General features: G+C 70.5%; 198 protein-coding genes and 2 pseudogenes (1 of these 200 cut by a window edge). 80 read left to right on the forward strand and 120 right to left on the reverse strand.

The features are described 5' to 3' along the window. A partial coding sequence (locus ACT3T9_RS05050; protein ID WP_444606155.1) for an IS256 family transposase occupies nucleotides 1-653 on the reverse strand: 653 nt, incomplete at its 3' end. A gap of 127 nt (nucleotides 654-780) precedes the next feature. Here ACT3T9_RS05050 and ACT3T9_RS05055 point away from each other — a divergent pair. After that, nucleotides 781-1782, forward strand: a complete 1002-nt coding sequence (locus ACT3T9_RS05055) for an IS481 family transposase (RefSeq protein ID WP_444606072.1) — start codon at nucleotides 781-783, stop codon at nucleotides 1780-1782. Here ACT3T9_RS05055 and ACT3T9_RS05060 read toward each other — a convergent pair. The 4 genes from ACT3T9_RS05060 to ACT3T9_RS05075 form a co-directional block, all read right to left on the reverse strand. Further along, nucleotides 1779-2567, reverse strand: coding sequence for a sugar phosphate isomerase/epimerase family protein (locus ACT3T9_RS05060; RefSeq protein ID WP_441445845.1), 789 nt, complete (start codon nucleotides 2565-2567; stop codon nucleotides 1779-1781). The two genes, ACT3T9_RS05055 and ACT3T9_RS05060, sit on opposite strands and share 4 nt — an antisense overlap. A 79-nt stretch (nucleotides 2568-2646) precedes the next feature. Continuing rightward, on the reverse strand, nucleotides 2647-3699 hold the full coding sequence (locus tag ACT3T9_RS05065) for an alpha/beta hydrolase (RefSeq protein ID WP_444606073.1): 1053 nt from the start codon (nucleotides 3697-3699) through the stop codon (nucleotides 2647-2649). 51 nt (nucleotides 3700-3750) lie between these two features. After that, nucleotides 3751-5085: a BNR-4 repeat-containing protein gene (locus tag ACT3T9_RS05070; RefSeq protein ID WP_441445844.1), complete on the reverse strand. Its 1335-nt coding sequence runs from the start codon at nucleotides 5083-5085 to the stop codon at nucleotides 3751-3753. Between the two features lie 70 nt (nucleotides 5086-5155). Then, nucleotides 5156-5527: an L-rhamnose mutarotase gene (locus tag ACT3T9_RS05075; protein WP_444606074.1), complete on the reverse strand. Its 372-nt coding sequence runs from the start codon at nucleotides 5525-5527 to the stop codon at nucleotides 5156-5158. 264 nt (nucleotides 5528-5791) lie between these two features. Between ACT3T9_RS05075 and rhaI the strand changes: the two genes are divergently transcribed. The 4 genes from rhaI to ACT3T9_RS05095 all read left to right on the forward strand — a co-directional run bounded on the left by rhaI (nucleotide 5792) and on the right by ACT3T9_RS05095 (nucleotide 11853). Then, nucleotides 5792-6970 (forward strand): L-rhamnose isomerase, encoded by a 1179-nt coding sequence (rhaI, locus tag ACT3T9_RS05080; RefSeq protein WP_444606075.1) that lies wholly within the window; start codon nucleotides 5792-5794, stop codon nucleotides 6968-6970. Between the two features lie 2 nt (nucleotides 6971-6972). Further along, nucleotides 6973-9024 (forward strand): bifunctional aldolase/short-chain dehydrogenase, encoded by a 2052-nt coding sequence (locus tag ACT3T9_RS05085; RefSeq protein ID WP_444606076.1) that lies wholly within the window; start codon nucleotides 6973-6975, stop codon nucleotides 9022-9024. Further along, the gene (locus tag ACT3T9_RS05090; RefSeq protein ID WP_444606077.1) at nucleotides 9021-10538 is read left to right on the forward strand and encodes a rhamnulokinase; all 1518 of its coding nucleotides are present in this window, start codon (nucleotides 9021-9023) and stop codon (nucleotides 10536-10538) included. Before ACT3T9_RS05085 ends, ACT3T9_RS05090 begins: the two co-directional genes overlap by 4 nt. Nucleotides 10539-10611: 73 nt before the next feature. Beyond that, nucleotides 10612-11853, forward strand: coding sequence for an alpha-hydroxy acid oxidase (locus ACT3T9_RS05095; protein ID WP_444606078.1), 1242 nt, complete (start codon nucleotides 10612-10614; stop codon nucleotides 11851-11853). 128 nt (nucleotides 11854-11981) lie between these two features. Here ACT3T9_RS05095 and ACT3T9_RS05100 read toward each other — a convergent pair. Then, nucleotides 11982-12074: pseudogene (locus ACT3T9_RS05100) on the reverse strand (carbohydrate ABC transporter permease); the annotation flags it as partial. 121 nt (nucleotides 12075-12195) lie between these two features. Between ACT3T9_RS05100 and ACT3T9_RS05105 the strand changes: the two are divergent. After that, nucleotides 12196-13506, forward strand: a complete 1311-nt coding sequence (locus ACT3T9_RS05105) for an ISL3 family transposase (RefSeq protein WP_444606079.1) — start codon at nucleotides 12196-12198, stop codon at nucleotides 13504-13506. 159 nt (nucleotides 13507-13665) lie between these two features. Here the strand turns inward: ACT3T9_RS05105 and ACT3T9_RS05110 are convergent, their stop codons facing one another. The 6 genes from ACT3T9_RS05110 to ACT3T9_RS05135 form a co-directional block, all read right to left on the reverse strand. After that, the gene (locus ACT3T9_RS05110) at nucleotides 13666-17712 is read right to left on the reverse strand and encodes a glycosyl hydrolase (RefSeq protein ID WP_444606080.1); all 4047 of its coding nucleotides are present in this window, start codon (nucleotides 17710-17712) and stop codon (nucleotides 13666-13668) included. Between the two features lie 60 nt (nucleotides 17713-17772). Then, nucleotides 17773-18627: an ATP-binding cassette domain-containing protein gene (locus ACT3T9_RS05115; protein WP_444606081.1), complete on the reverse strand. Its 855-nt coding sequence runs from the start codon at nucleotides 18625-18627 to the stop codon at nucleotides 17773-17775. Further along, the gene (locus ACT3T9_RS05120) at nucleotides 18624-20414 is read right to left on the reverse strand and encodes a dipeptide/oligopeptide/nickel ABC transporter permease/ATP-binding protein (protein WP_444606082.1); all 1791 of its coding nucleotides are present in this window, start codon (nucleotides 20412-20414) and stop codon (nucleotides 18624-18626) included. Before ACT3T9_RS05120 ends, ACT3T9_RS05115 begins: the two co-directional genes overlap by 4 nt. Further along, nucleotides 20411-21352, reverse strand: a complete 942-nt coding sequence (locus tag ACT3T9_RS05125) for an ABC transporter permease (RefSeq protein ID WP_444606083.1) — start codon at nucleotides 21350-21352, stop codon at nucleotides 20411-20413. Before ACT3T9_RS05125 ends, ACT3T9_RS05120 begins: the two co-directional genes overlap by 4 nt. 33 nt (nucleotides 21353-21385) lie before the next feature. Continuing rightward, the gene (locus ACT3T9_RS05130; protein ID WP_444606084.1) at nucleotides 21386-22936 is read right to left on the reverse strand and encodes an ABC transporter substrate-binding protein; all 1551 of its coding nucleotides are present in this window, start codon (nucleotides 22934-22936) and stop codon (nucleotides 21386-21388) included. Nucleotides 22937-23103: 167 nt separating this feature from the next. Next, nucleotides 23104-23250 (reverse strand): hypothetical protein, encoded by a 147-nt coding sequence (locus ACT3T9_RS05135; protein WP_444606085.1) that lies wholly within the window; start codon nucleotides 23248-23250, stop codon nucleotides 23104-23106. A 271-nt stretch (nucleotides 23251-23521) separates the two neighbouring features. On the opposite strand from ACT3T9_RS05135, the gene ACT3T9_RS05140 reads away from it, so the two are divergent. The 3 genes from ACT3T9_RS05140 (at nucleotide 23522) to ACT3T9_RS05150 (ending at nucleotide 28648) form a co-directional block, all read left to right on the forward strand. Then, complete coding sequence (locus tag ACT3T9_RS05140; RefSeq protein ID WP_444606086.1) at nucleotides 23522-24565, forward strand: LacI family DNA-binding transcriptional regulator; 1044 nt, start codon at nucleotides 23522-23524, stop codon at nucleotides 24563-24565. A gap of 107 nt (nucleotides 24566-24672) precedes the next feature. After that, nucleotides 24673-26151, forward strand: coding sequence for an arabinose isomerase (locus tag ACT3T9_RS05145; protein ID WP_444606087.1), 1479 nt, complete (start codon nucleotides 24673-24675; stop codon nucleotides 26149-26151). A gap of 202 nt (nucleotides 26152-26353) precedes the next feature. Next, on the forward strand, nucleotides 26354-28648 hold the full coding sequence (locus tag ACT3T9_RS05150; protein WP_444606088.1) for a family 78 glycoside hydrolase catalytic domain: 2295 nt from the start codon (nucleotides 26354-26356) through the stop codon (nucleotides 28646-28648). 35 nt (nucleotides 28649-28683) lie between these two features. On the opposite strand, the gene ACT3T9_RS05155 is transcribed toward ACT3T9_RS05150, so the two are convergent. Beyond that, nucleotides 28684-29697, reverse strand: a complete 1014-nt coding sequence (locus ACT3T9_RS05155; protein ID WP_444606089.1) for a LacI family DNA-binding transcriptional regulator — start codon at nucleotides 29695-29697, stop codon at nucleotides 28684-28686. A gap of 214 nt (nucleotides 29698-29911) precedes the next feature. Between ACT3T9_RS05155 and ACT3T9_RS05160 the strand changes: the two genes are divergently transcribed. After that, nucleotides 29912-30916, forward strand: a complete 1005-nt coding sequence (locus ACT3T9_RS05160; protein WP_444606090.1) for a hypothetical protein — start codon at nucleotides 29912-29914, stop codon at nucleotides 30914-30916. On the opposite strand, the gene ACT3T9_RS05165 is transcribed toward ACT3T9_RS05160, so the two are convergent. The 6 genes from ACT3T9_RS05165 to ACT3T9_RS05190 form a co-directional block, all read right to left on the reverse strand. Beyond that, complete coding sequence (locus ACT3T9_RS05165; RefSeq protein WP_444606091.1) at nucleotides 30905-33532, reverse strand: glycosyl hydrolase; 2628 nt, start codon at nucleotides 33530-33532, stop codon at nucleotides 30905-30907. The two genes, ACT3T9_RS05160 and ACT3T9_RS05165, sit on opposite strands and share 12 nt — an antisense overlap. A gap of 52 nt (nucleotides 33533-33584) precedes the next feature. After that, nucleotides 33585-34790: a Gfo/Idh/MocA family protein gene (locus ACT3T9_RS05170; RefSeq protein WP_444606092.1), complete on the reverse strand. Its 1206-nt coding sequence runs from the start codon at nucleotides 34788-34790 to the stop codon at nucleotides 33585-33587. Then, a complete protein-coding gene (locus ACT3T9_RS05175) occupies nucleotides 34787-36142 on the reverse strand; it encodes a Gfo/Idh/MocA family protein (protein WP_444606093.1) in 1356 nt (451 codons plus the stop codon). Before ACT3T9_RS05175 ends, ACT3T9_RS05170 begins: the two co-directional genes overlap by 4 nt. A gap of 53 nt (nucleotides 36143-36195) precedes the next feature. Next, a complete protein-coding gene (locus ACT3T9_RS05180) occupies nucleotides 36196-37098 on the reverse strand; it encodes a carbohydrate ABC transporter permease (protein WP_444606094.1) in 903 nt (300 codons plus the stop codon). Then, the gene (locus tag ACT3T9_RS05185; RefSeq protein ID WP_442332386.1) at nucleotides 37091-38029 is read right to left on the reverse strand and encodes a carbohydrate ABC transporter permease; all 939 of its coding nucleotides are present in this window, start codon (nucleotides 38027-38029) and stop codon (nucleotides 37091-37093) included. The genes ACT3T9_RS05180 and ACT3T9_RS05185 overlap by 8 nt, the downstream gene beginning before the upstream one ends. Nucleotides 38030-38117: 88 nt before the next feature. Beyond that, complete coding sequence (locus ACT3T9_RS05190) at nucleotides 38118-39425, reverse strand: ABC transporter substrate-binding protein (RefSeq protein ID WP_444502323.1); 1308 nt, start codon at nucleotides 39423-39425, stop codon at nucleotides 38118-38120. 576 nt (nucleotides 39426-40001) lie between these two features. Here ACT3T9_RS05190 and ACT3T9_RS05195 point away from each other — a divergent pair. Then, a complete protein-coding gene (locus ACT3T9_RS05195) occupies nucleotides 40002-40634 on the forward strand; it encodes a DedA family protein (protein ID WP_444606095.1) in 633 nt (210 codons plus the stop codon). After that, on the forward strand, nucleotides 40631-41692 hold the full coding sequence (locus tag ACT3T9_RS05200; RefSeq protein ID WP_444606096.1) for an NAD-dependent protein deacetylase: 1062 nt from the start codon (nucleotides 40631-40633) through the stop codon (nucleotides 41690-41692). Before ACT3T9_RS05195 ends, ACT3T9_RS05200 begins: the two co-directional genes overlap by 4 nt. A gap of 68 nt (nucleotides 41693-41760) precedes the next feature. Here ACT3T9_RS05200 and ACT3T9_RS05205 read toward each other — a convergent pair whose 3' ends face one another. Then, nucleotides 41761-42699, reverse strand: coding sequence for a hypothetical protein (locus ACT3T9_RS05205; RefSeq protein ID WP_441444514.1), 939 nt, complete (start codon nucleotides 42697-42699; stop codon nucleotides 41761-41763). Between the two features lie 158 nt (nucleotides 42700-42857). Here ACT3T9_RS05205 and ACT3T9_RS05210 point away from each other — a divergent pair, with 158 nt between their 5' ends. The 4 genes from ACT3T9_RS05210 (at nucleotide 42858) to ACT3T9_RS05225 (ending at nucleotide 47551) form a co-directional block, all read left to right on the forward strand. Beyond that, entirely contained in the window at nucleotides 42858-43628 is a 771-nt protein-coding gene (locus ACT3T9_RS05210; RefSeq protein ID WP_441444515.1) for a LamB/YcsF family protein, read from the forward strand. Continuing rightward, nucleotides 43625-45358, forward strand: a complete 1734-nt coding sequence (locus ACT3T9_RS05215) for a carboxyltransferase domain-containing protein (protein ID WP_444606097.1) — start codon at nucleotides 43625-43627, stop codon at nucleotides 45356-45358. Before ACT3T9_RS05210 ends, ACT3T9_RS05215 begins: the two co-directional genes overlap by 4 nt. Nucleotides 45359-45391: 33 nt before the next feature. Beyond that, entirely contained in the window at nucleotides 45392-45883 is a 492-nt protein-coding gene (locus ACT3T9_RS05220) for an NUDIX domain-containing protein (protein WP_441444517.1), read from the forward strand. A 174-nt stretch (nucleotides 45884-46057) separates the two neighbouring features. Then, the gene (locus ACT3T9_RS05225) at nucleotides 46058-47551 is read left to right on the forward strand and encodes an MFS transporter (protein WP_441444518.1); all 1494 of its coding nucleotides are present in this window, start codon (nucleotides 46058-46060) and stop codon (nucleotides 47549-47551) included. A gap of 143 nt (nucleotides 47552-47694) precedes the next feature. Here ACT3T9_RS05225 and ACT3T9_RS05230 read toward each other — a convergent pair whose 3' ends face one another. The 6 genes from ACT3T9_RS05230 to ACT3T9_RS05255 form a co-directional block, all read right to left on the reverse strand. Then, entirely contained in the window at nucleotides 47695-48165 is a 471-nt protein-coding gene (locus ACT3T9_RS05230) for a ribose-5-phosphate isomerase (protein ID WP_444592006.1), read from the reverse strand. Nucleotides 48166-48219: 54 nt separating this feature from the next. Then, on the reverse strand, nucleotides 48220-49938 hold the full coding sequence (locus ACT3T9_RS05235; RefSeq protein WP_441444520.1) for a dihydroxyacetone kinase family protein: 1719 nt from the start codon (nucleotides 49936-49938) through the stop codon (nucleotides 48220-48222). Nucleotides 49939-50089: 151 nt separating this feature from the next. Further along, a complete protein-coding gene (locus tag ACT3T9_RS05240; RefSeq protein ID WP_441444521.1) occupies nucleotides 50090-50875 on the reverse strand; it encodes a glucose 1-dehydrogenase in 786 nt (261 codons plus the stop codon). A gap of 84 nt (nucleotides 50876-50959) precedes the next feature. Then, complete coding sequence (locus tag ACT3T9_RS05245; RefSeq protein ID WP_441444522.1) at nucleotides 50960-52315, reverse strand: RbtT/DalT/CsbX family MFS transporter; 1356 nt, start codon at nucleotides 52313-52315, stop codon at nucleotides 50960-50962. 110 nt (nucleotides 52316-52425) lie between these two features. Continuing rightward, nucleotides 52426-53514, reverse strand: coding sequence for a zinc-binding dehydrogenase (locus ACT3T9_RS05250; RefSeq protein ID WP_441444523.1), 1089 nt, complete (start codon nucleotides 53512-53514; stop codon nucleotides 52426-52428). A gap of 376 nt (nucleotides 53515-53890) precedes the next feature. Then, complete coding sequence (locus tag ACT3T9_RS05255; RefSeq protein WP_441444524.1) at nucleotides 53891-54859, reverse strand: sugar-binding transcriptional regulator; 969 nt, start codon at nucleotides 54857-54859, stop codon at nucleotides 53891-53893. Between the two features lie 447 nt (nucleotides 54860-55306). Between ACT3T9_RS05255 and ACT3T9_RS05260 the strand changes: the two genes are divergently transcribed. After that, nucleotides 55307-56812 carry an FGGY-family carbohydrate kinase gene (locus ACT3T9_RS05260; protein ID WP_444606098.1) on the forward strand — a complete coding sequence of 502 codons (1506 nt, stop codon included), beginning with the start codon at nucleotides 55307-55309 and terminating at the stop codon, nucleotides 56810-56812. Between the two features lie 61 nt (nucleotides 56813-56873). Here the strand turns inward: ACT3T9_RS05260 and ACT3T9_RS05265 are convergent, their stop codons facing one another. The 3 genes from ACT3T9_RS05265 to ACT3T9_RS05275 are packed head-to-tail and all read right to left on the reverse strand — an operon-like array spanning nucleotide 56874 to nucleotide 60184. After that, a complete protein-coding gene (locus ACT3T9_RS05265; protein WP_444606099.1) occupies nucleotides 56874-58235 on the reverse strand; it encodes an ABC transporter substrate-binding protein in 1362 nt (453 codons plus the stop codon). A gap of 42 nt (nucleotides 58236-58277) precedes the next feature. Continuing rightward, a complete protein-coding gene (locus ACT3T9_RS05270) occupies nucleotides 58278-59195 on the reverse strand; it encodes a carbohydrate ABC transporter permease (protein ID WP_441444527.1) in 918 nt (305 codons plus the stop codon). Further along, complete coding sequence (locus tag ACT3T9_RS05275) at nucleotides 59192-60184, reverse strand: carbohydrate ABC transporter permease (protein ID WP_441444528.1); 993 nt, start codon at nucleotides 60182-60184, stop codon at nucleotides 59192-59194. The genes ACT3T9_RS05270 and ACT3T9_RS05275 overlap by 4 nt, the downstream gene beginning before the upstream one ends. A 299-nt stretch (nucleotides 60185-60483) precedes the next feature. Between ACT3T9_RS05275 and ACT3T9_RS05280 the strand changes: the two genes are divergently transcribed. Beyond that, nucleotides 60484-61383, forward strand: a complete 900-nt coding sequence (locus ACT3T9_RS05280; protein ID WP_444606100.1) for an SMP-30/gluconolactonase/LRE family protein — start codon at nucleotides 60484-60486, stop codon at nucleotides 61381-61383. Nucleotides 61384-61588: 205 nt separating this feature from the next. Here the strand turns inward: ACT3T9_RS05280 and putP are convergent, their stop codons facing one another. From putP to ACT3T9_RS05300, 4 genes are all read right to left on the reverse strand, one after another. Then, entirely contained in the window at nucleotides 61589-63169 is a 1581-nt protein-coding gene (gene putP, locus ACT3T9_RS05285) for a sodium/proline symporter PutP (RefSeq protein ID WP_444606101.1), read from the reverse strand. Between the two features lie 409 nt (nucleotides 63170-63578). Further along, entirely contained in the window at nucleotides 63579-65123 is a 1545-nt protein-coding gene (gene glpK / locus ACT3T9_RS05290; protein WP_299303106.1) for a glycerol kinase GlpK, read from the reverse strand. A gap of 86 nt (nucleotides 65124-65209) precedes the next feature. Then, entirely contained in the window at nucleotides 65210-65941 is a 732-nt protein-coding gene (locus ACT3T9_RS05295) for an MIP/aquaporin family protein (protein WP_444606102.1), read from the reverse strand. Between the two features lie 254 nt (nucleotides 65942-66195). Continuing rightward, nucleotides 66196-67944, reverse strand: coding sequence for a glycerol-3-phosphate dehydrogenase/oxidase (locus ACT3T9_RS05300; protein WP_444606103.1), 1749 nt, complete (start codon nucleotides 67942-67944; stop codon nucleotides 66196-66198). 122 nt (nucleotides 67945-68066) lie between these two features. Between ACT3T9_RS05300 and ACT3T9_RS05305 the strand changes: the two genes are divergently transcribed. Further along, entirely contained in the window at nucleotides 68067-69026 is a 960-nt protein-coding gene (locus ACT3T9_RS05305) for a sugar-binding transcriptional regulator (protein ID WP_441444534.1), read from the forward strand. 284 nt (nucleotides 69027-69310) lie between these two features. Here ACT3T9_RS05305 and ACT3T9_RS05310 read toward each other — a convergent pair whose 3' ends face one another. From ACT3T9_RS05310 to ACT3T9_RS05320, 3 genes are all read right to left on the reverse strand, one after another. Beyond that, the gene (locus ACT3T9_RS05310) at nucleotides 69311-70327 is read right to left on the reverse strand and encodes a hypothetical protein (RefSeq protein ID WP_444606104.1); all 1017 of its coding nucleotides are present in this window, start codon (nucleotides 70325-70327) and stop codon (nucleotides 69311-69313) included. A 400-nt stretch (nucleotides 70328-70727) separates the two neighbouring features. Continuing rightward, nucleotides 70728-71600 (reverse strand): formate dehydrogenase accessory sulfurtransferase FdhD, encoded by an 873-nt coding sequence (gene fdhD, locus ACT3T9_RS05315; protein WP_444606105.1) that lies wholly within the window; start codon nucleotides 71598-71600, stop codon nucleotides 70728-70730. A 106-nt stretch (nucleotides 71601-71706) separates the two neighbouring features. Further along, on the reverse strand, nucleotides 71707-72252 hold the full coding sequence (locus ACT3T9_RS05320) for a polyketide cyclase (RefSeq protein WP_444606106.1): 546 nt from the start codon (nucleotides 72250-72252) through the stop codon (nucleotides 71707-71709). 197 nt (nucleotides 72253-72449) lie between these two features. Between ACT3T9_RS05320 and ACT3T9_RS05325 the strand changes: the two genes are divergently transcribed. Next, on the forward strand, nucleotides 72450-73046 hold the full coding sequence (locus tag ACT3T9_RS05325; protein ID WP_444606107.1) for a dihydrofolate reductase family protein: 597 nt from the start codon (nucleotides 72450-72452) through the stop codon (nucleotides 73044-73046). Between the two features lie 104 nt (nucleotides 73047-73150). Here ACT3T9_RS05325 and ACT3T9_RS05330 read toward each other — a convergent pair whose 3' ends face one another. From ACT3T9_RS05330 to ACT3T9_RS05385, 12 genes are all read right to left on the reverse strand, one after another. Then, a complete protein-coding gene (locus tag ACT3T9_RS05330) occupies nucleotides 73151-73639 on the reverse strand; it encodes an SRPBCC family protein (protein WP_444606108.1) in 489 nt (162 codons plus the stop codon). Between the two features lie 100 nt (nucleotides 73640-73739). Continuing rightward, complete coding sequence (locus tag ACT3T9_RS05335) at nucleotides 73740-74579, reverse strand: SDR family oxidoreductase (protein WP_444606109.1); 840 nt, start codon at nucleotides 74577-74579, stop codon at nucleotides 73740-73742. Then, on the reverse strand, nucleotides 74579-75541 hold the full coding sequence (locus ACT3T9_RS05340; protein ID WP_441444541.1) for an ABC transporter substrate-binding protein: 963 nt from the start codon (nucleotides 75539-75541) through the stop codon (nucleotides 74579-74581). The genes ACT3T9_RS05335 and ACT3T9_RS05340 overlap by 1 nt, the downstream gene beginning before the upstream one ends. Nucleotides 75542-75612: 71 nt before the next feature. Then, the gene (locus tag ACT3T9_RS05345) at nucleotides 75613-76284 is read right to left on the reverse strand and encodes an ABC transporter permease (protein WP_299303133.1); all 672 of its coding nucleotides are present in this window, start codon (nucleotides 76282-76284) and stop codon (nucleotides 75613-75615) included. After that, nucleotides 76281-76931, reverse strand: a complete 651-nt coding sequence (locus ACT3T9_RS05350; protein ID WP_441444542.1) for an ABC transporter permease — start codon at nucleotides 76929-76931, stop codon at nucleotides 76281-76283. The genes ACT3T9_RS05345 and ACT3T9_RS05350 overlap by 4 nt, the downstream gene beginning before the upstream one ends. Next, nucleotides 76928-77788 carry an ABC transporter ATP-binding protein gene (locus ACT3T9_RS05355; RefSeq protein WP_441444543.1) on the reverse strand — a complete coding sequence of 287 codons (861 nt, stop codon included), beginning with the start codon at nucleotides 77786-77788 and terminating at the stop codon, nucleotides 76928-76930. Before ACT3T9_RS05355 ends, ACT3T9_RS05350 begins: the two co-directional genes overlap by 4 nt. Nucleotides 77789-77908: 120 nt before the next feature. Beyond that, nucleotides 77909-78784 (reverse strand): class II glutamine amidotransferase, encoded by an 876-nt coding sequence (locus ACT3T9_RS05360; protein WP_442332470.1) that lies wholly within the window; start codon nucleotides 78782-78784, stop codon nucleotides 77909-77911. Nucleotides 78785-78840: 56 nt separating this feature from the next. Beyond that, nucleotides 78841-79671, reverse strand: a complete 831-nt coding sequence (locus tag ACT3T9_RS05365; RefSeq protein ID WP_444606110.1) for an amino acid ABC transporter permease — start codon at nucleotides 79669-79671, stop codon at nucleotides 78841-78843. A 52-nt stretch (nucleotides 79672-79723) separates the two neighbouring features. Continuing rightward, complete coding sequence (locus ACT3T9_RS05370; RefSeq protein WP_299303144.1) at nucleotides 79724-80467, reverse strand: amino acid ABC transporter permease; 744 nt, start codon at nucleotides 80465-80467, stop codon at nucleotides 79724-79726. A gap of 111 nt (nucleotides 80468-80578) precedes the next feature. Continuing rightward, complete coding sequence (locus ACT3T9_RS05375) at nucleotides 80579-81562, reverse strand: glutamate ABC transporter substrate-binding protein (protein WP_299303146.1); 984 nt, start codon at nucleotides 81560-81562, stop codon at nucleotides 80579-80581. Nucleotides 81563-81705: 143 nt separating this feature from the next. Next, the gene (locus tag ACT3T9_RS05380; RefSeq protein WP_444502163.1) at nucleotides 81706-82581 is read right to left on the reverse strand and encodes an amino acid ABC transporter ATP-binding protein; all 876 of its coding nucleotides are present in this window, start codon (nucleotides 82579-82581) and stop codon (nucleotides 81706-81708) included. A gap of 205 nt (nucleotides 82582-82786) precedes the next feature. Continuing rightward, nucleotides 82787-83587, reverse strand: a complete 801-nt coding sequence (locus tag ACT3T9_RS05385) for a hydroxymethylpyrimidine/phosphomethylpyrimidine kinase (RefSeq protein ID WP_299303149.1) — start codon at nucleotides 83585-83587, stop codon at nucleotides 82787-82789. Nucleotides 83588-83827: 240 nt separating this feature from the next. On the opposite strand from ACT3T9_RS05385, the gene ACT3T9_RS05390 reads away from it, so the two are divergent. The 3 genes from ACT3T9_RS05390 (at nucleotide 83828) to ACT3T9_RS05400 (ending at nucleotide 86548) form a co-directional block, all read left to right on the forward strand. After that, complete coding sequence (locus ACT3T9_RS05390) at nucleotides 83828-84364, forward strand: GtrA family protein (RefSeq protein WP_444606111.1); 537 nt, start codon at nucleotides 83828-83830, stop codon at nucleotides 84362-84364. 33 nt (nucleotides 84365-84397) lie between these two features. Further along, nucleotides 84398-85099 carry a hypothetical protein gene (locus ACT3T9_RS05395; protein ID WP_444606112.1) on the forward strand — a complete coding sequence of 234 codons (702 nt, stop codon included), beginning with the start codon at nucleotides 84398-84400 and terminating at the stop codon, nucleotides 85097-85099. A gap of 150 nt (nucleotides 85100-85249) precedes the next feature. Then, nucleotides 85250-86548: an aminotransferase class I/II-fold pyridoxal phosphate-dependent enzyme gene (locus ACT3T9_RS05400; protein ID WP_444606113.1), complete on the forward strand. Its 1299-nt coding sequence runs from the start codon at nucleotides 85250-85252 to the stop codon at nucleotides 86546-86548. Nucleotides 86549-86634: 86 nt separating this feature from the next. Here ACT3T9_RS05400 and ACT3T9_RS05405 read toward each other — a convergent pair whose 3' ends face one another. From ACT3T9_RS05405 to ACT3T9_RS05420, 4 genes are all read right to left on the reverse strand, one after another. Beyond that, the gene (locus ACT3T9_RS05405) at nucleotides 86635-87597 is read right to left on the reverse strand and encodes a hypothetical protein (protein ID WP_441444551.1); all 963 of its coding nucleotides are present in this window, start codon (nucleotides 87595-87597) and stop codon (nucleotides 86635-86637) included. A 204-nt stretch (nucleotides 87598-87801) separates the two neighbouring features. Continuing rightward, a complete protein-coding gene (locus ACT3T9_RS05410) occupies nucleotides 87802-90030 on the reverse strand; it encodes a 3-hydroxyacyl-CoA dehydrogenase NAD-binding domain-containing protein (RefSeq protein WP_444606114.1) in 2229 nt (742 codons plus the stop codon). Between the two features lie 231 nt (nucleotides 90031-90261). After that, nucleotides 90262-90978 carry a hypothetical protein gene (locus ACT3T9_RS05415; protein WP_441444553.1) on the reverse strand — a complete coding sequence of 239 codons (717 nt, stop codon included), beginning with the start codon at nucleotides 90976-90978 and terminating at the stop codon, nucleotides 90262-90264. 187 nt (nucleotides 90979-91165) lie between these two features. After that, nucleotides 91166-92125, reverse strand: a complete 960-nt coding sequence (locus ACT3T9_RS05420) for a hypothetical protein (RefSeq protein WP_444606115.1) — start codon at nucleotides 92123-92125, stop codon at nucleotides 91166-91168. A gap of 146 nt (nucleotides 92126-92271) precedes the next feature. Here ACT3T9_RS05420 and ACT3T9_RS05425 point away from each other — a divergent pair, with 146 nt between their 5' ends. Next, the gene (locus ACT3T9_RS05425; protein WP_444592009.1) at nucleotides 92272-92646 is read left to right on the forward strand and encodes an ArsR/SmtB family transcription factor; all 375 of its coding nucleotides are present in this window, start codon (nucleotides 92272-92274) and stop codon (nucleotides 92644-92646) included. Nucleotides 92647-92648: 2 nt separating this feature from the next. Then, nucleotides 92649-93131 carry an SRPBCC family protein gene (locus ACT3T9_RS05430; protein WP_441444556.1) on the forward strand — a complete coding sequence of 161 codons (483 nt, stop codon included), beginning with the start codon at nucleotides 92649-92651 and terminating at the stop codon, nucleotides 93129-93131. Nucleotides 93132-93246: 115 nt separating this feature from the next. On the opposite strand, the gene ACT3T9_RS05435 is transcribed toward ACT3T9_RS05430, so the two are convergent. Beyond that, the gene (locus ACT3T9_RS05435) at nucleotides 93247-94086 is read right to left on the reverse strand and encodes a hypothetical protein (protein WP_444502156.1); all 840 of its coding nucleotides are present in this window, start codon (nucleotides 94084-94086) and stop codon (nucleotides 93247-93249) included. Between the two features lie 354 nt (nucleotides 94087-94440). Here ACT3T9_RS05435 and ACT3T9_RS05440 point away from each other — a divergent pair, with 354 nt between their 5' ends. From ACT3T9_RS05440 to ACT3T9_RS05460, 5 genes are read left to right on the forward strand one after another with little or no spacing between them, the layout of a single operon-like run. Next, nucleotides 94441-95235, forward strand: coding sequence for a GNAT family N-acetyltransferase (locus tag ACT3T9_RS05440; protein WP_444606156.1), 795 nt, complete (start codon nucleotides 94441-94443; stop codon nucleotides 95233-95235). A gap of 49 nt (nucleotides 95236-95284) precedes the next feature. Next, nucleotides 95285-95743: a hypothetical protein gene (locus tag ACT3T9_RS05445; RefSeq protein WP_441445404.1), complete on the forward strand. Its 459-nt coding sequence runs from the start codon at nucleotides 95285-95287 to the stop codon at nucleotides 95741-95743. Between the two features lie 26 nt (nucleotides 95744-95769). Continuing rightward, entirely contained in the window at nucleotides 95770-96885 is a 1116-nt protein-coding gene (locus tag ACT3T9_RS05450) for a PLP-dependent cysteine synthase family protein (RefSeq protein ID WP_441445403.1), read from the forward strand. Between the two features lie 52 nt (nucleotides 96886-96937). Beyond that, on the forward strand, nucleotides 96938-97267 hold the full coding sequence (locus ACT3T9_RS05455; protein ID WP_441445402.1) for a hypothetical protein: 330 nt from the start codon (nucleotides 96938-96940) through the stop codon (nucleotides 97265-97267). 2 nt (nucleotides 97268-97269) lie between these two features. Further along, on the forward strand, nucleotides 97270-98079 hold the full coding sequence (locus ACT3T9_RS05460; RefSeq protein WP_441445408.1) for a nitroreductase family protein: 810 nt from the start codon (nucleotides 97270-97272) through the stop codon (nucleotides 98077-98079). Here ACT3T9_RS05460 and ACT3T9_RS05465 read toward each other — a convergent pair. After that, nucleotides 98040-98555 (reverse strand): hypothetical protein, encoded by a 516-nt coding sequence (locus tag ACT3T9_RS05465; RefSeq protein WP_441445401.1) that lies wholly within the window; start codon nucleotides 98553-98555, stop codon nucleotides 98040-98042. The two genes, ACT3T9_RS05460 and ACT3T9_RS05465, sit on opposite strands and share 40 nt — an antisense overlap. Nucleotides 98556-98821: 266 nt before the next feature. On the opposite strand from ACT3T9_RS05465, the gene ACT3T9_RS05470 reads away from it, so the two are divergent. Then, nucleotides 98822-99745, forward strand: a complete 924-nt coding sequence (locus ACT3T9_RS05470; protein WP_441445400.1) for a hypothetical protein — start codon at nucleotides 98822-98824, stop codon at nucleotides 99743-99745. Nucleotides 99746-99838: 93 nt separating this feature from the next. Here the strand turns inward: ACT3T9_RS05470 and ACT3T9_RS05475 are convergent, their stop codons facing one another. Continuing rightward, entirely contained in the window at nucleotides 99839-101206 is a 1368-nt protein-coding gene (locus ACT3T9_RS05475; RefSeq protein ID WP_441445399.1) for an acyl-CoA dehydrogenase family protein, read from the reverse strand. Further along, nucleotides 101206-102423 (reverse strand): acetyl-CoA C-acetyltransferase, encoded by a 1218-nt coding sequence (locus ACT3T9_RS05480; RefSeq protein ID WP_441445398.1) that lies wholly within the window; start codon nucleotides 102421-102423, stop codon nucleotides 101206-101208. The genes ACT3T9_RS05475 and ACT3T9_RS05480 overlap by 1 nt, the downstream gene beginning before the upstream one ends. Before the next feature lie 191 nt (nucleotides 102424-102614). Between ACT3T9_RS05480 and ACT3T9_RS05485 the strand changes: the two genes are divergently transcribed. Beyond that, entirely contained in the window at nucleotides 102615-103871 is a 1257-nt protein-coding gene (locus tag ACT3T9_RS05485) for a PucR family transcriptional regulator (RefSeq protein WP_441445397.1), read from the forward strand. On the opposite strand, the gene ACT3T9_RS05490 is transcribed toward ACT3T9_RS05485, so the two are convergent. Together ACT3T9_RS05490 and ACT3T9_RS05495 are read right to left on the reverse strand one after the other, a co-directional pair. Further along, nucleotides 103868-104878, reverse strand: a complete 1011-nt coding sequence (locus tag ACT3T9_RS05490; protein ID WP_441445396.1) for a PRD domain-containing protein — start codon at nucleotides 104876-104878, stop codon at nucleotides 103868-103870. The two genes, ACT3T9_RS05485 and ACT3T9_RS05490, sit on opposite strands and share 4 nt — an antisense overlap. Before the next feature lie 122 nt (nucleotides 104879-105000). Beyond that, a complete protein-coding gene (locus tag ACT3T9_RS05495) occupies nucleotides 105001-107172 on the reverse strand; it encodes a glucose PTS transporter subunit IIA (protein WP_444600747.1) in 2172 nt (723 codons plus the stop codon). Between the two features lie 360 nt (nucleotides 107173-107532). Between ACT3T9_RS05495 and ACT3T9_RS05500 the strand changes: the two genes are divergently transcribed. From ACT3T9_RS05500 to pdxH, 4 genes are all read left to right on the forward strand, one after another. After that, nucleotides 107533-107841, forward strand: a complete 309-nt coding sequence (locus ACT3T9_RS05500; protein WP_441445394.1) for a hypothetical protein — start codon at nucleotides 107533-107535, stop codon at nucleotides 107839-107841. Nucleotides 107842-107921: 80 nt separating this feature from the next. Continuing rightward, nucleotides 107922-108422, forward strand: coding sequence for a hypothetical protein (locus ACT3T9_RS05505; RefSeq protein ID WP_441445393.1), 501 nt, complete (start codon nucleotides 107922-107924; stop codon nucleotides 108420-108422). Next, nucleotides 108419-108769 carry a transcriptional regulator gene (locus ACT3T9_RS05510; protein WP_441445392.1) on the forward strand — a complete coding sequence of 117 codons (351 nt, stop codon included), beginning with the start codon at nucleotides 108419-108421 and terminating at the stop codon, nucleotides 108767-108769. The genes ACT3T9_RS05505 and ACT3T9_RS05510 overlap by 4 nt, the downstream gene beginning before the upstream one ends. A gap of 243 nt (nucleotides 108770-109012) precedes the next feature. Further along, a complete protein-coding gene (gene pdxH, locus ACT3T9_RS05515; RefSeq protein WP_444592011.1) occupies nucleotides 109013-109696 on the forward strand; it encodes a pyridoxamine 5'-phosphate oxidase in 684 nt (227 codons plus the stop codon). Nucleotides 109697-109701: 5 nt separating this feature from the next. On the opposite strand, the gene ACT3T9_RS05520 is transcribed toward pdxH, so the two are convergent. After that, nucleotides 109702-110385, reverse strand: coding sequence for an ATP-binding cassette domain-containing protein (locus ACT3T9_RS05520; protein WP_441445407.1), 684 nt, complete (start codon nucleotides 110383-110385; stop codon nucleotides 109702-109704). Between the two features lie 20 nt (nucleotides 110386-110405). Next, nucleotides 110406-110603, reverse strand: a complete 198-nt coding sequence (locus ACT3T9_RS05525; protein WP_441445390.1) for a hypothetical protein — start codon at nucleotides 110601-110603, stop codon at nucleotides 110406-110408. A gap of 148 nt (nucleotides 110604-110751) precedes the next feature. On the opposite strand from ACT3T9_RS05525, the gene ACT3T9_RS05530 reads away from it, so the two are divergent. Next, entirely contained in the window at nucleotides 110752-111576 is an 825-nt protein-coding gene (locus ACT3T9_RS05530; RefSeq protein WP_441445389.1) for a DsbA family protein, read from the forward strand. Between the two features lie 192 nt (nucleotides 111577-111768). Then, nucleotides 111769-112245, forward strand: a complete 477-nt coding sequence (locus ACT3T9_RS05535; RefSeq protein ID WP_441445388.1) for a hypothetical protein — start codon at nucleotides 111769-111771, stop codon at nucleotides 112243-112245. Nucleotides 112246-112305: 60 nt separating this feature from the next. On the opposite strand, the gene ACT3T9_RS05540 is transcribed toward ACT3T9_RS05535, so the two are convergent. Together ACT3T9_RS05540 and ACT3T9_RS05545 are read right to left on the reverse strand one after the other, a co-directional pair. Further along, nucleotides 112306-113190, reverse strand: coding sequence for a GH25 family lysozyme (locus ACT3T9_RS05540; RefSeq protein ID WP_441445387.1), 885 nt, complete (start codon nucleotides 113188-113190; stop codon nucleotides 112306-112308). Nucleotides 113191-113371: 181 nt separating this feature from the next. Further along, a complete protein-coding gene (locus ACT3T9_RS05545; RefSeq protein WP_441445386.1) occupies nucleotides 113372-114109 on the reverse strand; it encodes a glutamine amidotransferase in 738 nt (245 codons plus the stop codon). Between the two features lie 87 nt (nucleotides 114110-114196). Between ACT3T9_RS05545 and ACT3T9_RS05550 the strand changes: the two genes are divergently transcribed. Continuing rightward, the gene (locus ACT3T9_RS05550) at nucleotides 114197-115897 is read left to right on the forward strand and encodes a serine hydrolase domain-containing protein (protein WP_441445385.1); all 1701 of its coding nucleotides are present in this window, start codon (nucleotides 114197-114199) and stop codon (nucleotides 115895-115897) included. 32 nt (nucleotides 115898-115929) lie between these two features. Next, nucleotides 115930-116910 (forward strand): aminoglycoside phosphotransferase family protein, encoded by a 981-nt coding sequence (locus ACT3T9_RS05555; protein WP_444606116.1) that lies wholly within the window; start codon nucleotides 115930-115932, stop codon nucleotides 116908-116910. A gap of 325 nt (nucleotides 116911-117235) precedes the next feature. Here the strand turns inward: ACT3T9_RS05555 and ACT3T9_RS05560 are convergent. After that, nucleotides 117236-118531, reverse strand: a pseudogene (locus ACT3T9_RS05560) (DUF222 domain-containing protein); the annotation flags it as partial. Nucleotides 118532-118689: 158 nt separating this feature from the next. Between ACT3T9_RS05560 and ACT3T9_RS05565 the strand changes: the two are divergent. Next, nucleotides 118690-119172 (forward strand): glutathione peroxidase, encoded by a 483-nt coding sequence (locus tag ACT3T9_RS05565; RefSeq protein WP_441445382.1) that lies wholly within the window; start codon nucleotides 118690-118692, stop codon nucleotides 119170-119172. Nucleotides 119173-119200: 28 nt separating this feature from the next. Here ACT3T9_RS05565 and ACT3T9_RS05570 read toward each other — a convergent pair whose 3' ends face one another. From ACT3T9_RS05570 to ACT3T9_RS05635, 14 genes are all read right to left on the reverse strand, one after another. Beyond that, a complete protein-coding gene (locus ACT3T9_RS05570; RefSeq protein WP_441445381.1) occupies nucleotides 119201-121060 on the reverse strand; it encodes a serine hydrolase domain-containing protein in 1860 nt (619 codons plus the stop codon). A gap of 194 nt (nucleotides 121061-121254) precedes the next feature. After that, entirely contained in the window at nucleotides 121255-121788 is a 534-nt protein-coding gene (locus ACT3T9_RS05575) for a hypothetical protein (RefSeq protein WP_441445380.1), read from the reverse strand. Continuing rightward, complete coding sequence (locus tag ACT3T9_RS05580; protein WP_441445379.1) at nucleotides 121785-124028, reverse strand: dipeptidyl-peptidase 5; 2244 nt, start codon at nucleotides 124026-124028, stop codon at nucleotides 121785-121787. The genes ACT3T9_RS05575 and ACT3T9_RS05580 overlap by 4 nt, the downstream gene beginning before the upstream one ends. Nucleotides 124029-124094: 66 nt before the next feature. Next, nucleotides 124095-124934, reverse strand: a complete 840-nt coding sequence (locus ACT3T9_RS05585) for a PhzF family phenazine biosynthesis protein (RefSeq protein ID WP_441445378.1) — start codon at nucleotides 124932-124934, stop codon at nucleotides 124095-124097. 51 nt (nucleotides 124935-124985) lie between these two features. Next, a complete protein-coding gene (locus ACT3T9_RS05590) occupies nucleotides 124986-125381 on the reverse strand; it encodes a cation:proton antiporter (RefSeq protein WP_441445377.1) in 396 nt (131 codons plus the stop codon). Continuing rightward, nucleotides 125378-125638: a monovalent cation/H+ antiporter complex subunit F gene (locus ACT3T9_RS05595; protein WP_441445376.1), complete on the reverse strand. Its 261-nt coding sequence runs from the start codon at nucleotides 125636-125638 to the stop codon at nucleotides 125378-125380. The genes ACT3T9_RS05590 and ACT3T9_RS05595 overlap by 4 nt, the downstream gene beginning before the upstream one ends. Continuing rightward, nucleotides 125635-126132, reverse strand: a complete 498-nt coding sequence (locus tag ACT3T9_RS05600) for a Na+/H+ antiporter subunit E (protein WP_441445375.1) — start codon at nucleotides 126130-126132, stop codon at nucleotides 125635-125637. Before ACT3T9_RS05600 ends, ACT3T9_RS05595 begins: the two co-directional genes overlap by 4 nt. Then, complete coding sequence (locus ACT3T9_RS05605) at nucleotides 126132-127670, reverse strand: monovalent cation/H+ antiporter subunit D family protein (protein WP_441445374.1); 1539 nt, start codon at nucleotides 127668-127670, stop codon at nucleotides 126132-126134. The genes ACT3T9_RS05600 and ACT3T9_RS05605 overlap by 1 nt, the downstream gene beginning before the upstream one ends. Beyond that, entirely contained in the window at nucleotides 127667-127999 is a 333-nt protein-coding gene (locus tag ACT3T9_RS05610) for a sodium:proton antiporter (RefSeq protein ID WP_441445373.1), read from the reverse strand. Before ACT3T9_RS05610 ends, ACT3T9_RS05605 begins: the two co-directional genes overlap by 4 nt. Continuing rightward, a complete protein-coding gene (locus ACT3T9_RS05615; RefSeq protein ID WP_441445372.1) occupies nucleotides 127996-131112 on the reverse strand; it encodes a DUF4040 family protein in 3117 nt (1038 codons plus the stop codon). Before ACT3T9_RS05615 ends, ACT3T9_RS05610 begins: the two co-directional genes overlap by 4 nt. A 284-nt stretch (nucleotides 131113-131396) precedes the next feature. Then, complete coding sequence (locus ACT3T9_RS05620; protein WP_442331900.1) at nucleotides 131397-134012, reverse strand: alkaline phosphatase PhoX; 2616 nt, start codon at nucleotides 134010-134012, stop codon at nucleotides 131397-131399. A gap of 212 nt (nucleotides 134013-134224) precedes the next feature. Beyond that, on the reverse strand, nucleotides 134225-134638 hold the full coding sequence (locus ACT3T9_RS05625) for a universal stress protein (protein ID WP_441445370.1): 414 nt from the start codon (nucleotides 134636-134638) through the stop codon (nucleotides 134225-134227). A gap of 152 nt (nucleotides 134639-134790) precedes the next feature. Next, entirely contained in the window at nucleotides 134791-136251 is a 1461-nt protein-coding gene (locus ACT3T9_RS05630) for an APC family permease (protein WP_442331899.1), read from the reverse strand. A 96-nt stretch (nucleotides 136252-136347) separates the two neighbouring features. Beyond that, nucleotides 136348-138024, reverse strand: a complete 1677-nt coding sequence (locus ACT3T9_RS05635; protein ID WP_444606117.1) for an LssY C-terminal domain-containing protein — start codon at nucleotides 138022-138024, stop codon at nucleotides 136348-136350. Between the two features lie 55 nt (nucleotides 138025-138079). Here ACT3T9_RS05635 and ACT3T9_RS05640 point away from each other — a divergent pair, with 55 nt between their 5' ends. Together ACT3T9_RS05640 and ACT3T9_RS05645 are read left to right on the forward strand one after the other, a co-directional pair. Then, on the forward strand, nucleotides 138080-138913 hold the full coding sequence (locus tag ACT3T9_RS05640) for an aldo/keto reductase (RefSeq protein WP_441445367.1): 834 nt from the start codon (nucleotides 138080-138082) through the stop codon (nucleotides 138911-138913). A 382-nt stretch (nucleotides 138914-139295) separates the two neighbouring features. Continuing rightward, entirely contained in the window at nucleotides 139296-142904 is a 3609-nt protein-coding gene (locus tag ACT3T9_RS05645; protein ID WP_444598819.1) for a hypothetical protein, read from the forward strand. A 27-nt stretch (nucleotides 142905-142931) separates the two neighbouring features. Here the strand turns inward: ACT3T9_RS05645 and ACT3T9_RS05650 are convergent, their stop codons facing one another. From ACT3T9_RS05650 to ACT3T9_RS05665, 4 genes are all read right to left on the reverse strand, one after another. Further along, the gene (locus tag ACT3T9_RS05650) at nucleotides 142932-143696 is read right to left on the reverse strand and encodes an iron ABC transporter ATP-binding protein (RefSeq protein ID WP_444606118.1); all 765 of its coding nucleotides are present in this window, start codon (nucleotides 143694-143696) and stop codon (nucleotides 142932-142934) included. Continuing rightward, a complete protein-coding gene (locus tag ACT3T9_RS05655; RefSeq protein WP_444606119.1) occupies nucleotides 143693-144850 on the reverse strand; it encodes an iron chelate uptake ABC transporter family permease subunit in 1158 nt (385 codons plus the stop codon). The genes ACT3T9_RS05650 and ACT3T9_RS05655 overlap by 4 nt, the downstream gene beginning before the upstream one ends. Next, entirely contained in the window at nucleotides 144843-145844 is a 1002-nt protein-coding gene (locus ACT3T9_RS05660) for an ABC transporter permease (RefSeq protein WP_444606120.1), read from the reverse strand. The genes ACT3T9_RS05655 and ACT3T9_RS05660 overlap by 8 nt, the downstream gene beginning before the upstream one ends. A gap of 104 nt (nucleotides 145845-145948) precedes the next feature. After that, complete coding sequence (locus ACT3T9_RS05665; protein WP_444598823.1) at nucleotides 145949-146968, reverse strand: siderophore ABC transporter substrate-binding protein; 1020 nt, start codon at nucleotides 146966-146968, stop codon at nucleotides 145949-145951. 227 nt (nucleotides 146969-147195) lie between these two features. Between ACT3T9_RS05665 and ACT3T9_RS05670 the strand changes: the two genes are divergently transcribed. Further along, entirely contained in the window at nucleotides 147196-148203 is a 1008-nt protein-coding gene (locus ACT3T9_RS05670; protein ID WP_444606121.1) for a hypothetical protein, read from the forward strand. A gap of 66 nt (nucleotides 148204-148269) precedes the next feature. On the opposite strand, the gene ACT3T9_RS05675 is transcribed toward ACT3T9_RS05670, so the two are convergent. Together ACT3T9_RS05675 and ACT3T9_RS05680 are read right to left on the reverse strand one after the other, a co-directional pair. Beyond that, nucleotides 148270-150069 carry a carbohydrate-binding module family 20 domain-containing protein gene (locus tag ACT3T9_RS05675; protein ID WP_444606122.1) on the reverse strand — a complete coding sequence of 600 codons (1800 nt, stop codon included), beginning with the start codon at nucleotides 150067-150069 and terminating at the stop codon, nucleotides 148270-148272. Nucleotides 150070-150518: 449 nt separating this feature from the next. After that, on the reverse strand, nucleotides 150519-151004 hold the full coding sequence (locus ACT3T9_RS05680) for a hypothetical protein (protein WP_444606123.1): 486 nt from the start codon (nucleotides 151002-151004) through the stop codon (nucleotides 150519-150521). A 125-nt stretch (nucleotides 151005-151129) separates the two neighbouring features. Here ACT3T9_RS05680 and ACT3T9_RS05685 point away from each other — a divergent pair, with 125 nt between their 5' ends. Further along, on the forward strand, nucleotides 151130-151993 hold the full coding sequence (locus tag ACT3T9_RS05685) for a DMT family transporter (protein ID WP_444598827.1): 864 nt from the start codon (nucleotides 151130-151132) through the stop codon (nucleotides 151991-151993). Nucleotides 151994-152075: 82 nt separating this feature from the next. Here ACT3T9_RS05685 and ACT3T9_RS05690 read toward each other — a convergent pair whose 3' ends face one another. Then, on the reverse strand, nucleotides 152076-152903 hold the full coding sequence (locus ACT3T9_RS05690) for a methyltransferase domain-containing protein (protein ID WP_444606124.1): 828 nt from the start codon (nucleotides 152901-152903) through the stop codon (nucleotides 152076-152078). Between the two features lie 125 nt (nucleotides 152904-153028). After that, complete coding sequence (locus tag ACT3T9_RS05695; RefSeq protein WP_444598829.1) at nucleotides 153029-153550, reverse strand: PH domain-containing protein; 522 nt, start codon at nucleotides 153548-153550, stop codon at nucleotides 153029-153031. A gap of 176 nt (nucleotides 153551-153726) precedes the next feature. Between ACT3T9_RS05695 and ACT3T9_RS05700 the strand changes: the two genes are divergently transcribed. Both ACT3T9_RS05700 and ACT3T9_RS05705 read left to right on the forward strand, forming a co-directional pair. After that, nucleotides 153727-154839, forward strand: a complete 1113-nt coding sequence (locus tag ACT3T9_RS05700) for a hypothetical protein (RefSeq protein WP_444606125.1) — start codon at nucleotides 153727-153729, stop codon at nucleotides 154837-154839. Between the two features lie 104 nt (nucleotides 154840-154943). Continuing rightward, entirely contained in the window at nucleotides 154944-155825 is an 882-nt protein-coding gene (locus tag ACT3T9_RS05705) for a hypothetical protein (protein ID WP_444598831.1), read from the forward strand. Between the two features lie 116 nt (nucleotides 155826-155941). Here the strand turns inward: ACT3T9_RS05705 and ACT3T9_RS05710 are convergent, their stop codons facing one another. Then, nucleotides 155942-157015: an FUSC family protein gene (locus tag ACT3T9_RS05710; protein ID WP_444606126.1), complete on the reverse strand. Its 1074-nt coding sequence runs from the start codon at nucleotides 157013-157015 to the stop codon at nucleotides 155942-155944. Between the two features lie 198 nt (nucleotides 157016-157213). Between ACT3T9_RS05710 and ACT3T9_RS05715 the strand changes: the two genes are divergently transcribed. The 3 genes from ACT3T9_RS05715 (at nucleotide 157214) to ACT3T9_RS05725 (ending at nucleotide 160428) form a co-directional block, all read left to right on the forward strand. Then, nucleotides 157214-158710 (forward strand): purine-cytosine permease family protein, encoded by a 1497-nt coding sequence (locus ACT3T9_RS05715; protein ID WP_444598833.1) that lies wholly within the window; start codon nucleotides 157214-157216, stop codon nucleotides 158708-158710. Between the two features lie 124 nt (nucleotides 158711-158834). Beyond that, complete coding sequence (locus ACT3T9_RS05720; RefSeq protein WP_444606127.1) at nucleotides 158835-159857, forward strand: DMT family transporter; 1023 nt, start codon at nucleotides 158835-158837, stop codon at nucleotides 159855-159857. Then, nucleotides 159841-160428, forward strand: coding sequence for a cysteine hydrolase family protein (locus ACT3T9_RS05725; protein WP_444606128.1), 588 nt, complete (start codon nucleotides 159841-159843; stop codon nucleotides 160426-160428). Before ACT3T9_RS05720 ends, ACT3T9_RS05725 begins: the two co-directional genes overlap by 17 nt. On the opposite strand, the gene ACT3T9_RS05730 is transcribed toward ACT3T9_RS05725, so the two are convergent. Further along, nucleotides 160412-161197 carry a phosphatase PAP2 family protein gene (locus ACT3T9_RS05730; protein WP_444606129.1) on the reverse strand — a complete coding sequence of 262 codons (786 nt, stop codon included), beginning with the start codon at nucleotides 161195-161197 and terminating at the stop codon, nucleotides 160412-160414. The genes ACT3T9_RS05725 and ACT3T9_RS05730 overlap by 17 nt on opposite strands. A gap of 77 nt (nucleotides 161198-161274) precedes the next feature. Here ACT3T9_RS05730 and ACT3T9_RS05735 point away from each other — a divergent pair, with 77 nt between their 5' ends. Both ACT3T9_RS05735 and ACT3T9_RS05740 read left to right on the forward strand, forming a co-directional pair. Continuing rightward, complete coding sequence (locus tag ACT3T9_RS05735) at nucleotides 161275-161829, forward strand: DUF488 domain-containing protein (RefSeq protein WP_345075743.1); 555 nt, start codon at nucleotides 161275-161277, stop codon at nucleotides 161827-161829. Nucleotides 161830-161982: 153 nt separating this feature from the next. Then, on the forward strand, nucleotides 161983-162849 hold the full coding sequence (locus tag ACT3T9_RS05740; protein WP_444606130.1) for an SDR family oxidoreductase: 867 nt from the start codon (nucleotides 161983-161985) through the stop codon (nucleotides 162847-162849). A 161-nt stretch (nucleotides 162850-163010) separates the two neighbouring features. Here the strand turns inward: ACT3T9_RS05740 and ACT3T9_RS05745 are convergent, their stop codons facing one another. The 6 genes from ACT3T9_RS05745 to hutU all read right to left on the reverse strand — a co-directional run bounded on the left by ACT3T9_RS05745 (nucleotide 163011) and on the right by hutU (nucleotide 170162). After that, nucleotides 163011-163259: a hypothetical protein gene (locus tag ACT3T9_RS05745; protein WP_345075745.1), complete on the reverse strand. Its 249-nt coding sequence runs from the start codon at nucleotides 163257-163259 to the stop codon at nucleotides 163011-163013. A gap of 98 nt (nucleotides 163260-163357) precedes the next feature. Then, nucleotides 163358-164359, reverse strand: coding sequence for a TerC family protein (locus ACT3T9_RS05750; RefSeq protein WP_444606131.1), 1002 nt, complete (start codon nucleotides 164357-164359; stop codon nucleotides 163358-163360). A gap of 149 nt (nucleotides 164360-164508) precedes the next feature. Further along, nucleotides 164509-165438 carry a lysostaphin resistance A-like protein gene (locus ACT3T9_RS05755; protein WP_444600751.1) on the reverse strand — a complete coding sequence of 310 codons (930 nt, stop codon included), beginning with the start codon at nucleotides 165436-165438 and terminating at the stop codon, nucleotides 164509-164511. 131 nt (nucleotides 165439-165569) lie between these two features. Then, entirely contained in the window at nucleotides 165570-167129 is a 1560-nt protein-coding gene (gene hutH, locus ACT3T9_RS05760; protein ID WP_444606132.1) for a histidine ammonia-lyase, read from the reverse strand. Between the two features lie 70 nt (nucleotides 167130-167199). After that, nucleotides 167200-168477 carry an imidazolonepropionase gene (gene hutI / locus ACT3T9_RS05765; protein ID WP_444600752.1) on the reverse strand — a complete coding sequence of 426 codons (1278 nt, stop codon included), beginning with the start codon at nucleotides 168475-168477 and terminating at the stop codon, nucleotides 167200-167202. A 2-nt stretch (nucleotides 168478-168479) separates the two neighbouring features. Then, nucleotides 168480-170162 (reverse strand): urocanate hydratase, encoded by a 1683-nt coding sequence (hutU, locus tag ACT3T9_RS05770; RefSeq protein WP_442332051.1) that lies wholly within the window; start codon nucleotides 170160-170162, stop codon nucleotides 168480-168482. A 278-nt stretch (nucleotides 170163-170440) separates the two neighbouring features. Here hutU and ACT3T9_RS05775 point away from each other — a divergent pair, with 278 nt between their 5' ends. Further along, entirely contained in the window at nucleotides 170441-170728 is a 288-nt protein-coding gene (locus tag ACT3T9_RS05775) for a hypothetical protein (RefSeq protein WP_441446162.1), read from the forward strand. Between the two features lie 86 nt (nucleotides 170729-170814). Here ACT3T9_RS05775 and ACT3T9_RS05780 read toward each other — a convergent pair whose 3' ends face one another. Then, on the reverse strand, nucleotides 170815-171600 hold the full coding sequence (locus tag ACT3T9_RS05780; RefSeq protein ID WP_441446163.1) for an IclR family transcriptional regulator: 786 nt from the start codon (nucleotides 171598-171600) through the stop codon (nucleotides 170815-170817). A 37-nt stretch (nucleotides 171601-171637) separates the two neighbouring features. Continuing rightward, nucleotides 171638-172495 carry a formate/nitrite transporter family protein gene (locus tag ACT3T9_RS05785; RefSeq protein WP_441446164.1) on the reverse strand — a complete coding sequence of 286 codons (858 nt, stop codon included), beginning with the start codon at nucleotides 172493-172495 and terminating at the stop codon, nucleotides 171638-171640. A gap of 178 nt (nucleotides 172496-172673) precedes the next feature. Here ACT3T9_RS05785 and hutG point away from each other — a divergent pair, with 178 nt between their 5' ends. Continuing rightward, nucleotides 172674-173777: a formimidoylglutamase gene (gene hutG, locus ACT3T9_RS05790; RefSeq protein ID WP_442332050.1), complete on the forward strand. Its 1104-nt coding sequence runs from the start codon at nucleotides 172674-172676 to the stop codon at nucleotides 173775-173777. Between the two features lie 177 nt (nucleotides 173778-173954). On the opposite strand, the gene ACT3T9_RS05795 is transcribed toward hutG, so the two are convergent. Continuing rightward, the gene (locus ACT3T9_RS05795; RefSeq protein ID WP_444606157.1) at nucleotides 173955-174500 is read right to left on the reverse strand and encodes a GNAT family N-acetyltransferase; all 546 of its coding nucleotides are present in this window, start codon (nucleotides 174498-174500) and stop codon (nucleotides 173955-173957) included. A 251-nt stretch (nucleotides 174501-174751) separates the two neighbouring features. Further along, nucleotides 174752-175678, reverse strand: coding sequence for a sulfite exporter TauE/SafE family protein (locus ACT3T9_RS05800; RefSeq protein WP_442332048.1), 927 nt, complete (start codon nucleotides 175676-175678; stop codon nucleotides 174752-174754). Nucleotides 175679-175870: 192 nt separating this feature from the next. Between ACT3T9_RS05800 and ACT3T9_RS05805 the strand changes: the two genes are divergently transcribed. The 3 genes from ACT3T9_RS05805 to ACT3T9_RS05815 all read left to right on the forward strand — a co-directional run bounded on the left by ACT3T9_RS05805 (nucleotide 175871) and on the right by ACT3T9_RS05815 (nucleotide 179606). Continuing rightward, the gene (locus ACT3T9_RS05805) at nucleotides 175871-177019 is read left to right on the forward strand and encodes a phosphotransferase family protein (RefSeq protein WP_441446168.1); all 1149 of its coding nucleotides are present in this window, start codon (nucleotides 175871-175873) and stop codon (nucleotides 177017-177019) included. Between the two features lie 106 nt (nucleotides 177020-177125). Then, complete coding sequence (locus tag ACT3T9_RS05810; RefSeq protein WP_444606133.1) at nucleotides 177126-177914, forward strand: fructosamine kinase family protein; 789 nt, start codon at nucleotides 177126-177128, stop codon at nucleotides 177912-177914. Between the two features lie 129 nt (nucleotides 177915-178043). Next, nucleotides 178044-179606 (forward strand): DUF4232 domain-containing protein, encoded by a 1563-nt coding sequence (locus ACT3T9_RS05815; RefSeq protein WP_444606134.1) that lies wholly within the window; start codon nucleotides 178044-178046, stop codon nucleotides 179604-179606. An 11-nt stretch (nucleotides 179607-179617) separates the two neighbouring features. On the opposite strand, the gene ACT3T9_RS05820 is transcribed toward ACT3T9_RS05815, so the two are convergent. Beyond that, entirely contained in the window at nucleotides 179618-181048 is a 1431-nt protein-coding gene (locus ACT3T9_RS05820; RefSeq protein ID WP_442332046.1) for a hypothetical protein, read from the reverse strand. Nucleotides 181049-181194: 146 nt separating this feature from the next. Between ACT3T9_RS05820 and ACT3T9_RS05825 the strand changes: the two genes are divergently transcribed. Then, nucleotides 181195-181728, forward strand: coding sequence for a hypothetical protein (locus ACT3T9_RS05825; protein ID WP_441446172.1), 534 nt, complete (start codon nucleotides 181195-181197; stop codon nucleotides 181726-181728). Nucleotides 181729-181858: 130 nt separating this feature from the next. Here ACT3T9_RS05825 and gdhA read toward each other — a convergent pair whose 3' ends face one another. Together gdhA and ACT3T9_RS05835 are read right to left on the reverse strand one after the other, a co-directional pair. Next, nucleotides 181859-183202, reverse strand: coding sequence for an NADP-specific glutamate dehydrogenase (gene gdhA / locus ACT3T9_RS05830; RefSeq protein WP_441446173.1), 1344 nt, complete (start codon nucleotides 183200-183202; stop codon nucleotides 181859-181861). Nucleotides 183203-183492: 290 nt separating this feature from the next. After that, complete coding sequence (locus ACT3T9_RS05835; RefSeq protein WP_444606135.1) at nucleotides 183493-183924, reverse strand: hypothetical protein; 432 nt, start codon at nucleotides 183922-183924, stop codon at nucleotides 183493-183495. A gap of 53 nt (nucleotides 183925-183977) precedes the next feature. Here ACT3T9_RS05835 and ACT3T9_RS05840 point away from each other — a divergent pair, with 53 nt between their 5' ends. Together ACT3T9_RS05840 and ACT3T9_RS05845 are read left to right on the forward strand one after the other, a co-directional pair. Continuing rightward, nucleotides 183978-185033, forward strand: coding sequence for a WXG100 family type VII secretion target (locus ACT3T9_RS05840; RefSeq protein ID WP_345075768.1), 1056 nt, complete (start codon nucleotides 183978-183980; stop codon nucleotides 185031-185033). Between the two features lie 25 nt (nucleotides 185034-185058). Continuing rightward, nucleotides 185059-185925, forward strand: coding sequence for a hypothetical protein (locus ACT3T9_RS05845; RefSeq protein WP_441444500.1), 867 nt, complete (start codon nucleotides 185059-185061; stop codon nucleotides 185923-185925). A gap of 91 nt (nucleotides 185926-186016) precedes the next feature. Here ACT3T9_RS05845 and ACT3T9_RS05850 read toward each other — a convergent pair whose 3' ends face one another. From ACT3T9_RS05850 to ACT3T9_RS05860, 3 genes are all read right to left on the reverse strand, one after another. Continuing rightward, nucleotides 186017-186223: a helix-turn-helix transcriptional regulator gene (locus ACT3T9_RS05850; RefSeq protein ID WP_345075771.1), complete on the reverse strand. Its 207-nt coding sequence runs from the start codon at nucleotides 186221-186223 to the stop codon at nucleotides 186017-186019. Between the two features lie 12 nt (nucleotides 186224-186235). Beyond that, entirely contained in the window at nucleotides 186236-186643 is a 408-nt protein-coding gene (locus ACT3T9_RS05855; protein ID WP_345075772.1) for a hypothetical protein, read from the reverse strand. Nucleotides 186644-186788: 145 nt separating this feature from the next. Further along, a complete protein-coding gene (locus tag ACT3T9_RS05860; RefSeq protein ID WP_444502146.1) occupies nucleotides 186789-187529 on the reverse strand; it encodes a glycerophosphodiester phosphodiesterase in 741 nt (246 codons plus the stop codon). Nucleotides 187530-187864: 335 nt separating this feature from the next. Between ACT3T9_RS05860 and ACT3T9_RS05865 the strand changes: the two genes are divergently transcribed. Next, nucleotides 187865-188461, forward strand: a complete 597-nt coding sequence (locus tag ACT3T9_RS05865) for a hypothetical protein (RefSeq protein WP_444502826.1) — start codon at nucleotides 187865-187867, stop codon at nucleotides 188459-188461. 72 nt (nucleotides 188462-188533) lie between these two features. Here the strand turns inward: ACT3T9_RS05865 and ACT3T9_RS05870 are convergent, their stop codons facing one another. From ACT3T9_RS05870 to ACT3T9_RS05890, 5 genes are all read right to left on the reverse strand, one after another. Then, the gene (locus tag ACT3T9_RS05870; protein ID WP_444606136.1) at nucleotides 188534-189295 is read right to left on the reverse strand and encodes a glycerophosphodiester phosphodiesterase; all 762 of its coding nucleotides are present in this window, start codon (nucleotides 189293-189295) and stop codon (nucleotides 188534-188536) included. Nucleotides 189296-189402: 107 nt separating this feature from the next. After that, nucleotides 189403-190161 carry a glycerophosphodiester phosphodiesterase gene (locus tag ACT3T9_RS05875; RefSeq protein ID WP_444502828.1) on the reverse strand — a complete coding sequence of 253 codons (759 nt, stop codon included), beginning with the start codon at nucleotides 190159-190161 and terminating at the stop codon, nucleotides 189403-189405. 157 nt (nucleotides 190162-190318) lie between these two features. Next, nucleotides 190319-191713: an ABC transporter substrate-binding protein gene (locus tag ACT3T9_RS05880; protein ID WP_444502829.1), complete on the reverse strand. Its 1395-nt coding sequence runs from the start codon at nucleotides 191711-191713 to the stop codon at nucleotides 190319-190321. 252 nt (nucleotides 191714-191965) lie between these two features. Next, a complete protein-coding gene (locus ACT3T9_RS05885) occupies nucleotides 191966-192871 on the reverse strand; it encodes a carbohydrate ABC transporter permease (protein ID WP_441444497.1) in 906 nt (301 codons plus the stop codon). After that, nucleotides 192868-193896 (reverse strand): carbohydrate ABC transporter permease, encoded by a 1029-nt coding sequence (locus tag ACT3T9_RS05890; RefSeq protein ID WP_441444496.1) that lies wholly within the window; start codon nucleotides 193894-193896, stop codon nucleotides 192868-192870. Before ACT3T9_RS05890 ends, ACT3T9_RS05885 begins: the two co-directional genes overlap by 4 nt. Before the next feature lie 655 nt (nucleotides 193897-194551). On the opposite strand from ACT3T9_RS05890, the gene ACT3T9_RS05895 reads away from it, so the two are divergent. Together ACT3T9_RS05895 and ACT3T9_RS05900 are read left to right on the forward strand one after the other, a co-directional pair. After that, nucleotides 194552-195661 (forward strand): LacI family DNA-binding transcriptional regulator, encoded by a 1110-nt coding sequence (locus ACT3T9_RS05895; RefSeq protein ID WP_444502830.1) that lies wholly within the window; start codon nucleotides 194552-194554, stop codon nucleotides 195659-195661. Nucleotides 195662-195808: 147 nt separating this feature from the next. Next, nucleotides 195809-196330 (forward strand): ferritin, encoded by a 522-nt coding sequence (locus ACT3T9_RS05900; protein WP_345075780.1) that lies wholly within the window; start codon nucleotides 195809-195811, stop codon nucleotides 196328-196330. Between the two features lie 57 nt (nucleotides 196331-196387). On the opposite strand, the gene ACT3T9_RS05905 is transcribed toward ACT3T9_RS05900, so the two are convergent. Next, nucleotides 196388-198004, reverse strand: coding sequence for a BCCT family transporter (locus ACT3T9_RS05905; RefSeq protein WP_345075781.1), 1617 nt, complete (start codon nucleotides 198002-198004; stop codon nucleotides 196388-196390). Nucleotides 198005-198338: 334 nt separating this feature from the next. On the opposite strand from ACT3T9_RS05905, the gene ACT3T9_RS05910 reads away from it, so the two are divergent. After that, the gene (locus ACT3T9_RS05910; RefSeq protein ID WP_345075782.1) at nucleotides 198339-199403 is read left to right on the forward strand and encodes an LLM class flavin-dependent oxidoreductase; all 1065 of its coding nucleotides are present in this window, start codon (nucleotides 198339-198341) and stop codon (nucleotides 199401-199403) included. 35 nt (nucleotides 199404-199438) lie between these two features. On the opposite strand, the gene ACT3T9_RS05915 is transcribed toward ACT3T9_RS05910, so the two are convergent. Continuing rightward, complete coding sequence (locus tag ACT3T9_RS05915; RefSeq protein ID WP_441444492.1) at nucleotides 199439-199903, reverse strand: hypothetical protein; 465 nt, start codon at nucleotides 199901-199903, stop codon at nucleotides 199439-199441. A 102-nt stretch (nucleotides 199904-200005) separates the two neighbouring features. Here ACT3T9_RS05915 and ACT3T9_RS05920 point away from each other — a divergent pair, with 102 nt between their 5' ends. The 13 genes from ACT3T9_RS05920 to ACT3T9_RS05980 all read left to right on the forward strand — a co-directional run bounded on the left by ACT3T9_RS05920 (nucleotide 200006) and on the right by ACT3T9_RS05980 (nucleotide 216425). Then, the gene (locus ACT3T9_RS05920) at nucleotides 200006-200923 is read left to right on the forward strand and encodes an exodeoxyribonuclease III (protein WP_444606137.1); all 918 of its coding nucleotides are present in this window, start codon (nucleotides 200006-200008) and stop codon (nucleotides 200921-200923) included. Nucleotides 200924-201175: 252 nt separating this feature from the next. Then, nucleotides 201176-202825: an alkaline phosphatase D family protein gene (locus tag ACT3T9_RS05925; RefSeq protein WP_444606138.1), complete on the forward strand. Its 1650-nt coding sequence runs from the start codon at nucleotides 201176-201178 to the stop codon at nucleotides 202823-202825. A 210-nt stretch (nucleotides 202826-203035) separates the two neighbouring features. Beyond that, entirely contained in the window at nucleotides 203036-203998 is a 963-nt protein-coding gene (locus tag ACT3T9_RS05930; protein WP_444502411.1) for a hypothetical protein, read from the forward strand. Continuing rightward, complete coding sequence (locus tag ACT3T9_RS05935) at nucleotides 203989-204927, forward strand: S-layer homology domain-containing protein (RefSeq protein ID WP_444606139.1); 939 nt, start codon at nucleotides 203989-203991, stop codon at nucleotides 204925-204927. Before ACT3T9_RS05930 ends, ACT3T9_RS05935 begins: the two co-directional genes overlap by 10 nt. Before the next feature lie 80 nt (nucleotides 204928-205007). After that, nucleotides 205008-208565, forward strand: a complete 3558-nt coding sequence (locus tag ACT3T9_RS05940; RefSeq protein ID WP_444606140.1) for a S41 family peptidase — start codon at nucleotides 205008-205010, stop codon at nucleotides 208563-208565. Between the two features lie 186 nt (nucleotides 208566-208751). Further along, on the forward strand, nucleotides 208752-209288 hold the full coding sequence (locus tag ACT3T9_RS05945; RefSeq protein WP_444606141.1) for a hypothetical protein: 537 nt from the start codon (nucleotides 208752-208754) through the stop codon (nucleotides 209286-209288). 276 nt (nucleotides 209289-209564) lie between these two features. Further along, nucleotides 209565-210533: a universal stress protein gene (locus tag ACT3T9_RS05950; RefSeq protein ID WP_444606142.1), complete on the forward strand. Its 969-nt coding sequence runs from the start codon at nucleotides 209565-209567 to the stop codon at nucleotides 210531-210533. 67 nt (nucleotides 210534-210600) lie between these two features. Continuing rightward, nucleotides 210601-211290, forward strand: coding sequence for a hypothetical protein (locus ACT3T9_RS05955; protein WP_441444483.1), 690 nt, complete (start codon nucleotides 210601-210603; stop codon nucleotides 211288-211290). A gap of 159 nt (nucleotides 211291-211449) precedes the next feature. Then, nucleotides 211450-212097: a copper chaperone PCu(A)C gene (locus ACT3T9_RS05960; protein ID WP_444606143.1), complete on the forward strand. Its 648-nt coding sequence runs from the start codon at nucleotides 211450-211452 to the stop codon at nucleotides 212095-212097. Continuing rightward, on the forward strand, nucleotides 212094-213344 hold the full coding sequence (locus tag ACT3T9_RS05965; RefSeq protein ID WP_444606144.1) for a Dyp-type peroxidase: 1251 nt from the start codon (nucleotides 212094-212096) through the stop codon (nucleotides 213342-213344). The genes ACT3T9_RS05960 and ACT3T9_RS05965 overlap by 4 nt, the downstream gene beginning before the upstream one ends. Nucleotides 213345-213600: 256 nt before the next feature. Beyond that, the gene (locus tag ACT3T9_RS05970) at nucleotides 213601-215091 is read left to right on the forward strand and encodes a gluconokinase (protein WP_442331878.1); all 1491 of its coding nucleotides are present in this window, start codon (nucleotides 213601-213603) and stop codon (nucleotides 215089-215091) included. Nucleotides 215092-215205: 114 nt separating this feature from the next. Next, nucleotides 215206-216120, forward strand: a complete 915-nt coding sequence (locus ACT3T9_RS05975) for a methyltransferase family protein (protein ID WP_441444479.1) — start codon at nucleotides 215206-215208, stop codon at nucleotides 216118-216120. Nucleotides 216121-216212: 92 nt separating this feature from the next. Continuing rightward, nucleotides 216213-216425, forward strand: a complete 213-nt coding sequence (locus tag ACT3T9_RS05980; RefSeq protein WP_441444478.1) for a hypothetical protein — start codon at nucleotides 216213-216215, stop codon at nucleotides 216423-216425. Between the two features lie 157 nt (nucleotides 216426-216582). Here ACT3T9_RS05980 and ACT3T9_RS05985 read toward each other — a convergent pair whose 3' ends face one another. The 6 genes from ACT3T9_RS05985 to ACT3T9_RS06010 form a co-directional block, all read right to left on the reverse strand. Further along, nucleotides 216583-217854 (reverse strand): mannitol dehydrogenase family protein, encoded by a 1272-nt coding sequence (locus tag ACT3T9_RS05985; protein ID WP_441444477.1) that lies wholly within the window; start codon nucleotides 217852-217854, stop codon nucleotides 216583-216585. Beyond that, nucleotides 217854-219290: a glucuronate isomerase gene (gene uxaC / locus ACT3T9_RS05990; RefSeq protein WP_441444476.1), complete on the reverse strand. Its 1437-nt coding sequence runs from the start codon at nucleotides 219288-219290 to the stop codon at nucleotides 217854-217856. The genes ACT3T9_RS05985 and uxaC overlap by 1 nt, the downstream gene beginning before the upstream one ends. Nucleotides 219291-219402: 112 nt before the next feature. After that, nucleotides 219403-220407: a LacI family DNA-binding transcriptional regulator gene (locus ACT3T9_RS05995; protein WP_441444475.1), complete on the reverse strand. Its 1005-nt coding sequence runs from the start codon at nucleotides 220405-220407 to the stop codon at nucleotides 219403-219405. Between the two features lie 248 nt (nucleotides 220408-220655). Continuing rightward, nucleotides 220656-220976 carry a DMT family transporter gene (locus tag ACT3T9_RS06000; protein ID WP_441444474.1) on the reverse strand — a complete coding sequence of 107 codons (321 nt, stop codon included), beginning with the start codon at nucleotides 220974-220976 and terminating at the stop codon, nucleotides 220656-220658. Continuing rightward, nucleotides 220973-221335 (reverse strand): DMT family transporter, encoded by a 363-nt coding sequence (locus ACT3T9_RS06005; protein WP_441444473.1) that lies wholly within the window; start codon nucleotides 221333-221335, stop codon nucleotides 220973-220975. Before ACT3T9_RS06005 ends, ACT3T9_RS06000 begins: the two co-directional genes overlap by 4 nt. Beyond that, nucleotides 221332-221961, reverse strand: a complete 630-nt coding sequence (locus ACT3T9_RS06010) for a TetR/AcrR family transcriptional regulator (RefSeq protein ID WP_442331880.1) — start codon at nucleotides 221959-221961, stop codon at nucleotides 221332-221334. Before ACT3T9_RS06010 ends, ACT3T9_RS06005 begins: the two co-directional genes overlap by 4 nt. A 112-nt stretch (nucleotides 221962-222073) precedes the next feature. On the opposite strand from ACT3T9_RS06010, the gene ACT3T9_RS06015 reads away from it, so the two are divergent. Beyond that, nucleotides 222074-222277: a CopG family transcriptional regulator gene (locus tag ACT3T9_RS06015; protein ID WP_441444471.1), complete on the forward strand. Its 204-nt coding sequence runs from the start codon at nucleotides 222074-222076 to the stop codon at nucleotides 222275-222277. After that, a complete protein-coding gene (locus ACT3T9_RS06020; protein WP_441444470.1) occupies nucleotides 222274-222636 on the forward strand; it encodes a type II toxin-antitoxin system death-on-curing family toxin in 363 nt (120 codons plus the stop codon). The genes ACT3T9_RS06015 and ACT3T9_RS06020 overlap by 4 nt, the downstream gene beginning before the upstream one ends. Nucleotides 222637-222664: 28 nt before the next feature. Here ACT3T9_RS06020 and larB read toward each other — a convergent pair whose 3' ends face one another. From larB to ACT3T9_RS06040, 4 genes are all read right to left on the reverse strand, one after another. After that, complete coding sequence (gene larB / locus ACT3T9_RS06025) at nucleotides 222665-223420, reverse strand: nickel pincer cofactor biosynthesis protein LarB (RefSeq protein ID WP_345075813.1); 756 nt, start codon at nucleotides 223418-223420, stop codon at nucleotides 222665-222667. Beyond that, on the reverse strand, nucleotides 223413-224351 hold the full coding sequence (larE, locus tag ACT3T9_RS06030; protein WP_441444469.1) for an ATP-dependent sacrificial sulfur transferase LarE: 939 nt from the start codon (nucleotides 224349-224351) through the stop codon (nucleotides 223413-223415). Before larE ends, larB begins: the two co-directional genes overlap by 8 nt. After that, the gene (locus tag ACT3T9_RS06035; protein WP_441444468.1) at nucleotides 224348-225700 is read right to left on the reverse strand and encodes a lactate racemase domain-containing protein; all 1353 of its coding nucleotides are present in this window, start codon (nucleotides 225698-225700) and stop codon (nucleotides 224348-224350) included. Before ACT3T9_RS06035 ends, larE begins: the two co-directional genes overlap by 4 nt. Before the next feature lie 118 nt (nucleotides 225701-225818). Then, entirely contained in the window at nucleotides 225819-226004 is a 186-nt protein-coding gene (locus tag ACT3T9_RS06040; protein ID WP_345075816.1) for a hypothetical protein, read from the reverse strand. Between the two features lie 246 nt (nucleotides 226005-226250). On the opposite strand from ACT3T9_RS06040, the gene ACT3T9_RS06045 reads away from it, so the two are divergent. Then, nucleotides 226251-227137 carry the 5' portion of an MFS transporter gene (locus ACT3T9_RS06045; protein WP_345075817.1) on the forward strand. It continues 616 nt past the right edge of the window, so 887 of the gene's 1503 nt are visible here — the first part of the coding sequence; its start codon is at nucleotides 226251-226253; the stop codon falls past the right edge of the window.

Here is a 227137-nt window from a genome sequence, read left to right on the forward strand (position 1 = left end):
ACGTGCTTGATCCCCTCGAGGTCCACCCCGACCGCGATATAGGCGGCACGGTTGATGACCTGGCTGTTCTCCCGGATCTTGATCCGGATCGCGTCGAGATAGATCACCGGATAGAACTCCTCCAGCGGCCGCGACTGCCACGCCAGGACCTCCTCGCTCACGGCGTCGGTGATGTTGGAGATCGTCTCGTGCGACAGGTCCGTGCCGATCGTGGAGGCCAGGTGGTGCTGGATGTCCCGGATCGTCATCCCGCCGGCATAGAGGCTGATGATCATGTCATCCAGGCCCCCGAGGCGCCGCTGGCCCTTGGGCACCAGACGCGGGGTGAACGACCCGCCCCGGTCTCGCGGGACGTCCAGCTCGATCGGCCCGACTTCGGACTCCACGGTCTTCGGCGTGCTCCCGTTGCGGGAGTTGGCGTGCTTCGACGCGTCCTCAGCGCCCTTCTGGTAGCCCAGATGGCTGGTCAGCTCGGCCTGCAGGCCCCTCTCGAGTGCGGCCTTGACCAGCGCGGGAACGAACCCTCCGTCACCGGTCAGTTCTACCTTCCCATCGTCGATCTGCGCGAATAGGGCATCAAGCTGCCCAGAGGCTTTCAGCTGCTCGACCAGGTCCTGGCCCGACGGCTCGCCTGGGTTCTTCTCGTCGGTCATGGTCATGATTCTTACCGTTCCTCTCGGTACGGCTTACACAGACCATCTGACACGCCCAAGGAACGGGCCCCTGGACTGCACGATGGGTGGTGTCTAAGCAACCGTCTCGCAGGAAGAGGCCCGTTCCATGCACCACCGTAATGCGCCACTGACTGTCGTTGGAAGGCAGCGTGCTGTCGCCCAGGTCATCGACCTGGGCCGCCCGATCGCCCACGTCGCAGCCGAGTTCCACATCGCCCGCACCACGCTCTCGAAATGGGTCGGTCGCTACCGTGACCACGGCGAGGCTGGGCTCGAGGACCACTCCAGCGCGCCGGCAAACCGCCCCACCCGCCTGCCGATCTGGGTGCTCGAGCTGATCGAGTCCTGGCGACGGAAGAAGAAATGGTCCGCCCGCCGGATCGCCCGCGAGCTCGCCGACGGCCACGGCTTCGCATGCTGCGTGAGAACGGTGACGCGGTGGCTGGACCGGCTCGGACTGAATCGGATCCGCGACATCACCCCCGACGGCGAAAACCTCCGATCACCAGGGAAGATCGTCGCCCGCTATCCCGGCCACATGGTCCACATGGACGTGAAGAAGGTCGGCAAGCTCCGAGATGGCGGCGGGTGGTGGGCCCATGGCCGCGGCTCCGTCCAGGACAAGAAGAAGCATGGCCAGAGAGTCGGCTACACCTATCTCCACTCGATCATCGACGGGTTCTCCCGCCTGGCCTACACCGAAGCGCTCGAGGACGAGAAAGCCGCCACGACCATCGGGTTCTTCCATCGTGCCCGAGTGTTCTTCGCTGCCCACGGCATCACGAAGATTTCCCGCCTGGTCACCGACAACGGCAGCAACTACACCGCCAAAGCGTTCCGCCGCTCGACCTGCGCGTTCATCGGTCGTCACCAGCGCACGCGGATCTACACTCCCCGCCACAACGGGAAGATCGAGCGCTACCAGCGGATCCTCACCGACGAGTGCCTCTACGCCCGCCCCTACGCCTCCGAGAACGAACGGCGAGAGGCCATCGCAGTCTGGGTCCATCACTATGACTACCATCGCCCCCACACCGCCTGCGGCGACCAGCCCCCGGCCTCACGCCTCCACGCCCGCGTCGACAACGTCATGACCAACTACATCTAGGTCGTCCGCACCGGATCCGCGGCGCGGACCGCGGCGAGCGCGGGACCGGCCTCGGAGGCGACATCGATCCAGGTGCACTCGATCGAGACATGTCCCAGGTAGCCGCCGCCGCGCAGCGCGTGCAGGAACTCGGCGAGCGGCCAGTCGCCCTGACCGGGTGGGAGACGGCCGGTGTCGGCGATGTGGGCGTGCGCGACGCGGCCCGCGTGGGCACGAACCACTGCGAGCGGCTCCTGTTCGAGCATGACGTGGAAGAGGTCCGCGACGACCCTGACCTCGCCCATCCCGAATTCGTCGAGGAACTCGATCGCCTCGGCCAGGGTGTTGATCAGGTCGGTCTCCCCGCGATGCAGCGGCTCGAGGATCACCTCGAGTCCGTGATCGGCGGCGACGTCACGGGCCACCTGCACGGCGCGTGCGAACTGCTGGCGCCCCGCACGCGGATCCACTCCTTCGGGGAGACGCCGCGCGCCGCCGCTGCCGAGCACCACCATGGCGCCGGGCCGGGCCAGGGCGGAGACTGCGGCGAAGGCGATCTGCAGGTAATCGCGGACCTGGTCGAGGGGGAATGCCGGGTCGGAGAGCCTCAGCTCGCCGGGGCAGAGGATCGCGAAGGACGGGGAGGGCGCCCGGTCTCGCAGCGCCGGGTCGGCCTGCCAGCGGCCATCCTGGTCCTGCACGATCACGTTCCCGACGATCGTCGGCTCGACGTAGTCGGCGCCGGCGGCGAGGATCGCGAGGACATCCCGGTCCGGGGCGATGATCCCGTGCTGCGGAGGCTGCATGGCGTCCCTCATCCTTCCGTCGTTCCCGTGCTCCCGGCGTCGGTTCACAGCTCAGAGCTCAGAGCTCAGAACTCGCAGTTCACAGCCCGCGGACGATCTCTCCCATCCGGTCCATCGATTCGCGTGCCTCCACGAGGCCCACTCGGTTGAGGTGCCCGTGGCACACGCCGCGGCGCACGACGTACTCGACGTCGACCCCGGCCTCGTCGAGCTGCTGCGCGTAGCGGCGGCCGCTGACGCACAGGTCGTCGTACTCATCGGTCTCGACATAGGTGCGCGGCAGCACTGCCAGCTGCTCACGGGTGGCGAGCCCCGGGAAGTCGTAGGGCGTCGCCTCCTCGAGGGGCCGGCCGATGTAGTTGCCGGACATCGCGCGCATCGTATCCAGGGAGAAGCGCAGCATCGGCGGGGTCGCGTCGAGCGCCTGGGCCTCCTCGGCGTCAGGCTCGGAGCGCAGCGGATGGGCGACCAGGTACAGCAGCAGGGAGGCGGCGAGCGGGGTGCCCTCATCGGCCAGGCGCAGGGAGGCCGTCGCCGCGAGGTTGCCACCCGCGCTCGCCCCGCCGAGCGCGACCCGTCCAGGGTCGATGCCCAGTGCGTCGGCGCTCTGCCGGGCCCAGGCGACTGCCGCGCAGACGTCATCCAGCGGGATCGGCGCGAGGACGTGCTCGGGGCCGCCGGGGAAAGCCCGAGCTGGCGTTCCGTCGATCTCGTCGCAGAGGCGGTAGTCAACGGAGATCACGACGGCGTCCGCACGGCCCGCGACGCCGCGCGCCACGTGGTCACCTTCGGGCATGTCGAGGTCGCCGTGCATGAAGCCGCCGCCGTGGCACCAGATCAGGCAGGGGCGTGGTCCGGCTGCCGCAGTCTGCGGGGTGTAGATGCGCACGGGCACGGGCCCGTGGGGGCCGGGGATCTCGCGGTCCTCGATCTGCAGTTCCCAGTCCTCGGCGGGGCCGTACGGCTCGTCCCAGAGGCGGTGCACCTCCGGGTCGAGATCGTCCCAGGCGGCGACGCCGCCGAGGGTGCGCAGCCGTCGCTCCATCTCACCCAGGGCGGTGGGGGCGGCGGTCACCTCCGCTGCGGGATCACGGAGGGCGGGACGGAGATCCGGGGAGGTCTGCTCGGTCATCGAGGGGTCCTTTCGGAGGGGGTGCGAGGGGCGCTGGGGCGTGGGTGACCGTCAGCGCGGGCTGCTGCGGAGCACGACCTCGCAGTCGTAGTCCTGGGAGGAGCGCATGTCGCCGCGGAACCAGAGCAGATGGGTGGTGCTCGGATCGCCCGGGGCGACGATCGGACGCAGGTTGTCGACCGTGGAGTGCTCGGTCACCGGTGACCAGTCCCAGCCTCGCCCGCCATCGGCGCTGCGTCCACGGTAGATCTCATGGTGGTCATGGCGGGTGCCGTCGCGCGGATCGACCGGGGTGGACACGTAGACGGTGGAGACGTCATAGGGGTCGATCGCCGCCAGGCCCGAGTAGTCCTGCTCATGGGGCAGCAGGCCCGGTCCCGCGTGGGCGAGCGGTGAGAGCGTCCACTGCCCGTCGGCTCCGAGCCGTGCGTAGACGAGGCGCAGATCGTCGACGGGAACGTTGCGGCCCAGGTCCGCACCATCGGGCTCGGCGCGGTGGTTCGCGCGCGCCGTCATCACTGCGGCGAGCTGGCCATCGGCCTCACGGATATCGGTGGTCCAGGCATGGCTGAGCTGCGCCCCGCCGAGTTCGATGCCGGTCGCGAGCACGGTGGTGAGCTGGGCCTGGTCCGGGACGGGCTCGGCGAACAGTGCGGACTCCAGCGGCCGGCCCGTGCTGTCGTGGAGGCGGCCGCGAGAGAGGGTGCCGTGGTAGATCGAGTTGTCGACGTCGCGCGGGTGATGGTCGGTGACCAGCACATGCAGTCCGGCAGCACCGTCGGCGTAGCGGGCGTAGCCGTTGACGTAGCCGATCTTCGGGCGGTCGAAGAGCTTGCCGGCGTAGCTCCAGGTGTCTCCGTGATCGTCGGAGACCAGGGCGCAGGGGTCGTCATTGACGGCGCGTGCGAAGCAGTAGAGGCGGCCGTCGATCTCGTGGAGGTTCGAGTAGGTGACGCCGCGCCCGCCGGTGTGCTCGCTCCAGTCGTAGACGCGCTCCTCGTCCCAGCGGGTGGGGTCTCCGGGCTCGCTGATCCGCCAGTGGGTGAGGTTGTCGGTCTTGTGCCGGGCGTAGACCGCGAGCCAGCGGCCGTCCGGCCGGCGCCACAGTGCCGGCACGTCATGATCATCAGCTTCGAACCCCGGGTGGAGGGTGACCACCTGTGCGGTGCCGGCGGCGAGGTCGACGACGGTGAGGTCGAGGTCGCCGCGCCGGGCCGGATCCTGGTCCGCACCACCGGAGGCGATGGAGCCGACGACGAGCAGCCCGGCCTCGGGATCCACCAGCGCGCGTTCGTCCTGGAACCAGCACCAGGCGCCGTCCGGGTTGATGACCTGGACGGACTCTGACAGCGCAGGCTGGATGGGGTGCGGGGCGGGCGAGCTCATCGGGCTCCTCTGCTCGGTGGTGCGCGAGATGGTGGTGCGCGGGGGTGACGGGTTCAGGTGGGTCGTGCGGTCAGGCGAGGTGGAAGTACTGCGGCAGCACCTGCTTCTCCCCGCCGCCGGGAGCGAAGTACTCCCCCATCGCCGCTTCCCAGCGCGGGGAGATCACGGCGCGGGTCATCGCGTCCTGGGCGGCGTCGACGTCGTCGGCCTCGAAATAGCCGACCACCATGCCGTCCTCGGACCGCAGGAACAGCGAGTAGTTGCACCAGCCCGCGTCAGTGAGCGCCTCGCGCATCTCCTCCCAGACATCCTGGTGCGCGGCGACGTAGTCGACCAGCCGCTCGGGCCGCACCTGGAGCAGGAAGCAGCAGCGGTGCGGGCTGCGGGCGGTGCTGGTGGCGAGGAGATGGTCGAGATCCGGGGTGGCCATAGCGATCCTCATCTGGCAACGGATATAGGGGTGCCGCCACAGCCTGGACGGTGAGAACGTCCTTGTCAACCGCTTTCCCGCCGCGCTGGGACGCCTGCGATCAGGCACGGGCAGCGCGTCGACCTCTATGAACGCGGCGCGCAACCGCCCTCTGGCGCATCGCTCGACCTCGTGATAGCGTCAATGTTGAGTCGTTTCAATAGTCATGTCTTCCCGTCTTCGCGCCGAGGATCCGCCGTCTCCGACCGGAAGCCGACGCACCTCGAAGGAGCCCCCATGCCCACCCCCTCCACCCTCCCCACCGAGATCGCCCGCGACCTCGCAGAGTTCACGATCGAGGTCCCCAGCTGGGGCTACGGCAACTCCGGTACGCGATTCAAGGTGTTCGGCACCCCCGGCACCCCGCGCGACCCCTTCGAGAAGATCGCCGACGCCGCCCAGACCCACGCCTTCACCGGCTCCGCGCCTCGGGTCTCGCTGCACTACCCCTGGGACAAGGTCGAGGATTTCGGTGCGCTGCGTGAGTACGCCGCCGAGCAGGGCATGACGCTGGGGATGATCAACTCCAACACCTTCCAGGATGATGAGTACAAGTTCGGCTCGCTCACCCACGGTGACAAGTCCGTGCGCCGTCGGGCGATCGACCATCACCTCGAGTGCATCGACGTCATGCGCGCCACCGGCTCCAAGGAGATGAAGATCTGGCTGGCTGACGGCACCAACTACGCAGGCCAGGACTCGATCCGCGCCCGTCAGGACCGCCTGGCGGAGTCGCTGCAGGAGATCTACCTGGGCCTCGGCGACGACGAGCGCCTGGTGCTGGAGTACAAGTTCTACGAGCCGGCGTTCTACCACACTGACGTTCCGGACTGGGGCACGAGCCTCCTGCACTGCCTGGCGCTCGGCGAGAAGGCGCAGGTGGTGCTCGATACCGGGCATCACGCCCCGGGCACGAACATCGAGTTCATCGTCGCCCAGCTGCTGCGCCAGAACCGGCTCGGCGCCTTCGACTTCAACTCCCGCAACTACGGGGATGATGACCTGATCGTCGGCGCCGCGGATCCGTTCCAGCTGTTCCGGATCCTCTTCGAGATCGTCCAGCAGGAGGCGCACCGGCCCGCCGCCGGCGTGAACTTCATGCTCGATCAGTGCCACAACCTGGAGTCGAAGATCCAGGGCCAGATCCGCTCCGTGATAAACGTGCAGGAGACCCTGGTCAAGGCACTGCTGGTGGACCGGGAGGCGCTCGCCGCCGCCCAGGAGAGCAACGACGTGCTCGAGGCGAACGCGATCCTCATGGACGCGTTCTGGACCGATGTGCGCCCGGCGCTGGCCGCCTTCCGTGAGGAGCGGGGCCTGCCGGCGGATCCCTTCGCGGCCTTCCGCGCCAGCGGCTATGAAGAGAAGGTCGCCGCGGAGCGCGTGGGCGGGAACCAGATGGGATGGGGAGCCTGAGCATGAGCGAGAAGAGCTCCGCCCACGAGACCGTCGCCGCCCTGCTGGAGCGCTCCAACGCCCTGGGCTCCGACCCGAAGAACACCAACTACGCCGGCGGGAACACCTCCGCCAAGGGCTCCGCCATCGATCCGGTCACCGGCGAGGAGACCGAGCTGCTGTGGGTCAAGGGCTCCGGCGGCGACCTGGGGACCCTCGAGGAGAAGGGGCTGGCGGTGCTGCGCCTGGACCGGGTGCGCGCCCTGCGGGACGTGTACCCCGGGGTGGAGCGCGAGGACGAGATGGTCGCAGCCTTCGACTACTGCCTGCATGGCAAGGGCGGGGCCGCACCGTCGATCGACACCGCGATGCACGCCCTGGTGGACGCCGCACATGTGGACCACCTGCATCCCGACGCGGGGATCGCGCTGGCGACCGCAGCCGACGGCGAGCGACTGACCCGCGAGTGCTTCGGCGAGACGGTGGTCTGGGTGCCGTGGCGCCGGCCCGGCTTCCAGCTGGGCTTGGACATCGCCGCGATCCAGGCGGAGAACCCCTCCGCGATCGGCTGCATCCTCGGCGGGCACGGCATCACCGCCTGGGGCGAGACCTCGCAGGAGGCGCAGGAGAACTCGCTGCGGATCATCGCCGAGGCGACCGCGTTCCTCGAGCGCACCGGCTCGTCCGAGCCGTTCGGGGCGCATGATGCGAGTCGCGCTGCACTCCCGGAGGCGGAGCGCCGGGCGAAGGCGTCTGCCCTGTTCCCGATCGTGCGCGGGCTGGCCTCGACGGACTCGCCGATGGTCGGGCACTGGACGGACACCGAGGCGGTCCACGAGTTCCTCTCCTCCCAGAAGCTCGCCCCGCTCGCGGAGCTGGGCACGTCATGCCCCGACCACTTCTTGCGCACGAAGGTCAAGCCCCTCGTGCTGGACCTTCCGTCCGGCGCGAGCATCGAGGACTCGGTCGCGCGGCTCAAGGAGCTGCATGAGGCGTACCGGACGGACTACTCCGCCTACTACGAGCGTCACGCCGAGGCGGACTCCCCCGCGATCCGCGGCGCCGACCCGGCGATCGTGCTGATCCCGGGCGTGGGCATGTTCAGCTTCGGGGCCGACAAGCAGACGGCGCGCGTGGCCGGCGAGTACTACGTCAACGCGATCAACGTGATGCGCGGCGCGGAAGCGATCTCGACGTACTCCCCGATCGACGAGTCGGAGAAGTTCCGCATCGAGTACTGGTCCCTCGAAGAGGCGAAACTGCAGCGCAAGCCCGCACCCAAGCCGCTCGCGAGCCGGGTCGCGCTCGTCACCGGCGGCGGCTCCGGGATCGGGAAGGCGACCGCCGAGCGCCTGGTCGCCGAGGGTGCCTGCGTCGTCATCGCCGACCTGAACCTCGAGAATGCCGAGCAGACCGCGCAGGAGCTGGGCGGGTCCGACAAGGCGGTGGCGCTGCGCGCCGACGTCTCCGATGAAGCGGCCGTGGTGCAGGCCGTCGCTGAGGCGGTCCTCGCCTTCGGTGGGCTGGACCTGATCGTCAACAATGCCGGGCTCTCGCTGTCCAAGCCGCTGCTGGAGACCACCGCGAAGGACTGGGACCTCCAGCACGACGTGATGGCGCGGGGCTCGTTCCTGGTCTCCCGCGAGACGGCCCGGGTGATGATCGACCAGGCCATGGGCGGGGACATCATCTACATCTCCTCGAAGAACTCCGTGTTCGCCGGGCCCAACAACATCGCCTACTCGGCGACCAAGGCCGATCAGGCCCACCAGGTGCGGCTGCTCGCCGCCGAGCTCGGCGGCCACCAGATCCGCGTCAACGGCATCAACCCCGACGGGGTGGTCCGCGGCTCCGGCATCTTCGCCGGCGGCTGGGGCGCCTCCCGCGCGAAGGTGTACGGGGTCGAAGAGAAGGACCTCGGCGAGTTCTACGCCCAGCGCACGCTGCTGAAGCGGGAGGTGCTGCCCGCGAACGTCGCGAACGCCGTCTTCGCACTGACCGCCGGGGATCTCTCGCACACCACCGGCCTGCATATCCCGGTCGATGCCGGGGTCGCAGCCGCGTTCCTGCGATGAACGACGCGCAGGGTGCCGGGGAGCCGCTGGCCGTCGCGGCGGTCGACCTGGGGGCGACCTCGGGCCGGGTGATGCTCGGGGTCCTCGCGGACGGTCGCATCGAGCTGATCGCGGCACACCGCTTCGAGAACCGGCTGCGGGACGAGGACGGACAACTGCGCTGGGACATCGACGCCCTCTGGGCAGAGGTGCGACAGGGGCTGCGTGCCGCGCACGACGGGGCCGTGGAGCGCGGTCTGACCGGCCTCGCCTCAATCGGGATCGACTCCTGGGCGGTGGACTACGGCCTGGTGGGTCCCGATCTCGTCGGGGCTGACGGTGCTTCGGTGCCCGGCAGCGGCGAAGTCCTCGGCGAGGTGGTCGCCTACCGCGATCACCGCACCGACGGGATCCCGGAGTCCTTCGCGGAGCAGGTGTCGCGCGAGCGGCAGTACACGCTCACCGGCATCGCCCAGCAGCCCTTCAACACGCTCTATCAGCTGGTGGCCGACGACCGCCCGGCGACGCTGCCTCCCGGCTCGACGCTGCTGATGGTCCCGGATCTGCTGGGGTACCTGCTCACCGGCGAGCGTCGCACCGAGCGCACCAACGCGTCGAGCACCGGGATGCTCGCGGTGGGTGGGCAGGGATGGTCCGCAGAGCTCCTGACCGCTGCCGGCGTGGACCCGGACCTGCTGGCGCCGCTGATCTCCCCCGGCGAGCGCCTGGGCACAGTGCTGCCGGAGCTCGTGCGCGAGCTCGGGATCGGTGAGGTGCCGGTCATCGCCGTCGGCTCCCATGACACCGCTTCGGCGGTGCTCGCGGTGCCGGCCGCGGACGATGCTCACCCCGTCGCCTTCATCTCCTCGGGCACGTGGTCTCTGATCGGGCTCGAGCTGAGCGCACCGGTCAGCACTGCGGCTGCGCTCGAGGCCGGATTCACGAATGAGGGCGGGGTCGACGGCACCACCCGCTTCCTCAAGAACGTGGCAGGAATGTGGCTGGTCAGCGAGTCGATCCGGCAATGGGAGGAGGAGGGGGCGCGCGTGGATCTCGCCGATCTGCTCGCCGCCGCGGCCGTGATGCCCGCTCATCGCTTCCGGATCGATCCCACCGATCCGGCGTTCCTCGCTCCCGGCCGGATGGCGGACCGGGTGATGCTCGCGGCCCGCCCGCTCGAAGGGGAGGACGAGCGACCCCGCACCCCGGCGCAGCTGGTGCGCTGCATCCTCGAGTCCCTCGCCGAGACCTACCGGGAGGAGCTCCACACCGCGTGCCGGCTCGCCCGGATGCCGCTGCCGGAGCGTCTGCACGTGGTGGGAGGTGGGAGCCGCAACGCGCTGCTGAATCAGCTCACCGCGGATGCCCTCGGCATCGAGGTGGTCGCCGGCCCGATGGAGGCCACGGCGCTGGGGAACGTCGCGCTGCAGGCCCGGGCGCTGGGTGCCGTCCCCGGTGAGCACGGCGCGCTGCGCGGGCTGGTGCGGGCGAGCGTTGAGCTGGAGCGGTTCAGCCCGTCGATCCCCTCCGGGTGACCTGTCGGACGTTCCAAGATCATCACGCCATACGGCCCTGTGCCACGTCGCGCCTATCGAAAGCAGACGACCCATGAGAAGACAGCTCCCCCAGCCCCGTGAACTGCTCGAGCTGATGCAGTTCAAGGCCCCCGACGTCAACGCCCGTCGGCGCCGGCTCCACGTAGCGCTGACCATCGAGGATCTGCGAGCGATCGCGAAGCGTCGCACGCCTCGGGCCGCCTTCGACTACACCGACGGCGCCGCGGAATCGGAGCTCTCGCTGGGCCGTGCCCGGCAGGCGTTCGCCGACGTGCAGCTCAACCCCGCGGTGCTCCGGGATGTCTCCGAGGTCGACACGTCGCGGCAGATGCTCGGCGGTCCCAGCGCGATGCCCTTCGCGATTGCACCGACGGGCTTCACCCGCCTCATGCAGACCGAGGGCGAGATCGCCGGGGCGGGCGCCGCCCAGGCCGCCGGGATCCCGTTCACGCTCTCGACGCTGGGCACCACCTCGATCGAGGACGTCGCCGCCGCGGCACCCCACGGGCGCAAGTGGTTCCAGCTGTACGTGATGCGCAAGCGCGAGATCTCCTACGACCTGGTCGAGCGGGCCGCCCGCGCCGGCTTCGACACCCTGCAGTTCACGGTGGACACCCCGGTGGCGGGAGCGCGGCTGCGCGATACCCGCAACGGCTTCTCGATCCCTCCGCAGCTGACCGCGCGCACCGTGCTCGACGCGATCCCGCGCCCCTGGTGGTGGATCGACTTCCTCACCACGCCCACCCTCGAGTTCGCCTCGCTGTCCTCGACCGGCGGCACCGTGGGCGAGCTGCTGGACTCCGCGATGGATCCCACCATCAGCTTCGAGGACCTCGAGATCATCCGCGGCATGTGGCCCGGCAAGCTCGTGATCAAGGGCGTCCAGACGCTCGAGGACGCCAAGACGTTCACCGACCTGGGCGTGGACGGAATCATCCTGTCCAACCACGGCGGGCGCCAGCTCGACCGGGCACCGGTGCCCTTCCACCTGCTGCCCGAGGTCGCGCGCGAGGTCGGCGCCGATACCGAGATCGGCGTCGACACCGGCATCATGCACGGCGCGGACATCGTGGCCGCCGTGGCCCTCGGCGCACGCTTCACCCTGATCGGCCGCGCCTACCTCTACGGACTCATGGCCGGCGGCCGCCCGGGCGTGGACCGCACCATCGCGATCCTGTCCGAGCAGATCGTGCGCACGATGAAGCTGCTGGGTGCCCATTCTCTCGATGAGCTCGAGCCCGGCCACGTCACGCAGCTGCACCGGCTCGTGCCGCGGGAGTCCGGGCGACCGTGAGCGACGCACGGATCGACCTGCTCTGAGCACCGGGGTCCGACCGTCGCGACGTTCGGACCCCGGTGTTCGGAGCGGCCGGCGCTCCGTGCCCGGCCTCATCAAAGGTGCCCTGCCTCATCGATGCACGGTTAGCCCTTCACGGCCCCCGAGGTCATGCCCGGCACGATCTGCCGGTTGAAGAACAGGAAGACGATCAGCGGCGGGATCGTGATCAGCAGAATGTGGCCCTTCGCAGATGAGGGGGTAGCTGCGGAGTGTGGGGTGGGCGCGTCGGTGCCGGGATAGACGTCGAGGTCTCCCGATGATGGAAGTTCTGACGCTCGCCATCTGGAAGACCTCGACGTGCCTAACGCTACCTTCGCCGACCCCGATCTGACGACCTTCACGCGCTTGGAGGAGCTCGGCCTCGTCGCTGTCGGTCAGTGGCTCACGACCGAGCGGGCGGTGCTCGAGTGTCGGCTCGCTGAGGAGGATCCGTGGTGCCGCGCCTGCGGAGCGCGGGCGACCTCGCGCGGCACGATCACTCGTCGCCTTGCCCATGAACCTTTCGGCCACCGCCCCACGACGCTGCTGGTGCGGATCCGGCGTTACCGGTGTGATCACTGCGGGAACCGGTGGCGCGAGGACACCACTCGCGCAGCACCCGAGCGGGCGAAGCTCTCTCGCGGCGGGATGCGGTGGGCACTGGAAGCCCTGGTCATCGATCGCCTCACGATCGCAAGGATCGCCGCCGGGCTCGGGGTTGCCTGGCACACCGCCAACGACGCCGTCCTGGCTGAGGGCCAGCGGCTGCTGATCGATGACCCAGCCCGCTTCGACGCCGTCCGCGTGATCGGTGTTGACGAGCACGTCTGGCGCCACACCCGGCGCGGCGACAAGTACGTCACCGTGATCATCGACCTCACCCCAGCCAGGGACAAGACCGGCCCGGCGAGGCTGCTGGACATGATCCCCGGCCGCTCCAAAGCAGCGTTCAAGGCCTGGCTCGAAGCCCGCCCCAAGGCATGGAAGGACCGCATCGAGGTAGTGGCGATGGACGGGTTCACCGGATACAAGACCGCCACCGGCGAGGCCCTCCCAGGCGCGGTCGCGGTCATGGATCCCTTCCACGTCGTCCGCCTCGCCGGAGACGCACTGGACGACTGCCGACGACGCGTCCAGCAGCAGCTCCACAAGCGCAGGGGCCGCAAGGACGACCCCCTCTACAAGACTCGCCGCACCCTCCACACCGGCACCAAGCTGCTGACCGACTGCCAATGCCAGCGTCTCAGCAGCCTGTTCGAGCGAGAGAAGCACGTTGCGGTCGAGGTGACCTGGGAGATCTACCAGGCGATGGTCGCCGCCTACCGAAAACCCGACCGGGCGAAAGCCAAAGCGAAGATGGGTAAGCTCATCACCGCGCTGAGCAAGCGCGTCCCGGACGCCTTGCCCGAGCTGGCCAAGCTCGGCCGAACACTGACGAAACGCGCAACCGACGTGCTGGCCTTCTTCGACCGACCGGGCACCAGCAACGGTCCGACAGAGGCGATCAACGGCCGGCTCGAACACCTCCGCGGCTCCGCCCTCGGGTTCCGCAACCTCACCCACTACATCGCCCGCAGCCTCCTCGAAGCAGGAGGCTTCAGACCCCACCTACACCCTCAAATGCGATGAGCCCAGAATGTTCATGAACAGCAGGTTCCACTGCGTGGAGGACTGGCCGATATGACGGCGAAGGACGAACCCCAACCTCGACCTCGACACGACGAGCCCGAGGACCTGTAGATATTCGACCTCCCCGAGGTCAGACCCCGGGAGATCGGCCCGGACACTTTACGACCTCATGCTGCCGCTCCGGGCCCCTCCGTTCCCCTCCCCGTTCGCGGAGCCAGTGCGGAGCAGTCGCACTGGTCCGCGCACACCGGTGCTGAGCTGCCCCGGCCGCAGGAAGGGGGTCGGACTGACGGAGTCCAGACGCGGAGCGAGGGTGCCCAGCACGGTCACAGCGAGTTCGTGTTCACCCGGGGCGAGGTCGCCGAGATCGGTAACGAACGGGCTGCAGAACAGCGAGGAGACGAGGGTTCCGTCCACCTCGACCTCGACAGCACCCCGCACCCGCCCGAGGTCGAGTCGCAGTCGCTGACCGGCCTCGACCTGGACGGTGCAGACCGATCGCATGCCTCCGCTCCAGGCACCGAGCCCCTGCTCCTGCCAGTCTTCGAACGGACCAGTGAAGTCACCGGTTCGCACCACCACGGGCCCATCCCAGGCTGCGCCGCCGATGCCGAAGGCACGGGGCCCCCATGACGCGCTGAGTTCGGTGGGCCGCTGCAGCGGGGAGTCGAGCACCAGCGAGGTGCCCTCGAGCATGACTTCTTGGCCGTCCAGCCGCACCTCGTCCCCGGGCTGAGGGAGCTCAGCCTCGACGGTGCCGGCCGGCAGCTTCACCACCAGCTCCTGTGGCCGGGGTGCGGCAGAGCGCGACGCTTCGAAGGCGACGGCGGGCACCCCCACCTCCGGACCCCCGGCGAGCCATGCTGTCTGCGGCAGCGGATGCGGCCGACGCACGGCATGAGCGTGGGTGGTGCGGGACCCGAGGCCGCGCACGAGACGGACGCCGTCCCGTACTGGGTCGGTTCCGGGACCGGTGGTCCAGTCGGCACCGGTGACCACTGCCTCCCGCCAGCCGTTGCCATCGAGGATCGCGTCGACGTACACGGCGTGCTCGGGGTCGTCCGTCTCTGCGATGACGCGCAGCTCGTGCTCGCCGGCCGAGAGGGCACCCACTCGATGCGTGAAGAACTCTGGCCGAACTCCGGCATCGGACTCGTAGTACTGCACCTTCTCCTGCCGAGCCACCTCATCCCCGTCGAGCTCGATGCGCAACGACGCAGTGGATCCGGCCACGATGACGACTTCGGACGCCTCGGCATCCGTCCTGAAACGGGTACGCAGGTCGCCTTCCCCGTCGATCACGTGAGCCGGGGACACGAACTCGGGACGCGGCACATGCTGGCCCCTGCGCTCCAGCATGACGAACGAGGAGATGACCTCAGGTCGGTCCCCGTGCACCCCGGCGGGCAGCTCGCTGGGGCCCACTCGGTACTCGAGCACGGCAGTCCGTTCCGCGAACGTCGCCGGGACGGTCATCGCGTACGGCGAGTCATCGCCACCTAGCGCTTTGCCGTCCAACCACAGATTCTTGGTGCCAGGCGCTGCGACCGTGAGGTCGTACTCGCCGGGCTCATCGACCTTCAGCACGGTGCGCACGGCCAGCTGCTCCCCCGGATCCGGCGCACGCGTCGCGAGGAATTCCTCAGGGATGAATCCCTTGGGCTCGAAGCGGTGCCCCTGGTCGGTGTCGATTCCCCGCGAGCGGGAGAAACGGTGCACTTGCCAGGAGTGCTCGCCCTCACTTGGAGCGAGATCCGCGCCCGCGCGCACCGCGCGGGCCTCCTCCGGCCCGAGCGGGGCAGGCGGATCGCTGGTGGGGCCGTGCACGAGGAACTCCTCGCCGAACGTCGCTCGCACGTCCTGCCATGCTTCGTTCCCGTCACGCCAGAGCAGGCGCCACAGCTCGAGCGGCACCTCACTCCCGGGCGGAAGCGCAGCATCGCCCCAGGTGTTGTCCAAGGTGGACACGAGGGAATGAGTCCAGCCGTCGTGAAGGTCCTCGCTCGAGGCGTCGGCGACATTATCGCTGCGACCCGGATCGTCCGCGAAGAGGGGCTCTGAGCTCGGTACCCCGCTGCGCCAGACCACGAACACCGCCGGGGCCCCGCCAAAGTCCACCTCGATCCGACTGCCCCCGGAACGGGTCCGGACCGGTGTAGAACGGCGCTTTCCCGAGGCGGGATCCCACACCTCCGCCGCCGCCACAGGCCCGACCACGTCCACGTGAGTACGTTCGGCGTATCGGCCCGGATCGAAATCGATCTCGTCCCAGTGCAGCGAGTCGGGATCCTTCCGCAGCGGGAACGCAGTCGCGTTGGGCTCTGCCGCAGGGACGAAGGCGACCGTCACGTCACCGGATCGGCGAGCGCGCAGCCCGTTCGGGGCCCAGGCGGCACTGCCGGCCTCGGCCGCGATCCGCACCGCGTGCTGGGCGTTCTCGGCGTGCAGCAGGCGGGGGTCGTTCGCGAGCTTCGTCAACGCCGCAGCCTGCTCAGGGGCGACCTCGAGCCCGGCGACGTGATGCGGTTCCTCGCCGATCACGATCACGCGCCCCCCGGCCTCAATCAGCGCGAGAAGCTTCTCGGCGGTGCCGGGCAACAGGTGGGCGACCGACGGCAGGAGAACGGTGCGGAAGCCGAGCGACTCGACGGCAAGCTGCCCATCGACTGCGGTCGCCCTCTGCACGGAGTTCTCATCGATCACGTCGAAGTCGACGCCGGCCCGGTCGAGAAGACTCGGTGAGTGACGGAACCAGTTGTTGGTCCCGACGAGTTCGAGATAGATGGCATGTGACCGGTCGGCCGGCGCATGAGGACCGCCGATGATCCCGTCGCCGAAATAGTCGATCGGCTCGTCAGGCGCCAGCACGGCGTGACCTGTGGTCGACGGGTACAGCACTCCGACGTCCACCACGTGGTCACCCCATGTGAGGAGTGCCGAGGTCCGGGCGACGGCACGGGCGAACTGCGGGTAGACGGAGTAGTAGGGCTGACGAAAATCTGTCCCGGGCGGTGCCCATTCGAACCAGCCGGCTCGGGTATCGAAGTAGGCGGCGTGCGGGTTGTAGAGATCGGCACCGCTTCGGAAGAAGGGCAGCAGCCAGTCCCAGGTCTCTTCGAGGGTCCCGCCCCACCCGCTGGAGTGGAAGGACTCGATCCACACTCGAGGGTGTCCGTACAGGTCGGCCATCGAGGAGTGCACGCGGGCATCGCCCTCGTGGTCGCTGCCCACGGCGTTGAGCCACCGATGGGTGGTGAAGTAGTCGCCGTACAGCTGCGAGCTCTGGGTGGGCCAGCCCGCGCGGGCCGGGTTGGTCTGGTCGGCGCCGACCAGCATGCCCCGCTCCTCGTGCCATTGGCCGAGGGGGCGGAAGAATGCATCCTCCGCGAGTTGGGTGCGCACGAGGTGGTAGTCGGCGCGGACGGCGTCGTCCGCCGTCCCGCTGCGCTCCCACAGGGAAGGCAGGTGGTCGAGGAGGTCGTAGCCGCGACGGCGACGGAACTCCTCGGCGAAGTCCGCGGTCCAGGTCGGCATGGAGGGCAGCTCGTCCTGGAAGCTGCCTGCGATGACAGTGCCCAGACGGTCGGGGACACGACGATCGAACTCGCCGTGAATGGCGTCGAAGAGCCAGGCGCAGGCCTGCGGGTCGAGGTAGTCGAAAGCGGTCTCACACCAGCTCACCACGCGCACGGCGGTTCCTGGTGCGGCGTCGATCCGTCCGTTCACCACGTCGAGGCGCTCCCAGCCGTCCTCGGTGCGGGTGCCGTAGATCCCGATGAGGTGGTCGCGTCCGGCCAGCGGAATTGTGCGGTCGCCAGGCACTTCTGCGAGCTCCGTGCGCAAGACGCGGCCTGCGGCCTCCGGGTGTTCGGCCACGACGGCGCCCTGGACATTAGCCCCGGAGAACCCGATCTGGTCGTAGAACCAGATCTGGACGTCGAGCTCCTCGGCCACGTCACAGGTATAGGCAAAGAGGTCCCACCACGGTTCGCTGAACCACGGCGGATCGTCCGGGATCGCCCCGTACGTGGGGCCCTTGGGGGCGAGGTTCATGATCACCACGTCATGAATCGCTCCCTCAACGAACCGCTCGAGCTGCCAGCGTACGCGCTCACGGGTCACGGTGCCACCGCTCCACCACCACAGCGGCACAGGCCCTCGGTGCGACGGAGGGTCCTCGAAGAGGTCGATCAGGTGCTGGTCCACAGGGGTCCTTCCGGGGTGGTCTGTCAGTGTGATCGTGAGGTGCTGTCGGGATCCCAGGAGTCAGGAGACGCCGGCGATCGCCTGGTCGCGAAGGACCTGCAGGCGCTTCTCGCGCCGTCTTCTCTGGAGCACCGGATCCGGGACGGGTGTCGCGAGCTGAAGTCGCCGCGAATACGGGTGCTTCGGGTGGCGGGCGATCTGTTCTGCCGTGCCCTCCTCGACCAGGCTGCCGCGGAGCAGGACCGCGGTGCGGTCGCTCATGGCGCGGACGACGCCGAGGTCGTGGCTGATGAACAGATAGGACACGGCGGTGCGCTCCTGGATCTCGCGGAGCAGGTCGAGCACGCGGGTCTGCGTACTCATGTCGAGGGCGCTGGTGGGCTCGTCGCAGACGATCAGCCGTGGGTTCAGCGCGAGCGCTCGTGCGATCGCGATGCGCTGGCGCTGACCGCCGGAGAACTCCCGGGCACGGAAGCGCCCGGCGTCGGACGGCAGTGCGACCGCGTCGAGCAGCTCGCCCACCCGTTCTCGTCTGGACGCCGGTGTCCCCTCGCGGATGGGCTCGGCGAGGATGTCGGCGATGGACATCGACGGGTTCAGCGAGGAGTACGGGTCCTGGAAGATCGCCTGGACGTCCCGGCCCACGTCTCGGCGCGCGCGCCGGCTCAGACTGCTGAGGTCGGTGCCATCCACGAGGATCCGCCCCACGGTCACAGGAGCGAGTCCGAGGACGGCTCGGCCGATGGTGGTCTTCCCGGATCCGGACTCGCCGACCAGGCCGAGGGTCTCCCCTTCGGCGATCTCGAGGCTGACGTCGTCGATGACCCGTTTCGGAGGGCGCAGCCCAGCTGATCGGTACTCGACCACCAGGTTCTCCACGCGCAGCAGCTGCGCTCTCTCTGCTCTCTCGGTCATGACGCTTCCTCCGGATCCATCGCGGCTGAGAGCAGCTCGCGCGTGTAGGGGTGTTCGGGAGCTGCGAACAGTCCCTCGACTTCCTGGTGCTCGACGATCGCGCCGTGGCGCATGACGCTCACGGTGTCGCAGATGTCCGCGACGACCCCGAGATCGTGGGTGACCAGGACCATTCCCAGACCTCGCTCATCACGCAGTTCCCGGAGCAGGGCGAGGACGTCGGCCTGGACGGTCACGTCCAGGGCGGTCGTCGGCTCGTCCGCGATGATCAGGTCAGGGTCTCCGGCGATGGCGCCGGTGATGAGGACGCGCTGCGCCATTCCGCCCGATATCTGGTGCGGATACATGCCGAACACGGATTCGGGGTCGGCGATGCCCACTCGATCCAGCAGGCTCAGCAGGTGGGCGCGAGCCTCAGCCTTCGGCATCGGCTTCGCCGCCCGGAGGCCGAGGGTGAGCTGGCGACCGATAGTGATCGTCGGATCCAGATTGCTCATCGGCTCCTGCGGCACGTACGCGATACGTGTGCCACGCGCCCGTCGCAGGGCTCCGACGTCGGAGAGCAGGTCGACGCCGTCGAACACGACTGCACCGCCCAGGACCAGTGCGTCGCGAGGGAGCAGGCCCAGCATGGCGAAGGCCATCTGGGACTTGCCCGACCCGGACTCACCGACCAGGCCGTGGATCTCGCCGCGGTGAACGCGCAGGTCGACGCCGTCGACGACGGCGCGCACCCCACCCTGCCCATCGGAGTAGCCGATCGCGAGATCGCAGACGTCCACGAGTGCCTCGCTGGCCCCCCCAGTGGAGCGAGCCGGGCGCGAGGCCCGCGCCTCGGCCACCCGCGCGGTGGTCGCAGGCCGGCGACTGCTCGTGCCCTGCAGCGCGTCGCGCAGTGCATTGCCCATGAGCACGAAGGCGAGGATCGTGATGCTGACGACCAGCGCGGGCGCTACCACGGCGCCGCGGTTGAGATAGATCGTCGAAAACGCCTGCTGCAGGACGCCGCCCCACGACGGGTCTCGCGGGTCGCCGAGCCCGAGGAACTCCAGCCCCGCCTGGATGCCGATGCCTGCGGCGAGGATGAAGCCGCTCTGGATGATGACGGGAGCTCGCACGGCCGTGAGCACGTGGCGGAAGACGATCCGCAGGTCCGAGAGGCCCGAGACCTTCGCCGCGTCGATGTACAGCTCGTCGCGCACTTCGGCGACCACGGCCCGCACCAGGCGATAGTTGGACGGCGCGATAAGGACGCCGAACACGGCCATGGCCGTGGGGATCGAGGGCCCGATGACCGTGTAGAGCGCGATGAGGAGCACGATTCCGGGCAGGGCCATGATCGCGTCGGCCACCCAGCTCGCGACGGCCTCCGTGCGACCGCGGTAGTAGCCGGCCAACAGGCCACCGGTAACTCCCACCACCGTGGATACGCCGAGCACGATGACGCAGGCGAGCAGCGTGCCCCGGGTCGCCCAGAGCAGACGAGAGAGGATGTCCCGTCCCGAGGAGTCACCGCCCAGGACGAAGTCCCCGGTGAATGGCGCCGTGTTCGCGTTCTCGAGGTCGACGTAGTTCGGGGAGTTCGGGGCGACGAGTGGTGCGAAGAGTCCGACGGCGATCAGAAGCGCGATGTAGGTCATGGCGGCGACCGCTATCGGATCGCGTAGCAGGCGCACGGACAATCGGTCACTGGTGCGACCGTCCTCGCTCTGCGGACCGGCACCGTGCACGGCGTCGGAGACGACCTCGGGATCGATGACCGGGTTCGCCGTCGATTCGCTGCTCATGCGAGCCTCACCTTCGGGTTGAGCCAGGCGCCCAGGACATCGGCGATGTAATTGACCGTCACGACCACCAGGACCGTGAAGACGACACACCCCATGACCACAGGAATATCGGAGCGGAGCGTCATCTCGACGGCGAGGTCGCCGATGCCGGGCAGAGCGAAGACCTGCTCGATGAGGACGACACCGCCGAGCATGCCGATGGTCTGCAGGCCGAGGATCGTCAGGCCCGGTGCGGCGGCGCTGCGCAGCACATGCCGGGCGATGATCGGCAACTCGCCGATGCCTCGCGACCGAAGGGTGCGCACGAAATCCTGCTGGAACACCTCCGAGACCGCGCCCCGGAACTGCTGAGCAGCACCTCCGACGGAGCCGACGAGGATGGCCAGGACGGGCAGCGTCAACGACCGCACCCATGCTGTCGGGTCCTCGGCCAGCGAGACGTAACCCGTCGCCGGCAGAAGCTTCCACTGAACCGCGACCGTCAGGACCAGGAAGATCGCCACGATGAAGGCAGGGACCGCGGCGCCCCCTACAGCGAGCAGCTGCAGAGCGCGGTCCAGCCAGCCGCCACGGACTGCGGCGAGCGTTCCGACCAGCGCGCTGATGACTGCGGTAAGCAGGATGACGATCACGGTCAGGGACAGGGTCACGGGCAGTCGGGTCAGCAACATCGACGTCACCGACTCACCCGTGAAGTAGCTGGTGCCCAGCGAGCCGTGCAGCACGCCCTGGACCCAGTTCCAGTACTGCAGCAGCACCGGCTGGTCGAGTCCGAGCTGGACCGCCTTGTCGTCGACGGCCTCCTGGGTCGCTGTCTCGCCGAGAGTTGCCCGAGCGATGGCGGTTCCGTCGCTGAAGATCAGCAAGAACGTCGCGAACGTGACGGCAACGGTGAGCAGGAGCGCCGAGACGAGCCGGCGCAGTGAATATCCGATCATGGGGTGCCTCACCTCCTCGTGATGGCTGGCGGACTACTTGAAGTCCCTCAGGTACGGGCAGTAACGGAACGGATCAGTCATCTCGGGCACCATCGAGGCGTCTGCGACGGCGAAGAATGTGTTCTCCGCAACCCAGGGGACGAACCAGGCCTCGTCGACCACATGAGCGTTAATCTCGCGATACACCTGGTCCGCGTCGTCACCCTGGGCGACCTGTGCCTCTTCCAGCAGAGGTTCGAGAGCTGGATCCTCGGAGCGCATGACGTTCCAGATGGAGCCGGGCTCCAGGGCCTCGACAATGCTGAACAGCGATGACGAGGAGGTCCCCATCCGCGTATACATCACCGGGAATCGGCCGCCGAGTATGTCGGTGAGCACAGTGGGGCCGGCGAGAGGGATCTCCGTCACCCGTATGCCGATCAGCCCGAGCTGCTGGATGATGAGGGGGTTGTAGAAGGCGCTGTCCCCCGAGACGCTCGGCACCTCGATACCGAAGCCGTCTGCGTAGCCGGCCTCCTCCATGAGACGGCGTGCCTCGCTCACGTCGAAGGGGTATGTGCCATCGAGCGACGCGTCGTAGGCACTGGATCCTGGATTGAAAATCTGAGCGGTGGCCGTGGCCTCGCCGGCATAGAGGTGAGCGGCGATGGCCTCACGGTCGAAGACCATGTTCATCGCGCGGCGCACCCGTACGTCGCCGAGCGCGGGCACCATCTCTCCGGCGCGATCGTTGAGGTACATACCGGTCCATGTTCCGGGCTCCGCCAGTACGTGAAGGCCCGACTGGCGGGCCTCCTCGGCCTGGTCGAAGGTGACCACCGCACCGCCGATCTCCCCGGACATGAGCGCATTGAGCCGTGCAGTCGCCTCCGGCATCGTCACGAACTCGACGACGTCATAGGAGTACGCGTCCGCGTTCCAGTAGTCCTCACGCTTCTCGAAGCGGTACCTCGAGCCCGAGGTCGATCCGGCGACGTCGAGCACGTACGGCCCGGAGCTGACAGGCGCGGCGGCCACAGCGCCGCTGTCGATCTGCCCGGGCTCCGCGATCGCCCCCGGGGCCAGGCACATGAACATCGGCAGCTGGCCGGTGGGCCGCGGCGCTTCGAGGACGACTGTGTGGTCGTCAGGGATCCGCACCTCGACGTCGGCAACGCGTCCGGAGTCGGACCCGCCACCTTCCTTCATGTGCTCGATGGTCGCCTTCACCGCAGCGGAGTCGATCGGACTGCCGTCGGAGAACGTCATCCCCTTGCGCAGCGACATCGTCAAGGTGGTCGCGTCGTCGCTGAGCTCGTAGCTCTCCGCGGCATTGGGGACCACAGTGCCGTCGGCCTCGCAGTGCAGGAGCGTGTCGAACGTGGCCTGCCACCTCCAGCGCTGATCGCCGCCGCTCTGCTGGAGGGCGGGATCGAAGGACTGCGGCTCGCCGGAGACGCCGAGGATGAGCGTCCGTGGGCCACTGCCTCTCGGCGCCGGGCCGGTGGCCCTCTCTTCGGGCGCGCATCCCGCAAGCGCGAACGGGGACGCCGCAACTGTCGCCGCCGTCGCGGTGGCAGCGCGAAGAAACTGCTGTCTCTTCATCGGTACTTCCTCTCGTCCTCGAGAAGTTGCGCGGAGATCAACTCGATCGACCACATTGATGTAATTAACTGAAAGGATTCATTTTTGAGTCGAACCATGCCGGCGTCAATGCCTAAGTTCCGTCACCTCGCCAACTGAGTGCACTGGGTCGGGACAAGCATCGCCGGTCATGCGATATCCCTGAAGCGCAGCCGCGACTCGAAGGCGAGCCGCTCGGCAAACTTTCCGCTCCGAAACCAGGACAGGCGGGGCTCGGGCGCACCACTCCCCGCGCCCGGCGCGTCACGCCCGGCACCGTGCCGTTCGATGCGCATCCTCGCGCCTCCTCACGGGAAGAACCCGCCGTCGGGAACCAGTGCGTCACTGCAGAACGCTGCTTGAAACGTATCATGAAGTGCCTCACAGTCAACGCCCTGTCGCCAGCCGGTACGTCCGCGCAATGCGGACCTGACGCAGGGCGGTGCACCCCGAACACCCTGTAGCTGCCCCATCCGGGCAGCACAGGACGGTCCCGCCGGGCGCCACCGCCGTACGATGGGCCGCTACGCCCGCCGGCAGGTGGCAGGCACGCGTCGAGGAGGCCCGGTGACACGACCAGCACGCCCACGAGTGGGGCTCGCGGCCATCGCCAAGGAAGCCGGAGTCTCCGTCGGCACCGTCTCGAATGTCCTCAACCGTCCCGACCGCGTCGCCGAGGCGACCCGCAGCCGAGTGCAGGAAGCGATTCGCGACCTCGACTACGTGCCCAACGGTGCTGCAGCCGCGATGCGTCGCGGATCCAACCGTCTGATCGGGCTCATCGTCCCCGACATCACCAACCCCTTCTATTCGGCCATCGCCCGCGGCGTCTCCGAGTCGGCAGACGACGCCGGACACGCCGTCGTACTGTGCGACAGTCACGATGACCCCGCCCGCGAGCTCCAGCACATGGAGCGCCTTGCCGAGCACCGTGCCGCCGCAGCACTCGTCGCCCCGCTGACCGCGGATCGGAACCGACTGGGCAGACTCCGCGCTCAGGGCGTTCATCTCGTACTCATCGACCGTGCCGAGTCCACCGAGGTCGGCTGCTCCGTCTCCATGGATGACGTCAAAGGAAGCGCGCTCGCCGTCTCGCACCTGCTCGACACTCGCGACGGCGACCTCCTGCTGGTGAACGGGCCGCACTCGATCCCGCAGTGTGCGGATCGAGCGGAGGGGGCACGGCGCGCTGTCGAGGACCGCCGAGAGGACGCTTCCCGCCTCCGCGAGGTCATCGTCGAGGAGATGACCTCGGAGTCCGGCTATGGCGCCGCCACGGAACTCGTGAGCTCCGGGCGACTCCCCGCGGGAATCTTCTGCACCAATGACCAGCTCGCCATCGGGGTCATTCAAGCGCTGATCGGCCATGCTGTCGACGTCCCACGAGATGTCGCTGTCCTCGGATACGGCGACCTGTCGATCGCAGCCTCGGCTCCAGTGCCGCTGACCAGCATCGACCAGCCTCAGCGCGCACTCGGCAGAGCGGCAGTGGCTGCGGCGCTGACCGAGTCCGCCGAACCGCCCGAGGAGCACCGGCACTCGAGCCAGCTGTTCGAGCCGCGACTCGTGCTCCGGCGCTCCACAGAGACAAGCGTGGACGCAGAGCACTGACCTTGCGCGTTCGCGGTACACGGAGGCGAGTCAGCACCTAGGCCTTGAATCCTTTCATTAGAATGCGTACGGTCGGGCTCCGTCCCACTACGGAGGCCATCACGACGATGACGTACACCGATCACCCCGAGTTGCAGACCGGACTCACCAGACACAGCACCACGCCCACCATCGGACTCGTGGCCGGAGGCCTCGCCGCCTACTGGCCTCAGTTCCCGCAGCTCCTGCCCCAGCTGCAGGAGTCGGCGACATACGTCTCTCGTCGCTTCGAGGACATGGACGCACACGTGGTCGACGTCGGATTCATCTCCGACGCAGAGGAGGCCGCGGTCGCCGCTGAGACGCTTCGCATCGCCGATCCGGACCTCATCGTCATGTTCTTGACGACCTACCTCACCTCCTCGATGGTGCTGCCGATCGCGCAGCGATCTGGGGCTCCGGTGCTGGTCATCAACCTTCAGCCGACCGAACGCATGAACCATGGGAGCTTCGGCACCGGCGAATGGCTGGCCTACTGCGGTCAATGCCCAGTCCCGGAGGTCGGCAACCTCTTCCGCCGAGCGGGCATCGAGTTCCGTTCGGTCACCGGCCACCTTCGAGAGGACCGCGCCTGGGCACGCATCGAGCGATGGATCGCGGCCGCGCGTGCCAGGGCTCGCCTGCGTGGGGCCCGCCACGGGCTACTCGGACATCTCTACCCGGGGATGCTCGACGTCGCCACCGACCTCACGCGGGTGTCCACGACATTCGACTCCCATGTCGAGGTGCTTGAGATGGACGACCTGCGCGTCCGCATCGACCAGGTCACCGACACCGAGGTGGCCGAGCGCAGGAAGTCTGCGACTGGGATCTTCGAGCTGGACGACAGCGTCGACGACCAAGATCTCGCGTGGGGGGCGAAGGTCTCTGTGGCACTTGATCGCCTCGTCGACGACTACTCCCTCGATTCCCTCGCCTACTACCACCGCGGCCTCGGCGGCGAGGTCCACGAGCGCATAGCGGCCGGCATGATCCTCGGCGCCTCACTGCTCACGGCCCGCGGCATCCCTGCGGCCGGTGAGTACGAGTTGCGCAATTCTCTCGCAATGCTCATCAGCGACAGCATCGCCTCCGGCGGCTCGTTCACAGAGATCCAGGCCATCAACTTCGACGACGGTGTGGTCGAGATGGGCCACGACGGCCCGGCCCACCTCGGCATCAGTCACCACAAGCCGCTACTTCGCGGACTGGGCACCTTCCATGGGAAGCGGGGTTACGGCGTCAGCGTGGAGTTCGACGTCCGGCCAGGTCCGGTGACCATGCTCGGACTGGGACAGGAGCTCGACGGAAGCTACGTCCTGGTCGCCTCCGAGGGCACCGTCATGCCCGGCCCGCTGCTCCAGATCGGCAATACGACCTCTCGAGTCGGCTTCGGCACCCACCCCGGCGAATGGGTCGACGCGTGGAGCTCCACCGGCGTCGATCACCACTGGTCGCTGTCCGTGGGTCACCATGCCGCAACGTATCGAGCAGTGGCGAGCCTGCTGGGCCTGACCTTTCGTGAAGTGCGCGGGAACGAGGTCGTCACCCCGAGCACGCCCCTCTGACATCGCGATCCGTGTAGCGGTCCTCCGACTGAGGCGATAGCATCATGAGACGTTTCAGAGCGTCCATCCCCAGACGGTGATCACCCGCGCCAAGGACTCCTCGAGCGGCCGCCCATAACGCCTCCGCCCACATCGCCGAAACGAAGAACCCTCCCCTCGCAGCCCCTACCCCTACCGCAACCTTCTCGTTCCAGGAGGAACCATGACAGCGCTGTCTACTTCGTCTCTCGCCATCCTCGACGACGCCCACGCCATCACCGCCGACCCCGACGACGGCCGCGTCCCGGTCCTCACGACCGTGGCCGATCTCGACCAGCCAGCCACCGCGGTCGCCCGCGCCGAGCTGATCGCCACCGCGCACGGGCTCTACGAGATGCGCATCGGGGGCGCCCCGGCCACGAAGTCGGTGTTGAACCCCGGCTGGACCACCTACGAGAAGCGCCTGCAGATCCAGCGCTTCGACGTCACTGAGCAGGTTCGCGCGACGGAGTCGGGTGACGCCGGCGCGGACCGGCTCCCTCTGGAGGTGACCCTCGCCGACGGCTGGTGGCGCGGCGATCTCGGTTTCCGCGGAGGCGTGCGCTACGGGGACGACCTCGCCTTCCTGGCCGCCCTGGAGATCGAGTTCGAGGACGGTGCCCGTCAGCGCGTGGTCACCGACCCGTCCTGGTCCGCGCAGCCCACCGCGATCACGAGCGCGAACATCTACCACGGCCAGCACCAGGACCGACGTCTCGAGCCCGGTGCTCCGCAGCCGGTGCACGTCGTCGACATCGACCGAACCACGCTCATCGAGCAGGCCTCGCCGCTGATCACCCGCCACGAGACGCTGCGCCCCGAGAAGATCTGGACCTCCCCGTCGGGGAAGACGCTGCTGGACTTCGGACAGAACCTCGTGGGCTGGCTGCGCTTCACCGTCACCGGGCCCTCAGCCACCACCATCACCCTGCGCCACGCGGAGGTGCTCGAGCACGAGGAGCTCGGCACCCGCCCGCTGCGCTCCGCGAAGGCCACCGACTCACTCACCCTCTCCGGGGACCCGCAGGGCGAGACCTTCGAGCCCACCCTCACCTTCCACGGCTTCCGCTACGCCGAGGTCACCGGCTGGCCCGGCGAGCTGACCGCCGAGGACGTCGAGGCCGTGGTGGTCGGCTCGGACATCCGCCGCACGGGCTGGTTCGAGAGCTCCCACGCCGGGGTGAACCAGCTGATCAGCAACTCGATCTGGTCCCAGCGCGGCAACTTCCTGGCCGTGCCCACCGACTGCCCGCAGCGTGACGAGCGGCTGGGCTGGACCGGTGACATCGCCGTCTACGCCGCGACCGCCGCCTTCCAGTTCGATGTGGACGACTTCCTACACAACTGGCTGCTGGACCTGCGGGCCGAGGCACAGCTGAACCCCCGCGGGATCGTTCCCTTCGTGGTCCCGGACCTGATCAAGCTCGGCCCGGAGGAGGGGACCTCGACCGCTCAGCTCGAGGGCTGGGGAACCCCCACCGCCATCTGGGGCGACGCCGCGGTGTGGGTCGCGGAGGCCCTATGGACCGCCTACGGCGACCTCGACCGGCTGCGCGAGCAGTACCCCGGGATGGTGCTGCACCTGGAGTCCGTCGAGCGGGCCCTGTCCCCCAGCGGACTGTGGGACCAGGGCTTCCAGTTCGGCGACTGGCTGGACCCCGACGCCCCGCCGGAGGCCGCGGCCGACGCGAAGGCCGACAAGGCCGTCGTCGCGACGGCCTGCCTGATCCGCTCGGCCCGCTTCGCGGCGGAGACCGCGCGGCTGCTCGACGAGGAGGCCGGCGCCCGCCGCTGGCAGGATCTGGCCGACCGTACGCTCGCCGCGTTCACCGAGGCGTACGTGCACGAGGACGGGATCATCCGCTCGGACTGCGCGACCGTGTACGCGCTCGCGATCGCCTTCGACCTGCTCGAGCCCGCCACCCGCGAGAAGGCCGCGGCGCGCCTCGCCGAGGTGGTGCGCGAGGCCGGCTACAAGGTTTCCACCGGGTTCGCCGGCACGCCCTTCATCACCTGGGCCCTGTCCGAGACAGGGCACGTCGAGGACGCCTACCGCCTGCTGCTCGAGGAGGAGTGCCCCTCCTGGCTCTACCCCGTCTCGATGGGCGCCACCACGATCTGGGAGCGCTGGGACTCGATGCTGCCGGACGGCGCGATCAACCCAGGCGAGATGACGAGCTTCAACCACTACGCCCTCGGCGCCGTGGCCGACTGGATCTACCAGGTCGTCCTCGGCATCCGGCCCGCAGCCCCCGGCTATCGCCGCCTCCGCATCCAGCCCGTGCCCGGACCCGGCATCGACTGGGCGAAGGGGGCCTACGACTCCGCCGCCGGCCGCGTGGAGGTCTCCTGGTCCACCGCCTCCGGTGGGTTCGCCCTCGACGTCACGATCCCCGACGGGGTCGAGGCGGAGATCGTCCTCCCCGACGGGAAGCGCTCGTCCGTCACAGGCACGGGCCGATCGGTCACGATCGCGTGAGCTGAGCGGCGCGTCGGGGGCTCAGGCTCTCGCACTCACCGGGCCCCCGACGACTCCCTCTCCACCAGCGTCGGCATGAAGCTCACGTGCCGCGGCGCGGCATCGGGCCGGGCGATCTGCTCCTCGAGCAGTGCGAGGGCGGTGCGGCCCATCAGGTCTGCGGGCTGGGAGACGGAGGTCAGGGGCACCACGGTGGAGCGTGCGAAGGCGATGTCGTCGTAGCCCACCAGCGCGATCTCCTCGGGCACCGCGATCTGATGGCGGAAGGCGAAGGCCTGCAGCACGCCCACGGCCAGCAGGTCGTTGACGCAGAACACGGCGTCGGGGCGTTCGGCGGTGCTGCGCGCCACGATCGCCTCGCCGACGGTGCGGCCGGCGAGCACGGTGAGGTCCTCCGCCTCGAGCACCTCGATCTCGATCCCGGCCGCCTCGGCCGCGCGGCGGGCGCCCGTGAGGCGATCGGCGACCTGCCGCAGGTCCTGCCGTGCGGCGACCACGCCGATGCGGCGCCGCCCGAGCCCTGCCAGGTGCTGCACGGCGATCTCACCGCCGGCGATGTCGTCGACGCTCACCGAGAAGCCGCGCTCGGCCTGGGCGCTCTCGACCATCACCACCGGGGTGCCGCGGCCGCGGATCGCCTCGATCAGCTCGGCGCTGCTGCCGGTGGAGGCCAGCAGGATCCCCCGCACCCGCTGCTCCTCGAACAGGGAGAGGTAGAGGCGCTCGCGCTGCTCGCGGTTGCCGGTGCTGCCGGCGATCACCATCAGCTGCGAGTCCTCGGCGGCCGCCTCGATGCCGCCGACGAGCTGGGCGTAGAAGGGGTTGCCGGAGTCCAGCACGATCGCGCCGACGGTGCTCGAGCGCCCCAGCTTCAGCTGCCGGGCGGCGTCGTTGCGCACGTAGCCGAGCTCGGCGATCGCGGCCTCGACCCTCTCGCGACGGTCCGGGGAGACGATAGCGGGACGGTTCAGGACGTTGGAGACCGTACCCACGGAGACTCCCGCATGCCGCGCGACATCTTTCATGCCCACTACGCGCATCCCGGCCACAGCCCCCTCCTCTCGCGAAACAGCACGGTCCGCGGAGCTCCGGGACCTCGATCACGCGACCTTATCGCGCAGTGCGCCCCGCTCCGCGTTCTCCCGCGCAGGAAGCACCCGGAATGCGCCTTTTCCGACATATGCTCCTACCACGAGCACAGGTGGGGGCGCGGCGACTCGAGGCGGGTCCGGGGTCCATGCCGACGAGGGCATCCAGGAGGCCATGATGAGCACAGATCCGAGCACCCCCTCCCCCGGGCAGCCACCGAGCACGGCCGAGACGTCTCCGGCGCGGGCGCCCGAACCCGCCTCCGGGCCGTTGCCGGTGCGCACGGGTTCGGGCGCGATCGCGCGGCTGCTGACCGTGGTGTACGCACTGATCGTGACGCCGGTGGCCGCGAGCCTGGTGGTGTACGGCGCGACGCCGTGGCAGCAGCACCTGCTGATGCGGCTCGGTGCACTGGACGAGCTGCTGTCATACCTCTTCTCCCCGAACGGCTTGCCCACCCTCCTGGCCCTGGTGGGCGGTCTGCTGCTGCTGGCGTCGGTGGTGGCGACGGGCCTGGCCAGCTCGGCGGGGCTGCTCAGCGTCAGCCTGCTGACCCTGTTCCCGCTGAGCCAGCTCGTCTGGCCGCGGCTGCCCGTGCTGCTGCACGAGAGGCTGCCGGAGTGCCTCTACCAGGCGGCCTTCGGGCTGTTCTCGCAGGGGGTGACGCTGCTGCTGTTCCCGGTGATGGGCGGGTTGGGTCTGGCCCTGGTGATCGCCCGTCGGCGGCCGCGCCCGCCGCTGGCGCTCTCGCTCGCCGGGGTGGCGCTGGTGCCCCTCGTCATGCTGGCGGCGACGCTGATGGCCATGAACGGACTCGCGGTCGCGTCGATCTCCTACGCCAGAACCTTCGGCATGGAGGGGACCCCGCCCCTCGCGACGATCACCGCCGTGATCGGCGTGGTGCTGCTGTGGCTCGCCTGCGCCGCCACCGGCGCCTCGCCCTATGCGCAGATCCTGCCCGCGCTCGTCACACTCGCGGCCACGGCTGTCCTGTTCATACCGGGGCTGCTCCTGATGCTGCCGAGCGTGTTCTACGGCCAGATCGGCGGGACGTGGATGTCCGTCCTGGTCTTGGGAGGCGGTGCCGCGCTCGGTCTGGTGCTGCTGGCCCACACCGCGGTGCAGCTCGCGGTCTCCTCCCGGGCCCGGCGCCGGGCGCGGGCGGCCTCAGCGCTCTGAGCGGCGCAGCACCGGCACCGCGCCGAGACCGGTCGCGACGCCGTCGAGCATCCGCTCGAGCTCCTGCTGCTGGAACCTCTCGCCGTAGGCCGCATGCGCCTCGGCGACCTGCGCAGCCGCGGCCTCGGCGTGGTCCGGCCGGGCGGCGGCCGCGGCGGTGGTGCCGTGGATCCGCAGTCCCAGCCGGGTGGTTCCTGTGCGCAGCTTCCCGGTGAGGTCGAGGCGGTACGGGGGTCGCCACAGCAGGCCCACCTCCTGCCCGTCCACCAGCACGGCGGCGATCTCCCGCACGGGCGGGTCCAGCAGGGCGCGGTAGCCGCTGCCCCCGCCCGCCGCCGGCAGCACCGAGCCCTCGCCGAGGTCGAGCACGAGCGGGCCGCGGGCGCTGTCCTCGTCGAGCTGCACCTCGGTCTCCAGCAGCAGCGGGCGCAGATCCGCGGCGTCCGCGCCGTGCAGCAGATGCGGCAGGGTCACCGGGAGCGGCGCCTCACCTTCCCGGGTCAGGGTCCAGGGGCCCTCGAGGCGCAGCGGTGCCGGCTCGCCGAGGCCGAGCGCAGAATCTGCTGTCACGGCGGGGCCCGCCTCCTCGTCGGTGACCAGGACCAGAAGCGCCTGGTAGGGGTGCATCTCGACCTCGCCCCCTTCGGACGGGAGGGCGTGCTCGGAGCCGTCGGCGGGATCGAGCAGTCGCAGTGCGGCACGCGGCGTGCGCGGGGCGAGGTCGAGGGTCCGACGGGTGGGGCCGGTGTTCGCGAGCAGGTGCAGCTCCCCGTCCGCCAGGCGCCGACGCACGGCCCCCACCTGACCTCCGTCCCCGCTCAGCTGCAGCGGCGGGGGCAGCACCTCCCGCAGCGCGCCGGCGAGGGCGCTGTCCCCGCCGCCGTCGGCCCCGCCGCCCGCGGCGCCGACCATCGAAAGGGTCGCGTGGTCGATCAGCGCACCGTCGTCGTACTCATCCGTCGGCATCGGCACCGCGATCCCCGCCGGGTACGCCGGCGAGTCGATCGCGAGCACGGTGCCGCCGGCCGCCCGCACCCGGTCCAGCCAGGCCTCCGCCTCGGCGGGCAGACGGGTCACCCGCGGGAGGATCACCACCGCCGGGGCGACGGGATCCAGGGTGGTCAGCACGTCGTCGTCGATCAGGTCGAAGTCGTAACCCGCACGGCGGATCGCGGCGGGGATCTGCTCGCCGATGTGGGCGCGGCAGGCGGCCCAGAGGTCGTGGCCGCTGCCGCGGGCGGCGCGCACGTCCGCATAGGGCAGGTAGAGTGCGACGTCCGCGCCCGGAGCACCCAGCCGCAGCGCCGCGCACAGACGGGTCAGGTGCGCGCTGAGCTCCGGCATCGCGGGCCACCAGGCGTTGCGGTCATCCAGCGCCCCGGCGGCGTAGAAGGTCCAGCCGAGCCCGTCGACGTCGGGCGCGGAGTAGGGCCAGCCGTGGCCCACGAAGTGCGTGATGCCCAGCAGCAGGTGCTCATGCGCCTCGGCGAGCAGGTCCAGCGGCGCGGCGCGGAAGGACGGGGAGTGCACCCAGGTCCACACCTCGCTCGAGACCACCTCGCGGCGATCAAGGTGCGCGGCCGACGACGCCCAGCGGGACTGGGTCAGGGCCGTCCAGCCCGCGCCCTCGCCCTCGATCAGGTGCGCGCCGCGCTGGGCGCCGAGCGTGATCGGGGGCTGCCCGTAGCCCTGCAGGCGGAAGCGCACCCCGTTCTCCTCGGCCCAGGCGCGGCAGGTGGCCACGAAGCCCTGCTCGACCAGCTCGGACAAGGTGCGGCCGTAGTCCTCGCGCACCTGCGCGGCCTCCGGCCCCTCGACCTCGAGCAGGTGCAGCACGTCGAGCAGCTCGTAACCCCGGCGGGTGCGGAAGTGCTCGAGCAGGCCCGGCGTCCAGCCCGCGTCGTACACCTCGAGGCTGTCGCTGAACACGGAGCCGAGCAGCTCTGCGGGGACCACCTCGAGGATCGCACTGCCCACGGTGTCCAGGTGGTGGCGCACCGCCTCCACGCTCAGATGGTCCACGACGGGGCCCTCCGCGCCCGCGGCGGAGCGCTTGACCTGCTGGCCGGTCACCTCGGACCAGGCCAGCAGCACGGTGCGGGGCCCGCGGCCAACGGGGATCTGCAGGCGCGCCCCCTCGATGGGCAGGCGCTGCCAGCCCGTCGGCGGCAGGCCCTCGCCCAGGTGCACCGAGACCAGCTCGTCCCCCGGCCAGGAGGGGGCGAGCTCCCACTCGAGCGCCGCGGGGCCCAGGTCCCGCCGCTCCCAGCGCAGGCGCCGCGCGGCATGCTCGGCGCCGATGTGGGCGCCGCCGTAGGACCATCCGCTGCCGAGGGTCACGTCCAGCCGGAGCCCCAGGTCGCGCGCGCGCTCGGCGGCATGGCGGAGGTGCGCGAGCACCTCGGGCGAGAGGTAGTGCGGGGCGCCGGGACGCAGCGGGTACACCAGCGCCACCTCGGCGCCCCCGAGCCCCGCCTCGGCCATGGCGCGCAGCTCGCGGTCGATCTCGGCCCGGTCCATGTCGGGGCCGAACCACCACCAGCGCATCATCGGCCGGGCGGCCGGATCCGGGTTGGTCAGGGCGTGACGGACCTGGTCAGCGGTGTGCACGGGCACGGGGCTCCTCCGGTGCGGAGACGACGGGTCAGCGAGCGAGCGAGAGAGAGGGTCAGGCAGTGGGCGGGGCCCAGGTCGCCACGGCGTCCTCGCGCGCCCAGGGCACGCCGAGCTCGCTGAAGGGCCTGCCGGTGGCGAGCGCGCGGGTCATCGCCTCGTCGAGCCCCTCGATCGTGGGATAGGCCAGCTCGCCCTCGCCGTGCCAGTGCACCCAGTCCTCCCCGATCGGGAGCGGATCGAGCACGGACTGGATCGCCTCGAGCACCGCACTGAACGGGGCGGTGCTGGCCAGCGGGGACACGAGCGCCACGGAGCGGTCGCGCACATGGGCGACGAGGTTCTCCATCAGGTCGGTGCGCGCGTGGGCGAGCTCCTCGCGCGCCCCGTCCGCGCCGGTGCGCACGGAGCGGTCCTCGGTGTACCAGAGGCGGTGGCTGCCGCGGGTGCCGCGGATCTCCACCCACGGGTTCTCGTGGCGGCCCGCGGCGGTGGTCAGCGTGCACACCACGGCGGGTGCGCGGCCGGCGGGGTCGATGCGCAGGAAGGTGGTGTCGTCGGCCTCGATGTCGTGGGCGCGGCGCAGCTCGCAGGTGACCGTCGCGATGTCCTGGACCTGCGCGATCCCTGCGATCGCGAGGCCCGCGTGGACGGCGTGGGCGAGCGGGTTGGTGGCCACCCCGTCGGCGACCCGTCGGCCGTCGCGGCGGCGCCGGCCCGCCCAGGGCGAGCGGCGGTAGTAGGCGCGGTCGCGCTGCCAGGCCCCGTGCACGGCCACCTCGGTGATCTCACCGAGAGGGGCCGCGGCGATCTCACCGAGGGTGCCCGCGGCGACCTCGGCCGCGAGCACGTCCACGCCCGCGCCGCCGCGGGCCTGGAAGCCCACCTGCACGCTGCGGCCGGCCCGCTGCGCGGCCTCGAGCAGCGTCCCGTGGTCCACGAGGGCGGGCACCGGGGGCTTCTCGAGGTAGACGTCGATCCCGGCACCGAGCGCCTCGAGGGCGAGCGGCACGTGGGTGTCGATCGGGGTGGCGATCGCGATGATCTCGGGCCGCTCGTCCTCGCCACTCGCCTCGAGCAGCGCGGCGAGGGAGCGGTGGTGGATCCCGGCCAGCTCCTCGGGCGGCTCCACCACGTCCACCACGCCGACCAGGCGGGCGGTGCCGGCCTGCTCGAGGCGGGCGAGGGTGCGCAGATGGGAGGCGCCGTAGCCGCGCGTGCCGATCAGCGCGACCCGCACCGGGCCCGTCGGCGTGCTCATGCGCCCTGCCCGGCGGCGACGGGGGCCTCGCGTCGCAGGTCCAGGCCCATCGCGGCGGCGATCTCGACCGGGGCGCCGCTCTCGAGGGAGAGGTTGCCGCAGATGCCCACCGCGATCGCGCGGATCCCGTCGCGATGATCGGAGGGACGGCCCAGCTCGTCCTGGACCGGACCCACGAACACGTCGCGCAGCAGCAGCGCATCGCCGCCGCCATGACCGCCCACGCCCTCGGGGATCTCCACCTCGCGGGCAGGCTCGAAGTGCTTCTGGACCACCAGGCGCTCGCCGCGCTCGCGCGCCCCGGCCTCGTCGGCGGTGACCGCGACGGCGCTGGGATCCACATGTGTGCGGCCGTCCTCGCCCTGGGGCACCACCTCGGCCCGTTCGACCACCTCGAGCTCGGCCCGTCCCGCGGTGCCGTTGACCGCCACCCGGTAGCCCTCCCAGGGGCTGTGGGCGTTCAGGGCGTAGGTGAGCACCGCGCCGCGCGAGTAGTCCACCAGCGCCGTGAGGTTGTCCTCGGTGGTGATCCCGGGCGCGAACACGGACTGGTCGCGACGGTAGCCGTCGTGCTGCTCGGCCTGGAGGTAGAGCGCCTCGAGCCGCTCATCGGAGCGCAGGTCCAGCTCGAAGGGATCGTGGGGGCCGTCGTGCGTGCCCCGCTCCAGAAGCGGTGCCAGGCCGCGCTCGGCGGCGGCGTCGGCCCCGTAGAAACGCAGCCCGCCGCGCGCGTAGACCTGCACCGGCGCATCCGCGAGCCACCAGTTGACCAGGTCGAAGTGGTGGGCGGCCTTGTGCACGAACAGGCCGCCGCTGTTGGTCTTGTCGCGGTGCCAGCGGCGGAAGTAGTCCGCGCCGTGCTGGGTGTCCAGCACCCACTCGAACACCACCGAGACCACCTCGCCGATCTCGCCGGACGCGATGACCTGCTTCAGCGCGGTGTTGCGGGGGCTGTAGCGGTAGTTGAAGGTCACCACCACGGAGCGGCCAGTGCGATCGATCGCCTCCTGGATCGCGCGGGCCGAGGGGGCGTCGATGGTCAGCGGCTTCTCGACCACCACGTCGGCCCCGGCGTCCAGGGCGCGCACCACGTGCTCGGCGTGGAGGCGGTCCACGCTGGTGACGATCACGCGGTCCACCGACTCCTCGGCGATGATCTGCTCGAGCTCGTCCGGTCCTCCCAGCCGCGCCCCGGCGAAGGCCTCGTGCCGGCCCTGGTGGTACTCGCGACGGGCGGGGTTCACGTCGATCAGGGCGACCAGCTCGGCGACGTCGGCGTGGGGGCCGGCGATCGCGTCGAGGAACATCTGGCTGCGGTGGCCGGTGCCGATGACGGCATAGCGGGTGGGCATGTCTCTCCTGAGTGGGTGCGGAGGGCGGGAACGCGGACGAGCTCGGGCGGGGACTACTTGATGCCGGTGGTGGCGAAGCCCTTGACCAGGAAGCGCTGGCCGAACAGGAACACCAGGAACAGCGGGATCAGGGAGACCACCGACATGGCGAACATCGCGCCCCAGTCGGAGGAGCCCTGGGTGTCCAGGAAGGACTTCAGCGCCAGCGGCACGGTGAAGTTGTCCGGGGTGGTGAGGTAGATGAGGGAGCCGAAGAAGTCGTTCCACATCCACATGAACGTGAAGATCGTGGTGGTCGCCAGCGCCGGCAGCATCAGCGGCAGGATCACCTGGAAGAAGATCCGGAAGTGGCCGCAGCCGTCGATGCGGGCCGCCTCGTCCAGCTCGCGCGGGATGCCGCGGATGAACTGCACCATCAAGAAGATGAAGAACGCGTCGGTGGCCAGGAACTTCGGCAGGATCAGCGGCAGCATCGTGTTCACCCAGCCGGTCTGGGAGAACATGATGTACTGCGGCACGATCACCACGTGGATCGGCAGCATCAGGGTCATCAGCATGACCGCGAAGGCGATGTTGCGGCCCCAGAACTTCAGCCGCGCGAAGGCGTAGGCGGTCAGGGAGCAGGCGACCAGGTTGCCGATCACGCAGCCCAGCACCAGCAGCGTGGAGTTCATCAGGTAGTGCGAGAACGGCTGGGACAGCGACTCCCAGCCCCGCGCGTAGTTCGACAGGTCGAAGCTCAGCGGGAACAGGCTGGGGTTGCGGAAGATCTCCTCGTTGGGCCGCAGGGAGGAGACCACCATCCACAGCAGCGGGTAAATCATCGCGATGCTGGCCGCGATCATGATCGCGTGGCGCAGCACGCGGCGGCCCAGGCGGCGCGGGCGGCGCTTGGGGACGACGGGGGCGGGGGCCTGGCCGACGGTCTCGGCGGGCCGGCTCTGCAGATCAGTCATCGTAGAACACCCAGAACTTGGAGACGAAGAAGTTGATGGCGGTGAAAATCGCGACGATGATCAGCAGCAGCCAGGCCATCGCCGAGGCGTACCCCATGTCGAACTGGGTGAAGCCCTTCTGGTACAGGTACAGCGTGTAGAACATCGTCGAGTCCGACGGACCGCCGGTGCCGCCCGAGACCACGAACGCCTGGGTGAACGACTGGAAGGCGTTGATCACCTGCAGCACCACGTTGAAGAAGATGATCGGTGTGAGCAGCGGGATCGTGATCCGGAAGAACTGCGCCAGCTTCGAGGCACCGTCGACCGACGCGGCCTCGTAGTACATCTCCGGGATCTGCCGCAGGCCGGCCAGGAAGATGATCATCGGGGAGCCGAAGGTCCACACGTGCAGCAGGATGATCGTGCCCAGCGCGGTATCCGGGTTCGAGACCCAGCCGGGCAGATTCTCGAAGCCGAACATCCCTGCGACCTGGTTGATCAGGCCGTTCGCGCCGAACATCTGGCGCCACAGGATCGCGATCGCGACCGAGCCGCCCAGCAGCGAGGGCAGGTAGAACACCGAGCGGTAGAACGCCAGGCCCTTGATGCCCTGGTTCAGCACCACCGCGAGCAGCAGCGCCGCGACCAGCTGCAGCGGCGTGCCGACGAACACGTAGATGAACGTGACCACCAGCGAGTTGTGCAGACGCGAGTCCGCGATCATCTCCTTGATGTTCTCCAGCCCCACGAAGTTCGGTGCGGCCAGCAGGCTGTAGTCCGTGAACGCGAGCACGAACGAGGCGATCATCGGGATCAGCGTGATCCCCAGGAACCCCAGCAGCCACGGCAGCATGAAGACTGCCGCCTGCTTGTTGTCGGGGTGCTTCTCCTTCGCGCCGCCCTTCTTGCGATTCGCAACGATCTGGGTGAGTTCACCGACCGCGCTCATAGGCTTCTTCCCTTCTTCATGGGGATCTCGGGGCCGGTCCGCCTGAGGTCGTGACCTCGACGGACCGGCTTCCGGGATGACGGTCTGCTCAGCCCAGGGCTCCGGCGAGGTCGTCGAGCACGCGCTGACCGGCCTCGGCCGGAGTGAGCGTGCCGAAGAGCATGTCCTCGCAGGCACGGGTGAGGATGTCCTCGAACTGACCGCCGCCCTGCGGCGTGATCTCGGGTGCCTCGCCGAGCTCCGCCTCGACCGATTCGAGGAAGTCCACGGCCTTCATGTTCGGCTCGTCCAAGTCCGGGACGATCGCCTCGCGCACGGTGAGGTTGCCGGGCACGCCGCGCTCGACCGAGAGGATCTTGCCGGCGTCGGGAGAGTTGACGAGGAAGTCGACGAAGGCGACAGCGGCCTCCGGGTTCGCGGCCTTCGCGGAGACCGCCCAGTACATCGAGGCCTTGTACCAGAGCTGCGCGTCGGAGGCGGAGCCCGTCATCGACGGCGGCCGGAGCACGACGACGCCCGAAGGGACCAGCCCGTCGTGGGCGACGACCTGGTTCGACCAGGCCACGGTCATGGCGACCTTCCCGGTCGCGAACAGCGACTGGTCCATCGCCTGGGCGGCGTCCTCGACCGAGACGCTGGCGCTGGGGCCGGCCTCCTCGTCCTGGACCTTCTTGGCCCATTCGAACCACTTGGTGGCGGTCGCCGCGTCGAAGCCCGCCGCCCCGTCCTTGTACTGGTCCTGGCCCGCCTGGCGCACATACACCTGGAACAGGCCCTGGACGGAGCCCATCTGGGTCATGCCGAAGGTGCCGTCGGGCGTGGCCTCGGTGATCTTCGTGGCGGCCTCGATGAGGTCGTCCCAGGTCCAGGTGGTGTCGTCCGGGATGTCGACGCCGGCCGCCTCGAAGACCTCGGGGTTGATGAGGAAGGCGAGGGCGTTCAGTCCGGCGTTGATCGCGGCGAGCCCCACCTCCGGCAGCTCGCCGACCTCGACCGAGCCCGGCGCGAAATCGGCGGTGTCCAGGCCTGCACCGGCGAGGTCGAGCAGTGCACCGCGGCCGCCGTACTCGGCGAGGTACTTCTCGTCCATCTGGACAATGTCGGGGAAGTCGTTGCCGGCGGTCTGGGTGGCGAGCTTGTCCCAGTAGCCGCTCCACTCCCCGGGCTCGAGGGCGATCGTGACGTCGGGCGCAATCTCCGCGTAGGCGTCGACGACCTTCTGGGTGTTCTCGTCGCGGGTGGGGTTGCCCCACCAGGCGAGGCGGAGCGAGGCGGAGCCGTCCTCGCCGCCCGAGCCGCCACCGGAGCCGCCGGAGGCGTTCGGGCCACAGGCTGCGAGGGCGGTCAGGCCGGGGACGGCGATGCCGAGCGAGAGTGCGGAGCGTCGGGTGAGCATCAGATCTCCTTTGATCGTGAAAGACGGCGACGGGTCGGGTCGCAGCGGGTGGGGCCGACGAGGTCGGTGGTCGGGGGTGGGATGTCCACCCGAGGGCGACGGCGAGCGGTGGTGGATGCCCCAGCGCCTGCGGGCCCCGGGCATGCCGCTCCGGGCGGGACCGGAGCGTGCGCTGCGCCCGGAGGCTCCGACCGCAGCACCAGCGGAATGAAACTTTTGCACCCGCCAGGCGATCACGTCCCGGTCTTACCGGATCGTGGACCGCGTGGTGGTGAATGCAAGGAAAGCGCTTGTCCGCAGGTTTGTCAACTGTTCCAGATCTCGCTCGCGTCACGAACCCTGCCCTCGCGAGAACGCGTCTGGAATGAGAACGTTTTCAGGCGAGCCGACCCACCCGAGGTCGGCAGACGAGCCTCGCGCGGCAGCTCTCGCGCACTGCGCTCTGAAACGCCTCATTCTGGGGCTGGGACCATCCGGTTCACCCTCATCGCCCTGTCCGCACAGTGCTGTTCATCTGTGCGCCATCCGCGGCCGTTAGCCTCCGGCGCACTGGACGGCGCGCAGGAGGAGGGCCCGATGGACTTCACCGCATGGGCGATCGCCCTGATGGAGCTGCTCGGAGGCCCGGGCACGGCACTGGTGATCGCCGCCGAAGCGCTGTTCCCGCCGATCCCCGGCGAGATCCTGCTGCCCTTCGCGGGGGTCGCCGCAGCCGCCGACGGCCAGCACGTGCTGGTCCCGCTGGCGTGGACCACGCTCGGTTCGGTGGTGGGCGGGCTCGGGGTCTACGCCGTCGGCCGCGCCCTGGGGCTGCATCGCACCAAGGCGGTGGTGAGCCGCCTGCCGCTGCTCGAGGAGCGCGATGTCGACGCGGCGATGCGCTTCTTCGAGCGCTGGGGCTTCCCGGCGGTGGCGATCGCCCGCTTCGTGCCGATGGTGCGCACCGTCATCTCGATCCCGGCCGGGATCGAGCGGATGCCGGTGTGGCTGTTCGCCCTGGCCACGGGGCTGGGCTCCGGGGTGTGGAATGCGCTGTTCGTCGTCACCGGGTATGTGTTCGGGCAGGCCGGGGGTGAGCTGCTCGAGGGGTTCGTGCGCCTGTACTCCGGGGTGGTCGCGGCGATCGGGGTGCTTGCGGTGCTCGTCATCGTCGTGCGTCGGATACGTGCCCGACGGGAACGTCCCACACCGCCTACGCTCGAGGAATGACCAGCGAGCCCGCCTCCGCCCCCGACGCCGCTCGCGCAGATGCAGCAGGCAGCGCAGGCAGCGCAGGCAGCGCCGACGATCCCGGGATCGCTCGCGCAGGCTCCGCGGACGTCGGCCGCTGGTTCGCGACCGCCACCCGCCGCAACCCGGACGGCCCCGGCCCCACCCGCGGCGGACCCCGACTGCCCGCCTGGGGCCCGATGGACGGGGCGCAGTACGGCCACCGCAGCCCCGGCGAGGAGATCGATGCCGCCCTCGACCTGCTGTCCGGGGCGCCGGTAGCGGTGCTCACCGGGGCGGGGATGTCCACCGGCTCCGGCCTGCCCGACTACCGCGGGCGTGATGCGGTGCCCCGCTCCCCGATGACCTACCAGGAGTTCATGGGCCACGACCTGGCCCGTCGGCGCTACTGGGCGCGCTCCACGGTGGGGTGGGAGCAGTTCCGCGCCGCCCGCCCCGGCGCCGCGCACCGACTGCTGGCCGCGCTCGATCCCGCGGCCTTCTCGATCACCGCAGTGATCACCCAGAACGTGGATGGGCTGCACGCGACGGCCGGCTCCGATCCGGTGATCGACCTGCACGGACGGCTCGACCGCGTGCGCTGCCAGCAGTGCGATGCGCTCTCCTCCCGCACCGCACTGCATCAGCGGCTGCTGACGATGAATCCCGAGCTCGCCGCACGGCTCGGACAGCTCACGGCCGACGCCGCCCAGGCCCCCGACGGGGACGCCGAGGTGGATCGCACCAGCAGCTTCCGCTACCCACCGTGTCCGTTGTGCGGCGGGATCCTCAAGCCCGATGTGGTGTTCTTCGGGGAGTCTGCGCGCCGCGAGGTGGTGGCCGCGGCCTTCGCATCGCTCGAGGCTGCCGAGGCGCTGCTGGTGCTCGGCTCGAGCCTCACGGTGCAGTCCGGGCTGCGGTTCGTCCGGGCTGCCGGCCGTCAGGGCAAGCCCGTGGTGATCCTCAACGACGGTCCCACCCGCGCCGATCCGGACGCCACGCGGCGCCTGCACGGACGGCTCGAGGACGTCCTCGGGCGCTGGGTGGCCCGGGCCTGAGGCCTGAACGCAAAGCCCTGCGTCCCGCGCCCCGTACCCTGCGTCCTGTCATCTTGCCCGGTGCGGTCTCAGCCCTGCGCGCCCACCAGCACCGTTGCCAGCGCATGCAGCTCCGCGGAGTCGACGCTGCGGAACTCCAGCCGGGGATCCTCGGTGCCCGGATCCAGGGCCTCCATCACGAGCACCTCGTCGCCGGTGGCGTACACGCTGGTCTGCCGCACTCCGCCGTCGGCCGTGGTGACGAGGGTGAACACGGTCAGCGCGCGAGTGGCGGCGAGGCGCTGCGCGAGCGGGCTCTCGGCCAGCTGGGATGCGCGGAGCTGCATCGGCTCCCCGCGGCCGGCCGCCACCCCGGCGGGGTCCACGAAGGCCAGCAGGCGGGCGTTGACCTGCGAGGAGCCGAGCGGCGTGAAGCGGTGGATGCCGAGCGCGGTGACCTCCTCCTCGAGCACTCCGCCCTCATGCACGTAGTAATGCAGGCGGTGCACCTCGGGGCCCTGCGGGCTCTGCACCGTGCGTTCGGCGGTGGTGAACACGGAGGCGGTGCGGCGCAGCACCAGGCAGCCGGCGAGCTCCGGATCCGCCCGCCACTGCTCGCGGCCTCCGGCCGGGTCGGCGTCCGCGCTCACCAGGCCGGCGGCGATCAGCGCCCGCAGTCCCACCCCGGCCGCGAAGCGTCGCTGATCAGGATGTTCATCGAGCCAAGGGGTCGCGGCGAACTGCGGACGTGCGTAGCCGTCCAGCGCTGCGAGCTGCTCATCGGTGAGGGCGACCAGCAGCTCCGCCTCGCCCTCCGAGGCGCGGGCCAGCACCTCGGCGGCAGCGGAGACATCCGCCGCGGTGTAAGCCACCGGCGCCTCCGGGTCGCTCGAGCCGAGGCCGGCCGGGAGATCCGGGACCGCCCCCGGGGCCGACGGGTCCGCCCAGGCGGGCGCAGCCGGCGCGGGCGACGGCTCAGCTGCGTCCGCGCGAGAGGGGTGGTGCTGGTCTGCGGAGGACTGACTCATCCCTCGACACTATCTGCCAGCCCGGTCACGTCCATCCCCTCCCAGCTGTCGTCACGGCACCCATCCAACGACAGCTCAGAGGGGATGGCCCGCCACCTCCTGCGCCGAGGGTCGACAATGGACGGGAACCGCCATCCGCGCGAAGGAGACGATCACCGATGACCGCTCAGCCACTCCTGCTCGACCTCAACGCCGATCTCGGGGAGGGCTTCGGCGACTGGTCGATGGGGGACGATGAGGCGATGCTCGACGTCGTGACCACGGCCAATATCGCCTGCGGAGGGCATGCCGGGGATCCCCGCACGATGCGCGCGGCCGTCCGGGCGTGCCGTGAGCGGGGCGTCGCACTCACCGCGCACGTCGCCTATCCGGATCTGCAGGGCTTCGGCCGACGGTTCCTCGACATCACCCCCGTCGACCTCACCGATCAGCTGATCGTGCAGGTGGGCGCACTGCAGGCGATGGCTCACGCGGAGGGGACCACGGTGCGGGGAATCAAGCCGCACGGCGCTCTGTACACCGCGATCACCTCTCACCAGGGCCAGGCGGCGGCCGTGGTGCAGGCGCTGGTCGAGCTCGGCGGCGCCCTCCCTCTGGTCGCCGCTCCGGGTGCCGTGGTGGTGGAGCTGGCCCGAGAGTCCGGGATCGAGGTGGTGCTCGAGGGATTCGCCGATCGTGCCTATCTGGCCGACGGGGCCCTCTCGCCGCGCAGCCGCCCCGGAGCGGTGCTCACCGACCCTGCGGCGGTGGCCGCGCAGGCGCTGTCGATCGCGGTCGAGCACGGGGTGCGCACGGCGGAAGGGTCCTGGGTGGAGCTGCCGGTCCGCACGCTCTGCCTGCATGGGGACACCCCCGGCGCGGTCGCCCTCGCCCATGCGGTGCGGGCCCGCCTCGAGGAGGCCGGCGTGAGCGTCGAGGCGGCGCTATGACCACGAACGCCGAGTGCCTGGACCCGCCGCTGGCCACACACCGGACCGGGGAGAGCGCGCTGCTGGCCGAGTACCCGGACACCGCCGCCGTGCTCGCCGCAGCGGCTGCGGTCGAGCTGCTCGCCCCGCCGCACCTGGTGGACCTGGTCCCGGCAGAGCGCACTCTGCTGCTGGTCGGGACGGCTGCCCGGGATGTCGCGGCCCTCACCGCCCTCCTCGACGAGCTTCCGGTGCCTGACGCACTGGAGGAGACTGCCGCAGAGGTCCAGCTCGGGATCGTCTACGACGGTGAGGACCTCGACGAGGTTGCCGCGCTGCTGGGCATGAGCAGTCAGGCGCTGGTCGCCGCGCACTCCGCGACCCGGTGGACTGCGGCCTTCGGCGGCTTCGCGCCCGGCTTCGCCTACCTGGTCCCCGACCTCGAGGGCCCCTCCGAGGGCGGTATCCGCTGGGAGGTTCCCCGCCTGGCCGAGCCGCGCACCGCCGTGCCGGCCGGGTCAGTGGGCCTCGCCTCCCGCTACTGCGGGGTCTACCCGCGGCCCTCCCCCGGCGGCTGGCAGCTGATCGGACGCAGCGACGCCTCCCTGTTCGACGAGCACCGGGACCCGCCGGCACTGCTGGTGCCCGGCACCCGGGTGCGATTCCTCCCGCAACGGGCGACGGCACGATCCTCGACCACCGCGCTCAGCCGCCCCGCCCAGGAGGGCGCCGGCCCCAGGCGACGAGGCCGCCGGCACGCAGCAACGCCCACCCCGTCGACCCGCACCGTGCTCGAGGTGGTCTCCCCCGGCCCCCAGACCCTGCTCCAGGACGCAGGACGACCCGGCCTCGCGACCATCGGTGTGAGCGCTTCAGGCAGCTTCGACCAGGGGGCACGGATCCGCGCCAACATCACGGTCGGCAATCCAGCGCGGGCCGCGGTGCTCGAGACGCTGATCGGGCCGTTGGTGCTGCGGGCCGAGGCGCCCACCGTCGTCGCCATCACCGGGGCGTCGGCCCCCTGGGAGGTGCGTCGCGCCGATGACCCAGGGCACCCGCCGATGGCATCGACCATCACCGCGGGCGAGCAGCCGATCGCATTGGATCCTGGAGACCTGCTCACCGTGGGGCCCGCAACCGACGGGCTGCGCCTCGTGGTGGCGGTGCGCGGCGGGATCCGCGCCGACGGTGGAGAGGTGCTCGGATCGATGTCCCGCGACACCCTCTCCGGCCTCGGCCCGGCGCCGCTGACGGCTGGGGACAGGGTGCGAGTCGGTGAGGAGCACGGTCTCGATGCGGTCCCGAGCACAGTCCCGCTCGCAGAGGACCCCGGCCCTGCCTCTGCCCTGCAGGCACCCCGGAGTTCAGCAGCTGGTGGCGATGATGGCGCGGACAGCGCACCGGTGCTCGAGGTCCCGGTGCATCCCGGACCTCGCGACGGGCTCCTCGGCCCGTCGGCCCTCTCCCAGCTGCTCACCACCACCTGGACCGTCCGGACCGATTCGGACCGGGTCGGGGTCCGGCTGGAGGGGCCGGGCCTGCCCGTCCCCCCAGGCAGCGGTTCTCTGCCCAGTGAGCCGATGGTTCCCGGTGCGATCCAGGTACCGCCCTCGGGGCTGCCCGTGGTGTTCGGCCCGGATCATCCCACCACCGGCGGGTATCCGGTGATCGCAGTGGTCACGCGCGCAGGTCTGGACCGTCTGGCCCAGGCGGCGCCGGGGGCAAGGGTGCGGCTCCTCGCGGTCCGGTGAGGCCCGCGAGACACGAGATGACACGATGGGCCCATGCCTCGCCTCCTCCCGGACCCCGCATACTTCGCCTCACTGCCCAAGGTGATCAGCTCCGGGGCGGTGATCCTGCGTGATGAGCACGGGCATCTGGTGGTGGAGAAGCCGAACTACCGCGACCACTGGCTGCTGCCCGGTGGCGGGGTCGATGCCGGTGAGGACGCCCGGCAGTGCGCCCGGCGCGAGGTGCAGGAGGAGCTCGGCATCGAGGTCGAGGTGGGGCGGATGCTCACCGCCGACTGGCTGCCCTCGAGCGCGGTGCGCAGCTCCCCGATGGGGGTGCATTTCCTCTTCGATGCGGGGATCGTCCCCCGCGCCCAGCTCGAGGCGACGGTGGTGCCGCAGGCCTCCGAGCTCGACGACTGGGCCCTGATCGACGAGTCCGAGATCGATCTTCTCGGTCCCTGGGGCGCGGCGCGTGCGCGCCGGGCGCTGGCGGTGCTGCGGGGCGAGCTCGAGGTCGATCTGGTGTCCCACGCACGGGGCTGAAGGGGCTCCGCAGAAACGCAACACATCTGAGACCTCCGACTTTTTCTCACAGTGACCAGGAGTGGGAGGCAGATTCCCCCTCCCCCAACGGTCGGCCTGTGATCCAGGCCTCATGACCTGGGCGACAACTGGGGCATGCTGTGGCCACCCCATCCCCCGTCGTCGGAGCTGAGAATGAGCAACTCGACCACCTCCTCACCGCTGTCGGCCCCCTCGGCCGAGCACCGTCTGACCAGGTCACAGCGCCTGGACCGTCTTCCCTTCACCCGCAAGCACGGCCGCCTGCTGGGCGCCTCCGGCATCGGCTGGGCACTTGATGCGATGGACGTCGGCCTGATCTCCTTCGTGATCGCGGCGCTCAGCGTGCACTGGGAGCTGAGCAAAGCTGACGGCTCCCTCATCGCCTCCGCCGGGTTCGCCGGGATGGCGATCGGAGCGAGCGTGGGCGGGCTGCTGGCCGACAGGATCGGCCGCCGCTCCGTCTTCGCCCTGACCCTGCTGGTCTACGGCCTCGCGACCGGCGCCTCGGCGCTCGCGATGGGTGTGGGCGCCCTGATCGTGCTCCGCTTCGTCGTGGGCCTCGGCCTCGGCGCGGAGCTGCCCGTCGCCTCCACCCTGATGAGCGAGTTCGCGCCGGCCCGGATCCGCGGCCGCGTGATCGTCTGGCTCGAGGCGTTCTGGGCGCTGGGATGGATCCTCGCCGCCGTGATCGGCACCTTCGTCGCCGCCTCGGGCCCGACCGGATGGCGCTGGGCACTCGCGATCGGGCTGGTGCCCGCCGCCTACTCGCTGGTGGTGCGGCTGGGCATGCCGGAATCGGTGCGATTCCTGGAGCAGAAGGGCCGCCACCAGGAAGCCGAGCAGGTGGTGCGCAGCTTCGAGAGCGCCGCCGGGATCGACGCCCCGACGGATGAGGCCGACGGAGTGGACGGGCAGGGCGGCGCCGCTCGCGCCGACGATGCCGTTCGTGCCGACAGTGCCGTTCGTGCCAACGGCGCCGACGTATCGGATGCCCCCGTCGCGGCGCGGGTCGCTGCTGACGAGGTGGGTGCCATCCCGGCGGCGGACACGGTCGATGCGTCGGCCGGGATCTGGTCGAAACCGCTGCGCGCCCGCACCGCCGGGCTGTGGGCCGTATGGTTCTGCATCAATCTGGCCTACTACGGGGCCTTCATCTGGATCCCGACACTGCTGGTGGACCGCGGTTTCACCCTTACCCAGTCGTTCACCTTCACCCTCATCATCACCCTCGCCCAGATCCCCGGCTACGCCGCCGCGGCCTGGCTGATCGAGGTGCTCGGCCGACGCTGGACCCTGACAGTCTTCCTCTCGGGCTCGGCCCTCGCCGCGATCGGCTACGGCCTCGCGGACACCGAGTGGACGATCATCGCCGCAGGCTGTGCGCTGAGCTTCTTCAACCTCGGCGCGTGGGGCGCCCTGTACGCGATCGGGCCGGAGCTGTACCCGACCCGCGTGCGCGGCACCGGCACCGGCGCGGCCGCCGCCTTCGGGCGCATCGCCTCGATGCTGGCCCCGTTCCTGGTGCCCGTGCTGCTGGTGGCAGGCGGGCAGGTGCTCGTCTTCGTCGCCTTCTCGATCGCGTTCGCCCTGGCCGCGGCCGCCGCGTTCACCCTCCCAGAGCAGCGCGGGAAGGCCCTCGCGGACTGACCCGGCGCGCCGCCGGCCGAGCAGCCCGCCACCGCACCGCACCGCACCGCACCGCACCGCACCGCACCGGCGACAGCCAGCTGGCGAACCAGAATCGGTGGTGCGCAGGTTCGCCAGCTGACTGTCGGGGGTAGAAGCGGCGCTCAGGCCTGCTCGAGCGAGCCGTCGTAGGCGCAGATCGCGTCGACCTTCGCGGCGGAGGACGAGGTGGGGTCGAATTCGAGATCCAGCCACACCTTGATCAGCTCCTTCGCGAGCTCGAGACCGATCACGCGCTCACCCATGCACAGCACCTGCGCGTTGTTCGAGAGCACGGAGCGCTGCACGGAGTAGAGGTCGTGGGCCGTCACGGCGCGGATGCCGGGGACCTTGTTGGCGGCGATCGCGACGCCGAGGCCGGTGCCGCAGATCAGCAGCGCCCGGTCGGCCTCGCCCGCGGCGATCTTCTCCGCCGCGGCGACCGCGACGTTCGGGTAGAAGGTGCCGTCCTCACGGCCGGTGACGCCGACGTCGATGACCTGGTCGACGCGGGGGTCGTTCTCCAGCAGCTCCTTCAGCGCGCTCTTGTGGCCGTAGCCTGCGTTGTCCGATCCGGTGATGATCTTCCAGCCCATGTCAGTGCTCCTTCGTGAGTTCTCTTCGTGTGGTGCGGGTTCCCGAACAGGGTCTCAGGCGGAGAGCTGCTCGCCCAGCAGCGTGACGATCCGCGAGAAGGAGACCGCGCCGGGGTCGGGGGTGCCCACGGACTTGTCGCCGTGGTTCCGGGCGCGGCCCTTGCTGGCGGAGATGTCGGCGGTGGCCGCGGCGGCCTCGGTGGCGCGCGCGGCAGCGGCGGCGATCACCCGGGCCCGGGTCTCCTCGGTGCCCGCGGACTGTGCGAGCGCGATCGCCTCCCGGAAGGGCACTGCGGCGTCGATCATGGTCTTGTCACCCGGAACCGCGCCGCCGAGGCGCTCGACGGCCTCGACCGCCTGCACCAGCCCGGTCAGGAGCTGCTCGACGCTCACTGCCGCGTCGTCACTGAAGGCGCTGCCGAGGCTGGTCAGGGCCGCGCCCCAGAGAGCACCGGAGGTGCCCCCGGCCTCGGCGGACCAGGCTGCTCCGGCCTGGACCAGCACGGTGCGGGCGCCGCAGCCGCCCTCGACGGTGCGCAGCGCGGCAGCGTGCGCGGCGACGGATCCGAGCACCATGCCCTGGCCGTGGTCACCGTCTCCCGCGATCGCATCGAGCCGACCGAGCTCCGGCTCGAGCTCGGCCAGGAGCGTCTCGATGTCGCCGAGGATGCCGGCGATCCGCTGCGCGGAGACTCGCGACTCCTCGGTCGCGGCGGGGATCGGGTCCTCGCCCGGGGTGTAGATCTCCCCGCGTTCGCCGCCGAGGTCACCGCTCACCGTGCCGCCGCGCCGGAAGGCCGGGGACTCGACGGGGGCGAGCCAGAGCTGTTCGAGCTCCTCGTCCAGGCGCACCACCGTCAGCGACAGGCCCGCCATGTCCAGGCTGGTCACGTGCTCGCCGACCTCGGGGCGCACGATCGTCAGCCCGGCCTCCGCCAGGAGCTGCGAGGCGTGCTTCCACACCACGAACATCTCCTCGTACTTCACGGTGCCGAGGCCGTTGAGGACGACCGCGACCCGATCTGAGGCGAGCTCCGGGGTCTCGGCGAGAACGCCGTCGACGAGGGTCTTCGCGAGTTCCTTCGCCGAGGGCAGCGGCTGCTCGTCGATGCCGGGCTCGCCGTGGATGCCCAGGCCGATGGCCATCTTCCCCTCGGGGACGTGGAACAGGGCATCCTCCGCACCGGGCAGGGTGCAGCCGTCGAACGCGACCCCGAGGGTGCGCGTGGCGTCATTCGCCTTCCAGGCGATGCGTTCAGCGTCGGCGAGGTCGGCACCGGCCTGGATCGCGGCGCCGGCGATCTTGAACACGGGCAGGTCACCGGCGATCCCACGGCGGTCGCGGTGATTGCCTTTCTCCCCCGAGGCCACGTCATCGCTGACGGCGACGATCCGCACGTCGATCCCCTCCGCACGGAGCTTCTCCGCGGCGACCCCGAAGTGGAGCACATCGCCGGCGTAGTGGCCGAAGCCGAGGATCACGCCGCCGCCGTTCTCGGCGTTGCGAGCGACCGAGTAGACCTGGTCGGCGGACGGCGAGGAGAAGATGTTCCCGCACGGCGCGCCGTGCGCGAAGCCGGGACCCACCCAGCCGGCGAAGGCCGGATAGTGGCCAGAGCCGCCTCCGACCACCAGGGCCGGCTGGCCGGCCGGGGTGGCCTGCTTGCGCACCACTCCGCCGTGCACGCGCAGCAGCTCCTCGGGATGGGCGGCCACCAGGCCTTCCACGGCGTCGGCGGGGAAGGTCTTGGGATCGTCGAACAGGTAGGTCACGGCGTTCTCTTCTCTGGCGGTCAGCTGCTCAGGCGGTCAGCGGCGGGCGGGTGGTCGGGCGGCGAGGGGATGCTCGCCGAACGGGGCGAAGGGACGCTCAGCGGGCGAGGACGATGGGACGCTCGGCGAGCGAAGGGCGGGCTGTGGGCGGTCAGGCCGCCGTGTAGCCGCCATCGATCGACAGGATGGATCCGGTCACGAAGCTGCTGGCATCCGCGGCGAGGTACACCGCGGCACCGGCGAGCTCCTCGGGCTCGCCGGGGCGGCCCATCGGGGTCATCAGGTTCCACTGATCGATCTGGGCACCGCCTTCTTCATAGAAGCCACGGGTGAGCTCGGTGCGCATATAGCCGGGGGCGATGGCGTTCACGCGCACACCGCGACCGGCCCACTCAAGGGCGGCGCTGCGGGTGAGGTTGTGGACGGCGGCCTTGGAGGCGTTGTACGAGGCCTGGGTCTGGGGGATGTTGGCGATGATGCCGCTCATGGAGCCGGTGTTGATGATGCTGCCGCGTCCTCGTTCGAGCATACGGCGGCCCACGGCGGAGAGCACGTGGTAGACGCCGTCGAGGTTCAGGCTCATCACCGCGCGCCACTTCTGCGCGTCGCCGTCCTCGAGGGGGTGGTGGATCGTGCGGCCGGCGTTGTTCAGCAGGATCTCGATCCCGCCGAACTCCGCGTCGACCTCGGCGACGACCTGCTCGACCGCTTCCTGATCGGTGACGTCCAGGTGGCGGTAGGCGGTGGTGACGCCGGTGTCTGCGGCGAGCTGCTCAGCAGCCCGCTGCCCGTTCTCGTCGTCGATGTCGGCGAGGACGACGGGGGCGCCGTGCTCAGCCAGCGCCCGGGCCATCGCCAGGCCGAGGCCCTTGGCGCCGCCGGTGACCAGTGCGGTGCGGCCGGTGAGGTCGAAGAGGGGCGAGATGCTGCGAGTCATGTCAGATTCCTTCGGTAGCTCGATGCACAGGAGAGGTAGGAGAGAGCACAGGGACTGGGATGGCCGGTCCCCGGGCGCTCATGCTCAGGCCTCGGCGGCGGCGATGTCCTTCTTGCCGATACGGGGCTGATCGACCTTCAGCGCGAAGGTCATCAGGAAGGCGAGGACGTAGAGGGCCACGAAGGACCAGACCACGCCGACGTTCCCGCCCCAGGGCCGCACCACGGCGACCACGGCGGAGCCGAGGAAGGTCGCGCCGCCGGCCGCGGTGGTGTACATCGCCATCGCGGCACCCTTGTGGTCCGGTGCCAGTGCGGGCATGATCGCGCCGAGCGGCACGAAGCCGGCCAGCAGGATGCCGAAGACGGTGCCCGCGATGACGGAGACCACGAAGCCCCAGTCGGAGCCGGCCGGGACCCAGTGCGGCACGTACCACCACAGCAGCAGGCCGATCGCGGAGCCGACGATCCCGAACCAGCGCACCGTGGTGGTCCAGCCGATCTTGTCGCCGAGGGCGCCGAAGGCCGCGTTGAACAGGATGTTGCCGGCGAAGACGATCGAGGTCATCAGCAGCCAGCGGGACTGTCCCCAGCCCAGGGTCTCGGCGATCACGGTGGGCAGGATGATGAACATGCCGAACTGCGGGGCGGTGTTGATCAGGCGGGTCAGGAAGCCCATCATCACGCGCTTGTTCTTCAGCGAGAGCACCACGCCCGAGAGGATGACCTGGCGGCTGCTCTCGCCGGCGGGGGCGAGGCGGCGGTCGCCGTGCTCCTCACGCACCCCGAGGTAGGCGATCAGGAAGCCGGCGATCACGATCGCGGTCGAGGCGACCATGGCCCAGCGCTCACCGAGCAGCCCACCGCCGAAGGCGGGGATCATGCCGATCGCGACCAGGGAGCCGATGGTGGGCATGCCACCGGTGAACATGACGTAGAACCAGCCGACGGCGGCGCCGGCGCGCTCCTTCGGGGAGACCGCGTTGACCCACACCAGGAAGGCGAAGGCGAACAGCGGGAAGCCGAAGCCGCGGACCATGTAGGTCAGGAAGATCAGCGGCACCGACTCGGTCGCGAGGGCGCCGACGAAGGCCGCCTGGAACACCACCCACACGATGACGCCCAGCAGCATCACCTTGCGCGGGCCCCAGAGGTCCGAGAGGGCGCCGGCGAGATAGGAGCCGATCAGGGTGGCCAGCGCGTAGAAGGTGATGACCGTGGCGGCGAGGTTGATCATGTCGTCGCCACCGCCGAACACGTTGGCCATGTGCGGGGAGACGAAGTTGGTCTCCACGCCGTTGCCGGTCATGAAGACGAGCACGCCGAGGAAGCCCCAGCGCAGGACGTGGGGGATGCCGAGGCGGTCCAGGAAGGTCTCCTGGGCGGAGCCGGGGGCGGGGACGGCGGGGCTGCTGGCCGTCGAGGTGGATGCGGAACTCATGCGGGCACTCCTGTGTGCTGAGGGGAGGGCGGCACGTGACGGCCGACGGCGCGGTCGGCGTCGGCCGTCACGTGGGGCGCGATCTCGGGCGGATCAGAGTCCGGGCGGGATCAGAGGCCGGGGAGGATCGAGACCTTCACGGAGGCGCCGGCGGAGTCGGCGACCGAGTCGAGAGCCTGCTGGAAGTCCGCGAGCGCGAACTGGTGGGTGCAGATCTCGTCGAGCGGGAGGTCGCCCTTCTCGATGATCTTGATGGCGGCGGGCCAGGTGTGGGGGCCCAGGTGCGCGCCGCGCACGTCGAGCTCCTTGTCGTCGGAGATGATCGACCAGTCCACGGAGACCGGCTCCTTGAACACGGAGTACTCGACGAAGGTGCCGAGCTTGCGCAGCAGGTTCAGGCCCTGCGGGACGGCGCTGGGGTGGCCGGTGCACTCGATGTAGACGTCCGCGCCGTAGCCTCCGGTGAGCGCGCGGATCTCCGCGTCGAGGTCCACCTTCGAGGGGTTCAGGGTGAGGTCGGCGCCGCACTTCCTGGCGAGCTCGAGCTTGTCGTCGTCGAAGTCGAGGGCGATCACGAGCTTGGGGTTCTTGTGGGCGGCGCCGATGATCGCGCCAAGGCCGATCGGGCCGGCGCCCGCGATGACCACGACGTCGTCGAACTGCAGCTCGGCGCGCTCCACGGCGTGCATCGAGCAGGACAGCGGCTCGGCGTAGGCGGCGTGCTGGGGGGCGATCTCCTTGGAGATCGTGTGCACGCGGGCCAGCGGGGGCACGATCATGAACTCGGCCATACCGCCGTTGAAGCTCTTGAAGCCGAACATGTCGTGCGGGTCGCACATCCAGTACCAGCCGCGCTGGCAGTACATGCACTCGCCGCAGGGGACGATCTGCTCGACCACGATGCGCTGCCCGAGGGCCGCGCCGTGCTTGGCCAGGGCCTCCTCGGAGCCGGAGACGACCTCGCCGGTGATCTCGTGGCCGGGGATGATGCCGGGCTGGACCCAGCGCTCGCGGTTCTCGTCGCCCCAGAACTTGGCGGCGCCGGCGTAGGCCTTGAGGTCGCTCGCGCAGACGCCGACGGCCTCCACCCGGATCAGCAGCTCGTCGGCCGCGGGGGTGGGCACTGCGCGTTCTTCGAGTCGGTAGTCCTCGGGCGCATGCATGACGACGGCCTGCATGGTCTTCGGGATCTCGGTCATCTCGGCACATCTCCTTCGATACGTTCCGGGTCGGCCCCGGCTGAGCGGGCCGGCGCGAGGCCGACCTCGGGGCCGAGGGTGCGTCATCGATGACACCGCGGGGCGCCCGTCCGAGTTCCACTCTAAGCACCCCGGGAACAATCGTCAAGAACAAATGTTCCGGAGCGGGAGACACCGATGTTCTCGACCTGGTCATCTCGCATCACCGCTGGTCAGCAAGCGCCCTCGGGCTAGTGCGTGAACCGTGTCTCATCTCAAGGGGCATGCGCGGGATGCCGCACCCGTCGTCCAGCAGCGGCCTGCGGCCGACACGTCACCGCGCGCGCCGACAGGCAGCCCAACAGCCCGGCCCGTCACCGCATGGGCGACGGGCGGGTCAGCGGCCCGGCGCTCCGCCGCGCGGGTCGACCCCGGCGTCGACGAGCACGGCCTCGGCCGTCGGCACGTCGGTGATCAGCGAGCTGAACATCCCCGTCTTCGCCCCGGCACGGATGGAGGGCGCCTTCTCGCAGCCGGCGGCCAGGGCGATCGTGGTGGGGATCGCGCGCAGCGTCTCGAGCGGGAGCCGGACCAGGAACTCGGCACCGGGGAAGGTGAGGGTTGCGCCGTCCTCGTCGAAGAAGTGGAGGCACACATCCCCGGCCGCTGTCGCGAGCGCGGGCTCATGGCGCGGGACCACGGAGGTGAGGCTGGCGCGGCCGTCATAGGGGGCGCCGATGCCGACCACGGCCACGCGGGCCTCGTCCCAGAGGTCCACCACCGAGCGGAATCCGGGATCCTCCTGCAGCGACGCCCAGAGGGTGGGGCTGGTCAGCGCGGGAGCGAAGATGAAGCGGGGCTCCGCCCCGGTGCGGTCGGCGAAGCGCCGGACCGTCTCGTTGGTCTGGAAGGAGGGGTCCGGCTCCTGCTGACCGCCGACGGTGGGGACGATGCGCGCCCCCGGCATGCGCGGCATCCCGCCCATGCCGGCCACGGCGTGGATCGTCTTTCCGGAGGAGAGCAGCACGATCTCTCCTTCCTGGATCTCGAGGCTGCGCAGCTCCTCCCCCAGCAGGTCGCCGATGCCGCGGAACTCGCGCTGCACCTGGTCCCCCGGGGCGATCCGGACCGAGTCGATGCCCAGCAGGTCGCGCAGCCGTTCGGCGAGCTCGGTGAGGTCGACCGTGGGCACGTCCAGCACCTCGAAGCGCACCATGCCGATCCGGCGCGCCTCGGCGAGCAGCTTGCTGATGGACGGGCGGGAGACCCCGATCCGCTCGGCGACCTCGGCCTGGCGCTGACCGTCGAGATAGTAGGCGGTGGCGGCGCGATGCAGCAGCTGCATGTCCATCGACGTCTCGAGCATGGCGTCACTCCTGTCCCATGAGGCCGAGCCATACTCCATGGCTCGGGCGTGACAGAGGGTGCGGGCCTGCGACCGCGAGGGGTCGGCAGCGCAGTGCCGTCATCGCCACGTGGGAACAATAGTTCCGCACATTTGTCGTGGGTGCAAGCCTCGAGTTCGCTGCGGATGCTCGCCTCGAGTGTGCTGCGGGTGCACGCCGCGAGCGCAGCCCGAGTGCTGCTCGAGCTCAGGCTCGGACCCCCTCCGGCGAGGGGAGGCCTCGATGGCAGGATAGAGCGCGGGGCGAGCATCGGCGCGGCCGACGACAGAATTCGGACCGGACTCCGTTCCGAACGGGAGGCGAGACGACGAATGGCTGCTGGTGCAGGAACTGCGGCGGGTGCTGGGGCTGCGGCAGGCACGGGCGCTGGGGCTGGCGCGGGCGCGAGTGTCGGACACGCGAACGCAGTGCTCGGGATCGACGTCGGCACCTCGAGCACGAAAGGGGTGCTGGTCGCTCTCGACGGGACCATCCTGCGCACCGAGGTGCGCGGGCACGAGGTGCGCCGCCCTGCTCCCGGCCAGGTGGAGATGGACGCGGAGACCTGGTGGGACGAGTTCGTCTCGATCGCCCGATCCCTCACCTCCGCCGCCCGGACGGCAGGCCTCGAGGTGTCCGCGATCGGGCTCTCGGGGATGGGGCCCTGCGTGGTGCTCACCGATGAGCAGGGGATCCCGGTGCGGCCGGCGATCCTCTACGGCGTCGACTCCCGCGCCGAGCAGCAGATCAGGTCCCTCACCCATGTGCTCGGCCAGGAGGAGATCCTCGCCCACTGCGGCGTGGTCCTCACCGCACAGTCCGCGGGGCCGAAGATCACCTGGGTCGCCGAGCACGAGCCCGAGCTCTACGCCCGCGCTCGGCGCCTGTTCATGCCCGCCTCGTATCTCGCGTTCCGACTGACCGGGCAGTACGTGATGGATCATGTCAGCGCGAGCCAGACAGCCCCGCTGTACTGCCTGCGCCAGCAGGAATGGCATTCCTCCCGGTCCGGGCACGGCAGCACCGACATCGACTGGTCGCAGCACGTCGCCCCCGGCATCGAGCTGCCGGAGCTGCGCTGGGCGGGCGAGGCCGCCGGTTCCCTGGACCCGCAGGTCGCCGCGCTGGTCCCCGGCCTGCCGGCAGGCATCCCGGTGCTCAGCGGGACGATCGATGCGTGGGCGGAGGCGGTGAGCGTCGGCGCCACCGAGCCCGGGGACCTGATGCTGATGTACGGGACCACCACGCTCCTGCTGGCCACGACCCCCGAGCCGTTGGCCAGCCGCACGCTCTGGTCCACCCCGGGGGTGACCCCCGGCTCGTCGAGCCTGGCGGGCGGCATGGCCGCCTCCGGGGCCATCACCGGCTGGCTGCGGGAGCTCACCGGCGGAGCGGATTTCCCGGGGCTCCTCGCGGAGGCCGAGCGCAGCGGCCCGGGCGCGGGAGGCCTGGTGATGCTCCCGTACTTCGCCGGCGAGCGCTCCCCCATCGCCGACCCCGACGCGCGCGGCGTGGTCGCGGGGCTGACCCTCTCCCACACCCGCGGGGACCTGTACCGCGCGACGCTCGAGGCGGTGGCCTACGGGGTCCGCCATCACCTGGAGACGCTCGAGGCGGCGGGCCTGACCCCGGGCCGGGTGATGGCGGTGGGCGGCGGCACCCAGCACGACCTGTGGCCCCAGATCGTCTCCGACGTCACGGGGCTGACCCAGCAGATCCCCCGCAGCACCGTCGGCGCCTCCTACGGCGGCGCGATGCTGGCCGCCCGCCTCGCCCACGGCGTGGAGACCAGCACCTGGAACCGCACCGACCATCGGTGCGTCCCGAATCCGGCGCACCGTGCCCGGTACGACGAGCTGAACCGGCTCTACCGCGAGCTCTACCCGGCCACCCGGGAGATCACCCACGCCCTGGCCCGGATACAGCGGGGCTGAGGCAGGCAGGGCCCCCAGCGGGCCGGGCACCGTGGATCCGGCCCCCGTCCCCGCCGGTGGCTCATCCCTCGAGCTTGGGCTGGATCTCCTTGGTGTAGATCCCCTCGAGGGTCTCCTTGAGCCCGTCCATCGCCTCCTGGACATCGCCCTCGGTGGTGACGACGGAGGCGATGGCCTCGGCCATCTCCTGGTCCGCGCCAGGCAGGAACACGCGGGCGAAGTCCTGGGGCTTGGTGACGTCCAGCTGGTCGACCGCGAGCTGGATCTGCGGGGTCTCAGCGGTGAGCTCGGTGAGGTCCGCGCTCTTGCGGATCGGCATATAGCCGGTGGCGGCGGAGAACGCGACGGTGCTCTCCGGTCGGCCCATGAACTCCATCAGCATGGCCCCGGCGAGCTGCTCCTCCTTGGTCACCGCGGCCGGGATTCCGAGCCCGGCGCCGCCGGTGGGGCAGACCGGCCCGTCCACGGACCCGCCGGGCAGGAAGCCCACGCCGACGTCGAAGGTCGCGGACTCGAGCACCCCCACCAGCGAGCCGGTGGAGGCGATGGTCGAGGAGCACACCCTGGCGGCGAAGGTGTCGGCCGAGTCGCTCGAGGCGACCTGTGCCCAGCCCTTGGAGAACACCGAGTCCTGCACCCACTGCAGGGCTTCGACGGCTGCCGGCTCTGCGCAGGTGATCGTCCACTCGTCGGACCATGCGGCATCCTGGCCCCACAGCACGTTCTGCAGGGTCCAGCCTGCGTAGCCGGCGAGGTCGGGGTACATATACGCAGTCTCGGACTCGGTGAGCTTCGGCGCCCACTCCTCGAACTCGCTCCAGGTCTCCGGGGCGCGGTCGGGCAGCCCGGCGGCGGAGAAGTGGTCCTTGTTGTAGTAGAACAGCGGCGTGGAGCGGCCATAGGGCAGGGCCCACTGCTGGTCGTCGTACTGGTAATCCTGGACCAGCGAGTCCCGGTAGTCGGACAGGTCGATCTCGAGCTGCTCGACGAGGGAGTCGATCGGGATGACGTTGCCGTTGAGGAAGTACCGGAACCACCAGACGTCCGAGAGCACCACCACGGCGGGAAGCCCGGAGTTCGCGGCCTGCGCGGTCTGGAAGCGCTGGGCGATCTCCTCGTAGTTCGAGCCCGCCGTCACGTGGTTGACCTCGATGCCGGTCTCCTCGGTGAAGGCGGCGAGCAGCTGCGCCTCGACCTCCTGGGAGCCACCGGGGTGGTTGGTCCAGAAGTCGATCTTCTTGGCGGGCTCGACACCGGAGAAGTCGAGGTCGAGCTCCTCGCCGCCGCCGGCACCGCCGCCGCCACCGCCGACCTCAGGGCCGCCGCCGCAGGCGGCGAGGCCCAATGCCCCGGCACCGGCGACACCGAGGCCGAGCAGGGAGCGTCGGCTGAACCCGCGCGGAAGGTGAAGTGAACTGGTCATGGGACATGGTCCTTTCAGGGGTGGTGGACGGACGCGGGCGCGTCAGCCGGTCACGCTGCCTTGGGTGAGGCCGGAGACGATGTGCCGTTGCAGCATCGCGAAGACGATCAGGACCGGGGCGATCACCAGGACCGTGCCGGCCATGAGGATGCCCCAGCCGGAGCCGGTGTTGCCCTCGGAGTTCTGCAGGGCGGTGAGCCCCACGGGCAGGGTCATCCGGCTGGCATCGGAGGTGATGATCAGGGGCCAGATGTAGTCGTTCCACTCGGTGACGATCGTGACCAGGGCGACTGTGGCCACGGTCGGCACCGAGATCGGCACCACCACGGACCGCAGGGTGCGCAGATGCCCGGCGCCGTCGATCTCGGCGGCCTCGATCATCGTCGGCGGGATGGTGAGGAAGTACTGGCGCAGCAGGAACGTTCCGAAGGCGGTGCCGAGGCCCGGCAAGATGATCCCCCAGTAGGTGTTCACCCCTCCGAGCCCGGCGATCAGCACGTAGTTGGGGAGGATCGAGACCTGCGGCGGCACCATCAGTGCGACCAGGATCAGCACGAAGATGACGCGCTTGAAGGGGAAGCGCACGAAGACCAGCGCATAGGCGGTGAAGACCGCCAGCAGCACCTTGATGCTCGACCCGATCGTGGTCACGATGACCGAGTTCAGGAAGAACCGCGGGATCGGCACCGAGTTCCAGGCGGCTTCGTAGTTCGCGAGCGACGGGCTCTCGGGCAGCACCACCAGGTCGGTGGAGAGGATCTCGTGCGGCGCCTTGAAGGAGCTGATCATCATCCACAGCAGCGGCAGCACCATCACCACGGTCGCCAGGATCAGCGGCAGATAGCCGGCGGTGATCGTGGAGACCAGGTTGACCCGGGTGAACGGGCCGTTCTTCCGGGGCTTCGGTGCGGGCCGGTCCATGGTCGCCTGCTCGGGGCGGGGAAGGGTGGGCGTGCTCATGCGTAGTGCACCTTCCGCTCGACGAACATGATCTGGGCGACGGTCATCACGATCAGGATGACGAACAGGAGCACTGAGATCGTGGCCGAATAGCCGGCCCGGGAGTAGCCGCCGAACGCCTGCAGGTAGGACTCGAAGATCATCGTGTTGGTGCCACGCCCGGTGGGCGTCATGATCCGCAGCAGGTCGAAGGCCTGCAGGCTGTTCAGGGTGGTGGTGATCAGCAGGAAGAACGTGGTGGGCGACAGCAGCGGGATCGAGATGCTGAAGAAGCGGCGAGCCGCACCCGCGCCGTCGAGCTGGGCGGCGTGCATGACGTCCTGCGGCAGAGACTGCAGCCCGCCGAGGTAGACGATCGCGCAGTACCCGAGGTTCTTCCAGACGTACACGATCATCACCATGACCAGCGACATGTCCGGGTCCAGGAACCACTGCGGGCTCCCCATGCCCAGCTGGCGCAGGATCCATCCCAGCGCCCCGAAGTTCGGGTCGAAGATGAACAGCCACACCAGGCCCACACCGACGCCGGAGAGCACGTAGGGAGCGAAGACCGCCGAGCGGGCGAGGGTGCGGCCGGGGATGTTGATGTTCAGCGCGAGCGCGATCAGCAGTCCCAGCACCATCGCGCCGCCCACGGTGACCAGGGTGAAGATCACGGTGATCCGCAGGCTCGTCAGGCCCTCCTCGGAGGTGAAGAATTCGACGTAGTTGCCCAGCCCGATGAACGTCGCGGTGCGCGAGCCCAGCGTCCAGTCCAGCATCGAGTACTGGATGTTCAGGATCAGGGGACGGTAGGTGAACATCGCGATCAGCACCAGGTTCGGGGCGGCGAAGGCGAGGAACACGAGGGCGTCGCGCCGCGCTCGTCGGCTCATCCGGCGGCGTCGCAGCGGGGGCCTGCCCGTCGATGCCTGGGCGCGGCCGGCGGCCTCCGGAACCAGGGCCCGCGGGGTATCTGCACCCGGGACCCGATTCGGGGAATCGGTCATGAGGAGCTCATTCGGTCAGGGAGGAAGCGTCCCACCGGCCTCGGTGCCGGCGGTGGACCCCATTATGGGCACTGCAGGGAGTTCCGGGTCACGTTTGCGCAAGTCCGGGTTTGCACGAGTCCGGGTTTGCGCGAGTCCGGGTTTGCGCGAGTCCGGGCGCCGTGCCTCGACTCGCCCCGGTGGAGGGTCGGGCCGACGCCGGCATCATCGCCCGCCACGCGCGGACCCCGCGTACGGTGGGCCGGACCGACGAGCTGCTCGTCGGCGCTCTGCATCACCCCGCGGAACTGGAGGGTCCCATGCACGCCGAACGCATCACCGATTCGATCTGCCATCACGCCGAGGGACCGTACTGGTCCGACACCTGGGGCGGCCTGCGCTGGGTGGACATGCTCGCCGGGGACATCATGCACCTGGGCCCGGAGGGATCGGTCCGGGCCGGCGGCGCGCCCCTGCTGGCGGACGGCCCCGGTGGCGAGGTGACCCGCTTCCCGGCCCCGAGCTCGGTGGTCGCCTGTGTGCGTCCGGCCTCGAGCGGCGGCGCCGTGCTCGCGCTCGAGAAGGGCTTCGGGCTCGAGGACGCCGATGGCTCGATCGAGCCGCTGCCAGACCTGTGGGACGAGCCGGTACGGATGAACGAGGGGGCCATCGCCCCGGACGGCTCGTTCCTGTGCGGCACGATGGGCTACGGAGCTCCGCAGGGTGCGGCCGCGATGTGGCGGCTGCGACCCGACGGCACCACCACCCGTGAGTTCGGTGATCTGACGATCTCCAACGGTCTCGCGTTCACGGCCGACGGCACCCACGCCTATTACGTCGACACCCCGACGGGCCGGGTGGATCTCTTCGACTGGTCCGACGAGGACGGGCTGGTGGAGCGTCGGCCCTTCGCCGATCTGAGCGGCGAGGACGGCCATCCCGACGGCCTCTGCCTCGATGCCGAGGGCCGGGTGTGGGTGGCGATGCACTCGGGCAGTCAGGTGCTCGGCCTCGACGAGCACGGCGCGGTGGCCGAGAAGATCTCGGTGGACGCCCGTCAGGTCACCGCCTGCACCTTCGGCGGCGCGGACAGGTCGACCCTGTTCATCACCACCAGCCGCGAGAACCTGCCCGACGGGGAGGATCCGGCGGCCGGATCGCTGTTCGCAGTGCGACCCGGGGTGCGCGGGCCGGAGACAGAGCTGCTCTTCGGCGGCTGACCCGGCCCGGGCGCACTGCCGCACCCCGCACCCGAACCCGCACCCGGCACCCGGCACCCGCACCCGCACCCGCACCCGCACCCGCGATCGGACGATTCCGAGCCAAAATGTGGAAGATCTGGCTCGGAATCGTCCGATCCATCGCGGCCGCATGGCCTCAAGCGGGAGCGCACCTCGGACGTGGTGGCCCGGTGCTCCCTGCGGCTCAGACGGTGCCGGTGGTGCCCGTGGTATCGGCGGCGGGTGCGGCCCCGGCCGCCTCCGCGCTGCGGTCGCGGGCCTCACCGCTGGCCAAGGATTCGAGCATGTCGTCGAACTCCTCCATCGCCTTCGCCGGCGGCTGAGGGGTGATCATGCTGACCAGGACGGCGAGCACGAGGCAGACCAGGAAGCCGGGGATGATCTCGTACAGGTGCTGTTCGCCGAACAGACCCCACGCGACATCGGGGGAGAACTGTCCCCAGACGAAGGCCACCGCGGCACCGGCGACCATGCCCGCTGCGGCACCGGCCGCGGTGAGGCGACGCCAGAACAGCGACAGGAGCACGATCGGCCCGAAGGCGGCGCCGAAGCCGGCCCAGGCGAAGGCCACCAGGCCGAGCACGGAGCTGCCCGGGTCCAGGGCCAGCAGCACCGCGATGATCGAGACCACCAGCACACCGATGCGGCCGCCCCACAGGGCGCCCTTGGCACTGAGCCTGATACCGATGCCGCCCATGAGGTCCTCGATGAGCGCCGAGCTGGAGACGATCAGCTGTGAGGAGATGGTGGACATGATCGCTGCGAGCACCGCAGCCAGCAGCACGCCGGCGATCAGCGGATGGAACAGCAGCTGCGAGAGGTCCAGGAACACCGACTCGCCGTTCTTGGTGTCTGTGAGGATCGCGTCCGCGTTCTGCTGGAAGTACGCCAGGCCGGCGAGTGCGGTGAACACGGCGCCGATCACGCAGATGATCATCCAGCTCATGCCCACGACCAGGCCGTACTTGGCATCCCGCGAGGAGCGCAGCGCCATGAAGCGCACGATGATGTGCGGCTGGCCGAAGTAGCCCAGGCCCCAGGCCAGCGCCGAGATGATGCCGATGGCGGTGCCGCCGGAGGTCATGGAGCCGAAGTCGGCATTGACCTCGCGCACGGAGGCGAACATCTGCGCCGGTCCGCCAACCACGAACATCGCGGTGACCGGCACCAGGATCAGGGAGACCAGCATGATCGTGCCCTGGACCACATCCGTATAGCTGGCGCCGAGGAACCCGCCGAACAGGGTGTAGAGGATGGTGACGCCGCCGACCAGCAGCATGCCGGTGAGATAGGGCCCGCCGAACATCGACTGGAAGAACACGCCGCCGGCGACCATGCCCGAGGAGACGTAGAAGGTGAAGAACACCAGGATGATCAGGCCCGCAGCAATCCGCAGAACGTTGGTGCGGTCGTGGAGGCGGTTGCCGAAGAAGCTCGGCACGGTGATCGAATTGCCGGCGATCTGCGTGTACTGCCGCAGCCGAGGGGCCACGAAGAACCAGTTCAGGCCGGCGCCGACGGTGAGGCCGACGGCGATCCACGCCTCGACCAGACCATTCATGTAGAGCGCGCCCGGCAGGCCCATCAGCAGCCAGCCGGACATGTCGGAGGCGCCGGCGGACAGGGCGGCGACGAACGGATGCAGCTGGCGCCCGCCGAGCATGTAGTCCTCACCGCCCTTGGTCTTGCGGAAGGCGTACATGCCGATGCCGATCATCGCGAGGAAGTAGACGGCCAGTGCGACGAGCTTGAAGGCGAGATCCATGGGAGGACTCCGATCTCAGATGCGGGGAGGCGAGGAGGTGGGGACAGGGACGGGACGACTGCTCGGCGCGCCTGCTCAGCACCTCACGGCGCGGCAACGGAACGCCGCACGGCGTCTGGGTCGGTGGTGATCCCTCCGACCGTACTCGCCGCGAACTGCCGAGGTGGGGGAATCGCAGTCATGCATCGACGACGGATCGTCGACGACCCTGCTGGTCACAGCACTGTGAAACGGGCCCTGCCCTCCGGCGTGGCGGAGCGTGATCCACCTCACCCGCCAGGGTCTCACACGAGCAGATTGCTACCGAAGGGTCACCCCCGCGCGTCGACCGTGTACGACAGCCCTGCGCACGCGGCTCCCATCGGAAAGCACGTGCACAGGGCTGTGCAACTCCGCTGTGCTCAGCGGGTCAGCTGTACAGCGCCTCGGTGTCGTCGTCGACCCAGTCCAGGGTGCGCTCGACGGCCTTCTTCCACAGGCGCATGTACCGGTCGCGGGTCTCCTCATCCATCTGGGGCTCCCAGCGTTTGCCCTCGGACCAGTTGTCGATGACGTCCTGCTCACCGTCCCAGAAGCCCACCGCGATGCCGGCCGCGTAGGCCGCACCGAGTGCGGTGGTCTCGATGACCTGCGGACGCACCACGGGCACGCCGAGGATGTCGGCCTGGAACTGCATCAGGGTCTCGTTCATGACCATGCCGCCGTCGACCTTGAGCTCGGTGAGCTCGACGCCGTCGGCCTCCGCGTCGGCGACCATCGCGTCCAGCACCTCGCGGGACTGGAAGGCGGTGGCCTCCAGGACGGCCCGGGCGATGTGGTGCTTGGTGTGGAAGCGGGTCATGCCGACCATCACGCCGCGGGCGTCGGAGCGCCAGTGCGGGGCGAACAGGCCCGAGAAGGCCGGGACGATGAACAGGCCGCCGTTGTCGTCGACCTCCTTGGCGAGATCCTCGATCTCCGGGGCGTCCTTGATCAGGCCCAGGTTGTCCCGCACCCACTGCACGAGCGAGCCCGTCACCGCGACCGAGCCCTCGAGGGCGTAGACCGCCTTGTTGTCACCGATCTTGTAGGCGACGGTGGTGAGCAGCCCGTTCTCGCTGCGCACCAGCTCCTCACCGGTGTTGACCAGCATGAAGTTGCCGGTGCCGTAAGTGTTCTTGCCCATCCCGATCTCGAAGCAGGCCTGGCCGAAGGTCGCAGCCTGCTGATCACCGAGGATGCCCGCGATCGGGGTGTCGATGAGCAGGTCGTTCTTGCGACCCTTGCCGTACACCTCGGAGGACGACTTGATCTCCGGGAGCATGGACAGCGGGATGCCCATGTCCTTCGCGATGTCCTCGTTCCAGTCCAGGGTGTCGATGTTCATCAGCATCGTGCGCGAGGCGTTGGTGACGTCGGTGACGTGCACACCGCCGTTCGTGCCGCCGGTGAGGTTCCACAGCAGCCAGGAGTCGGTGTTGCCGAACAGCAGCTCGCCGGCCTCCGCCTTCTCGCGGGTGCCCTCGACGTTGTCGAGGATCCACTTCACCTTGGGGCCGGAGAAGTAGGTCGCCAGGGGCAGACCCACGCGCTCCTTGTACTTGTCGGCGCCCTCGTCGCCCGCGAGCTCGTTGCAGATATTCTGGGTGCGGGTGTCCTGCCAGACGATCGCGTTGTAGACCGGTTCGCCGGTGGCCTTGTCCCACACCACGGCGGTCTCGCGCTGGTTGGTGATGCCGACGGCGGCGAGCTGGTGACGGTTGATGTCGGCGCCCACGAGCGCCTGGCCGACGACGTCGCGGGTGTTCTTCCAGATCTCCTTGGGGTCGTGCTCGACCCAGCCGGACTTCGGGAAGATCTGCTCGTGCTCCTTCTGGCCGCTGGAGACGATCTGGCCTGCGTGGTCGAAGATGATCGCTCGGGTCGAGGTGGTGCCCTGGTCGATCGACATGATGTACATGGTCTCGTCGTTCATCGGAACTCCTTCGTCGTGGATGAGAGGTCGTGAGGTCGCAGCGCCACGCTCGGGCGCGAGACTGCTGGTTCGAACAGAGGTGCTGCTCAGAAGTAGAGGATCGAGGCGAGGCCCGCGAGGGTACCGCCGATCATGGGGCCGACGATCGGCACCCACGAGTATCCCCAGTCGTTGCCGCCCTTGTGCTTGATCGGGAGGATCGCGTGCGCCACGCGCGGCCCGAGGTCTCGGGCGGGGTTGATGGCATAGCCCGTCGGCCCGCCGAGGGAGGCGCCGATGGCGAGCACCAGCAGGGCGACCGCGAGGGGGCCGAGCTCATGCGGGGTGTTGCCGAACATGATGATCACGAACACCAGCACGAAGGTCGCGATGATCTCCGTGACCACATTCCAGCCGCGGGAGCGGATCTCCGCACCCGTGGAGAAGGTACCCAGGATGGTGCCGGCGTCCGTCTCCTGGTCGTAGTGGTTCTTGTACGCGAGCCAGGCCAGCACGGCGCCGAGGAAGGCACCGATCAGCTCTGCCACGAAGTAGGTGATCGTGGTGCCGACCGTGATCGGGATGCCCGGCGCGTACTCGGCCGCGCCGCTCGAGGCGAGGCCGATGGTCACTGCGGGGTTCAGGTGCGCACCGGTCTTGAAGGCGACCCACACACCGGCGAAGACCGCGAGGCCCCAACCGAAGTTGATCATCAGCCAGCCGCCGCCGTTGCCCTTGGTCCTGCCCAGGATGGCGTTGGCGACCACGCCGCCGCCCAGCAGCGTGAGCATCGCGGTGCCCGCGATCTCCGAGGCCAGGATGGTTCCGAGTGTTTCCATGGGTGGTTCTCCTTAGCGATCCGCGTCGATGCGGATCGGGATACGGCTGATCGAGGTCCTGCCCCGGCATGCTGCGGCGTCGGTGGGCGCAGCGTGGTGCACGGGAGACGCCGGCCCGGCCGCTCGTCGTGGAGCGGGGGCCCGACAGGCGGAGCTCGATCAACCGGTCGCAGGGCTCGCGGGGAGCCCTGCCGGGACGCACACTCTGCGCGCCCCACGCAATACCCGGATCTCGTCTCCGGGCACCGGATCGGTCAGTGTCGGGACGGCACCTCCGGGACGTCGGCGAGGCGGGCCGCTGCCTCGTCATCGCTGGTGGTGCGTTCACCGTCCAGGCGGGCCGCGATGAAGTCCCGGTAGGTCTCGACCTCGCGGGCGCGTTCGGCCTGGGCCCAGCCCAGCTCGGGGCCGACGAGAGCGGCGACCTCGTCGGCCGCATCGACGCCGCGGTCGCGGGTCTCATAGTCCAGGCGGGTGCGGCGCTGGAGGATATCGGCCAGGTGGCGGGCGCCCTCGGCACGCACGGCGTACAGGATCTCGGCCCGCAGGTAGCGCGGGGCGTGCTCGAGTGGCGTCCCGAGTGCGGGATCCTCATCGATCAGGGCGAGCACATCGGTCAGCAGGGCGCCGTAGCGGAACAGCAGCCGGTCCACCCGGATCTCGTCGAGGCCGTAGCGTCGGCCGATCTCCTGCTTGTCGCGCATGAGCGCCTCATAGCCCTGGGCGCCGACGACGGGGATCGAGCGGGTCAGGCTGGGGCGGCCCGGCTGGGAGTCCTTGATCGCGAAGTCGACGACGTCCTCGGCCATCACCCGGTAGGTGGTGTACTTCCCGCCCGCGATCGCGGACAGCCCCGGCTCGACCTCCATGACGGTGTGCTCACGGGAGACCTTCGTGGACGAGGAGGAGCCGCCTGCGCCCTTCTTCACCGGCTGCAGCAGCGGGCGCAGGCCGGAGTAGACGCCGATGACGTCCTCGCGGCCGAGGTCCTCCGCGAGCACGGCGTTGGCGTGCTCGAGCACGTACTCGATGTCGTCGCTGGTCGCGCCCACGTCACGTGGGTCCTGGGTCCACGGGGTGTCGGTGGTGCCGATGACCCAGTACTCGTCCCACGGGATGATGAACAGGACCGACTTCTCGGTCTGGGTGATGATGCCGGTGTCCGGCACGGCGGAGATCCGCTCGCGGTCCACGACGATGTGGATGCCCTTGGAGGCGAGCACCTCGAGTCCGGCATCGGCCCCGGCGAGCTCCTGCTGCTCCTGGGTCCAGACGCCGCTGGCGAGGATGGTCTCCCTGGCGTGGACGTCGAATTCCTCGCCGGTCTCCTCGTCGCGCATCCGTGCACCGATCACGCGGGTGCCCTCGTGGAGGTAGTCCACGACGGTGGTGTAGTTGGCGACCACAGCGTCATGCTGCGCGGCAGAGCGCACCAGCATCATCACGAAGCGGGCGTCGTCCATCTGCGCGTCGTAGTACTCGAGCGCGCCGACGGCCTTCTCGCCGTCCAGGCCCGGGAAGACCTCGAGCATCTTGTCGTGCAGGAGGTGGCGGTGGAAGGGGACGGCACGCTTGTGGCCGATGGACTGCATCGCGTCGTAGAGCATCACGCCGGAGCCGATGAAGGCACGGTCCACGACCTTCTTGAAGAAGGGGAAGACGAACTTGATGGGCTTCACCAGGTGCGGAGCCGTGTGCTGGATCAGCAGGTCACGCTCACGCAGCGCTTCGGCGACGAGCTTGAAGTCGAGCATCTGCAGGTAGCGCAGGCCGCCGTGCATCAGCTTGGAGGAGCGCGAGGAGGTGCCGCTGGCCCAGTCGTGAGATTCCACGAGGCCGACGGAGAGACCGCGGGTGGCAGCATCGAAAGCGGCCCCGGCCCCGTTGACCCCGCCGCCGACGACGAGCACGTCGAGCGGGTCCTGTGCGGTCGCGGCACGCAGACGCGCGAGGTGCTCCTCCCGGCTGGCCGGGGTGAGGGCGGACCGCTGCTGATCGGACACGTGGGTGCTCCTTTGCCGTGACGTCTTCGGGTGCCGCATCCTGCGGGCACCCGTCACCGACATCGTGGAACCTCCGTGCAGGCTGATGCAAGCCGGATGCACGAACGTGCAACACTGGGTGCATGATCCCCGAGGGCCGCCTGGAAACCGCGTTCGCGGCTGCACGGATGTACTACGGCGAGGGCCAGACGATGGAGGCGATCGCGGGCTCGCTGTCCGTCTCCCGCTCCACCGTCTCCCGCATGCTCGCCGACGCCCGTACGGCCGGGCTGGTGCAGATCTCGCTGCGCCCGCCGGAGGCGCACCGGGTGGAGGAGCTCGGTCGGCGCATCGCTCGGCAGTACGGGGTCCAGGCGCATGTGGTGCCGATGGGCACAGGCGCGGACGAGCGCGAGCGCCTGCACACGGTCGTCGAGACCGGCGCGACCCTGCTCGACGAGATGCTGGAACCCGGGACCACCCTGGGCATCGCCTGGGGCACCACCATGGCGGCTCTGCTCAGCAAGGTCCGGACGAGGCCGGTGCCGGGGATGCGGATCGTGCAGCTCAACGGCGCGATCAACGTGGAGGGCTCGGGACTGACCTACATCGCCACCGTGCTCGCCCGCGCGGCCACCCGCTGGGATGCGACCGTGCACCAGTTCCCGGTGCCCGCCTTCTTCGACTACCCCGCGACCCGCGAGGCGATGTGGCGAGAGCGCTCCGTGCAGCGGGTCCTGGACGTGCAGCAGCAGGCGACGGTCGCGGTGTTCAGTGTCGGGGCGTTCGACGCCGAGGTGCCCAGCCACGTCTACACGCACAACTACCTCACCGAGGAGGACCTCCACTCGCTGCGGGCCGACGGCGCGGTGGGCGATGTGTGCACTGTCTTCCTGCGCGCCGACGGCGGCTACCGCGACATCGCGATGAACGCCCGTGGCTCCGGCACCTCACCGGATCAGCTCGCCCGGATCCCGCGCCGCCTGCTCGTGGCCTCCGGCTCCCGCAAGGCGCTCCCCCTGCGTGCGGCGCTGCGGGCCGGCGTCGCGACCGACGTGGTCCTCGACGAGGTCACCGCCGCGCACCTGCTGGCCCTCCGCTGAGACGCTCCGCCATCGCCCACACCCCGCGCCGCGCGAGCTGCGTCATGCGTCCCGTGCCCTGAGTCGCCCCGCGCCCTGAGCCGCTCGCTCTGCGCCCCGCGCCGCCCGCACCGTGCGCCGCGCTCTCTGCGTCGATTCCGGTCGATTCCGAGCCAGAACAGGCCCCGATCTGGCTCGGAATCGACCGATCCGGCTGGGGGTCGACCACTCCGGCGCGGAAACGACCGCTCCGGCCCGGGATCTGGCCCGGGCCAGCCGCGGGTTGCCGCGGGGTCGGCCCCTGGTCACCCCGGTCGTGGACTTACGCGCATCGAGGGACGTTTCGCGGCCAGCATCGACAGCGTGCGGTGGATGCGCTCCTCGCTCGGCACCTGCAGTCCTCTCTCCCCGAGGCTCCGACGCAGACGCAGCAGAATCCGACGTGGACGCCAGAGGTCCGTGCCGTTGGCGCGTGCCAGCATCCACCCGCGGGCCGCTAGTTCGTCGCGCCGAGTCTCGTCCGCGCGCCACTGCTCCTTCGTGGTCCGATGACCGTCGCCGTCGTACTCCAGGCCCACGCCGACCTCATCCCACGCCAGATCGATGTAGCGGGTCCGTCCCGTGAGCGGGTCCGGCACCGGGAGATTCGGGAACGGTGCCGGGAACCCTGTCGACTTGAGCATCAGCCTCATCAACGTCTCGCCCGGTGAGCGCACCCGTGTACACGCCAGCGCGAGGGCTCGGCGTGCACGTGCGGTCCCCGCCCCGCCACCAGGCGCCTCGAAGGCCGCACCCAGAGTCCTCATCGTCTGCCCGGGTGACACGGGATCTGGTCCGACCACAGATTCGATCGCCGCGACCACGTCCCACAGCGGAAGCATCGTCGCGAGCTCCCGAATGGTCTCCGCCTGCGACGACACCACGAGCGTGCCGAGCAGTGCGGTGCCGCCAGGTCGCTGCCGATGCACGATGGCGCCCCTCCCTATCCGTCCACTCTGCTCCGGTGGGACGCGACAGTGCAGTACGGGAAGCTTCGCGTCGACGCCCAGCGCACGGCCCGGCTGCACCGAGGGGATGACCGCGACTCCGTCACGCACCTGCAGGTCGGGGCCTCGGAGGAGGCCGACCCCCTTCTCGAGCGCCGCAGGGATCGGGATGCCCCACAGCAGCGCCGCGGTCGTGTGGCTGAGGACGCTGCCCGGACGGACCCTGTTCTGCAGCACCCACGACATGATGTTGAGCGTCGCAGGGCCGCTGGTGAGGGTCAGATAGCCGGGGAACACCGTGGTGAAGAGGTCCGAGGCGAGATCCCGCGAATGCATGCCGAGTTCCAGCCATGCCGAACGGTGATCCAGCGCCCCCGCGTACCGCCTGAAATCCCTCGCCATTCACCCGACGCTAGAGCCATCCCGACCGTCGTCGGGATGCTCTGGCCGGCTGTGGAAAACCTGCCCCTGGGGAGGAACCGTCGCCCGGCCGTCACCGGGCGAGCACGCTCGCCCCACGGGCGGGATCGGTCGATTCCGAGCCAGAATCGCCCCGGAAACGGCTCAGAATTGCACGATTCCGTACACGCCGCGCTGGGTGAGCTGGCAGGGCAGGGCGGGCGGGGCTGGGGCAGGGCGGGCTGGGCTGGCGCAGGGCCGGGCAGGGCAGGGCAGGGCGAGCGGGCTGGGCTGGGGCCGGGCAGGGCGGGCGGGCAGACAGGGCGATCCGGCGGGATCAGCCCTCCGCCCCCGCCAGGTCCACCCGCTCAGGATGCGTGTACACGTTCATCCGTCCGTCGCCGTCCTCGGCCGCGCGGGTGAAGCCCACAAGGGTCTGGCCGAACTCCTCAGAGGTCTCGATGGCCAGGGAGCTCGCGGCGGAGACGCAGGCCAGCAGGGGGATCCCGGCCATGCAGGCCTTCTGGGCGATCTCGAAGCTGGCGCGGGAGGAGACCAGCAGGAAGCAGTCCCGCAGCGGCAGGCGGTCCTCGAGCAGCGCCCAGCCGATCACCTTGTCGACCGCGTTGTGCCGGCCCACGTCCTCGCGGACCACCAGCAGGTTCCCCTCGAGGTCCACGAGCGCGGCGGCGTGCACCCCGCCGGTGCGGGCGAAGACGGCCTGCTCGTCGTTCAGGGCGCGGGCGGCGGCGAGGACAACGCGGGGATCCAGCTGCCAGTCCTTCAGCAGCGCGTAGCGGCTCTTCTGCCGCACCGCGTCGATGCTCTCAGAACCGCACACCCCGCAGGCCGAGCTGGTGGTGAAGTTCTTGGTGGCCAGCGGCAGCAGCTGCGGCCGGGTGGTCGTGAAGTCCATGACGTTGTAGGTGTTCTGCGCGAAGCCGCTGCCGTCGTCGACCACGGCGCCGTCGCAGTAGCGGGCCTCGGTGATGTCCTCGCGGTGGGCGATGATCCCCTCGCCGTGGAGGAAGCCGTGGATCAGCTCGACGTCATGGCCCGGGGTGCGCATCGTCAGCGAGAGCTGCTGACCGTTCAGGCGGATGTCCAGCGGCTCCTCGACGGCGACGTGGTCGCCCTTGCGGCCGGCGTACAGCCTGCCCTCACGCACCCTGACGGTGCGGATCCGTGCTCTGTCGGTGACCCTGCCCATCCCTTGAGGATAGCCCGCTCACCTGCGGTGCGGCCGTGCCCGGTGGACGCTCCTGGTCGCGGCCGATCTGCCGTCGATCAACCGCCGATCGCTCGCCCGGCGCCGCTCACTCCTCGCTCGGCGCCGCTGACTCCTCGCCCGACGTCGCTGACTCCTGGTCGCGCTGTCGCCGCCGGCCCTCTGCGAGATCACGGGCCACGCCGAGCTGCTGCTCCCAGCCGTGGAGGTTCTCCTCGTAGTTGCGACGGCGCACCGCCTCGTCGAGTCCGAGTTTGGCGAAGCCGCGTTCGCGCACGGTGAGCCGCACCAGGTTGCGCTTGGCCGTCCCGGCGGGGTCGATGACGAACTCGACGGTGTTGTTCGGCGCGTCGGAGATCTCTCCGAGGCCGCCGCCGAGCCAGCGGAAGAAGATCCGGTTCGGCGGCTCATGGGCCTCGATCGCGAGCTGGAACCTGCCGTAGACAGGGTCGATGACTTCGGTGAGAGGACCGTGGCGGGTGATGGTGTGCTCTCGGTACTCACCGTCGTTGATGAACCAGCCCGGCTCGCGGATGACCGCGAACACGTTTTCGGCGCTGGCATTGATCAGCACGCTGCGCACGATCTCATCGGGGACCGCACCACCGGCGTGGAGAGCGGATTCGTCAGCCATGACTGTCCTCCTCGGGGTCGGACTGCGGCCTCGTCGCCGCCTGAGAGGAAGCCTGACAGACTTCCGCCATCCCGGCGACCCCCGTACGCTTCGAAAGCAGTCAGCTCGAGGGCAGTCAGCTCGAGGATAGTCAGCGGCGCGCATGCAGCAGCGCGCATGTTGCAGCCCACCCCGCAGTTCCGCCCCGAGGAGCTCCCATGGCCCGTCCGCTCATCGTCACCGAGTTCCTCACGCTGGACGGGGTGATGGAAGCGCCCGGCGGCGGCGATCACCCGCAGGCGGGGTGGACGTTCCAGGGCATCGACTTCGTGCCCGAGGCGTACGAGATCAAGGGCAGCGAGCAGGAGGAGGCGGGCGCGCTGCCGCTGGGCCGCGCCACCTTCGAGGAGGTCGCGCCGGTCTGGCCGGGCATGGACGAGCAGTTCCGCCAGTACAACCGGATGCCCAAGCATGTCGTCTCCACGACGCTCTCGGCCGAGCAGGTCACCGGGACGGGCTGGGAGAACTGCCATCTGCTGCGCGATCTGGACGAGGTGCGGGCGCTCAAGGACACCGACGGTGGGCCGCTCCTGGTGCACGGATCGGCCCGACTGGTGCAGTCGCTCGTCGCCGCGGATCTCGTGGACCGCTACCACCTGCTGACCTTCCCGGTCCTGCTGGGCAGCGGCAAGCGGCTGTTCGCGGCCGACGCCCCGACCCAGCGCCTGGAGCTGGTGCGCTCCGCGCACTTCTCCAACGGGGTGCGGATGGCCGTCTACGACGTCCGCCGGGACACCTCCCCGACGGCCGCCTGAGGGCGACGCCGGGGCGTCGAGGCGCTCGCCGCGCCGAGCTGCGCCCGGGGCCCCGGGCCGAGCGGCGCCGGAGGCGCCGAGATCACTGCGTGCTGGTCAGGACCTCAGGACTTCGTGACCGCCGCGGCGAGCAGGTTCAGGGATTCCTCGAGAGCCGTCTGCGGGATCGCCGGGAAGCCGACCTTCTCGAGCAGCTTCTGGTCGGTGACCCTCGACCAGTCGTAGGTCAGGGACACGTCGGTGGAACCGGCGCCCTGGGGCTTCAGCTCGTAGAGCCACTCCCAGCCCAGCGGCTCGGTCGGCGCGCTGCCGTCCTCGGCTTCCGGGGCGGGCTGCCAGCCGATCATCTTGTTCTCGTCGTAGGCGGTGACGAAGTTGTGGGTGCGATAGTCGCCGCCCATGGCCTCGCGGTGCATGTTCATCACGAACTTCTCGCCGGACTTGTGGATGCGCTCGGTGTCATCGGCGCTGCGCACGGTGCCGGAGCCATCGAACTCGGGGTGGCGCGCCGGCAACGTGAGCAGGTCGAACAGATCCTTCGCGGGCACATCGACGGTGCGGGTGACGGTCAGGTGGGTCTGGTTGCTGTTCATCTCCCCCACCCTGCCGTCTCCGCTGCGAGATGTCATCCGCGGGCCGACCGTGCGGTTGGCGCGCTGGCATCTGTGCTGGTCACAGCGAGGCGTCGGTCCGTCACAGAGGGTTCGCGACAGCGTCGGCGAGCGACGTCGGCTCGCGGCCCAGCACCTCCCGCACCCCGTCGCCGACCACATCGAGCGCTCCGGAGGCGATTGCCGTGTAGGTGCTGAGCCAGGCGTCGACCTGCCAGTCCGGTGCGCCGTAGGGGGCGCGGGAGGCACGGGCCTCGGCGAGCGTCTCGTCGACGTACTCGTACTCCTCGCCGCGAGCACGGGTCATGAGCAGCGTGGCCTCCGCGAGGCTCACCGACACCGGTCCGGTCAGATCCAGGATCCGGCCGGCCCAGTCAGCGGGATCGCGCAGGATCCGAGCGGCCACGTCGGCCACATCGCGCCGGGCCACGAAGGCGCAGCGACCGGTGCCGCCCGGCCCCCGGATCACCCGGTCCGGCCCAGCGAAGTCGAGCAGCACGTCGGCGTAGAAGCTGTCCCGCAGGCAGGTCCAGGCCAGTCCCGATCCGCGCAGCATCTCCTCGGTCGCGCCGTGGTCGCGGGCGAGGGTGAACTCAGCATCGGCTCCGGCGCCGAGGAAGGACGTGTAGAGCACATGTCCCACCCCTGCCGCGACGGCGGCATCGATCGCCGTGCGGTGCTGGGCGAGGCGATCCTCGGCCTCCCCCGCGGAGACCAGCAGCAGCGCGTCGGCCCCGGCGAAGGCGGTGCGGCAGGCGTCTGCATCGGAGAATTCCGCTCGCGCCGTGGCGACGCCCTCGAGCTGCGGGGCGCGGTGCAGGCTGCGCCCCACCATCAGCAGCTCGATCCCGGGCGCCGGGGCCAGCAGCCGGGCCACCTGCCCGCCGACCTTCCCGGTGGCCCCGGTGACCACGATGCGCATCAGACCAGGCCCTTCTCCGTCAGCCAGCCCGAGGCGATGTCGGCGCTGCTGGCCTGGTCCACCACGCTCTGGCGATTGAGCTCGACCAGATCCGCGGCGCTGAGCTGGGCGAGGACCCCGTCGATCGCCGCCGCGGCGGCCTCGTCGATCTTCTCGGACACCACCGGCACCACGTTCTGCGGGAGGATCAGCGACTCAGGGTCCTCGAGCACCACCAGGTCGTTCTCGGCGATGGCGGGGTCGGCGGTGTAGATGTCGGCCAGCTGCACGTCGCCGTCGATCAGCGCCTGCACGGTCAGCGGGCCGCCGGAGTCCTCGACGGGCACGACGGTGAGGTCCACGCCGTAGACGGTCTTGACTCCCTCAGGACCGTAGGGCCGCACCTCGAACTCGCTGTTCGCGGCAACCTTGAGGTCCTCCTCGACACCAGCCAGGTCCCCGATCGTGACCAGGGAGTGCTCGGAGGCGAAGTCGGCGGTGGTGGTGTAGGAGTCCTGATCGGAAGCCTCGGCGAAGGAGAGCACCCGCAGGCCCTCCGGCAGGGCCTCGGCGAGCGCGCCGTGGATCTCCTCCGGGCTCGCGGAGGCGGCCTCAGCGTCGTAATGCTGGAGCAGGTTGCCGAGGTACTCGGGCAGCAGATCCAGCGAACCGGCCTCGAGCTCCGGCATGTACACCTCGCGCTGACCGATCTGGAACTGGCGGTCGACGGTGAACCCCTTAGCCTCGAGGACCTGCGCGAACAGCTCGGCGATGATCTCGTTGGAGTAGTAGGCCTGGGAGCCGATGGCGAGGGTGCCGCCATTCCCGCCCTCGCCGGACCCGGAGTCGGAAGCTCCGCCCTCGCCGCCGGTGCCGTCCTCCTCTGCGAAGGGGTCGGAGCTGCCGCAGGCCGCGGCGCCGAGCGCGACGCCGCCGATGCCGAACGCCCCGAGCAGGTGACGGCGGGTGCTGTGGATGGTCATGGTGTTCTCCTCATGATGGTGCGGGCCGAGTGGGATGTGCGGGAAGGATGGGACCTGCGGACGGGAGCGAGTCATGCCGTCCTCGCCCCGCGCGGGGTGGCGAGGCGCTGGGCCAGCAGCAGGGCCAGATCCAGCATCAGCGCGAGCGCGATCACCAGCAGGGAGCCGGCGATCATCTGCGGATAGTTCTGGGAGCCGAGGCCCTGGAAGATGTACCGGCCCAGCCCGCCGCTGCCGACATAGGCGGCCAGCATCGCGGTCGCGACGACCTGGACGGTCGCGCCGCGGAACCCGCCCACCAGCAGCGGCATGCCCAGCGGGAGCTCGACCCGGGTGAGGATCTGCCATTCGGTCATGCCCTGGGCGCGCGCGGCATCGACGGTGGCGGGATCTGCGGACTCGATGGCGGAATACGCCCCGGCCAGCAAGGACGGGATCGCGAGGATCACGAACGAGAGCAGCGGGGCGGTGAGCCCGATCCCCACCAGCAGCGCGAACAGGGTCACCAGGCCCAGGGTGGGCAGGGCGCGGGCGGCGCCGGCCGCGGCCACGGCGAGGCCCTTGAAACGGCCCGTGTGGCCAACGTACAGGCCGACGGGCACCGCGAGCAGCGCTGCCACGAGCACCCCCAGGGCGGTATAGCCGAGGTGCTCGAGCGTGCGCAGGGGGATGCCGCCCGGACCGGACCAGTGCGCCGGGTCGGTGAGCCAGGCGAGGGAGCCGACGTAGGGATTTCCGGTCATGCTCTGCGCACCTCCCTCTGCCGGGTCCAGGGCATCACCGCGCGGCCCAGCAGCACCAGCAGTGCGTCGGTGAGCAGCGCGAGGGCGGCGGTGACGACGATCCCGGCGGCGATCTCCGCGACGATCCCGCGTCGTACACCGTCGACGAACAGCATGCCCAGGCTCGGCACGCCGAGCACCCCGCCGACGGTGACCAGCGAGATGGTGCTCACCGCGACCACGCGCACCCCGGCCAGCAGCACCGGACCGGCCAGCGGCAGCTCGACCCGGAGGAACCGAGCGGCCGGCGCGTAGCCCTGGGCGGTCGCGGAGCCGAGCACGTCCCGGCTCACCGAACGGAAGGCATCCGAGGCGGTGGGAACCATCAGCGCGAGCCCGTACAGGGACAGCGCGATCGAGATGTTCACGGGGCTGCGCACGTTGGTGCCGATCAGGCCCGGCAGCAGCACGAACAGTGGCAGCGAGGGGATCGCGTACATCAGGGAGGAGGTGGTGGTCACGGAGGTGCGCAGCCAGCCGCGGGCGTTGGCGAGCTTCGCGAGCGGCAGCGAGAGCAGGAACGCCACGAGGATCGGCGGCAACGCCTGGAGGAGGTGAGCGCCGGTGTAGCCGCCGATCACCTCGAGGTTCTCGAGCACCCAGTTCACGAGGGCCGCTCCCCCATCGGGCCGTCGCCGGCGCGTCCGGCCGTCTGTGCAGCGAGCACCCCGGCGGGCCGCCCGTCGGCGTCGACCACGACGTCGCGGCCGTCGACGCGTTCGATGTGGAGGGTGCGGGCGCCGCGGTCCGCGCCGACGAAGCTCGCGACGAAGTCGTCGGCAGGATCGGCGAGGATCTCCTGCGGGGTGCCGACCTGGGCGATGATCCCGCCGGGCTTCAGGATCACCACGCGATCGCCGAGCAGGAACGCCTCATCGATGTCGTGGGTGACGAAGACGATGGTCTTGCGCAGCTCGTGCTGGAGGCGCTGCAGCTCGCGCTGGAGCTCGTGGCGCACGATCGGGTCCACGGCGCCGAAGGGCTCGTCCATCAGCAGGATGTTGGGGTCGGCGGCGAGGCCGCGCGCCACGCCGACGCGCTGCTGCTGGCCGCCGGAGAGCTGGGAGGGATAGCGCCCGGCGAGTGCCGCCTCCAGCCCCACGGTCTCCATCAGCTCGTGCGCGCGCTCGCGGGCCTCGCGCTTGGCGGTGCCGCGCAGCACGGGCACGGTGGTGATGTTGTCCAGCACGGTGCGGTGCGGGAGCAGGCCCGAGGCCTGCATGACGTAGCCGATGCTGCGGCGCAGCTGGACGGGGTCCAGGCTGGCCACATCGTCGCCGTCGATGTGGACGCGTCCGGAGGTGGGGTCGACCATGCGGTTGATCATCCGCATCAGCGTGGTCTTCCCGGAGCCGGAGGAGCCGACCAGCACCACGGATTCGTGGGAGGCGATCTCGAGGTGGAAATCCTGCACGGCGAGCGTCCCGCCCGGATATTCCTTCCGGACGTTCTCGAATCCGATCACGGGGCCTCCCAGAGGGGGTCGGGCCGACGAGCTGTCACTGCCGGAAGGCCCAGCCTACCGAGAGCGCCCGACCGGTGGACGACACGGCCGGAAGCAGACCGGCTGGTCGGCGCGCAGCATTCAGGTCACCAGCGCAGCGATCCGCGGGCGCACCGAGACGCTGAGGTCGTGGCGATGGACCACGAGCGCCTGGCCCTCCCCCACCTCGAGGTATCCGGTCTGGGGGATCCCGGTGGAGGCGACGATGACCCGGTCGGCATCGATGCGATAGCGCAGCGAGTAGTTGTCCGCGGTGTGGTGGGGCCGGGCCTGCGCGGGATCGGACTGCTGGTAGGCGATTAGCAGGTCCGGGGTCATGTACAGGCAGTTCAGCGCCTCCGGCACCCTGGTCCCGTGCTCGAGGCTCAGCGCGGTGATCTCCGCGGCGGCGCGCTGCACGGCGGTCGCGGGGTCAGTGTCCCGGGCGTGCAGCTCGATCAGCGAGAAGTAGAGCTCGGAGTCAGTGGTGCCCTCGGGGGTGCGGCCGCCGCGGGCGAGCACCGCCTCGCCCAGGCCCTCCGGCAGGTCGAACTGGCCGTTGTGCGCGAACACGGTCTCGCCCTCGCGGAAGGGGTGGGTGTTGTCGATCCGCAGCGCCAGACCCGGGCTCGCCTTGCGCAGGTGGATCAGCATCATCGGGCCGGTCGCTGAGCGCACCGCCTCGCGATAGGCGGCGGATTCACGCGCCACGTCCAGGTGCCGACGGATCTGCGGCCGACGGGGGTTGGGCAGCGGCATCGGCCGGGCATCGCTCGCTTCAGCGTCGGCCGGCCTCTCACTCCCGCCGGCCGCACCGGACCCCTCCGGCGAACCAGCCCCATCGGCCGCCTCGAACCAGGCCACCCCCCAGCCGTCGCTGTGCACCTCGGACTGCGCGGTGAACGGCTCGATCTCCTCCGCGACCGCGCGATCCAGGGAGATGGGCTCACGGGAGACGACACCGAGCAGACGGCACATGCACAGACCAGCTTTCGAGTGGTGGAGGGAAGACGGCGCTCAGTGCGGCGCAGGGCTCAGCTCGATGCGGCGCGGGCCTTCATCCGCGCATCGAGCACGAGCGCGATGCGGGTGAGCAGGAAGTTGATGACGATGTAGATCAGCGAGACGACCAGGTAGGTCTGCACCAGGTAACGGGTGATCGAGACCAGCGTCTTGCCCTGGAACTGCAGCTCGTTGTAGCTGACCACATAGCCGAGCGTGGAGTCCTTGAGCAGGGTCACGAGCGCCAGGATCAGGCTGGGCAGCACCAGGCGCACCGCCTGCGGCAGCACCACGGAGAACATCGCGTCACGTCGGCTCAGCCCGATCGCCGCCGCGGCCTCGTGCTGGCCGATGTCCACGGCCTTGATGCCGGCGCGGAACACCTCTGCGGTGGAAGCGCTGGAGACCAGGATCATCGGGATCACGAGCATCCAGAACCGTGGGAAGGTGACGCCGAAGGCGGGCAGGGCGAGCAGGAAGGCGTAGACCACCAGCAGCATCGGGATGCCGCGGAAGAACTCGATCCAGGTGATGGCCGCGCCGCTGAGCAGCGAGAAGCGTGAGATCCGCGCGAGCGCCAGCAGCAGTCCGAAGGGGAAGGCGACCACCGCCGCGATCGCGGTCACCTTGAGGGTGCCCCAGAGGCCCTGTCCGAGGAATGCGAGGTAGTCCACCCGCAGGTAGACGATCCACTTGTTCGGGTCCAGCTGACCGTTGGCGTGGAACTGCCACAGCGCTCCGGCCAGCAGCGCCGCGATCGCGAGCATGCTGAGGACCGACAGCAGCAGGATGCGGCGGCGGCCCTTCGGACCGGGGGCGTCGAAGAGGACCTGGGTGGCGGTGCTGGACGTGGCTGTGCTCATCTCCCCATCTCCTCCCGCTCGTTCCTCGCAGTTCGTCGACCGAAGGTGGTGCTCATGCCTGTGCTCCTGCCGTGACGTCCAGCGTGGTGCGGGACTGTGAGCGGGAGGCACCCTTGGACGGTGCCACGGCCCGTTCGATCACGCCGCCGAGCGCCGCACCGCCCAATGACATCCCGAGGTAGACGGCGCCGGCGACCAAGAACATGACCACGGCCCGCCCTGACTGGATGTTCAGGGTCTGGGTGACCCAGGTGATCTCGCTGACCGCGATCGCCGAGCACAGGGCAGAGCCGATCACGGTGCCGATGAAGACGTTCACCAGCGGCTGGACCATGGAGCGGAACGCCTGCGGCAGCACCACGAAGCGCAGCGTGCCGAAGAAGCCCAGCCCGATCGAGCGCGCCGCCTCGGCATGCCCGATCGGCACCGTGTTGATGCCCGAGCGCACGTTCTCGCACACGAAGGCGGCCGAGGAGAGGGTCAGCCCCAGCACGCCGCACCAGAAGTACGGCAGCAGCAGGCCGACGTCCGGCAGTCCGAAGGCGATCAGGATCAGCAGGCTCAGCAGGGGGATGTTGCGGAAGATCTCGACATACACCGCGGACCCCCAGCGCAGCGGCGGGATCGGGCTGACCCGGAAGATCGCGAGCACCGTGCCGAGGATCAGGGCGAAGCCGTAGCCGAGCACCGTGAGCGCGACGGTAAAGCCGATGCCCTGCAGCAGCAGCGGAAGGTTCTCCGCGAGCAGGGCGACGCTGTCTCGCAGGTACTGGATGATCCCGTCTGACTCGTCCATGGGGTGCCTCTCGGTGCGGTCGGGGGCCGACGGGGATCGCCCGGCATGGGCGATCCCCTTCCGCGCGGAGGGCGGTCGGCGTCGTCAGAGGCTCAGGGAGCCTCCGACGGATCAGGCGGGGAGCTCGCCGGGGACGGGCGGCTCGGGGGCTTCGCCGTCGATGACCTCGCCGACGGTCGAGGTCCACAGCTCCTGCCAGGTGCCGGAGTCGATGATCTCCTGCAGGAAGGTGTTGACGAAGTCAACGGCATCCTCGCTGTCCTTCGACAGGCCGATGCCGTAGGGATCGTCCACGAAGGGCTCGCCCACCACGGTGACCTCAGGGTCCGCGGCGGAGTTGCCCAGCAGCACGCCCTGGTCAAGGACGTACGCGTCCACGCGGCCCTGCTTGAGCGCGGCGACGCAGGACTCGTTGTCCGGGAGGGTCTCGACGCTCTCGGGATCCGTCACGAACTCCTCGATGGCCTGGATCCCGGTCGAGTTCGCCTGGGTGACGAGCTTGAGCCCGGTGAGGTCCTCGGGGCCGGCGATCGTCTCGGCATCCTCGGTGCGCACCTGGATCGCGGTACCGGAGAGGTAGTACGGCCCGGCGAAGTTGATGACCTCGAGGCGCTCGGGGGTGATCGAGTAGGTCGCGATCACGCAGTCCACGGTGCCGTTCTGGACGAGGGTCTCGCGGGTCTCGACGGTGGTGTCGATGTACTCGACCTTCTCCTCCCCACCCTCGCCGAGGATGTACTTGGCCAGCAGCTGGGTGATTCCGGCGTCGAAGCCGGTGGGCTGCCCGCCGGAGACGCTGGCCAGCGAGAACACCTGGTTGGCGACGGTGCCGCCGCGCACCAGCTGGTCCTTGTCCTTGATGGCGGTGGCCCAGGGGCTCGCCGCGATGGCGTCGTCCGAGGCGATCGGCCCGGAGGCGATCACGTCGCCGGAGCCCCCGCCCTCGCCGCCGCCGTCGGAGGCATCGGAGTCGCCGCCGCCGAGGTCGGGGCCTGCGCCGGTGTCGGAGGAGCAGGCGGCGAGGCCGATCAGCGGCAGGGCTGCGGCGGCGGCGACGACGGCGCGGCGGCCGGGTCGGAAGCTGGTGGACGTCATGGTTCTCTCCATTTTTTGAGCTGCTCCAGAAGGAGCGGCGGGTCAGGTCCGGCAGGTGCCGGAGGTCCGCTGTCGCGGTGGTCGGTGGGGGTCCTGCTCAGGTCTGCGGACGACGGACTCTGCGGGCCTCGCCGGGCGCCGTGTCAGTGGGCGAGGATCTTGGACAGGAAGGCCTTCGCCCGCTCGCTGCGCGGGGCGGTGAAGAACTCCTCGGGGTCGCCCTGCTCGACGATCTCACCCTGGTCCATGTAGACCACGCGATCGCAGACGTGCCGGGCGAAGCCCATCTCGTGGGTGACCACGAGCATCGTCATGCCCTGCTCGGCGAGTTCGGTCATCACGTCGAGGACCTCGTTGATCACCTCGGGGTCCAGCGCCGAGGTGGGCTCGTCGAAGAGCAGCGCCTTGGGCTTCATGGCGAGCGCGCGGGCGATCGCGACTCGCTGCTGCTGGCCGCCGGAGAGCGCGGTGGGCAGGGAGTTCGCCTTGTCGGAGAGGCCGACGCGCTCGAGCAGCTCCATCGCCTGCTGATCCGCCTCGGCCTTGGACACCCCGCGCACCTTCCGCGGACCGAGGGTCACATTGTCGATCGCCTTGAGGTGCGGGAAGAGGTTGAAGCTCTGGAACACCATGCCCACGTCGGCGCGCAGCCGGGTGAGCTCCTTGCCCTCCTCGGGCAGGAGCTCTCCGTCGATGGTGATCTCGCCGGCGGTGATGGTCTCCAGGCGGTTCAGGCAACGGCACAGGGTCGACTTGCCGGAGCCGGAGGCGCCGATCAGCGCGACCACCTCACCGCGGTGGATGTCCAGGTCGATGTTCTTCAGCGCTTGGAAGTCGCCGAAGAACTTGTCCACGCCGCGCGCGGAGATCAGGGGCTCACCGATCGTCGTCGACCGCGACGTCGACCGCGAGCGGGCGCGCGAGGACCTGGACGCCGGTGGCGCCGCGGGGGTGCCTCCGGTGGTCCCGTCGGGCGTCCCGCTGCGGGGCGTCTCCGGGGGCGTGCTGCTCTCGTTCATCCTTCGAGAATGCGGTGCTCGGCGACATCTGTCCACATCCTGGGTCGAGTGTTCGCATGTCGGAACGTATTCGTAACAGTGAGCCATCCGAGGTGATGCTCCGCACGCCCTGCTCCCCGCCCGCTCCCTCGGGACCGAGGCTCACCTGCTCAGCAGCTCCTGGTCGCTGCGGGGCAGCTCCTGCCCCGCAGCCCAGGTGCGCCGCTCAGGCCCGGTACGCGCCCTGGTAGACCGCATCGAACGGGGTCGCGCCTTCCTGGCGATGCTCGATCGAGCTGGTGACCACGGCCTTCGCGGTGCGAGCGGCCTCGAGCGGGGTCGCACCCTTGGCGAGCTCGGCGGTCACCGCGGCGGCCAGGGTGCAGCCGGCGCCGGAGACCCGGTGCTCGCCGATCTTCGGGCTGCGCAGCTCGACGGTCTGCTCCCCGTCGTAGAACACATCCACCGCGTCGTCACCCTCGAGCACCACGCCGCCCTTGGCCAGCACCACCACGTCATAGATGTCGTGGATGCGGCGAGCGGCCTCGGTGAGGTCCTCGACGGACTCGATGCGCTCCATCCCGGAGAGGGTCAGCGCCTCGAAGTGATTGGGGGTGACGAAGGTGGCCAGCGGCAGGATCTTCTCCTTGAGCGCATTGTCGGTGTCGAGCGCGGCACCGGGCTCCTGGCCCTTGCAGATCAGCACCGGGTCCAGGACCACGTGGGTGAAGGAGCGCTCGGCGAGCGAGGCGGCGACGGTGTCGATCGTGGTCGGGGTGCCGAGCATGCCGATCTTCACGGTGTCGATCTCGTGCACGGCAGTGGTCGCCTCGATCTGGTCCGCGATCACCTGCGGGTCGACCGGCACGAAGCGGTGCGCCCAGTTGTTCTTCGGGTCGAAGGAGACGATGCAGGTCAGTGCCGCGGTGCCGAAGGTGCCCAGCTGCTGGAACGTTTTGAGGTCGGTCTGCGCGCCGGCGCCGCCGGTGGTCTCGGAGCCGGCGATGGTGAGGGCGACGTGAGTCATGGGGGCCTTCCTTGGAGGTGTCGTGGCGGTGCCGTGCGCACGTGGCCCGTCAGACGTGACGAACCGGGCCGACGCAGCGGCGGTGACCGCGCGCTCCCAGGGCTCGGAACCCGGTGGGTCCCGCCTGCCCGTCGCAACGGTCGGGCCGCGCGCTCCCAGGGTCCGGGGCGCCTGTGAGTTCGCTCCGGCCCGTCGCAGCGGCCGACCTCCGATGGTAACGCCTCGGGTACAGTGCCGCTCGTGCTGACCCCGGACTCGACGACGGAGAAGAACACTCCGTCCCCCTCCTCCCCGGGGACCGCTGCGCCTCGAGGAGCCGTGCGCCGCGGGGCTCCGGGACTGCTGGCGGAGCATCTGGGTCCCACCCTGAAGTTCCTGCTGGTGGGCGGGGTGGTGTTCCTGCTCGATGCCGCGATGTACAACGTGCTGGTGTTCTGGCATCCGACCCACGGCTGGGGCGAGGGGCTGATGCATGCGAACCCGTTGACGGCGAAGATCATCGCCATCGCCATCGCGTCCTGCCTGACCTATCTCGGCAACCGGCTGTGGACCTTCGGGGACCGCCCGCGCCCGGACACCACCCGCTCGATCATGATGTTCATCCTGATCAACCTCATCGCGACCGCGCTGCAGCTGTCCTGCCTGGGGTTCTCCCGCTACGTGCTGGGACTGGACTCGGTGCTCGCGGACAACATCTCCGGCACCCTGATCGGCCAGGTCGTCTCGACGTCCTTCCGCTACATCACCTACGGCCGCTTCGTCTTCCCCCGGCGCTGAGCTGTGCCCGTCGAGATGTCCGCTCCTGCCCTGATGACTGCTCCTGCCCTCACGACCGGTCCGGCTCCCCTGCTCGCCACGGGTCCCACCTGGCCGGGCGACTGGTCCACCTTCTGGCCGGACATGGTGATCGGCTGCATCACGGGTCTGATCATCGGCCTCGCGCTATGGCTGCTGGACATCTGGGCCGCCCAGCGCCATTCCCGCAAGGTCGCACGCCGGGTCTCGCTGCGGATCGTGCAGCCGCTGCTGCTGGTCCTCCAGCGGCCGACGTACACACAGGGTTTCAGCGAGATCGCGGTGCTCCCCCGCAAGCACCGCACGGCCCTGTCCCTCATCGAGCAGTCCGACCTCGACGACTGGCATGAGGAGCTCGCCACCGAGCTCACCGAGACGCTGCGCGACTACCGCGGCCGGCTGTGGAATCTGCAGGCCGACGCCGATGACCTCGAGCAGGCCGTCGAGCGCTGGTTCACCGTGCACCGTACCCCGCCGGTGGTGCGGGAGTGGGTCGAGGCCCGGCTGCTGGGGGCCAGCGACGACTACCTGCGCGTGATGGTCCGCGCCGAGGACGACTACGACGAGATCGCCGCCGCCGGCGGCCAGATCGTCTCCAGCCGACTGGTGCGCAAGCATGCCCGGGCCTATGGGCAGGCACTGCGCAAGGCCGACCGCACCCGGCAGCGCCTGATGCCGATCCTGATCGAGAACGTGCGGCGACGCTCGAACCGCTGAGGGCCCGCTGCGCCCCTGCGGGTGGCGCTCTCTGTCAGCACCCTACGGTGCACTCTGTCTGCACCCTCCGGTGTTCTCCACCTGTGCCCCGGTGGTCCTCTCTGCCGGCGGTTCTCTCTGCCGGCGGTCCTCTCTGTCAGACTCGGGCACATGGAGATCTCAGGCCCCTGGACCCGTGCCACCGCCGCTGCTGGCCTGTTGAAGGACGGCGTGGCGCGCCCCACCGTCTTCGCCCGGATGTCGGCTCGGGCCGCGGAGCACCAGGCGCTGAACCTCGGCCAGGGCTTCCCCGACGATGCCCCGCCCCCGGAGGTGGCCGAGGCCGCGGTCGCCGCGATCCGCGAGGGCCGGAACCAGTACCCGCCCGGCGCTGGGGAGGCGGTGCTGCGCGAGGCGATCGCGGAGCATCAGGCCCAGTGGTACGGAGTGAACTGGGATCCCGCCACCGAGGTGCTGGTGACCACGGGTGCGACCGAGGCGCTCGCCGCGACGATCCTGGCGCTGGTCGAGCCGGGGGACGAGGTGATCACGCTCGAGCCCTTCTACGACCAGTACGCGGCGGTGATCGCCCTGGCCGGCGGGGTGCACCGCACGGTGCCGGTCACCTCCCGTCCCGCCTCCGGCTCTGGCTCCGACGCCGCGCCCGACGCCGGCTCCGGTCCTGGCTCCGATGCCGACGCCGACGCCGACGCTGGCTCGGGCGATCTAGTGCTGGATGTCGACGAGGACGCGCTGCGTGCGGCATTCTCTGACCGCACCCGTCTGGTGCTGGTGAACACCCCACATAACCCCACCGGGCTGATGCTGTGGGTCGGCGCGCTGCAGGCGATCGTCGACGAGGCCGTCGCGCACGACGCGCTGATCGTCACCGACGAGGTCTATGAGCACCTCACCTTCGGTCCCGCCCACCTGCCGATCGCGACCCTGCCCGGGGCGCAGGACCGCACCATCTCGATCTCCTCGGCGGGCAAGACGTTCTCGGCGACGGGCTGGAAGATCGGCTGGATCACCGCCCGTCCCGAGCTGATCACCGCGATCACCGGGGTGAAGCAGTGGCTGACCTATTCCTCCGGAGCACCCTTCCAGCCTGCGGTGGCGGTGGGGCTGGCGATGCCGCCGTCGGCCTTCCACGACCTGGCCGCGGATCTGCGCGAGCGCCGGGACCTGCTCACTAACGGGTTGCGTGAGATCGGCTTTCGGGTGAGCGTGCCCGAGGCCGGATACTTCACCGTCGCGGACGCGGGCCCGCTGGGAGAGCCCGACGCCGACGCCCTCGCCGACCGCCTGCCCGCCGAGGCCGGGGTGGTGGCGATCCCGCTGTCCGCCTTCTACCGCGACGGGCAGGCCGGCGAGGCGAGCGCCTACCTGCGGATGGCGTTCTGCAAGTCCCGCACCACGATCGAGCGGGCCCTCGAGCAGCTCGATGCCTGGGCGGCGCCGCGCCGCTGAGCGATCAGCGCCGCCCGGTCAGCTGACGGCCGCCCACGCCGCTACCTCGCTGCAGGCCGACGTGGCCTTGACGGTCAGTGCTCCAGTCAGGCGGCCTTCACCCAGGTGTCGTCGGCGCTGAAGTTCCACAGCGGACGGACGACGAAGCTGCCGGCCTTCACCTCATCCACCGGGACGATGATCCCGTAGTCCCAGCTCCCACTATCGCCGTCGTTGAGGGTGTCGACGTAGATTCGACTCTCCGGAGTCAGCGCGCCCTCGTCCGAGTAGGTCCCGCCGGCCTCGCTGCGGTACTCGAGGCTGAGCAGCAGCATCGGCTCCGCCGAGTCGTCGCCGTGATAGGTGACCGAGACCGGGACCAGGATGTAGGTCTGGTTCTCGGAGACCTCGGTGTTGGTCGAGCTGGACGCCATCACCGCCTCCGTCGCTTCCCAGTTGATCTCGCCGATCGTGATGTCGAGGGTGCCGCCCTCCCCATCCTCGAGCGTGAACTGCTGGCCGAGCGCGTACGGGCTGTCCTCGGTGCCGCCGCCGTCACCGGCCGGGGCCTCCGAGGGCTCCTCGCTGGGCTCTTCCGACGGTTCTTCGCTGGGCTCTTCCGAGGGCTCCTCACTCGGCTCCTCGGACGGCTCCTCACTGGGCTCCTGCGTGGTGGTCTCGCCACCTCCGGTGGGCTCTCCACCGCTGCGGGTGAACAGGAAGATGCCGCCGCCCACCACGATCAGCAGCAGCGCGAGCACTGCGCAGCCGGCGCAGATGATGATCGGGAGCTTGTTGGACTTCTTCGGGGGTGCGCCCTGCGGTGCGAAGCCCTGTCCGCCGCCGTCCCCGAAGCTCGGAGCGAAAGAGGGGTCCTGCCCGTATCCGGCGTTCGGGGAGGCCTGGTCGTAGCCCTGCTGGCCGTAGCCCTGCTGGCCGGATCCGGCCTGGTCCTGGCCATAGCCCTGCGACGGCTGCGACGGCGAGCCGTAGCCGCCCGGTGCGGGCTGCTGGGCATGGGAATCGTCGGACGGGGGCTGGCCCCATCCGTTCTGCGGTGGCTGCGACATGTTCTGCTCCGACGCCGGTGACGGCGCCGTCCCCTCTCTGCTGACACGACCTGCGATGGCCGAGACCCCCTGGGCCTGTGCGCCACATCGTACGGCGCGTTCAGGCCCCGTCCCGATTCGGTCTGGTCGCTATCAGGTCACGAAGCACGCCGCCCCGGGCCCGGCCGGAGCCAGGTCCCGGGGCGGCGGACAGCAGGGTGCTGCTCAGCCGCGGCCGGTGAACAGCTCCCCGTGGAAGGTGCGGCCGGTGGCCCGCTGGGAGGCACCCGAAGCGTCGAGGTAGGGCGTGATGCCGCCGCGATGGCGGGGGAAGCCGGCGCCGAGGATCAGCGCGAGGTCCACCTGCTCGGGTCGCTCGACGATGCCGTTCTCGAGCATCAGGGCGATCTCCTCGGCCAGTCCGTCCTGGACCTTCTCGAGCAGCGCGTCGCCGACGGGCGCGTCCGTCCGTGCCGTGCTGTGCGGCGCCGCGCCGCTGTGCGGCTCCGCGGCGAACACCTCGGCGACCGTCGGGGAGACCGGCGGGTGCACGGACGTCTTGCTGCGCTCGGTGAAGTGGGCCTTCTTCTCGACCATCGAATGCAGTCCCGGAGAGGCGTGGAAGCGATCCCCGAGCTCTTCGGCGAGCACCGTGCCGACGTGGTCCGCGACAGCGAGGCCCACCAGGTCCAGCAGCTCGAAGGGTCGCATCGGCATGCCGAGGGCGTCGAGGGAGGCATCGACCTCCGCCGGATCGGCGCCCGCGTCGACGGAGGCGAGGACCGCGCCGAGCACCCGGAACAGCAGCCGGTTGACGATGAAGCCGGGGGCGTCGGCGCTGCGCACCGCAAACTTCCGCAGCCTCCGCACCACCTCGAGGCCGGTGGCGAGGGTGGTCTCGTCGGTCGCCTCGGTGTGGATCACCTCGACCAGCGGCATCTTGGCGACGGGGTTGAAGAAGTGCAGGCCCACCACCCGCTCGGGGTGGGCGAGGCCCTCCGCCATCCGCGTCACCGAGAGCGAGGAGGTGTTGGTGACCAGCAGCGCGTCCTCCGCCAGGACGGTCTCGAGCTCGGCGAAGACGGACTGCTTGATCTTCAGCACCTCGGGCACGGCCTCGAGCACGAGGTCGCAGCCGGCGAGCTCCTGGAGGTCCGTGGTGGCGGAGAGGTTCTCGGAGATCTGGGCGGCGGCCGCCTCGTCGAGCAGCCCCCGCGCGGCGGTCTGGGCGATGACCTCGCGGGCCGCGGCGAGGCCCTTGGCGGCGATCTCCGTATCGAGATCCCGCATTACGACCGGGACCTGCAGGCCGAGAGCGAGCTGGGCGGCGATCTGCGAGGCCATCAGCCCCGCGCCGGCCACGCCCACCCGGCGGATCTCGCGTGCGCCCTCGACGGGGGCGCGTCCGGGCTTGCCGCGACGCAGCAGCTCGGCGGTGTACATCGAGGCCGCGGCACCGTCACTGCGCACCAGCTCCTCGAGGGCAGCAGCCTCCCGGGCGAGGGCGTCGGGGAGGGTGGAGCCCGGGAGCTGCTGCAGCAGCTCCAGGGCGCGGCCGACGGCGGGGGCGCCCTGCGCCTCGAGCCGAGCGGCCCAGGTGCGGCGGGTCTCGGCCGGGCCGTGGGCGGCATCGAGCGCATCGCGCAGCGCCTCCGCCTCCGGCGTATCGGCGGCGGGCAGCGGTGCGGTGCGGCCGCCCCAGGCACCGTCGGCCGCGACGGTGCCGGTGGGAGCGGATTCGGCGAGCGCGGGATCGACCACGTCGGCGTCGGCCTCGTCGAGGTCGTCATGCGCGGCGACCAGGGCGGCGAACTCGTCGAGCGCTTCGTCCAAGTCCTCCGCGAGCTCGTCGACCAGTCCGATCTCAAGGGCCTGCTCGGCGTTCAGCTGCCGGTCGCGGGCCGGGTCCTCGAGGATCATCCGCACCGCGTTATCGGCGCCGACGACTGCCTGCAGCAGGGTGGTGCCGCCCCAACCGGGCAGGATGCCGAGGCTGGTCTCGGGCAGACCCAGGCCACGCACTGCGGGGCCCGCGGTGCGGACGTCCGCCATCAGCGCCACCTCCAGGCCGCCGCCGAGGGCGACCCCGTTGAGGTGGGCGAGCACTGGAACCGAGCTGGTGCGCACGCGGACCTGCAGGTCATGGGCGGCGCTGGTCATGCCCTTGACGTTCGCGACCGCGGTGGGGTCGGCGAACATCGACAGGTCGGCGCCGGCGAGGAAGACGCGGCCGGTGCCGGTCATGGCGATCGCCTGGATCTCCCCGGCCTCGGCACGATCCAGGGCGGCACCGATCGCGCCGGTGACGGCGTCGATCGAACGTGGCCCGAGGGTGGCGGGACGTCGCTCCTCCCCCTCCGGCGGGGCGAAGGTCAGCACGGCTACCGTGCCCAGTCCGGGATGCTCGCGGTCCTCGGCCAGGACTCGGGTGACGTGCTCGGTGTAGCTGCTCATCAGTGACCTTTCGCGATCTCTTCGTCGAGGGCAGGCGACATCCGCAGGATTGTCTGATACTGCGGGTTTCATGTAGATCATGCCTCAGGTCGACGGCAGGTGTCCACCGACGCCAGCCGTTCCCACCGCGAGCGCGGCAGCTCACGTCACCGGCTCCACGTGCCAGCTCCAGGTGCCGGCCCAGGATGCAGTCCGAGGCACTGGCTCGAGGCGCTGGCTCAGGGCGCTGGCTCAGGATGCCGCCATCCAGGCTCCCTCCTCAGTCACCTGCATATCGTCGAGGAGCACGAAGTGCCCTCCACCCTCGACCTCTGCAGGGAGCTCGAAGGCGAGCTCCGAGAGGAAGGTGCCTCCTGCGGTGACACCGCGCTGCTCGAGGAGGTCGTCGTAGTGCGGGGTCACGACGAAGGCACGGCTGTGCTCGGTGCCGTCCTCGGCGATATAGACCGCCCGCATCCAGACCTGCAACGACGAGGGGTAGTCGCTGTCATCGTGATAGAGACCCTCGAGCGTGAGCAGCACGTACTTGTTTCCCTCCTCCGGCTCGGCATTGAGGGAGTTGGCCTCCAGGATCTCGGAGGTCGCATCCCAGTCCATGGCGGTCGCGGTCACGTCGACGTCAGCTCCGAGCGTGGTGGAGTGGAACGGGAAGGTGCTCCCGAAGGGCACGGCATCCTCGGGCCCCACCGGCATCTCGTCGAAGGTCGGGGGCGTCGTCTCCGTGCCCTGCTCGTCCCCGCCGCCGTCGGACCCTCCGCCGGCGATCGAGATCCCTCCCCCGTGCTGGAGGGCGCGCACGCCGAAGAATCCACCGACGCCGAGCACGAGTCCGGCGATCACGGAGAGGCAGCCGACGGTCAGGTAGAAGGAGGTGCGAGGAGCCCGCGCAGGCAGTGGCTCGGTGAGGGCGGTGCGGTGCGAGGGGTGAGGGGGTGGGCTCTGGTGCATGGCGGTGCGCGACGCGGGAGCGGACTCGTGGCCCGCAGTGCGACGGTCTCCCCTCCTCGGCGGACAGTTCAGGTCGGGATCGCACTCCACGATCCGCCGTCACGCTAGCGCACGCGCGGCCGCTTGCGGTGAGCACCTTCACTCAGCACCCCGGTCAGCACCCTCGAGCAGGGGCGCCCGCCAGCGGTCATGCGGTCGTGAAGTACAGGATCTCCCCGGTGAACGTCTCCACACCCAGCCGGAAGGTGTCGACCTCCCGCTCAGGGACCAGGTAGGCGCTGCGGAACTGCGCGCTCTCGCCGCTGCCCAGAGGGCTGATCGACGTCATCGGGTCCGGGACCAGGCCCTGGGCGATATCGGGGAAGTAGGTGCGATCCGATTCACCGGTCAGCCAGAGCTCCTCCACGGGAGCCAGCTGGCCGGGCCCGTCGTAGCGCACTGCACAGGTCACCAGGACCAGTCGGTAGCCGTCCTGGACCACGTCCTTGCCGTCCGCTCCGGGAGCGGTAGCCGCGAGGTCCACCTCGAGCGGGGTGACGCTGAGAGCTCCATCGGTCCAAGCCGTCCAGCTGACGGTGTGCTCTCCGATGGTCGCCGGGCGGTCGTACCCGCCGGTCCCGTCGGTCACCTCCCGTCCTGCGGAGTCGGTGACGGTGCCTGGCTCCCGTTCCTGGGAGGCCTGCGAGGCGGGCACGCTCGCGCTCTCCTCCTCACTGGCAGGGGCAGCTGCGGGCGTCGCGGGGGACGGGGCGCCGAGCCGCTGCAGCCCGCCCACCACGAGGCCGACGACCGCGACCAGCGCGGCCGCCTGCACGAAGACGATGGCGACGATCGCCCAGGCCGGCAATCCACTGCGGCGCGGCTCCTCGTCGAGGGGCTCCTGCGGGTCGTAGGTGAAGGAGGGAGCCCCGAAAGGTGCGTCGTCCTGGACGATGTCGTGCGGGACCGGTTCCCCCGGCACTGAACGGGCGGCGTCCCTGCTGCGGCCTGGCTGATCGTCACCGAGGCTCGGCGGCTCAGGGCCGGCCGCCGACGCCCGGCCTGTCGAGCCGAGCCCACGATCGGGCAACGCGAGAGGCGCCGGCTCGGACGGGTCGGTGAGGTCCTCCCAGTCATAGCCGGTGGAAGAATCCCGCCCCTGTGCCATGCCATCGAGCATAGGCGCGCCGGGCCCGCGATTCGACCCCTCCACTGCCCGCTGTGCGCCATCCCTGCCGACCCCCGCCCGCCGTCTCCGCAAGAAGTCTGTCTGCACCCCTTCCAGTCACAACCAAATGGTTGTAGGTTTTTCGCATGCAGAGGAACGACGACGCCAGAGCGGATGCCTGGTTCCACGCGCTCTCGGATCGCACTCGGCGGGACATCCTGCGCCGGGTGCTGGAGCACGAGCAGTCGGTGTCCTCCCTGGCCCGGAACTACTCCATGAGCCTCACGGCGGTGCAGAAGCACGTTGTGGTGCTCGAGCGGGCCGGGCTGATCATCCGACGCCGTCACGGCAGGGAGACCCTGACCCGCGGCGACGCCGGAACCCTCCGCTCCGCCTCCGAGCTCCTCACCGAGCTCGAGCGCGGCTGGCGGGACCACATCACCCGTATTGACGAGCTGTTGGAGTCCGACCCCGCACCCGTTCCATCCCACCGGGACCCCGCGCCCACCACGAAGGAGTGACCATGCCTGTCACCGACATCACCCATGATCTGGAGAACCTCACCCTCACGATCACCGCGCAGTTCGCCGCGCCGGTGGAGCGGATCTGGGAGGTCTACGCGGATCCGCGTCAGCTCGAGAAGGTGTGGGGGCCCGTGGGGTATCCCGCCACCGTGGTCGAGCACAACCTCACCCCCGGCGGCCGGGTCACCTATTTCATGACCGGCCCCGAGGGCGAACGCTTCCCCGGGTACTGGAAGGTGCTCGCGGTCCAGGAGCCGGACTCCTTCACCTACGAGGACGGGTTCGCCCATGACGACTTCTCGCCGAACACCGAGCTGCCGGTCTCGACCTGCGTGAGCATCTTCACCGCCCAGGACGGCGGCACCCGGGCGGTCTACGTGACCACCTTCGCCAGCCGGGAGGGGCTGCAGACCGTGCTCGACATGGGCGTGGAGGAGGGGTCTCGCTCGGCGATCGACCAGATCGACGCGCTGGTCGCCTGACCACCCCTCCGATCCCATGCGCAGCGCCCCCGGTCACCATGGGTGAACGGGGGCGCTGCGGGAGAGCTGCCGCGGGCGGGGCTTACGCCGCCCCGGGATCAGGCGGCTTCGGGGCTCAGGCGGCCTCGACCCACTGCCCTTCGACGAGCACCTCATCCAGGGGGAGCGAGCCGGCGACGACGAAGTGACCGCCTTCGGGAAGGTCGGCCGGCGTCATGAACACGAAGTGCATGGTGCCGGACTCACCATCCTGCAGTGCCAGCTTGCTGGTGGTATCCGGGGTGACGACGCCGGCATCCTCATAGGGAGTGCCGTCGGCCGCGACGTAGTCGATCGGACCGAACGCGAAGGAGTTGAACGTGTCCGGTCCGTGGTAGGTCATCTCGGCCTGGACCATGATGTATTTGCCCTGGTCCGTGGGCTGCGGGTTGTGGCTGTTCTGCTCGCTCACCCATTCGGTGGCATCCCAGTTCACGTCGCCGATGACGATGTCCATCGAGCCGGCGAAATCGTTGGGGTCCTCGAGGGTGACGACGGTGCCCTTGGGCACTGCGTTGGCCTCGCCGACGGGCGCCGCCTCCTCGGTGGGCTCGGTGGTCTCCTCGGGCTCGGTGGTCGCGCCCTCCACGGGCTCCGAGGTCTCTTCCTCGGGGTCGGTGGTCTCCTCCGGCGCGGTGGACCCCTCCTCGGCCGGGGACTCCTCCTGCGAGGAGGTGGGCTGCTCATCATCGCCGCTGCCCATCAGCACGCGGACGCCGAAGAACCCGACGAGCGAGAGCACCAGCACCAGCACCAGGAGGCCACAGCCCACCATCGCGAGGATCGGGCCCTTGCCGAGCCCGGACTTCCCGCCTGCCGCACCCTGCTGGGGCATGACCGGGAGCTGGCCGGGAGCGGCGGTGCCGGACTGGCCGTTCTGGCCCTGCTGGCTCTGCTGGGGGTCCTGGCCGGGCACGGGCTGCCACTGCTGGCCCCCCGGCTGCTGGCCGGGACCAGAGTTCTGACCGGGGCCGGGCGTCGGCGCGCCTCCGGGGTGCTGCGAGGCGCCTCCGTGGTGCTGCGAGGCGCCTCCGGGGTGCTGCGATCCCTGAGCGTCGGAGGGCCCCTGAGCGTCGGAGGGCGAAGGGGGCTGGGGAGGCTGAGTCATGACGCGGTGCGGCCCGTGACGGCCGCGGTCCTTCCTGGAGAGGGGGTCGCCGAGGCACGGCGGACGGGTTCACGCTATCGGATGCCGAGGCTCCGTCGGGAGTAGCGTGTCCGCGTCACCCGTCGGCCCTGCCGACCCTCCCCAGCACGAGGACCTCGCATGATGCTCCAGGACTCCCCCGCCCCCGAGCCGCTGCACATCGATGCACGCCCGAAGGCGCCAACGGACGCTGCTCCCGCCCCCGGCTCGAGCACCGCCGGCTCGAGCACTCCCGCTGCGGAGCACGCAGTGCTGGACAACCCTGCCTGGTCCTCGCTGACCGGCCACCACCGCCACCTCGCGGAGGGGAACGAGCACGTGCTGCGCTATCCGGGCGACGTCTCACCGTTCGTGGGAGTGCGCGACTGGGAGCATCCGGACGCCTGGGACGCGATCCTCGAGGTGTTCGGCCATGGCGCGGCCGTGAGCGTCTCCCATGCCGATCCGCTGCTGCCCGCAGGGTGGACACCGGTGTTCTCCATCCCCGGCGTGCAGCTGGTCCAGACCGACCGCCTCGCGCCGCGACCTGATGAGGAGGCCATCGAGCTGGGCGAGGAGGACAGCGCCGACATGCTCGCACTGGTCGAGCGCACACGACCCGGACCGTTCGCACCGCGCACCCACGAGCTGGGCCGTTACGTGGGCATCCGCCGCGAGGGCCGCTTGATCGCGATGGCCGGCGAGCGCCTGCACCCCGAGGGCTGGACCGAGATCAGCGCTGTTGCCGTGGACGAGGCGCACCGCCGCCAGGGACTCGCCTCCCGCCTGGTGCTCGACGTCGCCTTCCGCATCCAGGAGCGCGGAGACCGCGCGCTGCTGCATGCCTCCGCCGAGAACACCGCAGCGATCACCGGCTACGAGAGGCTCGGCTTCGCGCTGCGGCGCCGGCTCACCTTTGGTGCCGTGCGCACTCCATGACAGCTGGCCACAAGGCCCGTACGGTGGCGGGAGCAACGAGGAGGGCACGATGCATACCGAAGCACCCACCACGACGAGCACGCAGACCGGCCACCCAACCCACCCGGCACAACGCGTGTCCTGGGCAACCCACCTGCTCGGCGCCGCGCTCTACACCGTCGGGACCTACGGGATGCTCGGGGGCTACCCCTCGCCCCTGAGCGACCTGGGGCTGGGGCTGGGGGTCCTGATCCTGGCGATCGGCACCATCATCGTTGCCCGTACCCAGATCCGGCACCACGGCCGCGGCTCCTCCCTCCCTGCCATCGGCGGGCCCCGTTCTCTGCTCAGCGGCTGGATGGCCGGTGGGCCGCTCCTGTTCCACGTGCTGTTGCCGGAATCCACCCCGCTGAGCGTGATCGTGCTCCTCTCGCTGCTGCTGGGCACGGTCTTCTACGTCGTGTTCCGGCTCGAGGACGCCGAGCTCACCGCGCAGGCCGCACCGAAGCCTGCACGGCGCACCAAGTAGGACTCGGCACGGGCTACCGTCATCGCATGGATGACACAGCGACGTGGCCGCAGCACCTCGAGGATGTGGATCGCAGCGATGATTCACTGCGGGCATGGGTGGCGGAGCGGATCCGTCGGCTCGAGGCCGACGGGCGTCGCAGCGCCGACACCCACCTGGTGACCGTGGACCTGCCCGCCGAATGGGACATCCAGCTCTACCTCAAGGACGAGTCGACCCACGCCTCGGGCAGTCTGAAGCATCGCCTGGCCCGCTCGCTGTTCCTGTTCGCGCTGGTCAACGGGCAGCTGCGGCCCGGGATGCCGGTGATCGAGGCGTCCTCCGGCTCGACGGCGGTGAGCGAGGCGCATGTGGCGCGGATGTTGGACATCCCCTTCATCGCGGTGATCCCCCGCGGCACCAGCACCCGCAAGATCGCACTGATCGAAGCCGCCGGCGGCCACTGCCATGTGGTCGCGAGCGCGGAGTCGATGAGCCGGGAGGCGCAGCGGCTGGCCGATGAGCAGGGCGGGCTTTTCATGGATCAGTTCACCCACGCGGAGCGGGCCACCGACTGGCGCGGGAACAACTCGATCGCCGTCAGCGCGTTCGCGCAGCTGGAGCTCGAACCCCATCCGGTGCCGCGCTGGATCGTGGTGGGCGCCGGGACCGGCGGCACCAGCGCGACCTTCGGCCGCCTGCTGCGGTATCGCAGTCTGCCCACCTCGCTGTGCGTGGCAGACGTGGAGAACTCCGCGTTCTTCGAGGGGTGGGTGCAGCAGGATCCGACGGTCACCACGGACCGCGGTTCCCGGATCGAGGGGATCGGCCGCCCGCAGGTCGAGCCGAGCTTCGTGCCCGGGGTGGTGGACCGGATGATCCGGGTGCCCGATGCGGCGTCGGTCGCTGCGGCGCGGTATCTCTCCGAGCATCTGGGGCGGCGCGTCGGCGCATCGACCGGCACGAACCTGGTGGCAGCCGCGCAGCTGATCGGGCAGATGCGTGAGCGTGGGGAGTCCGGCTCGGTGCTGACGCTGCTGTGCGATCCCGGCGATCGGTACACCGACACCTACTTCGACGATGACTGGGTCGCGGCGCAGGGCTGGGAGCTGGGACCGTGGCTGGAGGCCCTCGCGCGAATGCTGCCTCTCGGGAGCCGCTGAGCTCGCCGCGGGTCCCCGTCACCACCACCCCACCTCTCCAGGAGGCTCGCCCATGAGCATCGTCCGCACGGCGGTGAGCATCGCCGGCACCTGCTACGCCGCCAATGCCGCGCTGGGGCTGAGCGTCGCGTCGGGCCTGGTCGACACCTCGGGAGCGCGATGGATTCACCACGGGCTCTTCATCGCCACCGCCTCCACCACGGGCCTGGCCCTCGCTCTCGGCACGGTCCGCCGCGACCCGTCGGCCGTCGCCCTGGGCGCGGCGGTGATCCCTCTCGTGCTGCTGCAGCGCCGGGGGTCACGTCCGCTGGCCCGCCATGCGCCGACCGCCGCCCTCGCCGCCCCCTGCTTCGCCGCCGCCCTGCTTCTGACACGGAGATGATGATGGAATTCCTCGATGCCGTCTTCAACCGCCGCACCACCAATGGACCGTTCCGGCCCGACCCCGTCAGCCCCGAGCATCAGCAGCTGCTGATCCGCGCCGCGGCCGCGGCCCCCTCCCAGTTCAACAGCCAGCCGTGGCGATTCGTGCTGATCGAGGATCCGGACACGATCGGCGAGATCGCCCGGATCAGCGGCGAGAGCATGACGCAGGTGATGGGCGAGGGCACATTCTTCCATCGCTACCGCAAGTACTTCCGCTTCTCCCAGCAGGAGATGGACGAGACGCGCAGCGGCATGCTGTTCGACCGTCTCCCGGCGCTGCTGCGCCCCTTCACGAGCCAGGTGTTCACCAGCTCGGGGCAGAAGCTGATGAATCGGCTGCGGGTGCCGCGCAAGCTCGGCGAGGAGAACCGGAAGCTGGTGGCGGGGTCGCCGCTGCTGATCGGGGTGATGCTCGAGCGCGGGGAGTATCGCCCCGAGGCGCTGTCCGGCTTCTACTCGGTGTTCAGCATGGGCGCGGCGATGGAGAACCTCTGGCTGACCACCACCCAGCTCGGAATGGGCATCCAGTTCGTCTCCTTCCCGATGGAGGTGCCGGAGAACTGGCGCGGGATCGTCGAGCTCCTGCGGGTCCCGGACGAGCTCGAGCTGATGGCGGTCTACCGCCTCGGCTACCTGCCCGAGACATCGCGCCGCCCGGCGATCGACTGGTCCAGCCGCGAACGGAAGCTGCCCTCCCAGTTCGTCTTCCGGGAGACCTGCGAGAGCCCTCAGACCGGGTGGGACGAGGACTCCCGGCCGGACCGCTGAGCCGATCTCGCGCTGGGCGCAGGGTGCTGGGTCCGAGGTCCAAGGACGACCCGCATTCCCCGCTGCAGGCGCTCGGCGCCGCCCTCGCGACGCGAGAACCAGTGGAAGGCATCGATCTCGAGCCGGAGCAGCTGTTCTCCGTCCCCCGCCCAGCCGAAGGAGCGGTTCATCGGCAAGTCCCGGGCCGACAGCGCCAGCACTGAGAACCCGTCGATCAGGCTGAGGCGCCGGGCCTTCCCCCACTGGATCACCTCGAGCACCGCGTCCTCCGGGGCAGGATCGGCGACCACCCGCACGAGGCAGCTCCCCGGGACCTGGGTGGGGTCCAGCGGTGCGACAACCTCTCCGCCAGCGCCGCGCACCACGATGCGCACGAGTGGTGGCTCCACGGGGTCCGACAACTTCCAGGCACCGTGTTCGACGTCGAGGGGCAGGAGCAGGAACTCCTCCCCTGGAGCACTCGAGACCGCGCTCATCCTCCGGGATGATTCCCTGAGCGAGCAGTCGGAGCTCTGCGGCGTACGTCAGCGACCGTTTCTGATGACGTTGACGGAGCTGGTGGGAGGGCTGTGCCCGGCGGGTCTCCGGTCGAGCCGCTCCCGTCTGCCGTGCTGCCTGCCGACCTGCCGACCTGCTGTCCGATTCGTCCGCCATCTCCCTATGATGACTCCAGGTGCTCGGGCATCGACCTGCATGAATCCACCGGAAGCGCGCTCGGAGCGCCGGGCCGAGGAGGCACCGCATGAGGACGTCACAGGTGGCACGGGGCCTCGCCCTGCTGGGCGGGCTCGCCATGGTGCTGAGCGCCTGCACCCTGCCGCCGCTTCCGGGATTCCCCGGCAGCGGCGGCGGTGGAGGCGGCGGTGGGTCAGCGGCAGACAGCATCGATCTCACGCACGACGATGTCATCACCTACACCTCGCACCAGATGGCGATGGAGGGTGATTTCGGGGACGAGGTCGTCGAGATCCACCGCGATCGGGTGGTGCTGCGCTTCGAACTGCCGGACGACTCCGTGCTCTTCGAGGTCGAGACCGAGCTCGAGCCCGAGCAGCGCGCCCGCGTCGAACAGGCCGCCGAGGCGTATCTCGAGTGGGAGCCGACGGTCCCCGACTCGGACCGCGACGCCTGCACGGACATCGGCAGCGACATCGTCGAGATCTCAGGCTCGATCACGCACCGCTCCACGATGCAGAACTGCCAGGGAGAGACACCCTTGGCCGCGCTGTCGGACGAGGCCCGCGAGGCAGTGGGCCGGATCGATGAGCACCTCGCCCGGCCATGGCAGCAGTGGACCGTGGAGATCCGCCCCTGGGACGAGTCCCTCCAGGGCGCCGACGAGGCCACCCCGCCGGAGAGGTACTCCCTGGATCGGGGCTGGGGCGGCGAGGGGATGCTGCTGACGGCGACGAACACCCCGGAGGGCTGGGGCGCCGAGGTGGACGTCGAGCAGGCGGCCGAGGGAGTGCTGCTCAGCTGGGCTCAGACCGGCACCGTGCTCACCGCGGTCAACGAGGTGCACCTGGAGCGGCGCAGCATCGGCTGCGGGGACCCCACCGGCGAGATGCGGATCATCCGGGCGGGCGAGCCGGCAGCGCTCTGGACGCACCGGGTGTGCCCCGGCGACGTCACCGAGGATCTCGCGACGGTGCTGCGCGCGCTGTGACGGGCCGGACGCGGAGCCCGGCCCGTCACCGCATCTGCATCTGCCTCTGCATCTGCGCTTGTCCCGACAGTCGTTTCCGGCGGGAGGAGCGACTCACGCGAAGGCGCTGACCCCCGTGATCGACCGGCCCACGATGAGTGACTGCATCGTGTCGGTGCCCTCATAGGTGTGCAGGGCCTCGATGTCGCTGCGATGGCGGACCACGCGGTTCTCGAGCAGGATCCCTGATCCGCCCAGCATGTCGCGGGCGTCCGAGGCGATCTCGCGCGCGGCGCGGGTGTTGTGCACCTTCGCGAGCGAGGCCTGCTCGGGACGGATCCTCCCGGCAGCCTCGAGCTCGGCGAGCCGTACGCAGTGCAGCTGCATCGAGGTGAGGGTCTGCAGCATCGACGCCAGCCGCACCTGGACGTGCTGCGCCTTCGCCAGCGGTCGGCCGAACTGGATGCGCTTCTGGGCATGCTCGAGGGCGGCCTCGTAGCAGGCCACGGCATGGCCGAGCGCGCCCCAGGCGACCCCGGCGCGGGTGGCGAACAGGACCTTCGAGGTGTCCTTGAAGGAACGGGCCCCGGGCAGGCGCTGATCCAGCGCGATCCGCACGTCCGTCATGGTGATGTGGGCCTGGTGGATGGCGCGCAGGGCGACCTTGCCGCGGATCACCTCGGCCTCGTAGCCGGGCAGCGACTGGTCCACGAGGAACCCGCTGACCTGGCCGTGCAGCTCCGGCTGCGATTCGTCATCCACGCGCGCCCAGACCACGGAGAGGTGGCAGCCCGCACCGTTGCCGATCCAGCGCTTCTGCCCGGAGAGCACCCACTGCTCCCCGTCGCGGCGGGCGACCGTCTCGAGTGAGACGGAGTCGGAGCCGTGATCAGGCTCGGTGAGGGCGAAGGCGGCGTGCTCCGCGCCGGTGGCGAGCGGCTCGGCCCAGCGCTGCTTCTGCTCCTCGGAGCCCAGCAGCATGATCGAGCGCAGTGCAAGCCCGCCCTGGACGCCCACCATGGTGCCGACGCTCCCGTCGATGCGGGAGAGCTCCATGTTCACCAGGCCTGTGGCGAGAGGGGAGAGGGTGCGGTGGCCGGGCACGTCGAGGCCGTCGGTGAGCAGGTCGAGCTCACCGAGTCGGGCGATCAGCTCGATCGGGTACTCTCCGCGGTCCCACCAGTCGTTGATCTGCGGAAGCACTTCGGCGGCGAGCGAGCGGGCATCCGCCCAGGCCCGGAGATCCTCGCCGGCGACGTCCTGGAAGAGCGCGTAATGGTCCGCCGCGGCGGGCAGCAGGTCGGCCGGGGTGGCGGCCGTGGCATCCGGTGCGGAGACGACGGCGCGGTCGGTGACCACGCTGTCCCGTCGGGCGTCGTCGGAGCCGCCGGGGTTGCCCCCGGGGGAGATGTGGCCGGGCACTGGGGCGTTCCACCCGGACTGCTGCGGAGCGGGCTGGGCGTGGGAGTCGTTGCTGGTCATCAGTTCATCCTCTCGATGATGAGGGCCATGCCCTGGCCGCCGCCGACGCACAGGGTCGCCAGGCCGTAGCGGCCCTCGCGCTCCTGCAGGCCGTGGAGCAGGGTGGTGGTCATGCGGGCGCCGGTGGAGCCCCAGGGGTGGCCGAGCGCGATCGCCCCGCCGTGGACGTTGAGCTTCTCGTGGTCGATGCCGAGGTCCTCGGCGGCGGGCAGCACCTGCGCGGCGAAGGCCTCGTTGAACTCGACCAGGTCGATGTCGTCGATGGTCAGCTCGGCGAGTGCGAGCGCTCTGCGGGTCGCCTCCACCGGTCCGAGGCCCATGATCTCGGGGCTGAGGCCGGAGACGCCGGTGGCGACCACGCGGGCGAGCGGGGTGATGCCCAGCTCCTTCGCGTACTCCGCCTCCATGACGATCAGCGCTGCGGCGCCGTCGTTCAGCGGGCAGCAGTTGCCGGCGGTGACGGTTCCGCCCGGGCGGAAGACGGGGTCCAGCCCGCCGACGGCCTCGAGCGTGACACAGGCGCGCGGAGAGTCGTCCGCGCTGACCACGGTGCCGTCGGGCAGGGTGACCGGCGTGATGTCCCGTGCGTAGAAGCCGGAGGCGATCGCGGCCTCGGCGCGGTTCTGGGAGCGCACGGCGTACTCGTCCTGGGCGGCGCGGGAGATGCCGCGCAGCTCGGCGACGTTCTCGGCGGTCTGCCCCATGGCGATGTAGGCGTCGGGCAGCTCGCCGTCCTCGCGCGGGTCGTGCCAGGGGGCGGGGATCTCTCGGGTGGCGCGCTTCTCGGTGCGCTCCCAGGCGTCACGGAACAGGGGGTCGCGGGCGTCCTCGTCCATCAGCTTGCCGGAGCTCGAGGAGATCGACTCGACGCCCGCGGAGATCACCACGCGGGCCTCGCCGGAGGCGATCGCGTGGAAGGCCGCGCGGGTGGTCTGGATCGAGGAGGCACAGAAGCGGGTAACCGTCGCGCCGGGCACGGTGTCCAGGCCGAGGCGGACCGCGACGGTGCGGGCGAGGTTCCCGCCCTGCTGGCCCTCGGGGATCGCGCAGCCCAGCTGCAGGTCGTCGATCGTGGTGGGGTCGAGCTGCGGAACCTGGTCGAGCGCAGCCTGGATCATCTGGCCGACGAGGTCGTCGGGGCGGATGTCCTTCAGCGACCCTTTGCGGGCGCGACCGATGGGGGAGCGGGCGGTGGCGACGATGACGGCCTCGGGCACGAGGGTTCTCCTTCGACGACGATGTCTGGGGGCGGTTTGCCGGCGGGTGCGGCGGGATGCACGCTACCTGATGTTCCTGATACTACGGGTTGCACATACCTGGAGGGAAGTCAGCCGACCGGCCAGCATGCCGAGAAGGGCGACTCCACGGCGCGGATAGGGTGCCTCAATGGCGCCGATAGGGTGCCCCCATGGCTCATCCCCGCTCTCTGCCCGCCGCCGGCGCGGCCCTGGACAGGATGCTCGACGCTCTCGAGCACGAAGAGTCCCTGGTGCCGGAGATCTCGAGCGCGATCCGTACGGCCCTGCCCGGCTACGGCGAGGTCCCCTCCGCCTCGCTCGAAGCGTCGATCCATCGCAACATCGACCTCAGCATCCGCACCGTGCGCCGCGGGGCCTCTCCGGATGCCGAGCAGATCGCCGAGGCGGAGGAGCTCGCCGTCGAGCGGATGGGGCAGGGGGTGCCGCTGGGCAGCGTGCTGGCCGGCTTCCGCCTGTGCATGACGGAGATCCTGGACCGCCTGCGGCGGCTCGCCCCGGCGCATGGACTGCCCGCCGAGGAGGTGCTGGTCGTGGCGACCCTGCTGTGGTCGCTCGGGGATTCGTTCTCCACCCGCGCCGTCATCGGCCACCAGGAGCGCAGCATCGCCCAGGCCGTCGCCGACTCCGGCCGCCGCTCCCGCTGGCTGATCGAGGCGGTGATGACCGGCCTGCCGCGCACCGAGCTGCTCAGCGGCGCCGCCGCCTACGGCGTTCCCGGCGAGGCGCCCGCACGTGCGCTCATCGCGGCTCCCTCCGCCCGACAGATGGAGAACTGGCAGCTGGAGAATGGTCAGCCGGAGAACGAGGACCGGTCCGACGCTGCCGACACCGCCCACCGGCTCCAGGACTGGGCGGCGCGCGCCGGGGTGGAGGTCCTGAGCACTCCGCACGGCATGGGCGAGGTCGGCCTAGTGCTCGGCGAGCCCGCCGTCGGCGTCGACCCCGAGGGCCTGTCCCTCGCGCTGGGCCCACCCGGCCCTCTCGCTCGACTGCCGGAGTCCTTCGTCGCGGCAAGCCGTGTGCAGACGGCCGCGGCACGGGTCGGCCACCGGGGCCTCGCCGACCTCGGGACGCTCTCCTGGCGGATGGGGATCACGGCCAGCCCCGAGGCCACCGAGCTGCTGCGGCGCCGCCACCTCGAGCCGCTGCGCGCCGAGGGTGCGTTCGGGCAGCTGCTGCAGGAGACGGTGCGCGCCTACCTGGCGCATGGACTGAACATCCCACGCGCCGCCGCGTCGATCCCGGTGCATGTGAACACGCTGCGCTACCGGTTGAAGCGATTCCAGGAGCTGACCGGCGCGGATCTGCACGAGCCGGAGCACCTGATCGAGGTGAGCTGGGCCCTGGCGGCGGAGCCGGAACACGGGCGGCCCGCGGGGTCGCCGACCTTCGCGGACGGCGCCTAAGCTCCGCTGTCGGTTCCCCTATCGGCTTCCCTGGCGGCTGCGCTGCTGCCTGCGTTGTCGGCCGCGCTGCCAGCTGCGCCGCTGCCTGCGTTGTCGGCCGCGCCGCCAGCTCCGCTGCTGGCTGTGATGCCGACCCCGCTGTCCACCGTGCTGACCGCCGTCGTGGCGGCCTCGACCTCCATGGTCATCCGGGCCACATGCAGCGCGAGGTAGGCGATCTCGTCGTAGGAGAGGGCATCGCCCATCCGCAGCCGCACGATCACCGCGAGCTGCTCGGCGGTGCGTGTCGCCTCGGGATAGGCCTCGCAGATGGTGCGGCTGATCAGGGACTGCTCACCGTCGAGCTGACGATGCTGCTGGATGCGCACGAACATATAGCGCACATGGGTGATGAAGCGGGCGGCGGCCATCGAGTGGCGATCCACCACGATCCCGAACCGCTCCCCCACGATCGCCAGCATCTGCTGGATGACCCCGGTCATGGTGTAGGTGAAGGACAGGTCACCCGTCGCGAACCCGGCGTTGACCAGGTGCAGCGCGAGAGCTGTCGCCTCATGCTCGGGCAGCTTCGGATCCACCTGACGGTTGACCTCGACGAGCAGCCGGCGGGCCCTGTCGTACTCCTCGGCATAGAGGGTCTGGACCTCGGCCTGCAACGGGTACTCGATCTCGATCCCCTGGTGCAGACGCTCAAGGGCGCCGGAGACGTGATCGGCCACGGCGATGGCGAGCGTAGGGCGGTGGGATTCGCGATCCTCGATGCCGGTCTCGCGCAGCGCGATGACGACGGCCCGCAGGATCTCCTGGTCGATCATCGCGAACGCCTCGGCGAGGTGGTCGGGATCCCGCCCGTCGGCCGGGACGAAGATCTGCACGATCTTCTCGGGGTCGACCTGCTGGCCGGGCTGCGCGCGGAAGCCGATGCCGCGCCCGGTGAGGATGACGCCCTGGCCGATCTCGTCGCGGGAGAGCACGACGTTGTTGTTGAGGACCCTCAGCACCTTCATCGGCACAGCACCTCTCTTCTCGGCCCTCGTCGTCGAGAGCACGTGCACCTCCTGCCAGGCAGCGGTCGGCTGCCACGGTGCGCGCACCCTCAACAGGAGGATACGCGCACCGGACCAGCGGCTCAGCGGCGAGCCACTACCACCGTGTCCCCGGCCACGACGTCGGCCGCAGGTGCGGGTTCGACCGCGGCAAAGGTCGAGGTGTTCGGGACGGTCAGCAGGGTGATCGAGTCGTATCCTGCGGCGCGGATCGCCTCGAGGTCGACCACGGCCAGCAGGTCGCCGGCCCGCACCCGCTGCCCCTGCTCGACGCGGACGTCGAAGCCCTCACCGTCCATCTTCACGGTGTCGATGCCGACGTGGACCAGCACCTCTGCGCCGCCGTCGGCCAGCAGCCCGAAGGCGTGACCGGTGGTGGCGACGGTGGCCAGCAGGCCGTCCGCCGGGGCGAGGATGCGCCCGTCGACAGGGATGATGCCGACGCCCTCTCCCAGGGCCTTCGAGGCGAACACCGGGTCGGAGACTTCACCGATCGGCACCAGGCGTCCGGCCACGGGGGCGGTGAGGACTACGTCGCCGGCTCCGGGCACGGCGGCACCGTTCGCGGCGGCACCGGACGTCGCAGCACTGGACGGCGCAGCACCGGGACCAGCAGCGCCCGACGCGGCAGCGCCAGTCGAAGCAGCGCCGGGAGCGGCAGCGACGCCGGTGGCAGCGGGTGCACCGACCGTCGCGAGCTCGCGCTCCGCGGCGGGTGCGACGGCCTCTGCCGCGGCGGGCGCGGCGGCGGCTTCAGCGGCGTCACGCTGGGCATTCGCCTCGGCGCGCTGCTCGGCGGTCCGGTAGTCGGAGAAGAAGACCAGGACCATGGCGACCACGAAGGCGATGACGATCGCGATGACGTAGGTGAGCATCGGGTCGAAGACGGGGATGGTCAGCAGCGAGGTGAAGGCGAAGACGGAGGTGTTCACTCCGCCGAGCAGGCCCACGGTCAGACCGCCGGCGAGGCAGCCCACGAGCATGCGCGGGTAGATCCGCTTGAAGCGCAGGTGGATGCCGTACAGCGACGGTTCGGAGATGCCGCCGAAGAGGCCCGCGGCGAGCGCGCCGGTGGCGGTCTGGCGCATCTCGGCCTCGCGGTGGCGGATCGAGAGCAGCAGCACGCCGGCGGTGGCGCCGAAGCAGGCGAAGTTCCAGGCGCCCATGGGGCCCTGGATGAAGTCATAGCCCAGGGAGTTGATGTTCTGCAGCATGAGCGCGTTCAGCGGCCAGTGCAGGCCCAACGGCACCAGGAACGGGTACAGCAGCGGGATGAAGATCGCGAAGACCAGCGGTGCGTTGCCGTTCAGCCAGGCCAGGCCCGCGCCGAGGCCGTTGCCGGCCCAGATGCCGAGGGGGCCGATCAGGAAGGCGGTCACCGGGATCATCACCAGCATCGCGAGGAAGGGCACGAACACCAGCTGCACGTTGGGCGGGAAGACCTTCTGCAGGCCCTTGTAGACCAGTGCCAGCAGCGCGACCATCAGCAGCGGCACGAACACCTGGCCGCCGTAGTCGTTCAGCTGCATCGGCAGACCGAACACCTGGGCGATGCACTGCTGGGTGCCCAGCAGCTCATTGGTGGTGCAGGTGACACCCGGGGTGGTGCCGTCGAGCAGGCCCATGTAGTCCGGGGTCATCACCGCGGCCATCACCGCAGCGCCGACCCAGCCGTCGATCTGCAGCTTCTTCGCGGCGTTGAAGGCCACCATGATCGGCAGGAAGTACAGCACCGAACGCCACATCGCATCGACGAACACCCAGGTCGAGGACTTGTCCTCAGCGCGGAAGTCGACCATGCCCAGGGCGTCGAGCACCGAGGCGATCGCGATGATCAGCGAAGCACCCAGCAGCACGCCCATCAGCGGACGGAAGGAGTCCGAGAGGTACTCGAAGAAGCTGTCGAGCCAGGACCACTTCCCCCTCGCCTTGGAACGGATCGCGGCTTTGACCTCGGCGTCGGACTGGGCGACGGGCGTGCCGCCGTCGGCCATCGAGGGGAGGTTCATGATCTGGGAGTGGACCCCGGCGACGGCGCCGCCGATGACGACCTGGAAGCGATCGCCGGACTGGGGCACGGTGCCCATCACGCCGGAGAGCGCGTCCAGGCTCTCCCGGTCCACCTTCTCACCGTCATGGAGCTGGAAGCGCAGTCGGGTCGCGCAGTGGGTGAGGCTCTCGATGTTCTCTGGCCCGCCGACGCCGCGGACGATGTCCTCGGCGATCGACGTGGTCCCTGGTGAGGAGGTGCTCATGATGCGTCGTCGCATCCTTCCTGGGTCGGTCTTCCTGGGGTCGGTGGACCTGCGGGCGGCAGGTTCCGGGCAACAAAAAAGACCCGGGCCCCGCCGGGTGCGCTGGAGCGCACGAGCAGGTCCCAGGTCTTGCTCCTCCGTCAAGGACGGGGGATGACAATCCGGTGAACACAGTGGTTCGGAGAGGAACACTAGCAGGCTCCTGCGATCACGCAAGCGGGACGGAGGTCCCGCGTCAGCCCGTCAGCCCGGAGTGTGGATGACTGTCCCGAGCGACCCTCTCAGGATCCACCCACGGGATGACGCCCTCGCGCTTCCCGGAGGACGCGGCGGCGGTGCGCCGCGCCGCACAGTGGAGGCATGAGAAACGCAACCATCTCCACCAGCCGCACCCGTGCCACCACCGAAGACCACCTCATCGACTACCGGCCGCTGCCGGCCACCTGGGGTGAGCTCGAGTCGCTGCAGCAGGTGCGCGCCGCGAAGGCTCGCGCCGCCGCGCGCGGCCAGGATCCCAGCACCTTCGAGCTCGCGGCGCTCCCCTCCCCGCCGGAGTCTCGCTCCGTGATGACGCGCCGGGGCCGTCGGGGCCTGTTCTCCTCCCTGCTGCGCGAGCCCGGAGTCCATCACCGTCCGCGTCGTGGCCGCGGGGATCTCGCGACAGTCTGAGAGCCTCCGCAGTCCGAGCACGGTCGGACACCACCCTCAGTCACTTGACGAACAGTGAAGTGACTCATAGAGTTTCCAACATGGAAAACGACATCGCGCAGGGCGGGCCCGAGGACGCACCCTCCGCCGCGGAGGCTCGCGCCAGGCTGGCCGCCATGGACACGGACGCGTCGCAGCTCGCCGCGCGCCTGGTCACGCCGTGGTGGTACCACCCCATCCTCGGCGGGATGGTCGCGGCGGCGATCATCGCCCAATCACTGCCCTCGGTCGCCTCCATGTCGATGATCGTGATGGTCATCATCTGGATCCCCTTCCTGATCAAGGCCTACACCAGCCGGTACAAGGTCTGGATGTCCGAGCCCGCCGGCCCCCGCAGCCGGCGCATGATGCTGCTGCTCCTGGGAACGCTGGTCGTGCTGATGGCATCCGGGGTGCTGATGAAGATCGCCGGCCTCTCCCCGTGGTGGGTGCTGGTGCCTGCGGTGCTCGGCTTCGTCGCGACGGTGTGGCTGGGGCGCCGGTACGACGCGGTGCTGCGCTCCGAGATCTCCACCCCCTCCCACCACTCCACGCAGCGATGAGCAGGGCTTCCGCTCCCCGTGCAGGGCAGGAACCCGCACCAGAATTCCATGAGCTCATCCACGCTCCGGTGAGGTTGCGGATCTGCGGGTTGCTGCGCCCGATGAGTGAGGTCGAGTTCTCAGTGCTGCGCGACACCCTGCAGCTGAAGGACGCGAACCTCTCGAAGAACCTCAAGCTGCTGGCCGACGCGGAGCTGGTGAAGCTGCGCAAGGAGTTCTCTCCGGTACGGAATGATGCCCGTCGGCTGACCTGGGTCTCGCTCACCGTGAAGGGCCATGCCGCCCTCGCCGGGCATCTGGCCGCGCTGCGCGCCATCGCCGAGGGCGACCCCGCGATGCCGAGCTGATCAGCAGCCGGTCAGATCAGCAGCCACTCTGGTCAGTGTCCGCACAGCACGGCGCAGGACAGCACGGCGCAGGACAGCACAGCGCAGGACAGCACAGCGCATGAAGTCCGCACGCGCTCTAGGATCAGCCCCAGGACGAGGACGTCCACCCCGCTGGTCGTCGGCGCCACCGCTTCCACGCGGCCCGCTGTCCCCGCGAGCCTGGTGCGGGCGGGGAAGACCACCGAGGGACAGGAGACTCCGATGACAGACCGTGCTGGCCTCCCCCGGCTCGCCGGCGAGCGCACCGACTATCTCGCCGGATCGCTGCCGGATGATGCCCCGTCTGATCCGCTGGCCCTGTTCGATCTCTGGCTGGCGGAGGCCTTCGCCCGCCGGGAGGAGCACGGGGATCTGCCGGAGCCGTCGGCCGTGGTGCTCTCCACCGTGGCGCTCGATGCCGATGGCATACCCCGGCCGCGCTCGCGCACCGTGCTGCTGAAGGCGCACGACGCAGACGGCTTCGTGATGTACACGAACCTGGACTCGGACAAGGGCCGCGAGGCCCGGGCCACGCCGCAGGCCGCGCTGCTGCTGCCCTGGTATCCGCTGCAGCGGCAGGTGCGCATCGAGGGCGCCGTGGAGGAGGTCTCTGCGGCGGAGTCCGATGCGTACTGGGCGCTGCGTCCGCGCGGCTCCCAGCTGGGGGCCTGGGCTTCCCATCAGTCGCGGTCCATCGCCTCGCGCGAGGGGCTGGAGGCGCAGTACGCCGCGGCCGAGGATCGGTTCGCGGACGGGCCGGTGCCGCGGCCGCCGTTCTGGGGCGGGCTGCGCGTGCGCCCGCGGACGCTGGAGTTCTGGCAGGGTCGCCCGCACCGCGTCCATGACCGGATCCTCTACACCGCAGCGGCCGACGGCACCTGGGAGCGGCACCGGCTGCAGCCCTGAACCGCTCAGTCCAGGTATCGGAGAAAGCGCTGCGGTGCGTCGAGGAAGCTGCGCCAAGTGCGCACCAGGACGAGGTCGTCGTAGTCGGTGCGGCGCAGGCCCCACTCCCCCACCTCATACAGCTCCGCGCCCGGCAGCGCGGCGAGCACCGGGGAGTGGGTCGACAGGATGATCTGGGAGCCGTTGTCGACCAGCTCTCGCAAGAGCCCCAGCAGGGCCAGGCAGCCGGGCAGCGACAGTGCGGATTCGGGCTCGTCGAGCATCCAGAGGCCGCGGATGCGGGAGCGCTCGGCGACCAGCTCGAGGAACGATTCACCGTGGCTGCGCTCGTGCATCATCCCGCCCACCCCGATCTCCTCGTAGTAAGTGAACAGCGAGTGCATGGTCTCGGCGCGCAGGAAGAAGCCGGACTTCGAGGCGCCCGCGCCGCGCACCAGTTGCAGGTGCTCGCCGAGCGGTGATTCCGTGGCGCGGGTGGCGTGCATCGCCCCGGTCCCGCCGCCTTCGGGGTTCAGTCCGTAAGCGCCGGCGATCGCCTCCACGAGCGTCGACTTGCCGGCTCCGTTGTCCCCGGTCAGCACCGTGACCTGCCCTAGCTCGAGCCCCTCGTCCAGCAGCTGGCGCACGGGTGCCAGGGTCGCGGGCCACGCGGACCTGTCGGCCGGGGCGAGGTGATGCTCTCGGACCATGCGCAGCGGGAGCAGCGGGCTCACGCCGCGCACGCAGACGGGTAGAGGTTCTCTCCGCGGGGCGTCGGCTGCTCGGGGTGAAGAGCGAGGTCGCGGAAGGCGTCTTCGGGGTCCTCGCGCAGGGCCTCGGGGATCGCCGGGGCGTCTTCCGGCTGTTCGGCTGGCTGTTCGGCGCGGCTGATCCGGCGGTTCTGGGAGGCAACGTCGTGAACCTTCATGCCCCCAGCATGCCTGCCACGGCGGACAGACCGCCCGACGGACAGATCCATCGTTCAGCGGCAGCTCCATCGCTGAACGGCGGTTGCCTCGCTAAGCTCTGGGCTCTGGGGGCCGACACCTGGCCCCACCTGCACCCGAGGCGGACCCATGGATGCACGCAGCTCCCGCACCCCGCTGATCTTCGGCGTCGTCGCCGCGGTGGCCTGCCTTGCACTGGGGATGCTGCTGGTGCTCTCCGTGACCGTCGGCGTCCTGGTGTATCGCAGCGGCGAGGCGGAGGCGAGCCGTACGGTCGACCCCGTCTCGAGCAACCCTTCCGCGACCGGCCCTTCCGCGAGCGGCACCGCCACGGCCAGCCCCGCCGAGGATCCGGCCCCTCACAGTGATGTCCCGCAGGAAGGCGGCAACCACTCCGACGAGCTGGTCCTGCCGCCCGAGGTCGCCCCCGATCAGCCCTATCTCGAGCTGAGCTCGAGCGAGGACGGCCCGGTGGTGGATGTCTACCGCGACTTCCTCTGCCCGCCGTGCAAGGACTTCCAGCGCATCCAGGGCGATGACCTGATCCAGATGGCGCTGGACAACGAGATCACCCTGCGGGTCCATCCGCGTCCGATGCTCGATGCCTCCTCGGATCCGCCCGGGTACTCGAGCCGGGCAGCCCATGCCGCAGTCTGCGCCTACGCCCAGGGCTCGGAGAGATGGTTCCCGGCGGAGATCACCCTGTTCGAGAACCAGCCCGGGAACGAAGGCCTCGCCGATCACGAGCTCATCTACCTGGTCAACGAGGCGACCGGGGTGGACATCAGCGAATGCCAAGCCGAGGGTGCCTATTACGTCTGGCTCCAGGATGTCGTCGAGCCCGCTGCGCTGGAGAGCGTCCCCGGCACGCCGTCGGTGCTGATCGACGGGGAGCTGTTCACCGGGGATCTGGGCAAGAGCGGAACCCTGAAAGAGGCGATCACCGCGGCCTGAGCCTCCATCTGGGCTTCCACGTGCACCTCCACCCGCGCTTCCACGGAGGACTCCGTCGCGGGCTCGCCCCGGAGCCATCGCGCAGACGGATCTCACGTCCTGGGTGACATCCCGGCAACGCAGCGGCGAACACCTGAGGACAGCTCGAGGATCCGCCTGGGCACGCCCGGGAACCCGCTCTACGGTGGCGATATGCACTCCGAGACCAGGCACTCCCCCGTCGGCCTCACCCCTGTCGGCCTCACCCACGACGCCGGGTGGCAGCTGGCCGTCCGTCGCGCCCTGCCCGCGTCCGCCGAGGACGTCTGGCGTCGGCTGCTCGCCGAGTGCCTTCCGCAGTGGCTGGGAGTCGAGTCGATCCCGCAGATGGTCGGGGCACCGATCCGCCATGAGGGCCGGGTCCGTGGCCGGGTGGTCGGCTGCCATGTGGGCCGTCGGCTGCGCCTGCGGTGGACTCCCGCTGCCCTCGACCACGAGACCGCCTTCCAGGTGACCCTGCAGGACTCGCCCGAGGATCCGCTCTGGGGCATCGTCATCGAGCTCCACCAGGAGCGGCTGCTCGGTGCGGCAGAGCGTCAGGCCCTGCTCGAGCACTGGACCACGGTGCTCGACACCCTGGCCGAGGACTATGCGCGGGAGAGCGCGCGCACCCAGGAACTGCTGGGCTGAGGGGAGGCTGGGCTGAGGGGACGCTGGGCTGACCAACGCTCGGGCCCGTCGACTCAGTTCTCAGGCCCCGTCGATGGGATGTCCGATCGCGCCTTCGCCCTCGGGGATGGTGGCATGGGAGCGCAGCACGTCGATCCGGGCGACATCGATGTCGACCCCGCCGCTGATCCCGGCGACGGTGCCGTCGAAGCGCAGCTGCCACACCGCCCAGTCCTCCTGGGCCGGCCGCTGAGCTGCGGAGAAGAGCCAGTCCGGGCGGTTGTTCGTCACCGGCAGCTCGTAATGCTCACGCCACTCCGAGGAGGAGTAGATGAGCATGCGCCGTCCCCAGGCCTGCTCGACCGCTGCGGTGAAGGCATCGATCTCGTTCTGCGCGTCGGCCGCCTCGGGCCGCTCCGCACACGAGCCGTCGAACTCGAGATCGAGGGCCGGCGGGAGGGCGGAGTCATCAGGCGGAGCGGCAGCCAGGAAGTCAGCAGCCTGGTCAGCGCCCGGTGAGCACAGGGTGAAGTAGTGGTAAGCGCCGGCGGTCACGCCGGCAGCCCGGGCCCCCTCCCAGTTCTGGCGGAAGTGCGAGTCGGTGAACCCGGTGCCCTCGGTGGCCTTGACGTAGACGAAGCGGTAGCCATCGCCGGCGACCTGCGCCCAGTCGATATCGCCCTGGTGGCTGGAGACGTCGATGCCCATCACCTCATCCGGGGTGAGCTCGGTCCCGTCGGGCAGGTTCGCGAGGGCTACGGCGTCCGCGGGCGTGGCGGCGACGGACATCGCGGCGTCATCCGCCTGGAAGGGCTCGGGCTCGGTGAGCGCCTGCTCCTTCTCGCCCCCGCGCAGTGCTCCGATCACGGACGCGGTGCAGCCGCCGATCACCAGGAGCAGCACGAGTGCGAGCGCGCCGGCGACGATCTGTCGTCGCCGGATCTGCTCTGGTGTGAATCGGGGCACGGTGCGGACGGTACCTGAGCAGGCCCCACTGAGGTGGGACGACGTGCCGCCCCCGGCCCCGCAGCTCAGTGCAGCGGCTCGGTCCTGCCGCTCTGTGCGGCGGCCCGACGCAGCGGTTCGACGCGACGGCTCGGTTCGACGGCCCGGTTCTGTGCGACGGTTCGGCTCTGCGCGCGAACGGTCAGCGCGCGAACAGGGTGGCGAAGGCGCGCAGCAGTCGGGGCGGCTGGTCGGCGACCTCGTTCCGCAGCGCGTCGAACACGTCCTCCATCTCATCCGGGGAGAAGTAGCCGTGCTCGCGGTAGGCGCGGGCCCGCTCGATGATCGAGGGAATGTCGAGCTCGGGATGGAATTGGGTCGCGTACTGGCGCGTGCCCACCCGGAACATCTGCACCGGCGAGGTCCTCCCGGTGGCGAGCACCGTGGCGTGGTCGGGGAGGGTGTGGACGGCTTCCTTGTGCCCGACCAGCCCGGTGAAGGTCTGCGGCAGCTGCGCCTCGCGGATCAGCGGATCCTGCTGGCCGGCCTCGGTGAGCGTGACCTCCACGGCGCCCAGCGGCTCGCCGTAGACCTTGTCGATCAGGGCACCCTGATGGGTGCCGAGCGTGCCGATGCCGTAGCAGGCGCCGAGGAAGGGGATGTCCTCGGCGATCACCTGGTCCAGGACTCGGAAGATCTCCGCCTCGGCGCGCAGCTGCTCAGCGGACTTCGACTCCACCGGATCGGAGACGGTGAAGGGACTGCCGCACAGGATGATCCCGGAGATGTCTGCGGCGTGCAGGTCAGGGAAGGGGTCGCGGTCCAGGCGGGCGAAGATCAGCTGGTCCTCGGCGAGTCCGGTGAAGTCGAGCACGGCGGCGCGCTCGGTGAGGGCGACGTCGTCCTCAGGGCGGGTAGCGATCTGCACGAACGGTTTCACGAGGGTGATGCTAACGGCCGCCGCCGGGAGTTCCAGACCGTGGGCCCGTAGTCTGCGGGAGCGCCGACCGCCTTCGAAGGAGATGCCATGCCCGCACCGTTCGCCGACACCCCTCACGATGCCGTGCCGTCCGCTGAGCCCCGGGCCCTTGCCGGTGCTGTCGCTGGTGCTGGGACCGGCGGCCGTAGCCCGGCGCCCGAGAGTGCCGGGACTCTTCGGGAGAGCAGCACGGGGATCTCTCGCGCCGCCGTGGAGGACGTCGCGGCGATGCTGCCCGAGTGGCTCGAGACCGTGCGCCACCTGCGCCGTCAGGCGGGATTCCAGGTCGCGATCTGGCATGACGGGGAGCTCGTCACAGAGGTCGCAGTCGGCGCGGCCGACGAACCGGCGGGAATCCCGCTGACCACCACGCACCGGCTGCGCATCGCCTCCCACTCGAAGATGTTCACGGCGCTGACGATCATGCGCCTGCAGGAACAGGGGAGGCTGCGGCTGGATGACACCGTCGGCGACCATGTGGTCGAGCTCGCAGATTCCCCCGTCGCGGATCGCACACTGCGCGACCTGCTCTCGCATTCGGCGGGCCTGACCCGCGACTCCGACGACGCCCGCTGGTGGCGCCTCAGCACTCCCTTCACCGACCGGGCGCAGCTGCTGCAGATCGCCCGCACCGGTGCGGTACGGACCGAGCCGGGCCTGCATCTGCAGTACTCGAACATCGGCTACGGGCTGCTCGGACTGGTCATCGAGGAGGTCACCGGAGCGAGCTTCGCCGAGGCGGTCACCGAGCTGGTGCTCGCCCCGGTCGGGTTAGAGCAGATTGGTCCCGACCTGCCGGCGGGGGCTCCGGGGCCGGAGGCGGCCGACGGCTTCGCCCTCGGGCACACCTCGCTGCTGCACGGACCCCGACGAGTGGTGGAGCAGATCAGCACCGGAGCCCTCGCTGCGGCAACGGGATTCTGGGCCACCGCCGGGGCGATCGCGAGCGTCGCCGGACGGGTGCTGACGGCCGGCGCGCTGCTGGAGCCGAGATCGCTGCGGGAGATGCGGCGCCGGGTGTGGACCCTGCGCGACGGCGCACAGTACGGGCTGGGACTGCAGGAGGGCCGGCTGCACGGCTTCACGGTCATCGGCCACTCCGGAGGGTTCCCCACGGGGCTCTCCCGCACCTGGGCGGCCCCGGCGGAGCGGCTGGCCGTGAGCGTCATCGGCACCTCGGTGGACTCCCCGAGCTCGGACGTCGCACTCGGCATCCTCGGCCTGCTGTCCCTCGCCGCGGGACGTCCCGCACCCCAGGCGGATGAATGGGAGCGAGCCGGAGCCCAGGGCGGTGCTTCTGACGGCCGGCCCCGACCCAGCGCACTCGCGGAGCAGAGCGGGGTGCGGTCGGCCATGGCGGGCGTGGGCGACGATGAGGGCGCGCTCTCCGCCGCCAGGATCGCGCAGCTGGTCGAGGGCACGTATGACTCGCTGTGGGGGCGGACCCGGTTGGTCACGCTCGGCGGGCGGTTGTTCTGCCTGGACGAGTCCTTGACCGACCCCGCATCGGCCGCTCTCGAGCTGTCGGTGTGCGGGACGCGCCCCGACCCGATTGAGCCGAATCGTGAGGTGGTCGAGCTCGCCACCTGGGGTGATTCCGGCTACGGCACGTGGGCGGAGCCGATTCTCGCGCGCCTGGTCGCTGAGGGGGATGAGGGTTCACTGTGCTGCACGGGCCTGGTGATGACGGGTCAGGTGCAGACCCCCACCGCGGACTTCGTGATGCCCGAGCGGGTCCTCGCGCCGTGACGGGGCTCGTCGCGGGCCATCCCCTGCCGGCGATGCTCGCAGCAGGGGACGACCCGGGCCTCGCAGCCTGGCGCGATGAGCTCCCACGCATGGTCCAGGGGTTGCTCACGAGGTGGGAGCTGGAGGCTTCCGCGCCGTTCTCCCCCGGTGGGACCAGCGCATGGGTGGCGCCGGTGCACGATGTCGACGGCATGGAGCGGGTGCTGAAAGTCGCGTGGGCCCATGAGGAATCCCGCGACGAAGCAGCGGGAATGGTCGCCTGGCAGGGACGGGGCGCGGCGAGAGTCCATCGCAGCGAGCGGCACGGCGAGACGGCAGCGCTGCTGCTGGACAGAGTGCACCCGGGAACGCCGCTGGCCGCGATGCTCACCTGGCCCGAGCGCGATGAGGTGATCGCAACCGTTGGCCGCGGGCTGTGGCGGCCGCCGAGCGAGCTGCTGTCCAGCGATATGGTGGACGCTGGCTTCGCGGATGCTGACTTGTTGGGCGCGGACATCTCAGGCGCTGACGCTGCGACAGGATTCCAGCCCCTCAGTCAGATGTGCGCGTGGTGGGCCGACTCCGCGCAGCAACGGGCCGATGCCGGGCATTCGCCGCTCCCCCGCGCCCTGGTGGACCACGGGCTGCAGCTTTTCCGCAAGCTCCCGGCGCAATGGGACGGTGAGGCGGTGCTGTTGGCGACCGATCTCCATCCGGGAAATGTCCTCTCCTCGGCCGGAGGGTCAGGCGCCGTCGATGGCTCCGTCCAGGACGGGTCCGGGCGGCACTGGGTGCTGATCGATCCCAAGCCGTATATGGGCGATCCGCACTATGACGTCCTGCAGCACATGTTCAATGATCCGGATCGTCTGCGGGCTCAGCTCGGTCCTTTCGCCGATCGGATGGCGCAACTCGCCGGTCTGGACCCGCATCGGGTGCGCCAGTGGCTGCTGGCTCGGTGCGTGCAGGAGGCCGGGGTGCTCGACGCCGCGGCGGAGGCGGCCCTGATGCTCGCTGCCGACGGGGTCGAGTAGCCCTCGATCGGGTCGGCTCGGTCGGCTCGGTCGGCTCGATCGGCTCGATCGGCTCGATCGGCTCGATCGGCTCGATGCGACCTTCGACCGCCGACGGCGGCTCGTCGGCCTCCGGCGCGCCCTCTTCCGGCGAGACGGATGGGCTCCCCTCGTCGTCGGGCCGCCGCTCCCAGACCAGCGGCGTCGGGGTGGTCACGCGGCTCACACCTGAATGGCCTGTCCACTCCACGCCGTGCCCCGGCACGTCCGGGTTCTCAGTGCGTTCGACGCTTGCGGCGCTCTTCTCCTTCTTGTTGCAGTGCGCGCAGGCGCCCTGTCCGTTGTCGAGGCTGGTGGCTCCGCCGCGCGAGACGGGCACGATGTGGTCGCTCTGGCGGATGGCGGCATTGCAGAAGGGGCCGCGACAGGTGGTGTCACGCCAGGTCAGGAATCGTTTCATCGCGGGCGGGAAGGCGCGGGCGGTCGAGTCCATGGCGACCAGCTCGCCGGTGGTCGGATGCGTGTAGAGCCGACGGATCTCGGCGCGGACAGCTGGCCCGTCGGCGTCGAAAGGATCGTCGGCCGGGTCCGCGGGTTCGGTGGTGACGGCGCGCAGCTGCTCTCGAACCGCCTCTGCCGGGACGGGGCCGTAGCCCTCGATGTGGGCGGTGTCGCCGGCGTCGGGACGGAACATGGCGCGATCGGTGATGATCAGGCCGATGTCCAGGGTGCCGGGCTCAATGGCGCCGCCGTCCCGTCCGAGCAGAGAGTCGGCGAAGGCGTCGGCCATGGCGGCGCTGTGTCCCTCTCGCGCCCCAGCGGCACGGCGTCGTTCTGCCTCGAGCGAGAACCGCTTGTGGATCCTGGCGGCGTCGATCGCCGAGAGCCGGGCGGAGAGGGTGGCCATGCCGTTCTGGCCCGGCTTCATCGTGACGTGGCGCTCCTTGTGCGCTCGGCGGTGACGGAGGGTGGCCCCGTCGGGGTCGAGTTCGCCCGCGATGGTCGCCACCGCGTCCTGCCAGCGCCTGGTGCCTGCGCCGTCGAACTCCGGGAGCCGCTGGCCGAGCCGGTGGTCCACCTCCCGGGCGAGCTCCGGGGTGAGGCCCGCGGCGGATCCCGCCACGGCGTAGGCGGCATCGCTGCTGATCTTGCCGGTCCGGAGCGCGTCCAGCATCTGCGGCAAGGTCTCGAGCAGACGCTGCGCGGAGGCGAGCGTGCGACCGGCCATGTGCGGTGAGCGCCGGGTGATCTGCGAGAGGTCATCCTTCGTGGTGTAGTCCGCCGCCTCCTCGACCGCTGCCTTGGACGGCTCTGCACCGTGCTCATGCGCTGCCTCGTCACGGGCCGCGGCGTACCGGTCACGGCGCGTGACGTCCCGCAGTGCGACCACTGACCGCGCCTCCAGCACGCCCATCGCCCCGACGCAGGCCTGGAGGTTGCCGAGCAGGTTCGAGAACTCTCGGCGGCTCCTCCCCGCGAGCTCGAACACCTCCCCCGGATCACCCGCGATCTCCTGCAGGAGATGGGCCAGATCCCCCAGCGCCTCAGCGAGTGCCGTCGGTCCCGCTTGCCGCAGCCCGTCGAGGAACGCCTGAGGGGAGAGTTCCCCCTCAGGGCCCGGGGTGCGCGGCGAAACAGTCATGACCCCATCGTTCCCGCAGGTGAGAAGCCACGAAAGGGCACTTGCGGAATTGTGGACGACAGGGGGCTGTGGAGGAACGGTGCGCCGAGCGGTCGCGCGCTGCGCTGTGCACCGGCCCGTTCAGCGCACGCTCCTCTCCAGGGTCGACAATGGGAGCCATGACGACTCTCGCCGACTTCACCGCCACCACGATCTCCGGCCAGGACCAGCAGCTCGCGGACCATCTGGGCTCCGTGGTGCTGGTGGTCAACACCGCCAGCAAGTGCGGGCTCACCCCGCAGTACGCCGGCCTGCAGGCCCTGCACGAGCGCTTCGGCGAGCAGGGCCTGACCGTGCTCGGCTTCCCCTGCGATCAGTTCATGCACCAGGAGCCCGGCACCGAGGAAGAGATCTCCGAGTTCTGCCAGATCAACTACGGCGTCAGCTTCCCGATGTTCGCGAAGGTCGAGGTCAACGGCGAGGACGCCCACCCGCTGTTCCAGTGGCTCAAGGCTTCCGACATCGACGCCGGCGACATCGAGTGGAATTTCGCGAAGTTCCTGCTCGGCCGCGACGGCACGGTGCTGCGCCGCTACGCGCCCGCAGTGGAGCCGGCCTACATCGCAGACGACATCGAGGCGGCCCTCGCCGCCACGGCCTGACCCCATTCAGCCCACGGCTGGCCCCCGGTCAGCTCCCGAGTGACCACCCGTCGGCGACCACCTGCTCGCGGTCGCCGGGCTGGTCCGTGTCCAGCACGTCCTTCCTGCCCTTGACCACCCGGAGCCTTCCCACCCAGGCGCCGAGCCCGCGGGTGGAGCCGTCGGTGTCCAGGCGCAGCCGGATCTGGACCTCGCCGGAGAGCGGCTCCCCGCCGTCGCCCGTGAGCGCGAAGGTGCCGTCCCAGAGCACGCGCCGACCCCAGCCGGTGATCTGCCCGTCGGCCACCTCGACCGGTTCTTCGTGCTTCGCCTCGAGGCGGCCGGAGAGCGGTAGCCAGGTCTCGCCCTGATCGGCCGAGGCCTCGAGGGTGAGGATGTCGTAGGCGGTCTCGAGGTGGGCGAACAGCTCCACGCGCAGCTCCGGCGAGCGTCCCGAACGATCTGCAGCGAGCTCGACCGCGAGGCTGAGCGTGGCGCTGGTCGCGTCCTCGGAGCCTGCGTGCCAGCCGTCGCGGACCTCCTTCGGCACCAGCCCGAGTGCGTGGGCGATGCAGGTGGAGACCTCGCGGCGGGTGACCGAGGTACTGGACCATTCGCGGGTGGGGTGCACCGAGTTCGTCAGCAGGATGACGATCGTGTCGGTGAGCGGGTCGATCACCAGCGAGGTGCCCGTGAATCCGGTGTGGGTGCCGCTGTAGGGGCTGGTGAGGCCTGCGTGGTAGAACCACGCCTCGAGCTCCGGGCCCAGGCCGCGGCGGGCCCCGCCGATGCCCGTGACGCCGGCGATCCGGTCGGTGAACATGTCCTGCACCGTGGCGGCCTTGAGGATCCGGGCCTCGCCGTAGCGTCCACCGCCGAGGAACATCTGTCCGAACACCGCAAGATCACGGGCGGTGGAGAACACTCCGGCATGGCCCGCCACCCCGCCGAGCGAGTAGGCGTTCTCGTCATGGACATGCCCGTGCACGAGATAGCCGTAATAGTCCACGTACTCGGTCGCGGCGATCCTGTCCTTCAGCTCCGCGGGTGGGTTGTACATCGTCTCGCTCATCCCCAGCGGCTGCGTGATGTGATCGCGCACGTACTCGTCCAGGCCCTGCCCGGAGAGCTTCTCGACGATCAGGCCCAGGGTGATCAGCCCGAGGTCCGAGTACACGTACGCGGTGCCCGGTGCGGCGTCCGGCGCGACGGTGAGCACGGCGTCCAGGCGCGAGGGGACATCCGGGTAGGCGGAGTAGAGGTTGATGAAGGCCGGGAGGCCGCCGACGTGGGTGAGCAGGTGTTGGACGGTGACATCGCCTTTCCCGTTCTGGGCGAAGCGGGGCAGGTGATCGGCGACCATGTCGTCCAGTCCCAGCAGTCCCTGTTCGACGTGCTGCATCACGGCGGTGGCGGTGAAGATCTTCGAGATCGAGGCGAGGTCGTAGATCGTGTCGGTGCGGGCGCGGATCCGCTGCTCTTCGGGCAGCTCGGTGGAGGCGTCCTGCCAGCGCAGCGCATATCCGTCGGCGTGCTCGTAGGCGATGCCGGCCTGGGAGGCGACCAGCAGGGACGCACCCGCGAAGCGAGGCGGATCGTTGTCGAGCCCGGCCCTGATGATCGCCGGGATGCCCTCGAGCTCTTCGGCGTCGAGGCCGACGGCGTCCGGCCGCGCCTCCCGCAGCGTCTTCCCGGAGCCGCGACGGTCCCAGGGATGGCGGTGGGGCTCGCCCCGGCTCCAGCTCGGGGCGGAGCGTGCGGATTGCGCGGTGGGGTGGTTCTTGTCCAGGTCGGGGTCGTGCAGGGCGGGGTCTCCTTCGGCATGCGCGGCGGCGGGGAGGCCGACGCCAGCTGCGGCGGCGAGCGCGGCCGCGGTCAGTCCGGTCCGACGGGTGATCCGGGGGTGCATGAGGCTCCTTCGCATCACGACGCTTCTGGACCGCTCCCGTCGTCGGGAGAGCCCGGACGCCGCCGCCCAACCTAGCGACGCGGCGCCGACGTGGCAACCGTCACAGCGGCGGCTCGGCGATGCACCAGCTCAGTGCGGCATTCACTCAGCGGGCCCAGTGCGGTGGTCACTCGGTGGGCGCCGTGCGGCAGCGCTCAGCGGGCCGGGAGCTCCGCCCGCTCGCGACGCACCTCGCGGATCCCGAGGATCAGGATCACGACTCCCGCGATCATCACCACGCCCCGGATCACCTCGACGATCACCTCGAGGACCGAGAAGACGTTCGATACGGCGACCGCAGCATCAGGGAGCTGCGAGGTGTCCCCGGAGACGGAGAAGGAGATGAAGAGCCCGAAGAGGGACGCGGCGATCATCAGCCCGGCACCGAGGCGCAGCTTCCCGCCGCCCTTGACCACCACCACGATGGCGAGCACGAAGGACGCCAGCCCCAGCCCGAGCATGCCCACCACGAGCACCAACGCGATCACCGCGGTCACGATGAGCTGCGGCGCGATCTCTCCGGTCATCATCTTCTCGGCGGCGTCGTCGGTGGGCAGCATCGTGAGCAGGTAGGTGCCGGCCAGCGCAAGCACCATCAGCACCGAGGTGATCACCAGCGCGGTCGCGGGCTTGAGCGGCTGATCGACGGGATGCACCGTGCGCTTCGAGCCGTTCGCCAGAGCGTTCATCGCTGACCCCCGTCCCGCTGCAGCTCGAGCACCGGCACGCAGGTCGGGCTGAAGCCCAGGACCTGCCCGTAGAACGACAGCGACGCCTCGGTGGCGCGGATGATCGTCTCCGCCCGGCGGAACCCGTGCTGCTCGCCCGCGAACAGCAGATATGCGTGCGGGATGCCCTTGGCGGCGAGCGCGTCACGGAACAGCTCCGACTGGCTGGGCGGGACGATCCGATCCTCCTCGCCCTGGAGCAGCAGCACCGGCACCTCGAGCTCGTCGACGTGGCTCAGCGGGGCGCGCTCGACGTAGAGGTCGCGCCGCTCGGGATAGGGGCCGACCAGCCCGTCGATGTACCGGGACTCGAAGTCGTGGGTGTCCATGCGGAACTTCTCGAGCTCGGCGACGCCGAAGCTGGAGACGCCCGCGGCGAAGGTGTCGGTGCGGGTGAGGCAGGCGAGCGTGGTCCACCCGCCGGCGCTGCCGCCCTCGATCGCGAGCCGGGCCCCGTCGGCGATGCCCTCGGCGACGAGGTGCTCCATCACGGCGACGGTGTCCTGCACGTCGACCACTCCCCACTGCCCGCGCAGGCGGTCGCGGTACTCGCGGCCGTAGCCGGTGGAGCCGCCGTAGTTGACCACCACCACGCCGAGGCCGCGAGAGGTGTAGTAGGCGATGGGCAGCGAGAGCACCGGCGGGACATGGGCGGTGGGCCCGCCGTGGACCTGCGCGATGAACGGCGGCAGCTCGCCCTCCCGGCCGGAGAAGCCCTGTTGCCGGGGGCGGTGGACGATCGCGTGGACCACGCCACCGCCGGGCAACGGCACCTCGATGCTCTCCGCGTGCGGCAGCAGCGCGGGATCGGGGGCGTCGCTGCGCGAGGAGCGCAGCGCGGACGTCGGCGACAGGGTCGGTGCCGACGGGGCGGGTGAGGCCAGGACCGACGGGTCCGCGACCGACGGGTCTGAGCCCGACGGAGAGTGCTGCGTCGCCGCTCCGTCGCCGAGGTCCAGGTGCGCGATATGGATCGCGGCGAACTGGGTCGGAGAGGCACCGGCGAGCACCAGCAGGCCGTCGGCCCGCAGCTCGGCGGCGGAGATCTGGGTGAGCGGCACCTCGAGCGGGCTCAGCTCTGCGGTGCTGAGCCGCAGCACCGACAATGCGGTCGCCGCCCGGCCGTGCTGCACCAGGGCACGGTCGGCGTCGAGCACCTGGTACCAGGTGGTGCCGAGCCCCCACATGGCGCTCGCGAACTCCACATCCAGCTCGATCACCTGGCGGGAGCCTCCGTCGGCCGACCACACCCAGGGGTTCCACCAGCCGGTCGCGTCGGAGAGGAACATCAGTCGCTGGTCATCCAGCCATTCGGGCTGCAGGACGGATGTCTCGATGCCCCCTGCGATGATCTCGCCCTCGCCGGCGCTGCCGTTGATGAGCGGGGCGAGGTGCAGCTCGGTGCCGTCCCACGGCATCTGCGGGTGCTCCCAGCTGATCCAGGCCACCTGGTCACCGCGCGGGCTGAGGCGGGCGTGCGCGACGAAGCGGGAGGACGGGGTGACGCGGCGCAGTGCCGAGCGGTCCTCGGCGGCGGAGCCGTCCAGCGGCACCGCGGCGACGTATCGCTCGATGTGCGGGGCGCCGTCCTCTCCCGTGCGCGGTCCGGCCTCGCCGCCGGTGTGGTCCTCGCAGATCCACCAGACCTCGGCGGTGCCGTCCGGGAGGGTGACCGGCGTGGGGTCGGCCCAGCGCAGGGAGGGGCCCTGGGCGGATTCGACCTCGGGGCCGACGGGGGTGAGCGGGCGGGGCTGCTCGCCCTCGCGCAGGGCGTAGACCCGCTGATCCTCGAAGTTCACGAAGACGACCAGCGGGGAGCCCTCGGCGCTGGAGCCCTCGGTGCTGGGGCTCTCGTCGCTGGGGTCCTCGGGCACCACGGTCCAGCTCGCGCCGCCGTACTCATGCACGCGGGAGCGGGCGTTGAAGGGGGCGGGCAGCACCGTGACGGGGTCTGCGGGGCGGTGCTCCTCGGCATCGTCGACCGCCGTGCTCGCGACCGCGGTGCGGCCGCCGGGCTGCGGGAGCGCGACCGGCCCGGCCGTGCGCACGATCGCCTGGCGGCCGCCCTCGGTCGCGATACCCTCCGTCCACCACACGGCATCGCCGACCAGGCGCGGGGCGCCCAGTCGGGTGCCGCCGGTCGCGAGGAGCTCGGCGGTGATGGGCGAGGGCCAGGAACCGTACGGGAGTGTGGTCACCATGGGCCCAGGGTATGCACTGGAGCCGCTCGGGACCTCCTCAACGCCCGGAGGAGCGGCGCCGATGCCTCAGAGCAGGATCGAGCCGGTCACCGTGAGCACGGTGTCGCCCCCGATCCAGATCGTGCCGTCGGCCTCGACCTGCACCTCGAGGCGTCCCTCGCGGTCCAGCACCGTGCCCTGCGCGACCGTCCACCGCTCGGGAGCCTCACCCCGAGCGACCAGCCACTGCGCGATGCCGGCGTTGAGGCTCCCGGTCACCGGGTCCTCGATGCCGCCGGGGGCGAAGGCCCGGACTTCGTAGCGGGGTCCGTCGGAGCCCTCATACCACCCCATCACTCCGACCTTCCACTCGGCGAGCAGGGAGAAGTCCGGGACGAGCGAGAGCACCTGAGCGGCAGTGGCCAGTTCGATCACCCGCCAGCCCGGGCCGTTGTCCGCCCAGGTGTGGTCGCGCACCGCAGAGGGTTCGAGGCCGAGGGCTGCGGCGATCTGCTGCACGTCGGATTCCTCGAGCCGCCCGCTGCGCCGCAGCGGTGGAGCGGCGAAGGCCAGGTGGTCATCGTCGCGCCGCACCTGGATGAGCCCTGCTCCGCACTCCTGGACGATCCGCTCCCCCGCCGGCTCGCCCCCGGCGTGCAGCCAGGCCCGCGCCGTGCCCAGGGTGGGGTGTCCGGCGAAGGGCAGCTCACCGGTGGGGGTGAAGATCCGCACCCGGTAATCGGCGTCGGGCACGGTGGGCGGCAGCAGGAACGTGGTCTCCGAGAGGTTCGTCCAGCGTGCCAGGCGCTGCATGTCCTCGGTGGTCAGCCCCTCTGCGTCGAGCACCACCGCCAGCGGGTTGCCGCGCAGGGGGCGGGAGGCGAAGACGTCGAGCTGGACGAAGGAGCGGCGGGACGAGGTCGGCATGGGCCCCATCCTGCCCTCCTGTGGTCTGCGGAGGGATCCACGTCCGCGGGCTCAGCGGTCGTCGTTGTGGGGCGTCTGCTCTCCCTCGCCCGGAGCCCGTTCGAGATCCTGCGGAGCGGTGCGCGGATCGACCGGGGACCCCGACAGATACGCGGCGCGTGAGAGCACGTTCGAGGCGACCGAGGAGACGATGATCAGGGCGATGACGGTGATGATCGTCTTGACCAGCATGTCTGCTGCGAATCCGTCGGTGCGGGTGTGCTGCAGGAATGCACCGACCACGATCATCGGCAGGCCCAGGCCCGTCGCCGGGGAGAGCACGTTGATCCGGGACAGCGAGTCCCGTGCCTGGAACATCGACAGTGCCGAGGTGAGCATCCAGAACCCGCCCCCGAGCAGTAGCACGGCGATCAGCACTGTCATCGCGATATCGAGCACGGCCATCATCGACGCCCCCTGGTGAGGATCCGCGCGAGCGCCACGGTGGCCAGGATCCCCAGCACCGAGGCGATGAGCGCTGCGTCCACTGCGGCCGCGGACTCCTTGAACAGGCCCACCAGGACGATCACGCCGATGGCGGAGAAGAAGACGAGGTCACCGACCACCGCGCGGCTGGCGGGATCGGGCGCGGTGGCGACCCGGAACAGGCCCACCAGGATCGTCGCCGCCAGCAGGACGACGGTCAGCCATAGAACCACGCTCATCGCTTCTCCTCCCGATCGGTGGAGCGCGATGGCCCCGGTGTCCTGCGCGCATCGCGCCCGTCGCCCTCATGGACGTGGCGTGCCATCCGACCGTCGGCATAGCGCTCGTCAGCGGTGCCGCCGCGCAGCGGCTGCAGGGTCGCATCCGCCCCGCCCCGGCCGCGGGTGGCGCGCAGCAGCCGGTCCTCCATCTCGCTGAGGTCGGCGAGGATCTGCTCGCGCGACTCGGCGAAGAGCGCGTGCACGAACAGGCTGGGCCCCTCCTCCAGGGTGCCGTGGGCTGTGCCGACCACGAGCGTGCCGGGAGTGATCGTGATCGAGGAGGCCATGGCGACAATCTCGACGTCGGTGGTGCAGCGCAGCGAGTACTCCACGATCGCGGGCGAGCTGCGGGTGGCCGGGCTGTAGACGCCGCGGGCGACGCCGAACGAGCCCTTGACGATCTCGACGAGGATCCAGAGCACGTAGCTCGCCGCGTACCACAGGCGCATCATCAGCTCTTCACCGCTTCCACGTAGGCGTCGACGTCGAGCAGACCGATCGCGGCCGTGTCGAAGACGGTCAGCAGCAGTCCGATGCCGACGAACATCGCGAGCGACAGCGCCATCATCACCGCGCCCGGCAGCGCGAGCCGCCACGGCACCCGCACCTCGGCCGGCAGCGGCACCTCGGCGCCGCGTCCGGTCTGCGCATCGTCGGGCCGGTAGGTGGTCATGTCATCTCCCCAGGCGATACGGCGCCACAGGCGCTGCAGTCCCAGCAGGGATCCCACGGAGGCTGCCAGCACCGCGAGGATCGCGGCCCAGCCGAGGACGACGTCCCCGGTCGATGCCTGCTCGGCGGAGGCCCCGAGCAGGCCGATCTTGCCCCACAGGCCCGACGTGGGCGGCAGCCCCACGAGGCTGAACAGGCCCAGGGCGAGGATCGCGATCACCCAGGGGTCGCGCCGGGCGAGTCCCGAGAGATGCTCGAGACGGCCGGATCCGTAGGTGTGCTCGATCGCCCCGGTGGTCAGCAGCAGCGCCGACATCGTCAGCACGTGGTGGACCAGGTAGAGCAGCCCCGCGGTGAGCGAGAGCTGGGTGAACAGCACCAGGCCCAGCAGGATGTGGCCGACTCCGGCCACCATCTGATGGCCCATCGCGGTGCGCAGGCGGGACGAGGCGGCGGTGGAGAACGCGCCGACGAGGATGGTCGTGATCACCAGGACGGCGAGCACCGCGAGGAACGGCATGCCCTCGGAGAACGTCACCGAGACGATGCGGTACATCGCGTACAGCGCCACCTTGGTGTGCAGCGCGGAGAACAGAGCCATGATCCCGCCCGAGGTCGCCGGGTAGGCGCGCGGCAGCCAGGAGTGCACGGGGACCATGCCGCCCTTGACCGCAAGGGCCAGCAGCACCACGGCGAGTGCGGCCGCGGTCATCGGGTCCTCGCTGCCGGCCCCGGCCAGCTCGGCGAGGTTCACGGTGCCCGCGGTCCCGTACACGAAGCCCACGCCGATCAGCAGCACGGTCGAGGTGAGCAGGTTGACCAGGACGAACAGCCGTCCGATGCCGAGTCGGCGCCAGGTGCCGGTCACGGCGATGAGCGCGTAGGAGGGCATCAGCATGACCTCGACCCACACGAACAGGTTGAACAGGTCGCCGGTGAGCAGCGCGCCGTTGACCCCGGCGGTCAGCAGCAGCACCAGCGGGGGCACGAAGCGGTAGCGAGACTCGCCCGTCATCAGCAGGAACGCGCTCGCGGCGAGCGTGGAGACTGCCGTGACCAGCAGCATCACGGCACTGGCCGAATCGGACACGAAGGGGATCGCCAGCACGTCGGAGAATCCGCCGACGGCGTGGGAGATCACCGGCACGCGCTGGTGGAACAGCAGGAGCCACACCGCTGCGGCGCCGAGCAGCACGGGGACCGCGAGCAGCAGCACGCGTTCGATCACAGGGCGCCGGAGGACCACCAGGATCGCGGCCCCCAGCAGGGGGACCACCACGAACAGCGGCAGCAGGGCGGGGTCGACGGCAGGGATCATTGGTCTCGGGACTCCCCGGTCGACGGGTGCTGGGCCATGTCGTCATCGCGTCCGATCACAGCCAGGGTCAGCATGAAGATGGTGACCGCCATGGTGATGACGATGGCCGTCAGGACGAAGGCCTGGGGCAGCGGATCTGCCATGTCGGCGCGGGATGAGATGTCGGTGAGCGGCTCGGCGCGCCATCCGGGGACCCCGGAGGCCAGCAGCACGAAGTTCGCCGCATGGCTGAGCAGGGTGATGCCGAAGACGGCGCGCACCATGTTGCGCTGGAGCAGCAGGTAGACACCGCCGGTCACGAGGACGGCCACGGTGAGGCTGAGGATCATCGGCGGCCGACCTCCTTCGGCTCGGTGCCGGTGTTGAGGTGCGCGGTGGCCACCCCGACCCGGCGGCGACGGGGAGCGGGCTCCCCACGGGTGGTCTCGAGCGGTCCGGGGAGCTCGCCCTCCACCGCCTCATCGGTGCGCTCGCGGGTGCCCTCGGCGGGCGGCGTGCCGCCCGTCGCGCTCGCTCCCAGCAGGTTCACCGCGATCATCACCAGTCCCAGCACGGCCAGGTAGACGCCGACGTCGAAGATCATCGAGGTGGTCAGGTGCACCCCCAGCACGTAGCCGTGCAGCGGCTCGAGGAAGCCGCCCTCGACGTACCCCATGAAGCCGGCGCCGAGCGCTGTGACGACGCCTCCGCCGATGAGGATCAGCGGCAGGCGGGGCGGGCCGATCTGACGGTCCCTCGAGGTGGACAGGTACAGCAGGGCCACGATCGCGGAGCCGACCAGGGCGGCGATGAAGCCGCCTCCCGGGGCGTTGTGACCGCGCAGGAACAGCACGGCCGAGATGAGCGCGAGGATCGGAGCGGTCACTCGCACCATGAGCTGCAGGGCTGCGGCGTTGCCCCAGGCGGAGCGGATCGCGCGATGCGCGGAGGTGCCCTCCTCTCGCAGGGCCGGACCGTGCTCGACCTCGTCGGCCGCTTCGGCGTCGGCGCTCTCCGAGGGGTCGATGAACCGGTGGCGCACGCTGGAGATCACCGCGACGATCGCGACGCCGGCCATCCCCAGCACGGACAGCTCGCCGAGGGTGTCCAGGGCACGGAACTCCACCAGGATCACGTTGACGATGTTGTGCCCGCCCGTGATCTCCTCGGCGTTCGCGATGTAGTACTCCGCGACGTCGCTGCGACCGCGCCGGCCCATGAACAGGAACATCCCGGCACCGCTCGCGAGGCCCACCAGCACGGCGACGGCCAGTGCACCGCGCCGGCGGGGACGCGAGGTGGCGAGGAAGTTCCGCGGCAGGCGCTGCAGGACGAGCATGATGATGATGATCGTCAGCGACTCGACCAGCAGCTGGGTCAGGGCGACGTCCGGGGCGCCCAGCACCAGGATCTGCACGGTGGCGAGGATTCCGATCGCGGAGAGCGTGACGGCGGCGCCGAGCCGGTCGTGGCGCGTGCACAGCGTGATGACGGCTGCGGTCATCAGCACCAGCAGGACGACGTCGAGGGGCTGGTTCATGCCCTCGGTCAACGGGGCGAGCCCGTCGCCCAGGACCGCCAGGGCGCCGAGGACGACGGCCGCGAAGGCGACCAGGATCGCGCCCAGGTGGCGCATCGGATCGTCCGAGGCGATTGGCCGCACCAGCACCCGCGCGACGCGTTCGGCCAGGGTGTCCACCGCGGTCAGGATGCGGGCGCCGTCGATCGGGAAGGGACGCGCCTCGAGCGCAGGCAGCAGGCGCCGACGGCCCAGGGCGAGCAGGGTGCCGGCCGCGATCACGGCCAGGGTGATGCCCAGCTCCGGGGTGAGGCCGTGCCACAGCGCGAGGTGGGGGTGGTGCTCGCCGCCGAGGGCCGCCTCCATCGCCCGGCCCACCGGGGTGTCCAGCACGCCGACGAAGAACGCGAGGGGCAGGCCCGCGAGGATCGGCAGCGCGGCCGGCCACAGCAGCAGCGCGCCGGGTCGGTGCGCGTCGGCCGGCCGGATGATCGCGCCCGCCGGGTCGGTGCCGCTCGGCGCGGTGCCTGCAGGCTCGGTGTCTGCCTGTGCAGAACCGGCATCGTCCCGAGCGGCGGCCGCCGCGGCGGCGTCGTCCCGCGCCAGCGCCGTCTCGTCGCGGCCGTCGATGAACGCGCCCAGCACGATCTTCGCGCAGTAGGCGAAGGTCAGGACGCTCGCACCGGCGATGCCGAGGGCGACCACCCAGCCCGTCCAGGCGGGGCCCTGGGTGGAGAGGGCTCCGGTCAGCAGCGACTCCTTGGAGGCGAAGCCGAGCATCGGGGGCAGTCCGGCCATGGACATGCAGCCCAGCAGGGTGATCACGAAGGAACCGGGCATCGCGCGGGCCAGGGCCGGCATCCGGCGCAGCTCCCGGGTGTGGACGGCGTGGTCGATCACCCCGACCATCATGAACAGCCCGGACTTGAACAGGGCGTGCGCGATGGTGTGGAGCACCGCCGCGAGGATCGCGGCGTCCGTGCCCACACCGATCAGGGTGACGATCAGGCCCAGCTGGCTGACCGTCGAATAGGCCATGAGCTTCTTGAGGTCGGGCTGCTGCAGGGCCAGGAATCCGCCGACGAAGGCGGTGACGAGACCGGCGGTGATCAGCAGGACGTTCCACGCGATCACGTCATGGAACGCCGGGCTGAAGCGCAGCAGCAGGAAGATGCCCGCCTTCACGACGGCGGCGGCGTGGAGGTAGGCGGAGACCGGGGTCGCCGCAGCCATGGCGTCGGGCAGCCACACATGGAAGGGGAACTGGGCCGACTTCGTGCACGCCGCGATCGCGACCAGCACGGCGACGAGGGTGGTGAACGCCGGGTCCGTCGACCAGACGTCGGCGGCGAGCACCTCGCTCACCGAGGAGGTGCCCAGGCGCAGGACCATCAGCGAGACCGCGGTCAGCAGCGCGAGGCCGCCGAGGAAGGTGATCAGCAGGGTGCGCATCGAGGCGGCCTGGCCCCCGCGGCCGGAGCGGGCGATCAGGAGGAAGGACGCGATCGAGGTCAGTTCCCAGGTCACGAACAGCAGCACGAGATCGTCGGCGAGGACCAGCCCCACCATCGACAGCGTGAACACGGCCATCACCAGGGAGAAGCTGAGCTGGCGGCCGGGGTCGAGGTAGCGGGCCGAGTACGCGAGCACCACGGCGCCGATGACCAGGGCGATCATCGCGAAGACGATGCCGATGCCGTCTGCCTTGAGGGCGAAGTCGATGCCCCATTGCCCGGCCCAGGGGACCGAGAAGGTGGTCAGCGAGTCATCGGAGGTCCCGCTGAGCACAGCGGCGGCCGCGGGGACCAGTGCCGCCGCGGCCACGAGGTAGAGCCCGGCGAGGATCCAGCAGGCGGACCGGCCGAAGGCCCGGTCCAGGACCGGGGTGAGCGCGACAGTCGCGACTAGGATCAGCAGGGTCCACAGCACCGACACCGTCAGCACCCCGGCCCGAAGCGGTCGGAGGCATCGTGGCGGGTCATGCTGGGGATCCTAGCGAGTTCTCCTGACCTCCCCAACTCGGTCCCGCTCCCCGTCCGCCGCCGGGCGATCGCGCGCACGCGCGAGAGAAATAAGCCTCAGCGGCCCGCCTCATGGTCATCGGCGCGGGCTTCGCGTGGTGAACGTCACCGCGGCTCCGATCCGTCCGGCGCGCTTCGTTGCTGCTCACCACGTTCACCAGAGCCAGATCTCCGGTGGCGACATGTCCCGCCCGCCGCCCGGGGTGATCAGTCGGCCTGGCTCATGAACGCGATGCCCTGCTCCTCCTCGAGACGGTGCAGGAAGGCCGCGGTGGCGTCGCGGTTCATCGGGGACAGCGGGCGATAGGTGCCGTCCCACCAGCCCTTGGTGATGCCCTCCTCCTGCAGCCAGGCGATCTCGGCCGCGTACTGGCTGCTCTCCGGGACGTCCTTGAAGGGACGCTCGGTGGGCCGGGGCACATCGGGCGAGCCGGCGTAGCGGTACACGAACGCGGCCATGGCGTCACGCGCGATGGGCTGCGTGGGGCGGAACGTGCGATCGGACCAGCCGGTCGTGATGCCCTGCTGGAAGGCCCAGATGATCTCCGTGTAGTGGGCCTGGCCCTTCCTGACGTCCGTGAAGGGCTCGCTGCGGGGGAGGTCCACCTCGGGCGATCCCGCCAGGCGGTAGAGGAAGGCGGCCATCGCGTCACGGTTGACCGGCTGCAGCGGGCGGAAGGTGGCGGTGCCGTCCGCCTCCGTCCAGCCCTTGGCGATGCCGTTCTCGAAGGCCCACAGCACCGACTCGTAGTGCTCATCGCCGGGACCCATGTCGGTGAAGGGATGCTCGGGCTCCTGGACCGTCGGCAGCACCTGGACGACGGCGGGCTTCGGGCCGGTGCCGTCGAAGTCGGGGAAGAACGAGGTGTGGGCGCCGTACTCGCCGTTCTCCCCCGGGTGCTGCACCGCCACGAAGGCGGTGCGATCCTGGTCGCGGATCACGGGACCGCAGGTCTCGGCGTCGCGGGGGACGGCGAGGAACTGCTCGACCCGGCCCCGGGACTCCCCCTCGAGGGTGACGCGGAACAGGCCGTCGTTCTTGCCGATGCTGCCGGGCTGGCCGTCGGTGGAGATCCACAGGTTCCCCACCGAGTCGAAGGCGAGGTTGTCCGGGCAGGAGATCGGTGAGACCTGGTCCCGGGGGAAGCCCGAGAAGTAGGTGGTGTCGATCTGCTCGGGATCGCCGCACAGCAGCAGGATCTTCCAGCCGAACTCGGTGCTGGTGGGATCGCCCAGCTCGTCCATCTCGATGACATGGCCGTCTCGGTTGTTCGAGCGCGGGTTCATCTCGTCGGCCGGGGCCTCGCCCTCGCCGCCGCGGTCGGAGTTCTTGGTCAGGGCGACGTAGACCAGGCCGGTGGTCGGCGAGGGCTCGACATCCTCCGGGCGGTCCATCTTGGTGGCGCCGACCTTGTCCGCCGCGAGACGGGTGAAGACCAGCACCTCCTCGACGCTCATGTCCTCGACCTGCGACTCGCCGTCCTGGACCAGCGGGATCCAGCTGCCGCCGCCGTCGAAGGCGCCGTCGGCGGGGAGATCGCCGGAGCCGTCGATCTCCTCCGGCGAGGTGGCGGTGAAGGCGGCGACGTAGAGGTCGCCCTCGGACAGCAGGGTCATGTTGTGTGCGCGGTCGCCCTCGACGTAGGTGTCGCGGGAGACGAACTTGTACAGATAGTCGAAGACCTCGTCGTCGCCGGAGTAGGCGACCGCGCGGCCGTCCTCGGCGATGCGGACGTTCGCGCCCTCGTGCTTGAAGCGGCCCAGGGCCGAGTGCTTCTTCGGTGTGGAGGTGGGGTCCCAGGGGTCGACCTCGACGATCCAGCCGTAGCGGTTCGCCTCGTTCTCGTAGCCCTCGATGCGGGTGTCGAAGCGGGGGTGGCGGGTCTCCCACTTGCGCTGGGTGGCCTCGGTGCCGATGCCGTAGCGCTGATCGGTCTCGCTGCCGGGGGTGACGAAGTACTGGTGGAAGTTCTCCTCGCCGGTGAGCAGAGTGCCCCACGGGGTCAGGCCGCCGGCGCAGTTGTTGAGCGTGCCCTTGACCAGGGTGCCGGTGGGGTCGTCCTGGGTGACCAGCAGCTCGGAGCCGGCGGCGGCGCCGGTCATCTCGAAGTCGTCGTCGAAGGTGAGGCGGCGGTTCAGCTCCCCGTCGATGACGTAGGTGTAGGGCGCCTTGCGGCTCTCCCGTTCGAGCTCGACCACGGTCAGCCCGTGGGCTGCCATGCCGATCTCGATCATGTCCTCCTCGGAGGTGCCTGCGGGGAACATGATGTTCTCGTTCGTGTACTCGTGGTTCACGAACATCACCGCGCGCAGGCCGTCCGAGCCCGGGATCTCCTGGATCTCGGTGTAGTCGTTGTTGTAGCCGAACTGACGCTTCTGCGCCTCAGCGCTCTGGGCATCCCAGTCGAAGGCGGGCGCGTCGGAGAACAGCGGATCTCCCCAGCGGATGACGGGGTGCCACTCGAAGCCCTCGGGAACCGTGAACTCGTCGACATCGGAGGCGACGGACTCGATCGCGGTGAAGTCCAGCGGGGTTCCGCCCGGGGCCAGCGCAGGGGCAGTGCCGAGTGCGGGGGCGGCGCCCTGCGGAGCGGCGAGGGCTCCCTGGGTGCCGGCGACGCCGATGGCGATCGCGGCGGTGGTCCCGCCGAGCATCGCGCGACGCGAGATCGCGGAGGAGACGATGTCGCGGAAGCTCGGGTTGTCGCTGTGGTTGCACGGGCCGAGTGCGCACTGGTTGCCGCACTTCAGCGCACAGGTCACCGGCGAGCGTTTGCCCCGGACATGATCCTTCATGAGCAGCGGGAGGTCGATGAGAGCCATCAGGAGGTCCTTTGCTGTCGATCGTTCGCTCACCGCCAGCGGGCGGCGAGCAGGGTCGACGATGCGACAGCAAAGTGAGGGACGGTTCACGAGTCCACGACGCCAGAGTGAACTCTGGGCTCACAGCAGACGACGCCGGTGCTGGCCCGGCAGTGCGTCACGAGTGCGTCAGAAGCGCGTCAGAAGCACGTCGGCGGCGCGCCGGGAGCCCCTCAGAAGCGGGACGGTGCGACGAACCCCTCGGGTTTGACCAGCACCACGGGCACCGGGGATTCGATCGCGACCCGCTGGGAGGTGGAGCCCAGCAGGATCTTCCCGATCGGGGTGCGCCGGCGGATCCCGAGCACCACCAGGATCACGCTGTCGTGCTCGATCGCGTCGAGGATGTCATCGGCCGGATCGTCACGCTTGGGGACGGTGCGCAGCTCGTACTCCAGGCCGGTCTCCGCCAGGCGCTCGTCGAGCGGGCGCTGATCCGTGACGCCACGGGCCTTGCGGGGGTCCGGGGCCCGCTCGGAGGCGAGCACCAGCAGCGAGGCGTCGCGTCGCTTCGCCTCCTGAACGGCATAGGCGAGCGCGGCCTCGCTGGTGGCACTGGGAACGTAGGCCAGCAGGATGGTGGTCATGGATTCTCCCTCGGGGGAAACAGGGTCGGGCGGGCGGGTGTGAGAGCCGGGCGGGCGGGTGTGAGAGCCGGGCGGGCGGGTGTGAGAGCCGGGCGGGCGGGTGTGAGAGCCGGGCGGGCGGGTGTGAGAGCCGGGCGGGCAGGCCGACCGGGTCAGGGTTTCCCGATGTCATCGGGCTGGTGGAAGCGGGTGCGGCGGGCCCTGACTGCGCTGTTGTAGAACCAGGTGACGATGTACAGCAGCAACCCGATCGCGAGCAGACCACCTGCGATGACGTAGTTCTGCAGGGGCTGCGCGAGCGGGGTCACCAGAGCGAAGGAGGTGATCGCGCCGACGATCGGGAGCACCGTGGGGGTGCGGAAATGAGGCACTCCGACCTTGTCCTTGCGCAGCACCAGCACGGAGATGTTGACCATCCCGAAGACCGTCAGCAGCAGCAGCGCGGTGGTGCCGCCGAGAGCTGCGATCGTCTCCTCGGCGAGCACATAGCGCACCGAGAGCACCAGGGCGAAGGCGAGCACGGTGGAGAAGATGATGCCGGCCCAGGGAGTGCGGCGGCCGCGCAGGACGCCCTTGAGGAAGCCGGGCAGCACGCCCTGCTTCGACATGCCGTAGAGCAGGCGCGAGGCCATCATCATGTTGATCAGCACGGTGTTGGCGACCGCGAAGATCGAGATGAATGCGAAGATCGTGTCGATCGGGATGCCGGGGGCACCCACCTCGACCACCGTCAGCAGCGGGGTGCTCGCCTCGGTGAGCTGACCGATCGGGACCACGGCCACGGCGATCACGGAGATCAGCACGTAGACCAGCCCGGTGATGGAGAGGCCGCCGATCAGGGCCTTCGGGAAGTTCTTCACCGGATCGACGGTCTCTTCGGCCATGTTCACCGAGTCCTCGAAGCCCACCATCGAGAAGAACGCGAGCGCCGTCGCGCCGATGATCGCCATGAACAGGCTCTTGTCCCCCGCCGTCTCGAACAGGATCACGCGGGAGAAGTCCGCCTTGCCCTGGCCGATCGCGAAGAATCCCACCAGCACCACGAGCATCAGGCCGGTCAGCTCGATGAGGGTGAGCACCACGTTGGCCTTCACCGACTCCGAGACGCCGTACATGTTGATGCAGGCGACCAGGGCCAGGAACACCAGCGCGATGATCGTGGCCGTCCCGAAGGAGGCATCGCCCAGGCTCTCCTCCAGCTGGAAGGCCTTCAGCACGTTCTCTGCCAGGAAGATGGAGCTGGTCGACGCCGAGGTGATGCCCGAGGAGAGCACCGCGAAGGTCACCATGAAGGTGACGAAGTGGATGCCGAAGGCCTTGTGCACGTACAGCGCCGCCCCGGCCGCCTGCGGGTACTTGGTGACCATCTCGACGTAGGACAGCGCCGAGACCATCGCGACGGCGAAGGCGATGATGATCGGCAGCCAGCCGGCGCCGCCGACCTCGCCCGCGACCTTGCCGGTCAGTGCGTACACGCCGGTGCCGAGGATGTCGCCGACGATGAACAGCAGCAGCAGCTTGGGCGTGATCGCCTTCTTCAGCTCCGGCTGGTCGGTGCTCGGGCCGCCGGCGTCGGCGGCCGGTTCGGGGGCGGTCGGGCTCGACTCGCTCATGGGGTCCTCCAGGGGAGAGTGCGGAGCCGGCGGCGGGGACGCCCGGGGCCGACGGATGGCCCGGACGGGGGAACCCCGCACGACGGTGCACGCACTCTACTCCTGGGTGACCGTGCTCACAGTCGGGGGATCGCCGGCACCGACCAGCGTCTCCGACGTCCGCTCGTCGGTCTCCTCGTCGGCCTCATCGGCCTCGGAGCTGTGGGAGTCCAGGCGCAGGGTCTGCACCCACTGGCGCGAGGCGTCGGAGCTGATCGCCATCACGCCCAGGGCGGAGGCTCCCGCCCCCACCAGCAGCGCATGGGAGACCTCGCCGCTCATCGACGTGGCCACGGCCAGACGCGCGAAGGCATCGGCGGTGAACAGCGCCATCAGCGCGATGCGTGCCCAGCGGCTGCGGCGCAGCACCCCGATCTGGAGCACCAGCAGGCCGGCCGCGAACGCGGTGGCGAGAGCGATCTCCTCCGCGGCCGGCAGCACCAGCGCCAGATCCCGGAACAGGGCCGGCAGATCCGTGCCGGTGAGCATCGACACCCACTGCACCCCCACCAGCACCGCCTGCAGCAGCACCAGCAGGCCCGTGAAGACCACGGTGGGCGGCGGCAGATGGTGATCGGAGGCGCGGGCGATGACCTCGTGGAAGTCGTCGACCGTCTCCTGCCACTGGGCGGTCAGCTCGTCGGCGACGTCGGTGCGCCTGCCCGCCGGTGCCCCCAGGCGGGCCGCGGCCAGAGCCGACTGGGTCGCGGCGCGGGCACGGGACTTCATCACCGAGGTGCCGGTGGGCCGGTGGCGGGCCAGCATCATGGCGCTCGCCCCGTCGGAGCGCGCGGCCGCGCCCCCCACGTCGAGCACCGGCAGGTCGCCGTCGGTGCGGATCCGGTCCCCCTGCCCGTTGCGGTGGTGATAGGCGGCGGAGAACTCCTCGATCACCTCCACCTCGATCTGCGGATCCGCGAAGCGCACCGTGTCGACGACGTAGTCGCGCTCGACGTCGATGTTCTCGTCGATGCGGTGAGTGATCTGCAGGGTGAAGAAGGAGAAGCCCACGGCACGGTCGTAGGTGCCTGCGGCGAGCCAGTCCGCGCGGTACCCGCCCGGCAGCACGAAGTCCTTCGGCATCCGCCAGAAGCGCACGTGATGGCGCTTGGTGGTGGTGCCGCCCACCTCCTGCTGATACGTGAAGTCGTGACGCCGGCCCATCAGGTACAGGTCCGAGACGGGCGCGGCCGGATAGGAGCGGCGCAGCAGCGTCGAGCGCACCATCGACCAGGCCGAGGAGAGGGTCCGCTCCTCGGCGAGCACCCAGCCTGCCCGGCGCATCGCCACGTGCAGGTCCCGCTCGGAGCCGTCGAAGGCCAGATTGATCGGGTCCGAGAGCACCCCCTCGGTGGTGCGGGTGCGGCCGAAGAAGTAGTCCGGCAGGTAGATCCACGTCATCAGCTGATGCAGGCGCGGCAGCGTGATGTAGGTCAGCAGCACCCAGAACCCCAGCAGGTACAGCAGCCGCACTGGGGTCAGGGAGACGCCCTCGACCAGGTACAGCAGCGCCAGCCACAGGGACACCACCACGCCCGCGGCGATGAACAGGTTGTCCAGCAGCGCGTACAGCTCGAACCGGGGACCGGCCGGGGTGTGCCCTCGCGGATGGTCGTAGACGGGGGGCTCCCGCGGGACCGGACGGTCCAGCGGGATCAGGCGCGAGGCGCGCGCCGGGGTCATCGGGGCGCACCGGTCCGCGTCGGCGTCCACGGGGCGGTCGCTGTGCTCCACGAGCTCATGGGCCCATCGTAAGGTTGAGCGGTCCGCGACTTCCCAGGAGGAACCCATGACCATCGCCTCGCTGCCGTTCCACGACGGCCACTCGATCCCCCAGCTCGGCTACGGCGTGTTCAAGGTCGATCCGGACATCGCGGCCGACGTCACCGCGCAGGCCCTGACCGCCGGGTACCGCCACATCGACACCGCCCGGGCGTACGACAACGAGGAGGGCGTGGGCCGCGCCGTCGCCGAGTCCGGGATCGCCCGTGAGGACCTGTTCATCACCACCAAGCTGTGGAACGACTCCCACGCCTACGACGACGCGATCGCGGCCTGCGAGGCCTCGCTCGAGCGGCTCGGCCTCGACTACCTCGACCTCTACCTGGTGCACTGGGCCGTGCCCGCGCAGGGCCGGTACGTCGAGGCGTGGAAGGCGCTGATCGCGCTGAAGGAGCGCGGCCTGGTGCGCTCGATCGGCGTCTCCAACCATCCTCGCCCGCAGCTCGAGGAGATCATCGAGGCGACCGGCGTGGTCCCCGCGATCCACCAGATCGAGCTGCACCCCTACTTCCAGCAGCGAGACCTGCGCGCGCTGCACGCCGAGCACGGCATCCTCACCCAGGGCTGGGGGCCGCTCGGCCAGGGCAAGTCCGATCTGCTCGAGAACGAGACGATCACCTCGATCGCCGCCGCGCACGGCGTGACACCCGCACAGGCGGTGCTGGCCTGGCATCTCGCGCACGGCTTCGTGACCATCCCGAAGTCGGTCACGCCGTCCCGCATCGTGGAGAACCTCGCCGCGGCGCAGGTGGACCTCAGCGCCGACGAGGTCGCCGCGATCGACGCGCTCGACCGCGAGGACGGCCGCGGCGGCGCGGACCCGGCCACCAAGACCGCCTGAGGCCCGGCGGGACGGGGGTGCCTGGGCGCCTCCCCCGCGCTGGCCTTCCCCGAAGTGACCACGCCCGCTGCGGCCTCCCCCTAGGTGACCGAACAGTAGCTGGCGGATGAGCGCACGCTCTTCGTATATAGGAAGAGCGTGCGCCTATCCGCCACCTCCCGGGATCGTCCCGGCCCCCGGCTCCCCGGCGCAGGGACCCAGCGGGACGCGGCGCGGCGGGGGCCCGGCCGGCGCGCGGCGGGGGCCCGGCCGGCGCGCGGCGCGGGGCGCGGGCTCGCACGTGACCGGCCCAGCTCCCGCGTCGCTCGCCGCCGGATCCTGACGTGGCCTGCGCCTCGGCTACAGTGAGCCGAGTTCGGAGTCGATATGAGGGGGAAGCGTCGTGGACGGGGTCGAAGCAGGCCAGGGCAGGGGCAGGCCGCGGCGCACGGCTCTGATCATCACGGCGGCGGTCGCGGCCCTCGCACTGGTGATCGGCGCGGTCGTCGTGGGGGTGCCGTGGCTGCGTCAGTCGGACGCCGCCGCGGACATGGGCGCCACTGAGATCTCCGGGGCCGATCCCTCCGATTCCGACGGCTCCTCCGGCACCGGCTCGCCCGGCACCGGCTCGTCCGGCATCGAGTCCTCCGGCATCGAGCAGGAGCTCGCCGCCGGCACCACCGAGGTGCGGGTCGCCGAGGCGGGCGTGGACCGCACCGCCCTCGCCCGCATCACCATCGACCCCGCCGAGGACGTCGTGCTCTCGGAGCGGGGCTCCGCCGTGCTCACCGCTGCGGGCGGGACCGGTCCGCTCTCCGCCACGTCCTTCGTCGCGGTGAGGGACGGTGTCATCACCGTGGAGTCCTCCTCCCCCGTCGCGGTGCACCTCGAGGTCCTGGCGCTCTTCGACGGCGGCGCCGAGACGGCCGGATCGCTGCGGCTGCTGCCCGCGGCCGTGCAGGTCGTGAGCACGGAGGCCGGGATCGGCACGGATGACCTCACCGCTGCGCAGGACGTCTACGTGGGCGGCTTCGCCGTGCCCCAGGGCACGCCCCATGCCCTGGCCCGGATCACCGCCACCTTCGCGGCGCCGACGGCCGTGACGCTCTCCGATCAGGTGCTGCACTTCCCTCAGGGCAGCTCGACCACCACCACGGTGCTCAGCACCGTCGACGATGCCGTCAGCCTCTCCGCCGCGAGCCCCGGGGACCTCGAGATCGATGTGATCGGCTATGTGACCGCCGCCGACGCCACGGCTCCTCCCGGTGCCGAGGTCGACTCCACGACGGCCGGTGCCGTGATGGGAGTGTCCTCGCAGGCTCCGCAGCAGCTCGAGTTCACCGGCGGCACTCCTGCGCAGGCGGATCTCGGTGCTGTGCACGCCACCGCCGTGATCGGCCTGCTCTCCCCGGGATCCGGCAGCGCCGGCACCATCACCAGCACCTATGACGACAACGCCCGCCACCGCGGCACGGCCGTGACCGCGGATGCCGAGCGCGCCGGCGAGCTGGTGATCGTCTCCGCGGAGGACCCTCAGCTCACCGCCGACGTGGACGCGCAGGCGGAGTTCCTGCCCGTCGCGATCGTGCAGCCGCAGGAGGTCGACCGCGGCGAGGACGTCACCGTGACGATGGACTCCTTCCCCGGCGGCGCGATCGATGCCGAGCACGGGATCGTCCGCATCGAGGGGACGTTCCGTGCACCCCACCGGATCGCCTCGATCGCCGTGGCGGTGAACGGCGAGGAGGTCACGCCGAGCGCGCCGCTCCGCCTCGATGGGAACGGCGGCACCTGGCACCAGGACATCATCCCCGCGCAGAGCGGTCCGTTGGAGATCACGGTCACCGCGACCGACGTCGGCGGCGCCACGGCGACCGCGACCTGGGACGGCACCGTGACCGTCCCGTCGGACGACGCCCTGGTCCTCTCCCCGCAGGCGCAGATCCTCACCCCCGAGGCCACGGCCGGGATGACGCAGGAGAGCGCGGCGGTCCTCTCCTCCGCGGAGGCACCCGGCTACGGGATCGGCGACGTGATCGTCGCAGGTGCCTCCGACGGTCTCCCCGGCGGCACGCTCGGGCAGGTGCTCGCGCTCCGCTACGAGCAGGGCCGCTGGCTCACGATCCTCGGGCCCGCCACCTTGGGCAACGTGATCCTGCAGGGTGAGTTCGACGAGGTCCTCGACCGTGGGGACTCGGACGAGATCGTGCAGCGAGGCACCGACGGTGCTGAGCAGCCCCTCACCACCCCGGCCCCCGGTGCCGTCCCCGTCGGCCCCGTCGGCGGGATAGGCGGTGTCGGTGCCGGGGCGACGGTCCCCGCCGGTGTGACGGGCGCCGGCCCCGTCGACCCGGCGTTCCCGGGCATCGCGCCCGCCCGGCCGACCTTCCCGCGCATGGACGGTTCGGCCGGGGAGCCGCGGGAGATCGCGACCGACGAGACCTACGGCCTGCTCGCGCACAGCTGCGACGAGGAGCTCGAATCGATCCCGCTGGCTGCCGAGGAGGGCAAGGGCACCTCGTCGGACGGACTGTGGTCGCTGAGCGGTTCGGCGGAGCTCGACCTCTCCGTGACGTGCGAGGCGAAGCTGGGGGTGCGAATCGCGTACAGCGCCGAGTACAAGCCCGAGGGCGCGATCGCCGTGGGTCTCGACGCGGTCCACTTCCTGAACACGATCCAGGTCCTCGAGGACGACGCCACGGAGCAGATCGGCGGGGTGCTGACCACGGCCGGCTCCCTGTTCGAGAGCGACTGGACGATGAGCACCTCCCTCCTGGGCTCGGCGGAGATGTCCGTCGGGCTCAGCGGCAGCGCGAAAGGCGACATCTCCACGGTCGACGACGAGTTCGACGCGCACCTCCCGCTCGCCCGGACCACGTTCTTCCTCGGACCGGTCCCCGTCACCCTCGACGGGGACGTCACCCTCACCCCCCGCATCTCACTCAACGCGACCGGTGAGTTCGACCTGACCAGCACGTTCTCCGGATCCGTGGAGGGTGGCCTCACCCTGCAGCGCAGCACCGGGATCACGCCGCTGTCCGCGCTGGACACCGGTCTGGCCACGACGATGTCCGGGACGGCGAGCGCGACGGCCACCGCGTCCCTCGCCGTGGAGCCGACCCTGACCCTGTACAAGACGATCTCGCTCGGGTATTCCGCGACTCCCACGGCGGAGGCGACGGCCGAGGGCGAGTTCTCGGCATCGGACGGCAGCTCCTTCTCCCTCGCCGATCCGGACGCCACAGCCGGGAAGGCCGCCGACGACGACCTCACACTGACCACGAAGGGTCGGCGCTACCTCGGCCTCGAGGGCTCCTTCACGGTCGGGCTCGACCTCGAGCGCGAGCTGGCGGTGTTCCCCGGCGTGCTCACGGCGCTCGAGACCGCGGGTGTGCCGCTCGAGGTCACTGTGGTCGACGAGACCTTCTCCACCGAGACCGTCGCGGAGACGATCCTGTGGGAGTACTCCTACCCGGAGGATCTGGACCCGGAGACCTACGAGCCGGAGATCCCCGAGCCGGACTTCAGCGATGACGGCGCCGAGATGCTCGCCGAGCTCGAGGGGAAGACCTTCGTGTTCTCCTCCGGTGCGGGCGCCTGGGGGACGAGCTACGAGATGGGCGCCGACGGCACCTTCACCGGGACCTACCATGACTCCGAGATGGGCGCGGGCGTCCGGTTCGTGGCCGAGTTCGAGGGCCGTTTCGAGGTCGGTGAACAGATCGACGAGACCACCTATGCGCTGGAGCTGGCAGAGTTCACGCGCACCTCGCCGGCGAGCGGCACGGAGGACGCCGACGGGATCACGATCGAGTACCGGGACTCGGTGTACGGATTCGACCAGTGCCGTGACTTCCGCCTGCTGCTGCCCGACACGCCCACGAGCAGCCTGAACGAAGGCCAGAAGCTGTGGGCGGGCGGGCACTCCACGGACTCGACGCTGCGGGTCTTCGCCGTCACCTGCCACGAAGAAGACCGGCAGGAGGACATCCTGCACAACGAGATGGTCTGAACGCCACCGCGAACCGGCGGCTCCGGCTCAGTAGTAGACCGCGAGCGGCCCCGTCGGCCCGTCGATGACCTGCACCGGGGTGTCGAACACGCGGGTGAGGACGTCGCCGCTCATGATCTCGTCGACCGGGCCGGCCTCGACCACGCCGCCGTTCTTCATGGCGATGATGTGGTCGGCGTAGTGGGCGGCGAAGTTGATGTCGTGCAGGACCACCACGATGGTGCGCCCCAGCTCGCGGGCGGCGTCGCGCAGCCGGGCCATCATCTGCACGCTGTGGCGCATGTCGAGGTTGTTCAGCGGCTCGTCCAGGAGCACGTACTCGGTGTCCTGGGCGAGGACCATCGCGACGTAGGCGCGCTGGCGCTGCCCGCCGGAGAGCTGGTCGAGATAGCGGTCCTCGAGGTCGTCGAGGTTCAGGAAGTCGATCGCCTCGGAGATCTTGTGCTCGTCCAGCTTCGTCAGCCGGCCCTTGGAGTAGGGGAACCGACCGAAGCCCACCAGCTGCCGCACGGTGAGCCGGGTGATGAAGTGGTTCTCCTGGCGCAGCACCGAGAGGATCTTGGCGAGGTCCTTCGAGGCGGTCGAGGAGATGTCGTACCCGGCCACCTCGATCGCGCCCTCGTCGATGTCCAGCAGGCGTCCCACCATGGTGAGCATCGTGGACTTGCCCGCCCCGTTCGGCCCCACCAGGGCGGTGACACCGCCGGAGGGGATCTGTGTGGTGACCGGGCCGATGGTGACGGTCTCGGTGCCCGAGCTGTAGCGCTTCTGCACGGCGTCGATGGTGATCACAGGCGCCCCTTCCGCATGATGACGAGGAGGAACACGGAGCCTCCGACGAGTTCGATGATGATGGAGACCACGCCCTGCGCGTAGAACACGTGGTTCATCACGAAGTAGGCGCCGGCGAGGACCACGAAGCCGGTGAGCGCACCGATCGGGAACAGCAGGCGATGGTCATGGGTTCCGGCGAGCTGGTAGGTGAGCGTCGCGACCAGGAAGCCGAAGAAGGTCATGGGGCCGACGAGGGCGGTGGAGACCGCCATCAGGATCGAGACCAGCACCAGCATGTAGATGGTCTGGCGGCCGTGGTCGACGCCCACGTTGATGCACACGTCGCGGCCGAGGGAGATGACGTTGAGCCGGCGCGCGTTGGCCATGATCAGCAGCCCGGCGATGGCGATCATCGGGATGGCGTAGGGCAGGTACTCGGAGCTCGCGTTGGTGACGGAGCCGAAGAGCCGGGCGGTGAGCACGTCGAACTCGCTCGGGGTCAGCAGGCGCTGCATGAAGGTCGAGACCGCCCCCATGCCACCGCCGATGATGATGCCCACCAGCAGCATCACCTGGATGTTCGCGTACTTGCCGCGCAACAGCCAGCCGTACAGCAGCACCGACAGTCCCACCATCAGCGCGACCTGGAGCAGGAACTGCCCGGTGCCCTGCAGTGCGACCACCCCGGCCACGCCGAGGGTGTACACGGCGGCCGTCTGGATCACGGTGTAGAGGGATTCGAAGCCCATGATCGACGGGGTGATGATGCGGTTGTTGGTGACGGTCTGGAAGGTGATCGTGGCGACCGACTGGCAGAACGCGACCACCGCCATCACCACCAGGTTGGTGGTGCGCATCTCGGCGATCAGCCAGAAGCCCCGCGAGCCCGGGGGCATGGGATTGCCGACGGCGAGCAGGCCGAAGCCGAAGGCGGCGGCGAGCAGCGCCAGGGACAGGAGCACGATCAGGTAGCGGCGGCGGGAACGCGCGTCGCGGAACGCGCCGGACCCTCCGCGTACGTGGCGAGGCGCGCCGATCACCTCGAGGTCGCCGACGAGGTCCGCCGGGGACGTACTGACCTCGGGGCTGGTGCTCTCGTCCTCGACGGCGCTGAACCGGCGCTCGCCGTGGTGCGACAGAACGCGGTGCGGGGTGGGGGTGCGATCAGCCATGTCGGCGCTGCCTCGTCAGCAGGAAGATGAATACGGCCGCGCCCACGATCCCGAGGATCAAGGAGACCGGCACCTCGAAGGGCATGATGATGGTGCGCCCGATCAGGTCGCAGACGGTGACGATCGCGATGCCCAGCAGGCACACCCAGGGCAGGTTGGAGCGGAGGTCGTCGCCGCGGATCATGGAGACCACGTTGGGCACGATCAGGCCCAGGAACGGCAGATTGCCCACCACCACGGTGACCACGCCGGTGGCGATCGCGACCAGCCCGGTGCCCATCAGCAGCACTCGCTGGTAGTTCACGCCCACGTTGGTGGCGATGTCCTCGCCGAGCCCGGCGACGGTGAGGCGGTCGGCCACGATGAACACGGCGACGCCGACCAGCAGCACGATCCACAGCACCTCGTAGCTGCCCCGCAGCACCGAGGTGAAGGACCCGGCGAACCAGACCCCGAGGTTCTGCAGCGCATCGAACTGGAGCGCCACGAAGGTGGAGACGGAGCCGACGACGGCACCGAGCATGATGCCGATGATCGGCACGATGAGCGAGCTGCGCAGGGTGACCTTGCGCAGGAACAGGAAGAACACCATCGTCCCCACGAAGGAGAAGATGATCGCGACCGTCATCCGGGTCAGCAGGCCCGCCCCCGGCACGAAGATCATCACCAGGATCAGTCCCAGCCCCGCCCACTCGGTGGTGCCGGTGGTCGAGGGCTCCACGAAGCGGTTCTGCGTCATCAGCTGCATGATCAGCCCGGACATCGCCATCGCGGCGCCGGCCAGGACCAGGGCGACGGTGCGGGGGATGCGGGTGATGGCGAACATCTCCGCGCCGTTCTCGGTGCCGAAGACGTCGTAGACGCCGGTGAAGAGCGAGGCGACGAGCAGCAGCGCGACCAGCACGATGCCGATCAGGAGCTTGCCGTCGATCAGCCGTTCACGACCGCGGCGCCGCTGCGGGGGCGACGCGGTGGTGAGCGAGGGAGTGGACATCAGGTCTCCTGGAAGGGGCAGAAATGCGGGAGCACGCGCCGTGCGGCGGGCGGGACCTTGTCGGTCCTGCCCGCCGCACGATGGTCAGCGCTGGGGGACGTGGCTCAGGCCTTGGCCTCGAGCGCGTCAGCCAGAGCCGTGAAGAACTCGGTGTAGGTCTGGATGGACTCGTTGGTGTACGTGTCCGCGGGCATGTAGACGATGTTGCCCTCAGCCACCGCCGTGACCCCTGCGAGCGCCTCGGAGGAGCTCAGCAGCTCGTTGGCGGGCTTGTACTCCGGATCGTCGGCGGAGACGGCCGCGTCGCGGTCCATCACCAGGATCCAGTCCGGGTTCGAGGAGGCGATCGCCTCGACGGAGATGTCATCGCCCTGGTGGTCGTCGCTCGCACCCTCGACCTCGAGCGCGGGCACCAGGGTGAGTGCGTCGAAGGCCCAGCCCAGGGTGCGGCCCTTGCCCGGGGCGATGTAGCCGATCTCGCCGCCGGAGGTGTTCACGGCCATGACGGTGTCCGAGCCGTTGTATGCCGCAGTGACGCGCTCGATGGCCGCATCGAGGTCGGTGCCGAGCTGTGCGGCCTCGGTCTGCTTGCCGAAGACCTCGCCGAGGACGGCGACCTGGCGCTTGAGCTCGTCGGCGAAGGGCTGGTCATCGCGCGGGTCGAGCTCGAGGATGGTCGCGTCGGGCGCGAACTTCACGAAGTCATCGTGATAGTCGGCGAAGCGCTGGCCGTTGATGATCAGCGTGGGCTCGGCGGCGACGACAGCCTCGAGGTCGGGCTCGCGGTGGTTGCCGAGGTCGATGATCGACTCGTCGTCCTTGTAGCCGATGGTGGTCGGCATGAGCGCGCGAGCCGCGGCGGTCAGGGTGACACCCCAGGCCTCGAGGGTCTCGAAGGTGCGGTTGTCGGTCGCGACCACGGAGGCGGGCGGGGTCTGCACGGTCTGGGCGCCGTTGTTGTCCTCGACCTCGACCGTCCCGGCCGGCGCGCCGCCCGCGCCGCTCGCGGCGGAGCCGTCGGCGGCCTGGGTGGAGCCGCCGCAGGCGGTGAGGAACAGGCCGAAGGCGCCGGCCAGGGAGGCGGCGCCGAGCGTGCGTCGGCTGAGCGAGGGCAGCGGAGTCATAGGGACCTCTGTCGTCGTGAGGGAAGGGATGGGCTCCCCGCCGGCGGGGACGAGTTAAGGCTAGCCTCACCTCCCGCTATTTCGCCACTTCAGACTTGCTTTATTCCACGGACTGGACAGTGACCCTCGTCTCATACCCCATCGGACGGCGGGCCCGGCGCGCCGCTAGGGTGGTCCCGGCACCCGGGGAGCAGGGGCGGGTGCGCGCACGGATCCGAGGGGGACCCATGACCGACGGCAACGGACCGCAGCTGCCCGATTTCTCCGGCGGCGGGAGCGGCGGGGGCGGCGCCCCGCGCCTGCCCGACTTCTCCGGCGGCGTGTCCGCGAGTGGTGGATCCTCCGGCGGGAGCGGCGGATCCTCCGGCGGCCCCGGCGATCCGTTCGGCGGCGACCCCGGCCTGACCGGCCCCCGCGAGCCCGGCTCCGGGCGCGGGAAGGGGCCGCTGATCGCGCTGCTCGTCGGTGGCGGCGTGGTCCTCGTGGCCGTCCTCGCGATCGGCGCGCTGATCCTCTCGCAGACCGTCCTCTCCCCCGACCGCGAGGACCCGACGGTGACCTCCGAGCCCGCGAGCACCGAGCCGGGCCCGTCGGAGGACGCGACCCCGTCGGAGGTCGTCCCCACCACGGAGTCCGAGCCGAGCGAGGACCCGTCGCTGACCACCATCGAGGCGCCCACCGTGGAGTGCACCTCTCCCGGCAACCGGCAGACCACCGAGCAGGTCGACGGGTCCGTGCGCGGCGGCGGCCTCGAGTTCGCGGTGCTGGCCGGCTGGAACACCGGCTCCAACTGGGGCCGCAGCGCGATATACATGACCGACGTCCACTCGGCCGATCAGCCGGTCGAGGCGGGCTGGTACTCCGTCGCCTCCGTCGGCGCCGTCGAGTGGCCCGAGGAGGAGGGCGGCTACCCCGGCGCGGAGGCGACGGCCCGCGCGATCTTCCAGTGCTCGAACACCCGCGACGAGGCGAAGGAGCTGTACGGCGAGCCGGCGCAGGCCGCCGCCTACCGCGACGAGGCGATCGAGGTCGACGGCCATCCCGGCTGGATCGTCTCGGGCGACCTGCAGGTCTCCGAGCTCGCACTGATGCGCACCACGGACGCCTGGCGGAACGTGGTCATCGTCGTCGACACACCGGACGGCCCCGCGGTCTTCGAGGGCGGCGCCGCGCTCGGCCACGAGCAGCAGGTCGCGGATCTGGACGCGATGATCGCGAGCCTCCGCGTCTACTGAGCGGCGCGGGCGCCGACCGGGGCCGACGGGCGATCCCGTCGGCCCCGGCGGCTCGGCGGCGGCAGCCTACCTCCAGGTGTCCGTGAGAGCGAGCGTCCCGTCGGCGCCGACGGTCGCCGTGCGGTTCGCGCCCGACTCCCAGACGGCGGCGCCCGAGTCGTCGACCTTCACGTACTTGTACTCGAAGCTCGTGCCGGCCGGCAGGTCCACGCCGCCCGTCCAGCTCGGGTAGCCCGAGGGGTCCAGGGCGACGCCGGAGGCGGGCTGCCAGCCGCCCAGCTCAGGCACCGAGCCGACGATCCGCACCTCCTGGCCCCAGACCGTGCTCGCGTGCACGCTCACGGAGGCCTTCCCGGCGACGGGCTCGGTGCCCGGGTCGGGATCCGGCGTGGTGCCGCCGGAGGTCTTCTCCACGTGCAGGGCGAGCGCCCCGTAGGCGGGGAGGGTCGCCGAGAAGGTGCCGTCGGCCGCGACGGTGATCGTCTCGGAGCAGTCGCTCGCGGCGACCACGTCGCAGTACGTGCCCGCAGGCAGCGAGCTGCTGTAGGTGCGGGTGGTCGCGGAGCCGGTGTTGTTGATGGCCACGAATCCCTTGTCGCCGCGGCCGAAGGCGATCTGGTTGCCGCCGTCGTCCCACCAGTTCGTCAGCGCGGTGCCGGCGACGGTGTTGTGGAAGCCGACCATGCCCTGGATCTCGGTCCAGCGCTGGGTGCAGGTCCACGCGTCGGAGTCGCAGTTCGCGTCGGGCACGGAGGTCGCGGTGGCGCCGGGGGCGCCCGCATCCTTGTCGGTGAAGGTGTAGCCGGAGTACACCGAGGGGGACCCGTAGGGGTAGGCGAGCATGAACGTGTTGGCCAGGGCGTACTTCGCACCCCAGGTCTCGTTCATGGTCTCGCCGTTGCGCTCGGTGTCGTGGTTGTCGACGAACACCCCGGCCTGGGCGGAGGGGAGCTTGCCGTTCGAGATGTGCTGCAGGTTCGCGATCGAGCCGTCGAAGTCGGACTTCAGCTGGCGGGCGTAGTCGAACTCGTGCACGTCACCGGTGCCCGTGTACTCGGACTCCTGGATCGGCTCGCCGGCCGCGCCGATGACCTCCTGCACCCAGTAGGCGTTCGGGTCGCTGAGCTTCGCCTTGATCGCCGCCAGGTCGCTCGCGGGGATGTGCTTCGCGGCGTCGATGCGGAAGCCGGCGACGCCGAGCGAGAGCAGGTCGTTCATATATCCGGCGAGGGTGTTCTGCACGTACTCGGAGCCGGTGCGGAGGTCCTGCAGGGACACCAGGCGGCAGTTCTGCACCTGGAACCGATCCTGGTAGTTGCTGATGTTCGTGCGGCAGTCGTTGAAGTCGGCGGCGCCGTAGATGCCGGGGAAGTAGTCGATGCCGTAGGGGGTTCCGGCGGTGCCGGTGCCGGAGCCGCCGTCGGTCCCGGTGGTGTGGTTGATGACGGCGTCGGCGATGACCTCGACGCCGGCGGCGTTGCAGGTCTCGACCATGGCGGCGAACTCGGCGCGGGTGCCGAGCTTGCCCTCGATCTTGTAGCTCACGGGCTGGTAGGAGGTCCACCAGGCCGTGCCGTGGATCGTCTCCTGCGGCGGGGAGACCTGGACGTAGCCGAAGCCCGCGGGGCCGATGGTGCTCGTGCACTCCGCGGCCACGGAGTCCCAGGTCCACTGGAAGAGGTTGAGGATGACGTCGCCACGACCGTTCTCCGAGGTGGCACCGCCGCTGGGCACGGGGGGCGAGCCCTGTGCGGGTGGGGAGGTGGCCGGGGAGCCGGCGACGGCGAGGAGGAGCGCAAGGGCGAGGGCTGCGGCGAGGCGGATCAGCGGGCGCGGGGCCGCTGTGCCGATGGGGGAGTGCTGCATGGGTTCTCTCCTGGGGATGGGCCGACCACTGGGGCCGACCCCCGGCGTCATAGCCGGATCGGGGATGCAAGAACTTGCGAAGGGACGCGTACGCTTGCGAAGGAGAGTAGCGAGTTCAGCTCGTGCCGTCGAGGGGTTCCGTCAAACCTGCCCGATTTCCGATTGTTCATGCAGGTCAGAAGCGTGAGCAAGAATCCGGCGACGGCGGACATCTGACGCCACCGCGATGCAAGATCTTGCACTCCAGGTTCCGGAGGACCTCCGCGTCGGGTCGACCGCAGAGCATCCCCCTCCACCTCCCCTCACCTCACCTCACGCTCTCCCGCGCCCTCGCCATCTCAACGTTGTGCCCGCTGTGCTTCCAGGAACGGAAGCACAGCGGGCACAACCGGCGGGTGCGGGGCGGGGGCCCGGCCGGCGCGGGGCGGGGGCCCGGCCGGGGCCGGGGGTCAGTCGGCCTGCTTCTCGAGGGCGCACTCGAGCTTCACGGCGCGCTTCTCGGCCTGCTTGGCGGCCCTCTTCGCCTCGCGGGAGCCGCTGCCGGTGCCGATGATCAGGGCGAGGGCGATCGCCGCCATCCAGGAATCCTTGGCCAGCGGGGTCCCGGACTGCGAGGGACGCACGCCATCGGCCTCGGTCATCTCCGGGGTGCGGAAGTACATCGAGAGCATCGAGCCGGAGAACCCGGCGAGCGCGAGGCCCGCGACCTTGGTGGGCACGAAGGGCAGCAGCAGGGAGGAGCCCACGGCGATCTCGCCGAACGCGACGAGCCGCCCGAACTGCTTCGGGGAGAGCGTCTCGACCGCGGGGATGCCGTTGACGGCCATCGCCTGGAGATGCGCGGCGGTCTGCGGATCCATGCCGAGCTTGCCGATGCCCGAGTTGAGGATGAAGGCGCCGGGGACGGCGCGCAGGATGGCGGTGCTGAGGGCCATGACGAAAGCCTTTCAGAGAGGATTGTTTTCGTTTACAGCAATAGGGTCGTGTCGTGAGTCTGTCGACCCCTCCTTGGCCACAGGCAGGAGACTGTGACGATGCACATTCTGCTCCCCGCACCCCGATGAGCGCCTCCGTCCTGGCCCTGGTGCTCGCGGCGGCGCTCTGCCACGCGCTGTGGAACCTCGCGGCCAAGCGCGTGGACACCGACGGCTATGCCTTCGTGTGGTGCTACGACCTGGCCTCGGTGCTGCTGTGGGCGCCGCTGGCGATCTACGCGCTGATCCAGGCGGACCTCGGGCTCTCCCCCGCCCTGCTGCTCGCGCCGCTGATCTCCGGAGTGCTCCACATCGCCTATCAGCTCACCCTCCAGACCGGCTATGCCAGGGCGGACCTCGGGGTCGTGTACCCGGTCGCCCGCGGGGTCGGTCCGGTGCTGAGCATGGTGGTTGCGATCCTGGTGCTCGGGGAGCGTCCGGGCTGGGCGGCAGCCCTCGGTGCGCTGACGGTGATCGCCGGGATCGTGGTGGTGGCGACCGGCCGCACCGCCACCGGCCGCCAGGGGGTCCGCGCCGGCGTGGCCTGGGGCGCGATGACCGGCGTCGCGATCGCCGCCTACACCCTGTGGGACAGCATCAGCGTGACCACCTTCGGCCTGCCACCGGCCACCTATTTCGTGATCAGCTGCCTGTGGCAGGTGGTGCTGATGACTCCCACGCTCCTGCGCCGGCACCGCGACCGCCTGCGCCCGGTGCTCCGCACCCGATGGCGGGAGATCGCGACGGTGGCGGTGCTGTCGCCGCTGGCCTATGTGCTGGTCCTGGAGGCGATGCGCACCGCACCGGTGTCGCTGGTGGCGCCCGCCCGCGAATCGAGCATCGTGGTGGGGTCACTCCTGGCGTGGTGGCTGTTCAAGGAGCCGGACCCGCTGAGACGACTGCTGGGCGCGGGGATCGTGCTGGCCGGGATCGTGCTGATCACGCTCTGAGCCTCGCGGGGCTCTGCCGAGTGCCGCGAGGGCTCTGCCCAGGTGCCGCGAAGGCACTCGCGGCGGGCACCATCGCCCGTGCTCAGACCTGGGCGATGATCTCCGCGTGGAGCAGGTTGAACCAGCCGGCGGGATCCGCGGCCCAGCGCTGGAACTCCTGGGCGATCTGCTCCCGTTCGGCCGCATCGGCCCAGCCCTCACGCTCGAGCTGCCGTGCGAACGGGGGCGAGGTGATCCGCCCCGACCAGCTGGCGGCCCAGATCTCGCGCTGCGATGCCGTGGCGTACAGCAATGTCGAGGTGCTCGCGGAGACGTCAGTGAACCCCGCCTCTCGCGCCCAGGCCAGCAGGCGCCTGCCCGCGTCCGGGGTGCCGCCGTTGGCGCGGGCGGCGCGCAGGTACAGCTCGAGCCAGCGGTCCAGCCCCGGCAGGGCGGGCCACCAGCGGAAGCCCTCGTAGTCGCTGTCGCGCGCCGCGACGATCCCGCCCGGGCGGGTGACCCGACGGAACTCGGCGAGGGCCTGGACAGGGCCGGGCACATGCTGGAGGACCTGATGCGCGTGGACCACGTCGAAGGCGTCGTCCGCGAAGGGCAGCTCGTGCGCGTCCCCGACCACCACCTCGACGCTGCCCAGGCCCTGAGCTTCGAGCTCCGCGCGCGTGATAGCGGCAGCATCTTCGGTGACCTCCAGGGCGGTCACGTGCTCCGGGCCGACGATCCGGGCCAGGCCTGCGGTGATCGTCCCCGCGCCGCTGCCCACGTCCAGCAGGCGCATGCCCTCACGCAGATGCGGAAGCAGGTGGGCGGCGGAGTTCTCGGCGGTGCGGTGACGGTGACTGTCGAGCACCGCGGCACCGTAGCCGTGGGTGTAGGCAGGGCGCTTCGAAGGATCTGCGACGGGATCTGACATGCTTCCGGACCATACCCGGCGCGGTCGGAGCGACCACGGCCCGGCCACCCACCGGTCTCCGCGGCGCACGACCAGCGGGATCCGGGCGGCAGAGCGGGCTCAGCGCGGTGGCGGCGCCGACGGGCTCAGCGCGGTGGGGCACCACCGGCGGCCAGGCGCTGAACCAGGCCGAGGACCTCCTGGCTCCGCGTCCACTCGCTGATCTTCATGGTGATGTCCTTGCCATGGCGCACCTGCACCCGGAACCTCCCGGACAGCAGCCGCTTCTCGATCTCCGCGCCCACGATCTCCGCCGCGGGGGCCTCTTCGAGGATCGTCCAGCCGCGGAATCGGTCCATCACGTGCAGGATCCTGCGGTCGGTGACGATCAGCAGCGGGAAGGTGTCTGAACGGAGCGCTCCCACCGCGACGTCGTGAACCGTCTCGTCCGGATGCAGCACCTGCTGCGGCAGATTCCCATCCGCCGCACGGAAGCGCAACCCTCGATTGCGGGCCATGGCCTCGCGGTACGTCCGCTCTGCCCGGCCGCTGCTCGCGCTCTCAGCGTACGCCTGGGCCATGACGGCATCGGCGTCCTGGCCGTGCGCCTCCCGGACCGACCTCTGCAGCTCGGCCGCCTCACGGTATCGATCGAGTCTCTTCCCCATGGTGCGAGCCTACGGTCCGCCGGGTCGACGTGCACGTTTTCCCGCCCCGGCGGGTCGATGGGGAGTCCTCCCCATCGTGCATCCGCCGCGCGCGCCCTACTGTGGTCGGGACGTGGGTCGGACGGAGCGCACAGCACCTCCGCACCAGGTACCGGCCAGGACACGAGGGGACAGGCATGAGCGGCTTCTACGGCGCCGACACCAGCCAGCTGCGCGACCACTCCGCGCTGCTGCGCGACCGCGCGACCGCGATCGGCGATCTGCGCGCGCGACTCGAACCAGCGGTCATGGACGAGAGCATCTGGCAGGGGCCCGACGCGGACTCCTTCCGTGCTGAGTGGAGCTCCCGCACCGTGGCGCTGTTCGAGGAGGTCACCTCGCGGATCACCCATCATGGCAGCGAGCTCGAGCGCCACGCCGAGGAGCAGGACGAGGCCTCCGATGGCGAGTCCGGCAGCGGCCAGGGCAGCGGAGGCGGTCAGGGCAGCGACGAGAGTGAGGGCTCCTGGCTCGATCGCCTCCTCGGCGGTGTCAACGACGGCATCGGCGTGTTCAACAAGCTACAGAAGGCCTTCAGCAGCGGCAAGAAGGTCTGGGACATCATGCGGGTCATCGACCGCTCCACGGACTTCATCAAGGGCGCCGAGGACATCTTCCAGCTCGCCGCCGGCACCTGGAAGTACGGCAAGGACATCACCGACTCCGTCTACGGCGTCGGCTCTGAGTTCAGCGGCCTGGCGAAGAAGCTCATCGGCCAGCTGCCCTTCAACGTCCCCACTGGCCTCGGGAACAAGAACCTCTTCGGCTGGGTGGACGACGCCGCCGGCAAGCTCTCGAAGGTCGCGCCGTTCCTCGACGACGTCGCCCCCTACCTCGGCAAAGCGCTCCCGGCGCTGGACGTGTTCACGGGCGGATTGCAGATGATCCAGGGGATCAAGAGCGGCGATACCTTCAGTGCGATCACCGGGGGTGCCAGCGCCGTCGGTGGCGGGCTGATGCTGGCGGGCGGTGCACTGTCCGCCACCGGCGTCGGTGCGGTCATCGGCGGGCCGCTGGTCGCGGCCGGCGCGATCATCTCCGGCGGCGCGGCCCTCGCCGACGTTGGCAAGATGGTCTACGACAACTGGGACACGATCTCCTCGACAGCCACGGACGCCTGGAACAGCACGACGGACTTCGTCGGCGACACCGCCGGAGCTGTCTCCGAAGGCGTGGGCAATGTCGTGGACTCCGTCAGCGACGGCGTCTCCAATGCCGTCGACGGGCTCGCCGACGCCCTGCCGTGGTGAGCCTCTTCGTGAGAGCCTGAACCCGCCCGCCGACACCCCATGAGCACCACCGAATCGGTCCGTCCGCTGCGACGACCCGTCCATCCCCAGGGAGCCGACCCCGCATGAGCGAATCCGCCAAGACCCCGCCCTCCGCGCCGTCCATCACCGAGCCCTCCATCACCGAGCGCGACATGCTCGGTGCGATGGAGGTGCTGGCCACGACTGAAACCGAGCCGGACGTCTTCCTCACCCTCACCGATGAGGAGATCATGGGGCTCGACGGTGCCTCCGCCCTCGAGATCCTGGGCAGTCCGTATCTCAGTCAGGACATGGTCGACGAGGCGTCCTCAGCCGCTGCCGCACTGCGTTCGCTGACTGCTCGCGGGCTGGTCCGACCCGGCACCGAAAGCGTCGAGGATGAGGGCAAGGTCGTCTCCGGACCGGCAGACGTCGAGCGCCGTCCGGTGCAGCTGGACCGTCGGCTGGCCGGGGTGATCGCCCTGCGCCGCATTCCGGAGGCGATGGTCACCACGACTCGCACGCTCAACGGCGGCTCGACGACCCTCGCCCATTACCTCTTCCCCCGCAGCGGGATCCTCGAGGAGTTCATCTCCGTCGACGGCTTCCACCACTTCAGCGTCCCGGACCTGGGCTCGGTCCCGCGCCGGATCCGGAAGTTCGTGGACCCGTTCGAGGCGGCGGACCAGGACGGCGAGCCCGAGACCACCACCCGCGCTCAGGCCGGATCCACGTTCGATGTGGCCGACACCAGGTCGCTGTCCGTCCTCACGGCGGTCACCGACGGCGCCGGGCGGCAGGCCACGATCGTGGCCACCTCCGACCGGGTCCGGGTGCTCGACGACGGACCGCTCGGGGAGGAGCCCACCGCCGACGACGAGCTGCAGATCTCGGACGTCTCCGCCGAGACTCTGCTCAGCGTGATCGACGTGATGATCCCCCGTGCCCTCGGCGACGAGGAGCCGGAAGCATCCCCAGGCAGCTGAGGCGCGCCGATGCACGGCTGAAGCACGGCCGAGGCGCGGCCGAGGCACGGTTGAGGCGCGGCAGAGGCATGGTTGAGGCACGGCAGATGCGCGGACGGGAGCGGCAGCTGGGGACCTCAGCCCTCGACGGCTGCGTTCCGCCGCGCTGAGCGTCGGTCCCACAGCGCCGCCGCGACGACCATCGCAATGCCGACCACGACGCCGATCGCGGTCTCGACCACGCGCGCCTCGAGCGTCGGCCCCACCGGCTGGGGGTGGGCGAGCTGCACCATCAGCAGCGCGAGCGGGGTGATGAACAGCAGGGCGAAGGCGTAGTTGCGCATCACGTAGAGCTCGGCGATGAACTGCAGCACCACCACCCACACCACCAGCTGCCACGGCTCGGCGGGGAAGGACAGCAGGAAGGCGGTGGTAACAACTCCGAGGGTTGTGCCGATCACGCGGTGCAGGCCGCGCTCGATCTGCAGGGTGCGGCCGGGGGCGGCGAGCGGCGCGATCGCCGCGATCTGCGCCCAGTAGGGGAAGGGCAGGCCTGAGGCGAGGCCCAGGACGCCGGCGATGGCGGCGGCCAGCGCGAAGCGGCCGAACTCTGCGCCCAGCTGCGCCCGGGTCCAGGTCTCCATCGCCGGGTGTGCGTCCGCCCCCGGGTGCCGCTCCCCTGCCCAGTGGCCGAGCAGCCCGAGCCCCACGCACAGGCTCGCGCAGGAGCCCGCGATCAGGAAGGCGACCCAGACCGGTGCGGCCGGCGGGGCCGCCGCGACTGCCGCGACCGCGAACAGCGGGAAGATCGCCCCGCCCGGCTTGAGCCCGCGGGCGAGCACGAAGGTGGCGCTCAGTCCGGCGATCACGGCGCCCACCAGCAGCGCCGTCCAGGACTCCGCGAGTGGTGACATCGACTCGCCGAGCTGTGCGAGGGCCGCCCCGATCGTCACGCAGACGGTGAGCATCGCGCCGGCGAGCGACTGGCGCCGGAACCGCAGCCGGGTGGGCTCGTACTTCGAGTAGATGCCCGTGAACGCACCGAACCCGACGTACATCGCCCAGTCGACCCGATCCGTCAGCAGCAGCACGACCATCGGGATCGCCAGTCCGATCGCGATCCGGAAGGCGGGGACATGGTCCACACGTCCGGGGGCGAGGCTGACCATCCTCTGGGCTGCGGACTGGACCCGAGCGAGGGCTGAGGGCACGAGACTCCTTTCGGCTGAGAGCGGCGTTCATCCTATTCCCCGCCCCGTGCCTCTCCCCCGTCCCGTCCCGCTCCCGTTCCCCGTTCCCGCCGCCGCGCCGGGCGACCGGTGGTCCCGTGCGCTTCCGTGGGAGAATTCACGGCAGTCCTCGCCTTCCCGTCGTCCGACCCCGTCGGACCCCTCCTCCCCGGAGCAGCCATGTCCTCCCCTGAGAGCAGCCCCGCCCCCGTCGGCGGCGCCGGCGTCATCGAGACCGCCGGCATCGAGATCATCGCGGAGTCCGAACGCGTCGCGAAGCCGCGCGATCTGATCTGGCCCTGGTTCGCCGCGAACGTCTCCGTGTTCGGCATGAGCTACGGCTCCTACCTGCTCGGCTTCGGCATCAGCTTCGTGCAGGCCACGGTCGTGGCGATCATCGGCATCATCATCAGCTTCCTGCTGTGCGGGCTGGTCGCGATCGCGGGCAAGCGTGGCAGCGCCCCGACGATGGTGCTCTCGCGGGCGGCCTTCGGGGTGCACGGGCAGAAGGTGCCCGGGATCGTCTCCTGGCTGACCTCGATCGGCTGGGAGACCTCGCTCGCGATCTCCGCAGTGCTCGCCACCGCGACCGTGTTCGATGTGCTGGGCCTCGCCTCCGGGAAGGCGGTCACCGTGATCGCCGCGATCCTCATCGCCGCTCTGATCGTGGGTGCGAGCGTGCTCGGCTATCACACGATCATGAAGCTCCAGTCCGTCCTGACCTGGGCGACCGGCGCGATGACGATCCTGTTCATGATCCTCACGATCCCCCACATCGACCTCGACGCCGTGCTCTCCGCCCCCTCAGGCTCCCCGCAGGCGATGATCGGCGCACTGGTGATGGTGATGACCGGCTTCGGGCTGGGCTGGATCAACATCGCCGCCGACTGGTCGCGGTACCAGAAGCGCACTGCGTCTGACGGCTCGATCGTGCTGTGGAACACCGTGGGCGGCGCCGCCGCCCCGGTGGTGCTGGTGATCTTCGGGCTGCTGCTGGCAGGGTCCGACGAGGGCCTGAGCAAGGCGATCCAGGGCGACCCGATCGGCGCGTTGGTGACGATCCTGCCGCTGTGGGCGCTGATCCCCTTCTGGATCGTCGCGGTGCTGACTCTGGTCTCCGGCGCGGTGCTGGGCATCTACTCCTCGGGTCTCACCCTCATCAGCCTCGGCATCCGCATCCCCCGCCCGGCCGCCGCCGCGGTCGACGGGCTGATCCTCACCGCTGGCACCATCTGGGTGGCGTTCTTTGCGACCAGCTTCATCGAGCCGTTCCAGAGCTTCCTGATCACCCTCGGCGTGCCGATCGCGGCCTGGGCCGGGATCCTCATCGCCGACATCCTCACCCGCCGGGCGGACTACGACGAGAAGGCCCTGTTCGACCCCGCCGGACGCTACGGCGCCTTCGACTGGACCTCGATCATCACCATGGTGGTCGCCTCGATCCTGGGCTGGGGCCTGGTCGTGAACGGTTTCACCGAGGCCGCCTCCTGGAACAACTGGCAGGGCTACCTGCTGGAGCCGCTGGGCCTGGGCACCTACGTGGAGGACCCGGCCGGCTCCTACTGGGACGGCAACTGGGCGTACTCGAACATCGGCGTGCTGCTGGCGCTGGTGCTCGGCTTCGTGGTGACCTTCATCGCGCGGCGCGGGAAGATCCGCCGCCAGGAACAGCGCTGAGCTGACTGCCGGGTTGCAAGACTGCCTAGACGCCGGGCAACCGGGCTGTAAGGCAGCCGGGACGCCGGGCTGTCCGTCCTGGGCAGGGATGCCGCGCCCGCCCCGCAGGGTCCACGATGGGTCCATGCATCCCTCCCCCGCCCATCCCGCCCTGCCGTGGCTCGCCGCGCTCGGGGTGATGCTGATGTGGGCCTCGTCCTTCCTGGTCATCCGGGTGGCCGGGGACGACTTCTCCCCCGGCGCGATGGCTCTGCTGCGGGTGGGCTCCGCCGCGATCGCGCTGCTGCCGCTGCTGCTCCTGCGCCGGGTCCGCTGGCCCCGCAGCGCGCGGTTGTGGGCGGCGGTGATCGGCTGGGGCGTGGCCTGGTTCTCGGTGTATCTCGTGGTGCTCAACGCCGCGGAGCTGTTCCTGGATCCGGCCACCGCGGCGATGCTGGTGAATCTCGCACCGCTGATCGTGGCGGTCGCCTCCGGGCTGCTGCTCGGGGAGGGGTTCTCCGTGCGGCTGCTCGCCGGAGTGCTGGTCGCCTTCAGCGGGATCGTGCTGATCACGGTGGGGGCCTCCACCGGTGATCTCTCCGGGCTCGGAGTGGTGCTGGGGCTGGTGGCTGCGCTGCTCTACGCGGGCAGCGTGCTCGCGCAGAAGCTGCTGCTCGTCCACGTCGACTCCACCTCGATGACGGTGATCGGCGTGCTGAGCGGCGCGCTGGCCTGCCTGCCCTTCGCTCCGGCCCTGGTGACGGAGGTGGGTGCGGCCCCGGTGAGCACGGTGCTCGGCGTCATCTACCTCGGGGCGTTCCCCACCGCGCTCGCCTTCCTGCTGTGGGGATACGCCCTGACCCACACCGGGGCCGGGCTGCTCAGCTCCTCCTCGCTGCTGGTGCCCGCCTTCACCGTGGTGCTGGCCTGGCTGCTGCTGGGCGAGGTGCCGCCTCCGCTGGCGGCGATAGGCGGGGTGCTGTGCCTGGCCGGGGCGGCCTTCGCGGTCGCGCCGGCGGTGCTCGCCGCCCTCCGGCCGCGCCAGCGCGCCGACTATTCTGACCCCACCCGCACTGACCACCCGTGCTCAGACCCCACCTGCTCTGACCCCGCCTCGTGCACCGCTGCACGCCCTGGAGAGGATCCTGCCCATGCCCCCTGCCCCTGAGGCGAACCCGGCGCCCTGGCTGCTGATCGTCGACCCGCAATGGATCTTCGCCGACCCCCGCTCCCAGTGGTGCTCGCCGTTCTTCCCTGCGGCGATGGAGAACATCGCCCGTCTGGCGGAGGCCGTGGGCCCCGAGCGCACCCTGGTCACGCGCTGGCTGCCCACCGCCGACCGGGCGACCGCCTGGGGCGACTACTTCCGGGCCTGGCCCTTCGCGGATGTCCCGGCAGAGGACGCGCGCTACGACCTGGTCGATGCCGCACGCGGCCTGTCCGCCCACCCCACGATCGACGAGCCGACCTTCGGCAAATGGGGTGCGCAGCTGGCCGAGCGGGTGGATTGGCCCGCGAACCCGCGCACACACCTGCTGGTCACGGGCGTGACCACGGACTGCTGCGTGATCTCCACGGTGCTCCCTGCGGCCGATGCCGGGGTGCGCCTGACCGTGGTCACCGACGCCGTGGCCCACTCCGCGGCGGAGAACGGCCCGCCCGCCCTGCACACCATGAGCCTGTTCCCGCCGCAGGTGGATCTGCGCTCCACCGAGCAGGTGCTCACCCGCGGCGGGTGACCTCCTCGACGACGTCTTCGGTGACGCCGACGCCTCCGGGCACGCCCTCGATGGCGCCCTCAGCGATGCCCGCAGGGCGAGGATCAGCAGCGGGGTGGAGCAGGTCCAGCAGCCGGGCAAGGAACAGGCACAGCACCGGCACCAGCAGCAGCGAGACGAGGACATCGGAGGGGTGGTGGACGCCGAGCGCGACCCGGGACCAGGCCGTGGCCAGAACGAGCAGCACGGCAGGGACGAGGGCGAGGCGGCGCTGCCATCCTGCGGGCAGCGCGAGCACGAGCACGGTGGCGAAGGCAGCGGCGCAGGCGGTATGACCGCTGGGGTAGCTGAAGGTGTGCGGCTCGGGCACCAGCTGCTGCAGCAGCAGGTCCGCGTCCGGGCGAGGACGGCGCACGACCAGCTTGATCAGCTCCACGATCGCCCAGGGCACGGCGACCAGCAGCGCAGCCCGGAGCGCGGCCCACCTACTGCGGTGCAGCAGCCCGGCCAAGAGCGCGGCGAGGGCCACCAGAGCAGCAGCCAGGGCGGGGCCGAAGGCGACATCGATACCGACCGCGAGACGTCCAGCGTTCTCGGTCAGCGAGTGGTTCGCGGCCACGACCAGGGAGAGGTCCCACGCACTCACCGCGGGCAGAGCCCGCAGCGTCCACCCCAGCAGCACCGAGAGCAGCACGGCCGCCGTCATGGCAGCCAGCGGCGCCAGGCACGCCGTCAGCGCCCGACGCGGCCCTGGGGCACGGATCGGCCTGGTCGCTGCGGAAGAGTTCACGTGCCCAGTCTGCCTCGCCGACCACTCGGTCTCGCCAGCAGCCCCGCGCCCCGTGCGAAGGACGCAATACTGGAGAGATGACTGCTTCTCTGCTCACCGTCGGGCACGGGACCCTCTCACGCACGGAGCTCAGCGACCTGCTCCTCGGCGCCGGAATCCAGCAGCTGGTGGACGTGCGTCGATTCCCCGGCTCCCGCACCAACGATGCCGCCGCTCGTGGCGCGGTCGAGGAGATCTGCACCGAGGCCGGGATCAGCTACCGCTGGGACGAGCGCCTGGGCGGACGGCGACGGCTCACCAAGGACGAGGATGCCGCCTCCCCAGACACCTGGTGGCGAGTGAAGCAGTTCCGCGCCTATGCCGGATGGACCCGCAGCGAGGAGTTCCGTGCCGGCCTCGAGGAGCTGCTCGGCGACGTGTCGCGCACCCGCACCGCTGTGATGTGCTCGGAGGCGGTGTGGTGGCGCTGCCATCGCCGCCTGATCGCCGACGTGATGCTCATGGAGCACCAGGTCGAGGTCGCGGACCTCATGCCCGACGGGAAGCAGCGGCAGCATGAGCCGAGCGACGGAGCACGGCGGGGCGAAGACGGCCACGTGGTCTGGGACCGACCTGACGAGACGGGCGACTGAGCCGAGACGGCTGGTCGCCTGCTGCAGGGTTGACCTGACGCGGGCGTGACCTGAGGAGCGGTGACCTGACGTAGGGATGACCTGGCCGGGCGGGCCGTTCCGGGCACGAAAAACCGGTGGCCGAGACCGCCGCCGCACCGTACCGTCGGCCGCATGCACTTCCCCGCCTCCGGCACCGCCGCCGCTCTGCCCCGCACCGCTCTGCTCACCGGCGTCGGGCGCCGCCGCGGGATCGCCGCCGCGATCGCCCGGGGACTCGCCGCCGACGGGTTCGACCTGGCACTGTCCTTCCACGCCCCCTACGACCGGCGAGTGCTCGGCGAGGATTCGGATGTGGAACTGCTCGCGGAAGAGCTGCGGGCGGCCGGGAGGCGTGTCGTCCTGCTCCCCGGTGACCTCGCCGACCCACAGGTGCCTGCGCAGGTGATCGGCAGTGCCCGCAAAGCGCTGGGGCCGCTGGGGGTCCTGGTGATGAGCCACTGCGAGTCCGTGGACTCCTCGCTCCTGGACACCACGGTGGAGAGCTTCGACCGGCACTATGCAGTCAATGTGCGCGCGAGCTGGCTGTTGCTGAAGGCCTTCGCGGAACAGGTCGCAGTGAACGCGCCGGGTGCGCTGGGTGCGCAGGGCGAGCCGGGCCAGCTGGGCGCGCAGGGCGAGCCGAGCGGGCCGACCGCTGCCGCGTCCGGCGGCGCCGTGATCGCACTGACCAGCGACCACACAGTGCACAACCTCCCCTACGGGGCGACCAAGGGGGCACTGGATCGCCTGGTGCTGGCGGGAACGCATGAGCTCGCGGACCGCGGCATCCGCACCAACGTGATCAATCCCGGCCCGATCGACACCGGCTGGATGGACGAGGAGATCCGCGCCGCCGTCACCGCGCAGATGCCGGGAGGGGAGCTCGCCGGGCCGGGGACGGTCGCGGACCTGGTGTGCTTCCTGGTCTCCGCGCAGGGGTCCTGGATCCGTGGCCAGCTGCTCCACTCCAACGGGGGCTTCGCGACCCCGGCAGTGTGATCCCGCGCCCGCCATTCCGCGCCCCACCCGACGCTCCCGACGCTCCCGACGCTCCGCGATTCTGCGCTGAGGACCGATGATCGCACCTCGCATAGGTCCTGAGCGGCGAACCGTGGCCGCCCGGCGGGGTGGGGCGGGCCGGGGCGGGGCAGGGTCGAGTGTCATCCGCCGTCCGCAGCGGACGCGCGCACCGTCCCGCAGCGCCAGCAGGGCACGGTCGGATCCTGCGCGCCCTCCCCCTCGGGCACGGCGCCGCACTCCGGGCACAGCTCGCCCAACCAGCACGCCGCGTCGCCTCCGGTATCTGCAGAGACGCCGGTGATACCGGTGACCCCGGTGGTCCCGGCGATCCGAGCGATCCCGGTGGTGCCGGAACCGGTGGTGCGGGCACGATCTCGTCGGGGGCTCATGCCCCCATCCTGGACCCGGCGCCCGACGGAGGGAAGCCCGAGCGCGATCCGGTATCCCTGGCCGGGGATCCTTCCGGCCCAGCGCCGAGCGATCCGGCTCAGTGCTCCGTGATCGTGCGCTCCGTGTCCTCATGCTTCTCGGACTTCCCCGCGAAGATGACCGAGGCCACCACGGCGACACCCATGGCCACCACGATGAACGCGAGCGAGAGCCAGATCGGCACCTCGGGGATCTTCTGCAGCACGGAGAAGCCGGGGATGAAGTCCAGCGGGGCCTCGTGGATGGCGTGGATCAGCAGCTTCACACCGATGAAGCCGAGGATCGCAGCGATCCCGTAATGCAGGTAGGCGAGGCGGTCCAGGAGCCCGCCCAGGAGGAAGTACAGCTGGCGCAGACCCATCAGGGCGAACAGGTTCGCGGTGAAGACCAGGAAGGGGTTCCGGGTGACGCCGAAGATGGCAGGGATCGAATCCAGGGCGAACATGACGTCGGTGAGGCCGAGGGTGATGAACACCAGCAGCATCGGGGTGAAGAGCTTCTTGCCGTCCACGACCGTGCGCAGCTTGTTGCCGTCGTAGTCGTCGGAGACGGGGAACACGCGCCGCACCGTCCGCATGATGAAGGAGTCGGAGCCTCCCTCTTCCTCGCCCTGGGCCTGCTTCCATGCGGTCCACAGCAGGAAGATCCCGAAGAGGTAGAAGACGGCGGTGAAGTTCTCGATGATCACGGCGCCCGCCAGGATGAACAGCCCGCGCGCGATGAGGGCGATGATGATGCCCACCATCAGCGCTTCCTGCTGGTATCTCCGCGGCACGGAGAACTTCGTCATGATGATGATGAAGACGAACAGGTTGTCGATGCTCAGGGAGTACTCGAGCAGCCAGCCGGTGACGAATTCCGACGCCGGCTGCATGCCGCCCACGAAGTAGAGGACCACCGCGAAGACGAGCGCCAGGCCCACATAGAAGCCGATCCAGGTCGCGCACTCCCGCAGGGAGGGGACGTGCGGACGTTTGATGACCAGCAGCAGATCGGCGACGAGGATCGCGCAGAGCACGACCATCGCGCCGATCTCGAAGCCGAGGTGGAGCTCTCCCATGGGGCAAATCCTTCAGGTGTGACGGGCTGTCTTCCCGAGTGACCGGGGCAGGGCTGCGCTGAGCAACACCGGTCACAGGGTACTCGCGGGATCAGCCGATCACGCCCCGAGTGAGCACACTCTCTCTCCTCGCCGTGCGAGCTCGGCTCCTATCGCCGTTTCCTCGCCGGGCCCTGCAGATGACCCCGGCGGGCGGCGAGGACCAGCATCACGATCCCCGTCCCGAGACCCAGGAGCACGGTGAGCAGGGAGCCCTCGATGCCCATCGACCCGCCGGTGAGCCAGGTGGGGCCGTGCATCTCCGCGACCAGCAGTCCGCGCTGCGTCCCCGTCCCGGAGACCGCCGAGGAGAACATCCCGGCCTGCACGGTGTTCCAGGCGATGTGGAGGCCGAAGGCGAACCACAGCCGACGGGTCAGCAGATAGGCGGCGCCCAGCAGGACCCCCGCCTCGACCACGAGGAGGAGCGCGGTCAGGATCGACGCCCCAGGATTCATCAGATGGATCAGTCCGAACAGGAGCGACGTGATTGCGAGGGCCACCCAGCTGCCCCACCAGGACTCCAGCACGCGCAGCAGGATGCCACGGAACACGATCTCCTCGATGACTCCGGCTCCGATACCGACCGCGAGCGGTGCCAGCAGCTGCGGGGACGCCGAGATTCCGGTGACACGGTAGCCGCCGAGCAGGGCGATGAGGCCGACGGCGAGGGTCAGCAGTGCTGTGCCGAGCACCAGGCCCGCCGCCAGCTCGGCGAGCTTGCCGCGCCCGCGCAGGCCGAGCCCGGGGCGGCCGCCGATCAGTCCGACGATCAGGAGGTAGCCGCCGAGCGCGACGGCGGCGCCCGCGCACGCTCCGAGCAGCAGCATCCACGGGCTCGCGGTGAGGCCGCCGACGGTCACCACCGTCATCTCGGCGGCGAGGAAGACCACGACGCCCAGAAGCAGCTGGAGGCCCCGTCGACGACCGCCGTGGGCGGCAGAAGGACGGGCGGCAGGCAGAGGGGCGGCGGGCAGAGGGGCGGCAGGCGGTCGGGAGGCACGCGGACGGGGGGCGGAGGGAGAGTGCAGGGAGGTCATGCCCCTGAGCGTGACGCCTGGTCAGCGGCTTGTCACGGGTCCGGAGCAGATCGTCGGGGTGGCCCGACACCGGCTGTCCTGCCGGCCGGCCCGCGACGGTCAGGCCAGCCGCCCGGCGAGCCCAGCGACGGTCAGGCCAGCTGCCCGATGACCTCCTCGACCGCCGCGAGCACGGTCCCGTCCAGCAGCCGCGCCTCGGCCTCAGCGATGTCCGGGGCCAGGAAGCGGTCCGGCCCAGGGCCCTCGACGGTGCGGCGCAGCACGGCGATCGCGGCGGCGCTCGGGGCCGATGGGGCGAGCGGGCCGCGCAGGTCGATCGCGCGGGCGGCGGTGAGCAGCTCGATCGCGAGCACGCGGCGCAGGTTCTCCACGCTGGTGCGCAGCTTGCGGGCGGCGTGCCAGCCCATCGAGACATGGTCCTCCTGCATCGCGGAGGAAGGGATCGAGTCCACGCTCGCCGGCACCGCGAGGCGCTTCATGTCCGAGACCAGGCCGGCCTGGGTGTACTGGGCGATCATGAAGCCGGAGTCGACACCGGGGTCGTCGGCCAGGAACGGCGGCAGGCCGTGGGAGCGGGACTTGTCGAGCATCCGGTCGGTGCGGCGCTCGGCGATCGAGGCGAGGTCCGCGGAGACGATCGCGAGGAAGTCGAGCACGTAGGCGACCGGGGCGCCGTGGAAGTTGCCGTTGGAGGTGACGGTGCCGTCCTCGAGCACGACCGGGTTGTCGATCGCGGCGGCGAGCTCCCGCTCGGCGACGGTGCGCGCGTGCTCGATGGTGTCGCGCACCCCGCCGGCGACCTGCGGGGCGCAGCGCAGCGAGTAGGCGTCCTGCACGCGCGAGCCCTCGGCGGCGACGTCGGCGATGATCGCGGACCCCTCGAGCAGCGCGAAGATGTTCGCGGCCGACGCCTCCTGGCCGGGATGCGGGCGCAGCGGTGCGTGCAGCTCGGGGCGGAACACGCTGTCACGGCCGCGCAGGCCCTGCACGGACATCGCGGTGGTGAGGTCGGCGGTGCGCACCAGCTCGTCGAGGTCGGCGATCGCCCACAGCAGCATGCCGAGCATGCCGTCGGTGCCGTTGATCAGCGCGAGGCCCTCCTTCTCCTCGAGCAGCACGGGCTCGATCCCGGCCTCGGCGAGCAGCTCGGGCACGGGGCGCTCCACGCCGTCGCGGTCCCGGGCGCGGCCCTCACCCATCAGCACGATCGCGCAGTGGGACAGCGGTGCGAGATCGCCCGAGCATCCGAGGGATCCGTACTCGTGGACGATCGGGGCGATCTGCGCGTTCAGCAGCGCGAGGATCGTCTCGACCACGACGGGGCGCACGCCGGTGCGGCCGGAGGCGAGGGTGCGGGCGCGCAGCAGCATCAGGGCGCGCACCACTTCGGTCTCGACCTCAGGCCCGGCGCCGGCTGCGTGGGAGCGGATCAGGGACCGCTGCAGAGCGTGGCGCATGCTGGGCGGGATCGAGGTGTCGGCCAGCGCCCCGAAGCCGGTGGAGACGCCGTAGACGGGGGTGTCTCCGGCGGCGAGCGCGTCGATGTGCGCACGGACCGACGCCACCTGTTCGCGAGCATCGGGGTCGAGCTCGACGCGGGCGCGGTGGCGGGCCACGGCGAGGACGTCGGCGGCGGTGAGCCCGGCGGTGGAGAGGGTGACTGTGGGGTGCTCGATGGCGGGGATGGTCATGGGGTCCTTTCGGGACGGAGGGGTCGGCGATCGGGGGCGGGGAGGTCGGCGACCAGGGACGACGGGGAGATCAGACGCGTCGGGTCCCGGCACGCCACACCTGGTGGGTGAGCGGCATGCCGGGCCGGTAGGCAAGGTGGATCGCCGCGGGGGCGTCGAGCACGTGCAGATCGGCGCGGGCACCGATCCCGAGGTGGCCGACGTCGGTGCGGCGCAGAGCGAGCGCACCGCCGCGGGTGGCGGCGTGGAGCGCTTCGGCCAGTGAGAGGTGCATCTGGAGCACGGCAGTGGTGACGCAGAAGCTCATCGAGCTGGTGTAACTGGTGCCGGGGTTGCAGTTCGAGGCGATCGCGACCGTCGCGCCGGCGTCCAGCAGCTCGCGGGCCGGAGCGAGCGGCAAACGGGTGGAGAGGTCGCAGGCGGGCAGCACGGTCGCGACCGTCGGCCCGGCATCCACGGCGAGCAGCCCGGGCCGGTCCCCCGGCGCGGTCGATCGGGCGGCTGTGGCGGCGAGCGCCTCGACATCGGCCGGGGAGAGGTGGTTGACGTGGTCCACGCTCGCTGCGCCGAGCTCGGTAGCCAGCGCCGCCCCGCCGGAACGGCCCAGCTGGTTGCCGTGCACCCGCAGCCCGAGCCCCGCAGCGGCGCCGGCGCGCAGCACCCGCTCGGACTGCTCGGGGTCGAAGGCGCCCTCCTCGCAGAAGACATCGATCCAGCGCACGTGCGGGGCGACGGCGGCGAGCATCTCCCCGCTGACCAGGTCCACGTACTCCTCGGCCCCGGGCCGGCCCTCCCGGCCGTCGAACTCCGCGGGCACCAGGTGGGCGCCGAGGAAGGTGGCCTCGTCGAGCTCGCCCGACGCGATCAGGGAGGACAGCAGGGCGGCGGCCCGGGTCTCGTGCTCGACGGTGAGGCCGTAGCCGGTCTTCGTCTCGAGTGTGGTGGTGCCGCCCGCGAGGGCCTCCGCGATCCGGCCGTGCACCAGGGCGCGCAGGTGCTCGTCGGAGGCGGTGCGGGTGGCCCCGGTGGTGACCCCGATGCCGCCGGCGCTGTAGGACTCCCCCGCCATTCTGGCCTCGAACTCGGCGGCGCGATCGCCGTCGAAGACGAGATGGGAGTGGGAGTCGACCCAGCCGGGCAGCACGGCGCGGCCTTCGAGATCGGTGGCGTCGTCGGCGGCCGGCGCCTCTGCCGCCGGGCCGGTCCAGGCGACGCGTCCTGCCTCGATGACCAGGGCTGCGTCACGGAGGACCTGCTCGTCGGTCACGCTGCCGGAGCGGGCGGGATCGTCGAGTGCGGGATCTAGAGTCCACAGTTCGCTGATGCCGGAGATCAGGGTGCTGCTCATGGTCAGTCCCTGCGCACGGGGGTCATCGGGACGCGGACGCCGCGCTCGTGGGCGACGTCGTCGGCCCGGGAGTAGCCAGCGTCGACGTGGCGGAGCACGCCCATGGCGGGGTCATTGGTCAGCAGGCGCTCGAGCTTCTGGCGGGCGAGGTCCGTGCCGTCGGCGAGGCCCACCTGGCCGGCGTGGATCGAGCGGCCGATGCCGACACCGCCGCCGTGGTGGATCGAGACCCAGGTCGCGCCCGAGGAGGTGGCGGTGAGGGCGTTCAGCAGAGGCCAGTCGGCGATCGCGTCGGAGCCGTCGAGCATGGCTTCGGTCTCGCGATACGGGGAGGCGACGGAGCCGGAGTCGAGGTGGTCGCGGCCGATGACGATCGGGGCTTTGACCTTGCCGTCGCGCACCAGGTCGTTGAAGAGCATGCCGGCCTTGTGCCGTTCGCCGTAGCCGAGCCAGCAGATGCGGGCGGGCAGGCCCTCGAACTCGACGAACTCGTTCGCCGCGTCGAGCCAGCGGTGCAGGTGCTCGTTCTCAGGGAAGAGCTCCTTGAGCGCGGCGTCGGTGACCTTGATGTCCTCGGGATCGCCGGATAGCGCCACCCAGCGGAACGGGCCGAGCCCCTCGCAGAACAGGGGGCGGATGTAGGCGGGGACGAAGCCGGGGAACTCGAAGGCGCGGTCGTAGCCGGCGTGGCGGGCCTCGTCGCGGATCGAGTTGCCGTAGTCGAACACCTCGGCGCCGGCATCCTGGAACCCGACCATGGCCTGCACCTGACGGGCCATGGACTCGCGGGACTTCTTGGTGAAGCCCTCCTCGTCGGCCTCCGACTCCGCCTTCCAATCCTCGACGGTGACCTCGAGCGGCAGGTAGCTCAGCGGGTCGTGGGCGGAGGTCTGGTCGGTGACGATGTCGATCTGCAGGTCGCCCGCCTGATGGCGCTCGAGCAGAGCCGGGAAGACCTCGGCGGCGTTGCCGACGATGCCGATCGAGAGGCCCTTCTGCTCGGCCTTGGCGGCGTTGGCACGCGCGATCGCGTCATCGAGGTCGTCGGCGATCTCGTGGCAGTAACGCTTGGCGACACGGCGCTCGAGCCGGGTGCGGTCCACGTCCACGATCAGGCAGACGCCGTCGTTGAGGGTCACGGCGAGGGGCTGGGCGCCGCCCATGCCGCCGCAGCCGCCGGTGAGGGTGATGGTGCCGGCCAGGGTGCCGCCGAAACGCTTCTGGGCGATCGCCGCGAAGGTCTCGAAAGTGCCCTGGAGGATGCCCTGGGTGGCGATGTAGATCCAGGAACCGGCGGTCATCTGGCCGTACATCATCAGACCCTCGGCTTCGAGCTTGCGGAACTCGGGCCAGTTCGCCCAGTCGCCGACGAGGTTGGAGTTGGCCAGCAGCACGCGCGGGGCCCACTCGTGGGTGCGCAGCACGCCGACGGGCTTGCCGGACTGGACCAGCAGGGTCTCGTCATCCTCGAGGTCCTTGAGGGTTTCGACGATCGCGTCGAAGGCCTCCCAGGAGCGGGCGGCGCGTCCGGTGCCGCCGTAGACGACCAGGTCGTCGGGGCGCTCGGCGACCTCGGGGTCGAGGTTGTTCATGAGCATCCGCAGCGGGGCTTCGGTCTGCCAGGACTTCGCGCTGAGGGTCGTGCCGCGGGCGGCACGGACGGGGCGGGCTCCGGGGAGGGTCATCGTTGGCTCCTGGGGTCGAGGGCTGCTCGGGGGTTCCGCGCTGCGGGGTGTTCGGTACAGGACACCACCGCCGACGGGAGGGGTCGAGGGCCTTCGCGCCGCTTGTGTCCGGCATGCCGGACAAGTGACCGACAGGGCGCCGCGCTCTGGCTGGCCTTGCCGGTCTCGCGATCGCGGTGCTCGTGACGGGGTGCGCTGGGCAGCCGCCAGGAGGGTCAACGACGTTCGAGATCCCCACTTTCACGTGGGAAGAAGGTGACGGCGGCGATGCTGCCGTCGTGAGCGGCGACTTTGTCATCGACGACGAAGGCTGCACCTTCTTGGGCGCGGCCATAACTGTGGGCGTCCTCTTCCCCACCGCAATCGGAGTCACCCGAGAAGACGGCACTCGCTACGTCGTTCATGATCGCACCGGCGAAGTCTTCGCGGCCGAGGGCGACACCGTCATGTATAGCGGTAGCTACTCCACGACGGTGAGCGCCTGGAATGATGCCTGCAGCTCGACACCCACCGAGGTCGCGACGGTTCACGATGCCCCTAAGAGTGGCCCGCTCGACCGTCCTTGAACTGCCTGGCAGCCCACATGCGGGCCTCTGCGGCTCCACGGCCTCGAAGCCGCTGGCGGCGTCATCGCCTTCAGCGCTCGGGACGGCTATACACCAACGACCGAGCGCCGCCCGCCGAGCCTGCGGGTGATCTCCTCGGCCGCTGCGCGCACCGCGGCCGTGCACCGATCACGCACCTCCACGGGGGTCCGTGACTCCTCGAAGGTGATCGCCACCGCGGCGGCGGGCCAGCCGGCATGGTCGTGCACGACCGCCGCCACTGAGGCGAGCTCCTCGGTGACCTCCCCGGTCTCGTGGGCGACCCCATCGGCCCGCACCCGGGTGAGGAGCTCGCGCAGGTCCTTGGGGCTCTCCGGTCCCGGCACCGTGGTGCGGGAGGTGAAGTCGTCCCGCGTGCCGAACAGGGCGCGCAGCTGGGCGGGCGGGAGCTCGGCGAGGATCGCGCGGCCGCTCGCGGTGAGGTGGGCGGAGATCCGCACACCGACGTCGGTGACCAGGCTGGGTCGGCTCCGGGCCCGCTCCTCGATCACGTAGAGCACGTCGCGGCCGTGCAGCACCGCGAGGTGGCCCGACTCGCCGACCTCGTCGACCATTGCCTCGATCACGCGGCGGCCGATCCTCGCCAGCGGCTCCTGGCGCAGGTAGGCACCGGAGAGCACCTGCGCGGCGGGCCCCAGCCCGTACAGCCGCTCCTGCTCCAGATGCATCACGTAGCCATGCTCCACGAGGGTGGTCAGCAGGTCGTAGGTGCGCGAGCGGGGCAGGGCGAGCTGCGCGGCGAGCTGCGCGGCCGGGACCGGGGAACTGCGGGAGGCGAGGAAGGTCAGCAGACGCAGCGTCGCGTCGGCCGCTGGGACTTTCGGTGGTGCCATGATCCGCAAGGATGCCACTCCCTGGGCTCCTCCGGGCTCAGTCCGCCACGGAACCTCCCGTCGCGGCGCGCTGCGAGGCGCGCTCCTCCGTGACGAGCTCCCAGGTGCGCACCAGGCGCGGGAGCGTGAGCATCACCAGGCCGCCGGCCATGTTCAGCGGGATCACCCAGGCGAACCAGATCAGCCACTCGAGGTAGGTGGCCTCGGCGCCTGCGTGCATCGCCCCGAAGATCACCGCCGAGCTCAGCGCCCCGTGGAGCATGCCCAGTCCCACCACCAGCAGCCCCGAGATGAGTGAGTTCGCGAGTGTCGCAATACCCGCGCTCGAGCCCTGGTTCATGCGGGCGACCAAGGTGATCGTGAATCCGGCGAGCACTGCGAGGGCGGCCGTCTCCAGGGTCAGACCCTTCTCCATGTAGCTCGTGCTCGCCTCGATCAGCTCATCGTCGAACCGAGGAAAAGCTGCCACCACGACCCAGGTGAACGCCCAGCCCCCGGCGAGGTTGGTGATCAGGGTCGTCACCCACAGCCGCAGCAGCTGCCACCAGGTCCCGTGCCCGGCAGCGATGGCATTGATCGGGACCAGGAAGTCCTCGGTGAACAGCTCCGAGTGCGCGAGCCGCAGTGCATAGAGGCCGATGCCGAAGGCGAGGCCGCCCAGCAGCTTCGACCCCGTCGCATCCAGCACTGCGAGCATCGCCAGCAGCCCCAGGCCCACATCGATCCCGCCGAACAGCCCGGTGATCACCAACGCCCGCCAGGTGCGGTTCAGGCGGTTCGCACCCTCCGTGACCGTGTTCTCGAACTCCTCGGCCAGGGCGTCCTCGACGGGCTCGTCGCTGCTGCCGAGCCGCCGTCGTTCCTGCGCCGCGCCGTGCCGCTCTCGCTGGGTCATCGTCTCTCCCTCGATCAGATCGGCAAGGATCGTGCTGGTGGTGCACCGGGATGCGCAGGACCGTCGGTCGGCGTTGTCCGGTGGGCCGGACCCAGTCTCGTGCTCTGGCAGGTCGTTCACCCAGGCCGGGTGCCATGATGGGCGAACCTACTCCCTGGTGCGCAGACGAGGAGCCCCGATGACGAACTCTCCCGACGCTGACAGCGCCTGGTCCGGCCGGAATGACGGCAACGGCCCCCAGCACGCCCGCTGGCACCAGGTGGTCCGCAGCGTCGCCGGTCCCGGAGCGGCGGATGCCGCCTCCGCTCACATCGCGCTGCTCGGCTTCCGCTCCGACGAGGGGGTGCGCCGCAACCGCGGCCGAGTCGGAGCGGCCGACGGGCCTGCCGCGCTGCGCCGCGCCCTGTCACCGCTGGCCCTGCACGGGCCCCTCGCCCGCGGCGAGATGGGCCTGCACGACCTCGGCGATGCCGAGACGATCGGCGAGGACCTCGAGGGTGGGCAGGCCGCGGCCGCGGCCCTCACCGCGCAGGGCTTGGACCGTCCCGGCTCCCGGCTGACGGTGGTGCTCGGGGGCGGGCACGAGACGGCCTGGTCCTCGTACAACGGTCTGGTCAGCTCTGAGATCGGGCCCAGCGCGGGACAGCGCTGGGGAGTGCTGAACCTCGATGCCCACTTCGACCTGCGCGAGGAGCCTCGCCCCACCTCCGGCACCCCCTTCGCGCAGATGGCGGCGGCCGAGCAGGCTGCCGGCCGTGAGCTGGCCTACGCGGTGCTCGGGATCGCCGAGCCGTCCAACACGGGAGCGCTGTTCGCCAGGGCCGAGCAGCTCGGCGTGCAGTGGTGGACCGATGAGCAGTGCCTCGCTGCGGGAGCCGAGGGGATCGCGCGCTTCGTCGAGGGGTTCGCCGCTGACCTGGACGTGCTCTACCTGACCATCGACCTGGACGTGCTGCCCGCGGCCGTGGCCCCGGGGGTCTCGGCGCCGGCTGCCTACGGGGTGCCGTTGCCGCTGATCGCTGCGGCCGTGCGCGCCGCCGCCAGCAGCGGGAAGCTCGCCCTGCTCGACGTGGTGGAGCTGAACCCCTCCCTGGACATCGACGGGCGCACCGCCCGCGCCGCAGCTCGACTGATCAACGACGCGGTGCGCACCGTCGCCGCTCCCACCACCGGCCCCGGCCCCGGCACCGGCACCGGCTCCGGCCCTGGCACCGGCACCGGCACCACCCCCGGTTCCGGCACCGGCCCCGGCTCCGGCCCTGCCGTCGAGTACTGGCGCTAGAGAGCACGCTCTGGTCATATATCCGGAGCGTGCTCTCTGTCGCCCGTACTCGACATGCCAGCTGGGCCACGAGGCGGATCAGGTCAGGCGAGACTGAATGCGGCGGGGCTGGGTGAGGTGGGGGCGGGTCAGGCCGGAGCCAGGCGGGGCTGAGTGCGGCGGGGGCCGGGACGCGGATCAGGCGGAGCCCGGGGCGGTTGGCTGCCAGTGCGGTTCGATCAGCTGGAACAGGCGACAGTCCGCCCAGTCACCGCCGAGCCGGAGATAGTCCTTCGCCAGGCCGTACTCGGTGAAGCCGCAGTACTCGAGCACGCGCACCGAGGCCTCGTTGCCGACCTTCACCTCGGCCTGGAGCCGGTGCAGGCCCAGGCCGCCGAAGGCCACGGCGATCGCGCTCTGCACCGCGTGGGTGGCGACGCCGCGGCCGGTGACGTCCGTGTCGACCCAGTAGCCGAGCGAGGCCGACTCGAAGGCCCCGCGGATGATGGTCGAGAGGTTGAGGCGGCCCACGATCCTCGTCGCCCCCTTGTCCTCGAGCCGGATGGTGAACGGGAGACCGCCGCCTGCCTCCCGGTCGGCCACGGCGTGGGCGATCGCCGTGCGCTGCCCGGCCTCGGTGAACCATCCCTCCGCCCGGGCCGGAGCACCGGCCATCAGCTGCTCGCGATTGCGGGTCTCGAGTTCCGCGAGCACCGGGGCGTCCTCCACGGCGAGCAGGGTCAGCGTGACCTGATGAGGGAAGACGGGCGGTCGCTGCGCGGGTGAGCGCGGGTGCGGCGCGGGGTGGCGGACGCTGAGGCGTCCGGCGCTGAGGTGGCGGACGTTGAGCTGTCGGGCGCTGAGGTGGCGGGCGCGGAGCTGTCGGGCGCGGAGCTGTCGGGCGCGGAGCTGTCGGGCATGCGCCCAGTATCCGCCTCGACAGCTGGGCCTCGCGCGCTTCCCCGCCGGCCCGGCTCAGCCCAGCTCAGACTTGCTCAGCCCAGCAGCAGGGTCTGCACGAGGGTCACTGCGGCCACGCCGCCGAGCAGCACCGAGAACAGCAGCGTGAGCGTGGAGGGGCGGGCCTTCGCCGAGAGCGGGCCACCGAGGATCCCTCCCACCGCGGAGCCGGCGGCGAAGATCAGGGTGATCGTCCAATCGATCTGGACGTCCGTGCCGAGCCTGGCCAGCAGGCTCGTCGCTGTCGCGATGATCATCACCAGCAGGCTGGTCCCGGAGGCGTGGCGCATCGCCAGGCCCAGCGCGATGACCAGCATCGGCACCACGATGAACCCGCCGCCCACGCCGAAGAAGCCGGTCAGGAAGCCGGTGAGGGTCGCGGCGGCGATCACCACCAGCGTCCGGGGCGCAGGGGCCGGGGCGGGCAGCAGTGGCAGTTCGGGCTCGCCGTGGTGGTGATGGATGCCGTCCGCGGTCTCGACGGTGTCCGGGCCGGGCTGGTCCAGCACCGGATCGTCGTGGACCGCCACCGGCTCGTCGGTCTCGCGCGCACCGTGTGAGCCATGAGCAGCGGCCTCATCACGCTCAGCACGGCGGGTGCGCAGCGCGCGCCGCAGCATCGCGATCGCGACGCCCACCAGCATCACCCCGAACAGGGTGAGCAGCACCTGTGCAGGCACCAGCGCCGACAGCCGGGAGCCGACGACCGCACCCACCACCGAGACCCCCGCGAACACCAGCCCGTTCTTCCATTCCACGTTCCCGTGCCGGGCATGGTGCGGGAGGCTGAAGAGCGCGGTGATCAGCACGATGATCAGGCTCGATGCGGTCGCGGCATGGGTCGGCATGCCCAGCAGGAAGACCAGCACCGGCACTGCGAGGATGCCGCCACCGGCACCAAGCGCCCCCACCACGATCCCCACGCCGACGCCCACGACGATGGCGAGCAGGGCGAGTTCCATGGGCGGTGTCCTTGCAGGAGACGGAGCGGCGGGCCGACGGGCCCGGACGGCGAAGCCCCCGGCGGCCAGGCAGCCGGGCCAGGCGGGCCCTCCCGGGCCCTCGGGGGTGCCTGACCATGCTAAACCGCGCGCATCTCCGGTGAGACTCCTCCGCCGCCGGTAGGATCAGAGCACCGACCACGAGGAGCCCCGATGGTCCCCCACCAGGGAGAACCACCCTCCACACCGCTGGATCCCGCCTCCGCCGCGATGGGCGAGCTGCTGGCGGAGGTCTGGCGCGAGGGCACACTGGTGCTGCCCCTGCGAGAGGACGCCTCCCCCGTGCGGCTGCCCGGGCTGCACAAGTCGGTGCTGCCGGCGTCGCTGTCGGGGCAGGCCCGGGTCACGCTCGCGGGCGTCGGCGAGCGCTTCGCCGCCTGGCGGGTCATCCCGCAGCAGAACGCACCGGTGATCGTGAGGATTCCGCACGTCACCTCCGCGGAGCTGCATCAGGATCTGGCCTATGAGATCGCGGCGCTGACCCTGCTGCCCGCTGAGGTGGGCCCGGAACCCATCGCCGTCCACGATGATCCCGCGACCAGCCCGATCGGCCATCCGTATGTGGTGACCTCCGAGATCCCGGGGATCGCCGCCTCGCCGACGACCTGGACCGGCGCGCATCTGCAGGCTCATGCCGCGCATCTCGCGCAGCTTCATGCCGTGCCCGCCCCGGGCCGCGGGCCGGTGTCGCTGGGGGCGGACCCCTGGGCGGCGGTGACCCCGGGGCCGCAGCCGCTGCTGCCCGAGGTCGAGGCGGAGTTCGAGTCCTGGCAGCAGTCCCATGGCGCAGCGATCCAGGAGCACGTGCTCGGCCCCCTGCTTGAGGCCTCGCGCGCGGAGGTCGCCGCCGTCGACGACGAGATCGCACAGCTGGACGGGTACGTGCTGGCCCACGGTGATCTCTGCTCGACGAACATCCTCTGGCACGGCAGCGACCCGGTCACCGGCGCACCACGGGTGCAGTACATCGACTTCGAGTGGGCGCAGGGCGACGATCCTGCCCGGGACCTCGCGATTCTCGGCGGCGCCGTGCACGGCGGGCCCTGGTACGTGCCGCTGGCCGAGGAGCAGGTCGACCGCTTCGTGCGGGCTTATGTGCAGGCCCGCGGCGAGCGCGGAGAGCTGCCCGCCTCAGTGTCCGATGTGGCTTCCCTGCGCCGGCGGATGCGGGCCTGGACCGCCTACGAGCGCAGCGCGATGCTGGTGCATGTCGCCTCCCGCGCCTCGACCCGCTCCATGCATGCACGGGTGCTGCCGACGCTGCGGCGCACCCTCGCGGCGACACTGGGAATCAGCGTCTGAGGAGTGGTGCGTCGGACCCGCACCGGTGACCGCTCGCGATGCCGCCACAGTGCCTCGCGACACCCCGGGTGGCGCTTTCGGTGGGGGCTCTGCGTACGGTGGGCCCATGAATGACTTCGTGAAGCATGCCGAGAGCGCCCCCAAGGGCTATGTGGCGGCCGAGGCCGCTGGACTGCGCTGGCTCGCAGAGCCCCAGGTGGTGCCGGTCGTCGAAGTGCTCGCGGAGGAAAAGAACGCCCTGCACCTGGAGCGGTTGGACTCTGTCCCGCCCACCCCCGAGGCTGCCCGCGAGCTGGGCCGCGGGCTCGCCCGCCTGCACGATGCCGGCGCGGAGGCCTTCGGCTGGGCCCCCGCCGATCCCGCCTACTTCGGCCCCCTTGAGAGCCCCTTCGCGGTCGAGACCGCACCACGCACAGATTTCGTCGAGTTCTGGGCCGAGGACCGCCTGCGCCCGCTCGCCGACTCAGTCACCCGCGTGCTCGGCGCCGACGGCCACGACACCGTCGATGAAGCCATCGATCTGATCGCCGACGGCGCCTTCGACGGCATCAGCGGGCAGGGCACCGAGGAGCCGTCCCGAGTTCACGGCGACCTGTGGTCGGGCAATCTGCTGTGGACCGCCGACGGCGCGACCCTCATCGACCCCGCTGCCCACGGCGGCCACCGGCTCGAGGACCTCGCGATGCTGTCCCTGTTCGATGCGCCGCACCTCGAGGAGATCTTCGAGGGCTACGTCGCCGAGCACCCGCTGCCCCGCGGCTGGGAGCAGGACCTCCCCGCCCACCTGTTCTTCGGGCTGCTGGCCCATGTGAAGCTGTTCGGCGAGGCGTACGTGGATCAGACCGTCGCGATGGCCGAGGCGGTCATCGCCCGAGCGGAGCAGCTGGGCTTCTGAGCTCTGGGGCACGCTGCCGGAGGTGAACGGTCCGCCCCCGGGGCTGCGGCGGTGGAGGGTCCGTGTGCGAGAGGTGCAGGTCCTGGTGGCCGGCCAGAAGGCCGGCTGTTCCTCGGATAGCTTGCGAACGTGCCCCGACCGCTCCCTCCACGCCCCGCACACGCTGTGCGCCGCACCGCTGCGTCCCACCCTGCCGCGGTCGGAATCCTCGCCACCGTGCTGATGCTCACGGGGTTCGCGGTGCTGCTCGTGATCGGGGTCTGGGCGAGCCGTCTCGGTGATTCCCCGGCCTGGGCTTTCGACTGCAACGACACCACCTGCACTGATCTGTGGATCGACGCCCGACGCCACTACCTCGCCGTCACCGCCGCGGCCGGGATCGCCTCGCTCATCGGTTGGTTCCTCGCTGGGCACCTGGTCTCTGCCCGGCCGGTGCCGGCCGAGGCCGGCTTAGCCGAGCGCTCGGCTCCTTCACCTGTTCCTTCACCTGCGCGGCCATCGCGGCGGCATCGTGCGGCGCGGTTCGGCCGCCTGGTCGGGGTGCTGCTCCTGGCCGCTGCCCTGCTCACCGCTGCCGGATGGGTCGCGATCGCCGCCTCGAGGCCGCTCGGTCTCGCAGTGGCGGGCATCGCAGCCGCCGTCGCCGTTCTCGGAGCGTGGCGATGGATGCGTCCCGGTGCCGCCTCTGATCGCGGGGCGTACTGGCTGGCGAGCATCGGCGTGGGGGCCCCGTTGGTGGCACTCGGACTGTTCGCCCTGCATCCCATGGTGTTCCTGGGGAGTGTCCTGGTGGTGGGCACTCCCCTGCTGGGGGTTCCGGCGCTGTGCACGCTGCTCGCGACCGGGATCACCGTCGCGGGCCGGCTGCTCCCCCGGCAGGCAGCTGCCGAGGTCACCGCCATGCGCTCTGCTGAGCAGAGGAGCAGCGGTTCGGAACCGTCGCCCCCCGTTCCCACCGCGCGCCGGATCAGCATGCCTCTCGCCATCACCGCGATCTTGACGCTCGGGGTGTTCGCCGCCTGGCCGGTCGACGCCCCCGCCGCAGATGCCTGGCAGTATTCCGACCCTGCCGCCGGCGTGACCCCGGGTGGGGACCCGGGATCCGAATCGCCGATGGCGAGCGGCAGCGCCGGGGACGATGGTCCTGGCAGCGGAGGCCCCGCACCGGAGAAGTCCCCGAACGCTGGGATCCCCGCCGCTCCCGCCGTGGAGGCCGCCGGCCTCCCTGCTTGCGATCCCGAGTCGCTGCAGGTCGTGGCCGGGGGCTGGGATGGGTGGACCGGCAACTCGGCGGCGACGCTCACCGCGACGAACGTCGGCGACGAGGCCTGCGCGCTGCGCGGCGTCCCGGAGCTGACCCTCGAACAGGGTGCCGAGCAGATCGACCTGCGCCCGGAACCGCTCACCCACCTCGAGGCTGCCGTGCAGCCGGAGGGTGGCGTCGGGCTCGTCCCTGGAGGCACCGCGAGCTCGGGTCTGTACTGGCCCGACTATCGCACCGCGGCCGATCAGGAGACTCCGCAGACGCTGAGCATCCGCCTCGACTCGGGCGGGGCGCCGCTGCCCGTCGAGCTCGCCGCGTCCGACGGCAGCGATCCCAGCCCCGCCCCCTTCGACCTGAAAGCCGGAGTGGAGGGCGGGGCCGTGATCGAGATCGGCGCATGGGAGCTGGCGCTGAGCTCAGCGGGCTGAGGAGCGCCGGGTCAGTGGTCGTGACCCTCGTGGTCGCCGCCCTCGTGGTGGTGGTCTTCATGGCCACCAGCGTCGCTCGCCTCGCCGCCCTCCTGCTCGTGGCCCTCGTGCTCGTCCGCTCCGGGCGAGATCTCGTACTCGCCGGACGCGGTACCGGTGGTCACCTGGATCTCGTGCGGCACCACGGGCAGCTCCAGCTCGCGGTAGATCTCGCCGCTTTTGACGTCGACCATCGTGAGCTTCTGCGCTGCGGGGTCGACGACGAAGGCGGTGCCGTCGGCCACGGCCAGCATGGGCCCGGCCTCCTGCCAGTTCTCCGGCTCGCTCCATTCGCCCGTCACGGGGACCTCGTGGAGCATCTCGCCGGTCTCGGGATCCAGGATGTTCAGCTCGCCATCGGCGGTGAGCACCAGGGCCTCGCCGTGAGGACCGCGGTCCAGGGAGCGGAACCAGTACTCCGAGCCCAGGTCCACGATCTGCTGGGTGTTGTCACTGGTGTCGATCAGGGCGATCTCGGTGGGGTGCTCGGCACCGCCCTCGGGATCGGCCTCGACCTTGTGATCGGCGAGCACGATCGACGAGTCCTCGTGACCCTTCTGGTTGCCGGAGCGCTGGAAGTCGCCGTCGATCGCGACCTTGTGGAACTCCCCGTCGCGGTAGACCACGGAGCCGTTCTCGCAGCCCAGGCTGATCACGTCGCCGGATTCCGTGGGCTTCGCAGAGGCTTCGCCGTGCACGCCGGGGCAGTCGTCGGTCTCGGCGGTGACGTTCCCGTCGGCGTCGAGCGCCTGCACCGTGTGGCGCTCGTCCTCGGTGCCCTGGGTGACGATCAGGCCCCCGTCGGAGAGCGGCACCGCGACGCCGTGGTGCGGTGCCTCGGTGCTGGTCTCCTCGAGGATCCCGAGGTCGCCGTCGACCAGCGCGGTGGGGTCGATGAGGGTGATGTCGCCGGTGCCGTCGGCGAACAGGGCGGTGCGGTCCCCGTGGGAGACCACGTGGCCGGGCATCGGCGCCGGGATGGACAGGTCGGTGAGAGCAGGATCCTGGACGTAGTAATGGAAGTGGTCGCCGTGGCCCTGGGCGAGCAGGCCGGTGTCGTACATGGTGATGGTGCCGGAGGCGCTGACGGCGACGTGGCGGCCATCCCCGGCGGGGTTCAGCCGGGCGTAGCCCGTGACGTCGGTGCTGCCGACGGTGCTGCCGTCGGAGGAGTCGATCGTGGTCACGCCGCCGTCGTGGGCGAGAACGATGCGCGGGGAGAGGGCGCCCACCTCGGTGCGATCGGTCGCCGGCGCCGCCTCTCCGCCGGCCGCGCCGCCGTCGGACGCCCCGCCGCCGGCCCCGTCCTCTCCTCCGCCGGCCATCCCGCCGCAGGCGGAGAGTGCGAGCATCCCGGCGCTGAGGAGCACGACGGCACGACGCTTCATGACAATGGTTCTCATCTGAATCATAGGCAGGACAGTAGCAGTTCCTGAGAACTGTTCTCAGCAACGGCGGAGTGCCCCGGGTCACATCCGGCAGGTATTCTGTGCGGGGCGATGGGGGTCGCCTGCCAGCAGCTCGTACGACATGCTCGAGGGGAGCGCACATGGGACGACGCGATGCGACGACGGCGCCGCAGCAGGCCTGCCCGGGCGGCGATCGACGATGCCTTCGACGGGGCAGCGCGCGGCCCCTCCGCCTGGCGGCAGCGGCCGCGGCGGTCCTGATGCTGACCAGCTGCTATCTGCTGGACCCTGACCTGCTGCCCGAGGGCACGGACGAGGTGTCGATCGAGGTCGGCGAGACGGCCCAGGTGGCCCTCGGCGACTGGTCGCCGGGCGTGGGCGACGACTGGGGCGCGGTCCCCGCCGCGGAGGGCGTCTCGAGGGAGAACGGCAGGGTGGATGACGGCGTCGTCATGGCCCGCGTGCTCATGAACAGCGAGGTGTTCGGCGTGCCGGAGCGCCGGGACACCGGCGGGACCGGCGGAGAGTTCCCCTACGCCGTCGAGCTCACCGGACTCGCGCCCGGCACCTCGACCGTACGGATCGTGCACTGCTACCGCACCGAGATCGCTGAGGACTGCGACCAGGGGCCCCGCGACATCGACCCGATCGAGCTCACCGTGACGGTCACCTGACGCCTCGGCCCGCACCTCGGCAGCCGAATGCGAATGCGCGCCGCGCTTCCACGAGTGGAGGCACAGCGCGCATTCGCGTCAGGCACAGGCCAGGCCCGGGCGGTTCGGCCCGGATCAGCTCAGGGTCGGCTCAGATCACGCCGAAGGCGATCATCGCGTCGGCCACCTTGCGGAAGCCTGCGACATTGGCGCCCAGTGCGTAGTCGCCGGGGCGGCCGAACTCATCGGCGGTCTCCAGGCAGGTGGCGTGGATGCCCTTCATGATCTGGGTGAGGCGCTGCTCGGTGTGCTCGAAGCTCCACGCGTCGCGGCTCGCATTCTGCTGCATCTCCAGAGCGGAGGTGGCAACACCACCGGCGTTCGCCGCCTTGCCGGGACCGAAGGCCACATCGGCCGCACGGAACACGCTGACAGCTTCCGGCGTGGAGGGCATGTTCGCGCCCTCGGAGACGGCCAGCACGCCGTTCTTGACCAGGGTGCGGGCGGCGTCGACATCGAGCTCGTTCTGGGTGGCGCTCGGCAGAGCGATGTCCACCGGGACGTCCCAGACGCTGCCGCCGGCGACGAAGCGAGCACCGTTGCCGCGGCGCTCCGCGTACTCGGTGATGCGACCGCGCTCCACCTCCTTGACCTGCTGGAGCAGCTCGAGGTCGATGCCGTTCTCGTCGACCACATAGCCGGAGGAGTCGGAGGCGGTGACGGGGATGCCGCCGAGCTGCTTGGCCTTCTCGATCGCGTAGAGCGCGACATTGCCCGAGCCGGAGACGGAGACGCGGCGGCCGTCGAAGGAGGAGCCGCGGGCCTTGAGCATCTCGTCGGCGAAGATGGCCGCACCGTAGCCGGTGGCCTCCTTGCGCACGAGGGACCCGCCCCAGTCCAGGCCCTTGCCGGTGAGCACGCCCGCCTCGTAGCGGTTGGTCAGGCGCTTGTACTGACCGAAGAGGTAGCCGATCTCGCGCGGGCCCACGCCGATGTCGCCGGCGGGGACGTCGGTGTACTCGCCCATGTGGCGGTGCAGCTCGGTCATGAAGGACTGGCAGAAGCGCATCACCTCGCCGTCGCTGCGGCCGGCCGGATTGAAGTCGGATCCGCCCTTGCCGCCGCCGATGGGCAGGCCGGTCAGGGAGTTCTTGAAGATCTGCTCGAAGCCGAGGAACTTCACGATCCCGAGGTTCACCGACGGATGGAACCGCAGGCCACCCTTGTACGGGCCCAGCGCGGAGTTGTACTCGACGCGGAAACCGCGATTGACCTGCACAACGCCCTGGTCATCGACCCAGGGGACACGGAAGATGATCTGGCGCTCAGGCTCGCTCAGGCGCATCAGGATGCCATGATCCTGATACTCGGGGTGCCGGGACTGGACGACCTCCAGCGACTCGAACACCTCCCGGACTGCCTGGTGGAACTCGGGTTCGCCGGGGTTGCGGCGGAGCACCTGGTCAAATGTGTCCTGGAGCGTCGAGTCGAGCATCGCGGTCCTTTCAGGGGGCCCGGGGGCCCCCGATTTCACGGGGGCTCCGCGGAAGCGGAGGTCACGGCGTCGCCCAGGGTACGCGGCGTCGCCCAGAAGTCGCACTGGACGTTCGATGCGTGAACATGCAGACGACTGTCATGGCCATGCACCTGGGAAAACAGCTCCGGGAGGCTTGTCGCGCAGGTCACAGCAAAGCGTCCGGACATGGGGGCGGATACCCGGACAGCATCGCCCGGTCCCGACATATGCATCGACAGGCATAGGTACTTGCTTGGCGGGTGCTGGGTTCAGTGGCGGGAGGCGGAGCGGCCTCCACCGGCGACGAGGCGGTTGACCCCGTCGACGAAGCCCTGAGCCACCGCCTCATCCTTGGAGACGTTCTGGCGGGTCCGGAGGGAGGAACCATCACGCAGAAGGATCCGCACGTGTCCCGCCACCGTGCCGGAAGCGCAGTCGGCCCCCCGGACCTCCGCAGCCTGCACCTCGCGCAGCACCCTCCACCTCAGACCCCGACGCAGGTGGAGCGCCCTTCGATCGGTGACCAGCAGCAGGGGGTCCACCCAGGTCCACCCCTCCCCCTCGAACGCGAACAGCACGATCTCTCCCGACTGCAGGAAGCGCCGCGCGAACGATGCCCAGCCGGCGGCCGGAACCGGCCGTTCGTATCCCGGCTGGAGAGCCCGGAGCAGAGATTGCAGGGATTCATCCGTGGTCATCACGCCGCAAGTCTACGACCGGCACCCCTCCCTCCGACCCCGCGAGGAGAGGTCCCATGGGGACCTCTCCCCATCGCGCAGCCGCCCCGGAGGACCTAGTGTGCGAGCTGTTCACGACACGACGGGGGTTCATGATGACCGGGTTCTTCGGGGCGGATACCGAGCAGCTGCGTTCACACGCGCAGCTGCTGAAAGAGCGAGTGGGCTCGCTCGAAGACCTGCGCGCTCGCCTCGAGCCGCTGGTGATGGACGCTTCTTCCTGGGTGGGCACCGATGCCGATGCCTTCCGGGAGCAGTGGTCCGGACGGACCGCCCCCCGGTTCGACCAGCTGGGCGACTCGCTGTCGCGGCACAGCAGAGACCTCGACACCCACGCTGAGGAGCAGGACGAGGCCTCCGAGGCGACCGACCACAGCATCCTCGATCTGCTCAAGGACACGCTGTTCGGGGTCGGGAAAGGCGTCATCGACGCAGCCAAGAACATCGTCCTGGGTGGGAAGAAGATCTGGGACGTCCTGTCGAACATGAAGAAGAACCCGGAGAAGGTTCTCGAGAAGCTTCGCGGGCTGAAGGGCAAGGCATACGATGCGTTCCTCAAGAAGCTCGGGATGTTCGACGGGCTCATGAAGAAGGCCCCCTGGCTCACGAAGTTCGGCAAGGTCGCCGGCAAGTTCCTGCCCGGCCTGGATATCCTCGCCGGTGGCTGGCAGATGATCGATTCGATCAAGAAGGGCGACACCTTCCATGCCATCACCGGCGGAATCACCGCCGTCGGCGGCATCCTCATCACCGCCGGGACGATCTGCGATATGACCGGCGTGGGCGCCGTGGTCGGCGTTCCGCTCCAGGTGATCGGCGGCGTACTGGTGGGCGGCGCGATGGCGGCGGACGGCATCAAGTGGGTGGTCGACAACTGGGATCAGGTCAAGGACTTCGGTGGCGATGTCGTCGACGGGGCGAAGGACCTGTGGAACAACACGTCTGAGGTCATCAGCGACACGTGGAACGATGGAGTGGATGCCGCCAAGGATGCCGTCTCCGACGTCGCAGACACCGTCTCCGACAAGGTCGGCGATGTCGCCGACGGCCTGAAGAACGCCTTCACCTGGTGACCACCCCTCTCGGCAGGAGCCCGCGATGACCACCCCCACCACCGATGCACTCCCCAGCTCGCCGCTCGTCGTCACTGAGCGAGACCTGGCGGGAGCACTGGCGATCCTCGAGCGCGCCGATCAGGACCCGGACATCCTGATGGTGCTCTCCGACGAGGAGCTCCTCGCCCTGGACGGGGAGGCCTCGCTGCGCATCCTCGGCAGCCCCTATCTCGACCAGGAGCAGGTGCACCGTGAGACCGCGGGCGCCACAGCGATGCGCGGGCTCATCGCACGGCGCCTGGTGAACCCGACCGACCAGGCCCGCGAGGAGGAAGGGGATCTTCTGATCGGCGAGGGCGAACCGAGTGATCGGCTGATCCAGCTTGAGCTCGGTCTCGCCGGAATCCTCACCCTGCGGCGCACCCCGGAGGCGCTGCTGACGATCGAGCGCGTCGCTTCCCAGGTACGCACCACCCTTGGCCTGCACTTCTTCCCGGGAGGGGTGCTCGAGGAGTTCGTCGCGGCCGACGGCTTCCACCATTTCTGCGTTCCCACCCTCGCCTCGCTGCCCTCCCGACTGGCAGCGTTCGTGGACCCGCACGGCAGCGCCGGTGACGACGGAGATGTTCAGGAGATGACCGTCGCTGCAGTGACGTCGCTGGAGGGCCTCGAAGACACCCGTGCCCTGTCCACGCTCACCTCGGTGAATGATCAGGGAGCACGTCGCGCGACCGTCTTCACGCTCGCCGACCGCGTGCGCGTGGTCGACAACGGCACCGAGGACCCTGCCGGCACACAGCCGGGCGATCTGCTCGCGATCAGCGATGTCTCCGCCTCCGCTCTGGAGCAGATCATCGAGTCGCTGCTGCCCGCCGGATCGGGATCCGACGAGGAGTCCACCGACTCCTGACGGAGCGAGGCATCGCGCGCACAGATCACCCCGACCGTGGCAGGCACGGCCGGGGTGATCTGTGTGCTGCGGCCCGTTCGGAACGAACCGGTCAGGAGGGCTCAGCTTCGTCGGGCGTGAAGATCTCCTCGATCGGGGACTCGAAGAGGGCGGCGAGCTTGAACGCGAGCGGAAGGGACGGGTCGTACTTGTCGTTCTCGATGGCGATCACCGTCTGCCGGGAGACGCCGAGGGCCTTGCCGAGCTCGGCCTGGGACCAGCGTCGCTCAGCGCGGCGGGCTTTGAGATCGTTGCGCATCACTGCCCCCTCTCAGCGGTAGCGGACGGAGGAGACGAAGGTGCCCACGAGCCACGAGAACATCAGGATCGCGAAGGCGAAGATCCAGTTCACCGAGGGCAGCAGGAAGTACTGCAGGAAGCCGACGGCGAGGATCAGGCCGGTGGAGATCACGAACGCGAGCATCACGGCCTCGGCGATCTTGCGACGCTCGAACTCGTCACCGCTCCGGTACATCTCGACGTTCGCCCACGCCATGAGGGCGATGGCGGGCAGCACCAGGAGCGCGGGGATCCAGGCGGGGAAGCCTGTGTCCTGGACGAGAAAGGAGAGGAAGAGGCCGGCGAGGAAAAGGACCATGCCCGCGGTGAAGCGGACGGCGAAGGCGCGGTTGGCGCGGGCACGGGCGGGGGCGGCGGGGGTGCGGGTCGTGGTGTTCATGCCCCAAATGTAAGGGGGCCTTGACATGCAAGTCAAGCTACCTTGACTCAAAATGTCAAAGCTTCTTGACTTAACAGGTCAAGCACCATTGACGCACCATACGGGGCCCTCCGACCTGGGTGTTGCCGCGAACTCCCGCGGTCACTCACCCCAGGCGGACGTCGAGCTCCCGCTGCGCCCAGGCCGGGTCGTCCGTGGTGATCGTGTCCACGCCGCACGCCAGAGCGACGTCGAGCTGCACGGCGGTGTTGACCGTCCAGGGGTTCAGGGCCAGCCCTGCCTCGTGCACGACCTCGGCGGCGCGAAGGCTGAGCCCAGCGATGCCAGGCCCGATGCCCGCCGCGCCGAGCTCGCGCGCGGTGGTGATCGCCTGCTCGTCGATCTGGCCGACCAGATAGGAGACGGCGACGTCCGCGCCGCGGCGGATCTCCGCGAGCGCATCGGCGTGGAACGAGATCACGGTGGAGGCGGCAGCCGGGGACCCGGCAGGCAGCGCGCACAGCAGCTCGGCGACCGCCGCCGCCGCCGCGGCGACCTTGACCTCGATGAAGACGGGGACCGTGGTCATCTCCAGCAGCTCCGCGAGGGAGGGCACACGCTCCCCCTCCCCCAGCAGCACGGTGTCCAGCTCCGCACGGGTGAGCTCGCCGATCGCACCGGTGCGCAGCGGCGAGTCCTCGGCGGCGGTGCGGTCGATGGTCTCGTCGTGCATCACCACCACCTGGCCGTCGGCGCTCAGGTGCACATCGCACTCGAGCAGCTCGGCGCCATCCTCGATCGCCCTCCGGAAGGCGAGCAGGGTGTTCTCAGGGGCATGGGCGGAGGCGCCGCGGTGGCCCACGATCGCGGGTCGCTGCGGCAGAGAGGGGACGGACTGCGGGGTCATGACACTCCTGGGAGATGGGAATCGACGAGCGGGGCGAGCAGTATGGAACGGGACGGAACGGGATGGAGCTGCACGTTACGGAAGCGGACTGAACGACCGAGACGAACAGAACCAACGGGACGGGAACGAACGGGACGGAAGCGGGAACGAACGTGAAGAACGCGGACAGGCAAGAGCCGGCGGCGCCGCAGCGTCGTCGAGAGCGCATGCGGGCTGAACCCTGGACCCCCAGGATGACCTGCGCCACACTGTTCCCCTGCACTCCGACACGGGGTGCGATGCCCGTCGGACCGGGCGGGCGCCAACCGGGTCCAGCACCCGGGAAGGGGATCCCGATGACCAGTAACGGATACGAGAGCACACGCACCGCAGCGCGCACCGGCCCAGGGGGTCGATCGCGTGCATCCCGCACAGTGCGAGGGCGAGGGGGCCGACCGCTCCTGGCACCACTCGCGGGAATCGCCGCCGCGGCGGCCCTCATCACCGGGTGCGGAGGCGCCGGCACCGAGGAGCCGGCCGGGGACCCCGGCGCAGGGACGACCGAGGCCGCTCCGACCTCCGAGCAGAAGTCGGATCCCGGACAGGCCCCGAGCGACGGAGGCGGCGAGGCCAGCGATGACCCTGACGAGGGCGGCCAGGACAACGACGAGGCGATGGGCGAGAACCTCTTCGAGGGGACCTGGGGCTTCGGACATGACACCAAGGTGCTCAGCGCCGAGGAGCTCGCCGCCCTGCTCGAGGAGGAGGCCGAGGCCCGCGGGCCGGAGGAGATGAGCCTCGACGTCCAGTGCGGTGACGGCGTGGACACCGGGGCCGCCGATTACGACGCCGAATGCATCGCCTACGCCGATGAGGGCGTCGAGCACCGCTGGCTGGTCACCGTCGGCCCCGCCGATGCCGGACTGGAGATCGAGGTCGAGAACGCGAGCTGATCCCTGCCGCCGTGCACCGCCGTGGGTGACACCAGCACCGGATCGAGCCGTCCACCACGTCGTCGGCACCGCTCAGAGGCTCTGCTGGTGCTCGACGATGCGGCGGGTGCGGGCGGGATCGTCGGCCCCGATCCACAGCATCTGCAGATCCACGGCCAGACGGATGTGCCGCTCCTCGCGCATTGCCCAGAGCAGCGGGGTGATCCCGGCATCGCGGATCTTCTCCAGATCGCCCTCGCGCAGCTCGGAGGCGCGGATGGCGAGGGTCTCCGCCTCGACCTCGGCCGCGTCGGCGAGCGCTTCGGGGGTGAGCCCCCGGCAGAGGTAGCCGCGGGGCACCTCCGGCGCCAGGCGATGCAGGGTGCGCAGCGCATCGATCCGGAAGGAGATGACCCGGGCCGGGGAGTCGAGCCCTCCCCAGTCCGACTCCTCATAGCGCTCCCGCAGGATCTCGGCCACCCGGGCGGCGGCCTCCACCGCCTTGATCTCCACCAGCACCGGGGCGTGGCGTGAGGGGTCGTGGGGCAGAGCGGCGGCCACGTCGAGAACCTGGGCGAGAGTCGGGATGTGCTCACCTTCGCCCACCAGCACCTCGTCGAGCTGGGCGCGGGTGAGGTCGGCGACCGCGCCGGTGCGCAACGGGGAATCCGGCTGCGCGGTGCGGTCCAGGGTCGCGTCGTGGATGATCACATCCTGCCCGTCGGCGCTGAGGTGCACATCGCACTCAAGCATGTCCGCGCCCTTCGCCAACCCGCGGCGGAAAGCCTGCAGGGTGTTCTCGGGGGCGAGATCAGCCGCCCCCCGGTGGCCGACGATCAGAAGCGTGGTGGGCACGGAGTGCTCCTCAGGGTGGGACGACGAGTGAGGCGACTGGCGAGGCGGCTGGTGAGGCGGCTGAACGGGGCCCGGGTCTGCCGCAGCAGCACCCGGGCCGGCCGAGGTCAGGCCGGGACGCGCTGCGCCATCAGCGCGAACGCCCAGGCGGGGTCGTCCACGGTGATCGTGTCGCAGCCGAGCTCGAGGGCGCGCTCGAGCTCCTCTTCGGCACGCGCGGTCCACAGGTTCAGCTTGGCGCCCAGCTCGGCGGCCCGCTCGACGTCGGCCTGACGGGCGTCGGCGATCCGCACTCCCACATGCGCGACCTGCAGGTCGCGGCAGGATTCCCACCACTCGGCGGAGGTGGCCGTGGTGGTGCGCATCAGCGGGATCTGCGGGGCGAGCTCGGCGGTGCGGCGCAGCGGCTCCTCATGGAAGGACAGCACGTAGGCGGGGGCGCCGGCTGGGTCCTGCCAGGCGGCCGCGTCGAAGTGCTGCAGCAGGATCTGCACCACGAGGTCCGCGGCGGCGGGGGCCTTGATCTCCACCAGCAGCGGCACCCGCGTGCCGTCCTCGCGCACCGCCGCATCGAGCACCTGGGAGAGGCGGGGGATGTGCTCGTCCTTGCCCACGAGCACCCGGTCCAGCTGGGCGCGGGTGAGGTCGGCGACCGCGCCGGTGCGCAGCGGGGAGTCCGGCTGCGCGGTGCGGTCCAGGGTCGCGTCGTGGATGATCACGTCCTGCCCGTCGGCGCTGAGGTGCACATCGCACTCGAGCCACTGGGAGCCCTCGGTGACTCCGCGCCGGAAGGACAGGATCGTGTTCTCGGGTTCCACGGCGGCGGCGCCGCGGTGGCCGACGATCTCGGGCTGCTGGGTGGTCATGGTCTGGTTCTCCTCGGTACGGGCTCACGGCCCTGGTCATTCATGGCCCGGGGGCCGCTGGCCGCGGCCCCGGGTGGCGTGCACCCGGGGCCGCGGAGTCATGCGGGAACTGCAGTGCTTGGAAAGACTGCAGCGCTCGCGGTGACTGCGGGCAGGATCAGTTCCAGCCCTCGAACTGCACTGCCTCGTAGTCCTCGCGGTTGTCGTCCAGGACCTCCTGGAGCGTCGGGGCGAGGGCGTCGAGCACCGTCTTCGCCTCCGCGTTGTCACCGAACACCTGGCCCATGGCGGCGCTGATCTCGGTGACCGCGCCGGCGTTCCAGTTGGGGTAGTCGGCGGTGCGCGCGTTCTCGAGCTGGTTCAGCGCAACGGCGTAGTTCGGGTTCTCGGCGACCAGGTCCTTGACGCCCTGGGTCTCCTGCGCGGCCTGGACGATCGGCACATAGCCAGTGCCGATGTGCCACTCGGCGGACTTCTCCGGCTGGGCGAGGAAGCGGAACAGCTCGGCGCAGGCGTCCTGACGCTCCTGCGACTCGGTGCGCACCATCTGCAGCCCGGAGCCACCGGTGGGGACCTGCTTCTGCTCGCCCTCCTTGGACAGCATGTAGGCCGTGCCGATCTCGAAGAGACCCTCGGTGGCCTTGGTCTGGCCGGTCAGCGAGGCGGTGGAGCCGCGCCAGCCGGCGGCGAGACCGGAGGCGAAGTCGGTGCCGGAGGCCTGGGCGAGGTAGCCGAACTTGTCCTCGTGGATGAACTTGCGCATCCACTCGAGCCACTCCACGCCCTTCTCGTCATTGATGGTGACCTGGAAGTCCTCGGTGGAGTTCGCACCGCCGAAGCCCCAGATGTCGGCCTGGCCGTGCCAGGCGTCGGGGCCGAAGGCGATCGCGGACAGCGGGCGGCCCTCGACCTCGATCTTGGCGAGCTCGGGGGCGAACGCCGCGAGGTCCTCCCAGGTCTCGGGGCCCTCCTCGGGCAGGCCGGCCTCGATGTAGCGGGTCTTGTTGTAGTAGAACAGCGGGGTCGAGCGGGCGAAGGGCACCGTGAAGGTCTCCCCGGCGGCCTTGCCCTCGGCGACGTAGTTCTGGACGTAGACGTCCAGGTTCCACTCGTCGTCGAAGTAGCCGTCCAGCGGTGCCAGGGCATCGGACTGGTAGAACTGCAGCCACTGCATCTCGGGGAAGCACACGATGTCCGGCACGGTGCGGGCCTGGAGGGAAGCGGTGAACTTCTGGGTCAGATCGGCGTAGGAGCCGACGGACTCGGCGATCGCGACGATCTCGTCCTGGGACTCGTTGAACGCGGTGAACTGCGCCGAGAGCACCTCGTAGTTGTTGCCGGTGAAGGGCGCCCAGAACAGGATCGGGGTGCGGTCCTTGTACTCGTCGGGGACGGTGAGGTCCGCCTGGGTGAAGCCGTCGCGGATGTTGCTCTCCGCGCTGTCGCCGCCGCCGGAGGGGGCGCCGCAGGCGGCGAGGCCGGCCGCGCCGGCACCGAGGCCCATGGCAGTCAGAAGACCGCGACGAGAGAGGTTGAAGGGGCTGCGAGACATGGGAGTCGCTCCTTGGGAGTGGTGCGGTGGGGTCACCGGGTGGAGACAGTCAGTGGGTCTGTCAGTCAGGCGGGTCTGGCGAGGGGGTCTGGCGGGGGCTCGTCCCGCGGGACGAGGTGCGGGCCGCGTGCGGAGTGCGCACGCCGGCGCCCGCCCGGGCCGGGGCCCGGAGCTGGTGGGGTCCGACCCATGGGGCATGGGCGGGCCGGGGGTGGCGCGAGGCTGCGTGATGGCTGACCCGCGCCGTCGGACTCACTTCATGGCGCCGGCGGCGAGGCCGCCGATGATGCGCTTCTGGGCGAGGAAGAAGAGGATCAGCATCGGGAGGGAGACGAACACGGCGCCGGCCATGATCACGCCCCAGTTGCTGTAGCCCTCCTGGCTGCGCAGGAAGAGCAGGCCGATGGGCAGGGTGCGCATGTCCGCGGTGGAGGTGACGATCAGCGGCCAGACGTACTCGTTCCACTTGCCGACCATCACGATCAGCGTGGCGGTGAGGATCATCGGCGTGGACAGCGGCACCACGATCGTGAGCATCCGGCGGAGGTGCCCCGCGCCGTCGATCTCCGCGGCCTGCAGGATGTCCTTGTCGATGGTGCGCATGTACTGGAACAGCAGGAACATCGCGAAGGCGCTGGCGATGCCCGGCAGGATCAGGCCGGCGTAGGTGTTCAGCCAGCCCAGGTTCGCCACGGTGATGTAGTTGACGATCAGGGTGACGTGGCCCGGCAGCATCAGCGAGCCGATGATCAGCACGAACGCGATCTTCTTGAACTTGAAGTCGACGAACACGAAGGCGTAGGCGCACAGGATCGCAAGCGTGATCTCCAGGAAGGTGCCCACCCCGGTGGTGATGATCGAGTTGAGGAAGAAGCGGTCGAAGGGGGCGCTGTTCCAGGCCTCGGCGAAGTTCGAGAAGGTCAGCTCACGCGGGATCCAGGTCAGCGGCCAGGTGTAGATGTCCTGGTGCGGCTTCATCGCGGAGGAGAACAGCCAGTACAACGGGACGAAGAAGACGGCGATGGTGGCGAGGACGCCGGCGAACAGCAGGCCGGTCTTCCATGCCGGACGGCGGGGTCCGCGGTCCCGCCCCTTGTTGCGGGGGGCGGGGCCGGCAGCATCGGCGATCTGGTTCTTGTCGACGGTCAGAGTGCTCATGAGTCGTAGTTCACCTTCTTGTCGCCGTAGCGGACCTGCACGTACGTGATGATCAGCAGCAGCACCAGCAGCACGGTGGCTGCGGCCGAGGCGTTGCCGATGTCGAACTTCTGGAAGGCTTCCTCGTAGACCATCCAGCTCAGGGTGCTGGAGGAGGTTCCCGGGCCGCCGCTGGTCATGATCGAGATGATGTCGAAGGCCTGGGCGGCGGAGATGATGCCGGTGATCGAGAGGAAGAACGTGATCGGGCTCAGCAGCGGCAGCGTGAGGTGACGGAACAGCTTCCAGCCGTGCGCCCCGTCGAGTGCTGCGGCCTCGTAGAGGTCCTTGGGCAGGTCGAGGATCGCGGTGTAGCAGATGACGGTGACGAAGCCGAGCCGCTGCCAGGTGTAGGCGATCGTGATCGCCCACAGCGACCAGTCCGAGGTGGTGGTCCAGGCCGGGGAGTCGGCGCCGAACAGGGAGAACGCCCAGCGGGAGAGGCCGTAGTTCGGATCGAACATGAACAGCCACAGGATGCCCACCGCCGCGCCGGGCAGCATGTGCGGGGCGAAGGCCATAGTCTGCGCGAACCCGGTCAGCGGCAGCTTCGTGGCCAGCAGGCTGCCCAGCAGCAGGCCCAGCACGAGCGAGCCGATCACGCTCACGCCGGTGAAGATCGCCGTGTTCTTCATGATCTGCCCGAAGCTCGGGTCGGTGAACAGGTTGGTGTAGTTCTCCACCCCCACCCACTCGGGGGTCGGGGCCACGAAGTCCCACTCGAAGAAGCTCAGCCCGATGTTGTAGAGCGCCGGGTAGTAGGAGAAGACGATGATCGCGATGAGGTTCGGGGCGATCAGGGCGCCGAAGAGAAGCGCATCGCGGCGCACCCGGCGGCGACGCTGAGGTGAGCGTCGGCGCTGCTCGCTGCGCGTCGGCGTCGCGCGGCCGGTCGGCGGCGCAGCGGGGCCCACAGGCTCACCCTGCTTCTCCTGCCCGGCCGGCACCTGCTGGCCCGGGCGGGATGAACGGACGATGGTTGTCATGGGAGCGCTCCCAGCTTCCTGATCGAAGGGCGGCCCGGGGGCCGACGCGGTGAGGATGGCGGTCTCGGCAACGCTCCGCGGGGCGGGGCGGCCGACGGTCGGACCGAGTGGTCCGGGGCGCCATCCGCAGGGGGAACGAGGACGGCAGGACGGGACGGGACGGGCGGCTGGCTGCCGCTCCGGCGTCATCGACAGCACTCACCGTATGGACCCTCCACCGATCTCGCCAGAAGGCATCAGTGCAGGTGAATCGCGCATGAACAGAAACTGTCACCGCAGGTGGGAGCGCTCCCACTCCCCTCTCGGAGCACCCTCCGGACCCCCTTGGCGCGATTCGTGATGCGGGGTCCATCCACTGTTCATCTCGGCGTCGTCGAGTGTTCCTCAGCGGCCGGTTCTCGCCAGGTGCCCGCGAACTCGGACTTCACTCGGCCGTCACCCATGCGACCTGGCGGGCGTCACCCACTGGACTATCGTGCGCCCAGGCCGCCCCTCCGGATTGCGCGGTGGGATCGTCCGGCCGACCCGGCTCGCGGTGCCCGCACGCCCGGCCGTCAGCCACCAGCCACCAGCCACCAGCCACCAGCCACCAGCCACCAGCCACCAGCCACCAGCCACCAGCCACCAGAAGCCTGCAAGGAAGGGAGCACCGCAGATGCCTCGACCACCCACGATGGAGGACGTCGCGCGCACTGCCGGGGTCTCCCGCTCCACGGTCTCTCGTGTCTTCCAGAATGGCGGGGAGCGGGTCTCCCCCGATGCGATGATCCAGGTGCACGAGGCAGCCCGACGGCTGGGCTATGTGCACAATCTGGTGGCCAGCGGCCTGGCGATGCGTCACGGCCGGCAGCTCGGGCTGCTCATCCGCGACGCCACCAACCCTGCCTACGGCCACCTCCATGCGGAGATGAATCGCGCTGTCGAAGCCGTCGGCCGCACCCTGATCTCGGTGACGGCGTTCCGGCACGACTACGGCACGGCGGAGGTCGAGGGCCTGAACCGGCTGATCGGTCAGCGCGTAGCCGGGGTCTTCGTCGGCACTGGCGTGACCGCTGCGGAGGATCTCGTCGAGACCGTCACCGCGACGCCGATGATGATCCTCGGCCGCCCCAACACCCATCCGCAGATCAACTCGGTCAGCTACGACGAGGAGGCGCATGGCCGGCTGATGGCGGAGCAGATCGCCGCTCAGGGTCATCGCCGGATCGCCGTGCTCACTGCGCCGCTCCTCTATTCGAGGGTGTTCGACCTGCGCATGCGCAGCCTGGTCCAGCGCTGCGAGGAGCTGGGCATCATCAGCGTCCCCGTGGAGCTGCTGCCGGTGGAGCAGGGAGTGGGCCGCGCCCTGGACGCGGCCCGGGAGGAAGCGCTGAGCTGCATCGTCTGCCCCGTGGACTACGTCGCCCTGGAGCTGCTGCGCGCCGCTGCGGCGCGGGGGGTGCGGATCCCCGAGGAGATCAGCACCGTGGGGTTCGATGGGCTCGGGGACGGGCTCGACCTGCTCGGGCTGGCCACCGTGCGTCTGCCGGTGGAGGAGCTCGCTCGGCAGGCCGTCGCTCTGATGGAGGAGCTGCTGGTGCGGGCACAGGACGATGCGGAGGGTCCGCCGCCCGCTCCCCATGGGGCGGGTGATCGCGACGCGGCCGGCGAGGGCGAGGGCGAGCAGCTGCTCCTCACACGGCACTCACCCCGGCACGCCGTCGTGGCCGGGAGTTTCGTTCCCGGGCGCACCCTGTCGGCGGCTCCCGGGCACCTGCGCGGCTGACCGTCGCCGAGCGGCTCGGCGCCCTGCACGATCACGCCGCCATGGCCCCTCTCCGCCGTCCAGACCTCTCACCACACTTCATCTGTGCAGGTCAGGCTAGCCTTTCCATGCGTGACAAGAGGGTCCGAGAGGACTACTGTCGGTGTCATGAAGATGAGCAATGACCTTGAGAAGAAGTTCCAGGACCAGATCACCCTCGAGTTCGCGGCATCGATCACCTACCGCCAGCTCGCCATCGAGGCGGATGAGCAGGACCTCCCCGGCATCGCCGCCTGGCTGCGCCACCAGGCGGACGAGGAGATCGTCCATGCGAACAAGTTCATCCAGCACGTCTCGGACCGCGACAACCACGCTGCGATCGGCACCATCGAAGCCCCCGGCGTGAAGCCCGGCCTCTCCGTGCTCGAGATCTTCGGGGCCGCGCTCGCCCACGAGCAGAAGGTCTCCGAGTCGATCCGCGAGCTGTACCGCAGCGCGGACAAGGAGGGCGACTACGACTCCCGCCCGCTGCTGAACTGGTTCGTGGATGAGCAGATCGAGGAGGAGGCGACGGTCTCCGAGATCATCGGCCGCCTGAAGCTGATCGGCGACGACGGCTCCGGCCTGCTGCGCCTGGATTCCGAGCTGGGCGCCCGCCCCACGGAGACCACCGAGGCCGACGCCGGCTGAGCACGGACGCCTGAGCGCAGGCACCTGAGCTCCCCGGGGCGCCCTGAGCAGATCTGCTCAGGGCGCTCCTGTCGTGAGCAGCGGGTCGCGCCGCAGCATCATCACCAGGGAGACGGCGAGCGCGAGGATGACGATGATGAACGGGGCGGCCGAGAGCATCACGGCGGTCTGCAGCGCCTGCAGGCCCCCGGCGTAGAGCAGCACGGCAGCGGTCGCGCCGGTCAGCAGGCCCCACATGAGCATCACGGGGCGGCCCGGATCCATGCGACCGTCCGAGGAGATGACCCCGAGCACGTAGGTGTTCGAGTCCGCGCCGGTGATGAAGTAGAGCACCACCAGGATCACGGCGATCACGGAGGTGATCCCGGTCAGCGGCAGCTCTTCGAGCAGACCAAAGAAGGCGGTGTTGACGTTCTCCGCGGCGGCCGCACCGATGCCGGTGCCGCGCTCGAGGTCCATGAACATCGCCGAGCCGCCGAACACCGTGAACCAGACGGAGAACACCAGGCTCGGCACGCCGAGGACGACCAGCACGAACTGCCGGATCGTGCGGCCCCGGGAGATGCGCGCCAGGAAGACGCCGACGAAGGCGCCCCAGGAGATCCACCAGGCCATCATGAAGAAGGTCCACCCCTGCATCCACTCGAGGTCCGCGCCATCCAGGGGCAGTAGCAGGCTGATCTCGACGAAGTCGCCGACGTATCCGCCGGCGGAGCGCAGGAACAGCGAGATCAGCCAGCTCGTGGGGCCGGTGACCAGCACGAAGAGCAGCAGGGCCGCAGCGATCACCATCGTGGCCTGGCTCAGGTAGCGGATCCCGCGACCGATGCCGCTCATGGCTGAGGCGGTGAACAGCACGGTGACCAGTGCGATCACGATGATCTGCACTCCGGTGGAGGTGAGGTCCACCCCGGTGATGTGGCTCAGCCCCTGGCTGATCTGCGCCGCACCGAGGCCGAGGGAGGTGGTGGTGCCGAACAGCGTGGACAGGACCACCAGCACGTCGACGGCCTTGCCGATCGCTCCGTCGGCATGGCGACCGATCAGCGGGCGCAGGATGGGCGAGACCATCCCCTTGTTGCCGAGCCGGTGGGTGGAGTATCCGATGGCGAGTCCGAAGATCGCGAAGACGGCCCAGGCCTGCAGTCCCCAGTCCAGGAAGGTGAAGCGCATGGCGTCCACGACCGCCTCCCGGCTACCGGGCTCGGCGAGGCCGTGCGGAGGCTGGACCAGGTGGGAGACGGGCTCGGCGACGCCGTAGGTGATCATCCCGATCCCCATCACGGCGCCCAGCAGCATCGCGATCCAGGCCACGGTCGGGTACTCGGGCCGGGAGTCGTCGGGCCCCAGGCGGATGCGCCCGAAGCGGGACAGGGCGATCACGAGCAGCAGGCCGATGAGACCCAGCGGGATCACCAGCAGGGACCATCCGCTGGTGGCGGTCACCCAGCGCATCGCCGAGCCCGCGGCGGCATTCATCTGCGCAGGAAAGAGGGAGGCCGCCGCGAGGAGTACGACGATCAGCGTCACCGACACCCAGAAGACGCTGTTCAGTCGGCGACCCGGCAGGTGCGGCCCGGCGTCGAAGCGTTCCAGCTCACGGCGCGCGCGGCGGGCTGCGGACGGGGCGGAGGCGCGGGGAGGGCGCGGGTCGGGAGAGGGGTCCAGCGGCATGGCGCGGTCCGTTCGTCGAGGAGGAAGGGGCGGCGTGAGCCACGGAGGTGCGTACGGCCGGCATGGCCTTGTCCCCGGGCCGGCAGGCGCAGAGAACGGGGACGGCAGGGTGCGAGACCCGTGCGCGCAGAGCGGTTCACGGTACGCGCCCAGGGCGCCGAACTCCTCGGTGAGGGCGAGAGGTGGGGCGCAGATCTCGTACGCGGCGTGCATCCGGGCCCCGCTTCGCCCTCCCGAGGCACCTCGCGCAGGGCCGCCCGGTACCCCTGGCATGGCGTCCGCACTCCAGCCTTTCGCGCTAGTCAAACGTTCAACCATCTAGTACGGTGGGGTCATGCGTGCCTTCGGATTCCTCAGCTTCGGCCACTACGGCGGCAGCCCCGCCCAGGGCGGCCTCACCGCCCGTCAGATGCTCCACGACGCGATCGACATCTCCGTCGGCGCGGACGAGCTGGGCGTGAACGGCGCGTATTTCCGCGTCCACCATTACGCCAAGCAGTCCGCTGCGCCGATGCCGCTGCTCGCGGCGGTCGCCGCGCGGACCCAGCGGATCGAGGTGGGCACCGGCGTGATCGACATGCGCTACGAGAACCCGCTCTACCTCGCCGAAGAGGCCGCTGCCCTCGATCTGATCGCCGACGGCCGGGTGGCGCTCGGCATCTCCCGCGGCGCCCCCGAGGCGGCGGACCGCGGCTGGGAGTCCTTCGGCTACACCGGCTCCACCGACCCGCGCGGAGCCGATATCGCGATGTCGAAGTTCGACGTCTTCCTGCAGGCCATCCAGGGGCATCCGATGACCCGGGCGGCCGCGCAGCCGTATATGTCGGACGCCGCACCGCATGCCCCGTTGCGCATCGAGCCGCAGTCCCCGGACCTCTTCCAGCACATCTGGTGGGGTGCGGGATCCCGTGGCACCGCCGAGCGCACCGGCACCCAGGGCCTGAACCTCATGAGCTCGACCCTCCTCACCGAGGCCACGGGCGCCTCCTTCGGCGATCTCCAGGCCGAGCAGATCGACGTCTACCGGGAGGCTTTCAAGGAGGCCGGGCATGCGCACACCCCGCGAGTGTCCGTCTCCCGCAGCGTCTTCCCGATCGTCACCGAGCAGGATCGGCAGCTGTTCGGCATGCGGCCGGGCGAGAACTCCGACCAGATCGGCATCATCGACGGCACCCGCTCGACTTTCGGGCGCTCCTACACCGGCGAGCCGGATCAGCTCATCGAGCAGCTGAAGGCGGACGCGGCGGTGCAGTCCGCGGACACCCTCCTGCTCACCATCCCCTCGCAGGCCGGGGTCGAGCTGAACCTCCACATCCTCGAGAGCTTCGCGACGCATGTCGCTCCGGCTCTCGGCTGGAAGTCCAACACGGAGGGACCCGTCGTCGGCGACGCGGTGTAAGGCGTCTCCGCGATCCCGGTTCCGGGACCCTGCTTCTACTCGGCGCCGCCGGAGACAGCCGCCGCGACGACGGCCCCCGTACCGCTCACGAGCACGGCACTGAAACGGACCGCGTCACCGCGCTCGGCCAACGGAATCTCCGTCTCGCCTCCGTCGCAGAGGATGTCGACGGACCCGCTGACAACCGATCCCTCCTCCGAGGTGACGCTGTATTCGAGCTGAGCCGTGCCGTCGCCGAAGCAGGTGGCCACGGCGCCGTCGATGCTCACCTCGGACGGAAAGTTCAGGGTGATCCCGCCGTCATCCGCCGGCGGCGGGTCCTGCGCTGTCAGACGCTGCGTTGCCGCGCCGAGCGAGCCGTCCTCCGCTGTCGCCGCGTTGACGAACCCGTCCGCGTCGTCCTGCATGCTCTGCCAGTCGGTCTCTGCTGTCGATGCGCAGGAGAACAGCCCTGTCGCGAGCACGGCGATCAGGACGACAGAGCGAAGGCTTTGGTGCATGAGGCTCACTGTAGTGAGAAGCCTCAGAACTCCGCCCGCCACAGGGAAGCCTGCCGGGTCCAGGGCGCAGAGCCGGGCTGACCAGCACGTAGTCTCGTCCGCATGCTCCGCATCGCCACCGCCAACATCAACGGGATCCGCGCCGCGCAGCGACGAGGCTTCGATGACTGGCTCGCCGGGCGGGGATGCGATGCGGTCGCGCTGCAGGAGGTCCGGGCACAGGCCGACAAGATCCCCGCGGGCGCCTTCGGCGACTATCACGTCGCTCTCGACACCGGCACGCTCCCGGGACGCAACGGGGTCGCGGTGCTCACCCGTCGGCCGCCGGCGGCGATCCGAACCTGGAGCGGAGCGGCCCTGGTGGGAGGGCCCACCGCCGCCCTCAACCCCGTCCCCGCTCCCGACCATGTCCCCCTGGCTCGCGGCCTGTCGCGCTTCGCCGCCGAGGGCCGCTACCTCGAGGTGGACCTCGCGGACGCACCGCTCACGATCGCCTGTCTCTATCTGCCTAAGGGCGGCCTGCCCGCCCATCTGCAGCGGCCCGAGCGGATGCGCGAGGCTCCCGATGGCGGTGCCCGCTACGTCCGGAAGATGGGGTTCATGGCCGCGTTCTCGCGCTACCTGGTGCGCACCCGACGCGCGGCCACGGCGGCCGGCCGCGAGTACCTGCTGATGGGCGACCTGAACATCGCACACACCCGGCAGGACCTCGCCGCGTGGCGGAGGAACCAGCAGAACGACGGCTTCCTCCCGGAGGAGCGGGAGTGGTTCGGGCAGCAGCTCTCCCCGCGCACGCTCATCGACGTGGTGCGGAACCTGCATCCGGGCGAGGACGGCCCCTACTCCTGGTGGTCATGGCTTGGCCAGTCGTTCGCCAACGACGCAGGGTGGCGGCTTGACTACCACCTGGCCACACCGCGTCTCGCCCGCAGCGCCGTCCGCGCCGAGGTCGACCGGGACCACCACGGCACCCGGCTCTCGGACCACTCCCCGGTGGTCGTCGACTACGACTGGCCGTGACCGCGGCGTCCCCCGCCCGGGGTCGGGCCGCTCCGAGCGGGCGCTGCCGAACCCTCCCCGGACGGGCGCTGCCGAACCACTGAGCCGGATCGCCAATGACTGAGCCAGGTCGCCCATGACGAAGACGTGAACCGCGAGCCCCTCGCTGGTGACGGTCCCGCGACGATCTGCTGCCAGCCCGACATTCACCGCGGCGCACCGCCACGACCCCGTCCACGGTGAGCATCCCGCCCATTCCAGGACAGGACCATCATGAGCGACCTCTCCGGCGGACTCCTCCGCCACGGAGCCCCTGAGCCCACCCGCTTCATCGCCCCGGACCGCCGCGCGAACCTCGCCCGGCAGCGCCGCATGAGCCGGCGCATCTTCACCGGCGCCACCCTCACCACACTCGCCTCCGCGGGCGTGCTGGGCACCGCTCCGGCGATCGCCGACAGCAGCTGGCGCCGCAAGGACCCCTTCACCCTCGGCATCGCCTCGGGCGACCCGACCAGCAGCTCCGTGGTGCTGTGGACGCGGCTCGCGATCGACCCCCACGTGCTGGACGGCCGTGGCGGGATGCCGAGCATCCCGGTCCCGGTGCGCTGGGAGCTCGCGACCGATGAGCGCTTCCGCTCGATCGTGCGCCGCGGCACCGAGACCGCCCGCCCCGAGGAGGCGCACAGCCTCCACGTCGAGCTGGAGGACCTCCCTGCCGGCACCGAGTTCTTCTACCGCTTCCGCACCGGGCGCTACGTCTCCCCCGTCGGCCGCACCCTGACCACTCCCGCGAGCGGTGACACCCGCGCGCTGCGCATGGTGCACCTGTCCTGCTCGCACTGGGAGGGCGGCTGGTTCACGGCCTACCGGCGGGCGGCCGAAGATCGTCCCGACCTGGTGTTCGGGCTCGGTGACTACATCTACGAGGGCGGGCCCGGGACCGGGAAGCTGCGCACCCATCCGCACAAGCTGTGCACCACGCTCGAGGACTACCGGCTGCGGTATGCGACCTACAAGACCGATCCGGACCTGCAGCTGCTGCATGCCACCGCGCCGTGGATCGTCACCTGGGACGATCACGAGATCCAGGACAACTGGGCGGGCGCCTACCCCAAGAACGGGGTGCCCACTGATGCCTGGGTGGCCCGGAAGATCGCGGCCCAGCAGGCGTACTACGAGAACATGCCGCTGCGCCGGTCCAGCGCCCCCGCCGGCACCTCCATGCAGCTGTTCCGACGCCTGCACTGGGGGGATCTCGCGAGCTTCCATGTGCTCGACACCCGCCAGTATCGTGACCTGCACGCCTGCCACGACGGTGGGAAGACCTGGTGGTTCACCGACTGCGAGGAGCAGGCCGATCCCTCGCGCACACTGCTGGGCGACGAACAGGAGCAGTGGCTGCTCGAGGGGATGACCGAGTCGCCCGCCACCTGGCAGCTGCTCGCGCAGAGCGTCTTCTTCGCCAAGCGCGACAACGCCGCAGGGCCCACCACCACGCTCGGCTCGGACGGCTGGGACGGCTACCGGGCGGACCGCGACACCCTGGTTGGCGCCTGGAGCGAGCGCGGGATCGCGAACCCCGTGGTGCTCACCGGCGATGTCCACGTGCATTTCGCCAATGAGCTCAAGGCGGACTTCTGGGAGCCGGACTCTGCGACCGTCGGGGTGGAGCTGGTGTCCACCTCGATCACCTCGGGCGGGGACGGCAGCGACGTGGTGAACGGCGAGGAGGAGGTCCTCGCGGAGAACCCGCACATCAAGTACATCCGCGGCCGCCGCGGCTATGTGCTCTCGGAGTACACGACCGAGGAGCTGCGGGTCGACTTCAAGACCGTCTCCGCGGTCAGCACCCCGGATGCCGCGGCGTCCGTGGATCGCACCTACGTGGTGCCCGCCGGCGAGCCCGGCCTGCACGAGGCCTGAGCCCGCTCCACTGCGCTGACCAGCACGGCTGCCCTTCAGCAGCCGCGCCGCCGGATCCCGTCGACCCCTCGTCGGCGGGATCCGGGACCACCCTGCAGATCACTGCAGATCACCTCCCATTCCCCTGGTCGGCGGGCCCCGGTTCCCGTAGGGTAGGGAGCCGTGGGCGCCGGACGGTGCGCTCGTTCAGCACCACCGTGAAGGACCACGATGCCCCCGCCGCAGTTCGCCGCCGCCCTGGCCGCACCTGCCGCACCCGTCCCCGCCGAAGCCACCCCGGCCGTCACCGGCACGGAGGCCTCACGCCGTCTGCTCGCTCCCGAGCTGGACGCCCGGCCGCTGACCCTGTGGGGCTCCTCCTCCATGAGCTCGGAGGGCGGCAGCGCAGATACTCCGCTGGCGGTGCGCATCCATGAGCACCTCGCCCTCGCGGCAGCCCCTGCAGTGGTGCACGCCTACGGGGTGGGCGCCACGCGTTCCGCCCACACCCTGCTGATGCGCGGCCTGGACACTCCCCAGCTGCGCCCGCTCGGTGAGCCGGCCGCGGGCACCGGCGCCGTCGCCGTCGCGCTCGACTCCGGACTGACCCCGGCCGGACCGCTCACGATCCCCGGTGATGTGGACGGGGCCCCTGGGGTACTCGACGGCACCGGCGGCAGCTGGGAATTCCTGCCCGATCAGCCCGGCACGAGCGGCAGCGGCGTCTTCCGCTCCGCGCTCGCGAGGGTCGCGGAGGGTTCCCGTCAGGTGCTGTGGATGGGCAAGAACAACATCCTCGACGTGGCGGGCGTGCTCGAGGACACCCAGCGGATGTGGGACGCCGCTGCGACTCCTGAGCAGGACACGCTGGTGCTCGGGCAGTGGCCGACCTCCTTCGACCCGGTCGGCTCCGCGACGGCGGACGCGGTGATCCAGGTCAACGAGGAGCAGCAGCGCCGCTACGGCGCACACTTCCTGGACCTCGGCCGCCTGCTCACCTCCGAGGAGGGCCTCAGCTGCCCTCCGCTGGCGCCGCTGCGCCTGCTCGAACAGGCCTCCACCCAGGGGGCGCTCGAGCAGCGGATCGTGACCGAGCACCTGTGCGCACCGGACGGGTTCCATCTCAACGGCTGGGGGAACCTCGCTGTCAGCTGGGCGATCATCCAGCGGATGCGGGAGCTGAGATGGCTGTGAGACGACCGTCCCCGCCGCGCCTGCAGGCCGGGCGTCCGGGAGCCGCGCCCGAGCCGGCGCAGCCGCTGCTGGCGCCGCTGGCACCCACGCCGCCGATGCCGACGCAGCCCGTCTCGGCGCCGACGGCACAGACCCCGCCGGCCACGCTCCCCGTCGTCCCGGAGGCGGGGGATCCGCGCCCGATCCGTCGTGCCGGACGCCGGGCCGGGCGCCGCACCGTGCTGCTGGCCGGCGCGGCGGCGGCTGTCGTGGTGCCGGTGACTGCGGGGACGCTGTTGCGCCGTGAGGACTCGGAGGCGCTGTCGGCTGGCGCCGCACGGAGCGGCCCCGGCGCCGGGGTCCAGGAGGGGCCTCTGTTCGAGGATGTCGCCGCCGGCACCCCTGGCGCCGAGGCGATCCGCTGGGCGCACATGACCGGGGTGCAGCCGGGCCTGTCCCCGACCGAATACGCCCCCGATGCCCAGGTCACGCGCGGAGACATCGCCGTCGCCCTGCATCGCCTCGCCGGCTCTCCCGCAGTGGATCTCGGGACCGTCCCCACCGTCTTCACGGACCTGGGAGAGGATCCCGCGCGAGTCTCCGCGGTGCTGTGGCTCCACGGCCGGGGCGCGCTGTGGGGCGATGCGCAGCTGCGGGTGCACCCCGACGGGCCCGCCACCCGGGACTGCGCGGCGATGATGCTCGCGGCGCTGATGCGCCCGGCGCTGGCCGGGATGGGGGTCACCTGGGACGCCTCGGCGGAGGTCTCGCTGCCGCTGCCGGAGGATCCCGGCTCCGCGCAGCCGGACGTGGCCTGGCTCGCCGCCGCCGGGATGGCTCCGGACTCCCTCGCCGTCCATGACTGGTCCGGTGAGGAAGGCGTGACCCGAGCGGAGCTCGCCGTCTCCCTGCATCGAGCGGACTCCGTCATCTCGAGCGCCCTGGGCTGAACGCCCCCGACTCGCTTCGGCTCCGGCTCCGGCTCCGTAATCCTGTGCGCGGTGTCCGAGACCGGACATAGGGTTGACCCATGTCGACGACGCCTGCCCATGCCGCATATCTCCGCCACCCCGATGTCCGAGGCGACATCGTCACCTTCACCGCCGCGAACGATGTGTGGTTGGCACCGCTGGCCGGCGGTCGCGCCTGGCGGCTGACCGACGAGGGTGCACCCGTCGGCTACCCCCGCTTCTCGCCCAGCGGCGAGCACATCGCGTACACCTCCCGCACCTCGGGCGGTCCCGAGGTGTGGGTGATCGGCGTCGAGGGCGACACCGCCCCGCGTCGGCTGACCTATTGGGGACGGCCCAGCACCAAGGTCGTCGGCTGGCTTCCCGACGGCCGGATCGTCGCCACCACCAGCTATGGCGCCCCGATCGCGCGCGACGCGCAGCTGTGGGCGATCGATCTCGAGGGCGGGACCGAGCTGCTTCCCCTGGGACGCAGCGGCGAGGTCGCGATCCACCCCTCCGGCACCACCGTGGTCGCCACCCCGTGGCGCCGCGACCAGGCCTCCTGGAAGCACTACCAGGGCGGCACCGCGGTGAAGCTCTGGACCTCCCGCGAGGACGTCCCCCTAGATGCCCCGGCCGAGGCCCACGCAGGTCGCTCCTGGGAGCCGCTGCTGGACGAGATCCTCGCCTCGAAGCTGCGGATCGCCTGGTACGGCGACCGGCTGCTGTTCGCCTCCGATACCCCCGGCCCCGGCGCGGCCCTGACCGACCGCGCCGCCGCGAACCTCTGGTCGGTCGCACTGGACGGCTCCGACCTCCGCGCCCACACCTCGCTGAGCTCCGCCGACGGCTACCTGCGCGAGCCGGCGACCGATGGCTCCACCATCGTGTTCAGCTCCCGCGGCCGGCTCTTCGCGATGGAGTCTCTGGACGCCGAGCCGCGCGAGATCGAGATCCTGGCCTCCGGCGTCGGCGCCTCCCGGCTGCCGCGGCCCGCCTCCGCGACAGAGAACCTCCTGGCCATGAGGCCTCTGCACGATGCGCGTGCGAGCGTCGTCGAGTGGCGGGGCAGCGCCCATGCGCTCACCCACCGCGGCGGGCCCTCCCGCCTGCTGGCCGGGACCTGCGGCCTGCGGCTGCGCGAGGTCCGCCCGCTGGGCCGCTCCCCCTTCGCCCTGTTCGTCTCCGATGCGGAGGCGCTCTCAGATCGGGAGGAGGGCGGCGTCGGCTCCGACGTGCTGGCTCTCGCGCGGCTGGACGGCGGCGGCGAGGAGATCCGGCTCGACCTCGGCGAGGTGGGCCGCATCCTGCACGCGATCCCCTCCCCGGACGGCTCGAAGGTCGCGATCTCCTCCCACGACAATGTGGTGCGCCTGGTGACGCTGCGCGGGATCGAGGACCCGGCGAAGGCCTCTTCGCAGGCTGCGAAGGACCCGTCGGCCTCCGCCTGGGAGCAGGACGCCGAGACGGCGGTGGAGACCCCGCGACTGGACCACGTGCGCGAGGTCGGCCGATCCGGCGGCGGCGAGGTGAAGGACCTGGCCTGGTCACCGGATGGTCGCTGGCTCGTATGGGCCGAGCCGAACTCCTGGGAGCTCAGCCGGCTGATGCTCTCGGACACCGAGGAGCAGGAGCCGACGGGCCGGGCGCTGACCTCCGGCAAGTACCAGGATGGCTCCCCCGCCTTCAGCCGGGATGGGAAGCACCTCGCGCTGCTGAGCCTGCGCACCTTCGAGACGGTGTACGACGACATGGTCTTCGACCTCGGCTTCGTCAACGCCGAGCGGCCGTTCCTGCTGCCCCTGGAGCGGACCACCCCCGACCCCTTCGGCCCGCACCCCGACGGCTGGGGCCCGGCCGGTTCCGACAAGGACCCCAAGGACGGCCCCGGCGGTCCCGGCGGGAAGGATGCCGCGAGCGCCGACGGCGCCGGAACCGACGGCGTCGGGAGCGAGGCCGCCGGCAGCGAGGCCTCCCACCAGAAGGCTGCAGTCGCCGCCTCCACCCAGCCGGCCACCTCCCACAGCGCCGCCGGTGCCGAGGCAGCCGGCCGGCCACCCAGCACCCGCATCGAGCTCGACGACATCGAGTCCCGCCTGGTCCCGTTCTCGGTGGTCTCCGGCTACTACTCGCACCTGACCGCGGTCAGCGACGGCTTCGTCTGGCTGCGCCATCCCCAGCAGGGGGTGCTCGGCAGCACCCGGGCCGGAGTCGAGGGCGATGCGCCGACGCCGACGCTCGAGCGCTGGAGCCTCACCGACCGCAAGCTCACCGTGCTCGCCGACGGCGTCACCGACCTCTCCGCCTCAGGCGACGGGGAGACCCTGGTCGTCAAGCAGGGTGAGAGCTGGGTGCAGATCCCCGCCACCCGCAAGGCCGAGGACGAGGACCCCGCCCGGGTGGTCATCGACACCGGCCGGATGCGCCTGAACGTGGATCCGGTCAAGGAGCGTCGCGGCATGCTCTGGGACAACTACCGGATCATGGCCCAGCAGTACTGGCGTGCGGACATGGACGGCATGGACTGGCACGCGATGACCTCCTGGTACGACCCGGTGATCGAGCGCCTGGTCACCGAGGACGACTTCCAGGACATGATGTGGGAGGTCCAGGGCGAACTGGGCACCTCGCACGCCTATGTGCAGGGCGGGGTCTACCAGGCCGATCCGCCGATGCTCCCCGCCTACCTGGGAGCTGACTTCGCGCTCCGGGACGGGCGCTGGGTGATCACCCGGATCCTGCCGGGCGATTCCTCCGATCCGGATGCCCGCTCTCCGCTGCTGGCCCCCGGGGTGGGCGCCGAGGTGGGCGATGCGGTGCTCCGCGTCGACGGCCGCCCGGTGTACTCCGAGGGCGTCGAGGCAGCGCTGGTCGGTGCGGCGCACAAGCCCACCGAGCTGGTGCTGCTGCGTGACGGCGCCGAGCATCGGGTGGCGGTCACGCCGCTGGCCGACGATTCCGCGCTGCGCTACCAGGCCTGGGTCGCGGCCCGGCGGTCACTGGTGGAGGAGCTCTCGGGCGGTCGGCTCGGCTACCTGCACATCCCCGACATGGTCTCCTCCGGCTGGGCGCAGATGCACCGTGACCTGCGCGAGGCATCCACCAAGGAGGGCCTCGTGGTAGACGTGCGCTACAACAGCGGCGGCCACACCTCGCAGCTGGTCACCGACCGGATCGCCCGCCGGGTGCTGTCCTGGGGCTATCCGCGCCACCAGCGGCCCGGCACCTATCCGGCGTTCGCACCGCGCGGTGCGGTGGTGCTGGTGACCAACCAGGAGGCCGGATCCGACGGCGACATCGTGAACGCCGTCTCGCGCGCCCTGGAGATCGGCCCGATCATCGGCACCCGCACCTGGGGCGGGGTGATCGGCATCGACGGCCGCTTCGACCTGGTCGACGGCACCGGCGTCACCCAGCCGAAGTACGCGAGCTGGTTCGAGGGCGAGGACTGGGCGATCGAGAACTACGGCGTGGAGCCCGACATCGAGGTGCCGCTGCCGCCGAACGCCTGGGTCGGCGGCGAGGACCCGCAGCTCGCGCGTGGGATCACCGAGGCCCTCGCGCTGCTCGCGCAGAAGCCCGCCGCGGTCGCACCCCCGCTGCCGGCGCCCCGCTTCGGCCGCCGGGAGGGCTGACCCAGCCTCAGCCCAGCTCGACAGTCAGCTCACGAACCATGCCGCGGCGGAATCCGGTTCGTGAGCTGACTGTCGAGCTATGGGCACCGTGACGTCCTGCCTCCCGCAGGGTGCCGGGTGGAGAATGGCCCCACACCATCACCCCGCTCGCGCCGCTCAGCGCGAGAGACGGAAGGAGATCTCCCCGTGAACGAGCCCGGGAATGTTCCAGACATCGACCAGCGCATCGCCGCACTCCCGGTCGCGGTGGACCTCACCGAGGACGCCGTGATCCTCGAGGTGGACCTCGCCGGCACCGGTGAGCAGATCTGGTCTCATCTCACCGTTCCCGAGCTGCTGGCGACCTGGTCGCCGATCGTGCCCGAGCGGCCGCTGAACCAGGTCGGTCCGGTGCTCTCGCGAGAGACCCCCGAGGCTGATCCGGTCGCCGTCGATGTGCTGGCCACCGCGGGCGATCATGCGCTGAGCCACCGCTGGGGCGATGACGTCCTGGAATGGCTGATCGACGAGGCCCGGCTGACGCTGCTGATGAAGCTCGCCGACCCGCAGCTGGCCCCGACCTACCTGGCCGGCTGGCAGGTGTGCCTCGCCGTGCTCGACGCCCGCCTGGAGGGCCTGGACCAGGAACGGATCGTGGGACGTGACGCCCTCGACCACGGCTGGGAGCAGCTGCGGGACCGCTACGCGCAGGAGCTCGGGCTGCCTGATCAGCCCGAGGTGTGAGCACGTCGGGCCGGGCCCCGCTCGACGCCCGTCACAGCTCGGGCCCCGCCCGTCCCTTCAGAGCGCCGGTCCGCGCCATTCCGCGGTCGTCGCGGTGCATTCCGCGGTCGTCGCGGTGAAGGAGAGGTCCGCGCCCAGAGCGCAGACCCTCTGCGGATCCGGACCTTCGGCCCGTCCTGCGCCCTCGGGGCGGCCCTACGATGAGATCACCGGTGACGGACTCATCGACGGGGGCACCGTCGTCGGCCGCTGAAGCCCCCGGCCCAGGAGGTCCAGATGCACGACGACGGCGTCACCTCGCAGTCCCCGCTCCCCACTGATCCCGGTTCTCGTCCCCTCGGGGTGCTCGTCGGCTTCGACGCCTCGGACCACTCCGTGCGCGCACTCTATTACGCGGCGCGCGCCGCTCAGCGCCTGGGCAGCCCGCTCACGGTGGTCACCGCGTACACGGTGCCCACCATGTCGTACGCGGACGCAACGCTGATACCCAGTGTGCCCGCGGACGTCGCCCGTCTCGCCGCCGCCGAGGAGCTGCTGGACATGGCGCGAGAGCATCTGCGCGACTATCCCGGCGAGGTCGATCTGCGCACCGAATTCGGCGACGCGGCCGGAGTGCTGGTGGGCCTGTCCACGAAGGCGCAGCTTGCGGTCGTCGGCGCTCGTGGCCTGGGCGGATTCCTCGGGCGTCTGCTGGGCTCGGTGTCCTCCGCCCTGCCTGCCCACGCCCACTGCCCCACCGTGGTGGTGCCGGAGCAGTACGAGATCGACCCCGGTCAGGGCGCCGACCGCTTCACCCCGCAGCAGCTGGATACCCCCGTCGTGGCGGGCGTGGACCTGTACCAGCTCAACCGGCCCGCGATGGAACAGGCGGCGCAGGAGGCACGACGGCTCAAGGCTCCGCTGCAGCTGCTCGCGGTGATGCCGCGCCCCGACGCCTGGGGCACGGCGTACATGGCCTGGCTCCCTGACGCGAACATCCTGGAGAAGCATCAGCAGGAGCTCGCGAAGGAGCTCGAGGTCGTCATCGAGTCGCTGCGCGAGGACTACCCGGACCTGACGATCAGCGGTACGGCGATGGTGGCCGATCCTGCACCCTCTCTGCTGGACGCCACCGGGACGGCCCAGCTCACCGTGCTCGGCACGCGGGGGCATGGCCGCGTGGTCTCCACTCTGCTCGGCTCGGTCTCGCGAACTGTCCTGGCGAAGGCGGAGGGACCGGTGATGGTGGTGCCGCCCACGGCATAGGACGCTTCGGCGGACACTGCGGGGACAGGCTCCACCCCTGCTCGCTGAGCGAGGCAGAATGGGGTCCATGACCTCGAGCCGCTCCCCCCTGCGCCTGCTGCGCGGGGGGATGGCCGCCTCGATCGCGACCCTGGTCGCCCTCGGCGGGCACCTGGTGGGCGGCGGCGCGATGCCCTCCTGGCTCGGAGTGGCCGTCCCGTGGTGGCTCGCCGTGACGGCATGCACGGTGCTTGCCGGTTCCCGGTTCTCGCTCCCTCGGATGGGGGCGGCCGTGCTCATCAGCCAGGCCCTGTTCCATGGGCTGTTCACCGCGGGCACCCCGGGAGATCCGAGCATCACGCTGGTCGCCCCGCCGGGCTCCCATCTGGGCCACGGCGCCCACAGCCTCCTCGGGGAGGGAACGTCCCCGGGCTCCTCACTGCACTCCGGGCATGGGGCCGACGGGGTCGCAGCGGCTGCCGAGCACTCACTGCACGGGACCCACGCCGACCTGCAGATGCTGCTGTGGCACCTCGCCGCCGCGCTCGTGACGACGCTGCTGCTGCAGCGCGGGGAGAACTTCCTGCTGCGCTGCACCGGGCTGATCATCTCCGTCCTGAACGTGCTGGGCAGGCCACCACAGGCAGTGGCCCTCCCCCACCTGGTGCTGCCCGGTCCGTCCCGACCGGTGCCGGAGGGTGCCCCGCTGCGGCACGTCCGCCGGGCGGTGCTCTCCCCTCAGCAACGACGCGGCCCGCCCCTGGTCCTGGCCGCCTGAGCGCCGCCGACGCCCAGCGTCGTCGGTGCAGTCTCCCTGCCTGCTCAGGCAGCCCTTCGGATGATCCCGGCACGGCTCCGCCGTGCTGATGCTCCCTCACGCCCGCTGCCGATCGCGCACCCGCCATCGGCCGACGAGGCGTCTCCGAAAGGACCTCGCATGTCCCGCAGCACGTCATCGCACACCGCTCCGCAGCCCACCGTCTCCGTGACCGCAGCGTCTCCGCCCACCCCGTCCCTGATCTCCGCCCGCCTGCCACGTCGCGCGGCCTTCGCAGCGCTGCTCCTGCCCCTGGCCGCGTGCGCCGGTGACCCCGGTGACCCCCGCAGCGACCGAGGCGGCGACGGAGGTGGGGACGGAGCCGGAGCTGTTGAAGGGTCCCCCTCCGACAGCACAGTCCCCACCGACTCGTTGACCGTCGCCGATCCCTGGGTCAAGGCCGCCGAGGAGGGCATGAGCTCATGTTTCGGCACGCTCCTCAACGGCACCGAGCAGGATCTCGTCCTGAGCGGGGCGCGGACCACGGCCAGCTCCCGTGTGGAGCTCCACGAGACCACCGCCGACGGATCGGGCGGTATGAGCATGCAGCAGAAGGAGGGCGGATTCCCCCTGCCGGCCGGAGGTGAGCTGGTCCTCGAGCCCGGCGGGAACCACCTCATGCTGATGGAGCTCACCGCTGCTCTGCTGCCGGGGGACGAGGTGGAACTGATCCTGGAGTTCGAGGACGGCACCGAGCAGCCGTTCACCGCCACCGTGAAGGACTTCGCAGGCGCCCAGGAGAAGTACGAGCCCGAGGAGGACCAGTGACCCCGCAGGACACCTCCGCGCCTAGGCCCGGACGTCGCCACTTGCTGCGTGCCGGATCGCTCGGTGTGGGAGCGCTCGGCGTGGGCGCCGCCTCCGTCGGCCTGGACCGGGCACTGCGGGACGGCGCTGGGAATGAGGCGTCCCTGTCGGCCGCCGCCGAGCCTTCCCTTCACGGCGGGGTGACCGTTCCCTTCCATGGCGAGCACCAGGCGGGGGTGGAGACCCCCGCTCCCGCAGCCGCGACCTTCGTCGGCTTGGATCTGCGAGAGGACGTGGCCCGTGAGGGAGTGCTGCGCCTGCTGCGGCTGCTCACCGATGATGCCGCCCGTCTCACCCAGGGCGTGCCGGCGCTCGCGGACACGGAGCCGGAGATGGCGGCGGAGCCGGCCGCGCTCACCGTCACGGTCGGGTTCGGGGCGGGCCTGATGGCGCGGGCCGAACGGCCCGTCCCGGATTGGCTGGCCCCGCTGCCTGCCTTCGGGATCGATCAGCTCGAGGACCGCTTCACCGGCGGGGACCTGCTGCTGATGATCGCGGCGGAGGACCCGCTCACGGTCTCCCACGCGGTGCGGATGCTGCTCAAGGACTCCCGAGCCTTCACCCGGGTGCGCTGGGTGCAGCCCGGTTTCCGGCGCTCCCCGGGGACGCAGGCCCCCGGCGCCACGATGAGGAACCTCTTCGGCCAGCTGGACGGCAGCGCGAACGCCGCCCCCGGCTCTGAGCACTTCTCGAAGGTGGTGTGGATCGAGGAGGGCCCGTTCGCGGGCGGCACCTCGATGGTGATCCGTCGGATCCGGATGGATCTGGACGGCTGGGACGAGGCCGACCGCACAGCTCGTGAACAGGCCACCGGAACCCGCCTGGACAGCGGCGCACCGCTCACCGGCGGCACGGAGACCTCCCGCGCGGACTTCGAGAAGGTCTCCGCGAACGGGTTCCCCGTGATCGGGGAGTTCTCCCATATGCGCCGCGCGCACGGCATCGACGAGGGTGAACATCAGGAGGTCTTCCGACGGCCATACAACTACGACATCGCGCCGCCGCCGGACTCCGAGGCGATCTCGGAGGCCGGGCAGATCTTCGTGTCCTTCCAGGCCGATCTGCTCGGCCAGTTCCTGCCGATCCAGCAACGGCTGGACACCCTGGATCTGCTGAACCAGTGGACCACCCCGATCGGCTCGGCAGTGTTCGCGATCCCGCCCGGCTGCACCGAGGGTGAGTACCTCGGGGAGTCTGTGCTCAGCTGAGCACTGTCGGGCGTCGGGCGTCGGGCGTCGGGCGTCGGGCGTCGGGCGTCGGGCGTCGGGCGTCGGGCGTCGGGACGAGGCAACACCGTCCCGGCGCCCGAGCGGCACCGATGCGAGGCGTCATTGCCGCCCCGTGGCAACCCATGGCGAACCGGCCGTCTCCTGCGGGTCCCCTCGTATGCTGACCGGACGACTCCGCGGCGCCGCATCGATGCCGAGCGTACGGAGGTGGCCCCGACGAGCGCAGGAGATCCCCATGCCCCGTTTCAACATCCCGGTCGAAGAGGCCCAGGGACCGCTCGTCGTCGGGATCGACATCGGCTCCGGCGGCACCCGCGCCGCGGTCTACGACGTCTCCGGCCGCGAGCTCGGACGGCTGAACCACAAGGAATCTCACGAGTTCACCGTCGCGGACGACGGCACCAGCACCATCGACGCGGACCAGATCGTCGAGGAGATCCGCGCCTCCCTCGCCGCCGTCCTCACCAGCTCCCCGCTGCCCGGCGAGGTGACAGCGATCGGCTTCGACACCTTCGCATCCACGCTGGTCGCGGTCGACGCCGCCGGCAATGCGCTGACCCCCTGCATCACCTATGCGGACACCCGCTGCCACACCCAGGTCGACGCGCTCGCCAAGACCCTTGACGTGGAGGGCCTGCACGAGCGCACCGGCGCACGCCTGCACTCCTCGTACACCGCACCGCGGCTGGCCTGGCTGCGCGAGACGCAGCCGGACGTCTTCGCACGCACCACCCGCTTCATGGCGCTGGGCGAATATGCGGCGTTCAAGCTGCTGGGCACCCCGGCGCTCGGCACCGCCTCGGCGGCCTGGTCCGGCATGATCGACCGCCGCACCGGCCAGTACGTGCCCGAGCTGCTCGAGGCCGTGGGCGTTGACGCCTCCGCGATGGGCGCGGCCCTGGATCCCTCGGATGCGATCCCCGTCGCCGGCAGCCCGTTGGCGGCCGAGTTCCCGCAGCTGAAGAACGCGGTGTGGCTGCCGGTGATCGGTGATGGCCTGGCCGCGAACCTCGGCATCGGTGCGCTCGGCGAGGGCACCTGGGGCATCTCGACCGCCACCTCGGGCGCGATCCGCCAGCTGCTCTCCACCCAGATCCCCACCCTTCCCAGAGGGCTGTGGGCCTACCGCGTGGACCAGCAGCGCAGCCTCGTCGGCTCCGCGATGAGCGACTGCGGGCGGGTGCTCGACTGGTGCCGCAACGAGCTGGCGATGCCCTTCGAGGTGTCCCAGACGGACACCACGTCACTCTTCTCCGCCCCGGTCTCCGCCGGCACCCCGCTGGTCATCCCCTTCTTCTCCGGGGAGCGCGGCACCAAGTGGCGCGGCAGCTCGCGGGCGATGTTCGCGAACGTCGGCGCCTCCACCACCTGGCAGGACATGCTGCGCGGAGCGATGGAGGGCGTGGCCCTGTCGTTCCTGCGGATCGCCGATCAGATGCGCGAGGCCGGTGGCGAGCCGGAGCGGATCGTGCTCTCCGGCGGCATGACCGGGGCGATCCCCGGCTGGCTGCACCTGCTCTCGGACGCCCTCGGCGCCCCGATCGACCACGTCGCCGTGTCCCGCTCGACCATGCGCGGCGCCGCCGTGATGGCGCTCGAGCAGGCGGCTCCCGGCGTTCCCGTCGCCGAAGCGCCGGTGCTCACGCATGTCGAGCCCGTCGCCGCCCACCAGGACTACTACCGCGAGCGTCTCGAACGCTTCGAGAAGCTCGCCGACCTGGCCTGACCCGGCCCGACCCGGCCTGGGTCGAGCCGCAGGCGCGGGCCGCTGGGCAGGTCATCTCGGCCGGTCGGCTGGGCTCGTCAGCTGATCGGTCGGGACGGATATCCTGACCGGATCATGCCCCTGCTGACCCGCGCCACCGGCCGCGCCTACTTCGCCGTCCAGGCCATCGCGGGGGCCCTGTGGTGGGTGCTCGTGCCGACGGTCCCCGCCGTGGCCACGGCGACCCTGGGACGCCTGGACCCGCTGCTGGTGGGGGCGCTCGACATCCCCCTGTTCGTGGTGGCCTCTGCGCTTGTGGCGCTCGGGATCCGCTGGGCGACCTGGGTCGCGGCTCCCTGGACCCTGCTGGTCACGGCTGGGATTGTGCTCTATGCGACGCTGACCGGGCAGGCCGGGTGGGGTGCGGTGGCGATGATCGCCGCCTCGGCCGGCTCGGTTCTCGCGGGGATGCTGGTGCTCTGGGACCGGATCCCGATGACGACATTCCTCGTGGGCCCGTTCGCCTTCCGGCCCGCCCGCCGGGTCGAGGGGAACGCCCCTCTGGTGGCGACCCTGCTCCAGATGATGGCGTTCTGGACGCTGTTCCTGGTGGTGCTGCCGCTGCCGATGATCTGGCTGGAGCGGCGCTGGCAGGTGGCCGCCGTGCTCCCGGAGGCCGCCCGCCTGGTCACGGTGCTCGCCGGAGTGGCTCTGCTGCTCGCCGCGAGCCTGCTCGGTGTCGCCTCGGCGGTGACCATGGCCCGGCGGGGCCGGGGCACGCCGCTGCCCGGTGCGATGGCGAACGAGCTGGTAGTCGCGGGCCCGTACCAATGGGTGCGCAACCCGATGGCGGTTGCTGGGATCGCGCAGGGCGTGGCCGTGGGTCTGCTCGGGGCCTCGTGGCTGGTGATCCTCTACTCGCTGGCCGGCGGGGTGCTTTGGCATCTGCTGGTGCGACCCGAGGAAGAGCGTGACCTCGCCGGCCGCTTCGGCGAGGAGTATGCGCGGTACAGCGCGCGCGTGCGCTGCTGGGTGCCGCGGCTGCGGTAGGCCGCAGGGCGGCCGACATCCCCCACCATGGTCGAGGCCGGACCCTACGCCGGACTGATGGCCCCCTCGCCGAGCGGAGGCAGGCTGACGGCATGAGCACCTCGCGACACCTCACCCTCACCGACCCCGCCACCCAGTCCGTCCTCCGCACGGCCAACGCGATCGTCTTCATGATCGTCGCCGGCCTCCTCATGCTCGCCGCGAACGTGGGCGCCGGTGCCGTGTTCCTCGCCATCGGAGCGACCTTCGTCGCCCTCGGACCGTCGGGGGCAGGCCCGCGATCACCCCGCACGGCAGCTCGCTGACCACACCCACCCGCGCGAGGCTGCTGGGGAGTGATGAACTCCTTGATTCCCCTGACGCGCAGGGGGGCCCACGAATGATGAGCGCGCGAGAACCACGGATGGTTCTCGCGCGCTCATCACTGGGCAGCAACGACCCTGAGGGACGCGCCAGGCGCCGTCAGGGACGCGGCAGGCGCTTCTCCTCGGCGGCCACCGCGGCGATCAGGGGGTCGCCGGCGGGCACGTCGATCAGGGCGAGCAGGGCGGTGACCCGCTCGGTCGCGTCCTGGATGGCCGCGGCGGTCGCGATCTCGGCCGCCTTCGGGTCCTGGACCTCACGGCCGCCGCGCACGCGGTCGGTGACCCAGGCCGTCCAGGCGGCGACGGCCGCGACCTCGCCGGGAGCCTTGTCCGGGCCGCCACGCTCGGCGATCACGGGCAGGGCACGCACGGGCAGCTTCACGGAGCCGTCCGCCGCGATGCGGATCAGGTTGTCCGCCAGGCGCGGGTTGCGGAACCGCACTTCGAGCGCGGAGGTGTAGGCGTCGAGCTCGTGATCCGGCAGCGGCAGGGTCGAGCGGGCCTCGACCCACAGCTGCTCGACCAGCGCCCGCACCTCACGGTGCGCGATCGCCTCGTCCACGCGCGCAACGCCCGCGACCTGACCGGCGTAGGCCATCAGGGTGTGGGCACCGTTGAGCAGACGCAGCTTGCGCAGCTCGTGCACCTCGATGTCGTCGGTGAACTGCACGCCGGCCTTCTCCCACTCGGGGCGGCGGCCGCGGAAGCGGTCCTCCACGACCCACTCGGAGAAGGGCTCGGTGACCACCGGGACGCTGTCCGCGAGGCCGGTCTGCGCGCGCACGGTCTCCGAGGCTCCGTCATCGGCGGACGGGGTGATCCGGTCGACCATCGAGGAGATGACGTCGACATGGTCCGGGAACCAGGCCCTGGTCTCCTCGTCGAGCTCGGCGAGGACCGCCTGGCCCAGCACCTCGCCGTTGCCGGTGAGGTTGTCGCAGGAGACCAGAGCGATCGGCTCGGTGACCCCGGCCTCACGGCGGGCCTTCAGCCCGAGCGCGATGCGGGCCGGGGCGGAGGTCGCGGGATCGCTGCCGGCCGCGTAGCCCTTCTCGGTGATGGTCAGGGTGACCACCGCGGTGAAGGGATCGGCGAGCAGGCGCACCAGGGCGTCGACGTCGGAGGCGGGGAACACCTCGTCGATGACGTCGACGAGGCTGACCTCATCCTGCTCCGGGCCGCGCACGATCAGGCCGTACCTGCCGCCCTGGGCGTTCAGCGCATCAGCCATCGCGGCCGAGCGACCGGTGAAGGCCACCACGGACCAGCCACCGGCGACGTCGGTGCTGAACAGGGTGTGGGAACGGGCGAAGTTGCCGATGCCGAGGTGGACCAGACGGCCCACGTCCGAGGGGCTGGGAGTGCTCATCAGTTCTTCTCTCCTGCAGCGCCGAGGCGGAAGACCTCGCGCGGCTGCTGATCGGGCAGGGTGGCCACGAGCTCCTGAGCGTCCTCAAGACGCATCCGGTGCTCGGCGACCAGGCCTGCGAGGTGCGTTGCGTCGAGGCGGCGGGACATGTCATGCCGGGCCGGGATCGAGCAGAACGCGCGGGTGTCGTCGATGAAGCCGCTGGTCCGCGAGTAGCCGAGGGTCTCCGACACGGAGCGGCGGTAGCGGAGGATTGCGTCGGGCGAGTCGATGAACCACCACGGGGCACCGGCGAACACGGAGGGGTACACGCCGGCCAGCGGCGCGATCTCGCGGGAGAGCACCGTCTCATCGATCGTGAACAGCACGGTGCGGAAGTTCGGGTGGTGGCCCACGTCGTTGAGCATCGGGCGCACGTGATGGACATAGTCCACGGCCACCGGGATGTCGAAGCCGACGTCCGCGCCGAACTTCTCGAACATCTCGTCGCTGTGGTTGCGCAGCACGGCCGGGTGGATGGTCATGACCAGACCGTCCTCGGCAGCAAGGCGGGCCTGGTCTCCCAGCAGGTGGCGGCGCAGGGCCACTGCGTCGTCGGCGCCGATCTCACCGGAGCGCGCGGCGGTGTAGAGGCGGCGAGCGTCCTCATCGCTGAGCCGGGCGGTGCCCGGATCGATGTGGGCGTGGTCGGAGGAGACCGCGCCGTGGTCGCGGAAGTAGAGGCGGCGGGCGCGCATCGCCTCGTGGTAGCCGTCGTAGGTGCTGACGTCGACACCAGCAGCTTCGCCGAGGGCATCGGTGAGAGCGAGGAAGTCGGGACGGCCGGCCTCGAGGTACTTGTCCGGGCGGAAGGTGGGGATGACCCGGCCGGTGAAGGACTCGTCGGCGGCGAGCGCGGCATGCGGTGCGAGGTCATCAACGGGGTCGTCGGTGGTCGCCAGGACGGTGATCCCGAACTGCTCGAACAGGGCGCGGGGACGGAACTCCGGGCGGGTGAGCTTCTCGGCGATCGCGTCATACATCGCGTCGGCGGTGCGCGGGTTCAGCACCGTCTCGAGGCCGAAGACCTCGTGGAACACGTGCTCGATCCAGTAGCGGGAGGGGGTGCCGACGTAGGCGTGCCAGTGCTCGGCCAGCAGGTGCCAGGCCTTGCGGGAGGCCTTCTCGTCGAGCGGGCCCTGGCCCACGCCGAGGTCCGCGAGGTCCACGCCACGGGCGTGCATCAGGCGGTTGACGTAGTGGTCAGGGGTGATGAACAGCGAGGTAGGGTCGCGCCACGGCTCGTTGTCGAGGAGCAGCCGGGGGTCGACGTGCCCGTGGGGCGAGACGATCGGCTGGTCCTTCTCGAGCTCGTAGAGCCCACGAGCGATCTCGCGCACAGCGGGGTCGGCGGGGAAGAGTCTGTCAGGGTGCGGCACGAAGGCGTCGTTGCTCATGCCGCCATCTTGGCAAGGGTGGGCGAAGAGTGCCGAGGGTTGTCACCGGTTGCCGACCTCGCGGTGCACGATCGCCCGGCGCGAAAGGGCGCCAGCACCTGCTCCGCGGAGCTCAGGCACCTGCTTCGCGAGGCCCGGTGCTGCCCCGCGGCACCAGCCGCACCGGCAGGGAGCCCTCGACCGGGGCGCGATGCGCCGACGGGTTCTCGATCCGACGCACCAGGCGCTCCACCGCGGCCCGACCCTGCGCCCGCTTGGGGCTGACCACGGTGGTGAGACCACCGCCCACCAGTCGCGAGAGCTGGATGTCGTCATGTCCCATCACCGACAGCTGCCCGGGCACCCGGATCCCGGCGCGCAGCGCGGAGACCAGGAATCCGAAGGCGACCAGGTCGTTGTAGCAGATCACCGCGTGGGGAAGGGAGTCGCGCAGCTCCTCGAAGGCCTGCTCCCCGCCAGTCGTGGTCGGCGCGAAGGGACCATGGCGCTGCACCTGCAGCCCGTGCTGGCGGGCGGCGACGCGGGCGGCCCGCCAGCGCTCCCCGTCGGACCAGGAGTTCACCGGACCGGCCACGTAGGTGACGGTGCGGGACCCGTTCTCGGCGAGGTGCGCCATGGCCTGGCCCATCCCGTGCTCATAGTCCGGGGTGACCGAATCCAGGCCGGCGACGCGGCGGTTCAGCACCACCACGGGGATGCGCTTGGTGAGGTGGTTGAGGGTGGCGTCGGAGAGGCGGGTGCCGGCGAGCACGATGCCGTCGACCACGTTGACGGCGCTCTCGAGGCTCGTGCGTTCGCGCGCCTCATCCTCCACGGTGTCGAGCAGGAGCAGCAGGAACTCCTGCTCATGCGCGGCCTCCTGCATGCCGGAGACGAGCTCGGCGAAGTAGGGGTTGGTGAGGTCGGGGACCTCGATGCCGAGGCGGTGGTGGCGATGGCCCCGCTCCTGGGCGGCGGGGGCGCTGGTGCGGTAGCCGAGCTCCTTGGCGGCGGCCATCACAGTGGCGTGGGTGGCGGCGCTGACCCTGCCGGGCCTCGAGAAGGCCCGGGAGACCGTGGACGGGGCGACACCTGCGGTCTTTGCGACGTCATAGATCGTCACGCGCTTGTCCGCCACCTGGCCGGCTCCGTCCCCGCCTGCTCGGCGTTGCCTGTCTGCTGAGGCGCATACCGACCCCGACCGTGCTCCGGACGGGGCACCTGCGCCTGCTGTCTGCCGGATGATCCTACCCCGGCCAGGGGCAACCAGCGGCAACCTGTCAGCGCACGCAGCGCCCCGGGCAGCGGGACCGGACCCCAGCGCGGCTGGGCAATGCCTCGTCGGCCACTGTGCCAGAACGGCGGGCCGACGGCGCCCAGCGGGCGTCAGCCCGCGCTGCCCAGCTCGACGAGCAGCACCCCGGCCGCGATCAGTCCCATCCCGGCGAGCATCATCGGGGTGAGCGCCTCGCGGAACAGCGCCCGGGAGAGCAGAGCGGTGAGCACGATCCCGGCGGCGGCCCAGATGCCATAGGCCACCCCGAGCGGCATTCCCGCCTGCAGCGCTCCGGAGAGCAGTGCGAAGGCGATGAGGTATCCGAGGATCACCGGGGCGTACCAGGCCCGTCGGCCGCCGGCGGCGACGCGCAGGGAGAGGGTCGAGGCGACCTCGGAGAGGATCGCCCCGCCCAGCAGCAGCCAGCTCATGAGACCGCCTCCTCTGAGACCGCCGCCTCTGCGCGCCGGGCCCGCTGGGAGCCGAGCTCGACGACCACCACCCCGGCGGCGATCAGCACAATGCCGCTGACCTTGAGCGCCGTGAACGCCTCACCGAAGAGCACTGCGGAGAGGGCCGCGGTGAACACCACCCCGCAGGCGCCCCAGATCCCGTAGGCGACGCCGAGGCCCATACCGCGCCGAAGCACCTGGGCGAGCAGGACGAAGGAGATCGCGTAGCCGGTCACGACCACGACGTAGAGGGCCGGGCGGTCCAGGGCGCCGCGCAGGGCGAGGGTCGCGGTCACCTCGCTGAGGATTGCTCCGAGCAGCAGCAGCCAGGGGCTCATGCCTCACCCCCCAGCAGACCCACGGCGAGCTCGTGCAGCGCAGCGGCCTGTTCGTCATCGGTCTCGAGCAACCCGGCGGCGCGGTCGAACCAGATGCCGTCGGCCATCAGCCGCACCGCCAGCAGCCGTGCCCGCTCGTCCGCCGGCGTTCCCGCGGGAACGTGGAACCAGCGGACGATCTGCTCCTGCCACCGCTCGGTGAGGCTGACACGGAGGCGAGGGTCCGCGAAGATCACCAGGTCAGAAGCGCTGAGCGGTGCCGTGCAGGCCCAGTCCAAGTAGGCCAGGACGCGCTGAGTCGCGGGAGCGTCGGCGAAGATCGAGTTCACGGCGGGGCCGGGCGCTTCACGCTTCGGGAGTTCGGCATCCCTTGAGAGCTCGGCGACCGCCGCCGCCATTCCGCGCTCGTAGCGGGCGGCCATGTGGTCGAGGATCGCGGCGAGCAGCTGCTCCTTGGTGGGGAAGTGGTACATCAGCCCGGGCTTGCTGACTCCCGCGGCGCGGGCGGCGGAGTCGAGGGTCAGGGTGCCGTCCGCGCTGAGGTGCGCCTCGGCGGCATCGAGCATCGCCTCGCGGGCGGAGGGCCGGTGCGCAGGGCGGGCCGACCGGGGAACGGAAGCCATCATCCACTTACTTTACCGTTCGGATGGTGCGATGACGCAAGTGTCAGGCGCCCCTTCGAGCCCAACGTCACCGCAACCTCGCCCGGGGTGATACCACAGTGATACCATGTCATGCATGGCAATGACACTGCGTCTGACGGACGCTGATGAGCGGATCCTGGCAGAGCTGGCCGAGCGAGATGGGGTCAGCCGTCAGGAAGCAACCGTGCGCGCGATCCGCGAGGCAGCGGCCCGCCGAGGGCACCAGCAGCTCGTCGGTGAGCTCTCCGCTCAGGGCCGGGCCCGGTATGCCGACCTGCTCGACCGCCTCGCGCAGTGACCGTCTTCCTCAGCACAGAAGATCTGCTCTCCCTCATCGATGACCTGCAGGTGGGGCCGGTGCGGGAGCTTGGGCTGCTGGATTCGGCCGCCCACCGCCCCACCACCAGCCTCTGGGGACGGGAGGCCTATCCCACCATCGACCTGAAGGCCGCCGCACTCTTGGAGTCGCTGGTGCGCAACCACTCCCTTCTCGATGGGAACAAGCGGCTGGGGTGGCTCGGGGTCGTGGTGTTCTACGGTGTCAACGGAATCGCGCTCGAGGCACCGGACGATGAGGCCTATGACCTCGTGATCGCAGTGGCCACCGGATCCTCGTCAGTCCAGGAGACCGCCGAGTCGCTCGCGCGGTGGCACTGACCGCGCGGCACTGACGGGATCCTCACCGTCATTCCCCCGCGGCCGGGGCCCAGCGGGCGATCTGGGCGGCGAGGTGTCCGGCGCCGTAGCCGTTGTCGATGTTGACCACGCCGATGCCGGGGGCGCAGGCCGAGAGCATGGTGAGCGCGGCGGTGACCCCGCCGCTGGCGACGCCGTAGCCGACGGAGGTGGGCAGGGCGACCACGGGCGCACTGATCTGCCCGGCGACCACCGTGGGCAACGCGCCGTCCATGCCGGCGGCGACGACCACGCAGGCCGCTTCGCGCAGCTCCGGCAGGCGCGACTGCAGGCGATGCAAGCCCGCGATGCCGATGTCGGCGATCAGCCGCGTAGGGCGGCCGAGGTAACGGGCTGTCAGCTCCGCCTCGCGGGCGACCGGCAGGTCGCTGGTCCCGGCGCAGGCCACGATGACCAGGCCTCCCGTCGGCTCCGGGGGTGCGGACGGCCAGGCCAGCAGCCGCGCCTCGGCGTCATGGAAGGCCCCGGGCAGCGCGGCGAGGATCGCCTCGGCGCGCGCGGCATCGGCGCGGGTGAACAGCACCGGCCCGAGCCCGTCATGGCCCTCGGCGTCCAGCCGCGCGTACTCCGCCGCGATCGCGGCGACCTGCTGGACGCTCTTGGCATCGCACAGCACCGCCTCGGGCGCCCCGCGGCGCCGGGCACGGTCGAGGTCGAGGTCGAGGAAGCCGTCGATCTTCCCGTCGGCCGCTGCTGGCCCGTCGGCCGCCGCCGGGTCGCGCGGGCCCGCTGCGGCCTCAGCCACGCCCGCCCTTGCCCACGATCTGGAGGGAGAACAGGCCCGAGCGGATGCCGTCGAGGTCGATCGTGACGTGCTGGAAGCCGGTCTCCTTGCCGGCGGCGACGAGGGCCGCGCGGATGCCCGGCTCCATGGCGCGGGCGAGCTCGCCGGTGGGCAGCTCGATGCGGCCCACGGCGCCGTGATGGCGCACCCGGCAGTCGCTGAAGCCCTGTTCGTAGACGGCGTCCTCGAGATCGTCGATCTGGCGCAGCTTCTCGGGGGTGACCTCCTCGCCGAAGGGGATCCTGGAGGCGAGGCAAGGCGCGGCGGGCTTGTCCGCGACCGGCAGAGAGAAGCCGCGTGCGACTTCTCTGACCTGCTGCTTCGTCATGCCGACGACGGACAGCGGGCGCAGCACCCGGTGGCGGGTGGCGGCGCCGGCGCCGGGGCGGTCATGGCGGGTGGCGTCGTCGGCATTCTCGCCGTAGGCGACCGCGTCGAGCTGCTGCGCATCCACGACCTCGTCGCCGATGCGGGTGAACAGCTCGTCCTTGCAGTGGAAGCAGCGCGTGCCGTCATTCTTCTGGTACTCGGGGTTCTCGCCCTCGTGGGTGTGGACCTCGACCACCTCAGCCCCGATCACCGCGGCGACCTGGTGGGCGAGGCGTCGTTCGCGGCGGGCGAGCGACGGGGAGACGCCGAGCAGCGCGACGACGTTCTCGGCGCCGAGCGCCCGGATGGCGAGGGCGAGCAGGGTCGCGGAGTCCACGCCGCCGGAGTAGGCCACGCCGAGGCGCTGCACGCCGGCGAGCTCGGCGGAGACCGCATCGGCGAGCGCGAGCGCCTCACCGGTCAGGGCATCCGGGGTCATGGCGGTGACCTCGAAGCCGGGGTGCCCGGGGGAGAACAGCGAGCGGGGGGCCGACGGGGCGGTGCGCTGGTGGGTGGTGGTCACTTGTCCTGCCCTGCCGCGCCGTCGCGCTCGGAGGCGAGGCGGAAGAGCACCTCGCCGGCGTGGTCGATGACGAGGGTGTCGGGGTCGTTGCGCAGCGCCTCGATGTCGAGGGAGGCGGGATCCATGTGGAGCACGTTGTAGACCTCGCACTCCTCCTTCGAGATGGAGGTCGCGAAGTAGCGGTTCACCCGCTGCTTCTCCTCCCCCGTCTCGGGGTCGTAGGTGCCCAGGCCCGTGACGTGGGTGGAGTGGGCGAGCTCGCCCCAGGGGTGGTCCTTGAACCGGTCCCACTGCTTCGTGAAGTACTCGATGTTGTGATAGCCGATCTCGCGGATGCCGGGGTGCATCGCGGCGACCTCGGTGATGTGCGGGGCGTAGATGATCACGTCGCCACCGTCGGCGCAGACGGGCTCGGACTTGTAGAAGCCCTTCGCGCCGGTCCACATGTCGTCGTACATCTCCGGGACCAGCGCGACGATCCGCTTGTACGGCTTGTCGACGTAGGTGATGTGGGTCTGCGCGGAGATCTTCGCCATCGCGGCCCAGGCGGCCTGCGGATCGCCGAAGGCGATGGCGTTGAGGTCCTGCCCGCCGGAGACGACATCCATGGTGAACGCGAGCTTCTCGGCGTCGATGAGCTCGCTCGCGGCGTCGATCAGCTGGCGCACCGGGGTGATGCCGAGGGTGCCGATGATGCGGCTGGCGGTGATCAGCGCGCCCACCCAGTGGGAGATGTCGATGACGTCATGCACCGAGCAGCCGGGGAAGAAGTACTTGTTGCCGCCGGAGAAGCCGACCACCTCGTGCGGGAAGACGGGTCCGGCGATCAGGTTGACGTCGCTCTCGACGACCAGCTTGTTGATCTGCACCCGCATCGGGATGTCGGTGAGCAGGCCACCGGTGAGCTCGGCGATCTGCTCGGCGGAGATCTCGCCGAGGTCGGCGATCTGGGTGGGGTCGTCCCAGGCATGGTTGACGACGGTCCACTCGGGGTAGGTGGCCTTCGCGCCGCGCTCGGTGGCGCCGAGCAGGGTGTCGATCGCCGCCTCGCTCATCGCGGCGTGGGTGCCCAGCGCGATCAGCACGGTGACGGAGCTGGCGCGGCCGGAGAGCGCGTCGTGGATCGCGGGCAGCACCTTGGGCAGCGGGACGGAGCGGGTGCCGTCCGGGATGATCAGGCAGACGCTCCTGCCCTCGAGGTCCTGCCCGGCGAGCTGCTCGGCGACGAAGCCGGTGATCTGCTCGTCGGTGAGCGCACCGCCCGGGCCGCCGAGGAGGGCGGCACGTTCGGCCAGCCCGTCGGGGATCGGGTGGATCGTGGGCTGCGTCGTCGCATTCGGCTCGCTCATGGCTCCACTATGCGCCGTCGGGCCTGACCAGGACAAGGAGGGCCCGGCTGTTGCCATGAGGGCTCCCGGCGTGCTCGACACCCCGCGCGGGCACCTTCTCCGCCGAGGCGGGCGTCGCTCAGCTGCCGGCGCGATTGCCGCGGCGTGCGAGGGGCAGCGTGCCGAGCGAGGCGATCGCGATCACCGCGAGACCTGCACCCACGAGCGGCTGATCGCCGAGGAGCATCACGAGGGCGAGCACGCCCGCGATGAGCGCTCCGGCGATGGCCGCCATGGTCATGAACCTTCTCGAACTCTCGGTCATGGTCTGCTTCCTCTCGTTGCGGGTGGTGCCAGGATCGCAAGGAGCGCAGGGGCCGGTGAACCGACTTTCGGCGGACGACGCCGCCGGGTCCGCGTCCGATGGGCGGAGCTGAGCTCGACGTCGGGTGGGTACCTCGGACGCTCGGCTGTGCGGGACGGAGTGTGGCGCGGGCCGCACCGCCTTGACCGTCGTTCACGACGACCTTGAAACTGTACCGACGCGACGGTTCAGTTCTGAGGAGTACCGATGACCGACACGATGAGCCCCCGGCGCCGCTGGGCCGCCCTGGCCGTCCTGGTGGGGGCTGTGCTGCTGCTCGCCATCGACGCGACGGTGCTCTATCTCGCCGTGCCCGCCCTCACGGCGGATCTCTCCCCCACGGCCACCCAGGTGCTGTGGATCGGGGACATCTACTCCCTCGCCCTGGCAGGGCTGCTGGTCACGATGGGCAACCTCGCGGACCGCATCGGGCGCAAGCGGCTGCTGCTGCTCGGCGCGACCGCCTTCGGGGCGGCCTCCGTCCTCGCAGCGTTCGCTCCGTCGGCCGAGGTGCTCATCGCCGCGCGGCTGCTGCTGGGGATCGCCGGGGCCACGATCATGCCCTCGACGCTGTCGCTGATCCGCAGCATCTTCACCGACCCCGCCGAGCGGACCCGGGCGATCGCGCTGTGGTCCGCCGCAGCGGCCAGCGGGATCGCCCTCGGCCCCGTGGTGGGCGGGGCGCTGCTGGAGAGCTTCTGGTGGGGCTCGGTGTTCCTCATCAACCTCCCCGTCATCGCGGCGGTGCTGATCGCCGGCGGGTGGCTGCTGCCGGAGTCCCGCAACCCCTCGCCGGGACGCTTCGACCTCGTCTCCAGCGCCCTGTCGATGATGGCGATCATCCCGTTCGTCCTCACCGTCAAGCAGATCGCCGGCGGGAGCGCCGGCGTCGGCACCCTCCTCGCGATCGCCGCAGGGATCCTCGGGGGCGTGCTCTTCGTGCGCCGCCAGCGCCATGTCGACTCGCCCATGATCGAGGTGGATCTGTTCCGCAACGCCGCCTTCAGCGGCGCGGTGCTGGTCAACTTCACCTCCGTCTTCGCGCTCAGCGGCGTGCTGTTCTTCTTCTCCCAGTACCTGCAGCTGGCCCGCCA

The organism is Brachybacterium sp. AOP29-B2-41 (assembly GCF_052378395.1).
Taxonomy (GTDB): Bacteria; Actinomycetota; Actinomycetes; order Actinomycetales; family Dermabacteraceae; genus Brachybacterium.

Bases quoted from the DNA above. Each gene is read 5' to 3' on its own strand.
- ACT3T9_RS05055 (WP_444606072.1), top strand. From the start codon at position 781: ATGCACCACCGTAATGCGCCACTGACTGTCGTTGGAAGGCAGCGTGCT.
- ACT3T9_RS05060 (WP_441445845.1), bottom strand. From the start codon at position 2,567: ATGCAGCCTCCGCAGCACGGGATCATCGCCCCGGACCGGGATGTCCTC.
- ACT3T9_RS05065 (WP_444606073.1), bottom strand. From the start codon at position 3,699: ATGACCGAGCAGACCTCCCCGGATCTCCGTCCCGCCCTCCGTGATCCC.
- ACT3T9_RS05070 (WP_441445844.1), bottom strand. From the start codon at position 5,085: ATGAGCTCGCCCGCCCCGCACCCCATCCAGCCTGCGCTGTCAGAGTCC.
- ACT3T9_RS05075 (WP_444606074.1), bottom strand. From the start codon at position 5,527: ATGAGGATCGCTATGGCCACCCCGGATCTCGACCATCTCCTCGCCACC.
- rhaI (WP_444606075.1), top strand. From the start codon at position 5,792: ATGCCCACCCCCTCCACCCTCCCCACCGAGATCGCCCGCGACCTCGCA.
- ACT3T9_RS05085 (WP_444606076.1), top strand. From the start codon at position 6,973: ATGAGCGAGAAGAGCTCCGCCCACGAGACCGTCGCCGCCCTGCTGGAG.
- ACT3T9_RS05090 (WP_444606077.1), top strand. From the start codon at position 9,021: ATGAACGACGCGCAGGGTGCCGGGGAGCCGCTGGCCGTCGCGGCGGTC.
- ACT3T9_RS05095 (WP_444606078.1), top strand. From the start codon at position 10,612: ATGAGAAGACAGCTCCCCCAGCCCCGTGAACTGCTCGAGCTGATGCAG.
- ACT3T9_RS05115 (WP_444606081.1), bottom strand. From the start codon at position 18,627: ATGACCGAGAGAGCAGAGAGAGCGCAGCTGCTGCGCGTGGAGAACCTG.
- ACT3T9_RS05120 (WP_444606082.1), bottom strand. From the start codon at position 20,414: ATGAGCAGCGAATCGACGGCGAACCCGGTCATCGATCCCGAGGTCGTC.
- ACT3T9_RS05125 (WP_444606083.1), bottom strand. From the start codon at position 21,352: ATGATCGGATATTCACTGCGCCGGCTCGTCTCGGCGCTCCTGCTCACC.
- ACT3T9_RS05130 (WP_444606084.1), bottom strand. From the start codon at position 22,936: ATGAAGAGACAGCAGTTTCTTCGCGCTGCCACCGCGACGGCGGCGACA.
- ACT3T9_RS05135 (WP_444606085.1), bottom strand. From the start codon at position 23,250: ATGCGCATCGAACGGCACGGTGCCGGGCGTGACGCGCCGGGCGCGGGG.
- ACT3T9_RS05145 (WP_444606087.1), top strand. From the start codon at position 24,673: ATGACGTACACCGATCACCCCGAGTTGCAGACCGGACTCACCAGACAC.
- ACT3T9_RS05150 (WP_444606088.1), top strand. From the start codon at position 26,354: ATGACAGCGCTGTCTACTTCGTCTCTCGCCATCCTCGACGACGCCCAC.
- ACT3T9_RS05160 (WP_444606090.1), top strand. From the start codon at position 29,912: ATGATGAGCACAGATCCGAGCACCCCCTCCCCCGGGCAGCCACCGAGC.
- ACT3T9_RS05170 (WP_444606092.1), bottom strand. From the start codon at position 34,790: ATGAGCACGCCGACGGGCCCGGTGCGGGTCGCGCTGATCGGCACGCGC.
- ACT3T9_RS05175 (WP_444606093.1), bottom strand. From the start codon at position 36,142: ATGCCCACCCGCTATGCCGTCATCGGCACCGGCCACCGCAGCCAGATG.
- ACT3T9_RS05180 (WP_444606094.1), bottom strand. From the start codon at position 37,098: ATGACTGATCTGCAGAGCCGGCCCGCCGAGACCGTCGGCCAGGCCCCC.
- ACT3T9_RS05185 (WP_442332386.1), bottom strand. From the start codon at position 38,029: ATGAGCGCGGTCGGTGAACTCACCCAGATCGTTGCGAATCGCAAGAAG.
- ACT3T9_RS05190 (WP_444502323.1), bottom strand. From the start codon at position 39,425: ATGCTCACCCGACGCTCCGCACTCTCGCTCGGCATCGCCGTCCCCGGC.
- ACT3T9_RS05195 (WP_444606095.1), top strand. From the start codon at position 40,002: ATGGACTTCACCGCATGGGCGATCGCCCTGATGGAGCTGCTCGGAGGC.
- ACT3T9_RS05200 (WP_444606096.1), top strand. From the start codon at position 40,631: ATGACCAGCGAGCCCGCCTCCGCCCCCGACGCCGCTCGCGCAGATGCA.
- ACT3T9_RS05205 (WP_441444514.1), bottom strand. From the start codon at position 42,699: ATGAGTCAGTCCTCCGCAGACCAGCACCACCCCTCTCGCGCGGACGCA.
- ACT3T9_RS05210 (WP_441444515.1), top strand. From the start codon at position 42,858: ATGACCGCTCAGCCACTCCTGCTCGACCTCAACGCCGATCTCGGGGAG.
- ACT3T9_RS05215 (WP_444606097.1), top strand. From the start codon at position 43,625: ATGACCACGAACGCCGAGTGCCTGGACCCGCCGCTGGCCACACACCGG.
- ACT3T9_RS05220 (WP_441444517.1), top strand. From the start codon at position 45,392: ATGCCTCGCCTCCTCCCGGACCCCGCATACTTCGCCTCACTGCCCAAG.
- ACT3T9_RS05225 (WP_441444518.1), top strand. From the start codon at position 46,058: ATGAGCAACTCGACCACCTCCTCACCGCTGTCGGCCCCCTCGGCCGAG.
- ACT3T9_RS05230 (WP_444592006.1), bottom strand. From the start codon at position 48,165: ATGGGCTGGAAGATCATCACCGGATCGGACAACGCAGGCTACGGCCAC.
- ACT3T9_RS05240 (WP_441444521.1), bottom strand. From the start codon at position 50,875: ATGACTCGCAGCATCTCGCCCCTCTTCGACCTCACCGGCCGCACCGCA.
- ACT3T9_RS05245 (WP_441444522.1), bottom strand. From the start codon at position 52,315: ATGAGTTCCGCATCCACCTCGACGGCCAGCAGCCCCGCCGTCCCCGCC.
- ACT3T9_RS05250 (WP_441444523.1), bottom strand. From the start codon at position 53,514: ATGACCGAGATCCCGAAGACCATGCAGGCCGTCGTCATGCATGCGCCC.
- ACT3T9_RS05255 (WP_441444524.1), bottom strand. From the start codon at position 54,859: ATGCTCGAGACGTCGATGGACATGCAGCTGCTGCATCGCGCCGCCACC.
- ACT3T9_RS05265 (WP_444606099.1), bottom strand. From the start codon at position 58,235: ATGACCAGTTCACTTCACCTTCCGCGCGGGTTCAGCCGACGCTCCCTG.
- ACT3T9_RS05270 (WP_441444527.1), bottom strand. From the start codon at position 59,195: ATGAGCACGCCCACCCTTCCCCGCCCCGAGCAGGCGACCATGGACCGG.
- ACT3T9_RS05275 (WP_441444528.1), bottom strand. From the start codon at position 60,184: ATGACCGATTCCCCGAATCGGGTCCCGGGTGCAGATACCCCGCGGGCC.
- ACT3T9_RS05280 (WP_444606100.1), top strand. From the start codon at position 60,484: ATGCACGCCGAACGCATCACCGATTCGATCTGCCATCACGCCGAGGGA.
- putP (WP_444606101.1), bottom strand. From the start codon at position 63,169: ATGGATCTCGCCTTCAAGCTCGTCGCACTGGCCGTCTACTTCCTCGCG.
- glpK (WP_299303106.1), bottom strand. From the start codon at position 65,123: ATGAACGACGAGACCATGTACATCATGTCGATCGACCAGGGCACCACC.
- ACT3T9_RS05295 (WP_444606102.1), bottom strand. From the start codon at position 65,941: ATGGAAACACTCGGAACCATCCTGGCCTCGGAGATCGCGGGCACCGCG.
- ACT3T9_RS05305 (WP_441444534.1), top strand. From the start codon at position 68,067: ATGATCCCCGAGGGCCGCCTGGAAACCGCGTTCGCGGCTGCACGGATG.
- ACT3T9_RS05310 (WP_444606104.1), bottom strand. From the start codon at position 70,327: ATGCATTCGCGGGATCTCGCCTCGGACCTCTTCACCACGGTGTTCCCC.
- fdhD (WP_444606105.1), bottom strand. From the start codon at position 71,600: ATGGGCAGGGTCACCGACAGAGCACGGATCCGCACCGTCAGGGTGCGT.
- ACT3T9_RS05320 (WP_444606106.1), bottom strand. From the start codon at position 72,252: ATGGCTGACGAATCCGCTCTCCACGCCGGTGGTGCGGTCCCCGATGAG.
- ACT3T9_RS05325 (WP_444606107.1), top strand. From the start codon at position 72,450: ATGGCCCGTCCGCTCATCGTCACCGAGTTCCTCACGCTGGACGGGGTG.
- ACT3T9_RS05330 (WP_444606108.1), bottom strand. From the start codon at position 73,639: ATGAACAGCAACCAGACCCACCTGACCGTCACCCGCACCGTCGATGTG.
- ACT3T9_RS05335 (WP_444606109.1), bottom strand. From the start codon at position 74,579: ATGCGCATCGTGGTCACCGGGGCCACCGGGAAGGTCGGCGGGCAGGTG.
- ACT3T9_RS05340 (WP_441444541.1), bottom strand. From the start codon at position 75,541: ATGACCATCCACAGCACCCGCCGTCACCTGCTCGGGGCGTTCGGCATC.
- ACT3T9_RS05345 (WP_299303133.1), bottom strand. From the start codon at position 76,284: ATGACCGGAAATCCCTACGTCGGCTCCCTCGCCTGGCTCACCGACCCG.
- ACT3T9_RS05360 (WP_442332470.1), bottom strand. From the start codon at position 78,784: ATGTGCCGTCTGCTCGGTGTCGTCTCCCGTGAGCCCATCTCCCTGGAT.
- ACT3T9_RS05365 (WP_444606110.1), bottom strand. From the start codon at position 79,671: ATGAGCACAGCCACGTCCAGCACCGCCACCCAGGTCCTCTTCGACGCC.
- ACT3T9_RS05370 (WP_299303144.1), bottom strand. From the start codon at position 80,467: ATGGACGAGTCAGACGGGATCATCCAGTACCTGCGAGACAGCGTCGCC.
- ACT3T9_RS05375 (WP_299303146.1), bottom strand. From the start codon at position 81,562: ATGACGTCCACCAGCTTCCGACCCGGCCGCCGCGCCGTCGTCGCCGCC.
- ACT3T9_RS05380 (WP_444502163.1), bottom strand. From the start codon at position 82,581: ATGAACGAGAGCAGCACGCCCCCGGAGACGCCCCGCAGCGGGACGCCC.
- ACT3T9_RS05385 (WP_299303149.1), bottom strand. From the start codon at position 83,587: ATGACTCACGTCGCCCTCACCATCGCCGGCTCCGAGACCACCGGCGGC.
- ACT3T9_RS05395 (WP_444606112.1), top strand. From the start codon at position 84,398: ATGACTGCTCCTGCCCTCACGACCGGTCCGGCTCCCCTGCTCGCCACG.
- ACT3T9_RS05400 (WP_444606113.1), top strand. From the start codon at position 85,250: ATGGAGATCTCAGGCCCCTGGACCCGTGCCACCGCCGCTGCTGGCCTG.
- ACT3T9_RS05405 (WP_441444551.1), bottom strand. From the start codon at position 87,597: ATGTCGCAGCCACCGCAGAACGGATGGGGCCAGCCCCCGTCCGACGAT.
- ACT3T9_RS05410 (WP_444606114.1), bottom strand. From the start codon at position 90,030: ATGAGCAGCTACACCGAGCACGTCACCCGAGTCCTGGCCGAGGACCGC.
- ACT3T9_RS05415 (WP_441444553.1), bottom strand. From the start codon at position 90,978: ATGCACCAGAGCCCACCCCCTCACCCCTCGCACCGCACCGCCCTCACC.
- ACT3T9_RS05420 (WP_444606115.1), bottom strand. From the start codon at position 92,125: ATGGCACAGGGGCGGGATTCTTCCACCGGCTATGACTGGGAGGACCTC.
- ACT3T9_RS05425 (WP_444592009.1), top strand. From the start codon at position 92,272: ATGCAGAGGAACGACGACGCCAGAGCGGATGCCTGGTTCCACGCGCTC.
- ACT3T9_RS05430 (WP_441444556.1), top strand. From the start codon at position 92,649: ATGCCTGTCACCGACATCACCCATGATCTGGAGAACCTCACCCTCACG.
- ACT3T9_RS05440 (WP_444606156.1), top strand. From the start codon at position 94,441: ATGCTCCAGGACTCCCCCGCCCCCGAGCCGCTGCACATCGATGCACGC.
- ACT3T9_RS05445 (WP_441445404.1), top strand. From the start codon at position 95,285: ATGCATACCGAAGCACCCACCACGACGAGCACGCAGACCGGCCACCCA.
- ACT3T9_RS05450 (WP_441445403.1), top strand. From the start codon at position 95,770: ATGGATGACACAGCGACGTGGCCGCAGCACCTCGAGGATGTGGATCGC.
- ACT3T9_RS05455 (WP_441445402.1), top strand. From the start codon at position 96,938: ATGAGCATCGTCCGCACGGCGGTGAGCATCGCCGGCACCTGCTACGCC.
- ACT3T9_RS05460 (WP_441445408.1), top strand. From the start codon at position 97,270: ATGGAATTCCTCGATGCCGTCTTCAACCGCCGCACCACCAATGGACCG.
- ACT3T9_RS05465 (WP_441445401.1), bottom strand. From the start codon at position 98,555: ATGAGCGCGGTCTCGAGTGCTCCAGGGGAGGAGTTCCTGCTCCTGCCC.
- ACT3T9_RS05470 (WP_441445400.1), top strand. From the start codon at position 98,822: ATGAGGACGTCACAGGTGGCACGGGGCCTCGCCCTGCTGGGCGGGCTC.
- ACT3T9_RS05475 (WP_441445399.1), bottom strand. From the start codon at position 101,206: ATGACCAGCAACGACTCCCACGCCCAGCCCGCTCCGCAGCAGTCCGGG.
- ACT3T9_RS05485 (WP_441445397.1), top strand. From the start codon at position 102,615: ATGGCTCATCCCCGCTCTCTGCCCGCCGCCGGCGCGGCCCTGGACAGG.
- ACT3T9_RS05490 (WP_441445396.1), bottom strand. From the start codon at position 104,878: ATGAAGGTGCTGAGGGTCCTCAACAACAACGTCGTGCTCTCCCGCGAC.
- ACT3T9_RS05495 (WP_444600747.1), bottom strand. From the start codon at position 107,172: ATGAGCACCTCCTCACCAGGGACCACGTCGATCGCCGAGGACATCGTC.
- ACT3T9_RS05500 (WP_441445394.1), top strand. From the start codon at position 107,533: ATGAGAAACGCAACCATCTCCACCAGCCGCACCCGTGCCACCACCGAA.
- ACT3T9_RS05505 (WP_441445393.1), top strand. From the start codon at position 107,922: ATGGAAAACGACATCGCGCAGGGCGGGCCCGAGGACGCACCCTCCGCC.
- ACT3T9_RS05510 (WP_441445392.1), top strand. From the start codon at position 108,419: ATGAGCAGGGCTTCCGCTCCCCGTGCAGGGCAGGAACCCGCACCAGAA.
- pdxH (WP_444592011.1), top strand. From the start codon at position 109,013: ATGACAGACCGTGCTGGCCTCCCCCGGCTCGCCGGCGAGCGCACCGAC.
- ACT3T9_RS05520 (WP_441445407.1), bottom strand. From the start codon at position 110,385: ATGGTCCGAGAGCATCACCTCGCCCCGGCCGACAGGTCCGCGTGGCCC.
- ACT3T9_RS05525 (WP_441445390.1), bottom strand. From the start codon at position 110,603: ATGAAGGTTCACGACGTTGCCTCCCAGAACCGCCGGATCAGCCGCGCC.
- ACT3T9_RS05530 (WP_441445389.1), top strand. From the start codon at position 110,752: ATGGATGCACGCAGCTCCCGCACCCCGCTGATCTTCGGCGTCGTCGCC.
- ACT3T9_RS05535 (WP_441445388.1), top strand. From the start codon at position 111,769: ATGCACTCCGAGACCAGGCACTCCCCCGTCGGCCTCACCCCTGTCGGC.
- ACT3T9_RS05550 (WP_441445385.1), top strand. From the start codon at position 114,197: ATGCCCGCACCGTTCGCCGACACCCCTCACGATGCCGTGCCGTCCGCT.
- ACT3T9_RS05555 (WP_444606116.1), top strand. From the start codon at position 115,930: ATGCTCGCAGCAGGGGACGACCCGGGCCTCGCAGCCTGGCGCGATGAG.
- ACT3T9_RS05565 (WP_441445382.1), top strand. From the start codon at position 118,690: ATGACGACTCTCGCCGACTTCACCGCCACCACGATCTCCGGCCAGGAC.
- ACT3T9_RS05570 (WP_441445381.1), bottom strand. From the start codon at position 121,060: ATGCACCCCCGGATCACCCGTCGGACCGGACTGACCGCGGCCGCGCTC.
- ACT3T9_RS05575 (WP_441445380.1), bottom strand. From the start codon at position 121,788: ATGAACGCTCTGGCGAACGGCTCGAAGCGCACGGTGCATCCCGTCGAT.
- ACT3T9_RS05580 (WP_441445379.1), bottom strand. From the start codon at position 124,028: ATGGTGACCACACTCCCGTACGGTTCCTGGCCCTCGCCCATCACCGCC.
- ACT3T9_RS05585 (WP_441445378.1), bottom strand. From the start codon at position 124,934: ATGCCGACCTCGTCCCGCCGCTCCTTCGTCCAGCTCGACGTCTTCGCC.
- ACT3T9_RS05590 (WP_441445377.1), bottom strand. From the start codon at position 125,381: ATGATGGCCGTGCTCGATATCGCGATGACAGTGCTGATCGCCGTGCTA.
- ACT3T9_RS05595 (WP_441445376.1), bottom strand. From the start codon at position 125,638: ATGAGCGTGGTTCTATGGCTGACCGTCGTCCTGCTGGCGGCGACGATC.
- ACT3T9_RS05600 (WP_441445375.1), bottom strand. From the start codon at position 126,132: ATGATGCGCCTGTGGTACGCGGCGAGCTACGTGCTCTGGATCCTCGTC.
- ACT3T9_RS05605 (WP_441445374.1), bottom strand. From the start codon at position 127,670: ATGATCCCTGCCGTCGACCCCGCCCTGCTGCCGCTGTTCGTGGTGGTC.
- ACT3T9_RS05610 (WP_441445373.1), bottom strand. From the start codon at position 127,999: ATGATCCTCAGCCTCACCGTGGCCGTCCTCGTGACCGGCGGTGTCTAC.
- ACT3T9_RS05620 (WP_442331900.1), bottom strand. From the start codon at position 134,012: ATGGCTCTCATCGACCTCCCGCTGCTCATGAAGGATCATGTCCGGGGC.
- ACT3T9_RS05625 (WP_441445370.1), bottom strand. From the start codon at position 134,638: ATGACCACCATCCTGCTGGCCTACGTTCCCAGTGCCACCAGCGAGGCC.
- ACT3T9_RS05630 (WP_442331899.1), bottom strand. From the start codon at position 136,251: ATGAGCGAGTCGAGCCCGACCGCCCCCGAACCGGCCGCCGACGCCGGC.
- ACT3T9_RS05640 (WP_441445367.1), top strand. From the start codon at position 138,080: ATGACCATCGCCTCGCTGCCGTTCCACGACGGCCACTCGATCCCCCAG.
- ACT3T9_RS05655 (WP_444606119.1), bottom strand. From the start codon at position 144,850: ATGGCTGATCGCACCCCCACCCCGCACCGCGTTCTGTCGCACCACGGC.
- ACT3T9_RS05660 (WP_444606120.1), bottom strand. From the start codon at position 145,844: ATGTCCACTCCCTCGCTCACCACCGCGTCGCCCCCGCAGCGGCGCCGC.
- ACT3T9_RS05665 (WP_444598823.1), bottom strand. From the start codon at position 146,968: ATGACTCCGCTGCCCTCGCTCAGCCGACGCACGCTCGGCGCCGCCTCC.
- ACT3T9_RS05670 (WP_444606121.1), top strand. From the start codon at position 147,196: ATGACCGACGGCAACGGACCGCAGCTGCCCGATTTCTCCGGCGGCGGG.
- ACT3T9_RS05675 (WP_444606122.1), bottom strand. From the start codon at position 150,069: ATGCAGCACTCCCCCATCGGCACAGCGGCCCCGCGCCCGCTGATCCGC.
- ACT3T9_RS05680 (WP_444606123.1), bottom strand. From the start codon at position 151,004: ATGGCCCTCAGCACCGCCATCCTGCGCGCCGTCCCCGGCGCCTTCATC.
- ACT3T9_RS05685 (WP_444598827.1), top strand. From the start codon at position 151,130: ATGAGCGCCTCCGTCCTGGCCCTGGTGCTCGCGGCGGCGCTCTGCCAC.
- ACT3T9_RS05690 (WP_444606124.1), bottom strand. From the start codon at position 152,903: ATGTCAGATCCCGTCGCAGATCCTTCGAAGCGCCCTGCCTACACCCAC.
- ACT3T9_RS05695 (WP_444598829.1), bottom strand. From the start codon at position 153,550: ATGGGGAAGAGACTCGATCGATACCGTGAGGCGGCCGAGCTGCAGAGG.
- ACT3T9_RS05700 (WP_444606125.1), top strand. From the start codon at position 153,727: ATGAGCGGCTTCTACGGCGCCGACACCAGCCAGCTGCGCGACCACTCC.
- ACT3T9_RS05705 (WP_444598831.1), top strand. From the start codon at position 154,944: ATGAGCGAATCCGCCAAGACCCCGCCCTCCGCGCCGTCCATCACCGAG.
- ACT3T9_RS05715 (WP_444598833.1), top strand. From the start codon at position 157,214: ATGTCCTCCCCTGAGAGCAGCCCCGCCCCCGTCGGCGGCGCCGGCGTC.
- ACT3T9_RS05720 (WP_444606127.1), top strand. From the start codon at position 158,835: ATGCATCCCTCCCCCGCCCATCCCGCCCTGCCGTGGCTCGCCGCGCTC.
- ACT3T9_RS05725 (WP_444606128.1), top strand. From the start codon at position 159,841: ATGCCCCCTGCCCCTGAGGCGAACCCGGCGCCCTGGCTGCTGATCGTC.
- ACT3T9_RS05735 (WP_345075743.1), top strand. From the start codon at position 161,275: ATGACTGCTTCTCTGCTCACCGTCGGGCACGGGACCCTCTCACGCACG.
- ACT3T9_RS05740 (WP_444606130.1), top strand. From the start codon at position 161,983: ATGCACTTCCCCGCCTCCGGCACCGCCGCCGCTCTGCCCCGCACCGCT.
- ACT3T9_RS05745 (WP_345075745.1), bottom strand. From the start codon at position 163,259: ATGAGCCCCCGACGAGATCGTGCCCGCACCACCGGTTCCGGCACCACC.
- ACT3T9_RS05750 (WP_444606131.1), bottom strand. From the start codon at position 164,359: ATGGGAGAGCTCCACCTCGGCTTCGAGATCGGCGCGATGGTCGTGCTC.
- ACT3T9_RS05755 (WP_444600751.1), bottom strand. From the start codon at position 165,438: ATGACCTCCCTGCACTCTCCCTCCGCCCCCCGTCCGCGTGCCTCCCGA.
- hutH (WP_444606132.1), bottom strand. From the start codon at position 167,129: ATGACCATCCCCGCCATCGAGCACCCCACAGTCACCCTCTCCACCGCC.
- hutI (WP_444600752.1), bottom strand. From the start codon at position 168,477: ATGAGCAGCACCCTGATCTCCGGCATCAGCGAACTGTGGACTCTAGAT.
- hutU (WP_442332051.1), bottom strand. From the start codon at position 170,162: ATGACCCTCCCCGGAGCCCGCCCCGTCCGTGCCGCCCGCGGCACGACC.
- ACT3T9_RS05780 (WP_441446163.1), bottom strand. From the start codon at position 171,600: ATGGCACCACCGAAAGTCCCAGCGGCCGACGCGACGCTGCGTCTGCTG.
- ACT3T9_RS05785 (WP_441446164.1), bottom strand. From the start codon at position 172,495: ATGACCCAGCGAGAGCGGCACGGCGCGGCGCAGGAACGACGGCGGCTC.
- hutG (WP_442332050.1), top strand. From the start codon at position 172,674: ATGACGAACTCTCCCGACGCTGACAGCGCCTGGTCCGGCCGGAATGAC.
- ACT3T9_RS05800 (WP_442332048.1), bottom strand. From the start codon at position 175,678: ATGGAACTCGCCCTGCTCGCCATCGTCGTGGGCGTCGGCGTGGGGATC.
- ACT3T9_RS05805 (WP_441446168.1), top strand. From the start codon at position 175,871: ATGGTCCCCCACCAGGGAGAACCACCCTCCACACCGCTGGATCCCGCC.
- ACT3T9_RS05810 (WP_444606133.1), top strand. From the start codon at position 177,126: ATGAATGACTTCGTGAAGCATGCCGAGAGCGCCCCCAAGGGCTATGTG.
- ACT3T9_RS05820 (WP_442332046.1), bottom strand. From the start codon at position 181,048: ATGAGAACCATTGTCATGAAGCGTCGTGCCGTCGTGCTCCTCAGCGCC.
- ACT3T9_RS05825 (WP_441446172.1), top strand. From the start codon at position 181,195: ATGGGACGACGCGATGCGACGACGGCGCCGCAGCAGGCCTGCCCGGGC.
- gdhA (WP_441446173.1), bottom strand. From the start codon at position 183,202: ATGCTCGACTCGACGCTCCAGGACACATTTGACCAGGTGCTCCGCCGC.
- ACT3T9_RS05840 (WP_345075768.1), top strand. From the start codon at position 183,978: ATGGGGACCTCTCCCCATCGCGCAGCCGCCCCGGAGGACCTAGTGTGC.
- ACT3T9_RS05845 (WP_441444500.1), top strand. From the start codon at position 185,059: ATGACCACCCCCACCACCGATGCACTCCCCAGCTCGCCGCTCGTCGTC.
- ACT3T9_RS05850 (WP_345075771.1), bottom strand. From the start codon at position 186,223: ATGCGCAACGATCTCAAAGCCCGCCGCGCTGAGCGACGCTGGTCCCAG.
- ACT3T9_RS05855 (WP_345075772.1), bottom strand. From the start codon at position 186,643: ATGAACACCACGACCCGCACCCCCGCCGCCCCCGCCCGTGCCCGCGCC.
- ACT3T9_RS05860 (WP_444502146.1), bottom strand. From the start codon at position 187,529: ATGACCCCGCAGTCCGTCCCCTCTCTGCCGCAGCGACCCGCGATCGTG.
- ACT3T9_RS05865 (WP_444502826.1), top strand. From the start codon at position 187,865: ATGACCAGTAACGGATACGAGAGCACACGCACCGCAGCGCGCACCGGC.
- ACT3T9_RS05875 (WP_444502828.1), bottom strand. From the start codon at position 190,161: ATGACCACCCAGCAGCCCGAGATCGTCGGCCACCGCGGCGCCGCCGCC.
- ACT3T9_RS05880 (WP_444502829.1), bottom strand. From the start codon at position 191,713: ATGTCTCGCAGCCCCTTCAACCTCTCTCGTCGCGGTCTTCTGACTGCC.
- ACT3T9_RS05885 (WP_441444497.1), bottom strand. From the start codon at position 192,871: ATGAGCACTCTGACCGTCGACAAGAACCAGATCGCCGATGCTGCCGGC.
- ACT3T9_RS05890 (WP_441444496.1), bottom strand. From the start codon at position 193,896: ATGACAACCATCGTCCGTTCATCCCGCCCGGGCCAGCAGGTGCCGGCC.
- ACT3T9_RS05895 (WP_444502830.1), top strand. From the start codon at position 194,552: ATGCCTCGACCACCCACGATGGAGGACGTCGCGCGCACTGCCGGGGTC.
- ACT3T9_RS05900 (WP_345075780.1), top strand. From the start codon at position 195,809: ATGAAGATGAGCAATGACCTTGAGAAGAAGTTCCAGGACCAGATCACC.
- ACT3T9_RS05905 (WP_345075781.1), bottom strand. From the start codon at position 198,004: ATGCCGCTGGACCCCTCTCCCGACCCGCGCCCTCCCCGCGCCTCCGCC.
- ACT3T9_RS05910 (WP_345075782.1), top strand. From the start codon at position 198,339: ATGCGTGCCTTCGGATTCCTCAGCTTCGGCCACTACGGCGGCAGCCCC.
- ACT3T9_RS05915 (WP_441444492.1), bottom strand. From the start codon at position 199,903: ATGCACCAAAGCCTTCGCTCTGTCGTCCTGATCGCCGTGCTCGCGACA.
- ACT3T9_RS05920 (WP_444606137.1), top strand. From the start codon at position 200,006: ATGCTCCGCATCGCCACCGCCAACATCAACGGGATCCGCGCCGCGCAG.
- ACT3T9_RS05925 (WP_444606138.1), top strand. From the start codon at position 201,176: ATGAGCGACCTCTCCGGCGGACTCCTCCGCCACGGAGCCCCTGAGCCC.
- ACT3T9_RS05930 (WP_444502411.1), top strand. From the start codon at position 203,036: ATGCCCCCGCCGCAGTTCGCCGCCGCCCTGGCCGCACCTGCCGCACCC.
- ACT3T9_RS05935 (WP_444606139.1), top strand. From the start codon at position 203,989: ATGGCTGTGAGACGACCGTCCCCGCCGCGCCTGCAGGCCGGGCGTCCG.
- ACT3T9_RS05940 (WP_444606140.1), top strand. From the start codon at position 205,008: ATGTCGACGACGCCTGCCCATGCCGCATATCTCCGCCACCCCGATGTC.
- ACT3T9_RS05950 (WP_444606142.1), top strand. From the start codon at position 209,565: ATGCACGACGACGGCGTCACCTCGCAGTCCCCGCTCCCCACTGATCCC.
- ACT3T9_RS05955 (WP_441444483.1), top strand. From the start codon at position 210,601: ATGACCTCGAGCCGCTCCCCCCTGCGCCTGCTGCGCGGGGGGATGGCC.
- ACT3T9_RS05960 (WP_444606143.1), top strand. From the start codon at position 211,450: ATGTCCCGCAGCACGTCATCGCACACCGCTCCGCAGCCCACCGTCTCC.
- ACT3T9_RS05970 (WP_442331878.1), top strand. From the start codon at position 213,601: ATGCCCCGTTTCAACATCCCGGTCGAAGAGGCCCAGGGACCGCTCGTC.
- ACT3T9_RS05975 (WP_441444479.1), top strand. From the start codon at position 215,206: ATGCCCCTGCTGACCCGCGCCACCGGCCGCGCCTACTTCGCCGTCCAG.
- ACT3T9_RS05980 (WP_441444478.1), top strand. From the start codon at position 216,213: ATGAGCACCTCGCGACACCTCACCCTCACCGACCCCGCCACCCAGTCC.
- ACT3T9_RS05985 (WP_441444477.1), bottom strand. From the start codon at position 217,854: ATGAGCACTCCCAGCCCCTCGGACGTGGGCCGTCTGGTCCACCTCGGC.
- uxaC (WP_441444476.1), bottom strand. From the start codon at position 219,290: ATGAGCAACGACGCCTTCGTGCCGCACCCTGACAGACTCTTCCCCGCC.
- ACT3T9_RS06000 (WP_441444474.1), bottom strand. From the start codon at position 220,976: ATGAGCTGGCTGCTGCTGGGCGGGGCGATCCTCTCCGAGGTCGCCTCG.
- ACT3T9_RS06005 (WP_441444473.1), bottom strand. From the start codon at position 221,335: ATGAGCCCCTGGCTGCTGCTGCTCGGAGCAATCCTCAGCGAGGTGACC.
- ACT3T9_RS06010 (WP_442331880.1), bottom strand. From the start codon at position 221,961: ATGATGGCTTCCGTTCCCCGGTCGGCCCGCCCTGCGCACCGGCCCTCC.
- ACT3T9_RS06015 (WP_441444471.1), top strand. From the start codon at position 222,074: ATGGCAATGACACTGCGTCTGACGGACGCTGATGAGCGGATCCTGGCA.
- ACT3T9_RS06035 (WP_441444468.1), bottom strand. From the start codon at position 225,700: ATGAGCGAGCCGAATGCGACGACGCAGCCCACGATCCACCCGATCCCC.
- ACT3T9_RS06040 (WP_345075816.1), bottom strand. From the start codon at position 226,004: ATGACCGAGAGTTCGAGAAGGTTCATGACCATGGCGGCCATCGCCGGA.